We start from the raw sequence: 209,403 nt of genomic DNA, 5'->3' as shown, positions 1-209,403 counted from the left end.
CACCCTCTCCAGCAGCAGAACCCTACCAATGGCTCTGCACAACGTTGCGGGGGCCATGACTCAAGCGATCGCACCCATCGCAGCCCACTATGACGACGATGGGTGCGATCGCAGCAAGGCACAACAGAGCGATCGCACCAACTCCCCCTGAAGGCTGCCAGGTACGCGCAGTAGACCCTTTGGTAGCCAGTCTGGCATGAGGGATACGGCATCACTCCTATCATGATGAGCGACAAAATTCTTTAGGCCATCAATGACCAGAACCACGGCTGAGCCTAGCGATGTAATTGATCAAATGGTGGCGCTCCGGATTCAGTTAGCTCAACTCGAAACCCAAATTGAAGCTCTAAAACCAGCTTTCTTTGACGCCTGCGCGACTCAAGCAGCATCCCAACTCCAGCGCGAGTCAGCGGTCATCTTTCGTCGGCTCACGCCGGGCCAATGGAACTACCCGAGCGACATTACCGAACAGGAACAACGCTTGAAGCAGCTGAAGCAGCGGTTCCAACAAACCCACGAGCCAGTAGCTGGACGCGAAGTTAGCTGGTCAATTAAGTTGACACCTCAACCCTAGAGCGGGTACGTGGCAGTTCGCTAAAACCGCATCTGCGCGAACGGGAGTTGGCAATGAGCACACTGGCCGCTGACCCAATGGCTCGGCAGTGGAAACGCATGATGACAGCGGGGACATTGAGCTAATAGGGATGCCCTTCCAGGACGGCTGCGCCGCCGCTGATGGATTTCGCAATCGGGTTGGGCACTCAATTGCCAGGTGAGTCTGTGCCAGGGGGCTTCGGCGTAACAGTCAGGACACAACCGCGTGGGCCAATGCAATCGGGTGTCGGAGGGTGACCACATCCCATGGAGGCGGGCGATCGCAACACCGCTCATCTGGGAGAGCTGCTGAAGAGAACCGGGGGTCGGTCGCCGCTGGCGAGAGGGGCTTTCCCAATAGGAGACGACATAGGATCGCTGTCCCAGCATGGCCGATAACTGGGCACTACTGAGGCGATTGGCTCGACGAAATCGCCCCAAAAAGTGACCAAAGCTCTCGTCAGCATGAGGCTCGACCTGGAACAGCCAAGGGGTAACGGAGGCTGGTGCTGCTGCTGGTGCTGGTGAAGACGGGTCTCCGGCCATTACTTGATCGCCAGTGAACATTCTTTGACCACTTGTCGCAGTAAGGGCAACTCAATGCGTGGCTGACCGCGTTGCAAGGCCCGAATGGCGGCTTCACAGAGGATTTGATTCAGGACGCCAATATAGCCTCGGCTGGCCTGGAGCAGCAGGCTCTGGGCTTTCGGGTTGGCCAGGTTGGAGGGTTTGGGTAATTGCAGCACATGCTCTTCCCAGAGGGCGGTCATCTCCTGAAGTTCTTCACTGCTGAGTCGAGAAAAGCGATAGGCCGATAGAAATCGATAGAGGACTTGTTCATCACGTTGAATGACGGCGTTGAGCCGATCGGTGCCCACTAGCACGACGGCAATCTCTAAGAGGTCGGATATGTCTCTAATTTCAGACATCGCTTGAGCGGTTACCCGTTGGGCTTCGTCGAAGATGATCATCTCAACCTGGCAACTCCGGAGCACGTGGTAGACCCGCTCCCGGAGTTCAGGGATGCGCCCTCGCGTGGCTTGATACTGAAGGCTTTCTAGCAGGCCGACCAACAGGTTGCTCACGGAGAGGTTCTCACGACAGTGCCAGTACATCACTGGTATCAGGGGGGCTTCACCGGGTCGCTGGGTCACTTTGGATTTGAGGTGGTAGGTATCACAGCTCACGGTCTTGCCGGTACGCGATTCCCCGATGACTCGGCAGGATTGTCTGGCTAAGCGTTTACCGTCTAGCCAGGTATGAAATTCCAACATCTGGGGCAGTTCCAGGACGCGACGACGGCCCAGGTCTCGAATTCGCTCATTCACGTCGGCGATCGCAGGATTGGGGTCGGCAGCAGGGGAGGGAGACATGGGATAGGAGGCTCCGGAAGGGGGGGTTGATGTTGAGGGCGCTTAAAGGCCGTGCGATTGACGCAGTTGCTCGTAGTCGTAGACGCGTATGGCGGGTAGGGGCTTAGGGGCCGGGGACGATTCAGGCTCGCTTGCTTCGTCGGACGGTAGGTCTTCGTGGTTGGCGGGCAGCGGGGGCGCTGACAGCAGCTCGTCAATGAATTGCACGCGAGATTGAATCTCGCTGAGGATGGACTGATTGGTAATCTCGGTGCGAGCTTCGCGCAAACGACGACTGATGGCTTTGGCTTCGGCTAGCGAGAGGCGTTCTGTTTCGAGGTTTTGGGCGTGGGCACGGGCTAAAAAGACGTCGGTCGTACCCTGGGGTTGGTACACCAGGACGGTGGTGATGTCTCGGGGGTCATAGCGGAGGACGACGTCGGCTCCGGCATGGCCTGATAGGTATTCGCCGCGATAAATCAGGTTGGCAAAGCGCAGGTACCCGCCCTGGTAAATGCGGCGGCGCTGTTGGCGCATCAGCAGTAAGTCCAGTTCTCGTTCGTCTGGGGGTTTCCCTTGGGCCATCTGTCCGGCGCGCCACCGCTCTATCCGACTGTGTTGGCGATCGCGGGCGTCCGGTTGCTGGTTGTAGTTATCCACGATGTAGCGGATGAGCAGGCCCTCTAGTTGCTCTAGGCTCAGGCAGGCGTCTGCGTTGATCGACGCTAGATGGGGCTTGGCGTTGGCGGTGGTATAGCCCGGTAGGGTGGAGAAGAATTCACGGTTGAGGGTGCCGAAGGGCCGTTCGACGATGCCGCCTTCGGCGGGACGGCGACGCAGGCACAGCACGATGCCTAATCGGCTGGCGACTTGATCGATGTGGGCTGAGGTGAAGTCGGAACCGGCGTCGGTGTACAGGTACTTCGGGACGCCGTAGCTCTCCCACAGGGCTTCGGGTTCGTAGCCCCGTTGATACTGTTTCGGCAGGATCGCGTGGCGCAGGGCTAAGCCGGTGACGGCGGCACTGGGGGGTTCCAGGCCCAGGTGTATCCCCATGATGCATCGCGAGTAGGTGTCGATGACGGTGGTCAAGGTCGGTCGACCCAAAACGTCGCCTTGGCTATCGACGACCACAATATCGGCTGGTGTGTGGTCGCATTGCCATACCTGGTTGCTGTATTCAACGGCGATCTCAATCCCTGATTTTGCGGTCAGCGTCAGGGTATCTCCCTGCCAGCCGATGGAGCGTTGCTTCTGCTTTTGCTCGGCTTGCCTAATCTCACCCGACAGGATGCGGTATACCGTGCGACGGCTCGGATAATTGGGGCTACCGATGGCGGCGGCGTGGCTGGCGACTTGTTTGGCGATTTGGGCACGGCTCGTTTTACGGGTGCCTCGGTTCCCGTTGCGGTAGCGCTCAAGGATGAATTCCCGCCAGCTATCGTCCACTCTCACATTGCCTTCGTCGAAGCGTACTTGGCGCTTCAAGCCCTCAATGCCCCGTTCGCGATAGTGACGCACTAACCGCTTCAGATTGCGCACGCTCAAGCTCAGAGTGGCGGCTGCCGCAGCCTCCACCTCTCGGTACGTGGATTGACCGCGATAGCGTTCTAGGCCTTGAATGACCTCCAGGCGGCGGCGTTCGTCTAAGGACAGTGTCTCTAGGTGCGGCAATGTCACCGGTTCACTTTTTTCACCTTTCTCACGTGCCACGATATTTGTCATTCTCTGCACTTTTAATTCTGCTACTCTAAACCCTCTCAAAGCATTGCAGCACAACCGTTTTACCGTTCTTTACCAGCACCTTTTTTGTGCCACGATATTTGTCATCAAATTCGTGCCACAATATTTGTCATCAAATCCCCAAACCCTTATAGGACAAGCACTCCAGGCGCAATCGCAACCTCGAACAGCGGCCCCGATCACGGCGCTGAATCAGCCCCAAAATCGCTGGAAGCCCCAGCAGGCAACTGTTCTAGCCGCCATGACAATTATCGTGGCACAACGATGACAAATATCGTGGCACGCGACAAATTCCAAAAAACTCTAGACTGCACCCTCTATACCCCTATAAACCATTCTTATATCTTTATTTCTTATATTTCTGTACCTTTTGCCGTGATCCCCATTATGCGATCGCAACCCTCTTAAACCCCCAAAGTCCCTATGGATAAAGGCTTTTGGCCCTTTCAACCCCTGCGCCGATCCCCAGTGATCCCCGACTCCTATAAAATATTCCTATCCTTTATGCTATTTCTATACCTGTATTCAATATATAAAACCTCATATTCTATGGCGACATAAGGAATCTGTATCAATCAATTTCTACGAGATTCCAATGCTTTCAGCCCCTAAGACGTGCGATCGCACCCCTGCATCATCGCTTACAACTTCTAGACTGCAACGTAACTCGCTAAACTTTATCCTGACTACTATTCTGTATTTATTGCAGTCTTGTCGTCGTGTGTAGTCAGCCAAACAGGAGCAACACTCCATGACCATCGCCACCCCCAAACCCGATGTAAAGCGGCTCCTCACCCTAGGGTTAGACCCCAGGGACGTGCAATACCTCAGCAACCACCAGCAGCCCCTCCAACCCCCTGCTGAAGCCTTCTACAGCTTCTCTATCAAATAGCTCGAACCGCCAGTCCTCAGCGCAGGGAGGTACCCCCACACCATCCTTGAGCGCAGCGATCGCACGCCACGATCGCACCCTCTCCAGCAGCAGAACCCTACCCATGGCCCTGCACAGCGTTACGGGGGCCACCACTCAAGAGATTGGCGATCGCGCTGGCATGGGTCTACTACACCGATGCTCTGGCTGTTCGTCGTCACAGTGGGCGATCGCAGCCCACTATGACAACGATGAATGCAATCGCCCGCTAGCATCCTTGTCTCTGCCACCCGCAACACCTGGCAGGCCTTGGGCATAACGATCGCGCCATCGACTTCTACCGCACTCTCTGAATCATGCTCCAGAGCACGGGCTGACTGGCTTTCCCCCCCTGCTTATAGGGTGTCCAGGCAGGGCGGGCCGCACGACGCTACGACACCGAATGTGACGCTGAGGCAGCAGCCACTGGCTCTAAGAATCGATCGCGTCATCTACCCCGTCAATGTCGTCGCAACCTATGCGCCTAAGGCTACATCCCAAGTCTCTGCCAACAACCATCCCTCTGCCGAAACTATCTATCGTCGTCGCGATCTTCGGTAACGACAAGGAAGCGCGACGGGATGAGGATGGGCGATCGCCGCTTCAATTTCCTTTTTTTCGTCGTTCTCATGTGCCACGATATTTGGCCGTTGACCACCGTTGCCCCTGGTTTCAGGCAAAGCCTTGAAACCCTTATCTCACAAGGGTTTCGGCCACGTCTAATCGCCTCTATCTCGTGCCACAATAAATATGCAAAGACCTATAGACTGCAATGGATTTAGCTATAAATAACCCTAGCTGCTATTGAATACTGGTTTAAGTCAGGATGTTGATGTTATGGAGTAGAATGCCTCCTCGCCCTAGGGCTAGCTCCCAGGGACATGCAATCCCTCAGCAGCCCCTCCAACCCCCTGCTGTAACCTTTCACCATGTCTCGCCCGCCACCTGCCCCCAGCGCAGAGAGGGTATCCACACGCTCTCCTTGAGCGCGGCGATCGCATTAGATCACCTTTTCCAGTGAAGGACAAAGACTCTCGCTCTAGTGGCGGCAGAGCCAGGGGTTCACGTTTTTCGCCAGTCTCACGTGCCACGATATTTGTCATTCTCTGCAATTTTAATTCGAGTTCTCTAAAGGCTCTCAAATCACCGCAGCACAACCGTTTTGCCGATCTTACTAGCCTCTTTCACGTGCCACATTATTTGTCATCAATTTTGTGCCACGTTATTTGTCATCAAATCCCCAAACCCCTGCGGGACAAGCATTACGGACGCGATCGCAACCTTGAACGTCGGCTCATCATCATGTCGCTGGCTCAGACCCAAGATCGATAGATGTCCCAGCAGGCAACCGTTCTAGCACCCATGACAATTATCGTGGCACAACGATGACATTTATCGTGGCACGCGACAGATTTACTAAGACCCACAAACTGCAATAGATTTAGCTATAAACAATTTGACTGCTATTGCATATTTATTGCAGTTAAGATATTATGTAGTAGTCAGCCAAATGGGGAAACACCCCATGACCACTGCCATCGCCACCCCCCAACCCGAGATCAAACGGCACCTCGCCCTAGGGCTAGACCCCAGAGATGTGCAATACCTCAGCCGCTACCAGCAGCCCCTCCAACCCCCTGCTGAATCCGTCCACGGCTTCTCCCCAACGCTTGCCCTCAGCGCTATGAGGGCACCCCACCCCTCACGTTCAGGCAATCCCCCATGAACCCTACTCAAGCTCTCGTTTCCCCCCTGCTGGCCCCCTACGCGATCGCCCCTTCCATCCTGGCCAACGCCTCCCGACACACCTGGCAAGTACTGCGAAGCGATCGCGCCCTCGACGTCTACCACACTCTCTCAATCCTGCTCCAGATCGCTGGTTGGCTGGCTTTCCTCGCCTGCCTCTATACCCTCCAAGCAGGCAAGGCCGCTCGTCGCTTCTACGAGGCCCAATGGGCCACCGAAGCCTACGCACTGGCTCTACGCATTGACAATGCGATCGACCCCCTCGATGGCGGCGCTGCCCTGCCCCAGGCCGATGTCAATTCCGCTGCTACCCTGCTTGACCTCCCCTCCACTAGCAGCACCACCATCCACCCCGACCAGGTGCAGGCCATCCTCAACAGCACCGGCACCGCTACCAACAAACTCCGCGCTCTCGCCAACCTCGTCAACCTCCAATGGCGGCACTCTAGAGGTCACAAGAAACACATGCGTAACGGCGATATCCGCGCAGCCCTGGCCCCCGTCCTCCCCGCTGACCTTCTCGCACAACTCTCCTAGCCCACCTCCCCCGCTCCTGGGGCAACCCTCCCCCTGGGGCCTGCGCGATCGCATCCCCCTCGACCTACTTACCCATCCAAAAGCACCATGAGCAACACCACGTTTGAAGCGAATGACCATCAATACTTCGCTCTGAAGCAGGCCAAGGACTTCTTCGAGCAGCGCTGGAAATCAAATCTGCGAACCTGTTGGGAAACTGGGAGGTATCCCTGCTCTCTGAGCCAGTACAAGGCTGAGCTTCAGCAGGTACGCAACCAAGGGGAGGCCAACTGGCTGACTAGGTTCAGATTCGAGGGATAAATACCTGGGGCGGCGGCAAAGCAAAACCCCGCTAGGGCAAACCTGGCGGGGCTGAGAGCAGGGGGGTTGGAGGAAATTAGGACGGGGACCGCAGCCGTTACACTGAAGCCGCAGACCAAACTCTTAATCGATGGATTTCTACGTCGCATTTAACAAAACCCTGAACCGCTTCGATCTCAAGGCAATTGATTTAGCGCGTAAAACAGACTTATCTATGCAACGGGTGAGTCAATTCAAAGATGGCTTTAACGTCAGGGTAGACACCCTGCAAAAGCTTTTGGAGGTAATGCCTCAAGAGGCCAAGAGGTATATGCTCACGCTGGTAGCCGAAGGAGAGACCGATTCTCCCCCCAGCACTGGAGGGTAGCTATAGCAGCTCGCAAACAAGAAACGTCATGCTCGCCACCTGGCTGGAGTTGGCCTGGCTGGAATTCGAATCGGGTTAGAGCTTCAAGGCTGATCTGTGGCTGGCTCCCTTCGCTGAGATGCTCACCCGGTTTCCCCTGGATCGGCCTACCCCCCTGTGGGCCAGTCGCGGCGGGCGGTGGCCAGGAGATGTTGGCGATCGGCGCGGCCTGGGGACTCGGTCTGTCGAGCGAAGCAGCGGCAAAGCAAAACCCCGCTAGGACGAACCTGGCGGGGCTGTGATCAGGGGGGTCAGAGTCCCTGCATCTTCTGCATTTCAGTCTTGATCCGCCGTCGCTTGCCCAGTTCAATCCTGAGCCGCCGCCGCTCCTTAGCCACCTGAATCGCATCCCCTTTCACCTCAGGGTGCTCCTCCAGCACCGTCAGCACTCCCTCCATCAGGGTGGTGGGGGTTATCCCCTCTGCCGCGCACAGCGCCATCAACTGCTCGTAAAACGTGACGTCCATCTTATCGAGCTTGGGTGCCTTGGTGGCCACCTCAAATTCTTCTACCTCCGGCACGGCGGCCTCGACCACTTCAGGCAGGGACGACACCGCACGAGGGGTCTTCTTGCGGCTGGGTGTCTGCACCCAGCTCTGGCTCGTTAGGCCGTTTGTAGCTGTACTGTCCGCCATTCTGCCGCTCCTTTTCCGGTTAATTTCTCTGCAATGGTCTGGAATGGACGCTCCAGACTGCCTACCCCGGCCTCAACCAACGTCTTCTGGGTGGTCAGCGCCCGCTCAAATCGGTCGGAGCGAATCACCATTGGCATCAGCTCAAAGCCGCACGCATCGGCAATCCCCTGCATCGATGCGATCGCGGTACGGGCATCGATCAACATATTGTTGCCGTACATCGGCACTTTGAACGGGATACCCCCCAGTACGGGGATGTCTAGGTCTAAATCATCGGCCAGTTCGTTCAGGATAGACACGGTGCGCCCCAGCGCCTGCACTCCTTTCAAGTCGGCGGTGGCTGGGATGAGCACTCCGTTGGCGGCACCCAGCGCCGAGATGGCAATCTGGATGGGCTCTGGGGGAGTATCGATCAGGCAAAAGTCAAAGTCTTGATCCACTTCTTTCAGCCGTTTCTTCAGCAGGTAGGCACCCCGGCCTGAGGCGGCTAGGGTCGCCTCTGCTTTGAGCAATGAACTGTCGGACGGCAGCAGGGCTAGCGTCTCTGAGAGCCGATACATCGACTCTGCGATCGTGGCTTCGCCCTCCAATACCTCCCGCACACTGTTCAAGTCGGGGTCGAGGTACTTCCCCAGCAGCCAGGAGGTCAGCGAACTCTGCGGCTCACAGTCCACCAACAGCACTCGGTAGCCTTCTGAGAGCATCTTCCCCAAGGTCAGCACCGTGCTGCTCTTCCCCTGGCCTCCATTGAAGGACGCGATCGTTATGGTCTGCATCGGAACATCACCAAAAGCTTCCTCAGAAATACCATGGTTTCCTAATCAATTAAATGATCACTTAGCAGATTGGTCAAATGGCCTTTTGGTGAATTTCCCTTTTTACTATTTTCCTATTTAGCTGGTGGCCTGTGCTATGGGCTGGTTGAGTCGCATCCCTGCGATCGCTTGAAGGTCTGATCTACTATGGCTGGGGCGGGGGTAGGGGTAGAGTCTACGTGGCTTTCCTTGTAGGGTAAATGGTAATGTTCCTGTTTTCCTAATTTCCTATTTTACCTTTGAGGCAATCAGTAAAGAGGCAGAGCCTACATGACTTCCTTGTAAGGTAAATGGTAATTTTACTGTTTTCCTAATTTCCCATTTAACCTTTGAGTCACTTAGTAAATTGGGTTTCTAGGTCGCCGATTCCTCACTATCGATCGCTTCGTGCAGATTCACCGCTGTGGACACCTCTACCTCCACTGACGGGAATGCTGCCGCCGCTCTAGGCTGTCCCACTACAACCGCTCCCTCACCAAGTATTCGGGCAGTGGAAACAGCCTCAGTTTCCGTCTCACCAACTCGGTGAAGATCCTTCCCAGGCCCTAGTCGCCACTGGGCAGCTATACCAAGTTTCTCGCAACGCCTGGAACAACCCTACCCAGACCCGCTACAGACGACAACACGCTACCGCTTGACTAACATACTGCTAACTACCCTTACTCCCATGTCTCTATCTCACACCTACGACACGCCCCGCAGCGAAATCACCGCCGCCATGGAGCAGCGCATCGAAAAGGGCGATCGCACTAAGCTCACCAAGAAAGAGCTGGAGGAGTTGATCGCTATCCTCGTGGCCAAGCTGGTGGAGATGAATGCCCTTGGCACTGACACGAAGGCGGCAATCGATCATCTCTGTGCAGCGGAGCAGGCGCTTTTGGAGCGGGCTTATCCCCGTAGCAGTATCAATTCGGTCTATTTCCCGCGCTACACAAAAGCGATTAAATCCGCGATTGAGGCGGGGCGCATTACCCTCAATGGCAAAAACTCGTACCCTCGGCGGTGGACGAAGCGCAATCCGCTGCCAGGGGAGCCCAGCAGTGGCTCTGAGGAACGACACTATGCCTTAGACGGGTTCACCTACCCCATTGAGGTGCAGGCCCAGCTCCGAGCCGCTACCACCCAAAATGCCAATGCTCGTCAGGACGATCGCCAGCCGGTCGATCTCGATGCCTATATGGGCAAAATCAACGTCCTGTTGGCCTCGAATGACCCGATCGACTTGATCATTGCGATCGCGGCGGTGACGGGGCGACGCCATACGGAGGTCGTCAGTCTCGGGCAACTCCAACCCCAGGTGGGGGAGATGACCCAATTGATTCCCCAGGGGCATCCTTACTTACTGCGCTTTACCGGGCAGCAGAAGGCGGCGAAGGCGGCCTATGACTTGCTGACGTTGGTGCCCGCCCAGGATGTCTTGTTGGCGGTGGAAAAGCTCAGGGCTGCCGCTGACATTCATGACTTGGACGGGATCGCTTCGGATGATCCCAGGATGGAGGCGCTCAATGCCCGGGTGAATCGTCGGGTGGTCAAGGTGCTGGATGAAGTACTGCCAACGCCGAAGGGGTTTACCAATATCTCTATTCATCGCTGCCGCGCGGTCTATGTGCCGATCTCCCTCCACTTCTTCTGCCCGGCCAATATAGCGGAGCAGCGCCTGGCTCAGCATCTCCTCGGCCATGTTCTGTTAGATGACACCACCACCGGCAATGCCTCGGTGACGGGGCATTATTACCAGTATTATCTCACTCGCCATGGGAGGCCGCTCACGGCGCGGGGGGTGAAGCTGGCCGCGAGTGGCCCCATTCCCCTGCCGCCTGATGAGATTGATGCACCCGTTGAACACCCTTTTATAGATACCGAAGGAGAACTGATTGTGGCTGATCCTCTTCCCGAAACGTCAACGCCGACACCGAGCCCGCAGGGGAATGGGTCAAGCGGGGGTGACCCGGTGTGGGCGACGATCTCATCTCAGGCGGTGACGATCTCGACTCAGGCTCAAACCATCTCGGCTCAGGCGGCAACCATTGATCGCCTCGCTCGCGCAGGGGGCGGGCAGGGTGATGATTCAGCATTCAAGGCGTTGAAGGTTGAACATACACGACTACTGGCGATGCTTGACGAGTTGAAGGCGATCGCTGATGACCCTAACCAACTCCAGGCTGCTCAGCGCTTCTTTGACTTCGAGGCGGTACTCAACAGCCTGACTGCCTGACACATCTTTATACGGCCTCCCAGGGTGGTAGTTGGCAGCACAAGGACTGGATTCTAGAGAACCAGATGCGTTCATAGTACCGGACTTCAGCTTTTTTAGAGGCAAAGCAGGGTTCAGGGTCAACGGTGAATAGGGGGATGGGTTTGAGCAACGAACGCCCTTTGTTGACGGCTCCTTTGAGCCAGCGCAGGCCAATTTTGAGGTAACTGATGCCCCGAGTCCAATGAGGGTCAACCTGAGTGCGGAGGCCATCGAGCTGAACGGCCATGCCCTGGGTGGTGCCATAGAGGATGGCGACAGCCGCTATGAGATAGAGTCGTTCGAGGGCTGGAGCCGAGCGAATGCCGGAGGCTTCTAGCTCAAAGACCCCGGATTTTGAATCGAGGAAAAGCTCCTCGACTCGAAACCGAAGGGCATACTGCCACAGGGTATTGAGGGACGGCGGCTCATCGGTGATGACAGCCCAGGGCTCCTTGACGCCTTTGACGTTAGCCAGCACCAGGTTGCAGCGCCAGCGACCATCCGTCCACAGACCAATGCCCTCATAGAAACGGGCTTCGCCCTTGGGGGGCCACAGATAGCCGACTTCAATGGGATGACGGCGGGGGCCATGGACCACCACATCACTGGGTAAGCGCAAACAATAGTGCCAGCGACTTTGGCTTAACCACGCCAGCAGGTCATGGTTGGCAAACCCTCGGTCGGCTAACAGCATCACATCAGGGTAGGGCTGCAACAGCCGATGGGCCAACCGCAACAGGGGGAGATATCGCTCCGTACTGACGGTGGCACTCGAATGCTCCAAAACCCGCCACAGCAGGGGCACCGCTCGTCCGCAGCAGGTCACCGACAAGTGAATCATGCAGTAGCGATTCCACAGCACCGTGGTATCGAGCGCCAAGTAGAGTCGTCGCCCTTTCCACCGATGGATGGCCGCTAGCACCAACGGCACGTACAGACTTTTGACCCGGACCCGACGATTGCCCATGAAGCGCTGCCATCGTCGTTCGGTGCTTTGCGCCTGGCGGGCGCGACTGGGTACATACGATTCCCACTCCGGTAGGCTCAACTGACCACTGCACACCAGCGCGGTCACCATCCAAGCCAGCGCCTTGAGGTGCCGCAGGTCACGGCGATGGCTATATTGACGCAGCAGTGGCAGCACTTGATCATAGAGGCAGGTGGTGGCTGACATGGTACAGACCCTGAGATGACGCAAATTTCAGCGTCTCATGTCACCTCACCCTTTTCCCCTCGCGTCACGAGGTTTCAAGCCTTTCACCTACTTCTGTCAGGCAGTCAGCTCAACAGCGTCTCGATCAGCTTCTGAGTGAAGAATGGCGACGCTGATCATCAACGCACAGGAGTCATCGGCCCAGCTGAATCTTGGGCTTACAGGGGTACTTATCCTTACAGTTTACGTTTGCCAGGGTAGCGACAACCTCCGAGACCCAGCGGAATAGACTGCTACCCTAGCTCCAGCGGATTTTCACGTCGGCCCCTAGCTATCCCGTTGATGGCTTTTGCTTTCTCAACAGCCATCACAACCAATCGCGGCCCAGACGATGAAATCGGATAGGGGACTATCGTTTGCGTAGAGGCAAGATTCAGCAAGAGGCAATCACCTGACTCAATGGTGTAGCTTTCCAAGCAGAGCAGGTTTGTACTGGGCAACAGAGCTTGAAGGCATTCCATCGGCAGATCACTGAAAGGTGCGATCTACAGTTTCCTCACTAGCTCTCGGCTTCACCAAAAGCTCGGAAGAGCCCAAGGTAGCTGACATTTCATAGCTCGCCTTTTGCCCGTCATCAAACGAGGTTTCAAGGCTTTCCCCCACTTCTGTCAGTTAGTCAAATTTTCAACATAAGAAATAATGTTTCCAGCAATACAGACAGGTCTGTTTCTTTTTACTATCCTCTAGCCATTGAAGCTAAGAGGTGCTTTCCCCATAAGTACATAAGCCTAAAAGCCTCTGTACTTTACAAATCTTTCTTCTCTCTTTTCCTATGGTCAGTAGAAAGCTCAGTCGCAGGATCTTCGACTGCTGGTGAGGTGCATGTCCTTTAATAGTGTAGAAAACTCCTGGAAATCTTGATATACAAGTAATCTCCATGAAAACGGGAATTTCTACAATTTGCCTATTTTGGGATATTGGCTGACGAATCTAGGGCATTTCAGCTCACATTTCTACATACCACATCGTCTCATTTAAGACTCACCTGAGTTTCCTAGACCACTAAGGGCGTATACCTCTAAATCTGGCTTTTAAGATAGTTATGTAGGGCCATAATATAGTTGCAATAGGTATGATAACTCAAAGTATTAATGAGTTCCTGCTTACAGTTCCGAATCTTGGAAATCCTTAGAGTGCATTGTTTTGCCAAGATTTAGCTTGTTCGAGACGGATTAAAATTTTAGTCTTTCATCTGATTTGGTTTTGTTTATGAATCAGTACAGTTCTCGTTACATTGCAAAGCAGGCTATAGAACAATCGATCCCTAAATCAACGTGGGAGAAGAATGAAAGATTTACTCAGCACTTATTAAGTCAGCTCAAAAAGCACCCTATCTCGTCTCACTCCGTTATCGAAGCTCTAAACTCCTCGCGTTTCAAGAAGGAGGAATTAAAGTTAATCCACTTGGATTACCGACATGCTATTGTCCAGATTTTTACTGATGCATTGTTGGCAGCACAGTTTCAATGTCGGCAACTAGAGCCAAAATTAAAGCCGGGCAGTAAAATGTTTCCTCGTTTTTTACTGTCACTTAATGTTTTGGACGAATTTGGATTTGCCGTGGGAAGTATGGATGAACTTTACTTAGGTAGTCCTTATAATGCACACTATCCGCTGTTTGAAGAGTTACTTTGTGAATTAGGCATTGGTTTGAATGAGTGTGAAACATACGTGCCATCCTCGATTTCAAAACAACTTAGAGAATACTTAGAAAATTCTTACAGTGATTTAGTTTCAGTGGTTAGCTTGCTTGCGATAGCAGAAGAAATCGTCATTTTATTTAGTGCTCCTCTTAGGGAAAGCATCAAGCCTTTGGGAATTCAAGTAAATTCTGGATATTACTCATGTCATGGATCGAGCAGTGATTCTCAAGCTAAAGCGGCTGATGACGTACATGCATCTGATTTGTGGTGTATTGCGACTCAATCTCTGGAGTGTGAGAAGTATAAAGACATTGAGTACATGTGCCAAAAATATTGTGATTTATGGATGGACTTTTGGAATTTTCAAATGAATCGAGTAATGTGATTTAGCACGATCCTTGATTATTTAAATAGTGAGCAGATAAATTCTTTGGGACATTTTATAATGCTTACCTGTCAAGACCAAAAGAAGAATAGCTACAGGGCTTACTGCGATTTTCTAGGAACTGAGGAATATTCACGATATAAGGAATGCAATAGGATTTTTACTGCAGCTACCTTAGGCCCACAAGGTAGTAGCAGTGATGAGACACTTCAGTATTTCAACGAGGCGAGAATTCTCACAAAAGAAGCAATGAGAGTGTCTCTTTATCCGACTTTTGAGGAGCTAAAGGATGCCTTGGTCGAAGATAGAATTCAAATTGCAGTAGTACCTCATGCATATCACAATATCAACCTCTTCTATATGTCTCCAGCTATCAGGCTGCTTGGCATCTTCATATTTCCTACTCCTGTGTATGGATTAGCGCGCAGAAGGGGAAGTACTAAAAACTTTTCTGATTATAGGGAGATACTGACACATCCCGCTCCTGTACCCTTAATGGATTACCTGCTTCCCAAAACCTGCTCACAGGAAATCAAAGTTCGGCTTGTCAGTTCTACTAGTCAAGCAGCAATTCTAGTAAGCAAGGAATTCGATGAGCTCGCGATAACTAATGAACAAGCAGTTTCAGAGTATGGGCTAGAGTTTATTAAAACTTACGGGGAAATTTTAATGAGCTGGTCAGTTTTTGGAAGAGGAGAGTAGTATTTATGTCAATTTATTTTCCTACCGCTTTGAAGAATAAAATCGATTCTGAAATCGTATCCAACGAATTCTATTGTGGCGATACAAAAGTCATGATATCCTCAATCCCGGCAAATTGTAAGCTCAGCGCACACAAGCATTCCGAAGCTCAATTTGGACTTTCGCTTCAAGGAGTATTTGAAATGGAAGTTGATGGTCAGAGGAAGCTATTGCAACCACTAAAAGATGCTTATTTTGTCGGCTCTAATATTTTGCACAGTGCGAAAAACAGCTCCTCTGAGTTAGCGATTGGCTTAGACATTAAACGATTAATTAATGAAAACGATGCTGGTTTCATGAAACCTACTGATGAAAAAGAACTTAAAACGGGAATGTCGTTTAGTTTTTTTACTGGCTCCTGGTTTGAGATCATGATTGCGAAAATTCCACCAGGAGGAAAAATGAATGTTCATAACCATAAACATGAACAAATCGGAATTGGTGTGATCGGTAAATATATTATGACAGTGGGAGAGGAGGAGCAGGAGTTTGAATACGGAAAAGTTTATTTCGCTCCCTCCAATACCCCACATAGTGCTTACAATCCTTTCCCCGAGGAAGCTTGTTCCGTTAACATATTTGTTCCACCTCGTTATGGTAGAAAAGCCAGGAAAGCTTTCCTGGCCTAGTTAGGGCAAAATTTAGATTAAACAAGGAAATACGTCAAAAAATTGAGGGGAATTTGTCTGAATGGATTTAGCTATACAAAGACGGGTTGCCTTAGTAATTGGTGCTAGCAGCGGAATAGGTGAAGCCACAGCTAAATTGTTGCTAAAGGAAGGTTGCTTTGTGGTTGCCTGCTCCAGGAGCCTATCCAATTTAGAAAGGGCATATAGTGATTCTTTAGAGGCACTTCGCGAAGGGAAAATTTTTCTTTTCGAATGCGATATAGGTGAGGAAGAACAATGTAGAAGGCTGGTGAAAGAAGTAATCGCTAAGTTTGATAGAATTGACATTCTAATTAATTCCTCCGCTGGCCCTAGTTTTGCTTGGGGTTTAGAGCAGGTTCCAGGCGAAAACTGGGAAACTGTTTTTACCGGTAAACTTTTTGGTTATATAAGAATGATTCAGTTAGTTATTCCAATCATGGAGAGAAATAACTGGGGAAGAATAGTGAGTTTGGCAGGTATTGCTGCTAAGGAACCATCCCTTCCTCTGATTCAAGCTGGTGCCGTTAACGCTGCCCTAATAAATTTATCAAAATCAATATCTCAATACACTTCCTCCAAAAACGTGTTGATAAACACAGTAAGTCCAGGAATCATTAAGACTGCAAGATTTAGGAGCTTTCTAAATGGCTATGCAAGTCAATTAAAGCAGGATAACGATGTAGTTGAGAATTTATTGATACAGAAAGTACCCACAAAAAGATTAGGCACTGTAGATGAAGTTGCCAATTTAATAGCTTTTTTAGCATCTGATTGCTCCAGCTATATAACTGGCACTAATATTTCTATTGATGGCGGTTTATCTACGACCGCGTTCTAATATTCGCTTTTAAGGCCAAAGGTTCAAACTCCCACTAGTTAAGCAGTACTTCGCAAGTTTCACTCAAGGTGTTTTTATCATGAATTGCTTGCCCAACTCTGGCAGGATAAGCTTGATCGAAGACCATAGCTCTAGATTTCACGATGCTATTTTTCCTGACATGTACGGAAACAAATTTAATATTCGTGAAAAGATTTGGAAAATGACTGAACATTTTCCATTGCCAATACATAGGGCAACCCAGACTTACTTTGACTGGCTAACGGGGAAGCCCTATGACAATCAAGCTTCACCTCTGCAAAGCAACCCTTGGTTAGAGCTGGGACTTGGATTCATAGAGTTCTTTGCTGGCATAATTGTCTGGCTTTGGATTGATGCTACAGTTAAAGATATTCCTTTAATTTTAATTTCATGGTTTCTTACTATTTCAGGCATTGTACAGTTTCGAGAAATAGCACACCACTGTGCTCACAATCGGTTTAGTGAAAGTAAACCTTTAAATGACTTTGTCGGAAATTTAATATCAATTATAGTCCAAATAACAGAGTTTGAAGAGTTTCAAAACTATCATAACGCAACACATCATAGTCCAGAAAAACTAGCCACGATTGATCAAGATCCCGAAAATTTAATTTACATAACTGAAGAGCTAGGCTTTGTTCTTGGGAAGAGTAAAAGTTTCTATTGGCACCATCTACGACAAACCGTATTTTCTCCCCGATTTCATGTTAGGACTTTAATTAATAGGTTTAAGCCGAATAAAAAAGCGTCGGTAATACAACCCAGAGTCATTTCCCTACTAAGTTATAGTCTAATTCTTATGGGAATGAGTTACTTAACCTCGTGGGCATTTTTTGCATTTTGGTTTGTGCCTATCCAGGTGTCTTTTCAGGTGATTGCACTCCTGCAGCTTCTTTCGGAACACGTTTGGGGTTACGAAGCTCATCACAACGAATCTCCTAAGTCATTGTTGTTAGGAAAATGCATGAGCCGATTCTTAGGCTCTGTACCCCCTACTGAACATTTTCTAGAGGCTCCATTTTCCTGGTTTAACTGGCTTCTTGAAAATGTTGGATATTTTATGACCAGGAAATTGGTTTTGTGCCTTAACTTGCCTGTTCACTCATATCACCATGCTTTTCCTAAAAACAAAAACTGGGTAAACGAAACTTACGACTTGCAAAAATTCATTGATGGGGGATGTCAAAATTGGCCAAGATGCTTTTCAGAAGTTTGGGGGCTTTGGACTGCAATAGATGTTGTTTTTGAAAGTCTTAGCAGCTCTTCTGAGGATGAAGTTGAATAAATATAACTGCACTTAGAGACATGGCTTTAAATTCTAGAAGAAAGCAAGATTGTTAAACACTTTGGAGATTATTTTTTGATGACTATTCAACTCTTTCTCCTTGACTGGGTATCCATATTTATAGTGGGGCTGGTCGCCGTGATCACTCCAGGGCCAGACTTTGTGTTAACACTCCGAAATAGCGTTGCTTGCTCTCGTCAGGCTGGGATTTACACGGCTATTGGTATTGGAGTGGGGAATATGGTTCACGCTTCTTATACTTTAGTAGGTATTGGAGCAATCGTTTCTCAATCTATTCTGTTATTTAATATCCTCAAATTATTGGGTGCTTCATATCTAGTATATTTAGGAATTAGATCAATAATTCTCAGCGGCAAAAAAAGGATCTCACTTGAATCTAGGAAATCAGGAGATATGAGCCGAATTCAAGCATTTAGAATTGGATTTATAGGAAATATGCTCAATCCAAAAGCAACTTTTTTCTTTCTTGCACTATTTACTCAGTTCGTACAACCGTCAACACCAATACAAGCTCAAATTATCTATGGATCCACGATAGCTGTTTTAGCATTCTTCTGGTTTTCGTTGGTTGCAATGCTTTCCTCCTATAAACGGTTTAATCGAGATTTTCTCTCATCACATTGGACAGAAAAAATAGCAGGAGTAACTCTAATCGGCTTAGGTTTACGTTTATTTCTTTTTGAAAAAAGCGCATCTTAGTTGGGCGCTATCCGATCCAACTAGAAAGGAGACCCGAATTTAGTCCTTCATTTGAAGAGCTAAGTCCCTGCTTGACTGCCAGCAGCCAAGCCTTGGAAACGCCCCGGTGCGAGGATCTGTGGGAGATTTTCAACGCGGTAGTGCCCCATAGGTAAGGATGGCTGAATCTTATATACAGCAAGGGATATCAAGATTTACATCCTTCTCGAAGGCGCTAAGTATATATGCCCGTTGAGGGCTGGAATACTTATTTTCCCGTGGATTGTGGGTTGAAATCCTGTGAATAGCCAGGATACTTCAGCACTCAGAACTTAGCCTCATTGGTCGAAACTCTTTCAGAAAGAGGATTACAGCCATCCTTACCTTTTTATGACTACCCTCAACGCCATCATATATCTACTGGTTGAGGATGTACGATGGCGGGCGCTACCCGGGGACTTTCCCCGTGGCAGACGGGTGTATACCTACTTCCGCGACGGATTGTCGAGGTCGCCTTACGGTCCCAGCAGACCAAAGGATTTACCGTGCTTAAGAAGCGCTGGGTGGTCGAGCGCACCTTTGGGTGGCTCATGGGATGCCGACGCTTGGTGCGAGACTACGAACGGTTACCGGAAACCTCAGAAATCCTCATTTATCTTGCCATGATCCGTAGCATGGTCAAGCGGTTAGCCTGATTTTTGACCCTGTCCGACTTTTCAAACACCCTTGTAGAGAAAACCTGCCATCACTTTGTCAATTACGGCTTTGCTCCAGGCAGAGCGAATTGCATGCGGGCGTAGCTGCTGGTTGTGAAACACCCATTTCCACTAGTTTTAACCTTCAACTTGGGCCTTGGCCTCACCGCTCTTTATTACTGACATGCAGTTGCCAAACTAAGTATCATCCGACAAATGCCATAGGCCCCTGTAGGTCTGCTGGTTAAATTTCTCAGACTCAATTCCAGAAAGCCTTACCGATACACAGTGCTAATGTCACTTTACGACATCTTTTGGTAAACTTAGATCTATAAGGAGTTAGGTTTTTGAGGACTGCATTTCATAATTGATCAATTATCGGTATTTCAAACTTGCTTCCTTGCTCCAAGTTTACTGAGCCGACGCTAATACAATTCATCGAGTCTGAAGTTATCAAGATTTTACAATACTGAATTATGAGAAAAATAAATATATGGGTGATAAACCTCGTGATCGTTTGATTACTAGTGCACTGAAATTGTTTTCTCGCTATGGATTTCATTCGACTGGCATCGATACTATTCTTGCCGAATCAAAGGTAGCTAAAACTACTTTATATAAGCACTTTAAATCAAAAAATGCGCTTGTCGTAGCTGTACTTAGTAAGCATGATAAGGACTTTCGAGAATGGCTTGTAAAAATTGTAGATGATTCACCGGTACAGCCTTCTGAAAAGTTGCTTGTTATTTTCGATGCATACAAGCTTTGGGCCAAAAGAGATGATTTTAATGGCTGTGCATTCGTTAAGGCCGCATCTGAGTTTCCCTCTGCCGATTCACCTATCCATATCGTATGTGCCAAGCATAAGGAACTAATGACTAATTACATACAAGAATTGGCAGACTCTGCGAACATTCCAGAATCCGATAGATTAGCTATAAAGCTCATGATGCTTCTCGAAGGGGCAACAGTTTTAACTCAGATTGCTAAAGAAGCTGATGTATTTAATTTGGCAAAAGAATCAGCACAGGAATTGATTGGGTAGGCGGTTTTGGCTTTTTGTCAGGGGTTGAGGTGAATGTCCCAACCCCGTTGATGGTGAATGAGTTTTTGACCTGGTTGACTGACAAAAGTTGATTGCAGGTAGCTGGATGCTTTGCTGTGCCGTAGTTTCAGAGATTGAAGGGATGAAGGGGGAGCCAGCGTTCTAAGCTTAGATACCACTCAAAACCATGAACGCTGTGAAAAAAACTCCCCCCTCTACAATGCCTTGAACGCTTGGCTGGGTCAATCGGTGCCCTGGGCACATCGGGGCCATCTGACGACCTGTCTTTGGATGGTGGTGGCCTTGCTCCAGCGCGGGGAGGTCAGCCTGACGCGGTGGCTGCCCTATGTCCCGTGTCGAGGGGTGCAGGCGCAAAGTAAACAACGGCGCTTAAGCCGCTGGTTGCACAACAGTCGCCTGAACGTCCATCGCTTATACAAGCCGTTGATTCAGGCCGCGTTAGCGGATTGGGGTGAGGACTGTTTGTACCTGAGTTTGGACACCTCACTGTTCTGGGACAAATATTGCTTAGTGCGCCTCGCCGTCGTGCATCGTGGACGCGCCTTACCGGTGGTGTGGCGAGTGCTCAAGCACCGCAGTGCCTCGGTCGCCTTTAGTGAGTATCGGGAGATGCTCCATCAAGCCGCCAACCGATTGCCTCAAGGGGTGAAGGTGGTGGTGCTCGCCGACCGAGGCTTTATTCACACCGATGCTATGACCGTAATGACGACTCAGTTAGGGTGGCACTATCGGATTCGGGTGAAGCGAAATACTTGGATTTGGCGGGCGGGTCATGGGTGGTGCCAACTAAAGGACATTCACCTTCAGCGGGGGGAGGCGTTCTGTTGGCACAGCGTTAAGCTCCACAAAGGCGAGTGGTATGGCCCAGTGCATGTGGCCTTTGGCTGTAACAGTGTCAACGGTGAGTTTTGGGCCATCGTCAGCGATGAACCCACCGGCCTGCACACCTTCGAGGAATACGGCTTGCGCTTCGATATCGAGGAGGCGTTTCTCGACGACCAATCCAACGGTTGGAATTTCCAGAAATCTGAGATTCGCTCGCTCTGCGCCCTCTCCCGGCTTTGGTGCGTATTTGCATAACTTCGGGCTCTTGGCCGCTTTTGGTGAGGCTCAAAACTGCCCCCCTTGGCGGTCCTCTAATCACAGCCGTTTAGCTAGTCAAAATAAACCGCTTCTCTAACAACTTCAAGTTAGCTCGCCCAAACATCTGCCGTTTCAGCATTTTGAGCCGATTATTCTGCCCCTCTACCGGTCCATTGCTAACCTCTAACATCATCCCGGCTTTGACCGCGTCATAATCCTCCTCTAGCCCCTTGGCGAAGCTTTGAAACGATTTGATTGAGCTGGTTTTAGCCGCCTGCAACCAAGCATCCAGCTGACTGGGAATCCGCTGCCGAACGAGATTTATAAAGCCTTGGGCCAGCGAGATAGCCCCCGATAACTCGGGCTGTTGAGCCAGCTGCTCTAATAAGATATCGTCTTCAGCTGTCCGGGTTTCTGTTCGCTGTAAGATCAGCCATGCTGCTCGGCGAGCACTCAAGGGCTTTTGAGGAGAGGTTGAGAGGGGAGGGGCTGGCCCCCGGCCCGACAAATCGTTAAGAGATTCTGGGCTAGGTTGGCCCGCAGCCGGTAATTGACGCAGCTGATGGGTATAGCGGGCCAGGGTTGAGTAACTTCCCTGATAGCCTTGCTGTTGGATCTGGTGAAAGAGGGCTTTGGTCTGTTGCTGTCCCCGGTTCCATTGATCCTGAATGTAGGGTTTATAGGCCTCCAATCCACTGCCCTGTTGACGAATAGTGGGTTGTCGTTCAGGAAAGGTTGACACGGCCAAATACTTGTAGACTGTCCGTTTGCCAATACCGAGATGGTGGGCGATGTCTTTAATGGCGTATCCTTGCTGCCGTAAGGCATGGGTTTGCTCATACGTCTCCAAACGATGAGCCCGGTTGAGCGCTTTTAGAGACTGTGGATCCTCAGGTAGGTCTGAGGGATGCGGAACCTCGAGACCATCAGCCTGAAGCTGGTCTTTTTCAACCTGTTTGAGGACTGAGTGGTGTCCCTTAAATGCTGTTTCCAACGTCTCTTCGAGATTGTGCAACAGATGAAAGCGGTCCGCCACTTGAATTGCTTCCGGTGCGCCTTGGCTCATCCCTCGTTTGTAGGTCTTGGAACGGTCCCGAGATAAGATTTCGACGCCGGGATGCTCTTTGAGCCAGGTTTCAAGGGTTTCTGCCGTACGATCCGGAAGCAACGCAATGGGCTGGTGCTGCTCAAGATCCACCAAAATCGTTCCATAGTTGTGCCCCTTGCGTAGGGCAAAATCGTCTACCCCTAAAATTTTTGGGGTCGTTAGTTGCGGTAATGGCAGGCTCGCAATGACTCGCAGCATTGAGTTGCGACTATGCCCATAGCCAACCTGTTCGCTCAGGCGAGCCCCAGCGGCACCCGCTAAGGCTAGAGCTATTGCTTTGAGATGATCTGCGTAACGAATGGTGCGCCTGGCCCACGGGGCCACGATTCCGGGTAAGCGTTCGGTAAAAATCCGTCGAGGACAGGTGTCATTGAGGCAGAAAACCTTACAGACTGTCAGCACTATCGTCAGACTAAATTGGACAACCGGTAAGTCTTTCAGGGTTCTGTCGTAGTGGCTATGGATACGGTGACTCGGGCGATGACAGAGAGGACACTGAACTACGGCCTGGGTAGAGGCAAGGTAAACCGTGACCTGCTGGGTGGCCGTATCCCAATCCCAGTGCTGCAAGCTCAACTCAGTTTGGCTGGGGAGTAGATGCGAGATGAGGTCCATAGGGTTAGCAGAAGCGAGAATGGATCCCCCTATTGTCTATAGCTCTCCTTGGATGGATCACCAAAAGCGGCCAAGAGCCCGAAGTTGATGCGATTTTGCACTTTGGTTCCTTTTGGCCGTCGCCACCCTGTATGTCACCGCCCAAGGGGTTGAGGTGGTCGCTGCTGGCAAACGTCGCTGGGTTGACCCGCATTGGTTTCGCGGCAATAGCTACTTTCGCATTGGGTGGGATTGGGTGAAAGCGGCCTTAGAGAACGGGTGGCAACTCATTCATCATGTCAGATTCATCCATAACCGCGATCCTGAACCCGCCATGGCGTCACGGAAACAGCATGACCAACGCACGTACCGTGTAGAGTTCAAAATACACACGTACTGCTATGTCGCCGATTAGTTTTGTCAGTCAACCAGGTTTTTGACACCTTTGTCGCTGATGTTCATGGTTAAGGAGAAGAACCGACATTCCGCAGGTTGCCAGGACTTAATTTAGGAGATAGTAGCGGCAGGCCGGGAAGCCCATGAGACGGATGATGTTGCGTCGTTCCTCAGATAGGTTGCTGACCTGCTGAACTGCGTTTATCGAAACGAGGTGAATCGCCTGGAACGTCTGCAAAATCCAGCGAAAGGTCGGGATGGACGTCGGGCGTTTCTTTTGGTCAAGCACCGTTTCACCCGCTTGAGCCAATTGGGCTCTGAGCTGGCGCTGACCGAGGCTGTAGACCAGCAGAGTCAAGGCCATCACGAGGGCGAGAGCTTCGACCCGTTGGGGCTTTTTGACAAAGACACTACTGGTGAAGAAGAGGGGGTCTTTGAGGAAACGAAAGCCGCGCTCGACCTGCTGCTGCTCCTTGTACTCGCGCAGCAGCAGGTCGGCAGGATAGGCCTGCGCGTCGAGGACATTGGTCGCCAGGATGAAACGACGATGGCGCTGTTGGCACTGGGCCTCGTACTCAGCCGTGCGCTCCAGGGTCGCTTGCCACTGATACCCTATCGTGGCTGGCTCTGACGGGTTAGCGCGCTTGGGCCGGCCGGGGGGGTGCTTGGCGGCAACCGGCACCAGCGCGACTTGAGTGAGCTTGTAGCCGGTGAGGGTGTCCTGAAAGCGCATCAGCGCCTCCATGGCATCGGGCTTACAGGCAAAGGTCTGGCTGCACAGCTGTTGCAACTGCCATTGCAGCCCCTTTTTCTCCTTTTCGAGGGGCTTTAGCCAATCGTCCGACTCACGACGGTGTGGGCTTTCCACCAGAATCCAGCGCTGCTCCACCCCGCCGTAGGTCTGCCGTTGCTCCCATAGCCGATAGCCCTCCAGCTCACAGGGCATCTCCGTCAAGGAGTCAACGCTACTATCGACCAGGGTTTGAGCAGCCTTGAGGGTCACAGGCACCCGGCTCAACCACGGCAAACTCCCTACTGCCTGGAGGTTAGGTTCGCTATAAAACGCTGCATCAGCCACCATCAGCGCAGGCGTCTCCCATTGCTCAGCAAACGCTGCCATCAGCCCCGCAAAGGTCTGACTGTCAGTCTCATTACCGCTGCCGACCTTAAACCACACCGGAATGCCACCGTCGGCCGTACAAATCAAATTGACCAAAAACTGCTTCAAGTCGGGGCGATGGTCTCTCGAATACCCCCGACAAATCTCAATCGCCTGGGGGGCCTCGGAATCGGTCTCTGACGCTACGTTAGACCCGTTCGCAGACGGGTACTCGCCGTCGAGAGCAAAGGAGGTTGAGTCCAGGTGCCCCTGACTAACGCTGACCCCAAAGCGCTGAACCACCTGCATCGCCACCTTCAGAAAAAACAGCGTCGTGCCGTACTCAAACAGGCGATCCAACACTCGCCCCAGGCGGTCATCGTTGAGATGCGCCGCTGTGATGCCAGGCCCCAACAGGTGCTCTACGGGTTTGCCTTCGAAAAACTCGCTGAATAGGTACAACGGCGCGCTGACAAACCCCAACCCATTGAGAATCATCGCTTTCAGCACTTGCCCTGGGCTGATGTGGTTCAAGCTATGCTTGCCGAGCAGCTCGTCGGCGAGGTCTACCATCCCGATCTCATCCACAAGCGCGGCGACTAAGCCTAAGTGATCCAGGTTCTCTATCTTCAACGCGCGATCCCAATGCGTGCCCTGAGCTTACCCTAACTGCCCTAAATATCCATTTCGTCAACCTGCGGAATGTCGGTTGCAGTGAGTATCCTTTCTCAAAATGCATCATTGTCAGCAGCGATCGCCGGAAGCTATGGGTAGATACGCCCCGAATGCCCAGGTAGTCCAACGTTTCCCGCAGAGCCTTGTCACAGGCCCATGATGTGCCCTTTGAACCGGCCAGAGAAAGAAACCTCTGCTTGGGTAACTCCGCCTCAGCTAATAACTTCTCTAGAGGGGGGCGATCGCTAGATTGGCCGATCTGTATCAGGAATCGACCAGAGCCATTTTGAAGTCTTTAGAGGGCAAGATGGTAGTCGCTGAAGTGGCAGCAGGGAAAAAATTGTAGAAGTTTAATTAACAAACATTAGTTAAATACAGGTAGCTCTAATCCTAATCCTGCCAAAGCCACTATCCTTAAACCATAGGACTATTCTCAAGGTCTAACCAATGGCTGATTTAACTGCTGATGAATGGTCAAAGGTTAATGCTATTTTGGCAAGCGATCCCTATAAGTATGGCATTCCTCGGCGTACCTATGGCTCTGCTGTACTAGGGTCTTTCAATATTCGTAAATTAGGCAAGGCCAGCAGTCGAAGTACAAACACCTGGGACTTCCTCGCCCACATTTGTAAACACTTTGATTTGCTATCCGTTCAAGAGATTATGGGTGACCTGGAGGGCTTTGAGAAGTTGGTGAGCCTTATGGGGCCTGAGTATAGGTCTGTTGTTTCCGATAAAACTGGGCAATTCCCTGGTGAGCAAGGACTAGGTGAACGTTTGGGATTTATCTATAACCGAAACCTCATTCACCTAGGCAACATCATTTCTGATATTTCCTATGACCGCACAAAGGTTCTCAAGACTATTGTTGACAACTACAAAGTGCTGGTAGAAACAGCTACGCCTTACGTCAAGTATCTTCAGGCCCGCGATGCATGGCAGGAAAACCCTACTGGCCCTGAGCCGAAAGCCCCAAAGGTTCAGATTCCAGTCTTTTTGAACTTTATTCGTCAGCCCTTCAGTGCCAGCTTTGAGATAGTCGGGCACCCCGAAACAAAGCCCTATCAAATTATGGCGGTCAATGCTCATCTTTATTTTGGCAATTCCGTTGAAGATCGCCGTCAAGAATTTGATGCCCTAATGGAGTGGATTCTAGGTGGGGTACAGGAGAAAGACAATACAAGTTTCCCAAATTTTATCCTCATGGGCGACCTCAATTTATGCTTCAGCAATCCAGCGAGAGATCGACCTCGCATTGAGAGACACATTAAGACCTTTAATCAAAATATGCAGGCCGCTGGCAGCGGTATCAACGTAAACTTTCCCTTTTTGGATATACACAAAGGCTTCACTGAACCATTCCGTACCAATGCACGTTTGAGTGAGACATTCGACCACATTGGCCTGTTCAGCCATGATCCGCGTCTTCCCTCCTATGATAAAAACCCAGAGATGGGGCCTGAACCACCCCAAGGCCCAGATTATGGTGTCGTGAATTTTGTTGAACTCTTTCGTGAAGCCCTTGAGGTTCCGCCTATCGAGAGCTTAACTAACCAAGACAAGAAAGACTTCTTTAGAAAATTTGAGCATGAGGTGAGCGATCATCTTCCTATTTGGTTGCGACTGCCATTACCCGAGGTTTAACTTAACAGGCTTTTTGGTGTGTTTACGGTGTGCCTGCTAAGCTTTGCCTCTGTTCTGGGGATAACTAATTACACCGGCCCATCCCAGCATCTATGGCTCTCACCATTCCCGAATCCATCCCATCCAAGTCCAGCGAGGGCGAAAAGGCGCTATTCAACGTCCTAAAAACCAAGCTGTCAGAGGATTTCACTGTTTGGTATGAGCCCCGCCTACAAGGCAACCTCTACCCCGACTTCACCATCCTTAGCCCCACCTTTGGCCTGCTGATTATTGAGGTCAAGGGGTGGTTCGCTGGCAACGTCATTGAGGCAGGGGAGCAATTCTTTAGGGTCAAGGGTAGGCAGGGCATCGAGAGCCACCAATCACCCCTTCGCCAGGCCCACGGTTACTTCTGCACCGCTGCTGAGCGCTTCAAGGGCTACCCTATCCTCCGCAACCCAGACGGCAACTATGAGGGCAAGCTCGTCTTCCCCGTGGGCACCGCTGCTGTGATGAGCAACATCACCGAACCCCAGGCTCATGAGGAACACATCTACAACTTCCTTCAGCAGCCCCAGGTCGCCTACCGGGATGAACTACTGGAGTGGGAGAACTACAGCCACGAGATGCTGGTACAGCGGCTGCGGGATATGTTCAAGGTCTATTTCGACTTCCCAGCGTTGACGCTAGACCAGGTGAATACGATCAAGGGCTGTCTGCACCCCGAAACCGTTATTAAAACTAAGCCTGCTGGCCCCCAGAGCGTGCCTGCTGGTGTGACCCTGCCCGAAGGCAGTACCGCCGTTGTGCCCCTCGACCTCGACCAAGAGCGGCTGGCCCGCAATATGAAGGATGGCCACCGGCTTATCTCTGGAGTGGCTGGTTCTGGCAAAACCCTGATCCTTCTGGCTCGTGCCAAAGTGCTGGCCAACCGCCTACTCGACCAGCGCATCTTGATCCTGTGTTTCAACATCACGCTGGCCGCCCACCTCAGGTCGCTCCTCCATGGCGACACGATGAACCCCCAGTACCAAGACCGCATTGAGGTCATGCACTTCCACGACTGGGCCAAGTCAATCCTGGGCCGACTGCCTCGCTTCAATAACCAGGACAACTACGATGAAATCCTTGGTCAGCACGTTTTAGCCGCCCTCCAGCAGCTCCCCCCAGAACAACATTGGGACTCCATTTTGGTAGATGAGGCCCACACCTTCACCCGCGAATGGTTTGAGTGCTGCGCTGCTGGTCTCAAAGACCCAGAGAATGGCGATCTAGTGGTGGTTTCCGATGGCAACCAAAGCCTCTACAATCGGGCTAAGTTCACCTGGAAATCTGTCGGCATCAAGGCCCAGGGCCGCACGATGAAGCTGGCTCAGAACTACCGCAACACCCGCGAGATTCTAGAAGCCGCCTGGATGGTGGTACGCAATACTGACCAAGACCTCACAGACGATGCCACATTCCCCACCGTTGAGCCTAAAGCCGCCCTGCGCCAGGGGCAACGACCAACCCTCTACCAAGCTGGCACTAGAGCCAAGGCTGTAGATGTGGCAGTGGAACAGGTGCAGCGCTTGGTGATGCTGGGATACAGCCCCTCAGAGATTGCCATCCTCTACCGGAAGAATCAGGATAAGGCTCTGTTTAACTCCATGCTGAAGCGCCTAGAAGCCCTGGGCCTGCCGGTCTACTGGGTCACCGAGAATCAGGAAACCAAGGTCAACTACAGCGCCCGTAAGCCAGGGGTGAGAGTGATCACTACGCTATCGGCACTAGGCCTGGAATTCAAGGCGGTGCTACTGCTGTGGGTCGAGCAGTTTGAGGATTGTTTTGCTGAGGCTTTGGATGTGCGATCGCTGGCGAGAAGGCAACTGTATGTGGCCATGACCAGGGCACAAGATGAATTGCATTTGGTGGCTGGAGGGAATGCTGCCGTGGTTAATGCGTTAGGAAAAAGTGAAGCACTGGACAGTAAAACCAATCACAGTATCGAACCCCAAGCTAGACAGTCAAAACTCTCGATGCAATCAAAATAGTTAGTGATGAATCAAATAGAAGTAAAACACCGTGACAGTGTTCTTAGAGCTTATTTTAAGGGGCGAGATTGGGATAGAAATAATGAACGCTACCTGAAACAAAAATTTGTAACCAATAGCGCTAGCTTTATACCTGACTATTCCTATCTTATTGATGATGAGTGGGAAGTTGAGCCTAGTCGAGCGGAACAAGGAAAAGGTGATTTACTGTTCACTGATGGGGCAGGTCGTTTTGCAGTAGTTGAGGTTAAGTGGATCGACTTAGAAGGCCCTAACGGCAGTCGTACAGGTTCAACACGACGAGTAAGCAATCGCAAAAAGAGAAGGCAAGTTGAAGAACAAGCTGTCAGATATGCTCAAGCTTTGGGCAGACTGCTTGACAGCTTTAGTGAAATCGAAGGCTACAGCTACACTAATGTAGAAACCACGCCTCAGCTTCAGACTAAATTAACACCGGATGATATTCCTGAAATTCATGAATGATGATTGATACCATCCATAGTCGAAATCGAAGAATTTGATGAAATAAAATTTCAAGTTTGCTAACTATAATCATGGCCCAACCTCTCAAACCAGTTACCATCTACACCGATGGAGCCTGCATCGGCAACCCTGGCCCCGGCGGCTATGGAACAGTGCTGCTCTATGGTGAACACCAAAGAGAGCTATCGGGTGGCTATCAGCTGACAACAAATAACCGCATGGAGATGATGGCGGCGATCGTTGGCCTCCAGGCACTAAAGCATCAGTGCGCTGTGACCGTCTACTCTGATTCCAAGTATGTCGTCGAGGCCATCATGAAGGGCTGGGCAGTGCGCTGGCGGTCTAAAGGATGGATGCGAACTAAGACTCATTCAGCAGTCAATGCTGACCTCTGGCAGCAGCTCCTAAGCCTCTGTGAACAGCACCAGGTCGAGTTCCGTTGGGTCAAGGGCCACAGCGGCAATGTGGAGAATGAGCGGTGCGATCGCCTGGGCCTGCGCGGCTATAGCACCCACAGCAACCGGCGCAACTGGGCAACCCGGCTTGATAAGGCAGGGGTGCGGCTGAAGGCGATCCAAGACTTGGGCGGGTGGTCATCGATGGCGGCGCTACAGCGATACCTCGATGTAGCGGAGGAGGAGAAGGTAGAGGCGATCACACAACTATGACCGTTCAAGTAGCACCATTCTTTCCCTGTTTGTGAGGACTCTGCAAAGGGCTTGGCAATAGCAATATCCCATCGATCTGCCAGGGCAATCTAGTGGCAGGGAACTATCTCGACTAGCACGACTCTTTCGCCCCCTGCGCTTGGGGAAATAACGCAATGAACCTTTGGGATCACGCTAAACAGCTTGCAGACGCGGCATCGGAGAAAAAGCAACACATCGGCAACCACCTTGATAAAGCCGTTGCGGTTACCAAGCAGGCAACCGAAGAGATAGCGACTACCAGTGCACAGGCCTTGCAGCAGGCCCAGCAGGTTGCCCAAAAGACTGTTGAGCAAGGGGCTGAGGGGTTAGACAATGCGATTGGGTACGTCAAAACTGTTGGCGAAGGCGCTCAGCAAACCGCTCAAACGCTGACCGTTACTAGCCTAGCCACCCTTCATGATCTACAGAAGACCGGGCAGCATCAATCTCAGCAAAGCCTGGAGGCGATGGGCAAGGCTCTAGAAGAGTGGCAGGGGACGATCGCAGCCCTAGGCACCTCCGGCATGGTCACCGCCAATGCCCTTAAAGACCTGCCCCGCACGGCTCAAGCGCTGGCCCAGGAAATGCCTGCCTTGGCGCGGCGATTGCAACGGGCGGGCACCCGTTTGGGCGATGCCCCGCGATCGGATGCCGACATGATGGGGCTGTTCGACAAAATTCCGGGTACGTCTAAACTCGGGGCCAGCGAGCGCGATATTCGGGTCTTTTTGTCAGATAAGCATGGCAGCCACATTCACGCTCACTCTAAGGGGGGTGGCAATGGGGCTGAGAATATTGTGTGGGAGCTGGGCACAGACAATATTCGGCGCGGCGCGGCCACGATGACGGGGGGCGAACAGACCTACATTCGCTTCTACAACGCCGTGGATTCGGTGCTGAAGAACTCGGCGACGATCGCACGGCTGGGTCTAACGGCCACGGGCACGGCAGTGCTGACTCAGGCGCTGGTGACGGCGCTGGCCTACACCCTAGACCTCTACCGGGGCGACATTACGGTGGATGAGTTTCGCGACAAAATCGTGGCGGCAGCGGTTAGCGCTGGCATTGCTACGCCGATCTTTTTTCTCATTCTGGTGGCGGTGATGGCGCTGTTCCCTGAGATTGTGGTGGTTTTGTCGGCTCCTGCGGTGATTTTGGGATTCAATGCGCTGTTTGGGGTGGGTATTGCACTGCCGATTGTGCAGTCGGTTGTTCGCCATGTGGAGGCGGGTGGCTGTGGGGATGAGGCCAAGGCCCAGTATGCGGAGGCGATCGCCCAGGGGAATGCGCTGCTAGAGGCCTCATCGCTGGAGGTGCAGCGGTGGTGGCAGCAGTTGTTTGCCGCTGCCCCGATGATAGCCAATGAGGCGATCGCGGAGACTTAGCGCTCTTCAATGACTCTGGCGGTAGATAATTTAGGGTAAAAGGGCTGAGAGCTAGGCAGACGTGATGACAGCGCCCCGTATGGCCAGACCGACTGTGAGGTTTGTAGACGAATATTGCGAAAGTTACCGTGACTTATTTGTCGAAGTAAGAAGCTTTGAAGCATTTAAGCATCTGCATGCGGGGATGATTTCGGAAGCAAAGCGGAAATCGCTACCTACTATTGCGAAGGTTGCAGGCCTACCCAATGCCCAATCATTGCAGCAGTTCTTGGTCAACTCTCCCTGGCAGGCAAGAGACCTGAGACAGCGACGCATTGAGTTGATTCTTGCCCTCGTGGCGGGCCGCAAGCTAGTCCTAGTGATTGACGAAACCGGAGACCGTAAGAAGGGACATGTCACGGACTATGTTAAACGGCAGTACATCGGCAACTTGGGCAAAGTAGAGAACGGCATTGTCTCAGTTGATGCCTATGGTGTCCTTGACAACATCACTTTTCCCTTGACTTTTGAGATCTATAAGCCAAAAGAGCGATTAAAAGCGGGAGAGTGTCATCGCACCAAACCTGCCATCGCCGCAGCGATGGTTCAAGACCTCTGTCAATTGGGCTTTAAGTTTGAGTTAGTTCTTGCCGATAGTGCCTATGGGGAAAGCGGGAGTAGTTTCGTTAGGACACTGCATCAATTAGAACTCCCCTACGTGCTTGCGATTCGCTCCAACCATGCTGTGCTATTGCCCAAGGAGCAACGGGTCAGGACCAATCGCTGGCGCGAGTATGACCGGCAGTTCAGTGATGGTAAACGCGAAACTCGTTTTATTCGAGAGATCGTTTATGGCAAACGCCGCGCTCAGCGCTACTGGCAACTAACGACTGACAGAGACGTTTTACCGTCGGCTTCAACCTGGATGGTTATGACTTGGGTTAAGGGTCTGTCTTACAAACAGGTCGGAGACCTTTATGGCCTGAGAAACTGGGTGGAATATGGCTTTAAGCAAAGCAAAAACGAACTCGGATGGGCTGACTTTCGAGTGACCGACTATACCTCGATTGAAAAGTGGTGGGAGATTGTCATGAGCGCTTATTTGATGGTCACGTTACACACACCACCGATGCGACCTAAGGGAACTATCCCACCGGAACAAGATGATTCAGGTGTAGTCTTGTCGTTTACCCATCATTCAGCCTGGGGCGCAGGGAATGGATGGAAGAACTGGCTCAATAACTTACGCCTGATTCTGTTGCCCTGGGTGAGTTCAAATCTGTTGAAACCTTGGCTAAAGATTTTTCCGATCCCCAAGTTGGAACAAGGATTTCAGACGCTCACAGGGCTCATGAATCTGTTCCCAGGTGCGTCTATTACAAATCCACAAAAACTTTCCTCTGCTTAGAGTCATTGAAGAGCGTTAGAGTGTTCCAACTAAATACTTGTCCAAGATCTCAACGCGACTGCCCCGGTGGGCCTAGTTCGTGCCCTGAAAGTGGATGCTTTTTTAGTTGGGATACTCTTAAAGGGGCGACAAAACCAACCCTCGGTCTCAATTGGCACTGGTCTGCTAGACGGTGATGAGTAAAATGACTGTAGTGCAACTACTTCAGTCTCATGGATTGTCCTTACTGCCAGAGTCAACAGGTCGTAAAGAATGGTCGGGAATCGCTCTCAGATGGCACTGTGCTTCAGCGCTATCGGTGTAAAGGGTGTAGCAAGTGCTTCAACGACCGAACCGGCACCCCGATGGCTCGCCTGCGAACCCCCAGTTCAGTGGTCGCGACTGCCCTCAATGGTCGCAGCGAAGGGCTGGGAGTACGAGCGACAGGTCGCCTGTTTGGGACGTCGCACTCCACCATTTTGCGCTGGGAAGAGCGGTTAGCCCGTCAAGCTAACACCTGGTCCCCCCCAGCCCCAGGCGAACAAGCGGTGACGCTGGAAGGCGATGAAGTCTACACTCGCGTGGGCGAGAACCGTCCCCCCCGCTAGCTCTCAGGGATGGACGATTCACTTTATTGAGCGCCAGAGCCGCTACTGGGTGTCAGCGATAGCAGGACACAAAGATGAACTGCTGTTTCAGCGGGGAACTCAACAGGCCTGGCAGTGGGCGCAAGCGTGCTCTTATATCCGGTGGTTCACTGATGGTGAGTGGCGCTACGCCAAAGCGTTGTGGGACTTAGCCAGTGTCTATCTGGTGCTACGCAATTCTCCGAGTGCCTATCGCACCCGAAAAGTCTGGCGGTATGGCCTGGAAGTAGCCATGAAAGTGAAAGGGTCTCAAGGCCTGCGGCGAATCGTGTGGGTAAGACCAGAGCATCCCTACACCGCCGTTAGCCCGCTAGCCGAGGTGCATGCCAACCATAACGAGGCTCACAATGCGGCCTTAAGGCGGCGATGCAGCGCTTATCGTCGGCGTCAAAACCTCTATGCTAAAACGCAAGACGGGTTGCAGCGAGCCTTAGATGTCCAACGGATCATCCACAATTGGGTTAGACCACATTGGGGATTGGGGAAACAGACGACTCCGACGATGGCAATCGGCCTATACAGTCGCCCGCTATCCACCCATGAACTCCTCGGTATGAGAGGGTTTCCATGCATCTCCTCTTAACAGACCAGTGCCGTCTCAATTGCTCACCATCCTTCTGTATCTTTTTCTTTTCTTCAACTTCTCTGACCTCTTAGGCGCTAACTTTTCGGCGGTCTAGGAACTATTGGCGGCACTTCACCATGGCCTAGCCTGTCCGTTCGTCGTCTACAGCAAAGGAGAAAAATTGAAATCTTTGGCTAACCTCGGGTGGAAATATTTGGCGGAAGGCTGCTTCGGCACTGTGGTTATGGGACGGGAGCAGCGATAAAGATGCGCTGGAGGGAGATTGTCTGGATCAGGTTTTGCAGGTTGATTTTGACGACGCAGCCACCAGAAATAATCGACTTGACAACAATGAGCGGTCAGTAGGGCCAACGACACCGTCAAACCCATCGACCAGGAAGCATCCTGCGCCATCGCCGGAATGCCCATGATGGAAGTGTGGAAAGCGAGCACGGTGTTCGTCGTTAAGCGCAGCCTCTCGGCGGGCTGTGCCGGGATCGGTAACCCCCCCTTCATACCGCGACAATTCCTTGATGGTAATTGCTCAACTAGGTTGACGGGTGCCAGTGAATGAGAGAGGGTGATAAACTTTTGGCATGAAAGACCTGCCGCCACTAGAAGGCCTCAGTTCTAAGGAGAAAGATGCTCTAATTCGAGAGCTGTGGCAGATGGTGCAAGCGTTGCAGGCAGACGTCGAGCGGCTTAAAGGCAAACGCCCCAAGAAAACGTCGCGCAATTCGAGTTTGCCACCGGCGAAAGGATTTAAGCCTAACTCAGAGGGTTCTAAGCCAAGCCAAAGCGAGCGAACGGCGAGTGTGGGTCGAGCGGGAGGTGGCCGAGACCTGAGCGCATCACCTGACCAAGTGGTGGTAACACGAGTGAACCGTTGCCCTCATTGTGGCAGCGAGGTGGAGCGTGCCCATCAACAGCTCAAAGCGGTGTATGAACGGATTGAATTACCCCAGGTTCGGCCCCAGGTGACTCGGGTCGAACGCTACGGCGGGCAATGTGCGTGCTGTCAGCAGAGCTATGAAGCTCCCGTGCCAGTCAGGTTAGAGCCTGGTTCGCCCTTTGGTCAAAGTATCGCCAGTGTACTGACGTATCTGAGGTACGGTCATGCGGTGAGCTATCAACGGCTGAGCCAACTGATGGGAGACCTGTACGGGGTGACAATCTCGGAAGGCGCAATTGCGAATCTGCTCCAGCGGGTTCGAACCCAACTGGCCGCGCCAGTGGCACAAATTGTCGAGCGTCTGCGCCGTGCCCGTCTGGTGTGCAGCGATGAAACGAGTGCTCGCCTCAATGGTCGTAATCAGTGGGAGTGGGTGTTTCAAAATGAGCAGGTGTGCCTGCATGTGATTCGCCCCAGCCGGGGGAAAGCCGTGATTGATGAGACGATGGCCGGGCACCGCCCCCAGGTCTGGGTCTCCGATTTATTCAGTGCGCAAAAGGCCCATCCTGCTGAGCAGTGGCAAGTCTGTCTGGCCCATCAACTCAGGGATTGTCAGTATGCCATTGACGCAGGTGATGACCTGTTTGCCCCTCGGATGAAGCGGTTGTTACTGCGCGCGATTGCCGTGAACCGACGACGACATCAGTTGGCTGAATCAACCCTTCAGCAGTACCGGTCTCGATTGAGAGGCAGCCTACGGGAGATCTTGAATCTGAAGCCCAAGTCCCTCGAGGGTCAGCAATTGCTCAAACGCTACGTGAAGATTCGGGAGCATCTGCTGCTGTTCCTAGACGATGAGACGGTGCCGCCGACCAATAATGCCAGTGAGCAAGCCCTGCGATGGAGTGTGGTCTTTCGCAAGGTCACCCATGGCTTTCGCTCCGACTGGGGCGCAGAGTTGTTTGCCCAGGTGCGCTCGCTGGTGAACACCGCTCGTCGGCAGGGTATGTCTGCCTTCGAGGCCATTTCTCGTGCCCTTACCTCAAACCAGGCTGATTGGCTACTGAGTTGAGCAATTACCCTTGATGTTCTTCGACGACGCTGAGGCTAACATCAACGACGTCCTCATCCAACTCGCCACCAAAACCGAAACTCTTGTACCCTTATTGGTGCAGAAAACTTTTTTGAGTCTCATGATGGACGGCCCAGATGGTTAAAATAGCGGCTGAAACCCACTGCCTTCGTTTAATTCCTTGAGAAATCTCAAATCTTCTGTCTCGGCAAGAATTATTTATTCATAAGGCTTTCAGAAGTTTTCTGCACCACTAAGCTCTTGTACCGAAACCCTAATGTTGGCCTAGGCTGAAGATCCCAGCAATAGACAAGTCTCGTTGCGGTACAGCAGATCAGGCTTGAACGATAGGCTTCTGACCAGGCAGGGCACTTTAGGCAGAGACGCGGTATGTCTAGGCATCTTCACAGTCCTAAGGCTACAACTGAAAGAGTTGTAGCCCTGTCCCAGAAATTTCTGAATTCTTTTTTACAGCATTCACCTCTTCAATTCCTATGACTTCCAGAGCCAACCGTGTTGCCAGTATCATCGAACGCCGTTCTAGTTACCTGCCAGAAAAAATGGCGATGGTTGAGCGAGAACTCCAGGCTAGAGCCTCAGCCTTGTATAGCTTGGAGTCTCGGCGGGATGCCCTGCTGCAAGAGCACATCGAACCCAAGGTGACAGAACACTTACAGGCGATTAAGTTTGGTGATTTACAAGGGCGAATTCGGGCAGAGTTGCTAGTTTTATCGAAGCTGAGAGGCCGTTTCTCCCGCGAGACTCTGAATATTGGCGTGATCGGCCTGATGGGGCAAGGCAAAAGCACCCTGCTCAAAAGCCTAAGCTGCCTGACAGACCGAGAAATTCCGGCCTATGAGGGGGCGGCTTGCACGGCGGTACGCAGCCTCGTTACCAATCGGGAAGGTCCGGTGGAGGTTAAGGTGGTCTTCCATTCGGAGAATACCTTTCTGGAAGAGGTGATCCATCCCTACTACCAGGCGCTTAACTTAGACCCGCTGCCCTACAGCATTGATGAGTTTGAACACGCGGCACTGCCCGATCAGATGCCAACCCGTGCTACCGATGAGGCCATTTACAAACACCTCAAGCACGACTATCACCAAAACCTGCCCCACTATAGGCACCTGCTCTCCTTTGGGGCCGAGCCGCAGGAGCGGTCTATCCCCGTTGATGAGGTCCCCAGCTACGTTCGCCAAGAACGCAATACTCACGGTGATCTGGAGTCCTTCAAGCATTTGGCGGTAAGAGAGGTCAAAATCTTCTGCCCCTTTGGCAATACCGATGTGGGGCAGGTTGCCCTAGTGGACGTTCCTGGATTGGGGGATTCCAAGCTAGGTGACGAGAAAATCATGCTGGAAACCCTCGGCAAGACCGTGGATGTAGTTGTTTTTCTGACTAGGCCCGACCCCCAACGGTATCAGTGGCGCAAGATCGACACAGACCTGTACGATACCGCCGCCCAAGCCTTAAACAATCTCCCTGGCAGAGCCTTCATGGTGATTAACCACAGCCGCAGAACCGACAATCTTAAAGCCTGTGAGTCGCTGAAAGAAACGCTCAACATGAACATGGTCCGCTGCCAGATTGCTGACTGCGCCAATCTTGAGGATGCCAATCAAGTGTTTGATGAGGTGCTCAACTACCTGGCTGACAACATTCTGAACATTGACGAGGAATATGCACGCCAATGCCAGGAGCGATTGAAGGGGATTCAAGCAGATATTGATGTTATTGTGCAGGCGTCACAAAAGGTATTTTGGGGCGTGGATGGCGATCCCAGTCGCGCCATTACCGAGGCTTTTGATGATTTGTTTGGTACGGATCGCGATGGCTGGTGGAAAGAACTGACCATTGCGTTTCAAAAGCTGCGCCTTGATTTTGCCCAGCAGGCTAAGCTACCCGCCGACGGCCTACAAAATAGCATTGATGCGGTCTATCTCAACTGTAAAGAAGAGGCCGGGATTCTTACTGTAGACGATTCAGAGGCGGAAATTCAGGAGCAGATTAAAGCCAGCAACCCTATGAAAGCCTATGGGGACTACCGCGATCAGTTGAGGACGCTGTTGTCGGATCACTTCAGTGCGCTGGATGAGGGACTAAAAGCAACCACGGATGCCCTGAAGAAAGAGGTTACAGAGGTACTGACCGGGGTGGGTCGCCTAGAAACTCTGGCTGAAGCGCCCGACGGCACCGACTTTATTCACGCTCTGAGGACGATGATTGAGAACAATCATCCCGATCTCCAGCGATTAGGACAGGGATTAGCGATCATTGATGATTTTGAACTTTCCTACAACGGTCTGATTGAACCCCAAATCTATCAACATCTGATTCGGCTGAGCAATATTCAGTTGGATGAGGAGGATGCTGCTGAAGTTACCCTCAAGGTTGACCCTGGCACAACGGCGGAGCTGATCCACGCGGCCCTACGGATCGACTATGAACGCACCATAGCCCGCATCAAAGCGGCACTAGAAGAGTTGGTCTATCAGCCGAATATTGCGGCCTATGCCCGCATAGAGAAGTTCATTGATAACATCATCTACCAAAAGGAAGCCCAAAGGGACTGGAAAAGGTTTATGGGCCGTGTGAAAACTCAGGTTTGGCCAGAGGAAATGGGACGACTAGAGGAAGAAAGCACTCGACAACAGCACTGGTTAACGTGTGTTATTCGGCTAGAAGGGGCAAACCGCAAGGAGACTATCTCTTTCTTGCCTGACTGATATCGTTATTCGGCAGGTCGTTCCATTCTCCAATTCTCAACATTGTCTTTAGCTAAAGTGACATCATGAGTGACTTACAAGAACTAAATATCATCATGGTTGGCCGGAGAGGTGTGGGTAAAACCAGCTTTCTGGCTGCTATGCACGAAGAGTTCGACACAACATTTTGGAATGTTGGTCTTAATACCTGGACTACAGATACACAAACTCTAGATACTATTGAAGACTGTAAAAAAACACTAAAAAATATAGACTATCGACTCCAGAAAAAAGTAGATCCGACTCCGAATAAATTAAATCCCTGGGAAGACAAAGGCCTGATATTTGAGATTGGTAGCCGCGGCAAAAAATTTATAAGGGTTCGTTTCGCCGATCCTTCTGGTGAATACTTCTATCGTGAAGCAAATGATAAATACAAAGACTATGTTAGAAGTCAGCTTAACAGATGTGATGCTGTGATTATTCCCATTGACTCTACCGCGCTTATGGAGAAGAAGACCGGAAAAGTCAAACCTTCTGAAGTGGGGGATTGGCATGACGAAAAAAATGATCCTGAGCATATTAAAAAACTGTTCAAAGATTCCTATGCAACACTATCTCGGCCAAGATTAGTGATCTTTGCACCGATCAAGTGTGAAGCCTACGTTAAGAATGATAAGGATGCTCAGGATTTATTAGATCATGTGAGACTGGGCTATCGTGACTTACTCGATTTCTTTAAGGAAGACGAGCGATACGAAAAGATAGCTGTAGTGATCACACCTATCCAAACCATTGGTCATATTTCATTTTCCCATGCGGAGAAAACTGAGGAGGGTTTCACTAAATTTATCTACTATAAGGCCCCTCTAGATGCTCCCTACGAGCCAAAAGATGCAGATCAGCCTCTACGCTATGTGTTTCGCTTCCTATTAAATGTCTTTAATGAGAGTCGCAAGCTTGAATTAGAGAGAGCCCAACAAGAACTAGAACGCCTTGAACATGAGTCTGGAGTGAAAGCGAAGGAGCTTGAGCAAGCGAAGGAGAGGCTACAATCAGCCGAACAACGATTGAAAGACAGAAAACGGATGTTTGCACCCTTTAGGTTTGTGGCAGATTTATTTGATGATGTCTATTTGCCCCATGATGCGGCGAAAAGTGAAGTCAAGGTCAAAAAAGATGTCCTGAATGTTATTGAAGCTGAGAAGTTTGCTATTGGAGGACAAGTAAATGCCACAGAAGAACAAATCAAAGCATTTAATGATGCCATTGTGAAGTTTGCCATTGGCTGCAAGCAAGATCGTGGTTTTTCTATTCTGCAAGGCCGATCCAGATGGCTACCCGTTCCTAGTAACGACTAAATCTCTAGCATCTCTACTAAGGACACTACAATGACCACAGGCCAGGTTGAGATTTATGTTAGAAGTTCTCCTCTAGGACCAGTAGGTATTCACTGGTGCAATGTTAGCAAGCCGGAACAGACTAAAGAAGATCCTGAAATTCTCGCAGAACAGGTTGTGCCAGATGGTAGTTCTAAAATCAGCATCGACTCAGCTATAAATACCGTCAAACCCTGTCTAGTTTTGGCAAAGTATAATAGCAAAGTGCTTTTAGAAGTAACAGGCATAGACGCTACACCGGATCGCTCCGAGAAGCTTGGGAGGCGCATCTCCGAAGTTGTGCTTTGGGTCAGCGATGATAATGAAGAAACCGAAAAACAACTAAGAAAACTCGCCTACTGCGCCCTAACAGGACTTTGGATTCAAGACAGCAAGTTTAGAAAAGCTATTAGCGTATCTATTGAATTTGATGGTCTAAATAATTACAAAGTTGATGCAGATAGACTTCAGGACATTTACAAGTATCCTGAAAATTATACAGAAGAGAAACCCTTAAACTTAGAAACAGAAAACTCTTCAACTTTCAGCCTCAGCTATTTAGAGCCGCACAAGCTCGAAACAGACGAAGAAATTGCCCAACTTGCAGAGCAACTGCGCCAAGCCTCATTTAGCGATCTGGAAACCGCTATCGTCATTGCAGAGGTCAAGCAAACTGAGATTACAAGATGGCTCAATCATAGAGGGAATGTAGCTGAATTACCACCAAAATCTGAGCCAAGTATGATTATTCAGGAAGCACGAGAAGATGTCTCCCCTGAAAATATTGATAGTTTGGTATGGCAACCTAAAAGCGAGCAAAAAAAAAAGATTCCACGCTACCCCAAGAGCAGCCTGAGAATCGTATTGGCGATTGTGCTACTCATCTTCCTGATAACGCTTTGGTTAGCCAGAAAACAAATCCCCAATATTCTTCCCAGCCAGCCACCACCCCAACCAGTTCAAGTCCTTATGAAAATCAAGTAAATTCTACATCTTCTCAAGAGACTTGGATATCTAAATGCACATCTGAGGAGGTTCTTAGAGAACTTAAAAAGCAAATTGAAGAACTATCATCAGAAGACTACGAGCAGATTACAATCTTATGCAAAAGCATACGACAGAGAGAAATTCGTCAAGCTAGTGAAATTTATTTGAATGATGAAGAAGTGCTCAACTTGGTAAAAGACAGCCAAGACTATATGCATGAGCTGTCAAGAAGACTGACCGACGGAATAACCTATTTTTCAAGTTCAAGAAAACCGCAAACTAGAGATCAGTCAAATCTACTTAGAGGGTTATTTCAAGTTTTTTTAAATGCCAACAGAGATCCAGACTATATTCTCAGAAATATTCCAGTTATCATGTTTGGGGAGGGTAATGCCAATCCTTTGCCAATATCTAGGAAGAATATTAGTATCTTAAGCGATATAGCTTTAGAAAGCCAGAAGCAGCTCCTGGCAATAGTTTATTTCCTAAATCAAGTCAATTATAAAACTCAATATTCACGACAGAGATTTATAGATATTGATTCCCTAAAAGAAGTGATAAAAATCATCAGCAAGAACTTATCTGATTTTCGTTCAGAACTGAAAAAAATGACAAATCCATCACCGCGTTTATCTAGTTGAAATTAGAAGCATCTTGTCTAACGCTATAGGCATGGATCGGTAGATGTAGACAAGCCCTTGTAAACTTAAACTGTATGGCTATCAGGGCCATTTCATTCTCAAGGAAGGCGGAAGATACTAGAGGTTCAGACTGATTCCCCTTTTCCTTAAAGCTTATGCATCTCCCCTCGCAATCCCATTCCGTTGCCCCGCAACCTAGCCTTGAGGCACGGCCTGACAGAATTGAGATCCTTGAGAGCTGATTTCTAAACTCCAGCTTCATCAGATATCAAAAAAATAGTTCATGGGAGGGAGCAAAATATTTTTAGGGTGCCAGTTTATTTTTCCCTTTTTGACACTTGAAGAAGACTATGCTAAAAATCCCAACTATGGTCTGGGTCATCTAGTGCTGCTTCTACCTTTGCCAAGTCAGCCAAATCCTTAAAGGGACTTGCTTTTGCCAGATTTACAATGCTGATCAACACAGCAGCAAGCTGGTCATTATTTCCCGTTGAGATTGCCTGGTCAGCCAAAACAAAAAAACTCTTAAAGTTTTCAGCCCGCTCGTTGAATGCCTTATCGAGAAACTTCATCATGACATCGCGCTGCTGCTCAATTTCAGCCAACGCCGTTTTCTCCCAAGCGGCGATGTCTCTACGCTTTGTGCGCTCTTCTTGTACTACCCGCTAATACTCTGAATAAGCATCAACAAGCTGCTTAAAGCAAACAGCAGGGCTCATAGGGGGTACAAACTTGTTTGCGACATGGATAGGGTGATAGGTCATTTCTGATCCTCACTATTGGTATTGTCGCCGTTCTTTTTCTCACTCAAAAGCTGGTATTTAGCCTGAATATCGAATGAGCCTGGATTGAGTTGCCCCTCAGTATCGAGCACTGGTGTCTGAGTAATATCGGCGATCGCTTTAATGAACAACGCCACCTGCTGAAATAGCTGAGCATCCCGCTCTCGCTCAAATGGTCTGGACTCCAACATTTGTAAGCCTGATAGGGCCTGTCTATTCAAAGTTTCTAGGATTTCCCATAGCTCAGAAATTCTGCGCTCTACTTGGCCAGCAAACACTTGAGCCGCTTCCATTTTTGCGATCGCCTTCTTAACTTTGGCCTTATATTCACGCGCTCTAGTCAGCGCCTTTTCACCCTCAGACCCGAGGACAAAACCGCCAATTGCGATCGCTGGCCCCAGAGCAACGCCTCCTAGCACCATTGAGCCCAATGCCATACCGCCACCACCAGCCGCCAAAGAACCACCTCCAAACCAAGCCAACATAGCATTGGTGGCCGCCGCGCCACTGAGCGTGGAAATGGCTGTTCCTGTGCTGGCCACGCCCACAGTGGTAGCAATAGTCATAGCCCCGCCATAGCCTGCTGCCGATGCTGCCACCGCCGACACACCGCCTTTGAAATACTGCTCTGCGTGGATAGCGGCATTCTTGTACTTCTGAACCTGTTGGACTGAGACTTCCAATCCTTTGAGGAACTCTTTATCCGACATAGCCGCCTGCCGTCCAGTGGATTCGATGAAGCGGACAAAGGCCCCCACTGTTTCTTGCAGGACGCTGAGCTGGAATTCACCGTATTCCTTAGCTTGCTGGTTAACTTCGTCCCAACGCTTCTCTAGGGCTTCAGTAGCAGCCTCGTGGCGTTTCTGGGCACGGTGGGCCTTGCCCTCTGCCTTTTGCATATTGGCTACACCACTGACCCCCGTAGCTGCTCCATAAGTAGCAGACCCTATGGCGAGCAGTCCGAGAATTACCGGAATCATGTCAACTCCCGTGTCATGTAGAGGTTATGGGACAGGCAGCACTACCAACATAAGGGTGCCCATCTTCCTTTGATAATGCTCTTTCACTCGATCTTGAGAACTTCCAAGTCAAAAAATGGTGAAAGCTTTATTTAGAATTTCACCTTCTTCACAAAAGGATTGGCATCTTTAAAGAAAACTCTGCATTTATTTCCTTCTTAGTCAGTCAATACCTAATAGTGTTATTTAAGTATGGCTATCAGTAACAACGAACTAGAAAACAAGATAATTTTTATTTCGCAGAGTCTGGATCCCGAGAGTCACTTTTACGGCAGGCTGCTCAACTGGCAAGGTGTAGACGGCTTTTGGCATTACGGGATTGGCCTGTCAGATACCCAAATCTTCGATACAGGTAGAGGATGGGAGCCATTTGAACGGTACTATGTAAACACAAAATTTGTTCTGGGCATTGATGAAATTGCTTACACTCCTGACAAAACTATCAAGCGATTAATTTATGCCCTTCGGTGCTTTAAAGATTGGGACTACGGCTTACTGGGGTGGAACTGCGAACATCTTGGCCGCCTCATTGCAACCAACCAGCCAATCTCCTACGAGGTCAGACAACAAATTTGGCCCATTCCCCAATTAAACAACGATGGGTGGCATCCAAGTGCGGAGGATGACTTGAGGAATTACCTTTTAGCACATGCGCCCGAATGGGTATAAAAAGACTGGCCTTGGCTGGAGCGCTCTCACTGTCTCCTCCAGTTCTTAAATTGCCTTGAGCAACACAGCTTGAGCTCACCGCATGTCAAGCCCGTCAGCACACCCTACCAAAGCCATAAGCATGAGCCATATCGACTTCTCAAAGCTGAAGGGGGTCAAAGTCATCCATGACCCTAGTGGTTGTGCCTATAACCGCGATCGCAGCAAGGAAATGCCCAATGCCGTTGACTTTAACCATGTGACCATCTTCCCTCTGGGCTTTCGCACTAATAAAGCCAACCAGCTTGAAGCTGCCGAACAGATCGCCCTGATCCAAAATGGCAAGCTCACTCATATCGTCGAGCTACTAGACTGCGAGGCCTACGAGGATGGGGGTTGGTACCACCGGATATGTCGTGTTCTCTGGTGGTGGCCTAATGTAGATATGAATACCCTCGGCGTGGAATCTGCGCGCCTACATGGTTAGCTAGAGCAGTAATGCTGGTTCATCTGCGCAACATCCTTAGCGAACCTGTCCCGCACTTCCCCTGGCCCCACCACAATGCAGTTGGCTCCGTAACGGCGCACTTCGCGGAAGAACCAGAAGGTGTGATTGACCTGCCGCACGATGCGGCGAGCCTGCTGGTCAGGCAGCCATTCGTTGACTAGGTCGGCTTCGGTTTTGGAGCGATAGCTAAAGGCCAAGCTATTTAGCAGCCAGAACTCGACCTGGATGGTGCTGAGCTGGGGTTGCCAGTGCCCCTCTGCCGGGGAGATCACCGCCTCTTCGGGGATGCGGTCGAGGCGTAGTGACCAGTTGTGGAGCAAGGCCTCGATGTCGCGGCTGCCTTCGGTTTCCTCGCACCAGCATTCCAGGTACTGGCGGTCTTCGTGGGTGACAATTTTGGCGTGGCGGATGGTGAAGTTCCACAGGCGACCGGCGGCGTCTTGGTAGGTGAGGCGAAAGGGTCGCTGGAGGCGGATGCAGCGCTCGATCTCCATACGCCAGGGAGTGCTGGGCCGATCCACAAAGGCTTGAATTTCTTGCCGCAGGGGTAGGTTGATCTCGCTGCGCTCTAGCAGCAGCTCGGCGATCGCCACAGCTTCGGCCAAATAGCCCAGGTCAACGCACAGGTTGCGGGCGCGATTGAGGGCATTGATGCGATCGCGCCCCCAGTCGTGATTGGTCGCCAAGCGCAGATCACCGTTAGCAATGGCCTTGACCAGCTTCGAGACGTTGGGGTTATCGCCCCAGGTTTGGTCAAACGCCAGGGCCAGTTGTTCTAGCTGGGTTTTCTCTTGGTCTGACACCGAGAGTGTTAGGGCGCGGCCTTTGCGAGTCATTGCGGTAGTCACCCAAGTGTACGGACACTTTATATGAACTGAGTCTTGAATATCTCTATTGTGGTTGCCACGATGGAGAAAAGCAACAGCGCACGGACATTTTCTGGTTGACCCTACGATGCCTGCCTCAACTATGACGATGGATGAAAGAACGCTCCTAGAGCGGATTACGGTAGACCCGAAACTGTTTGGGGGCAGGCCCATTATTCAGGGGCGGGCGATCACGGTAGAGGGAGTCCTGGCCACTATGGTTGCTGGGGCTTCTCCAGAAGAGGTTTTGATCGTCTATCCGGAGCTAAGCCGAGAGGATGTGCTGGCCTGTCTGGAGTATGCCCGTCGGTTGGTTGCCGTCATGCGGCTAAAAGGTACGGATTTAACGCCTAGGTGAGCGTAGTTTGAAGCAGGGTATCCATGGGTTTATCAAAACGTTGTGTTTCATCATGCTTTGTGGGCGATCGCAGGGGTGAGAGGCCAGAGTTGGGAGTAAGTGGGCACCTTAGTACGGTGGCTATCGCAGGGCTACAGCAGATTGGCGCAGTTTTTAGCAGTGAGTGGAGGATTAACCATTGGCAGGCATTGAGAACAACAACACACTCAGCCCCGGCCAGATCGTCCATGTCAGGTCGCGCCAGTTTTTGGTCGAAGACGTTACCCCCGCCCCAGTAGCCACGGGCGATACCCTGGTGCGACTGGCTTGCCTGGAGGACGATGCCCAGGGGGAAGCCCTGGAGGTGTTTTGGGAACGGGAAATCGACGCCCAGGTGATCGAAACCTCCTCCTGGGAAGCGGTGGCCCACAAGGGGTTTGATGACCCGCGCTATTTCTCTGCCTACCTCCATGCCCTACGGTGGAACTGCGTCACTTCCACGGAGCCGAAGCTGTTTCAGGCCCCCTACCGGGCCGGGATTGAGGTCAAGGCTTACCAGCTAGAGCCGTTGCGTAAGGCCCTGCGGATGCCCAGGGTGAACCTGTTCATCGCCGACGATGTGGGCCTGGGCAAAACCATTGAGGCCGGGCTGATTCTGCGCGAGATGCTGATGCGGCAGAAGATTAAGCGGGTGGTGATTTCTTGCCCGCCGTCAGTGGTGCGCCAGTGGCAAGAGGAAATGGAGAGCCGTTTTGGCCTGACGTTTATTGTGTTTGATCGCGAGTTTGTGGCCGCCAAACGGCGGGAGCGGGGCTACGGCATCAACCCTTGGAAGACTCACACCCGCTTTATCATTTCCCATGCCCTGCTGCGGGAGGAAACCTATGCCGCCCCCCTGAGAGACTGGCTGGGCGAGTTTTCGGCGGGGTCGATGCTGATTTTGGATGAGGCCCACAATGCGGCTCCGGCCAGTGCCTCGCGCTATGCCGTGGATTCGCAATTAACGAAGGTCGTTCGTGAGCTGGCTCCCCGGTTTGAGCATCGGCTGTTTTTGTCGGCCACGCCCCACAATGGTCACTCCAATAGCTTTGCTGCCCTGCTGGAAATTCTTGACCCTCAGCGGTTTTGCCGGGGGGTGCCGGTGCGCAGCAAAAAACTGCTGGATGCGGTGATGGTGAGACGGCTAAAGCAAGACCTGCGGGAAATCAACGAGCCCGACTTCCCCAAGCGGGAAATTGTGCCGGTGCTCATCGATGGTCTGCCCGAGGATGCGCCAGAGCTGAAGCTGGCCCAGTTATTGCAGGCCTACCGCAAGCTGCGGGAGCAGCGCCTGAAGGATGCCCCCCGCTCGACCCAGACCGCCGCCCTGCTGGTGCTCACCAACCTGCAAAAGCGCCTGCTGTCGTCCATCGAAGCCTTTGCCCGTACCCTTAGCGTCCACCGTCGGGCCATTGAGCGGCAGGCTCAGCAACAGCAGAACGCGACCCAGGGCAGTCTGTCCCTACTGATGGAGAGTCCTGGATCTGACGATGACCGGGCTGACCTGCAAGAAGACGAGGTGCTGGCAGAAGAAGACCAGCAGATGGAGAAAGCTACCTACGCCGCTGGGGAAGCGATTTCCCAGGAGGAGCTGGCTCTGCTGGAGGAGATGACCCAACTGGCGGAACAGGCCCGACGACAGCCTGACTGCCGCATTGGGGAGTTGGAGAAATGGCTGCGCCAAAACCTCTGCCCCGCCCTGGGCCAGCCCAGGGCTAAATGGCTGAATCGGCGGGTGCTGATCTTTACGGAATACACCGACACCAAGCGCTATCTAGAACAGCAGCTCAAGGCAATCATTGCGGGCAGCGATCGCGAAGACGATCGCATCGGCACCTTCCATGGCGGCATGGGCGATGATCGCCGCGAAGAAATCAAAGCCGCCTTTAACGCCGACCCGGCCCACAACCCCCTGCGGATTTTGATCGCCACCGATGCAGCGCGGGAGGGGGTGAACCTGCAAAACTTCTGCGCCGACCTATTTCACTTCGATGTGCCCTGGAACCCCAGCCGCATGGAGCAGCGCAATGGGCGGATTGACCGGAAATTGCAGCGATCGCCCATTGTCCGCTGCCACTACTTTGTCTTGCTGCAACGGCCTGAAGACAAGGTGATCGATGTGCTGGTGAAAAAGACCCAGCGCATTCAGGAGGAACTGGGCAGTCTGTCGCCAGTAGTGGAAAAGAATGTGACCAAGCTGCTGGAGCAGGGCATTCGGGCTGAGCAGACTCAGGCATTGAGCGGTGCCATTGACAACGCTGATCAGGCCGATGCCGAATCTACCGGGCGGGGCACCGCGATTAAAGAAGAGCTGGAGGCGATTCGCCTGCGCCAAGACAAACTGCGGCAGCAGCAGGTGGAGCTAGAGGGGATGTTGCGCGACTCGAAGGAGTGGCTGGGGCTGAGCGATCGCCACTTTCGCGATGCCCTGTCGGTGTCGTTGGAGCTGATGGGGTCGGCGGCGCTAGCGCCCCTCTCGGCAGCGGAGGCGGTAGACAACGAGGAGCGCAGCCGCTGGACGGTGCCTGCCCTCGATCAGCAGGCCGGGGCCGACCCCTCCTGGGCTACCACCCTCGATACTCTCAGAGCACCTCGCCAGCGGGGGCAAAAGCTGTGGGACTGGCGCAAGGAAGCCCCAATTCGCCCAGTGGTGTTTCGCGATCCGGGGTCGCTAGATGGGGAGGTGGTGCACCTGCACCTGGAGCACCGCATGGTGCAGCGGCTGCTGGGGCGGTTTCTCTCCCAGGGGTTTCTCTACGATGAGCTGACTCGGGCCTGTGTGTGCCGTACCGATGACCCGATTCCTAGGGTAATTATTTTGGGGCGGTTGTCGCTCTATGGGGAGCGGGCGGCCCGGCTGCACGATGAGGTGGTGACGGTGGCGGCGGAGTGGCTCGACCCAGAAACCCGAGGCCGGGGCAAACTGCGGCCCCTGACGGAGGGGGAGAAGAAAGATGTGATGCAGATTTTGGAGGCATCGCTGGCGAATCGGCGGCTACAGGAGGTGCCGGAGACGCTGATGGAGCGGCTGAAGGGGTTTGTGGGCCGGGATGTGGAGGATTTGCTGCCGAACCTGGAGCGGCGGGCGACGGAGCTGACGGAGCGGGCGAAGCGGAAGCTGGCCCAGCGGGGAGAACGGGAAGCGGCGGAGATGAAGTCGCTGCTGGAGGAGCAGCGGAACCGGATTCTGAAGCAGGAGCAGCAGTATGAAACGTTGCAGCTGGGGCTGTTTAACCGGGATGAGATGCGGCAGATCGAGGCGGATCGACGGCACTGGCGCACCAGGGTAGAGCAACTGGCAGAGGAGATGGTGACGGAGCCGGAGCGGATTCAGCAGACCTATCAGGTAAAGGCTGAGCGGATTGAGCCGGTAGGGATTGTGTATTTGTGGCCAGTGTCGAGTTAGGAGTGCAGACGAAAATGGAAAGTATGAAACTGCGAGATTACAAACAAGCGTTGCGTGACCATTTTGGAGTGGCTACATCCAATCAACTACGAAAAGATAAAGCTTGGCTAGAATTTGCTGAAGAGAACGGCTTACCAGTCCTTCATGGGTTCGATGCCTGGAAGCAGGCTTATGAAGCAGTGTCTTCGGTTTCTCAAAGCCCAAAGAGTGAGCGTGAGACTAATGCTGAAGAAACGGCCAGTGAAGACGAAGGATCTGGCCCAACTGAAAATGGATCGAGAGAGGAAGAGATCACCTTAACGGTAATCAGTTGTCAGGGTTGGGATATTGAGTCTTACCAACCTTTGTCAGAAGAAACTGCTTCCTTTACGGAACTGCAAGATTCATCTGGAAATACGGTTGGGGCGCTACTGCAATATTCTCCTGAGCAAAGCCAGCAGCTCATAGGCCATTTTCGGGGCCTAAGCTTACACAGCCCAAATGCTTGGCATCAAGGCAGGTTGAACTCAGCAGTTGTAGATCAGTTAGGGGCAGCCTCAGCAGTGGTGGCTTCTGGTTTACAGACAGGGCAGCTGCTTAGGGTAGTCGGCCCGCCAGAACTGGTTTCTGGTATATCCAAGGGAATTTACAAGCTGGTTCAAAGCGACGGCGCATTTCTTGGAACCGTGAAAAATGCCATTGGAAGCAAGTTCGCTGGGCAACTCCAGTTCGCGCAGGCTTCTGCCGTGCCCATTCTGGCTCCCGTAGTTGCTTACCAGGTGCTCCATGCGATTGTGGGTACCCAGCAACTAAACCAAATCAACCAGCGACTGGCCCACATGGAGAAAACCCTGGAAGAACTCCATGTCAGGCAGGAGGCCGAGATACTGGGCGAAATTTACTATGCCATCAATGTTTTGGACGACATCGAGGCAGAGCGGGTGAACACCGGGGTGTTTACAGCAGATGCCAGTAACCGTTTAGCCCTGGTCGAGAAAAATATTCTGGCTATCCTTGAGCGAAATCGGTTGCTAGTCGAACGGTTTAGAGATAAGGCGAAACACACTAGATCTCAACGGGGTCGTCAAGGTGCCCGCAGTGCGGCAGAGCTAATTAAGTCAGATGGGGCACAGGCGATCCACGACATGCAGTGCTTAATTGGACTCATTGCGGCGGATCTTAAGCTTGAGCAGATGTTGCTCCTGCAAGCTATGCAAAACAATCCTGCCGATGTGGGGCGGCGGCAAGAGCGCATTCGCGACAAAATGCAGAAGCACGAACAGGCACTAGAAAATCTCCCGTCGGTGAAGGAGCTTGAGCGCCATGCTGATGCCTGCTTGAAGGCCATGCGCTGGTGGGAAAAGCTCACTGATTTTGGCCAAACCAAGAAAGAGGTCAGAGAGTCCCAAGCTTATGGACTTGAGGATGCTAAACCAGCGCTTGCGGCACTTAAGCCAGGTCTAAATAGCTATGTTTTCTGGCAAGACAAGGAGGGTATTCAAGTCTTTTCTATGTCTGGTGACGACCTTCGGCTTCGACCAACTCAGTTAGCTGCTGAGCAAGATCTGGACGTCTTGCAAGTGATGGTCAAAGAGCACGTCGTTGCTGGCAGTACCTATAAGTTGCAAATCCCAGAGATAGCAGAACCTGTGAGAGTTGCTGTAGACGAGGAGGTAGAACCAGGTCTTTGGTTGGGTAAACAGCTCGACCAGGAACTGAAGCAATCCGTATTGATTCGAGCCCAAGACTACTTCAAACCCTGTCCCAGTTTTGGGCTAGGGTAGCCAGCGCCCTTAAAGCGAGCATTTTTCTGCAACACAGCTCATTGTCACCATGCCATCCAGAGACCTCGATATCCTCAGACACCAAGAATGGTTGGGCCTCCTCCAGCCCGTGGGCCTAGTCGTGTCGCCGCCTGCGCTGATCAAAGCCCAGGCGGTGATTGATCGCGCCAAGCTGGTAGACCTGCAAGAGCGGCTGCAAGGTGTGGTGTCTACCGAGGCTATCCCTCGCCATGGGGATGAGGGTATTGCCTGGATTGAGAACTTCCCGATCTTTACCCAGAAGGTGCTGGACTGGATGCCTGAAGACCTGGTGGTGGCGGCTGACTTGCCCGATCGCCTCTCGGCGGTGCTGCCTAGCTATAGCGAGACCCTGCAACCTACCTATGGGGTCAAAGACCCCGACAGCGACGAGTGGGTTTTGCTGGTGCAGGAGCTGGCACCGGGGCTGCCGTTGGATGAGGATGACCCGGCGACGGCGACGGGGCAGGGGTGGAAAGCGAGTTTTCAGGCCAAGTTTGAGCGGTTGCTGCGGGAGACGGGGATTGCTACCGGGCTGCTGGTAAATGGTACGGAGATGCGGCTGGTGTATGCCCCCAGTGGCGAGTCGTCGGGGTATCTGACGTTTCCCGTGCAGGCGATGGTGGAGGTGCCGGGGCGACTAATTTTGGGGGCGCTGGATCTGCTGATTGGGGCCGATCGCCTCTTTAACGTGCCCGAAAACCAGCGGTTGAACCGTTTGCTAGTGGAGAGCCGCAACTACCAGGCGGAGGTTTCAAACAAACTGGCCAGCCAGGTGCTCGATGCCCTGTGGGAACTGCTGCGCGGCTTCCAGGCGGCAGATGCTGCCGCCAACGGCAAAATCTTTGCCCCCCTCTTATCTCCCTTCGCCCGTTCTGGGAGATGGGCCGGGGGTGAGGGCCAACACATCTACGGCGGCCTGATCGCCACGCTGATGCGGCTGGTGTTTTTGCTCTATGCCGAAGACGAGGGGCTGATGCCCGATGATGAGGTCTACCAGCGCCACTATGCCGTGTCGGGCCTCTACGAAAAGCTGCGGGAAGACGCGGGCAGCTACCCCGACACGATGGATCAGCGCTATGGAGCCTGGGCCACGCTGCTGAGCCTGTTTCGGCTGGTGTATGACGGCGGCGGCGCCTACGACGAATATCTGCCTGCCCGCCACGGGCAACTGTTTGACCCCGACGAGTATCCGTTTTTGGAAGGGCGACCCAAGGGCACCCAGTATGAGACCCATGGCCGGGTAGAAGCGCCCCGCATTGCCGATGGGGTGATTTACCGAATGCTCGACAAGCTGCTGATGCTGGGGGGGGAACGCCTCTCGTACCGGGCGCTGGATGTGGAGCAGATCGGCTCGGTGTATGAAGCGATTATGGGCTACGAGGTGGAGGTGGCCGAGGGGCTATCCATTGCGGTGAAGCCGAAGGATGTGGTGATCAATGTCGAGGCGCTGCTGGCGGAGAAGCCGGGGAACCGGGCCAAGGTGCTGCAAGACTGGGCCGAGTGCAAGCTGACGGGTAAGGGGGCAACGGCGCTGAAGGATGCCACAACCCCAGCCGATCTGGTGGCAGCCCTGGGCAGTCGGGTGTCGTCGCGGACGCTGAACCTGTTGCCCCCCGGTGATCTGTACCTGCAACCGGGAGAAGAACGCCGCCGCACCGGCTCGCACTACACGCCGCGAAAGCTGACCCAGCCGATTGTAGAGACCACCCTGCGCCCAATTTTTGAGCAGTTGGGCGATCGCCCCACCCCAGAGCAGATTTTGAACCTGAAGGTGTGCGACCTGGCGATGGGGTCGGCGGCGTTTTTAGTGGAGGCCTGTCGGCAACTGGCGGAGAAGCTGGTGGAAGCGTGGGATACCCACGGCCAGCCTGCCGACCTGCCTGCGGCGGTGGAGCCGTTGCTCTACGCCCGCCGGCTGGTGGCGCAGCGGTGCCTCTACGGCGTAGACAAAAACCCCTTTGCGGTGAACCTGGCGAAGCTGTCGCTGTGGCTGGTGACGCTGGCCAAAGACCAGCCGTTTACCTTTGTGGATCATGCGCTGAAGTGTGGGGATTCGCTGGTGGGGCTGACGCGGGCGGAGATTGGCAGCTTTGGCAAAGACACGACGGAAGACCTGCCGCTGTTTAAGTACCTAAAGGAGAAGGTAGATCGGGCGAAGGCGTACCGCACGCAGATACAAGCGCTGGATACGCGGACGGATGCGGATGCGGAAGAGAAGCTGGCCCAGTGGCAGCGGGCAGAACGGGAACTGGAGGAGGCGAAGCTGATTGGCGATGTGAAGATTGCGGCGTTTTTTGAAGGCAAGAGCAAGAAAGACCGCGAAGCCAAACTCTCGGAATACGCCGACCTCGTTCGCACCTGGCGACAATCTGTTTACACCCAGGGCGATCCATCCACTCATCCACCCACCGACGCATCCACTCCCTCACCCCTTACCGAAATTCAGAACTCTATCCGCAATGCCGAAAAGCCCATCACGCCGTTTAACTGGGAAATTGAGTTTCCAGAGGTGTTTGATCGAGAGAATCCGGGGTTTGATGCGATCGTGGGGAATCCGCCTTTCGCGGGAAAAAATACAATTCATGCCTCTCATCCTGATGGCTATTTGGAATGGCTAAAAGTAATAAATCCTGAATCTCACGGAAATTCCGATTTAGTAGCCTATTTCTTCCGCAGGACATTCACCATGCTTAAAAAAGGAGGTGCTGCGGGTCTAATAGCCACTAATACAATTGCTCAAGGGGATACACGAGCAACAGGATTAAGATTTATTTGCAACAATCGAGGAACGGTGTATGACGCTCAAAAAAGAGTGAAATGGCCTGGATTAGCGTCTGTCATTGTAAGTGTAATCCACTTTTATAAGGGTATATATAAAGGACGAAAAAATATAAATGGTCGTGATACTTCTTGCATATCTGCTTATCTTTTTCACTCCGGTGGTAACGATGATCCAAAAGCTCTTTTAGAAAATGGAAACAAAGCCTTTGTGGGTAGTTATGTACTCGGACTAGGTTTCGTGTTTGATGATTCAAATCCAAAGGCTTTACCTATATCAGAAAAAATTAGGCTCATAGAAAAAAATTCAAAAAACTCTCAAAAAATATTTCCTTACATAGGTGGCTCCGAAGTCAATAGTAATCCTACTCACGCTTACAGTCGCTATGTCATTAATTTTGGGGAAATGAGTGAGCAGGAGGCATGGGAATATCCAGATTTGATGCGCCAACTTGAGGAGCATGTTAAAGGCACCCGTGCAAGCCATTCAAGTGCTTCGTGGTGGCAATTTGAAAGGCTTAGAGGAGAATTATATAAGGCCGTAAGTGATTTGGATAAAGTGCTTGTATGTGGTCAAACAAGTAAATATAGGACTTTCACATTCTTGCCGTCGAACTATGTTTTCGACCAAAAACTAATTGTCTTTGCTTTATCATCATTCACGGCGTTTGCGAGCTTGCATTCTCGCTTGCATGAAATTTGGGCCATTTTCCTCGGTTCAACAATGAAGGATGATCCGGTTTATACCCCTTCAGATAGCTTTGAAACCTTCCCCTTCCCCGAAAACTGGGAAACCGACCCCACCCTAGAAGCGATCGGCAAAACCTACTACGACTACCGCGCCGACCTCATGGTGCGCAACAACCAGGGTCTCACCGACACCTACAACCGCTTCCACGACCCCACCGAAACCCACCCCGACATCCTCCACCTCCGCCACCTGCACGATCAGATGGATCGCGCCGTCCTCACCGCCTACAGCTGGCCCGACATCGACACCACCTGCGGCTTCGCCCTCGACTACCTCGACACCGACCCCGACGACCTACCCCCCGAAGCCGCCGAGCGAGTCGCCAGCGGCGACCTCTTCTTCCCTACCCCCGACGAAGCCGCCGCCTTTGGTGCCCTGATCAGCACCGGCAAACGCAAACTCCCCTGGCGCTACAAATGGCCCGAAGCCACCCACGACGAAGTGCTCGCCCGCCTGCTCGACCTCAACCAGCAGCGCCACCTGGAGGAGGTGCGGGGGCATAAAGCCGCGAAGCCATCGGATAAAGGGCAACGGGTGAAGGGTAAAGGGTCGAAGAAGGCAAAATCAGACGCCGAAACACCCACCATTCCCGGTATGGAGGTATAGACCCATGACTCATCTGTCGACAGCTAAACACATTAGCACCAGTCTGGGTGAGCCAACCCCAGTCCCAGCGATTGACTCAAGCTAAACCGTTCTCGTCATGGGGCTTTCCTATAATTAAGGCTCTAGGCAGTCTCTTTCAACCCGTAGCATGTCAAACAAGTTGTACACGATTGGCCATTCCAATCACGACATTGACACCTTCATCGCCCTACTCAAGCAGCACGGGGTAACTGCCCTGGCGGATGTGCGGTCAACTCCCTATAGCCGCTACATGCCCCACTTTTGCCAAAAGCCCTTGAAAGCCGCTCTCGAAAACGCGGGCATTCGCTATGTCTTTTTGGGCCGTGAACTCGGGGCTCGCCCCGAGGATGAAAGCTGCTACGTCGAGGGGAAAGCCCTATACGAGCGCATTGCCGCCACCGATGCCTTCGCCAGAGGGCTAGACCGCGTGGTAACCGGCAGCCAAAAGTTTGATGTTGCGCTCATGTGTGCTGAAAAGGATCCATTAACTTGCCACCGTGCTGTTTTAGTGTGCCAGCACCTAAAGCAATTTCCTCTAGAAATCAACCACATCCTCAGCCACGGCAATCTCGAACCCCACTCCCATTTAGAAGAGCGCATGCTCAAACTGAATGGTCTAGCCGATGCCCTCGACCAGCCCACCGAGCCCCTAGAACAAGCCCAACTCACCTTATTTAGCGATTCCTCAGCCACCTCCCCAACCGATGCCCCGATCGCCCTACTAGATCATCATTCCCTAGAAGGCGCTATCCAAGAGGCTTACAAACGCCAGGGCGATCGCATTGCCTACGTAGAAAAAAACCATGACTCAACCAATTGATGTTTTTACCATCGGCTTCACTCAAAAAAAGGCCCAGCAGTTTTTTGAACTATTACTCAAATCTGGCGTTCGCCGAGTAATTGATACCCGTCTGAACAATGCCTCTCAGCTAGCAGGCTTTTCAAAACGAGATGATTTAGCCTATTTCCTCAAGACAATTGGGGATATTGAATATATTCATATGCCAGAACTGGCACCAACTAAAGATATTCTCGACGCCTATAAAAAACAAAAGGGTGACTGGCAAACCTATGAAACCAAGTTTATCGACTTGATAAATAAGCGGCAAATTGAAAAGGTGCTATCGCCAGAGCTAGTCAATGGCGGGTGTTTATTGTGTAGCGAAGCAAAACCCCACCACTGCCATAGACGACTCGTAGCTGAGTATTTGAATAAAAAATGGGGAAACGTAGATATTCATCACCTTTAAATATGATATTAAGCAATGAATCGAACACAGATCATTTGCCTTGCTAATTCTCTAAAGCTAAGAGAGCGTTGCTTTGCAGGAATCAATCTTGATTCAGCTCGTTGGATTCGACCAGTTTCTTTGAAGTATCCCAATGATGGCAGAGTCCCTTGGAGTACAGAAATAAGTAGTGGAACAAAAATTCTAACGCTTGAAGAGATCAAAGTACTAGATGTCTTAGAGATTCCGTTATATGAAACAGGGCCAGACTTTGGATTTGAGTGTGAAAATCGTGCTATTGCTGCGGGACAATGGACCTATATTCGAAAAGCTAAAATTGAAGAAATTCTACCCTTCGTGAATTTCCATTCGCCAATCCTACATAATTCCTACAAATATGTCACCGTTCCTTTTCTTCAGTCACTACCGTTTGAGCAAAGAAAAAGCTTGGATATTGTGTATACAGATTCACTAAAAATAACTCAGCAGGAAAAGACAGATGGAAATAAGAAGTGGAAAGGAACGTTCGTGACCAGGGGAGGATATTCCTTAAAGGAGGCCACCATTACTGATCCTGAAGCCGTGGATTTATTTCGTCATGGCATTTATCTAAACGAGCCATGTTTAATTACTGTAAGTTTAGGCATGCCTTTTAGCCCGCCAGGGTGGGATGGCCCAGCAAACCCATGCTGGAAGCTAATTGCTGGAATCAGAAGGCTTTCACTAATAGAACAGATTTTAGTTGAGATGCACATTATAGGGTGGAGCATTGAGCAAGGAAGAAATTATGCCATGAGCACATTTGGCAAAAAGAGTCGTCTCCACCTCACCTATGACGAAAAGCATATTTTCATCGATCATCTCCGAAAACTATCCCAACCCAACCTATAGAAAACTTCTATGAAAAATGAAAAATTTACCTTAACTCTTATCCTTGCCATTGCAAGCTCTTTAATTACATGTACTGCGGTGCAGGCTCGACCTTACCCCGACCAAGTCGGCGTCTGCTACGCTTTCCAGGGCGACACCCAAGCCCGCCTAGAGCCCTGTGTCATCAGCGCAGGCTACGGAGCCGGTGCCCACTACGCCACACTGAACTGGATGGATGGCACCAAAACCAGCATTTTGATGATTAATGACTGCCCCGATGGGAACTATGACTTAAGCGGCTTTTGCAGCTACACCATCAATGATCGCGATGCAGAGGTCTACCAGCGCGATGTCTTCCTAGGCGAAACCACCTTCGATGACCCCGACAACCTACTTTGCTACCGCGTCGTTCCTGCTGAGGCACAACCTGATACACGACTTGGGAGATCAACTATTTTCAGACCAAAAGAATGGGGACTTGGGCTACTGAACTGGGCGCTGAGTCCCCTATCCCGTCGATCAACCTCCCAAGCCGCAACTGATAGCAATTTCTGCTATCGGTTCAACGAAAGTTAGCTACCTTCATATACTTCCTGATTTATTCGTCAAGTCTCAACCAAACCCCTATTTGTAATCTTCTAAACCATGCCTACCAGAATCCACGGTGCCGAATATCCCATTGAGAAAATTTTCTGTGATGACTTTGTATTCTCAATTCCCCTCTATCAACGTCCCTACGCCTGGGAAATTGAACAAGCAGAAGCTCTACTCGATGATTTGCTAGATTTTCTGGGAGATAGCAACACTCCAATAGACGAAATCAGCCCTTACTTCTTAGGTAGCATCGTCCTGATTAAAACTGATGGTGCTTCACAGTCTGAAGTCGTGGATGGTCAACAACGCTTGACAACCCTGACTATCCTCCTGTCTGTTCTACGAGAAGTCGTTCCAGAGAAAATTGCTAAAGAGCTAACAAAATATATATATGAAGAAGGCAGTTGGGTTAGAAACACGCCCAACCGCTATCGCTTAACCCTGCGGGAGCGAGATGAGAAGTTCTTCCGCGACTATATTCAAGACGAAGGAGGCATCAGCAAACTAATCGAGAAAAAAGATGCCATTCTCCCCGACAGCCAAGCTCACATTCGCGACAACGCTCTGCATCTGCTAAAACGCTTACAGAAACTTTCCGAGCATCAGTGCATTCGGCTAACTCAATTTGTCATCACAGGCTGTTTGCTGGTAGTTGTCTCCACTCCCGATATGGATTCGGCCTATCGCATTTTCTCAGTCCTCAATGACCGTGGACTAGACCTATCCCATACCGACATTCTCAAGTCAGAAATTATCGGCAAAATTTCACCAGGTCAGCAAGAGCAATACAACAGGCTTTGGGAAGACACTGAAGTCAGGCTAGGGCGCGGCACCTTTCAAGACTTGTTCTCCCACATTCGGATGATTTACCGCAAAGCCAAGCAAAAAGACTCCGTCCTGAAGGAGGTTCGGCTATATGTGGAGCCAAGTAAAAATCCAGCCTACTTTATTGATGAAGTGCTATGCCCAACAGCTCAGGCCTATGCCGATATCCAAGACTGCTACTACGAGAGCAATCAGCACGCCGAAGCCATCAATACCTACTTCAAATACCTCAACCGCATTGATAATGCCGACTGGCTGCCGCCTGCGATCGCTTACCTCTCCAAGCACCGCCATCAGCCCGACAAGCTGCTCACCTTCTTCAAAGACCTTGATCGCCTCGCCTCTGGCCTAATGATTCAACGCGCCGACATCAACCAACGGATGCGCCGCTACAGCACCCTCCTTACCTGGATCGAAGAGGGCCAAGACCTGAGCCAGCCCGACTCTCCCTTGCACCTCACCGCTGACGAGTGCCAGGCCATTATTCAGCGTCTCAATGGCCCCCTCTACCTAGAGACCAAAATTCGCCTCTACGTGCTGCTGCGCCTCGACACCTACCTCTCTGGCGGCGAGGCCGTCTACACCCTACCCCGCATCACCGTCGAGCACATCTTGCCCCAAACCCCTCGCCAAGACAGCCAGTGGCTAGCCTGGTTCCCCGACGAAGAAACCCGGCAAGGCTATGTGCACCGCCTGGGCAATCTGGCTCTACTGTCGGGCTACAAAAACAGCAGCGCCCAAAACTACGACTTCGAGACCAAAAAGAAAAAATATTTCACCGGCAAAAGCGGCGTTTCCCCCTTCGCCATGACCACTCAGGTACTCAACACACCCGAATGGACACCTAAAGTAATTGAAAAGCGACAGGACGAGCTAATCAACTCCTTCAAGGAACTCTGGCGATTGGATGAAGCTGTTCTCGTACCCCAACCCGCACTTGTGGGATAAGGTGGCTTGGCTTAAGTAGCTCAATCTATGCCAAAAGTCTCCAAATAGGCATTTGCCCCACTCTAAGTGAATTCCCCCTTCACTAAAACCTGTAAATCTTTGCAAAGCTCCAGTTCTATTAACAAGGACTATGACAATGACGAATATTTCTCCTCCAACTCCAGCGACACCACAACCTGAACCAGAAAACAACTTGGATAAGTTTTTTAGACTCTCCAAGCGAATTTCGCCCTACATATGGGCTGTAGTTGTGGCAGTGGTACTCATTCCTGCGATCGGTAGCTGGTTTATAGTACAGGCCTTTTCTGAAGATCTACCTCAACCACCTGCTACAGAGGTACTGGCAACCGATCTTCCACAATCAGGCAGTAAAGCTGCCCTACAGACCTTCGAACCCGACTGGACCAAGTTTGAAAGCCTTGCAAAAGATAAACTCCGTAATGCCAGAGTTAAAACAGACGCTTTCGCCAGAAATGAACTAGACCAGTGGACTGATGATTTAACTCAACGCTTAGACAACAGTTTTTTAGACTGGTACTTTGGATATTTTCACCAAAAACAACTAGAGTACAAAAGCTTTTTTGCGGGTGTCTCTGGAAAGTTTTGGCAATGGCTTGACCCTTACAACCCTTCCCCTAATGAGAAAATAGCTGAAGAAATTACAGCGGAATTCCAAGAAGAATTTGCTAAGCGGGTCTTGGTTCCGAGAATCTCAGAATATCAGCTTCAAAATATCGCGGTCAGAACTGCTAAGGAATACATTAAGCAGCTCGGCCAGGAGTTCAACCAGGTTCCTATTGAAAGTGGTGTATCGGCGGCTGAATGGAACCGTTACTTGGAAGATGTATCCGTCAGTATCCCTGGGGTTCTAGGTAATCCCCTAGATTTACCTCTTAAACAAATAACCTTAGCAGGAGCCTATGTTGCTTTTAAGCCACTAATTTCTCCTTTTATTCCTAAAGTAGGTAGCGCTGTCGTCGCCAAATTAGCCACCAAAGCAGGTGCTAAAATTGCTACGAAAACCGGGGGAATGCTGGCTGCAAAACTTGGCAGCACTCTTCTCGATGCAGGCGTAGGTGCCAGCATCATCATTTGGGATGTTTGGGACGCTTACAATACAGCCAATATTGAAAAGCCAATTCTTCGAAAAAATCTAGTCGACTACCTAGGCAAAGTTGAAGAATCTATCCTGGAAAATCCAGATAACGGAGTCATGACTGTAGTAGATAAAATCGACCAAAGGATCCTACAGTCGATCCACATTACCCGTGACTTGAATGCGTCCTTTTCTGCTCCTAACGCATAAGAGGACACCCCATGAAAAACTGCAAGGCTACAAGACAGCTTCTGGGACTTCTCGTATTAATTGTCTGTTGTTGGGCAACTTTATTGCCTACTCCGTTCGCATTAGCAAGTCCTGAAGATTTAGACATTCCTTCAGAACCTGTAGACACTGTAGTTCAAGAAGAAAACTGGGATACTATAGACCGCCAGCTTGTTGCTTCTCTCCGGGAAGCTTATGACAGTACTGAGGACTTTACCACGAGAGAGCTTGATCGATGGGCTGATTCCTTAGCTCAAAAAGTTGATCACCCATTTCTAGACTGGTATTTCAACTTTTGGAATCAGAAAGTAACCGAATATACTGCTCCGGTCGCTTGGGCTACTCACAAGCTTGACTCAAAACTTAAGATTCTACGAGCGGAGGATGAGAGAGAGCTAAATGCTAACCAGATTCTACAGAAGCGGATGGCGGAAAAATTCAGCCAAAAATTTGCTGAGATGGTTATGACCGAGCAGGCTCAGGCTGACCTACAAAATATTTCCCAGCGAGCATTGGGAAATTATGCATCAGCGATTGGTGTAAAACTTGCCATGGTCCAAAGTCGCTTTCAAGTCCCTGAAGAAGATTGGGATAAGCATCTGGAAGATATCTCGCTCATGTTGCTTCAGACAGGCTCTAGCTCCTATGAAATCAATAAGTTAGCCAGTGATTTATCCACTAAAGCATTGGCTGTTGCCGGTATCGCCACAACCTCCAAACTAGCATCAGCTTTAGTTGTTAAGTCAGCGTCAAAAATGGCAGCTAAAGGAGGAGCTGTGCTAGCTGCTAAATGGGGAGCTTCTGTCGTAGATCCCACCTTAGCTATTGGTTTAGTTGCATGGGATGTTTGGAGTTATCGAGATCAAGTAGCTAAAAATCGACCCCATGTACAGGAAATTCTGATTAAGTATATAACTGAGAGCAAAAACGCCATGCTGGAAAATGCCCAAGGCAGCGGCATTATGGATGCCATTGCCTCGGTGCAAAATGAGTTTCTCCACAGCTTTCAGCCAAGGCTTGGATGACGTCGTCTCTGCTAAACCTTAAGGAAGTTGAGCAGCGCTTTGCCTAAAATCACTAGCCCCACCCTCAACCCTGTGTCCCCATGAACGCCAAACTTGTAGAATCCCTCGTTCAGGCGATCGAGTCCTTACCCCAAGAGGACTATGCCCTGTTTCAAGAACAGCTCACTACCCGCAGCGTGCAGAAAACACCAGGGGTTTGCGGTGGCCATGCCCGCATTCGCAGTACCCGCATTGCCGTGTGGACACTCATCTCCCTACAAAACCAGGGAGCCGACGATGACGAGTTGCTGCACAACTTCCCTGGGCTTACCCCCTTTGATTTGATCGCAGCACGGTCTTACTATGCCAGCCAGCCAGAAGAGATCGATAGCGCGATCGCCGACATTCACGATTACGAAGTTCCCTGTGAGGGAGAAAGTACATCACAGGTTCTCACGATTACGCAAAACTAGACATTAAGCCGTTTCTAGCCCCAAAACCTAAGTATCGAGCAAAGGCCCCATGTCTCTACAACTCACCATCGAATACCCCGAAACCTTCCCTGATGCCGTAGGCCGCACCCGCGAGCAATTTGAACAAGAAGCCCGCTGGGCCATGGCCGTCAAGCTGTTTGAGCTACAGCGGCTTTCCTCAGGCATGGCAGCAGCCCTGCTAGGGGTCGATCGCGTCACCTTTCTGCTCAGGCTGAGCGACTACGGCGTTCCCATGATTGACCTCTCCGAAGAAGAGCTACTATCGGACATCGCCAATGCCTGAGACAACTCAGATTGTGATCAACACTTCTCCCCTCATCGCGCTAGTAGCAGCCTGGGGAGACTTAATCCGCTTAGAGCCTCTCTATGAAAAGGTTTGGGTGCCCTTCGAGGTCTGCCAAGAAATTTCAAGAGGGGGCACCAGTCAACTTGCCGTACCCGAGTTTGATCAGGCTACCTGGCTCCATAAGCAAGCCACTGCCCTAGCTATATCTCCCTTTCTGCTCAATGCCCTCGACCTAGGAGAAGCCTCTGTTATTCAACTGGCCCTAGACCAAAACATCACCACGGTTTGCATTGATGAAGCGGTTGGACGGCGGGTTGCCCGACTCAACGGCCTAACCTTAACTGGCTCCGTCGGCATTTTGCTAAAAGCCAAACAAAGAGATCCGTCACTGTCGGTTAAAGCTGCCATCGACAACATGCTCAGCCGCAAGATTCGCCTCAGCGAGACGGTTATCAACATCGCCCTGCGCCAAGCCGGTGAACTGGATTAAGGGGGCTAATCCTGTAGACCGCCCCGATGCAATTTAGGATCTGACACCATGACTACCTCCGCCGACATTCGCGCCACTCTGGTGGATGCCCTCAACATTGACCTCGTCGGCCCCACCCCCCACGACACCGACCACGCCGAGGAAATCCTCAGGCAGGCTCCCTCCAAGTGGTACCTGACCGGCTTTTTGGCCCCCTTTGGCGCACCCCCCGACCTGCGCTCCGACGACGATGCCGACGACGACCTGCCTGAAGAAGTCACCACCAGCGACTCCAGCGAAGACAGCAAAACTCCCGACAAACCGGCCGCCCGCAAAGCCTTATTTCCCTCCTCCATGGGGCTGAGCTGCTTGCTATCGGGCAAAACCACCACCCTAGAAGCCCAAGTCACCTGGGGAGACTACATTCCCCTCACCCCCGCAGAGGACGACCATGAAGAAGACCAAGGCAAGTCGAAGCGCAAGAAAAAGCCCGAACATTGGCAGCGGGTACCCCAACAGGCCACCCTCACCCTCCCCATTGAAGAACGTCCAGAGCCCTTTGCCATCGACATCCCCGGCGGCAGCGGACTCAACCTGGTGGTCACCTGTCGCCCCGTGCTGGATGATCGCTTCCCCTACGGCACCAAAGCGGTGTCGGTGTTTTTGGTTAACTATCGCCAGGTCACCTCTGGGGAGCGCGACACCACCTTTGCCTTTCAAACCCACCTCAATATCCGCTGCACCGAGGGGTTTGTCCCCCGCCCCGACCCTCGCAGCGTCAGCACCAATGACCCCGATGAGGCCATTGCCGCCCTTCAGTACCGTGACGACTACGAATTTGCCGTAGGCCACAACGTCTCAGCCCTGGCCCTAGAGGCCGAGGGTAGCCACTGTAGCGAGGTCTGTACCACCTGGATACCGATTGCGGAAGTGCCCCGCGTGGCCCCCACCGCGCCAAAGGGGGTACAGCTCGGCATGGAATCTCTGGCCCTAGCCCCCGATGCCGCCACCATTCGAGGCATGGTGGGGCCGCTAGTCACCGAGTATCGCGCCTGGATTGCCATCCAACGGGCCGTAGCCATTAGCCCCCAGGAGGCCGCTGACGTGGCTAGAGACCTGCTAGATCGGGCGGGGCGGGTCTGCGATCGCATCGAAGCCGGTCTCAATGCGCTACAAGACCCCCAGGTGCTAGAAGCGTTTCAGATGGCCAATCGGGCGATCGCCACTGCCCGCCGCCGCCAGCTTAGCCAAGAAGAGGGCCACCCCCCCGAGAGCTTTTCAGAACCGACCTGGCGACCCTTCCAGCTCGCCTTCATTTTGCTCAACCTGGTAGGGCTGGCCGACCCCATCCACGATGATCGCAAGACGGTAGACCTGCTATTCTTCCCCACCGGGGGCGGCAAAACCGAAGCCTATCTGGGCCTAGCTGCCTTCACCCTGATTTTACGGCGGCTCAAGTACCCCGGCATCCAGGCCGCTGGCCTGAGTGTACTGATGCGCTACACCCTGCGCCTGCTCACCCTCGACCAGCTAGAGCGGGCCTCGCGCCTGATCTGCGCCCTAGAGCTAGAGCGGCAAAAGGTGCCCGACAAACTGGGCACCTGGCCCTTTGAAATTGGCCTCTGGGTGGGCCAAGGGGCCACCCCCAACCGCATGGGCAAACGGGGCGATAAGGATGAGCATTCGGCCCGCGATCGCACCCTCGACTACAAGCGAGACAGCAAGAGCAAACCCTCTCCCATTCCCCTAGAGCGCTGCCCCTGGTGCGGAGAAGGATTTACCACAAACTCCTTTCAGCTCTTGCCCACCGAAGACGCCCCCAAGACCCTCAAGATTGTCTGCGTCAACCGCATCTGCGACTTCCGCAGCCGCAATCCCCTACCAATCCTGGCCGTAGACGAGCCGATCTACCGCCGTCTACCCTGCTTTATCATCGCTACGGTCGATAAGTTTGCGGCCCTACCCTGGGTCGGCCAAACGGGTGCCCTGTTTGGTCGAGTCACTCACTACCAGGAGAACGAAGGCTTCTACAGCTCCGGCGACCCCACCCCAGCGGGACGCCTCTTGGAGGGCTATCTCCCTCCGCCCGATTTGATCATTCAAGATGAGCTGCACCTGATTTCTGGCCCACTAGGGACGATGGTGGGTCTCTACGAAACAGCAATTGATACGCTGTGCTGCCGTGAAGAGAATGGCCACACCATTCGCCCCAAGGTAATTGCCTCCACCGCCACTGTGCGTCGGGCTAGCCGCCAGATCCAGGCTCTCTTTGGCCGCAGCCAAGTCGATATCTTTCCGCCCCCTGGCCCCGATCGCCACGATTCATTTTTTGCTAAAACCGACTTTAAAGCGCCCGGTCGGCTCTACGTGGGAGTCGCTGCCCAGGGCCGCAGCTTAAAAGTGATTTTGCTGCGGGTCTATCTGGCCCTGCTAGCAGCGGCCCAGAAACAGTGGAAAGACGCCGGGGGCAAGGGCAATAAAAACAACCCCGCTGACCCCTACATGACCCTGATGGGCTACTTCAACTCCCTGCGAGAGCTGGGGGGCAGCCGCCGTATTGTGGAAGATGAGGTCAACTCTCGTCTAACCAAGTACAGCGATCGCCTGCGAGAGGGTGAGTTAGTCGGCCCCTTCCTCGATCGCAAAATTGACGAGATGCCGGAGGAACTGACCTCGCGGGTGAGCACCAACAAAATCGCCAATACCAAACGCCGCCTCTCTACCCCCTTCCACGAAGATGACCGGGTCGATGTGGCCCTGGCCACCAACATGATTTCAGTCGGCCTCGATATTATTCGCCTGGGGCTGATGGTGGTGCTGGGGCAACCCAAGACCGCTGCTGAATACATCCAGGCCACCAGTCGGGTCGGGCGCGACAAGAACAAACCGGGGCTGGTGGTGACGCTGATGAACATTCACCGCCCCCGCGATCGCTCCCACTACGAGCGCTTTGAGAGCTGGCACAACAGCTTCTACCGGGCGGTCGAGGCCACCAGCGTTACCCCCTTCTCGCCTCGGGCGCTGGATCGCGGGCTAGCGGGAGTCATGGTAGCTCTGGCTCGACTAGGCGTACCCGCGATGACCAGCCCGATGGGGGCCTCTAACCTAACCGACCAACGGGCAGCGGTCACGGCCATGGTGGAAGCCATTGCCCGCCGGGCCGAGGGCCACAGTCCTGATTTAGATGGTGAAGCGGCGAATGATCTGCGGGTGAGGGTGCGATCGCAGGTCACTGACCTGCTCGATACCTGGGAGCGGATTTTGACCCGCGAAACCCGCTTGCAATACCAAAAAGAAACCGACCTGGCCCCCGCCCTGCTGGTCGATGCCCTCGATTTGTCTGCCGAGAAACGTCCCGTCGATGAGCAAAAATTCAAGACCCAGCGCAGTCTGCGCGACGTAGAAGCCAGCGTCAACCTCTGGATTCGAGACCCGTACACCATGGAAGGCGTAGCCGGAGACGACGAATGAGCCAGTCCAACAAAGCCCACAACAAAACCAAGAAAGCCAGCGGCGAACTGCGCCAGAGCCAGATGCTCACCACCTTCGGCCCCGGCTCGATGGTAGACCTGCCCGCCCGGTCGGTGATTATTTCAGGCCTCAGCTACTGGAAAGGCGACAAACCCTACATTCGAGAAGACCGCCTCAAGTACAAGGTGGCCAAAAGCCTCAACCTGCCCGACGGGCACGAGGTTAAACTCTTTGGCCCACCCATCAAAACGAGCGACCCCAAAGCGCCCCTGAGCGGCGTGGATGCCCTGGTGTTCCCCACCTGGTTTCTTGCTCAGATTGACCGCACCATTGATCGGGGGGGCAAGGCTTACCGTACCCGCCCTCTGATTTCCTGGAGCGCCGTCAAGGGGGGAGCCCGGTTTGAAGGCAAGACAGTGCAGGCGGTGCCGGTGCGCTTTGTCCAGGCCTGCACCAATGGCCACCTCAGCGACATTAACTGGAATGCTTTTGTCCACAACGACTTCCAGGCCAAGTGCCGAGGCCAGCTCTGGCTGGATGAAGCTGGTTCCGGCAACGACTTTGAAGAAATCTTTGTGCGGTGCGAGCAGTGCAGCAGCCTGCGCCCTCTATCCCAGGCCAAGATTACCGACTCTAAGGTGCTAGGAGCCTGTGAAGGCCATCGCCCCTGGCTGGGTGCCCGAGGCAAAGAACCCTGCCGCCGCCACCGGGTCACCGACACTGGCGAGCTTATCGCCACCGATAAGCCCGAGTACAACCGGCTGTTGGTGCGATCGGCCAGCAACGCCTACTTCAGCCAGATCCTCAGCGTCATCTCCATGCCCGACAAGGATGCTGCACTGAAGCAGGCCGTGGATCGCTTCTACGAAGAAGACCTGCAATACACCGAAGACATTGCCGATGTCACCAAAGAGCTGCGCAAAGCCAAGTTTGCCGACCTGGTCGAGTTTGGCGCAGAGGCGGTCTGGGCTGAGATTAAACGCCGCAAAGCCGGTCTTTCTACCCCCGACAAAAGCATCAAACAGGTGGAACTGGAGGCATTGCTGGCCTGCCCCGAAGAGAAAGGCAAAGAGACCCCCTCCAGCGACAAGATCTTTGAAGGCTATACCCGCAAGCCCAGTTCTCTAGAGCCTAAGTGGCAACCCTTCATCGATAAAGTTGTTCTGGTGCATCGCCTAAGGGAGGTGTTGGCCCTGATTGGCTTCACCCGGTTTGAGGCGGCTCAAACCAACATCGAAGGGGAAATCGATGACCTTGCCATCGGCGTCCGTCGGGCCAGCCTAGACTTTGAGCCCAACTGGGTACCCGCGATTGAGAACCTAGGCGAGGGGGTTTTCATCAGCTTCAACAAAGAACAGGTGGAGCGCTGGCAACAACGGCAAAACGTGATTGACCGAACCAAGGCTCTCAATCAAGGCTTTAGCAAATGGGCCGAGAACCGGGGCATCCCCCAAGACAAGGCCAAGTTTCCCGGTGAAGCCTACATCATGCTCCATTCCCTCTCCCACCTGCTGATCACCGCCGTATCCCTGGAGTGTGGCTACGCCTCTAGCGCCATCCGCGAACGCATCTATGCCTTCCCAGACATCGGCTATGGCATTCTGCTCCACACCGGCACCTCGGGTTCTGAAGGCACCCTGGGAGGTCTAGTCGAGGTCGGTAGACGGATTGAATACCACCTCGGCAAGGCCCTAGAGCAGGGGCGGCTCTGCTCCAACGACCCGGTCTGCGCCCAGCACAAGCCCGATAACATCCAGGAAGACCGATTTCTGCACGGGGCTGCCTGCCACGGTTGTCTGCTCATCGCTGAGACCTCCTGCGAACGACGCAATGAGATGCTTGATCGCGCCTTGGTCACCAGCACTGTCGAGGGGTTAGGGGCCGAGTTCTTTCCCGATGGGGTCTACTGATGTCGCCCTTTGTGCGGCTGAGTCGCCCGGCTCTGGTAGGTATCGCAGAGGCTCTAACGGCTGGCAGATTGAGTCTGCCAGTCTCTAACGTCTCTCTATGTGCCTACGTGCTTGAGCAGGAGTTAGCCGCCGTCGTTCAGGAAATTAATCACCTGCACCAGCAAGGCATGGCACCCAGGCAACTGGCCTACATGCTCACAGTGCTGGCCGAGGAGCGGGCCGTGTCCCAGGCCAAACAAGATCAGGTAGATCTGGTGTGGACCGGGCCAGAAGTCCCCGGTACCGAAAGCCGAGACACCGGCATTGTGGTGCGGGAGCTATTTAGCAGCGCCCAGCACAGCGTGCTGATCTCCAGCTTCGCCATCGACCAGGGCACCAAAGGCTATGACCTCTTCCGCCCCCTGGCCCAGCGCATGGATGCCAATCCCGCCATCCAGGTCAGAATGTTCCTTAACGTCAAACGCAAGTACCAAGACCGTACCCCAGCCGCCGTCCTGCTGCGGCAGTTTGCCGAAACCTTTCGCCGCCATGTCTGGCCCGGTCAACGCCTGCCGGAGGTCTTCCACGACCCCCGCACCATGCTGATGACCGCCGAGTCTAATGCCTGCCTCCACGCCAAGTGCGTGGTCGTCGATGAAGAGCGCCTGCTGATCACCTCCGCCAACTTCACTGAGGCCGCCCATGAGCGCAACATTGAGGCCGGGGTGTTGATGCGCGATCGCGTTGTGGCCCGCGCTATCCGCTCCCAGTTTGAAATGCTGGTTGTTCAAGGCCTTTTAGAACGAGTTCCAGGACTGTAGGTAGGGTTATTACCGACAGTCCACAGGTTGACGCCACTCAAGCAGGAGATCCAACACCCACCTCAGGCAGTCATCACTGAACCCTGCCACCTTAGGCATAACAGACAGTGTGGGCGATCGACTTGTCGTGCTGGCTGATGACCGTAACAATCCGTTGGGCAATCTTCTGTCCCCCTTGGTGGGAAGGCTCAATGGGCGAAACGGCAGAATAGTCACCTGGGTCAGAGCAGACCAACCGCAGATCGATCAGGGGCAGACCATACTGAATCGCTTGCCGGGTAATGCAGTCGTTAAAGAGCGACAGAGCCGTAAAGGCCAATAGACGCAGCCCAGGGTCTTGGGTAGAGGCTTGGTCGTAGATGGTGCAGACGGTCAGCGGTTTTTTAAATGCCGACAGCTGTTTCAGAAGTTCACCATATCGGTAGTTAAACTCTGTCTTCATCTCCGCCAATGCCGCTAGGGCTGCGGCCACGGAATCGGCTCGGCTCTGCAACTGGGCAGCATATCTGAGGGCATCGTTACCACCAACGCTCAAAAACAGGTGGGTAGACTCCACGGGCAATGCCCTGATTTGGTCGTGAACATCTGTGATGTAGTCACCATCCACCGCCAATAAAAGCACTTGGTGCTGATCAGGATCTAAAGCATCCAGCGCTACGCGCAGGTGCTCTTGAACAGATAACCCGTCTGGCACATAAGTGGCGTTGTCAAAGATAGAGTCGCCCAGTAAAACGGCGTGTACCACGGGTCTAATCTCCTACAAAAAATGACGGGGCCATTGCTAATGCTTGCACAGCTCATGAGATCTAAACTGCCCCAGATCGCAGCTTTGCTCCTTTAGAACTTACAGGGCAGATTGCGCTATTGGGTTAAGGCTCCAGGTAATCAAATAGTCACAAAGGTGTGGATCGCTGGGTAGCGATGCGATCGCCATAAGCAACATAAGCTCCATTGACCGCGTGACCTAACAGCGTTACTTGATTATTGGCTGGTAGAACATAGACCCGCTCAAATTTAGCGTCATTGAGATAACCAACAATGCCACGCACATAGACCACCAACACCACTGCGTCCGAGAGCACCCCCCTCAACCGATCAATCTGTTCTTTAACTAAGGCTTCGCTCTCAGGTACTAGCCAGCCTCGGTCAGTGAGTTGCACTACTCGCTTGGCAGAATGGTCTTTCCAGTTTTGTGCATCAAAAACCACCACATCTGCGGCTGAACGTCTGACTTCTTCTAATCGGCTACAAAATATCGCTCTTCAATGACTCTGGCGGTAGATAATTTAGGGTAAAAGGGCTGAGAGCTAGGCAGACGTGATGACAGCGCCCCGTATGGCCAGACCGACTGTGAGGTTTGTAGACGAATATTGCGAAAGTTACCGTGACTTATTTGTCGAAGTAAGAAGCTTTGAAGCATTTAAGCATCTGCATGCGGGGATGATTTCGGAAGCAAAGCGGAAATCGCTACCTACTATTGCGAAGGTTGCAGGCCTACCCAATGCCCAATCATTGCAGCAGTTCTTGGTCAACTCTCCCTGGCAGGCAAGAGACCTGAGACAGCGACGCATTGAGTTGATTCTTGCCCTCGTGGCGGGCCGCAAGCTAGTCCTAGTGATTGACGAAACCGGAGACCGTAAGAAGGGACATGTCACGGACTATGTTAAACGGCAGTACATCGGCAACTTGGGCAAAGTAGAGAACGGCATTGTCTCAGTTGATGCCTATGGTGTCCTTGACAACATCACTTTTCCCTTGACTTTTGAGATCTATAAGCCAAAAGAGCGATTAAAAGCGGGAGAGTGTCATCGCACCAAACCTGCCATCGCCGCAGCGATGGTTCAAGACCTCTGTCAATTGGGCTTTAAGTTTGAGTTAGTTCTTGCCGATAGTGCCTATGGGGAAAGCGGGAGTAGTTTCGTTAGGACACTGCATCAATTAGAACTCCCCTACGTGCTTGCGATTCGCTCCAACCATGCTGTGCTATTGCCCAAGGAGCAACGGGTCAGGACCAATCGCTGGCGCGAGTATGACCGGCAGTTCAGTGATGGTAAACGCGAAACTCGTTTTATTCGAGAGATCGTTTATGGCAAACGCCGCGCTCAGCGCTACTGGCAACTAACGACTGACAGAGACGTTTTACCGTCGGCTTCAACCTGGATGGTTATGACTTGGGTTAAGGGTCTGTCTTACAAACAGGTCGGAGACCTTTATGGCCTGAGAAACTGGGTGGAATATGGCTTTAAGCAAAGCAAAAACGAACTCGGATGGGCTGACTTTCGAGTGACCGACTATACCTCGATTGAAAAGTGGTGGGAGATTGTCATGAGCGCTTATTTGATGGTCACGTTACACACACCACCGATGCGACCTAAGGGAACTATCCCACCGGAACAAGATGATTCAGGTGTAGTCTTGTCGTTTACCCATCATTCAGCCTGGGGCGCAGGGAATGGATGGAAGAACTGGCTCAATAACTTACGCCTGATTCTGTTGCCCTGGGTGAGTTCAAATCTGTTGAAACCTTGGCTAAAGATTTTTCCGATCCCCAAGTTGGAACAAGGATTTCAGACGCTCACAGGGCTCATGAATCTGTTCCCAGGTGCGTCTATTACAAATCCACAAAAACTTTCCTCTGCTTAGAGTCATTGAAGAGCGATATAGCGGCTCCTAGACGGGCGAGGTACGATCAAAGTAGAGGAAATGCAGAACGGCGCTACACTATCGCATTTCTGGCAGGAGGGCGTGATGAAAGCCTACTCACTTGATTTTCGAGAAAAGATAATTGATGCTCACTTTATGGAGGGGGTCTCGGTTCGTAAGGTGGCTAAGCGGTTTGGGGTGGCGACGAGTTTTGTCGAAACGCTTTTGAAGCGTCTTCGGGAAACGGGCGATATCCTACCTAAGCCCCATGGGGGTGGCCCTCAACCTAAACTCAACGGGGAACAACTCCAGCTGGTGAGAGCCTTAGTTGAGGCGGATAATGATGCGACCTTGGAAGAACTCTGCGACCAACTCGCTGCCGAAACGTCGATAACGATTAGTCGCTCGACCATGGGTCGGATGGTGCAAAAGCTTGAGCTCACCCGTAAAAAAAAGCGCTGCACGCCACCGAGGCGGAGAGTCCACGGGTGCGACAAGCCCGGGTTGACTATTGGCAGTCCATTCGAGAGGTAGCCCCGGAAGACTTGGTGTTTATGGATGAGGCGGGGGTTAACTTAGCCATGGTTCGATTGTACGCCCGTGCTCCAAAAGGCCAACGTGCAATCGGGGACCGTCCGGCCACACGAGGGCAGAACGTGTCGCTGGTCAATGCGCTGAGTTTGCGCGGTCCGATTGCTCCGTTGACAATTCTCGGTGCGATGGATGGTTTGACCTTTGAAGCCTACATCATCCGTCGAGTTGCGCCCAATCTGTGGCCTGGGGCAGTGCTTGTCGTTGATAATAGTCGTGCGCATAAAGCCACGGAAGAGGTCAATGCTGCGCTTGAAGCGGTGGGTGCACGACTGATGTTTTTGCCACCCTATTCACCAGACTTTTCACCTATTGAACCGTTCTGGTCGAAGGTCAAGAATAGCTTGAGTTCAATTGCTGCACGGACTTATCAAGCCTTAAACGAAGCGATTGAGTTTGCCTACGCTCAAGTTACCTTGGAAGACATTCGTAACTGGTTCACAAATGACTGCTACTGTACCTCATCCGAATGAGAACCGCTATAGGACTTGCCGGAATCCACGATTTTTGACTAAAAAAAACTCGCGTGTCTCTTCTGAGCCATCGGGCAAATAGTAATTGACTAATGACTGACTCACTACTCGTTCAGTGCGTGCGCCCATCTCCCAGTATCGAAATTCTTCCTGAACACGCTCTTGAATATGTTGATCAAGTCCTTCTCGAACCATTTGGCTAGCAACTTTTTTGGCATCTTCAAGATTATTTTTGAAAAACCAGGTTAGCAATGCTCCAATAATCCCTAGAAAGCCAAGAAATGCACTGTTCATTTTGAGGATGAACTCTAGCTGTTGTGCCAGCACTTCAGACTCAACTTGCCCCACCTGCCCTGCACTGGGAGAGATATTGACAGCCATAGTAATGATGGCGACTGAAGCTGCAATTGCTAAAATTAGCGCTGCCCATTTGAGCCATTCGAAAGCTCTTGATTGGTTTCTAAATGACATATTTTCCTGGCTTAAAAATCAATCTATGAATTATCACCAGGGCAAGGTGATTTCTACTTTATCTTTAAGTTGAATAGATTTTCCTATTGCCTTTAAAAATTTATCTCGGTCTGGGTAATCGACACCAAATAGGGTGATGACCTGATACGCATTAGCAGGATTGCATAAGTTGTTTGCCTGAATCCATACAAATGAAGGAATATTGAGCTTGCCGCCGACAGAAGGATTGCCTGTTCCCCCTTTGAAGCCACTCTTGTACCAAAAATCTAGTGCTAGTCCAAGTACCTCTTGATGTTTGCCTTGTTGTTTCCACTGATTGCTTGGCACATCTTTCGGGTGTTTTGTACTATTGGCTTTAACTAGATATATCCGAGCATTCTGATTTAAGACATCTTGATATCTATTGTGAGTATCGCCAGGAGAACAAACACCAGGCGGGCTAGAAATCAACAATCCCCGGCAAATATCCCGAAGGCTGCTGAGCATTGTCAGCCATTCATCTAGATCATATCCTAGGGAGTCCTGAGGATCAGTAGACTGCCAGTAGCAGCCTCTTAGTCGTCCTGAGTTGCAATGTAGTGGGCGTCTGGCTCCACGGCCTATACCGCCTAGGTGTATTGCTAACCTCAAAATGTATTTGATTAGGGTTAAATGCCCTCGATTGGTAGATTCTAAATGAATCGTACCCTTTGCATAGTAAGGCGTATCAATCCCCTGGTTACTCAGCTTTGAACCTCCCTCGATATCGACAGAAATTCTGACACTACCGTGCGTAGGTTTCTTATGCTTATTCAGAGTTGTATCAATACTGCCAAATAACTTAGCCTCAAATATCTGGCAATCCTGCGGAGAGCAAAAACTTAGTGCTACAGCCCTAAACCAGTACCGTAAGACCCCTCGAATGGCCGTCGACCTTAACTCGACCTGCTCTGAAACACTATAAATGCCTTGCGACCACAGCTCAAAACTATGACTGCTGTTGTGCCAGCGGGATTTCACCAGTTGAGAAGCTTCAGATACTTGACCACCTATCTCTAGAGTTGACTCTTGAGGTTGGCTAACTCGTCCATACCCGGCACTAATGCGAGAGCCTAGCCCCTCTTGAATCAGTGCCTCTTCCAGCCATGTTCTGGCTAGTTTGACATCTGCTTCAGACCCCAAGCTAGTTTTCACCAAACCAACCTTCAGAGTCACATTCTGTAGAGACATTAAGTAGTGAGGCGATGGGCCATATTCCACCTGGGTCGCTTTCCAGTTCCACTGAGGCGTGGCTACATCTATGCTTAAGCAGGGCGTTGTCGGAAAGGCGTCTAGAATTTGTACTGTGCCAAGGGACGCTTTCTGTTTATCTTCTGACGCGGCTTCGTTAAGAAAGCCAAATAGACGCTGAACTGTCTCTAGACTTTCAGACTGGTGATGCTCTGCCCAAGCTTTAACAACACCTTTAATGCTGCTGGCAGGTACATAGGGGACACCATACACGGGGTGCAGTGCAGGTAGTAACCGCTCTCGAAATCCCTGAATTCCACCGACTCTTAATCTTGCAGGGAAATAAACTTCTAAAATCTGTCCAGCTAGCATTGCTGTCCGCTGATTGAGGACATCATAAAGAGGCTGGCAGGTTTGAATGTCAGCTTTAGCAGTTTCTTCTAGGAGGAGTTTCAGTCTCTGCTCTTCTGGTTGAGAATCGTTAAATTTTCCCGCAAATTCCTTTGAGAAATCTGCACAGTTAAGTGTTTGAAGGGGATTTTTGATCTGTGAAAGACTAGGGGCTTCATTCCTCTGCGAGATAGATGGCAAGGGAGTCGAAGCCTCTATGCCAATTTCCTGAGCTGCTTGAGCTAGTCTTTCCTGCCAAGATTTTTTTTGCCCTCTTGCCATGCTAATTATTCTCCGCTTCGCCAAGTAAAGAAGCAGCCCAAAACGACCATTCCTTCGCAAACCTTAGGGCTAAGTGGTTGAGGGCTAAATAGTCTCTGAGAGGCATTTCCGTATTGAAAATTAGGCTTTTTTCATCTCTGGGCTGAAAGTCGGCCCCGCTAAACTTTTGTAGACTTTCGAGAAAATGATAGTAGACAGTGCCCTTATATTTTGTATCTTCAGAGTTTTTTCCACTAAAGCTCTTTGCATCGCCACTTAACCTATGCAGTCCCCATGTAGAGATATAGGCTGGCAATCCTTGTACTAGAGCACTCGCTTTCTTATGATATTTCTTATTCAACTGCTGGCTGAGGCTCTCTAATGCTCCGTAAGCTTCTTGGCTAAACTGACGTGGATCAAGTTTCATTAACGATTTCACTCCTCGACAATAATCTGCATGGTTCTCATTTCAGTCCATCCCCGCCCTAGTCCTTCTAGCCCTCCAAGCTGGAGGCGGGTGCTCATCCGATTTGGAATCGTGGTTCGGAGTGTCTCTTTTACTGCTTGCGTTCGCTTAGCCTCTGCACGGGCTTTTTCAATATCTTTTTCATCTTTGTCTGTGGCGACAGCTTGAGGAAGCTTTAGACCCCAGGGGAAAAACAGTACTGTTTCCGGCGGGACTGCCTCTTCAGAGCGAAAAGATCCTTTGTCTACAGTTTTTGAGTCAGCTTCTAGACGTACCCGAACCTCACGTTGCAGTCCTGTTTCTACTAGAGATAGGCACTCTGCTTCAGGCAAAACAATTAACCGTTCTGGCAAAAGACTTACTAGGCTAGATGCCTCCAGCAATTCAGTTAACTCAGAACTAATAATTTCAAAGCTTTCAGAGGCTAGTTCAGCTGGTTGGAGCAAAGCTGTCTGTAAATAAAGTTTCTCTCTTTCGAAGCTGACTACTGCGGACTTGCGAACATCTTTGTTTGATAGGTGCTGTCGGCATGTCTGGATTAAGCTGCGTACATTAGCTCGGGAATTTGGTGCTAGCCAACGGCTCCACCGCTCTAACCATAGCGGACAAGTAATCCACACCAGATGATGGCTCAGAGACGCAATGGGAAAGAACAGGAGTGTGGCATCTGCGAACCAAATTTCTCCTTCTGTAGGCTGATTACCATCCTCGATCCGGCGGCCAAATATTAGGCTGGTAGCGATACTTTGCTGTGGGTCGTCTTTGCTGTCTTTTTCAAAGACAGAACGAACTTTGCCGCGCACTGATGAGGCTGGCATGTAGGGAAATTCGGTATGCACTTCGCGGGCAATGCCCATGAGGTTACCTTCATTGGCACTGCCCCCTGTGTGCAGCGGCGTTAGCAAATACAAATAGGTCAAATAGTTATCCATTAGCTCAGCGCACTCCCCATAACAATTTTCCGTAGTTCAGCATTTCAAAGGTTTTTAGCCCCTTTCGAGAATTCTCCTCAGGCAGCAGCTTTATTTGCTCCGGTAGCGACTTAAACGCATACACCGTTCCTGGTGGCACGAAGGCTCGTTGGGGGATGTAGGCGACCTCATCTGGTTCCTTATCCTCTGTCTGCGCTTGTTGCCCGCGCGCGATCGCACTTATCCCCCCCCACATCAGTTGCCGATCCGTGGCGCAGCCCGCTAGGTGGTCACGCCAAGGGTTGGGGTAGCTGGCATAGATCGGTTTATCGTCAGCCGCCAGGGCCAACCCCGGCGTCAGCACGTATGCTCGTATGCGATCGCCCCCATTAGTTTCAAACCCACTCAAGGTTTTCCAACCTGGCGGCTCTGGTATCTGCTCCACCATAGCCCGGTGCCCCTCGCCCCCCAGACGAATCACACCCTGCTCTGGCGGTGCTTCATCTGGCGAATCAAACTGGGCGACGAAATGCCACCCCGGCTGCATCCGCACTGCCACTTCGGTAAAGTAGCCATCGGCATCTTGCACTTGGCGCGTGCCCGACTGCATTTGAATGTGGGGCATTATCTGCAAATCCCACGGGTTAGGGTGAAACAGTGGTTTCGCTTCAATTTCTTTTGGATTCCAGGTTGCTTCTTGGCCATCGAGATACTCTGCTAGATATTTGGCTTGTATCCAGGGCTGAGGTGCTCCAATGCGCTGCTTGGCTTGCAGGGTTTCTTGATAAACCTCGTAGGGTGTCACCATTGGCGCTGGATGGGTATTGTCAAAGGCGAGATGCTGCCATTGTTCGTCTTCTGGAGCAGGTTTTAGCCGTCGAACTGCCTCCCAGCGATTACTAGACTGCTTAGCACCGACCCCATCTGGATACAGACAAACTAAATCCTTCGGCGTAGGTAACCAGAGATTGCCATTAGAATCGCAGAGGAAAGGGCCGAGAAACCTGAGGTTGCGATTCGTGCGTTCTGCTTTGCTGGTGCGGGGGTTAAGCAGCGATCGCAACCCATGGAACACAGTAATTGGCAGCGGTGGAAACAGCCCCTTAGCCCAGGAGCCGTCGGTGGGGCTAAAGGGCCGGGAGTCGCGAAATAGCAACACATCTAACGGTGTAATCCGGTACCAGGTCATGATGTCACCTCCACCGTCTGCTTCTGGGGCTGCACCCAGGCTTGGCGCTGGGCGTTTTTACTGACCCAGAAGGCGCTGAAGCGGAGTAGATAACCAATATCTTCTGGGCGAGTACCGATAGTACTTTGGGCCATCTGGTCGGCGACTTCTGGCGATTTTTTCTCATTTAAGGCAGCCTGTCTAGCTTGCTCCTGAATCTCGCGTGCCCAGTCTTCCCAATGCCGTAACCATTGATCAAGCTGCTGGCAAAACTGCTCAAATGTTGCCTGATTGCCCTGACTGCTCTCGTCTCGATTTTTGGCAATGACTTTAGCAGCCTCGGCAAACAGATAGTAGCTAGGCGTAATGCTGGCTCTTTTGGGAAGTTCTTCCGCCAAACGATACAAAATAGGACTCACTTTGTCTTCGTTTTTCTTTAGCTTCATCCCTGTCTCTATCATGGCCCACCAGTCATTCAGAAAATCCCCTTTCATCAGCGCTTCTAGGGTGTTGCCGCCACCGTAGATGACGCGGAAGCAGAGGCCGTCTTTGCCGGGCATGGCTTTGGCGGTTTTTTCGGCATCCCATAGGCTTTCGAGCACGGTGGGCAAGGGCACGGCTTTGTTGGCAATCACAATGCCCAGGCTCATGGTGGCGTCTTTGCCCATGGTGAAAAGGGGGCGTTGGGGAATCCCGTCGAGAGGTTGATTTGGGTGCCAGTAGCCGCCTTGCCCCGTAAATTCATCCTCAGGGTCTGGCATCCCACTCCAGGCGGCGCGGAGCGATCGCAAATAACCCGGCAAGTCTTCTAACGGCAGCACCGCCATCACATCGTCGCCGCCGCTGTAGATCACCCGCCCGCAGTAGCGTTTTTCGGTCAGGTAGGGCACCAGGCGATTGGAGAAATCTAGCAGGGCGCGATTGAGACCAATGTGGGTAGCTGGCCCCATACGTTTTTGAGTTTTCTTTAGGAGACTTGCCAGATGATCACGTTCGGTTGGATGAGTATCTTTATCAAGACTGCTTTTATCAATTGCCCCAGCATTAACATAGCGCCGATAGGCTTTTAGCTCTTCCCCTGAGATGTAGTTGCCCATGCCGTCGCCGTCGCCTAGCACGATCACCCACCAGTCGCCGGGGCTGCCGTCGCCGAAGTTGACCTCGTCGTGGCGATGCGCTTCATCAACCAATCGGCGTAGCGTTGTGACTTCGTTGTCGTTTGTAGCGTGTTTTTCCAGGTTGAGGTCATCGGCTAGCCATTTGCTGGAGAACATGACGCCGTTGTAATTGTGCCCCCGCTTGGCTTGTGATGGGTTAATGCGGTGATCTGTTTTCCAAACATGGGTGGGTCGTCCTCGGGTACGGGCAGCAAACTGAGCTTGGTGTTGAGCATTCTCAAATCCACTGCCGATCTTTTGACGTAAAACTCGCCAATAGGCTTTGAGCTTTGAATTAGGCTGCTGGTAAGACTCGTAAATAAAACGAGCCGCAGCAATGGAGCTGAGGTTAGGAAAGCGGATCAGTTGCTCGTAGTCGATTTCACCACTGCTTTCTTGCAGATTCAAGGCAGTTTGGTCGTCATTGTCGTAGTCCTCGGGTCTCAGCACTGGTAACGTGGTCGGAATTCCCATGGAGTCGGCTACGCCGCCAAATTGCCAGGCCATGCGTTTAGTCAGTTCTAGGGCGTTAAGCATTTCGGAGCCGTTGAACAGGCCTTTGTAGGCGTAGGACATCAGCAGCCAAAACAGCCGCATGGAACTGTCTGGCAGGCCGCCGCCTTCGCGGAAGTCGCGAATAGTGCCATCTTGCAACCGTCGCTCTTGATAGTTCAGCCGAGGGTGCAGGGCGCTAAACTGGCCCGACAGACTAGATCGCGGCCCTGGTGCGGCGGGAATTTGCCAGTGACGAGTGTTTTTTACCGCCATGTGGGCGGTGCGGAGGCGCTGTTGCAGACTACCCCACCAGGTGCCAACGTTGAGTTCTTGTTGGTAGACCGCTTTTTCGGCCTCGCTGGGGAGTGAGGTGGGAGGCCAGGCGATCGCACTTTGTTGATCAGCCCAGTTTTGTTGGGTCTTAGGCCAGGTGGGATCATTCTCAGCTTTGGGCTTGATCAGCAAATCCGCAGCTGGATGCCCCAGGGGAACTGCCGCCCAGTACGGTTCCCATGTGTTGTCAATCTGGGCATCCCATAGGTGTCGCCACTCCCAGCAGTTTTGCTGCTTGAGCAATTCTGCTTCCTGACGGTAGAGGCTATGATTGACCTGCGAGGGCAATGTTTGATCAAACTCACGCCAAAGCTCATCGCGCCTAGCCTGATGCTGCTCTTCGGTTAAAAAAGCGATGACCTGGGTGCGGATGTTGTCGCGAATCTTGTTGCTAATGGTTCGCCATTCTTCAGCTAGCTGCTTGGCCAGTTTCTGCCCTAGCTTCTCTGCTTCTGCCTTCCCCGGCACCAACACCGTGATCATGTTCGGAAACCCTGCTGTGCTGAGGCTGTTAGACTCTCGGTGGTTAAAGCGCTCAACCGGAGTTTTATGGGAACCCGCTGGGGCGATCGCCTTAAAACACTCCTCAAAGCTGGAGAAGGAATCATCTCGCAGCATTAGGGCATCGAAGATTTCCTGATTCCACAGCGACGGCACAATTACGGCATCGGGGCCATACTCTTGGGCGATGTACCAGCAAAGGCGGGCGCTGAGGTAGTGGAGCAGGTAAGACCCGGCCCAAAAATCTAGGAATTTGCGGGAGGCTTTGATGAAGTCTTGGACAGGGGAAAAGCTGAACAGTAGTAGGTATGGGGTTTCTGGCTGGTCGGAGCTAGTACCGAGGGGAAACATGGCCCCGGCCAAAGCTGATACCGTGCTCTGGTGGCTGTGCAGAGGGCAGTCGGGTAAAACGCTATGGGCCGGATGCAGCAGAGCGTTGGGGTAGTCTTTGGCCCATAGCTCTGGGTAAAACCGCCAAAACCACCAAAATACTTTTTTGGGGTCGGCCTCGTGTTGAATCGGGCTGATATCAATAGCCAACTCTGCGGGCCGTTGTCCGGGCCAGGTCTGTTGCTGCCCGCTGATGGGGTGGCAGGCTGTAGTTTCGCTGGTGGAATGCTGGGCGTGGAGGTTGATGCGATCGCTAGAAGCGCCAATATCCTGACAGACCTTACCAGCGCTGTTCCACCAGTTGCTCAGCTCTTCCAAATGAGGCTTTAGGCAATCAAGTTGGGAGCAAAGGTTGTTTTGGTTAGGGAGATCTGAATCTGGTTGAAAGGCTTGTAAAAAGGCATAGAGTTTTCGCTGGTAATCAGTCACAGAAACCGGTTTCCCTGCTAAATATCAATTTGAATAGGGTGGCCTCTAGGGATAGAGACAAGGGTGAGGTTAGAGCTATGGCGTAGAGGGTCTGCCTATGAGTTCACAGTTGCCTTACCTGGATGAGGTTGTTCTACCGTCACAAGCAGACTTCAGATTGGATATTGACGATTCCGGAAAGGTTTGAAGTTTGATCGGGCTGTCGGAGCAATAAGACATCCGTAAGGGGGCCAGTTTTGGGCTAAAGCTACCCCAACCTAGGTGCGATCGCCCCCAGAGCCCCAAAAGCTTCAGGTTTTCTTCGGTAAGTGCCAAAATAACGTTACGTACTGGCGGGGCAAGCACCTGGGGCTGTTTGGGCTGTGGGGGTGTAATGCCTGCGGCATATGGGTCTGAGTTCTATTGCGCAAGCACCTTTGAGCGATGGCTATAACCTTTGACGTTGCAAGATCCACCTTGAATGTATTGCGGGGCAAGGGTTTGAGTGGTTTCGGCGGGGGTCTTATTGAGATTGAAACCCTGGTTGTTGACCCTGCTTGCATCCACCTTGAATTGGGGGTGCTAGGATCTAAGCTGGGTAAGGGTTCTAGCAGCCCGCTCCCAACAACTTCTTCGGAAGTCGAATTAATGGAAACCAAAGCATTAATAGCTTCGTTGTCTTCAAGACGTAGCAAAGCCCAACAACTTCTTCGGAAGTCGAATTAATGGAAACTTATCTAATTGAGTATCTTCTTTTAGTTCTTCTGTACCCAACAACTTCTTCGGAAGTCGAATTAATGGAAACGACGACGCTAAAGCCAATGCAGAGTCAGCGCCACCGTCAGCCCAACAACTTCTTCGGAAGTCGAATTAATGGAAACAGGGCCGCAAAGCAACAAAGCATTTTTAAGTGCGTCCCAACAACTTCTTCGGAAGTCGAATTAATGGAAACCTCCACCAGTGCGAACCTAAACCGATGCGGCTTCCGGTACCCCAACAACTTCTTCGGAAGTCGAATTAATGGAAACCTGACTGATACTCCAAGCGCTTCAGCCATCTCCACATGCCCAACAACTTCTTCGGAAGTCGAATTAATGGAAACCCTCGAAGACGAAAAATCTCAGAAAGGCTACCCCCTGGACCCAACAACTTCTTCGGAAGTCGAATTAATGGAAACCTCTTTGTCGGTTAGCGTTTTTTGGGCGTCTTTCGCTTGCCCAACAACTTCTTCGGAAGTCGAATTAATGGAAACCCGTAGGGCGAGTAAGGCACAATTCCGGCATACTTACCCAACAACTTCTTCGGAAGTCGAATTAATGGAAACCCTACCTGGTGATCGAGATTTTGGTGGATGAGCGCGATCGTCCCAACAACTTCTTCGGAAGTCGAATTAATGGAAACGCAAACCGATAACAGATAAAAATCGGTGTGATGTCGGTTTCCCCAACAACTTCTTCGGAAGTCGAATTAATGGAAACTATCATTGAGGCCGAAGCGAATGCCGTCTTTCGTGCCCAACAACTTCTTCGGAAGTCGAATTAATGGAAACTAGGTTCGAAAGAAAATAACAAATAAGGAATTGAACCCAACAACTTCTTCGGAAGTCGAATTAATGGAAACTAGGCATGGGTGGTTCCTCTAGTCAGTGGGTGAGTGACCCAACAACTTCTTCGGAAGTCGAATTAATGGAAACCCCATCATGGCATTAGAGTTCACGAAGATCTTTACCACCCAACAACTTCTTCGGAAGTCGAATTAATGGAAACTTTCTTTAAACTTTTGCGTTGAATAAGCTAGCCTAGCCCCAACAACTTCTTCGGAAGTCGAATTAATGGAAACAAGTCTGCGATCGCTTGTTTATCCTCTTCACTTTCGTCCCAACAACTTCTTCGGAAGTCGAATTAATGGAAACTCTCATCCCCAAGGACTCTTAACGAACACTGGTTCACCCAACAACTTCTTCGGAAGTCGAATTAATGGAAACATCCGGGGGTGTATGTTCTCAGAGACCTCCCAGTGCCCAACAACTTCTTCGGAAGTCGAATTAATGGAAACAGTTAAAGACAAAGCGCTGTTAGTTCACCATACATTTACCCAACAACTTCTTCGGAAGTCGAATTAATGGAAACGTTTTATCATTTTCACTAGTTACCTTACGCGCAAAGGTCCCAACAACTTCTTCGGAAGTCGAATTAATGGAAACTTACGGGGGTGAAAGGTTGCCAGGTAAACCCATATCCCCAACAACTTCTTCGGAAGTCGAATTAATGGAAACATCGTCGCCAAAGCGGCGACGTGCTTCCTGCCGCCACTCCCCCAACAACTTCTTCGGAAGTCGAATTAATGGAAACTCTGCTATTGTATTAAGCTGTTTGGGTTCAAGACTTTTGAGATCCCCAACAACTTCTTCGGAAGTCGAATTAATGGAAACCTAAATGTGTATTTAACATCTCCTGCCCTAAAGGTTCCAATCCCAACAACTTCTTCGGAAGTCGAATTAATGGAAACTTTGTCTGGTCTTTGGCCATTGTTAACCCTCTAAGTGCCCAACAACTTCTTCGGAAGTCGAATTAATGGAAACTTGACGATGGATTCTTCCTGGGCGGGTGGGACGTACCCAACAACTTCTTCGGAAGTCGAATTAATGGAAACCTGGCCAGAAAAACACCCCGATTGCTGTTGAGGTGCCCACGCCCAACAACTTCTTCGGAAGTCGAATTAATGGAAACGGATCTCGGTGATCCTCGAAGTCATAATTATTGCCATTCCCAACAACTTCTTCGGAAGTCGAATTAATGGAAACCGCATCGGTAAACGGCCAGCCAGGTGCCAGTGGGTAGGGGTCCCAACAACTTCTTCGGAAGTCGAATTAATGGAAACATCAGATAATCTAGACAATCCTCTAAATTGCCTGTTTGCCCAACAACTTCTTCGGAAGTCGAATTAATGGAAACGGACTGTATCCGTAGTGCTGGGCAATCAGGTCTTCGGGGCCCAACAACTTCTTCGGAAGTCGAATTAATGGAAACAAAGAAGACCCACGAGGCTTATCTAGTCCAAGGTCCCAACAACTTCTTCGGAAGTCGAATTAATGGAAACAAACTCACCTGCATTACCTCCAATATCTACACTGCTAACCCAACAACTTCTTCGGAAGTCGAATTAATGGAAACACAGGATGAATAACCAGAGGGCTAGTTGCGCTATTAACCCAACAACTTCTTCGGAAGTCGAATTAATGGAAACTCCTGCCGCTGGCGATAGCGCAGCCGTAGGTCTTCGAGCAACCCAACAACTTCTTCGGAAGTCGAATTAATGGAAACTCCTGCCGCTGGCGATAGCGCAGCCGTAGGTCTTCGAGCAACCCAACAACTTCTTCGGAAGTCGAATTAATGGAAACACCCATCGGAATACGACTCAGCTAAAGAGTGGCCCTACCCCAACAACTTCTTCGGAAGTCGAATTAATGGAAACTCCTGAAGAAAACCAGGGCGAACTACAATCAGGTGGGTAGGACCCAACAACTTCTTCGGAAGTCGAATTAATGGAAACTAATACCAGTCATCGCCATATTTCCACCACCGGGACTTACCCAACAACTTCTTCGGAAGTCGAATTAATGGAAACCCGATGACCTGCTCAACTTCGCGATCGCTGAGGTTATCCCAACAACTTCTTCGGAAGTCGAATTAATGGAAACATCTGACTCACGAAAAACACCTGTTACTCTTTTGCAGTCTGCCCAACAACTTCTTCGGAAGTCGAATTAATGGAAACATTATCTCCATCATTGCTTGTTCTGGGCCTTGCACTGCGGCCCCAACAACTTCTTCGGAAGTCGAATTAATGGAAACTTTGGGCAATGGCCACGTCAGCCAGTGCGCCACCGTTGGCATAGTGCATGGCAATCTTAACCCAACAACTTCTTCGGAAGTCGAATTAATGGAAACTTTGCAGAAAAACAAGAGCATCCCTCTAGACGAGATCCCAACAACTTCTTCGGAAGTCGAATTAATGGAAACATATCGTCAATATGCAAAGCGTAGCCTAAACGAGTAGCTCCCAACAACTTCTTCGGAAGTCGAATTAATGGAAACACAGACCACTCAAGTAGCCAATATTGAGCACTTTTTGCCCAACAACTTCTTCGGAAGTCGAATTAATGGAAACAGGTCATACCCAGGAGCAAGGGGACCCAACGTTGACCCAACCCAACAACTTCTTCGGAAGTCGAATTAATGGAAACTTTGGGCCTAGACCCATTGTCGAGGTATGCCGTTCCAGCCCAACAACTTCTTCAGAAGTCGAATTAATGGAAACAAAATAGGCGTTCGCAAAATTGCCGTGGTCGTCCCATCCCAACAACTTCTTCGAAAGTCGAATTAATGGAAACGCCGGGTGAACTTGCTGCCGGTGAGTGTTTCGTGGCCCAACAACTTCTTCGGAAGTCGAATTAATGGAAACGTGGCCTGCACGAAACGGTCAACGTCAGGGCCAACCCAACAACTTCTTCGGAAGTCGAATTAATGGAAACGCAGCAGATTTTGGATTTGGCGGACATTGCCTGGGAGTCGCTGTCCCCAACAACTTCTTCGGAAGTCGAATTAATGGAAACGGCTCATAAAAGCGGTGGGCTAAATTCTGTCGTAGCCCAACAACTTCTTCGGAAGTCGAACTAATGGAAACCTAATGGTTTACCTAGTGTAGTATCTCCAACATCTTATTTTGCCCAACAACTTCTTCGGAAGTCGAATTAATAGAAACATTGCAACTGGGTTGGGGCGATCGGCGGTCTCAGTTTCCCAACAACTTCTTCGGAAGTCGAACTAATGGAAACGCCCAGTAATAATCAACAGCGTTTTCAGCCTCTTCAGCCCAACAACTTCTTCGGAAGTCGAACTAATGGAAATCTGAGGGCCTGCGAGATTTCTTGCCTGTAGTCAGACCCAACAACTTCTTCGGAAGTCGAACTAATGGAAACCCGCTCAGCCCCTAGTGTTTGAGTCCATTCTGATTCGTGGCCCAACAACTTCTTCGGAAGTCGAACTAATGGAAACGCTTGACGGGTGTACCTACGTCAACCCGACTCAAAAGCCCAACAACTTCTTCGGAAGTCGAACTAATGGAAACTCTCTAAAAGCTTTGGAACCGAAATCAGCTTGAACAACCCAACAACTTCTTCGGAAGTCGAACTAATGGAAACCTGATTAGTGCTTAAAGCACTACATAGAACAGATGAGGCCCCAACAACTTCCTCGGAAGTCGAACTAATGGAAACTAAAATTTTGCCGTCGGCAAAATTTTAGTTTCCTCCAAGCATTAACAGGAAGATGGATCTATTGATGGGTTAAATCTCTACGCCATAGTTCATTCGTATCTCAATAACTTCAACGACATACGCATGTATTGTCATTAAAAAGACCCGTAAAATTCCTCACAAACTATCGCGCCATTGTGGGATTGCTGAACTCATAGACAGGTGCATCGAGACTGATTCGGTTGATTTTTTATCTCCCATAGTCCGATAGGCAAACCCCGCATCATGACACTCCCCCATACCGCCGCACAGGTAGCGATCAACGTCAGCGCCCTGCAAGCGTTGTTTTACTGCCCTCGCCAGTACTATCTGCAAGAAGTTGAGGGTATCCATACCCCTAACGCCGAGGTCTACTCGGGCTTACGACTGCACACCGAGCTAGAGCGCGACGGCGGCGACGAATGGCAACAATACACTCTGGAGAGTGAGGCTTTAGGTCTGCGGGGCCGGGTCGATGCGCTCAAAACCAGAGCGGGGCAGACCATCCCCTACGAGCACAAAAAAGGGCGGTGCTATCGAGACGACGAGCAACAGCCCCAGGCCTGGCCCGGCGATCGCATGCAAGTGCTCGCTTATGCCCTTCTGCTCGAAGCCGAATTGGGCATTGCCATCCCCGAGGGCCGAGTACGCTACCACAGCGACAATGTGCTGGTGCATGTACCCTTTGACGCAGCAGCAAGGCAAGAAGTGCTCGCCGCCATTGCGCAGGCCCAACAGTTGCAGGTGGCCCGCGATCGCCCTCCGATAGCCGACAACGCCAACCTCTGCACCCGCTGCTCCGTTGCTGAAGCCTGTATGCCCGACGCCACTCGCCTGGCTCAGGGCACCACCGACCAACCCCTGCGGCTGTTTCCCCAGGATGATGAACGGCAGATCATCCACGTCACCGAGGCGGGCACCTCGATTGGCAAGAGCGGCGACCAGTTCAAAATCACCAAGCGCGACGGCAAGACCACGCTGCTGCCCTCGCGCCAGGTAGGGCAACTGGTACTGCATAGCTATGTGCAAATTTCGACCCAGGCCATGTATTTCTGCACCGAGCAGGGGGTAGGGCTGCACTTTATTTCAGGGCGGGGGCAATACCAGGGCAGCTTTGATACTCGCCAGGGCAACATTCAGCGGCGGGTGCGGCAGTACCAGGCGCTCACCGACCCAGCCCAGTGTTTGCGGCTGGCCCAGCAACTCGTCACCTGTCGGGGGCAGAGCCAGCGCAAATTTCTCATGCGCAGCCAGCGCCAGGCCGCCAACCCCACGCTCAAGCAGGCGATCGACCAGATGCAGCGCACTCTCAACCAGGTGCCCCAGGCCGAGTCGCTGCCCTCACTGCTGGGGCTAGAGGGCAACCTGGCGGCGCAATACTTTAGTGCCCTGCCCCAATTGGTGGCCGATACCGCCAACCCGGCCTTTCGCTTCTCGGGTCGCACCCGCCGCCCGCCCAAAGACCGCTTTAACGCCATGCTGGGCTTTGGCTATGCCCTGCTGCTCAAGGATGTGATGAACGCCATTCTCACCGTGGGGCTAGAGCCAGCCCTGGGCTTTTACCACCAGCCCCAGCGCCAGGCTCCGCCCCTGGCCCTCGACCTAATGGAAATCTTTCGGGTGCCTTTGGTCGATATGCCGGTAATGGCCGCCATCAACCGCAGCCAGTGGGATGCCGACGCCGATTTTGAGATTACCGGTGAGCAAGTGTGGCTCAATGACAGCGGTCGTCGTAAGCTGATCGGCCTCTACGAACGGCGCAAAGAAGAAACCTGGAAGCACCCTGTAGTGCAATATTCCATGACCTATCGCCGCCTGATCGAGCTAGAGGTACGCCTGCTGGAAAAAGAATGGCTGGGCGAAGGCGGGCTATTTGCCCAACTGGTGCTGCGTTGAGGTGAACCATGGCTGAAGCCAAACACTACTACTTGATTTGCTACGACATTCGTGACCCCAAGCGCTGGCGCAAGGCCTACAAGCTGCTGAAGGGCTATGGTGAGACCCTGCAATACTCGATCATTCGGGTGCGGCTGAATGCCAGAGAGCGGGAGAAACTGCGCTGGCAGCTAGAGCAAATTCTCACTCCCGAAGACAGTCTGTTGATTGTGGGCCTCTGCAACCACTGTCTGGAGCGCATCGAAACCTGCAACCGCCCCGAGGCTTGGCAAACGCCCCAAGACTTACACGCTATTTTCTGAGCTGAAAGATGGACTGCATATATCAGTCTGTTTACCTACCGGGGCGATCGCACCCTGAGCGATGACCATTTTCCTGATTTGAGCATTGCCCCCCAAGCGTCGTTTGAGCAAGCCGGGCTGCTGGGCTAGCTAACCAGTCGTCGCCAACCGTGGGCCACATAGCCCGCATCGGCCACTACTCCAATTAGGTTCACAGGGGTATTGGCCGCCGCATAATAGGTAATCTGCGAAGACAGGTCGTCGATCGCAGCAACCCGGCGCTTGGCAGGCCGAATGTAGATGACCAAAACGGCGCGATCGCCCATGCGCCCCAGCAGCCGGGTGGCATTGTCGATGACGCTTTTTTCTCGGCGATCGTGGGCTTCGTCTTCCGACAGATCAGCTAGCATCTGGACGCTTAGTATCGGAGCATTCACCAGGTCAAGCACTACTACCTGCCCCGACAAATCGACTAAATCGGTTTCATTCCAATAGCTGACCCGCTTAAAGCCTCGGGTTTTGAGAAAGGTGGCTTCTGCTGGAGGCAAGGCATCGCTACCGGGGACGAAATAGTCCACCGTAATATCGCTGATGATGCGCTCCCGACCAATTAGCCGTCTCACGCTATCGATTTCATCTTCAACAGCATCTTTGACCTGGGTGGCAATTTTGCGTTCGACCTCTTGCTGCACAATATCGGCAGCGACTTTTCGGGCATCACCTAGGCTTTTACCAAAAATATAGGTAGCCACTCCTGCCAACGCGCCCAGAGCCACTAGCAAAAATTTCATCAGGTCTAGGAACTGGTTAAAGCTATTGCTCAGATCTTCATTAGACTGACGCAGTAGATCGATGACTTCGGCAGATGTAAGCGGTGGGGGGGCTGGGGTTTGGGCGAGATCAGTAAGGTAGTGAATCCCAGAGAAAAAAGCGACATGCCAAACCATAGGATTGCGTTGCAACGGTGCTCAGCCATTATCCCCTACTGATACCCTGCCTTCCCTCTCACCTTTTCTAACCAAGCCTGTGCGTCAGGCGATAGCGCCCGGGGGGGCGCTCTGATAATTAAGCACCACCCATAGGCCCTGCTCGATCTATCACCGTCTGCAACAGCCGAGCAATCTCTACCAACAGTTCTGCGCTCCCCAGACCACAATGCGATAGTCGTGGTAAGCTCGCTTTTTGATCGCCACTCGATAGGTCGGTAATAGCTGAAGATTCAGGGTTTCGGCCAGCAGGCTGATCAGCAGGTGGTGCACCTCTGGCCACAGGGCAGGGTTTTCTAGATAGGAGTTCATCCCTGGAAACGGCAGCGGCATTCCGGCGGACTCCGCAGCGGCTGCTTTGATTGTACGGTGGGAAAGTGAGGTGATAGGGAAGTGGGGAGTGATAACAGCGGGGCGATCGCGCAAACCCAAGTCAACAAGAAACACAAAAACCTATTTTGAGGCATCTGCTGTGCTTTTAGGGCTTCTCTCGCCGGTAGATGGCAATTTCTCTCTCAAGCTCCGTTTCTTCTCGGGGTCTACCGATCGCCAAAACCCTCATTCTTTCGTCGAACCCAGCGGGAGCATTGATACGCAAGGGTTTCAGGGCTTTTTCATAAGACACTATTGCGAGCAAATCTCATTAATGAGCGGGCGGGGTAGACCCCGACGAAAATGGTGGGTTAAAATGCAGGCGTGGCAAGGGTTCTAGAACCCGACCCTCAAAACTTCCTCGGAAGTTGAACTAATGGAAACCTGGTCCTCTTAACGGTGGGTCAACTTCCTTGGCCAGACCTCAAAACTTCCTCGGAAGTTGAACTAATGGAAACGAAAGACTTAGTGCAAAAGTTTGCACAAGCTCCTCTCAAAACTTCCTCGGAAGTTGAACTAATGGAAACCACCAGCCTCTGCAGAAACACATTCTTCCTGAGCTCCTCAAAACTTCCTCGGAAGTTGAACTAATGGAAACTGCCGGAGCAGGTTTCGGTGCTGGCTCGTCGCTCCTCAAAACTTCCTCGGAAGTTGAACTAATGGAAACATCTCTTCCCACGACCAACCATCAAGGTTGTAGGACCTCAAAACTTCCTCGGAAGTTGAACTAATGGAAACATTCTCTCCCCTCTTGGATTTCCCGGTAATTCTCAAAACTTCCTCGGAAGTTGAACTAATGGAAACTACATGGTATGTCGAAATAATAACCAAAAGAGACAAAACCTCAAAACTTCCTCGGAAGTTGAACTAATGGAAACTCATTATTTGGGCTGCATTCATTCCCAAGATAGAGGCTCAAAACTTCCTCGGAAGTTGAACTAATGGAAACGTCTCAGCCCATTCCATTATTGTTACCATCCAGGCGCTCAAAACTTCCTCGGAAGTTGAACTAATGGAAACCTGATCAAGCACTCCACGGCCTTCACAAGTCAAATTTGCTCAAAACTTCCTCGGAAGTTGAACTAATGGAAACTTCGCTGACCACTTTGGGGCCTTGTGGAGGTACGATTTCTCAAAACTTCCTCGGAAGTTGAACTAATGGAAACACTCTAAGCCACTTGAACTTTCATTCGGTTCTACTTCTCAAAACTTCCTCGGAAGTTGAACTAATGGAAACGGTCATCTTTGACCCAAGCCATACCCAGAGTCCCACTCAAAACTTCCTCGGAAGTTGAACTAATGGAAACCTAAAGGATCTTCTAAACAAACTGTCATGAACGCCTCAAAACTTCCTCGGAAGTTGAACTAATGGAAACTGATTTCCTTGAGTAAAGCGGTGCATTGCGGCCCATCGAGCAAGATCTGGGACTTTAGCAAAATGGAAGTTTGGGCCGCGAATGCACCCTACGGGCTGCTATTTCTTCGGTTTTTTCTGCCTTTTGCCTTTCCTCAAATTCCTCGGGCTTCCAGCACCAGACTCTCCACCGCTGCATCACTGCCATAGCGCTGCATCACGATATCCAGCTGGGGCGACTGTGGCCCCTCTAGTTTGCGGGCCACTTTGATGATGCTGGCCACATTGCGGAGCCATCCCAGGCGCAGCAGCTCTGGCAGCATCTGGTCGATCAGCGTAGACAGCACAGCGGGGTCGAGGCGATGCAGAGCACAGAGCATGTCAATGGCTTCGATCTCGCCATTTTTAAGCTGGGTCATGGGGATGGCCATGAGCAACTGCTGCACCAACTGGTTAAGTGATTCGATATCAAGTCGAGGGTCTTCACTGCGGGCGATCGCCTTTAAAAGCAGGGCCATAGATCGGCCAAGGCCACCCTCTAAGTCGCCCTGGCTAGTCATGCGAGTTAACCAGATCCCCAGAACGGGCAATAGAGTAGCCGGGAGCTGGTTGTGTTGTTGAATCCAGCCTGTGGCTAAGTCGCAGAAGTGACGCACCACCGTAGGATTTGTCTCTGAAGAAAGGATTTGACCTATCTGGATGAGGCTGTCTCCAGATAGGGGGGTGGCTGTATCAGTATTGCCGTTATTTAGAGCTGACACGGCAAGTAGACCATTCGCCCTCACGCCTACAAAGCGCGATCGCAACAGCGGTAATAGGTCAGTAGGGGTGAGGTGGTCACCGCACACTTGGGCTAGCTCGTGGGTAGCGGCTACAGCCGCCTCTTTATGGTGCCCGATGGCTGCTGACAGCAGTTTGGCCCGGGCAGCAGGGTTCTCGCTAGCCTGCTGTTGGTATAGAGAAATTAGAAAGCGCTGATCCTTAAAGGCCAGCTGGCTGAGCGGAGGATGGGCCTGAATGGGCTGGAACCGTAGCAGTTGATTGCCAATCTCTTTCTGAATTGGCTGTGGTAGTGTCTCGGCTTGGCTTAATAGAGCCTGTCGAGCCGTTAATGACTGATCGGCCAATCGATTCAGCAGTGAGTAGATAACGTCAGGGTGAGTGCCCATAGCGGGCAACAGCCATATGGCTAGTTGTTCTTGGGTAGGGGCTGGCAAGTTTGCCACTGTACCAGCGGTGAAGACTTTTTTCAGACGATCCCAGGGCAAGCTCTTGAGGGCCTCTTCAGGTAGCGCTTGTAGCCAGTTAATCAGCATAGAGCCAGCACCATGGCCCATCGCTTCGATCAAGGCTTTAAGATTACGCCCAGAGCGATCGCGCCTGCCAAATAGGTAATCCTGCAAAATAGCCTGACCAATAGGTTCATCCCGAGCGGCCCAACGACCTACAGCTTTGATCTGCACCAGTTCCCATAGGTCGGGGTGATGGCTATGGAGTACTTCATCCCAGCTTTGCCCCAAGGGAAAGCATCCGATCGTGAGGTGGCTCGGTAGACAGTCAGCGACAAAAATAAATAGGGCCAGCTTAACGTCTTCATACCGGGGCACAGGCTTTTCTAGGAGCCGTCTGAGTAGGTCTTGCTGCGCCTCAGGCTGCGTCTGTTGGTGGCTATAAATCACCCCTGTCGCGGTGCCATGGCCCAGGATATGAATATGTTGGCGCAATACCGTCAATAACTCTGGTGCCGGGTGAGCTTGTATGCGCTCCATACAGGGCTGTAAAAATCGCCCCAACAGTTGACCTCGATCATCATATCCAGCGGGAAATTTAGGATGGTCAATGGGGGCACGAGAGGCGATCGCCGTTACGGTGCCGACCAGGTGCACCTGTAGCGATGACCACCAACGATCAACTAATACCCCTGTCATCTGGGCAAGTTGTCCAGCGGTCAGGTGCTCTGCCTCTTGTAACAGGGCTAAGACCAGATCCCATACCGCCTCAATCAGGTGACGAGGAGCGGCCATCAGCGCTTGCTGCAGCCGTCGCTGATGGTGTTCGCCCAGGTGCAGGGCCGTAGGCAATAGCCGCCGCAGGGCATCGGGGCGATCGCGCGATACAGCAGCGTAGGCCACCGCACCAAAGATGCCCATGGCATTGAGGTCGAGCTGGGTCACCCAGGTTTCAAACTCGGCTTCGTCGGCGATCGCCAAAAATTGCCGCAGCACCGGCAGCCAGTGAGTGCGCTGGGCCTGAGCGTCGGGCTGCTGAAGGTGCTCAAAAAAGCGGTGGCGCTGGGCGGTGGCTGACTGTCGGGTGAGCCAGTAGGCGATCGCATATTCCAGCAAGGTCTGGTGAAAAAAATGCACCTTTCCATTTCCCAAAGGGGTCAGCACCCCTTCGCTGAGCAGATCGTTGTAGGCGGCTAGCACGGCCGGGGTAAAGCTCAGCCCCAAGTCGTCGCGGTAAAACGACTCGCACAGACGGCTTTCCGATAGCTCAAACAGTCGTTGGGCGATCCCCAAGCAAAAGGCTTCTTTCTCCATTGCCAAGGGGGAATAGTGGCTTTGGTCTATGCGGCTATAGGCCACTTTCTCTTGCCAGTAGCGCTGGTACAGCTTGCTTACCGTTAGGTCGGGGGGCACATCCCCCGCTTCGCCAAACAGGTCGCACAACAGGGCCAGCAGCAGCGGGCTTTCCAGAATGTCGCGCAGGGAGCGGTTGTCGGTAGACAGAGCCAACACCTTATCGGCAAATGCCTGACCTAGCTCCGGCTGATCTGGGGCCAGGGTGCGAAAAAAGGCTACCGCCGCCGCCCGAATTTCAGCAGTAGAAAAGTTGGGCACCGAGTAGCGATCCGCCGCCTGACTTAGCCCCGGCAATCGCTCATTTACCGGCTCCAGGTAGTCGTTGTACTCGTGGTCGCGGCAGGTAAATACCACCGTAGTGCCCCCGGCCAACACCTGGCGCATCAACGCCCCAAAGGCCACCACAAAATCGCGATTGATCACCAGATCAAGGGTGTCGATCAGCAGCACGCCTCGGCCTAACGTGTGGTTGAGTTCCTGACACACCTCCACTACCGAGCACGACTCGCCGCACAGGCTCTGTCCCAGGGCATTGGCGATCATCTCCTGCTGGTTTTGAGATAGGCCAGTAGGCACCGGCCCCGCCATGGTGGAAGCCACCAGTCCGTAGGACATAAACCCTAGGTAGCTGGTAGACAGCGACAAACTGCTGCACAGCACCAGCCCTACCCAGGGCGTCTCTGCCGCTAGCAGTTCATCGTAGATGTCGCCCAAAATCGTGCTTTTGCCGTAGCCCGCTGGGCCAATGATGGCGATCAACCGTTCTTTTTGCTCGTGGACGCCCCGTGCGATCGCCCCCAGATACTTTTCCCGCACTACCACCCTGGGAATGCGCTCTAGAATCCTTGGGTTCAGAGCCTCGCGGGCAGCAGTGGCTTGGGTTTGGGTAGCTCTGAGGAGGTGGGGTGGTGAAGATGGGGGGGTGGGGGGTATTGGATTAAGACTCTCCCCATTTTCAACAACTTCCCCCCACTCCAGCCCCAGCGCTGTACAGATTTCTTGAAAGATAAAGCGGTCAACGGGTTTGCCGTTGAAGAACTTGTTCACCGTTGACCACGAGGCAAGGGCTAACTCGTTGGCGATCGCTTTTTGGGTCAGGTTTCTCACCAGCAGCGCCTGCCGGGCCTGCTGCTGCCCTGCTTCAGATAGCTGTAGCGATCGCCCCGGCATAACGGTGAAAAAGCTTGTTTCTCCCCAATATTAGCCGCCTCTATCGTTTCGCCCTACGACCTCCGCACTCTTCCTTTCAAAAACTCATATCCAAGTCATATTCCCAACTCAGATAACCCATATCTGTACTCAGATCTCCGCTTGCGAAGGTAGATTCATGGGCCGCAAAGCCCAGCTACCGCAAGGGAGACAAGCCCATGAATATCCAGACTGAACAGCTTGCCGCCGCCTGGTATCTCGTCCAGCGGGGCAGCAAAGCCGCCGGGGTAGACGGCATCACCCCCGATCTCTTTGCCGGGGTCGCCCAAGAGCAGTTGCGCCACTTGCAACTCCAGCTCAAGCGCGAATGCTACCTAGCCAGCCCCGCCCGTGGGTTTTGGCTACCCAAAAAGAGCGGCGGTCGCCGCCTGATTGGCATTCCCACCGTCCAAGACCGCATTGTGCAGCGGTTTTTACTGCAAACCATCTACCCCTACCTCGAAGAAACCTTTAGCGACAGTTGCTTTGCTTACCGACCCGGCCTCTCGATCTACCAGGCTGTGGATCGGGTGATGGCTTTTTACCAGCACCAGCCCACTTGGGTAGTCAAGGCTGACATTCAGCAGTTCTTCGACCATCTCTCCTGGCCCATCTTGCTAGAGCAGCTAGAGCAGTTGGGCCTGAGTGCCACCACCATGGGCCTGCTAGAGCAGCAGCTCAAATCGGGCATCGTCGTCCACGGGCAGCGGCAGTTTCTCAATAAAGGAGTACTCCAGGGCAGCAGCCTATCCGGGGCGCTGGCCAACCTCTACCTCAGCGGCTTTGACCGCACCTGTGTGGAGTACGGCATTCCTCTGGTGCGCTACGGCGACGACTGCGTGGTGGTCAGCCAAAGCTGGGTGCAGGCCCACCGCGCCCTCAATCTGATGGGCGACCTGCTCACCGACCTGGCCCTGTCGCTGCACCCTGACAAGACCCGCATTATTCCACCCACCGAGGAATTTACCTTTTTGGGCCACCTATTTGCCAATGGCGAAGCCCAAGCTCCGCCCCGTGCCCTGTCGCCTGCGGCGGCCAAGCCCCGCCAGCCGCCCCGTGGCCCCGTCGGCCCGCCCAAGGCGTGCAGCATCGTCAAAACTCGGCGGCAGCGCCGTCCATCAGACCTCGATACCTATTGGAGCGAACCCATGACCACTCTCTACGTCACCGACCAGGGCGCTTACGTGCGCGTCAAGTACAAGCAGTTTCAGGTGTTTCACGAGCAAGCGCTGAAGATCAGCGTGCCGGTGAACCAGGTAAGCCATGTGGTGCTGTTTGGCTGCTGCAACCTCTCCCATGGGGCGGTCAGCCTGGCGCTTCAGCGCCGCATTCCGGTGCTGTACCTGGCCAGCAATGGCCGCTATTTTGGCAGGCTCGACACCGAGGGCCACGCCCAGATCGACTACCTCACCCAGCAGGTGCTCCACGCCCAAGACTCGGTCTTTACCCACCGCCAGGCCCAGGCCATCATTCTGGCCAAACTGCACAACAGCCGGGTGGTGCTGCAACGGATGCAGCGCAAACGCCCTACCGATCTGGCGGCGGAGGCCATTCGGGCACTACCAGAGCTGATGCAGCAGGTGGCCCAGGCCGACAGCATTGAGACCATGCTGGGCTACGAGGGCCAGGGGGCCAACCTCTACTTTCGAGCCTATGCCTCGCTGCTCAAGGGCAAGTTCGAGTTTGAGAAGCGCACCCGTCGCCCACCTACCGACCCAGTGAATAGCCTGCTGAGCCTAGGCTATACGCTACTGTCGCAGAATCTGCACTCAATGGTAGAGACGGTAGGGCTGCACACTCACTTTGGCAATCTCCACAAACCGCAGAAAAACCGTCCGTCGCTGGTGTGCGACCTGGTGGAAGAGTTTCGGGCTCCGGTGATTGATTCACTGGTGGCGTACCTGATTAACACCAACCTCTTTACCGAGGAAGACTTTACGCCCCCCGATGTTCGGGGCGGGGTATACCTCCAGCCCGATGCTCTGAAGAAGTTTTTGCAGCGGTGGGAGGAGTATCTCAATAAGAAAATCGTGCATCCCCACACGGGTATTAAGGTCAGCTATCGCCGTTGCTTTGAGCTGCAAGTTTGGGAATACGTCGCCTGCCTCCTGGGCGAGCAGGAGGTCTATCGCCCGATGAAGTGGGAGAAGTAGCCATGTTCTACCTAATCGCCTACGACATCGTCAAAGACAATCGCCGCAACAAAGCCGCCCACCTGCTAGAGGGCTACGGCATGCGGGTGCAGAAGTCGGTTTTTGAATGTGTACTCACCGACAAGCAGCTCGAAATGCTGCAAAAGAAGCTAGCCCACTACATCAACGCTGACGAAGACCAGGTGCGCTTTTACCCCATGTCGGCCCACACCCGCCGAAAAGTTCTCATTCTTGGCAATCAACCCGCCCGCCAAGTAGACGACACCGCCTTCATTGTTTGACAGGAGAAATAATCATGCAACGTCCTACGCATCATTTGCAAACGCTACAGGTCTACCAAATGGCTTTTCAAGGTTCGGTGGCAGTCGCCCGTTGGGCGCAGCCTCTCTTAGAAGCGTCAGAGGTTTACTTGATCCAACAATTCTTAGCCACATCGCAGGCCGTTCGAGCCCATCTTGCTGCTGCCTTGGGCCAACGACGACATCACGAGGGGTTTATCGCGGCCCTCAGCACCGCTCAATTGCAATCCGCCGAAATGCAGACCTGGATCGAAGCGGCGATCGCAGCAGGCTATCTCGCCCCAGATGCTGGACAAGACCTATATGACCACTATCGCAGTCTCTACACTGCCCTTGATCATCTGATGGCAACAGCTTCTACGGCGACGATTTCCCTGGAGAAAAACGCTGAAACGGCCCTGCCAGCGATCGCGTAACCTCATCCCCTCCCCATCTCCCCACCTCTTCACCAAAGGAGTCCTCACGATGACCCCCGACTTCATCGCCTCCCACAGGGAACTGCTGGTCTACCAAAAAGCCTTTGAATCGGCCATGAAAATCTTTGAGCTGTCCCAGACCTTTCCTGAGGCTGAGCGGCATCTGCTAACAGAGCAAATGTTGCGATCGTCTCGCTCGGTGTGCGCCAACCTGGCCGAGGCATGGCAAAAGCGGCGCTACAAAAAGGCGTTTGTCGCCAAGCTCAACGAGGTTGAGGCCGAAGCCGCCGAGACCCAAACCTGGCTGGAGTTTGCCATCTTGTGTGACTATCTGGATGCCGAAACCGGGCAAGAGTTATTCCATGCCTACAGCCTGGTACTGGCGGCTACGGGCAAGCTGATCGAGCAGGCCGATGGCTGGGCGGTGTCGTCATGAGCCATCGCAGTCGCAGACACAAAAAGCGCTTTGCCTGTAGCCACCGAGGCTATGGCCGGTATTGCCACCGTTGTACTGAACAAGTTGCCCGAAAGCAAAAACGGTTTAGCCAGCGGCGGCAGCAGCGAGAACAATGGCAAGCCCTATTTGCAGGGGATGCCATCGAGTTGAGTCATTTGCCTGTGGCCATTGTGAAAAAAGCCAGGACTATAATGTCTGCTCTCCAGCAAGGAACTAACTACTGGCAGTTATCGGGCAAACGGCTAGAGATGATGCGCGATGTTATCAGGATTCCGGTTACCCGACGCTACCGATTACTGTGCCAAGACGATGGCGATCAAATTGTGCCGATCAAGGTGATCTCCCATGAGGACTATAATCCGTTAACCAGAGGCCCTAAACGGCTTCTGAGCAGACTGTTTTCAAGGAAGCCTTAGCTAAAGGAAAACACAAAACCCCATTTTGGAGCGTCAACCGTGATTTTAGGGATTTTCTCGCTGTCAGAACAGAAAAACTCTTCCATGCTCCATTTCTTCTCAGAGTCTGTGGATCGCCAAAACCCTCATTCTCTCGTCAAACCCAGCGGAGCCCTTGATGCACAAGGGTTTCAGAGGTTTTTCATGGGGTGTTATTGCGAGAGAATCTCATTAACAGGTAGGTGGGGTAGACCCCGACGAAAAGGGTGGGGTAGAATGCAGGCGTGGCAAGGGTTCTAGAACCCAACCCTCAAAACTTCCTCGGAAGTTGAACTAATGGAAACATTCCCCAGAATCGGGACACGGGTAGAGGTCACGGTAGCCTCAAAACTTCCTCGGAAGTTGAACTAATGGAAACCCGTCAACGATAGCTTTAAATTCGGCTTCGGAAACAGCTCAAAACTTCCTCGGAAGTTGAACTAATGGAAACTTTGTAAAAAAACCTCTCAACCCCAATTTTATCCTCAAAACTTCCTCGGAAGTTGAACTAATGGAAACGCTGGCGCGTCGGGTAAGCTCCCGACGAGGGTACCTGCTCAAAACTTCCTCGGAAGTTGAACTAATGGAAACAACATGGCTGATGAACAACAAAAGTCCGGTCATCTCAAAACTTCCTCGGAAGTTGAACTAATGGAAACAAGGGTGGTGGTCAACAAGGCAACCCCACACCCAACTCAAAACTTCCTCGGAAGTTGAACTAATGGAAACGCACGAAAGCAACATGTAGTCACTTTCTACCCAAAGCCTCAAAACTTCCTCGGAAGTTGAACTAATGGAAACACCGTCAGGAAGAGGATCAACTTCGTCTTTGCCAACCCCTCAAAACTTCCTCGGAAGTTGAACTAATGGAAACTTTGACAGGTATCCGTTCCTTCGGAGGATTCGATATCCTCAAAACTTCCCCGGAAGTTGAACTAATGGAAACATGCTCAGAGTATAGTTCTCTAAGAGCAGCATAAATCTCAAAACTTCCTCGGAAGTTGAACTAATGGAAACCGTAAACCACGCTGTCATGCGTGTGAAATTGGCCGGTCCTCAAAACTTCCTCGGAAGTTGAACTAATGGAAACATTCCGCCAAAAGTAGCGTCGAAGACTGTTACTGCTCAAAACTTCCTCGGAAGTTGAACTAATGGAAACAATTCCTCAATCGCCTCGTCATGCTCTTCCTCGGCTCAAAACTTCCTCGGAAGTTGAACTAATGGAAACTTCTGAGCAGTAGATGTACACCCACTGCGTTTTCACTCAAAACTTCCTCGGAAGTTGAACTAATGGAAACATCGATTCATAGGCGTTGTCCTATTTAGCATTTAGCCTCAAAACTTCCTCGGAAGTTGAACTAATGGAAACGCCCGGTTGTCCTGGCCCTCGCGTCGGAGGGTCGGCTCAAAACTTCCTCGGAAGTTGAACTAATGGAAACTCGTCAACGCCTGCAAGCGGACAGATTGGAACAAGTCTCAAAACTTCCTCGGAAGTTGAACTAATGGAAACTAGCAAGCTCAGCGGAAACGGAAAATAGTCCGCAGCTCAAAACTTCCTCGGAAGTTGAACTAATGGAAACGGGAATCAGTGTAGCAGGCCGCACCGTTGCTGGTGTGCTCAAAACTTCCTCGGAAGTTGAACTAATGGAAACTCTACTTGATTTTCATCAAGCTTTGGCAAGAGTGTCTCAAAACTTCCTCGGAAGTTGAACTAATGGAAACTTGATACCTTGTTTTTTGGCCCTCTCCAAAGCATGACTCCTCAAAACTTCCTCGGAAGTTGAACTAATGGAAACCCTTGCACACGGGGGAGTTTCCTCCGTCCCCAACTCCTCAAAACTTCCTCGGAAGTTGAACTAATGGAAACTTCAAGCTCTTGTGCTTGAGACCGCGGAATAAATGCTCAAAGCTTCCTCGGAAGTTGAACTAATGGAAACCGTTTGGACAATCGACTTGCCTGTCGTGAACTGTGCTCAAAACTTCCTCGGAAGTTGAACTAATGGAAACGTCATCATCCCGATGAGTAAGACCTCAGGAGGAGTGATTCTCAAAACTTCCTCGGAAGTTGAACTAATGGAAACGGCGATTTTGCCCATGGGCAAAATCGCCGTTTCGCTCTTGACTCGTAACAAGTTGGGTAGAAATTTTTGCTCGACACATCGTTAATACAGCCAAGTTAGGGCGGTTCAATCAACCTCTTCAGTTACTGACGGCAAAGGTTATTAAGCAGACTAAATCTGAGCCTGCCAAGGCTTACTCTGCCTCAGATTCTGCTGATTTAAGACAGAAACCGCATTCCTAAAGTCTTCTAAAACAGGCTCAGATGCTCGACTAAATTCTATTGCTGATCCTTTTGCCCTCAAGACAGTTCTCCCTTCTTGAGTAGCTAGCAAAACCCCCTCCTCGGTCAAGATGACTGAGTTTCTTCGGCCCTCAACTTTAAACCCGCCAAGCTCACTAGGCTGACCAGCACGAGAAAGGATAAAAGAAGCAAGATTTAGTAATTCAACTGATTTAGAAGAATGCTGCCTGTCAGCAGCCTGTTTCTCTGCATTAGATTGCAAACTAGGTTCAATCTTTGCATCAACCAGAAGTAATTTTGGGTCGCTGGCTTGCGATCGATTAAAGACAGTTTTATTTTCCTCATATGCGAAAATAGTTCGTCCATCCTTCAAAATACCAAGTTTTCCTTCTTTATTAAGATTGACGGCATATTGATCACCAACAAAGACAAGCATCAAATCATCAGTTCCAACTTGCCCTCTCTCATGCAAAACCCGACTGGCCGCACATAACAAGTCATGATTTAGATCGACGGGCTCATTAACAATTTGATTAGGCTTCACGGTTAGTCGACTTCGATCTACCGGCAGCTCCATGGCTAGCGGAGCCTTTTGCTCAAACATCGTCGGAGAAACTTTTCGTAATCGTACCCAGGGGAACTCAGTCCCTTGATACTCACAGGAGGGGCGGGCCAGTTCCAATGACGCTCCATCCATAATTCTATGAATGTGATCTTCATCAGCCCCGTGGGCCAATCCCCCTTGGATCGTCAACGCTTCAGCACTCTGCCCGCTCAAGGGGATACTATTCTCTCTGGCCCAGTTCTCCCAACCGAATGCCTCTCGGGCTAGCGACACGATCGCATAGGAGCGATCGCTATGCCCACCCCCACCGCCTGCTAGAACGTCTCTGGCGCGGTCTGAGATCAGATCTGACAGGTCTACAGTTGAACTCCCTGGCAGCGTCTTTATGCGTCGAGGCCGAGCCTTGACAGGAATAGCCTTGCCAATAGGGACACTATGCTCAGAGCTTTTTGTTGCCTGAGTCCCTGATTTGAATATTCCAATCGCTGAGAGGTCTGGGATGGTCAATGGGGCCGCCACAAGATGCCTAGCCCGGTAAGGATTACCGGTGGGGCCAATGGTGGGAGCCAGTACACAAACCCTGCCGACGCCAAGCACCTCACCCACATGCAGGCCACCGGGCTCTAGGGCAAAGTTAGTAAAGTCTTTGGGGTGCTCCAGTTGCACGATAAAATGCCACCCGCCTCGATGGGTCTGCTCAGCGTAGGTCTGCTTGAGTTGAGGATGGCTCTCAGCCCACGTTAGAACAGCGGCATCACAGGCCTCCCGGGAGCCGAAGTTTTTCACATCGAAGTCGATGAACACGGTGCGCTCATTGCCCAGCGTGGCAATTCCATTCTGGGGATTGGAAAACCAGGCATCCAGCTCACTCGGGTCAGGCATTCTGGACTGAAAGTCCCGATGATTGACACTGTGCGGATGGCCATCAGCATCCAGGTAGCTAGGATTCTTGCCGGTAAATCTAGAGACCGGGCAGAGCTTCCCATCAACTTCAACCAAGGGGATATGGCAGTAAATCCCCCTGTCTGGGCGGTCAGGATTTACCTTGGGGTACTGGTAAGCATCCTGCTCTGGCGCAATGGGGAGCGGCGGTAGGTTATTTTTCAACAACCACTTCGCGACATCCTGCACGGATGGCTGCTTTGGCCGTGGCGATAGTGCGTTCATTAGTGAAATGTGAGCAATGGGGGAGGGCTTGACTCAGGGGCAGTCCATCAACATCAAGGGCTTGGCCATCTGACTAAATTTGTAGGGGTACTACCGATCATAGACAGCTGGGATAGCGGCTGGGTGAGAGGTAGTTTGTACCGCTAGGGCCTGCCGCACCCGAGACACTTGGGCACTAAACTTGTGGGCATCTTCGGCACTCAGCCCCTGACTGTGCAAAACTCGGCTGCCCTTAGCGTTAAAAATCTCGCCTCGTTCTCTCGCCAAAACAGCGATCTCATCGCCCTGGCTGAGAAGGGTATAGGTCTTACCAGCAAAGACTTTGGAGCCATCGGGCTGATCTTGCCCTAACTGAGCTAACAGGTATTTAGACTGGGCCAAAACGTTAGTGGCCTGCTGGAGATGAGCCTTTTGGTCATGCTGACGCGTGATTCTGTCTACGTCGCCGTACTCCCCTTCATGCCCCGATTTGATCGCCTGGCCGATCTGCTCAATGCGACCCAGGTGCGACGGCGATCGCCCCAAGGCCCGCGCCTGGGAGTACCATTCACGCAAATCTTTAAGCACAGCTTGGCTCTGTACCGGCTCTGCTAGGACAGCCGGTGACGCCTCAGACGGAGTATCGACGGAGGATTGCTCAACGATAGGAATTGTAGAGGGGGGATCTATTCCACCGGGAACGGCGCTCGCCTGGCCATCCTCCTGCCGCTCGAATGGCGTAGCACTTTGAATCATGGGGTTGACCGCTGCATCTAGCGAGGTATAGAACTCGGCCATTAGCTGACCAACAGCACCCTCGATGGTTACAGGGTCACCATGCTCATCACCTAAGGCTTTCGTGGCGATGGTAGTGGCCGCCCGCTCCATCCATTGAGCCCCAACCTGTATACCACTCTCACGCACCACGGCCTTGGCATTTTGCATAGATGCGTTGACCATAGCCAGTTCATCCTGAGAAAGCTGTAGTGCCCAAATCCGCTCCCCAGCCTCAAAGGTGAGTACAGCGCCACCATGCTCTAGCGCCTCAAGTCCAGGAGACCCCGTTGGCACCTCTACCTCTGGGAGTGGGGTAAAAGCAGCATCGTGAAACCGCTCTAGATCGGCCTCGTAGACGCGCACGGCCCCATGCGCCTCAAAGCCCAGCTGCGGGTGCAACTCAGCCACAACCACAGTAATGCCCTCCTGGGTGAGGGTTGGAATAATCTGCTCTTGCAGCTCAGCGGTATTGACGCTTAAACCCTCGCAGTCGGGGTCAAGTCCCCACTGCATAGGTTGAGTGGGTCGCCCTACGCCATAGGCCGCGATCTGCGCATCCTCGGCATAAGTCTCGTAGGCCTGATCGACTCGGACAAAAGCAACAGCCTCTGGGTAGTCGGCCTTGAGTTCAGCAAAGCGCTTCAGGTGGGGATGGTGTGGCCCAGGGCCAAGCTCGGGAAGCAATACCTCATCTGCATCAGTGGTCGGGTCAGGCTGTGGCGACGGGCTGCTGACAGGCGCATCCTGAGAGGATTGAGGGTATAAGGGTTGCACCACCAGCCCCAGATCGTCATAAATATCTTGGGCGGGCCGCATGTCTGTGGCTCCTACGGCCCCTGCCAGGGGCGTCTCCGGGGTAACCTGCGGGTCGTGGGCAGATGCAAGGTGAGGCTCTGAAGGGGCATCCTCAGCCAGGAAATCAGGTGGAGAAATCGAGACCCCGGCCATTGCCTCTCTCACCGCATCTTGCTGATAGGCATAGGGGTTGTCGTGACCCTCCAACCATAGGAATCCCCGTTCACCATCTTGATAGAGAATTTCAGGCGAGTCGGAAGCCAGTGCCTCAAATTCAGCGCGATCAAACGCATGGAACAGATCGGGGCGCTGTTGGAATAGCGCCTCTATAGGGCTCATAGGCTCCAGAGATGGCCCATCAGCATTTGCGATCGCCTCTTGGCCCAGCTGCGTCAGATAAGCCTCGGAGATCGCCTCACCAAAGCCCTGCTCCAGCAAGTTCTGAGCAAATATCATGCCAAAGGCGCGATCGGGGGCACGCAGTTCGCCGCCATTAAACCCTTGCACCGCCGTCTCAACAAACTGAAGATGTCCATCTGGCTGAATGCCCATCTTCATCTCAGTATCGACCCACATATCGCCGTTGCCGGTGGCGTAGTGGGTCAGGTACAAATCACTGCCGCCCACCCCATTGGGGTGCGACTCAACCACCAAATCCATGTAGGGTTCATTGGGCACCCTGAGATGAAAATCGTCGTCCCCATCGACCATGACCGCATGCTGAAGCCCGCCCTGCTGGAGCAGGCGGGCAACGTTTTGGGCGATCGGGGACGTCTGCTGCGACGGTGCTAGCACCTGGGGGCCACCCTCGCGGGACATCTCGCGCAGCCGCTGTCGGCCCACCTGCCGCACAGCCTCATCTTGCTGTTCCTGGGCCTGGACGGCGATCGCCTCATCAAAGGCCTCTGCAACAACCTGGCGCACAGCCCCGGCAATACGTTCCTCCAGCTCAGGGCTGTCGGCGGCGAACTGCCCTAAGAAGGCAGAGTCCTCGTTGTCCATGGCGGACTTAGCCATCTCTAGGCCCAGGCCAGACTCCAGGTGATCGCTCAGACAACGGTAGGTGCGTCCTATCGCCTCAATTGCCGCATCTTGGGATATCTCGCCACCCAGAGCCTCGACGGCCCGCTGCATCAAGACATCGGGGGTCGCACCGCTAGACGAGTCACTGAGATACTCATGGAAAGCGATCGCCTCTGGGTGCAGGGGCTGCCCGTCAGTCTGTAGCACCCCGCCTTTAACCAGGGTGTCAAAGGTCAACGCGGGTGGGGGTGGCTCGTAGAGGTTGAATTCGGCCTTGAGGTCGGCCAGATTGCTGCCGGAGTACAGGCGATCGGAGACAGCGTTCATCACCTCCCAGCGGCTGGGGGACGAGTCCTCGGCAGGGTCAGGGATCAGCCCAGGGTTGCGCTCCAGTTCGGCGCGCAAAACGGGGTGAATAGCCCGGCTGCGGTCGCTGCTGGTGACCTCGTTACCCGCTGGGAGCCAGGTGGTTGCCGGTTCCCAGCCTGCCGTTTCTCCCCCCACGGCGGCGGTCGCCTCTTCCAGGTGCGATGTAGCCTTGATGCCGCGCCGGGTGACGAGGTAGGCCAGTACATCGTCCTGGGCCTTGGCATCGCCAATTTTGATCTGCATCATCTTCTCGTCGGTGGTGCGGCCTGGCTTGTCGACTTCCACCCGTCGAGTCCCAGAGACAAACTCCCCCTGCGCCAGGTCGAGCAGCTCTCGGTCTTGGTAAAACTTCTTGCCCGCGCTGCTGGTGGGCACCGTCAACACCAGCTCGTTGCGCAGGTTAAACTCAGCGTCTAGAACGCCATCGCGATCGGTGAAGCTGGCCGCCCTCGATGTTGCCGAGAGGAATGCCATCAACTGATCGGGCTGCTGAATCGAGATTGGGCGATTATCAATTTCTCCGGCGTCGATCCCCTTGGCCAACAGGTAGGCCGGGTGGTACTCCCCCTCGTTATCCTGCATCAAGGCAAATCGACCGACGAGGTCAGACTTGAGCACCTGACCCACCACCATCATGCGATGCTCGCGGGAGGCCATCTGCTTTTCGTCAAAGACGCTGTAGGTCGGCACCTCGGTGTACTGCTGCAACACTTGTCCCGGCTGATTCTTGAATACAAAGGAATTTTCCTGGGGTTTGAGCGAGACATCGCGGCCGAGTTCGCTAAATTTGACCGACAATTCTCCCGCCTCGTCCGCCAGGGCAATCCTGAATCGCCATGACCCAGGGTTGATTGGGTTGGAGGCATTTTGCTGGCGGGTAACTCCGACGATGACCCCTGGCAGCGCTCGGCTGGTATCGAGGGAGGCCAACTGCACCGGAGCACCAATGGGAAACTCCCGCAGCTTCCCCAGCACACCGTTCTGCTGGGCCGTCAAAATCATGGCGCTCTGAGCTTTATCCTTCTCGGCATCAGCGACCTTCTTATCAGCCTTCTTGACCCGCTGCTCCTGCTTAGTTAGCTTCCCTTCAACTTTTTTGAGGGCGTTACGCGTATCAACCCGACGCTGCTCATACTGGCCTTCCAGCTCAGCTTCCCGCTCCGGGGTCGCCTCTCCCACCTGGCTCAGCGCCTCCCTGGCGGTGGTGTACTCCGGGGCAACTTGTTCTAGGGCTGTGGTCAACTGATCGCGCTCACCCCTCAGCCCCTCGCGTCGGGTATTGGCCTCCTCAAGCTGCTGTTGAGCCCGATTCAGTGCTTCTGTGAAATGCTCAGCTCTACCCTCCCGGAAGGCGTCGCCCTCTGCGGTCACCCGCACCACCATCTCCTGGGCGTGAGCCTGTCCGGCCTGGCGAATCGCGCCATCAACCGTTAGATCAATCCCCTCCATGTCGTCGGGTTTAGCTAGATCCAGGGCATCACAAACTGACTGCACCACCTGCAACGTAGTTTGGGGTTTGCCCCCGGTCTTGGCCTCCACCTCCAGGGCGTAGACGGGCTGCCGGAACGGGTTGCCCCCATCGCCGTTGTGGAGCATCTTCCGGCGCAGAGGCCTGGCATCTAGATCCATCTTTTGGGCATCGAGATCCCATGCCCCCATGGCCGTCAGCCGATCCTTAAGCCCGTTGTACTCGGAGATCAACAGGTCGTAAACCTCACCCTGAAGGGCCAGGGATGGATGGGGAGCCGCTGGAGTCGGCGGCTGATCGCTCGACAGAATAGCCACCCGCCCGGTTAGCTTGCGCACATCGCCATAGCTGACATCTCCATCTTTGTCGGGGGGGCTACAGGGGTAGTCCAGGGTTTGGTTGACCTCGGGCATCGCCGCCATGGCGTTGGCCGCCGCCTGATCGCCGTACTTGTTTAAAAAGTCAGGCACATCGGCCCCAGAGAACTGGCTTTCGCCCGTGCCTGCGGTGTTGGACTTGAGCCCCCGCATTTTGTTCATCAAAACGGCCATCGCCCTGGCCTCGGTGGGTAAGCCTTCCCCGTAGACGAGCTTGAACATGGGCAGGCCAAACTCACCAGCCTTCTGCCCCCACTGGGGGTTCCCCTCAGGGTCGGTGCCGGGGGCGGGGTGTACCTCCGGGTCGAGCTGCCCGCTGCGGTGAGTGCGCCCGATTGACTGCTCACACTGGTTGACATCGGGGTGAGCCTGAAGAATCAGCATCGAGCGGCGTCTGAGGTCTGTGGCCCCATTAATCGCAGCATGGAGTGAGTAGCCGGTAGTCAGGTTGGTGATCACCGCATCGACGGTGCCGTTCTGGAACCCGGCGATCGTCGCCACCTTCGCAGCGGTACCCGACTTGCGGGTTTGGTAGGTCGCTACCCATTCCCCGTCTTCGGTTGGTTGGTACTCCAGTCGCTGGCTCCGTCCGGTCATCTCCACCGCGTTGTAGCCCGCCTGTCGAATGCGGGCCTCCATGTAGGCAATCGGGTCGGCGGGTAGCCCCGTCCAGTCGCTGGACTCAATCGCCGTCAGCACCTGGTTATACATCTCTACTCCCCGTTCGCCCAATTCGTCGTCGCTCAGGTAGTGGGGCAGAATGACTTTCCCGCCTCCCTCATCCTCGTGGGCACCGACAATCCGAATCGTTCGAGCCGCGTCTAGGTATCGCTTGAAGTATTCCCCCGCCGTAATGTCGAAGGCATCACCGGGCTTGAGGATAGACCGCTGGTCATCAGGAAAGAGGGCATTATGGGTCTCGATGCTCCCATTGGTCAGATTCACCAGGTCTTTGAGCACCGACTCCCCGGTGCGCTGAAGCATAATCACCGGCTTGCGCCCGGACTCTAGCTCTGCGATCGCCAGATCTGCGGTAGATTCGGCCTTGAGCCCGATCGCGCAGATCGCTCCCAGGTTATGCACCACCGAGGTAAAGGTCGTTGACTCAACTCCGGCATAGCCCACATGGGTGTCATGGCGGAACAGCGCTTCGCCGGTCTCGGCCATGCGGGTGTCGAGTTCTTCGAGTAGCCCTTGTTTGTACTCATCAAAGCGATTGATGGCGGCCATCAGCTGAATGTTGGCTTCGGCGCGATCGAGGTTGACAGCCACCGGGGCTGGGCTGAAGTCAACGCCGGAGTAGTCTTTCTGGAAGCGAATGCACCCACCGGACTCTGACCAGAGCCCAAAGGCCATTTGCTGCATGGCGGCACCGCCCGCCTGGAGGTGTCCGGCAAAGGTCTTTTGGTCTTCGGCAGCATCTTTGAAGTCAGTGGTGTGGTAGAACAGCCGGGCAGCCACCACCGGCTCTTTGATCGCCGTTGCAGAGCTAGCGACAAACCCACCTACCTTCTGGGTGAGATCTTGAAAAAACTCGGTCACCGGGGCGATAAACTTACCGGCGGCTATCTTCTTGGCTCTGGCCGCTTCCTCGTAGCCACTAATTTCAAACTCTCCAGCGGGGCCACCGGCTTTGTGGGACTCGTCGGCAATCAGAAACAGGTTGGGGGCCAGCGCTTCAAACAGTGCCCGCCGATCTTTGCTGGCCAAACCCTGGAGTTGGGCATAGGTACTCATCAGTAAGTTGTGGTCGCCAATGGTGCCCAGTTCGGCAAACTGGCGGACATTAACCCCATTGTTTTTAGGGGTTTCAATCCGTCCAATCACTTCGCCCTGGCTATTTTCGACATCCACACCCAGGCCATTGTTGGTAATGAAAGGGCGGAACTGGTTACCGGTGTCTGGCCCATCGCGGTAGACCAGGTCTTTGTAGAGGGCGGGGTCAGCGGTCACTACCGCAGGCGTTAATCCCTGGTTCTGAGCGTAGCGACAGAGGCCCGCCACAATCCGGGTTTTACCAATGCCCGTATCGTGCCCGACGACCGTCGCCTGCTGCTTGTACTCATGGTTGTAGATGGCCATGGCCAGGGTGTCGATCTGCTCTGCCGCGTAGTGGCTATAGAGGGAGTCAAGGTCGGGTTCTTGCAGTCGATCTTGAACGTAGGCATCGACCCCCAGCCCCGTGGTGGCTTCGATGCGGTCCAACACGTTGCCGTAGGCGGTGATGGCCGAAGCGGGGGCCAAGACTCCCAGGGAGTAGCCCTGCGATCGCGGCCTGTAGGGCAGGGTGACGGCATCATCCTGGGGTTGCTGGAGGATATCTTCCTCGGTATTCGCTTGAGCTACCATCAGGAGTCCTCCGTTAGTCGATATTGCAGGTTGTTCAGCCAGTCGATCAGGTTCCAGCGGTCGGTGAGCATCTCCAGGGTGTCGGTCACCATCGTCTCGGGCGACACTGGAAATTCGTTTACTCCCAGGGGAAACATCAATTCCCGCAGGGGTGAATGATCCAAATTCAGCAGGCGCTCCAGCGGACTCCCTGTTCCCGATATCCATTGGAGATCCGGCAGCACCGAGCTGATCTGGCGATTGGCTAAATCGATCGCCGGATGCAGTGACATCCCTTCCGCCTGCCTGTCTAGCAAGAATTGAGACAGCTTGATCTCCATCATCCAGAGCAAGCGGGCGCGGTAATCCTCCAGGCTCGTCAAGGGCAAACCTAGAGGTACCGGCACTGTCGTCCACCAGGTTCCGGCCTCGGCCTGGGTCATGCCTTGCCGACGGGGCGGCGTCCAAACCTGAATCAGTTCGTCGGGGTGCTCCAGGGCGTAGTTCAACGGGGTGGGAGAGTTCCAGATACTTTGCGTCATAGGTTCTAGCGGCATGGATGACTACCTCTCGGAGATCGTTATAGCGGTCATAGATACGGGGGGCTTGAGCACCGGGGAGTCTGAGGTCGGTGGAGCCTTGGCCCGCGATGGAGATGAAGTCGATGGGAAACCCGGCTCCCTGCCGTCGATACATCGAGCCGTGCAGGGTGAAGTGATCGTCCACCTTCCAGCCGCTCTGCTGGTAGAGGAAGGAATAAAAACTGCGGTCGGCCTGTCCCCGGTAGGCCGATTGGCGGGCGCTGGCATTGCCCATGTGGCCCCCGATGATGAGTAATGCCCTGCCCTCGGGGGAAAGCCCCTGTAATGCCTGGAGCACGATCGCATGGTCGATTTTCTGAGTGTTGACGGGGCCATGCTGCCAGCGCCGGGGTGGGCCAGTACCGTTCTCGCGTACCAGCCCAAAGGGGGGGTTGCTCACCAGCACGTCATAGGGGCGATCCGGGCGATGCTGGGTGGCATCGTGTTCGGTGACGGCAAACCCTTGGGTGCGCAGCTGGGCGGCGCGGGGGGGATGGAGCTCGTTGGCGATCGCCTGGGCCGGGTCGGCCAGCAGCAGCAGGGAGCCATTGCCCGCCGTGGGTTCGTAGACGGTGACCGAGGAATGCACCTGGGCGATCAGCCCTGCTACAAAGGCCATGGGCAACGGGGTGGAGTAGGCCTGGCGAGCCATGCTGTCAGAGGTTCTGACCAGCAGATTGGGCTGAGCCTCATAGAGCGACAGCAGATCGTCGAAGGCCAGGAGGTGATCGCCATCAGCATCGCTCACGATTTGTCGGGCAGCCTGCACCAGCCCCGACTCAATCGCCTCATCTACCTCCTTGGCTAGCATCGTAGAAGGCTCGACGGGCACCCCCAGAACCGTCGCCGCAAACGTCCTGGCCTCCACAATATTGCGGAAGGCATGGCCCGCCCTAAAGTGATCGCCGTAGGCACGGGTCAGCTCAATTTGATCGTTGACATCCATCGCTAGGGATTAACAGAAAGTGGGCCAAACACAGAATCTAGAAACGAAGTCATCAACACGTCGCTGACTGGGGGATAAAAGACCGGCTCTACATCGGGTCGGTCATACCCCAAGGCCGCTGCCTGATCCCAGAACGGGTCATCAGCCGGAATCAGTAACCCCGTTTCCGGTTTGCCCTCTGGCCCAGAGTCGTCCTCCGGTAAGTTGGGGCAGACAGAGCGAAGAAGATCTAGCCACTCAGGGGTGAGCTGCTGATCGGGTTGGCCAGGGCTACCGAACGGGTCTGTTTGGCTCATTTCGTGTCCTCACTAACGGCAGAAGGTATGCCTGACGCAGGCTGATTCTCAATCATGGCGTTGGCGATCGCTACCACATCGCGCATTTGGCCAGAGCGAATGCCGACGAAGTACCGAATCCCTTGTTCCTCCCAAAAGACTTTGGCTGCGTTGCAGTTAGCCCCGCACACCCAGGGAATAAAGGTGCCGGTGATCCCCCCGCTCAGGGTGACCGTGGTAATGGGTTCTTCGCTGCGCATCATCGGCTGGTATTCGGGGTCAAGGTAAAAGGAGTATTCCTCATCCACTGTGGGGGTATCTGCCGTGAGTCGGATTGCACCTAGTACGCCAAAGTTGCAGTACCCAGCTCCATGGCACTGGTCGATGGCGTCGAGGTTGATTTCATAGCCCCCTCGGTCAGCCACCTGAGAAGATGTGTAGAACGCCTCTGTCTGGCCAGGTGCAGGTTCCCTCAGAACGGCCTCAGGGATCTGGGTGGGGAGCAGTACCGGGATGCTCGATGCGGCCTGCACCTCTGCCGCCACCGTCCGAAAGACCGGGGGTACTACTTCGGCCCCCAGGATGCGATCGCTCTCTGCCCGCGCCGAACATCCGGCCAGGGCTGGCAGTGTGAGCAGGGCGCACAGGAGTAAACCCAGTAGCCGTGTCTTCATTGCCCACCCCCATCGGCAACGTACTGCTGCCAGAGCGTCTGGGCATCGGCGATCGTCAGGCCGCAGAGGTCAACCAGGTCGTTGGCTCGGTAGGCACCACCCGTGCCGCAAAAGGTTTCCCAGCCACCCGTAACCCGGCGCAGCAGGGTCATGCCGCCGCCTTCGCCATACCAATAGTCGGCAATGCCATAGTCGCCAGTCTGGGAGAGGGTGCCAATCTCGGCCTCCACCTCCGGGGGGCGCTGGTCGTCGAGCAGCGCCTGCACGGCGGCGCGGGGAGTGCGACCCGAGAAGGTGATCTCACGGCTGTCTTGAGCGGTGACCGGCAGAACAAAAATGAGAGTGTGCAGCACCAGGGCCAAACATAGACCAAAGACCGCCCAAGCAGAGGGCTTGCTCTCAAAGACGCTGAGCGCTTTTCGTAGACATCGATCAAACATATTGCCAGCCTCACTAATTGGTTACTCGATAGATCGCCCGTCGACCGCCCCCATAGGAGGGCGAGAAATAGCCATCGGACACCCAGGTGAACGAGGCCTCGCCCCTGGCCGCCTTGGATGAACTGTTGGACACCACCTGGGTACAGCCCACATTCATACAGACGCCGATGTGCTGTCGTCCGCCCCCCATATCAATCACATTCAGGTCGCCGGGCTGGGCTTCATTGACGTTGACGCTAATGCCGCGTCCGCCTTTGATGGCGCTTTCGACGCCGCGCACCGCCAGGTTGCCGTAGGGGGGGCCGCCGCCCAGGGTCTGAATGCCTGCTTTGTGCAGCACGTAGTTGACCATACCCGCGCAGCCCAATCGGCCCTGGTTGGTGCCCGGTATGCGAGAGGCACTAAAGTTTTCAGCCTGCACGGCCCTGACTCCGGCCATGATCTTGGCGTTGAGGTCGCCGCCACCGCGTGCCTGGGTTTCGAGGGTCGAGCACGATTGCAGCGCCTCGTAGAAGCGCTGGGACTGCTGGGCGGTGTAGTCCATCTTGTCGGCGTCGTTGACGATGCGGCGAGCATTGCGGAAGTCGGCCTTGCCGTTGCCGATGTAGGTGCCGAGGCCCACTCCGGTAAATAGGCCATCGCGCATACCAATGACGGTAATTTTGGCGGCAGTGTCGGGGTCGTTGGCCAGGTCAGGATTGTTGAGCAGGTCGATGCCTAACACCTGGCCCATCTTGCGGTAGTTGGCTTCCCAGGTGAGCTGCACATAGCCCCTGCCGTAGTAGCAGCCGCTGCCATAGGTGCCACAGCCTACCCCTTGCTCACTAATCGGGCTCCAACGCCCCTCTAACTCGGTGGAAACGGTGCCGAGGATGTAGGCCAGCTGAGCTTTATCGGCAACGCCCGCCTCGTTAGCGGCGGCGATGATGCGAGGTATATGCTCTCTGGCTCCGGCAGCTTCACTGGAATGGCGCAGGGCACCGATCAAGCTATCCAGGCATGGCTCATCCATCTGCACGGGAGAGCCGCCGGAGCCATAGTAGGAACCACCCAGGTCTTGACTGACATAGCGCTGTAGCTCTGGGGGCACCTGTAATCCTCCAGAAGCACCGCCGCTGCCGTCCAGGGAGCCGGTCAGAACAAAGCCCTTTTCTGTCGTGCTCCAGATGGGGATAGGCCCAATAAAGTAGGGGGTACAACCCAGGGGCGCAAAGAATGAATTGCTGCAAAAGCGGGTATATAAGGAAAATCGCCCTGTTCCTTCTGACTCGGTGGTGTCAGACAGCACGACTTTGAACACGGCCCCAAAGGGCACTCGCCCGGTGGGTTCCATACCGCCATTGACGGCGGCCAGAATGCCGCTGCCGCCGCGCACCATCTGCTGGCCCGGCCCGGTGCCCCCAGCGATCCATTGGGCACCGTGCATCTTACCTGGCCCCGCTAGCTCCAGGTGGGCGCAGCCCCGTGGTTGGGCACATTGCACCGCCCACCCTTCCACGTCAGAGCCGGTGATTGAAAGTTGGGTGGGTGTTTGGGTGTGCTCTTTGTCGCCGTAGGTGACATCGTGGGTGCCGCCAAACCCGTTGACTAACCCCGACAGCAGGCCGGGGAAGGCTCCAAAGGGGACTTGGTCCAGCCCTGGGATGTCGCTAATCGCTAGGTCTTGCCAGCCGTCGAGGTCTGCGATCTCAATTTGATCCAGCCCTGGAATGTCGCCGACGGTAAATGCTTCTAGCTGGTCGAGAGCTGATCCGGTAAATTGAATCTCCCCCAGGTTGGCCCCGCCCAAGAGGTGATCTGGGGAGGAGATCAGGTCGGTGATGGGGGTGACGCCGAACTGGTTGAGGGCCTGTTGGACAAATTGCTCGGGGTTGATGGCCCCAGCAGGCAAGTCTCCGGTTTGCTGGGCTAGCGTCAGTAGTTCGGGGCGCACGGCGGCGTTGAAGGCACTCTGCAAGGCGGGTACATCTTGCAGAGCGAGGTGTTGCACACCGGCCAGGTTGGCCAGACTGCCGAGGGTCTGGCGCTGCAATAGGGAATGAAACTGGGATAGGGAAACGGCCCCGGTGTCTACGCCAGAGGCTTGGGCAATCTCGGCCAGGGTGAGGGCCTGGGGCAAGAAGCTGCTGCCCAGATCGCCGAGGCGAAGGATATCGGTGAAGGCTGCGCCGGGCTGCCAGCTGCGGGCGGTATCGAACCCGGTTTGGCTCGACAGCTCGGGGGGCAGGCCAGCGATTTGCCCTGGGGTGGTGGCGCTGCCCAGGTCGCGAAAGGTGGTGGTGAGAAAGTTTTGGTAGGTAACAGGGGCTGCGAATTGGGCGATCGCGGGGGTGAGCTGAGCGACGGCTAGCAGGCCAGCGAGGGCGAGGGGGGCCAGCAGGGCCAGCAGCAGCGATCTGATGGTCGCGGCTTTTTGGGTAGCAGCCAGGCTAATTTTTGCAAGCATTCAGGATACGCGGAGCACTGATACCTGAACGGTAATGGGGCAATATGGCTGCTGTATTGCGTGCGATATGGGGGGGATGAAGAACTAATAATTTTGAACTAAAAAAACGCAGACTAATTTTCCCTATGCGAAGGCATGATGGCAAAGCAAGCATAGAGGATTTTTGTCATCTCTTTCGAGACTGCACTAACGTTCCCAATCACCCTCCGCAGATAACCTCAAACTCCAGCCAAAAATCTCTCAGCAGTAGATGTGTGTTGGGATTTTTAGGTGTAACACCTTAAAGGTTTCTCATAGCTCTACCCCCATTTCTGCTAAAAACCGAGAAGGCTTTTTTGACCATCCAAACACCTTGGCAGAAAAGGTCAGCGTCAAACTTTCCTGAGTCCGTGTAATGGCCACAAAACAATTTCGACGTTCTTCTTGCATTTCTAAAGAATTGTCGCCTTTCTTAATAGCAGCCCAACTAGGAAATTGATCCTCTACTAATCCCATGAGGTAGACATGTTCAAATTCTAATCCCTTTGAGGCATGGATAGTAAAACAAGGAATTGCCTCTGGCGGTTTTGGCGGTGTCTTCGATGTAAGATCAAGCTCTTGTAGTAATTGATGAAGGCTCACCTCTTCACCTTCAAATTTTTTCGTTATTTCATTAAAAATTTGTTGCCAGACATGCCGTTCTTCTTCAAACTCATTGAAGGCGTCTTCATCTTGGGTGGATTCAGGCGAAGATTCTACCGCCCAATCTAAAAGTTTTTTTGAAAAATTACGATAGTTTAGAGATGTAAGCAGTGACTTAATATCTGTTTCCAGAAGTGTTCGCGTCTTTGGCTCCAGAGCATCTCTGCGCTTTACCTCATCCAGCCAAGAGCGAAGCAAATCCTTGCCATCAGCAGATGCACGCGCAAGGACTGGAGATAATTCGATCCTGATGCCTTCAAGTTCATAAAAAGCCTTTGAAAGCCTTGCAAGTGACTGCTTATCTTCTTTGGAATTAACTAACCGAAGAATGGCATGCAACATTCTCAGTGGAGCACTCTTAAATTCATCCTTACGAGCTGCAAAGTAAACAGGAATACCTACTTCCTCAAGTTTGGCTCCTGCCTGCTCCAAAAGTTTTTTCGTTCGTGCGAGAACAGCACAGTTTTTTCGGTCTTTAGGTTCCCTTCGAGCTATATCCTGTGCGATCCATTCAATTTCTTTTTCAAAAGTGCCAAAACCAAAAATACGTACAACTTCTATGCTTTCTCCCTGCTTAACTGCTTTCAACGGTTTTTTACCTGCCGATCGACCGAGATTCGTCTCGATCAGAGAATTGGCTAACTCAATGACAAGAGGTGGACAACGGTAGTTTTCTGGAAGCTGTAACTCAGTAACACCAAAGTCGTCACGCAATGCCTGAATCCTTTTCGGATTTGCTCCATTCCATTGATAAATAATTTGATCGTCATCAGCTACAACAAACAGCGTTGAAGGATCCGGGCATACGATCAATGATAAAATTTGATATTGAGTATTATTAGTATCTTGAAACTCATCAACAAGAATGTGCTTGTAAACTTTGCGTATGTGCTTAACCAAGAACGGATATTTTGTTAATAAATCGAACGCTTCAGCGATCAAACTTGGAAAATCGAGAGAATTAGTGCTGCGAAGTGCGTTTCTGTAATCTGCATACACCTTAGATAGAAGGACAGCATTTTCTACGTTGGATTTTTGAAGAATCTCTTCCGCCTGATCTATCGGAACACATTTTTCAAGAAGTCTTGTCACAGCCGGGAGAAGTTGGGCAGCTTTGAAATGCACTGGAAGAGAATAGGCAAGGTTTTTTCGGAGTTGCCTTAATACATCATCTAGAAGAGATTCTCTATCAGCGTTGTTTGAAAGTATTTGGAAGTCTGGACGAAAATTGATATGGTTACCATGCTGCTGGAGAAGTTCAGCAGCGAAGGAATGGAAAGTCGTAAGCCGTACTCGGCTAAGTTCTTTTGGAACCAGTTCTTCTACTCTGCTCCGCATTTCTGCGGCAGCCTTATTAGTAAAAGTAAGAGCCAAAATACGAAAATACTGACCCTCTGATTGCTCTAAGATGTGTGCAATGCGACAGGTAAGAACCCTTGTTTTGCCAGAACCAGGCCCTGCTAGGACAAGTAGCGCTCCTTTATCCCACAATACAGCCTCTCTTTGATTTTCATTGAGTGACGCTAAATCAACCATATCGACCTCCGGCTAATTGGACAGCGTGGGTAATAATATCTTGAATTGTCTGAGGAATAGTTGTTGCACCTCGATCTCGAATTTCTATAGCTAAAGCTTGTGCAAAAGCAGGTTTTCCCCCCTTCTGATTGATAGCGGCTTTAATCATCTCCTTTGTTTCTTTTACTGGGTCGCCTCCTGCTCTCGCCTGAATTTGAGTTTGAACATTAGGCGGAACAATGCTTGTAATAAAATTATCATAGCCGTTATGCCAAAACTCATGCTCGATATCAGCATTTGCTAATTTCTGGGCGCGATCTGTGAGATTTTCATGGCTCTCAAGATGATTCGTCGCTCGGTTGATATACTCAATACCAGCAGCATCGCCATCTGCCATCATAAACCATTGAACACCGAGTGCTTTTGCCAGCTTTATAAACGGCTCACCTTTGTTGATGACTTCGCTAATTTCAAGGACTGATAGACTAACTTCATCTTGAGAGAAACCCATGATATCTAGAAGAAGAGGCATAAGATGAAAATCTGATTTACCTTCCACAAGTAGCCAGCAACGTGAAAATAGGTATTGGCCCTTTGTCAGACAAATACTATAATCAATTGCCTGCATCTCTTTGTCATCCAACAAATTTGCCTGAACTTGTCCTACCTTTGTTTCTCCATTGACTTTGTATAACCTGCGTAATGACGTAATTGGAACCCGTGAAAGCAAATCGCCAGAATGGCTAGAAACTAGGGTTTGCCCTGACAGATTCTTTAAAAATGAACCAAGTGAACAAATAGCCGATGGATGAAGATGCGCCTCTGGTTCTTCCAAAGCAAGAATTGGGCTAGACTCAGGGGCATAGGCTTCAGCTAGATTGCTAGCTACAAAGGCTTGAAAAAGCATCAATACTGCAAGGCTCTGAGTTCCCTCCCCATGCCGATGGAGGGGAATCTTTGCTCCGTAAGTTGATTTTAGATACACCTGAATTTTACCGACCATATCAAAGATACGGGTTGGAAATGCTTCCAGTACGACAGGATCATTAGAAGCTAAAGGGACAAGTCCCTTTAGCTTTGCAATTTCTTGAATAACTTGCGTTAGCCCAATGTTTGCACCGATAACTGATGTATTAACCTCCTCAAGCGTTTCCTCAATTTGTGCTCGCTCGGCATCAGGAATCTGGATAGACTTCAGGAAACTTTTCCAGAACTGACCACGTTGTCCAAACTCTTGAGAGGCATCACGTAATGCCGACAGGAAAAAAAGCGGGACAAATCGTGAAATAAGGTTGATTGGTGTGAGGTTCTTTAAAATCAACTCTTCCTCGTTTGAATTGAGAAAAATCCACTTGGTTTCAAATGAAACAATATCAGGATTAAAATTGCCTTTTGCTTGTAACCAGATATGATTAAGTCCTGCTGAATCTAACTGAATTACTTCATTCATCTGCTGAATAATAGCATCAGGCCATTCATCCAGATTTTCTTCGGCAAAGTGTAAGGTGATAAGAATTGGCTGAGCAGTTTGTGGCGTAACGTTAACATCATTGAGATGAAAATCATATTCGGCGAACTGGCTACCACGTTGATTGCCAAGACTACGGTTAAGAACAAACTTTATAGATTCTAAAACAGTTGACTTTCCAGCGTTATTTTCACCAATTAGTACTGTCAGTTTGTCGAGGGGAAGGTGTAACCAACTGACACCACGAAAGTTCTCAATCTTGACATCTTTCAGATTCACTAATTCATCTCACTACTTAACTATTTCAACAACGATGTGTATACACATAACGTTTTGGGTTAGCAGTTGCCAATACCTTTGCGTCCCAGCCAAGCGGCTTCAGTCAATCCGCTTCACCTAAATTGTTATGCTGCCTGCTTTACTAACTGATTTGAATAAATCTTTCATATGCATCGAAATCCGTTGTATGTATCACTAGGAAACTTTTTGGTTTACTGAGAACACGAACATTAAATGCCCAAGATACTTTCCAACTTTGTTCCTGTGCGGCTTTTGCATGAGCTATCTGATTAATTTTATACAAGCTAAAAGGCTGCCCAAAAGGCAAAATAATAGGAGGATTTATTCCTTCAATCCAAGAATGTTCTTCCGGGATCATTCTATTCCTAACATGGTTGCATAATTTGCATACTCTTGGACTTCCTATCACTCGCTTGTCAAAAGGATCAAAAGTCGGATATCTTCCATACAGTAAATGTTGCTCTTCTAGCCAAGATGCTAACTTACACAAAGAATCTTCCCCTTCACAGAGGAAGTATCGATACGCACAAAAATATCGACCTGCTCGGTCGGGGCAGCGGATTACTAGAGCTATCACTGACCAGATCCCCGTAGAGTCTGCGACCACATGAGCAACGATTGCCGGATATTTCTCGTTACTTAAGTAATCAACTCCAAACATTCCCTTTGCAATAGCTTGCTCCACAGAGGACGGGATAGAGGCAAGCGTAGAATTCATCCATCCTCCTGTAAATCCTTGAGAATACCAAGCTCCATTCTCAAATTTTATAGGTACTATACCTGTACTGAATTCATGTATAACAATCTCCCCAAATTCATCTGAGACTTCTTGAAAGGAATCTGCACCTCGTTGTCTTAGATTTGAGCTATATCCTGAAAGATTATTAATCTGTAGAGATGAAGTTGACGAGCTCCGGTTTTGTTTCTGGAAAAGAATAGGAGTTAAGTGTTCTGAAACTCCTTGAAGCTGAATTTCCACACAGGCAAATTTATAGGCATCTTTAAATAACCGACCTGCTCCAAGCGCTTTATAAAAACCAACAGCAAATGCAATCGCAGCTTTGTCTCCAATTGCTTGATTCATGCCAATAACAAAGGGAATGTGCTGGGCAATACTTTTTGCTTGCCTCTCTGAATAACAAGAATTCAATACAACACAGCTAACCTGCTCTGATACTAGTTCAAATAAACTTGCTAAGACTTCAGATTGAACGGGGTGGGTTTTGCCTAAGACATCCTCGAAACACAGGTCACCTGTACCCATTCCATGCCCAGAAAAATGGACAATTTGAGGTTCAACATCAAAAATTGCCTGTGTTATGTCTCCTGGGCGCACTGATTCGCGAGAATGTAGCGAAAAGTATTCTCTTTGCTTCGAGAGTTGTAACTTCTCACGAATATCTCGTAGCTCTTGTCCTAGACGAAGTCGAGCAGCATCACTAGGATCGGCTGCTAGAAACAGAATCGTAACTTTATCCATTTAGAAAGTTTATGGGAAGCTTTCTCTCTACGATACAGACTTTTAAAGATATCCTCCAACTGCACTATAGCTAAGGACTACGCGGCATAACTTGTGTTTAGCCTGTTTTCTTCCTATGTAATCTGCATAACACCCCTAGTCGGGGTGATTAACCAGATTCTGAGTTGAATATCGCCTCCGAAAGGAGGGATTAGGCAGAAAAAAGTCGATATAACTCCCAAAAGTGGGGAGTTATGCAGATCTTGCCCCGCATAGTAGATCTTCTACGGGGTTTTATGCAGATAACTTCAGCAATTCTTTATCGTGGTACCACAATAGCTGGCTAATCCAGCTCAATCCCCCCCGTGGGCGGCGCAACCGCAGGCGCGATCGCACTCACCCCTTGCCGCACCGCAATCTGCTCGATCACTCGCAGCCGATCATAATCCGCCCCCGTCAAATCATTTTGCGTCGTCACACCCGCCGCATCCGCCGCAAAAATCTGCCCCCGGCCATCCTTCGCCCTTAGCGAGATCGAGCGATCTGCGCCGCGCTCAACCTCATAGTCAGCCCCAATTAACTTAGCCGGGCCACCCCCAGGGTCAAAACAGGTATCCATCACCCGAGACAACAAACTCCCCACCCCAATCTGCTGCCCACCCACCGCATCAGCAGGGCCACCATCTGCCTCCCCTCCCGCCGATCCCAAACCAGCTTTAGCTAAAGCTGGTTTCGACTCAACCACATCCCCATCCATCACCGAGGCATCGTGCTCTCGCCGAAAGGTGGGAGACGCAAACATCTGCTCCCCATCTCGGTAAAACTCCAGCTTGCCGTCCTGAAATACCGAAACCGCTGGCGCATCGGCAGGCAGTTCGCGATCTTTCACCGCCATTTTCAGCCCGTCAATAAACCCAGGATTTGCCTGCTCGTGCTGCATCATGTCTACAACCATAGTGCCCTCGGTGGTCAACAGCACCGAGTCACCCACCTGAATCTGCACTACCCCTTGCACTCTGGGAGAACGGCCAGGGGTAGTGACTAGATCGGTCGGGGGGTGTGGCCCCAGGCCATCAGGCACCTTTCCCGGCTCAGCATGAATCGGCCCTGCTGGTAGCCCCAGACGATCTGGGGTACCTTCTAGCGCGAGCCCAGGCACTAGCGGCGATGGCTCAGCCCCCTTCTTCACTGGCGAGGATGGGGAATCATGAACCACCACCTGTCGCCCTTGAATCAAGGCAATAGCCGCCAAGATTCCACTCATCACGTCACGGATAGAGTGCTCGGCCTTATCGCCGTCGTGCCCACGCACCCCCGTCGTTTCTTCCAGTCCAGCCATATCAAACGTCCTCCCATGGGTCTGGGATAGTGGTCTCGGAGGCAGGCTCAGGCTCTTTGGCCTGTGGCACTGGGGTATCTGAGGAGGCCTGAGCAGCAGCTGTATCCGTCATCACGGGCATCGGGGCTCGGCCCGTGATGATGTCGGCAAGCCAGTTCACCGTCTTCACCATTTCGGGGTCAATGCCATTGGGGGGATAGCTGGGGTCTGCCATTAGAATGCCTCCGTAAATTCCATCAATGCCGCTGCGTTGATCACCCGTGCTCCAGCCTTCGGTGTCGGCAAAATGGAGGGCACCCCACCGTTAAACCGACCCCCTGACGCTTCAGCGCCCTCACCATCGACCGGCAGCGGCAACAGCTCCGCTGCGATCGCCATCCGAATCGCAATCTCCTGCCGAGCGCGAGCGCTATCCCCCAGCGACTGCGGGGTACGGGCCTCCAGTTTCGCCTTCACCTTGGGCCAGGTCTTGACGCTCCAGTCGTCATCGAGCACGTCAGCCTTGGGCACCTTGATCGAAGAAATCAAAGGAATCGAGGTCTCGTCCTTGCGGCAAAAGCCAGGGCTAATCAGCACACACCGCCCCACCGGCAGCCGGTTGAACTGGGCAGGCTCAACGATGGGGCGTTTCTGCAAATGGTCGCTGGTGGAATGTGAGGCCCCGCCTTTGCCGCCGCTGCTGCGCGACTTTTGCTTGATCGTCACTTCCTCTTCGCCCAGGTAATCCGAGAACATCCGGGCGCTATCGGGATCTTGCGGATTGAACAATACCTTAGTGGCACAACCGCCCAAAATCGCCCTAGCCTGCTCTCGCTTATAGGCATCCTCTAGCTGGGTGATGTTCTGAAAGCCAATCACCGTACACAGGCCGTCAGAGCGGTTTTCGTTGAGCCACTGGGTCAAATAGGGCAGGTAAAGGGTCGGCAATTCATCAATGGCTAGCAGCAGCGGATCGCTGCGTTTTTTAGTGACATTCATCGTCACCATCATGTGCAGCACCGTGGCCACCAGAGGCGCGACGGCCTCACGCCTGCGCCGGTCTAACCCTAGAATCACCAGCTGCTTACCGGACAGTTCAATCGGCAGGGTGGTCTGACCGCAAAAGGTTGAGATCAGCTCGGGGGCCATAAACCGAGAAAACACCTTGCTGGCGGTACCGATGACCCCGGCCACCGTTTTTTCAGAATCCTTCAGCTGCAAGAGCTGAGAAAAGGCGTAATACACCCAGTGGGAAATGTGCCAGCCCTGGGGCAGACTCCCCAATTCGCCCAGGCGCTTGCCTTCCATAATGCGGGCGGGCAGCGCGTCGAGGCCAGCACGGCACTGGCTGTCATCAAGTCAGGGTTGGGCATGCCCTTGGCCAGCATGAGAATGGCCTGGGTCAGCTGGTCACCGGCATCGGCAAAAAACTTATCCTCGGAGCTATTGCTAGAGCGGGCAAAGTTGCGGTTCATCACCGACGCGATCTGCCGAGCCATCAGGGCATCGTCGGCATCGGCCATAAAGTCGAGAATGTTGCAGACCTCAGACTCGGGGTAGCCCGGCGCGAAGATGCGCACGTCATAGCCACGGCGGGCGGCGTAGGCCACCAGGCACTCAGCCTGCCCTGGATATTTGAAATCGTAGACCAGGGCGGGCATCCCCTCATCCAGCGCCGCGCGAATCAGCGGGTTAATCGCTGAATAGGTTTTACCCGAGCCAGGGCCACCCGCGATCGCCACCCCCCGCTGCACATCGGGCAGGTAGAGGGCCTTGGCATTGCGGGGCTTACCCTGTTTGTTGCGTCGCAGGGAGCCAATGTAGAGGGCCACGGAGTTATGCTTCTTGGCCTTGAGCTGGGCGATCGCCCGCTTTCTCGCCCGCGCTTTTTCCGCGCCACCGCTGACGCTGCCCCTGGCGATCTGGCCGCTGGCCCCTCGGCCCTTCATGATCTGCATGACCATGAACACCAGCGCGATCGCCCCCAGAATGACACCATTGCTGCCCATCAGCGGCTTCAGTGCCGGGGTGATCGAATTCCCCACCGACTCTAGGGCCGTTGACCGAGCTGGGGGAGACTGTGCCAATAGCGCTTGTTCGGTGTCAACCATACTGGGCTACCTAGGCCTTCTTCTGGCTCTTGGGGTTAGGTCGAGATCGAGTCGATGAATGTTTCTGGGACTGGTTCTGGACGGGCGGCAGATCGCGGGTTACCTGAGCCAGCAGGGTGAACAATTGGGCCGGGTTGCCCTTCCACAGCCCCCAGACCAGCGCGAGGGCGAGGGTTGATGAAAACGCCACCAACCAGGCTGGCCCTGGATTGTCAGCCAGGGCTTCGATCGCCTGGCTCACCCGGCTCGACTCATCTGGGGCCAAAGCTAGGGGCTCTGGGGTAGGGCTGTAGGGGATAGCGCCAAAGGCCTGCTGCCCCAAAAAGACGGCATCCCCCGGCTTGACCACCATGAAAGGAATCGGGCCAATACCGTAGGGCGAACAGTCCGCCGCCGTGCCCTCCCCCGACTGCCGACAGGTTCTAAAGTAGGCCACCAGCTGGATCTCGTCGCGAGACACCCGGTGCGGCACCACCTTGAACGACGGGTTATAGATGGCGGCACCCAGGCGCTCTAACCCCTGATTGACGGTAGTAAGGTCGCCCGTTCCCATGCCGCCCACCTGGCGCTGCCCGACCCGCCAGCGCAGCGATCGCGCCTGCCCTGGGGCAGACTCTGGGGCCGAGAACACCACATCCACGGCACCGTCATCGGCCTCCTGCACAGTGGCGATCGCGATCTCACCCTGCACACCAATTTTGCCCGGCAGCGTCCACAGGCTGAGGTGTTCGAGCAGCGGCACCTCGGTCAGTTTGGCCGACTCCCACTGGCTAAAGTTCTGGATCGGGGCGATCTCAATCCCCGGCAGTTCACCGATGGTGTAGTTGGCCAGGTCAAGATAGGACAAGCTGATTTCGCCATACTTTGGCTGCTGCTTGATCAGCTCGCCCAGGGTGGTGCCACCGGTCGCGACGAACGTGGGGTCAACAATGGCAATCAGGTCTTTGACCACCCGAGAGTCACTTACCGTCAGAGACAAGAGCGCTGGAGCAGCTCTAATCAAGGACGAGAGCGTTTGATAGTTCAGTAGCCCAAATTTATCCAAGGGGATAACTCTAATCCCTCCATCTCTGCCCTTGCTGGCATACACCCCTAGCTGATCGGCGATCGCCGCGACGGTCAGCAGGTGCACGTCAAACCCACCCTGCAAATCACCCACCGTCAGCACATCTGCGATCGCATCGCCCCGCTGCCACGACACCGCCCCCCAGGTTCCAGACTCCGCCAGCACGGGCAGGTCAGAGAAGGCAATCAGCCGCCAGTCAGGTATAGCCGCCTGGCGATCGCCAATCCGCAGCACCCCCAGCGGCAGATTAAAATCAGCGGCAGTCAGGCCCGCTTCCGATGCAGCCTCTCTCTGGGCCTCGGGCTGGGCCAGCGCCTCCTGAGCAGGGACTGGGTTGAGTGGGGATGCGTTGGCGAAGCCTCCCCAAAGGGGAATAGCACCGGCCCCAGAGACTACCCCCAGCGCCGCCAGGAGAACCAACGCCGGGATCTGACGAACCACCCGCCCCATCATTCGCCACCCCCCGCCGCGCCCTCCGGCTGGGCCTCAACGTCAGGCGGGTCGAGCGGTGCTGCCTCATCATCCTCAGGAGCAACACCAGGCCTCGGGATAGATTGGCGCTGCTGTTCCAGCCCCCGTGTCACCACCGCCTGCACCACCTCCAGGCTCACACCGGTCTGAGCCGACGCTTCCGCCACCGGCACGTCGTTGGTGACCAACGCCAAGAATGCCCTCAGACTTTGGTGCATCGGCCCATTGGGGGCGATCGTCCCAGCTTCAATCAGAGCCGCAATCCCGTGGGAAAACGTTAAGGGCGTAGCACCCTGACCGGGAGTGGCTGAGGCCTGCATTCTAGCCCTGGGGCCAGCTGGTGCCGGAGCAGGAGTGATCGCAATCGTCGAGTAATCGGCTGGCCCAGACCCATAGGCGATCGGAAACTGGAAAAGGTGAGCTGTACCGGAGGCATCCCGCGCCACCACAGAGAGTAGGGTAGCTGGGGTAGAGGGCAATCCTTGGAACGCAACACCATTGATCCGGCGGAGGTGCACTACCTGAGCGCCACCGGAATCGAGGGGCGCGTCAAAGTCGATGGTCAGCTTAGAGGGGTCATCTAACCAGGCTCGATAGATGCGCAGCCCGAGGCGAGAAAAGTCGAGGTTGGCCCCAGACCCCGGCCAGACCGTGATCGGTACCGTACCCGCCTGAGCCGCTTCTATCCGCACCTCCTGTCGCAGCGGGCGACCCTGGGCCAAACTAGGTATCCCCAACACCACCCACCAGAGGGGGACGGCACAAGCCGTCAGCGCTATGCATAGCAGTCTGTTCCGGTCTTTCATCGTGGCATCCTACGGCTCAAAGACAAATTCGTTCAGGGCAAAGACAGACACCTCCGCAGTGTCGTGAAACCAGATCCGGTTGCGGGAGTCGTAGTCGTCAATGCGCTGAGTCACCCGCTGCTGCTCAATGGGTAAAACAGCCTGAGCCGCGCCTGATAGAAGACCCGCAATGATGTTGACCGGGGCGTATTCGGTGGCGACAGCACTGGCCCCCTCGCCGATAATCGTCTGTTGGCTAAGGGGGCGATTCAGCAGCTCGCCCACATGGCCGAGCGCCCCCAGGGCGGCTAGCTGCATCTGTGCTGCCCTGACCTCGCCGCCATTGCGCATCTCCTGAGCGATTAGAGGGTTACCGGCGTTGCCCGTGATCAGCAGATGGTTGAGGGGCACTGGCGTCACCTTGCTCACCCCGTTCTCAACTGTGACCACATCGGTGACCGACAGCTCCACCATCCCCGAGCCTGCCAGCACAGATACCTCGGCCACCAGCACGGTGCCAACGTCCAGCGCCACGGCACCGTCATCAGCTAGAAGTGGCTGACTAAGCGCGATCGCCGTTCGCTGACTCTGCTGTTCTCGGCTCAAATCTTCGGCCCAATAAATCGGGGCAACCAGCTTGGCTGCCGCCGTGGTGCCTGGAGCCACCCGCTTCAGAGATCGCCCTAGGATTGCAGCCTCCTCTATCTGCAACGACGCAGGAGGTGGATTGCTGACAAGTTGCGCAGTAGGCCCAGTCGTTGCGGGCTGCTGGGGCAAGTCTGCTAAAGGGGCCGATGCTACTGGCGCAAGTTCCTGTGGGCCTGGAGTAAAGGCGGGTTCCATCCCCATGCCGGTGCCATAGCTACCCATTGCAGCCAACGAGGCCCAAAGAACCTCGGGGGGAGGCGGGGGAGGCATAGTCACTACGTTTTGTCGCGGCGGCGATGAGGCGCTGGGTCTAGGGGCTGGTGCCGGGCGCGGCGCAGCAGGGGCAGCGGTCGGCGCAGGGCGAGTCACTGGCCCAGTGGGTTGCACGGCCTGGGGAGAGACAGCAGCGGTAGGCTGGGCATTCAGGGCAGGCTGTACGCCCTCTTCCTGTATGGCCTGGGCGCGGGCCATCTGATTGCGCAACGCTAGTAACTCGGCGGCTGATGGATCATTCCCTTCGCCATTGGTTCGAGCCTCGTGGAGCTGCAATGCCTGGGTTTGATTCCCCAGGGCATTGCGCGTCTTGAGTTGCCCAATCTCCTGCCGCTGCCGCTCTAGGGCCAACTGAGTTGGGTCTGGAGGCGGCTCTGGGGCTTGCTCTGGCCTCGCCGTGGGGGTTAAATCTCTCTTTCCGGCACTTTGAAAACCCGATAAGACACCACCTACCACTACCATGCATAGTCCCCCAATCAGTGCAACAGAACCCGCCTTCACCAGAGGGTTAGCCCAGATCGGGGTACGGGTCTTTCCGTCTGCATGGACACGACCGGCCAGCACATCGCGGTCAACCAACTCCTCTGCATCATCCCCTTCCCCATCGGGGTCGGTCGCCACACCATCCAGCGACTCATCGCCCAAGGCAGCAGAATAAGAAGGTGCGTTCTCTGGGTCAATGCCCACCAAAACAGATAGCTCATAGAGCTCATCGCGATCGAGATCGCCTTCATCGAGCAGCAAATCTACAGTGTTCGGGGCGATCGCTGCCCCATTTCCGTTTTCAGTTCCAGTCGTCATCTCGCCGCCTCCGTCATCTCAGTAATGTCAGTGATTTGCAGTCCTGCCGAGCGCACCTGATAGACGGCCCGCTGCACTGCCGTCGCCTCAGCCTCCATCGGATCAGCGGGGGGCTCAACGGCCTGAATACGAATCACCTTGTTGACCGGAATCGCAATCCCACCAGGATTTTTCACGTCAAAAATAATCAGATTCGCGACCATGGTCACGTCCCAAAACCCAGGCGCGATTTGCAGGGGTTCAGATAGGGACTCAATATTGAAAACGCTTTGTGCTTGTCCCTGAAACACCGATCTCGGGGTCAATGCACCGACCTGCTCCAAAAATGAAGCCCGAAAGTCTTCGGAAAGACTAAAACTCGCTTGCCACGCCTTGGTCGTGACCGTGTTACTTCCTGCCTTGACGCCTGAATCGGTCGTTGTTTGGATTGTCCCGGTCGCATCCTGAGCTTGACTGACGCCATTCCAGGTGAACAACATCGTCATCGCCTGCCGAGTGAACAGGCGAATCGACTCCGGTGTTCTATCCAGGTTGTCGATCGGCTTCACCGTAAACGAATTGCCGTCAATGGTTTGCACCAGCGTCGGGACAGGCTTTCTAGCAATTTGACTGGTCGTCATCCCCAGCACTGCCGTCAGCAACAGATTGAGGCCGCCCAGCACTAGCGCCAGCAACACAAAGAGGGGTAGGAGGTTTTCGGTTGCGAGTAAACCTTGTCTTTTCGGGTTGATTAATGTCATCTCATTCACCTACAGGGTCTACGGCCAAAGAAATCTCAACCAGGCAGAAATCAGCGCCCCCCTTGGGGCAGTCTTGGATAGGCCGATTGAGAGGAATGGTTGGTACTGACGTGGGTAGTCGATAGCGCCATCCGGCTGAGCAGGATCGTCGCGGCCCCAGTTGACCCGGCCAGCATGATATTGAAAATCGCCAATCCACCCCCACTGGCCAACCCCAACGCCAGTGCCGGGGCCAGCAGGGCGATTAATACCAGGAAACCATTGGTATCAAAGGTGTTGGCGTTCATAATCACGACCGCACACATGCCGACAATGATGTTGTAGGCCATCTGAGCAAACCCCAGACTCAAGAATCCGGTGATCCAGGCAAAGATGGGTTTGCCACCAAAAGGCAACAGACTAGCCGCCACAGCGAACGGCCCCATCAGGGCTGTGAGCAATAGCGAAATTTGAATCAAATTCACAAACGCCCACTGGAAAGCCATCAGAAAGGCATGGATAACTACGCGGGACTGGGAGCCAATCAGGCCCCCAAATGCACCCGGTAAAATATCGCCTACATTGCCGTCAGTGTTATAGGCGTCGATCGCCCCTCGAACCATCTGCAAGGTCATGTCAATTTGAGGAAAGACACTACCAGCAACACCCGTAGCCGTTACCAGCCAATGCTGCTTGAAGTCGCCCACCGTCGCCTCGATCTGCTCATAGGCCATCTCAAGGCATTGGATCTGGGCCTCACCCAACAGAGACTGGCATTGCTGAACCTGGGCATCTACCTCGGCGACCACAACCCCCTTGGCGATCGCCCCCCGGATCGCTTCTTCCAGGGTGACGTTCAACATCGAGACTTGCAGCACCTGCTCATTTGTCCGGTTGATGACGTCACGAACAGAGCGTGTCGAGATGCCCAAAAGGCTACCTTGATTGCTCAATAAGGCAACCACAATCAGCGGCCACACCAGCATTCTCAGGGGCTCCCGGTAATCATCCTCATGCACGGCCATATAGGCAAATCGCATCATGAACAAGACCAGCGCCCCAACGGCAAAGATCAGCGCCAGTCCGGTGATTTGGGTGTAGAGTTCCGAGGTGAACAGCTGCGTCCAATACAGGCTGTAGATATCGCCAATATCACGGCTCATCTCAAAGCCCTGGCGGAGCAGCTCGCCAGCACCTTGCACTCCTAAAATCTGCGTGAGAATTACGCTCATCTTCTGTCCCCAAATAGAACCGTTGCCTGGGTTGAGTTACTGAAAAAGCACTAAGCCCGCCGAGCTGTTGATCACCTCAGCAGCCTGGGCCATGCCTTGACGAGATTGCGCCCGGTTGAGAGCCGATAGCTCTCGGGCGGCTTCAACCTGCACCAGCGAGTCAGCCGCCAGTTGCTGCCGCATTTGGATGGATTGCCCATACTGAGCGACATCAATGGCGGAAGACTGCGCCATCGCTGCAATGTGGGCTTTCATCACGTCCTGGGTTACGTCCAGTCCCTGAGCCTCTTCCGCTAGGGTGACGATTTCCTGCAAGGTATCGTCTGTGGCCTTTACCTCAGCCACAATCGCTTCCTGCCCTTCCGAGCTGAGGAGAGAGTTGGCGAAGCCTGCGGCAGCCGCGCGGGAGACCTCTTTACTCGCCGTAGCAGCCAGGGCGATCGGGTTCATGTTGAACCGATCTACCCGCTGAGAAGCAGCACCAGGCGAGCCATTCTCAGACCCCGAGATGATCGCATTGGCTAGCGCGTCCTGAGAGGCCAGCACGTCGGGAACGCCTAAGAGGCCAGTAACAAATTCTGGCGGCGACCTAAAGCCGCCTCGGATATTGTCAAGGAATCGTCCAGACGCCGTAGAAACTCCCGGAGAACGAGCCGCAACCCCCTGGACTAAAGTTGGAGTCCGAATATTGATGGCCTGTCCACCGCCATCACCACCACCAAAAAGACCACCAGGGCCAAGCACAGCCCCGCCACCAAACCCGCCACCGGCATTGAGAATGTCCCCGAGAGGGTTGTTAGACCCACCACCACCCGTCAAGATGCCGCCCAGACCACCGCCAGTGGGGGTGCCGCCCCAGCCGCCGTTGAGGATGCCACCCAGGCCACCACCGTTGAGAATGCTACCCAGGTCGCCATTAAGAATGCCACCCAGGCCACCACCGTTGAGAATGCTACCCAGGTCGCCATTAAGAATGCCACCCAGGCCACCACCGTTGAGAATGCTACCCAGGTCGCCGTTGAGGATGCCACCCAGGCCACCGCCATTGAGGATGCTACCCAGGTCGCCATTAAGAATGCCGCCTAGGCCTCCCCCGTTGAGGATGCTGCTTAGGTCGCCATTGAGAATGCTACCCGTACCACTGCCCCAGCCCCCATTAACAAGCGCCCCCAAGTCAAGTCCAGGGATAGAGCCTGTAGCAGAGGTCGGGGCGAATGTTGCAGTCGAGTCAGCAGGAATGGCAGGCGGATTGATAGCCTGAGCCCGTACTGGCTGCCCCTGGGCCACCGCCATGGTGACTGCGCCAACCAACGTTAATGAGCGCAATCCAGGTTTTAAGAGTTGCCGATTCATAGCTACGCCTCATAACTAATTAACTGAACTTAAGGGTCGAGATGAACATTCCACTGATGGGTAGACGTGGGTTACTTCGCGTTGCACCAAAGCTTTTTCTTGCTCGATTAAATCGACTATTCCGCCGCCATTACGGATAGCATCAACGTAGCGTTCGGCAAATTGGGCCATCGCCTTAAATTTGCCCTGAGGTCGAAGACGCACGAGCATCAAATCTCTGAGTTCTTGTTCGTCCGGGTTATTAGCAACCGCTGCGATCTGAACAGCCCCAGGGTAAAAGCGGCAATACAGATAGTGCCCGTCGATGTCTAGAAGCCAGTTTGAGTACATCTCAGTTCTTTTCGGGAAAAAGGCCTCAGTTGCGTTCTTTGAAATCACATCCCTGGGATAGCCCAGCAACGTTTCAAAGGAATCCACCGCAACGGTCTGGATACGGCCAATCAGCTTGGTGCCCATGTTTTGCATGACCTTGGCTCCCGACACCGATTTCATAATGGTGTCGGGGTCTTGGGCCGATAGCATGACGCGAATTCCCGCCTTAGCACCGTTCGCGCATAATCGGCCAATCAACTGGGATATCGTCTTGTATTCAAAGAGAATCGGTGACTCATCAATGAAGAAAATTGACTTGGGGCTGCCCAGGGCGCGACGAAGTGCAGCAGAATAGGCAGAGAGCGAAAGAATCGCTGCCTCATTTTCATTACTCAAGTTTCTTAGAGCAAAGACTAGGAGCTGAGCGTCAGTGCGGAAAGAACTAGCCCGACCGATCGCTTTGCCAATCCGCGATTTTAGCCAGTAGTTTAGTTGAAGCCTAATGTGGCTAGCGGCATTGCCGATTTCATCACTCCCGCTTTCTTCTAGCTCTAGTTTTTCAAAAGAGCAAAAATCAATGAAGTCTTTAAGGGTAGGCATATTTTTCCATGCCTCACTGCCAAATCCAGCCAATTCAGCCGCTTTATATCGACCCAATATTGCGGCATCGACAAAGAATTTACTTAATGCCCTACCAATCAAGCTCCGGACTGTTTGCTCAAGCAATTGCTGATTCTCGGTGGATGGCAATACCATCGTGACCAGGGCCGACTCTAAGAACGCAATATAGTCTTGCATGCGCTCCTCTCGATCCTCGGGGCTTAGACCGTTGAGCGTTGGCAGCTCCAGCAGGTTGTTGGACTCTCTCCCAATATCGAAATAGGCAGCGTGGTTGCCAAGGAATTTGGCATAGTCGGTAAAGGTCGAGGTACCATCCGGTTTGGGATAGTCCAGGCAAACAATGGGGTAACCCTTCGCCAAAAACATCGACAGCATCCCTGATACGCACACCGACTTACCTGAGCGGGTGGTGCCAAAAACGGCTATATTTCGGTGTTCATTAATGAAGTCGATCTTGACCGGACTCCCGCCCTCATCTGCAATCAGCTCAAAACCTTGCTTGCTAACCGGGCGAGTCATGGTGAGCGGAATCAGGCCGGGAGCCTCGCTGCTGAGATAGGTCTGCGTCCGGTTGTACGGGGCCATCAGCAGCTTCTCCCACGCCAGCATGGGATGGCACTGGAGCCAATGCTGCCATGCAACCTCGGGTTCTCTGACCACTTTCGCAGGCAGTAGAAAACCCTCAGCCATGTGCCGACAGGCTTCCGACAGCTTGGCCCGACTGGAGCGGTGGATCATTACCACCGTTGCGACTTTGACTGGGATTGCACCCTCGATAATTTTTGCGGTCGCTTCTACCGACTTCTGCATCTTGATGCTGGCCCCAACATCAATTGAGTCGGAGCCGAGGACTGCATTATTCGACTGTTTTATCAGCCGCTGCATTTGGGTTTTGACAATCGCCTGATTCGCCGGGGCAATCTGGCAAATGATTTCAGTATCCACCACCTGATGGCGGCAGAGCACATCCCAGAGATATCTCAGCTGGGCACGCATGTTGCTAAAACCAACAGGCTTGGCCACAAACGGCATAACGGCAACATATTTGCCCCTCACCCTAACCCAGGCGCGATCCGCATCGGGGACGGTCATTTCACCGCCCTCGCCCTGAATCAACAGCGACTTTGGATCGTATTCGCTGGTAGATTCTTCAGTGATTGTCCGCCCATCAAACGTTAGGGGGTTGGGGACATTGGGAGGCTGGCTCGTATTGAAAATGTCCCAGGTCTTACCCCAAAGATCCTCCGCAGACATAGGGGAAACTTCAAGTCCCATTTTGATCGCTAACAGGGACTCCCAACGCATGTACCCCTCTTCAAAGGCAGAGTTAAACATCTCCTCAAATTGGCGCATGACAACGCTCTTACCCTTGCCTTTGAACCCTTCCCAGAAGGACACCAGGGAGGCCAGTGCTCTCTCAATCGGGTCAGCCTCAGCCCCAGCGCGATCGTCTCCAGCAATGGTGTAGGTGCAGTAAATGGTCATGGTTTTGACCTTGCGCACCCCTTGGCTGGCCAGGTCTTGGGCACGTTTCTTTTCACTCAGAAGAATCAGCTTGATCTCTGGCGATGGGGCCGACGCAATCAGCTCATCTAGCTCAGTCTGGCGATCTCGATCGGTAGCGAAGCTACTGAGTTGAACCGTCATCGTGCCATTACGAGGCAGTTCCTTAAGCCCAGACTCTAGCCGCTCAACCGTGGGGAAAATCTGCTCAGACCGCAACGTGTCATGTAGCCCCCGGCAGGTAAATCCAAACACCAGACGATAGCTATTTTTGTGGGATAAAAGAGCTGCCCCTACACTCCGGCCTTTCATCTTGAACCTGACAAAGGTTCTGAGGCTACAAAAATCTTCAAACGCCTTTAGCGTCGTCTTTGTGGGTCCCCCCTTTGATGACTTAAGAGACTTTACATTGCGTTTTCCGAGCTTTCCACTTGTCATGCGCTTGACTCTCTGATTGTGCCAAAACGTTTCTCAGAAATAATCTACCCTTGGCCGATTTCTAGATTTTTTGGGTGTTTTTCTTCGCTTTTCTCGTTTTTTAATCTTCTTGCGCGGATTGAGGTCAGGGTACGGCGCGAGTGGCGTGAAATAAGTGAGGTGGCCGTAGCACCAGCTGGGAGGTGAATGAAACTTGGAGAGGAAACGGGATGCATCAGACCCCGTCAGCACCCACCAGGTCGCCGCCCCCCAGCCGATGCATAAAATCGTCGGTATCCACCCAGCCCCAAAGATTCGATTGACAATAACGATATTGAACAGGGCAATCACACACCAGGGAACCAGCTGATCTGCTGGAATCGGCCCAAACCCTGGCTTCATATTGATCGCCCCGTTTACCGGGACAAAATCGTCGGGGTGTCCCAACATAGAGGATTAGTCTCTGCTGAAGAATAGAGTTGTATAACCGTTTGCCCTTACATCCCAATGACCATCGCTCTAGCCACAGCCATTGGGATGGGAGTCGCGTCATACCAGGCATCGCTTGTATCGAGCTAACCACCACGGGCTAGGCTCCACCAATTACCAGGGTCGCCAGCACATCCCCAATGACCACCGCCATAACGATAATCATGGGAGCGCGGGCCAGCTGCTGCCAATCGTCGTCATTTCTGGCCGATTGAATAACGCGCACCAGAGAAACCGCGATATAGAGTAAAAACAGTGCTCGAATTACCCCAAACACCAGGGGAACAACATCCCCAGCATCAGGGAAAGTGGTATTAAAGAAATCTTCAGCTACCTGAAAGAACTGCGCAAACAACGGGTTCGTTTGGCTCATCCAGAGGCTAGAACCAAAGAGGAGGCCCAGCACCAGCCGAAAGACACGGGGGGAGCCAATCTTCTTCAAGATGCGACTGGCGACAACATCCTTTTTCGCGGCCCGACGCAGAATCATCGCGACAGCCATACACAGGCCCGAGCCGATCGCCATCGTGGGGGATAACTGAAGCAGTCGGAGTCCGGCAAAACCGCCGATCGCAAGCCAAGGCAGCACTTTAACGACAGAGCGGAGGAATCGATTTTCAGATAGGGCCTTAAACACATTGGCTTGACTGGCCGATAGCGATTGGGCAACGCCTCGATCTCTCATGCATTGAACAACCTTGGCTGAAAACCGAGAGGCCGCTGCCCGTTCTTCAATACTCAAAGGTTTGAACGTAGTTGTGTTCATAGCGGAACCACAGGGGGAAAAGGATAGATGGATCAAACCGGGGTTTAACCCTGGGAAAACCCTATCAACCGAATTTCGCCCCCATGTCGCAAGCCCTCTTGTTTTGGCTAAGTTTGGTTGCGAACTAATTCCAACCATATATGTGAGATGAAGAAATACTAAAAAACATGTTGAAGTACACCTATTGGCAGCGACTTCTAAAGAAAACCTAAAAGCTACGGACTATCCCCGACAAACCACGGAAAGATTGCCGAAAGTAGTAATTCAAAGGTATGGTGTCGTGAGAGCACTTATAGTCTGCAACGAGCCTGAACATCTAGCTACCTTGGCGCAATGCCTGGATGAAGCAGGTCACGAGGTCAACATCTGCAACTGCGAGACATCGCTAACTGTCATCGGCCAGGACAAGCCAGACCTAATCTTTGTCGCAACCTGGAATATCCTGTCGCTGCCCAGTTTTTTCCTTCAGTTTCAACGGCTGTATGCGCCGCTGAATAATGGCTACAGCCCCGTTATCATCGCCATCACCAATCACGAGTCACTAGATGTAGGGCACCTCTATAACATGGGGTTTGACCTAGTTGCCGAGATGCCCGTCAGAGAGCTGGTGCTGATGGCCCAAGTGGCCGCTATCGATCGCAGAATAGGCTTATCTCGCAGAACAGTGAGCTCGGATCATCTGCTTGTGAACCTACACACCCACGATGTCTTTGTTAAAACTCAGCAGGGAAGACTGCTGACCCACCTGAGCATCGGGCAAGTTCAGTTCATCTTGCTCAAGTATTTTATGCAGCACCCAAAACGAATTTGGACGCGACCAGAGTTGCTAGAACGCTTGGGCGACGAAGTGGAATCCACCAGGATCATGGACACCTTTGACCTTCGCTTGATTGATGGCAATGTTTACCGCCTCCGAAGAGCCATCAAAATTGCCCTGGACGGCCTCGCCGAGCCCTGGCAGGTAGGGCAGGGGTTTCGAGAAGGCTTTTTGCACACTGAGAGGGCCGGAGGTTACTTTTTTTGTGATGCGATCGTGCTGCACCAAGACATATCCTCAGCCATCAAGAGCACTGCCCCGACGCAATTTTTGCCCTGTGCCACCTGTGGACGCACCACCCCGGAAGGCTGCACCCAGTGCCTTGCGGGTCAAATCAGTCAAGCCAACCTCACCAGTCCGGCGCTGCTCATTAAAGACCAAGCCTAAAGGCCGATGGCCGAGCTATAAAAGCGACTTTGCCCTGAATGCGCTCTGCAGGCACCGGGCCAAGATAACGAGAGTCGTAGGAATGCTCCCGGTTATCGCCCATCAGAAAATAGTGCTCGAAAGGAACTTTAACTAAAGCTAGATTTTCGTCATGCCTTACAGTATAGGGTTGTGAGAAGATCTGACCGTTGACATAGACATCGCCATTGACGATTTGTACCTCATCTCCCGGCAGCCCTACGACTCGTTTGACGAAGCGAACTTTTTCTTTATTCCAGAGACCACCTCTAAAACCAGAGTCAAAAGCTACAATGTCGCCCCGTTCTGGGTCTTTGGTGAAGTACTGCATGTTGTTCACCAGGACACGATCGCCCTCTTGCAAGACAGGCTCCATCGACCCACTGGGAATGTGGCTAATGGGGGCAAGCAACCGGAGAACCAACAGCAGAGGTACGCCAATACCACCGATCGCAGCCACATCAGCAAGCGACGCCCGAATTATTTTCGCCTCACCGGGGCTAATAAACTGCACCATCATTTACTCCTCAAATAGCGCTACGAAATCAGCGGCTTTCGCCGAGAGCGATCCTGAAAGCAATTCAATATTGGCCAACAGCTTCATCTGAGACGCATTTAGAGGACGACCAGAAAACCGATCACAAATATCCTCTAAATCTCGCGTCACCTCAACCAGATCGGTTAGCAAGTTCCTCCCCGCCAAAGGCGCAAAGGAGTCTTCGCCATCGTTCAGTAGTTCATTGAGCAGGGGGCCAAACAGATCAATGGCGGCAGCATCCCGCCCCAGCACTCTGTCCTGCCTTGAACTGCGATCGCCTGATCCGACCTCCATACTCGCCCTCCAAAGCACTGAATTGAACTATAAATTCCAAATATCCCCTGCATATAGCGACAGGATGCGAGACACGATTCTTAACCCAAGCCTCAAACCAGGGGTGCCGTTGGTCGCGTAGGGCTGAATTTCAGGGGTATCGTCTATCTCAGTTGGCCTGTCCCAGGGTTCAATAAGCTTGACCGTTGGGTATAGCTGACGAATCCAGTTAGCCCTGATAGAAAGCGGTACAGAGGTTGTTTCGGGGCAATCATAGACCAGGACGATTACCTCATCCATCACTTCCATGGCCGTCAATCAGCAACATGGCCAGGTCGTGTACCTGCGACCAGGTTAGCCATATCGACAGGTTATGATTGGATGAAATAGATGTTGAGGTGGTGCCATGTCGCTGCTAACCCTGGTAATTGGCGCTTCGACGGCGATCGGGCTGAGCTACTTTAGTGCAGACCTCTACCGCAATCGGCGCAGAACAACCGAAAAACCCGCGACGACGACAGATCTAACCTGCTACGAGGTGGGCGTTCTCGATGGGAACGATCTTCAGTCTGCGGGGGATGCTGTTGGCCATGCCGGACACGAAATTGCGGCAGCTTCTAGCAAATGTGTAGAGGGCAACATCGGCCACTGCGTCGAGGTAATCGCTCACGTGATCGCCCACCATTAGTCATCACTAGAGTGAAATATAGCCCTATCCAGTAGACTACTAAAACGTTGTGCCCAGCCCGGTGTAGATTGCCAGCCGCGACCAGCCCAGACAACCCAGCCCCAACCACAATGCAGTTATAGATAGTTGGCATTCTGTCACCTCTGCTGTGGGAAGGGATGACCCAGACAGCCCTCGAACACAGCACTTTAGCCTGTCCAGGCCAAAATCAGGTCGATCGATTATGCCGTTTCTCTAGACGGCGATCGCCCTTGGTCCCTAGCATTATTCCAGCTTTAGTTAAAGCTAGATTTTCCCATCACAGCTAGGGCGGATGGGCTGAGGATTTAAGTTTTGCGTCGCTCTCGGTCAGGGTTAGTGGGAGTGCCGCTAGAAAATATGCAAGAAGTGCAAATAGTTGGGATGGTGGGCTATGGGGTGGCGGCTCTGATAGCATTTTTGGTGCTGGGGAAGGGGGTTGGGCAGTGGAGATGCGATCGCCGCCTGTGACCCCCAAGGTGCAGTAGCATGGCAATCGAGAGCCTGATCAGATTGGCCCACTGTGCTTGACCTATTGGGAGAACTGCTATGCCTCATCTCTGGCCGTCGCTGAGTCTAGACGATTGGCAAGACACCTGCACGACTCTGCACCTGTGGACGCAGATTGTGGGCAAAATCCGCTTGGTGCAAACGCCGTGGATGAACCACTCGTGGCATGTGCCGCTGTACCTGACGGCGCGGGGGCTGACGACGGGCACCATCCCCCACGATGACCAAATTTTTCAAATCGACTGCGACTTTTTTGACCACCAGCTGCGCATTGTCACCAGTGCGGGGCAGGAGCGATCGGTGGCGCTGCAACCGCGCACCGTGGCAGACTTTTACCAGGCGGTGATGACGGCCTTGGTGGAGTTGGGGGTTGCCGTGCGCATCCACACCACACCAAACGAAATTCCCGACGCGATACCTTTCGAGCAGGATGACATCCATGGAGCCTACGATGCCGAGGCCGCCCAGCGGTTTTGGCGGGTGCTGTTGCAATCTGATCGCGTCTTCCATGAGTTTCGCTCCCACTTTTGTGGCAAGGTCAGCCCGGTACATTTTTTCTGGGGCAGCTTTGATCTGGCAGTGACGCGGTTTTCGGGACGGTCTGCGCCGCCGCATCCGGGGGGTGTGCCCAACCTGCCGGATGATGTGGCTCAGGAGGCTTACTGCCAGGAGGTCAGCAGTGCTGGGTTTTGGCCGGGTACTGGCCTGGGCTATCCGGCGTTTTATTCCTACGCCTATCCGGTGCCGGAGGGGTTTAAAGACGCCACTGTGCAGCCGGAGGCGGCGTTTTTCCATGAGGGATTGGGTGAGTTTGTTTTGCCCTACGAGGCGGTGCGCGAGGCGGATGATCCTGACCAGGCGTTGCTGGGGTTTCTGCACAGCACCTACGAGGCGGCAGCTGAATTAGCGGGGTGGGATGTTGCTGGGCTGAAGCAGACTTGGTTTAAGTGAGGGCGGTTTGTGAGGCTAAGGGTGAAGATTAAGGTGTGCGATCGCGGCTAGAGCTGAGAGGCTAGTTATACTGATTTTTTCTACCTAATCATCCATATAGGGCAATTAAGCTGATGTATTTCTGCCTAATCATTCCTACAGAGGCATTAGGCTGCCAAATTTCTACCTAATCTGCCATATAGGCGTATTAGGCAATTTTTTCTCTAATAATGAGTTAGGCGGAATAAGATAAGCTATTCAGAATATGTTCAGTAGATGAATACATGAATATAAACGCATCTATTATCGACCAACGCTTAGTATCAATCGTCAACGATATCCGTCAAAAGGCTTCTGAAGAATTACGAATCAGAGATGAAAGCAGACTTAAGTCTCTGGCCTTTGTATACCTGTGTGTTAAAACCATCTTAGATTTAGATGGCGATGACGCTTTTGATTGCCTAACCGAAGGAGGTGGCGATTTTGGAGTAGATGCTATGCATATCTCCGAAGAATATGATGGTGAGTTTACAGTTAATTTATTTCAGGCAAAGTATAAGAATAACCTGGAGGGGAGTTCTAACTTTCCTGAAGAAGGTATAGAAAATCTAATTAACGCAATTCAATACTTATTTAATCCAGCAGCTAGATTAGAACATATTAATGAACGACTACTCGTAAAAGTGGAAGAAGCCCGTAGCCTGATTCGAGATGGCTATATTCCGCAAGTTCGGGCACTAGCTTGCAACAACGGGCTGAAATGGAATGCATCTGCTCAAGAAGCTATTGAACGTACCGGATTTGGCGATCAGGTGACGTGGGAACATGTTAATCACGAGCGTTTAGTCAAAATTCTCCAAGCTTCTAGACCTGTAAAGGATACTTTGCAGCTAAGTGGCAAAGCCATCGTTGAAGATATGGAGTTTAGCCGAGTACTTGTAGGTAGGATTTCCGTAACCGAAATTACCGCCCTTATAGAGCGACACGGAGAACGGTTATTAGAGCGCAATATTCGTCGCTACTTAGGTTTGCAAGGAAATCGTGTAAATGAAGGTATCCGCCATACTTTGACTAGCGATGAAAAAAATAATTTTTACTTTTACAACAATGGAGTAACTCTGACTTGTGATAGTTTCTCATACAACGCACTGCAAGATGGTGATTATCAGGTGCGTGTTGAGAATTTGCAAATCATTAACGGTGGTCAAACATGTATGACTATATTTAAAACCTTGCGAGAACCTGTTTTGCTTCACCAAAATTCCCAGGCTTTTGTTCTTCTTCGGCTCTATCAATTACCTCGTGATAATGAAGGTTTAGTTCAAAGAATTACCTACGCCACCAATAGTCAAAATCCAGTTGATCTCAAAGATTTACGCGCTAATGATGAGCGTCAGCAAAGGTTGGGAATGGATATTCAGCAATTGGGATTTAATTATCGGCGTAAGCGTTCTGATACTAGTACTCGTCCTACCGATATTATTACAGGAGTGGCTGCTGAAGCAGTCTTATCTGTTTGGAGAAGAAAACCTCATCAGGCAAAGTTCTTCTCTCGTGAACATTTTGGAAAACTGTATGATTTAATCTTTACTGGTCAATTAAATGGAGCACAAGTTGTAATAGCTGTTCAGCTTTACAGAATTGCAGAAAATCGCCGCAAAAGACCAGAGCCTACTGACCCAGGCTTTGTTCGCTATGCTTCATGCTTTATTGCGATGCAGATGGGACAAAGACTTCTGACAGATATGAACGTTCAAATGAAAGATATTAGCCATCAAAACTTCCAATTAGCCCAACAGCTTATTAACCAAAACGATGAAGCGTATTTCAATGCCTCAGTACAAGATATTCAACAGGCGCTTCAGGATCTTTATGGGGAGCAAGAGATTTCCTTGCAGCAACTATCTGCGACATTTAGACGTGGGGATTTAATAAGTAGACTTCCATGAATTAAACCAGCCCAATCATTTGACTCCGTAATGGCTTTGTTGCATGAATAGGTCAAGCATCACGAGTTCCCTCGTAAGGCCAGTGAATTAAGCTTCAACCGGATAGCTCTGAGGCTTGGCCAGTTGAATCATGCGATTGAGCGCCGCACATTGCAAGAAGAGCTCGACGGCCTGATTGTCAAAGGTGCGAGACCGGACTTGGCCCCCAAAGGTGACCTTGAGGCGAAACATTGTGGTTTCAGCCAGCGACCGACGATGATAGCCACTCTCTTGCTTCCAGGCGGCACGACCCACCTGGTCAATGCGCTGCAAGATTTGGTCTCTGGGGTGGGTGGGAACCGTCTCCTGGGGGCGGCAAGGTCGGGCATCATGGCGAGGGGGAATCGTCGCCACAGCGGTGCGCTGGGCAATCGCCTCATGGCAAGCAAAGGTATCGTAAGCTCCATCGCCGGAGACTTGAGTGATCTCACCGGCAATGCCGTCCAGCAAACTGGGCAATAGTTCGCTGTCGTGAAAGTCGTTGGTGGTGACCTCAGCCACGACGATTTCACCGGTGGCCTCATCGACACCGAGATGGAGCTTTCGCCAGGTACGCCGCTTGCTCACGCCGTGCTGTCGGGCTTTCCATTCCCCTTCCCCGTAGACTTTGATACCGGTGGAATCCACCACGATATGGCGTGCCCCACCGGCCGGCTGTACCGGCATGGCGACTGATACTAAATCCGAGTCACATACCCCCGAAACGATTAGGCTTGTCATGCGGGCCACCAATGATAGTTAGTTAGGGCCTTAATCTCGGATTGCATCGACAGCAGAGTGCGGCAGCGGGCCTCAAGGACATCTTCGAGATCACTGAGGGCGTCAAAGCAGCGATTGACTAAGGGCTCATCGGCGAGTCGCCAGAGCCGTTCTGCCGGCTGTAACTCGGGTGAGTAAGGCGGCAAGACCTCTAGATGGATGCCGTCGGGTATCACCAGGTCTTTGCAGGTGTGCCATCCAGCCCCATCGATGACCAACAAAATCCGCTTGTGAGGGCCAGCCCCGACTTGATCTGCAAAGGTGGCTAGGGCTTGGTTAAACCAATCGCTATTCACCCGAGGCAGAATCAGCCACTCGGTATCGCCGGTTGTGGGATGAACAAACCCGTAGAGGTACGTCCACTCATAGCGTGGGTCAACCAGGGCCAACGGTCGTTGCCCGACTTTGGCCCACACCTTGCGAATAATCGGTTTCAATCCCAAGCGATGCTCATCAAACGACCACGCTTCGACCAGCGCGTCAGGATATTGCTGTTCTAGTTCAGCCTTACGCTCCGGGAGTTTTTTTAAACGCCTCTTGGGCCTCAGGGTCACCTTTGCGATGCCGGGGACGAGGCACTTGCAGCGATTGCTCCAAGCGCTTGAGATAGTCCCACCCTCGCTGGGGCCAGACCTTCGTTACCCCAGTGACCTCAGCGATGACGCGCGCCACCTTGGGCCCACTCCAGACCCCGTCATCGTCCGGGGGCGATTGCAATCGAGCTTCCAAGGCTTCGAGCTGCTTGGGGTTGAGCAGACTCCGTGACTGTTGCGGTCGCTGGTCTTTGCGGCGATTGCGCAGCCCATCAGCGCCATCACGGTTGTAATCTTTCACGACAACTCGGGCGTAGTCGTAGTGAAAGCCCACAGCTTTAGCGGCATCAGTCAGCGTCGTTTGTGTGTGAACCAGCCACAGCAGATGCCAACGTCGAGACTCGACCGGGTCAACGCTAGCTCGATAACGCGCTTTAAGCTCGTCGGCTGAAAAATGAGGTTCGAGATGGAGGGGTCTAGGCATCCCTCAACCCTACACTATTCCGGAGGTATACAAGTCGGATTTGGTATGACAACCCTCCCAACCGTCGCGATACCGTACTGTGGTCAGGCACTGGCAGCGCAATGTGCATCAGCTGAAACACCGATTCGACAAAGCCCTGCCCTTGACGCCCAGCCAGATTGAAGAGGCTCTTGAGGGTCGCCACCGTCGCAATCGCCACATCACTGTATGTGCAAGAGGCCCCTCGCCGTCCGGTCGCTGTGCTCACTAACCATTGCTCAAGAACGTCCTCACTCAACCACACGGTGAGGCTGCCGCGCTGCTTCAGACCAGCGGTATACTCAGACCAGTTACGGACTCGGTACTGCATCGGCGTCAGGTTTTGGGTGGTACTTAAACCTTAAGCCATCACCCCGTCCGTAACGCCCCTTTTATGCAACAACGCCCTCCGTAATTAGTCACCGCGATAAGGAAGGCTCAATGAGAAAGCCTTCAGAGACCGAGGATTATCCTGGTGAAAGAGCGGGGGCAAGCAACCTGATAAGGCAATGAGTTCAAAGAGATGGTCTACGGCATTTTTACCTTGACGGCGCATGGATTCGATAAAGCTGAACATCATCGCAACTAACTGAGCGCTCCAGTCACTTCTAGCATCACCCGTGACTTTTCGATGAATTACCACTGGTCGTAAGCCTCGCTCGGCATCATCGTTGTCGGGGCTAACCTCAGGGCGAGTGAGAAACGTAAACCAATCTGACCAATGCCTGCGAAACCAGTTGCTCAAGGCTTGGGAATCAGCGGCCAACGCCGTTTGAATGGGGCGGTAAACGAACCGCACGACGGCAACGAGCACGAGCAAAACAACACGCACATCGTTTAGGCGGATCTGGAGCCCTAAAACTTAATGGCTATATTCAAGTCAAATGACCCACTAGTAGCGGTGAGCCTGGCTCAAAAATCAGCAATTAAACCATGCTAGTGAAGAGTAAACCAATCAGGACAGTGAAATTCCTTTTTCTTCGGCAATAGCTTCAATTTTTTCTAGCACCGAGTCAACTTGAGCGAGATGTTCCTGCACCCTTTGGTCATTCAAAAGCGACTTTCGCCTGCGAATACTCTTCAAGCGAGTATAGATGCGCTCTTGAACCGGAACAGCAGTCATGATAATTCCAGAATTATCGTCATCGCTTTGAGGCTGGGTTGCTGGCATGATAATTCCGGAATTATCAACCACATCGCGAGGGTTTATCCTTTGCGACTGTTCAACGTGTTTTAGGTGATCAATCTTTTCCTGAAGCTGAGTCTTGGTGGCTGTTTTGCTGAACTCGATCAAAGCAGCTTGATGCTGTTCCGGTGTTCTGTTGATTAAAGTAGCGCTGGTAGGACTAATCTCCCCAGAGCGTACAGCCTCAATGATTTGAGGATTGAGGTTCAGCAGTGGCAGGCGATTGGAAACAAAACTGCTGACCTTCAAGCCAAACTCTTCTAGAACAGCTTCGATGATAGCTACCTTGTCACCATTGGCTTCGACCAGCTCAGCACCATCTCCCCTCGATTGATAGTTTTTGATCGCTATCAAAAATTGCTTGACCTCTTCAAAGGTTTGCCCCAGTCTAAGCTTGAGCAGACTGAGGATAGAATCTGTCTCCTCAATAGCGCTAATCTCTTCGCTCAAAAGATGGGCAATCAAGGCAACTTCGAGCGCAGTTTCATCGATCATCTCAACAACCATAGCCGGGATGAAGTCAATCTTGAGCTCTATACAACAGCGCCAGCGCCGTTCTCCGCTAATGGTCTCGTAAAGACCGTCGGCGGCGCGGCGCACCAAAATTGGCTCTAAGACCTGACCGTGTTTTTGGATAGAGTCTCGCAGCTTAGCCAACTTTTCGGGGTCGAAATAGCGCCGGGGTTGCTTCAAGTTGTCCGGCAGTCGCAAAGCCATGATCTGGGAAACCGGAATTTGAATAAAGCTAGGTTCTCCAGATCCATTGGATTGGGTCAGTTTGAGCTGCTCAATCTCGGCCCTGAGGCGATCCAACTCTTCTTCTTTCTGAGCCCCAACGGCTTGCTCAAACATACTGGTCATAGGGCGTCTGCTATTTCTTGCCATTAGTTCTCTCCTTCGGTTGCTTGGGTGATGGCGATCGCAATGTCTTTGTAAATCTCGTTGATGGGTTCTTTGGGCCGGTAGATACCCAATGGCAAACCAACCGCAGCGGCATTTGCGATATAGGCACTGTCCCTAATCGTGGGGAATAGAGGGATTTTCATCTGGTCAAGAATGGCAGGTAAGCTCTCAACCCCCTCAAACTGAGATAGACCCAGGTTGTCTCGGTGCATAGCCCGATCTTTGAACCCGTTGGGGACGACCCCTAAAATTTCTGGCGTTGGCTTGAGGCGTAGATCGCGACGAGTTTCATAAATCCAATTCAGCAATTTCGCTAGAGCGTCGATGTCCTTGTCTTCTGGCTTCAGGGTTAGCAAAATATGGGTTGATGCAGCCAAGGCAACTGTGTGCACCTGCTCAATGGTACCTGGACAGTCAAAAATGACTACATCGTGGGGGAGAGGATGATCTTCTAATTTGTCAGCAAGAAGGTATTCACCCCGCTTTGTCAGCACCAGGCGTTGAGATGTTTCGGTGAGAACCAGCCCCCCCAAGCAGGCGTCAATGCCTGAAATGACATCTTGCCACACTGGATTGAAGGGATAATCGCCTGAAAATTCTGGTCTTAAAACATAATCGACTGTTTCATCGGCGTTGAGCGGATCTTCTAAACCACAAAACAGGGTTAAGGAGCCATTCGGATCGCAGCCAAATAGGGCAACTTTTTTGCCCATACTAGCTAGCTGGTAGGCAAGATTCACTGCCAACGTGGTCTTACCGACACCACCGCTGTTTGACATGATGGCAATTCGTTTTTGCAGCATGATTGTTGATTGGCCTGGGTAGCGTAGCCTGCCCCTATAGTATTAGGCGCAAGCTGATAATTCCAGTCTTTAGTGAGAATTCCTAATCTTTGTCGTTAATGTCAACTCGGGATAAACTCACCAATCTTTTCCCCTCCAGGGAGGGGCAGGGGTGGATCTGCTCTAGTCGTCAGCGTCTTCGCTAAAGAAAGTATCACCATCGCCGTAGGCAATTGACCTACCCGCCCTCCGGGAACCCTTCTTAGGAGGGGATGTAGCGGACTTGTGTTCTACATGGGGATTCAGTTGAACTGACGTCCTCTTAACAATCTATATGGAGGACAGCATGATAATTCTGGAATTATCACGGTCTTTGGAAAAGGGGCCTTAGAACTGGTTGAGTCTCCAGGCAGGAAAGCGTTCTTGGAAAAGCACAGTCATCATGCATGCTATGCCTTGGTGGGGGCAGTAGATACTAATATATGCAGGCTGTAAAAGGACTGGTCCGCGACTTCTAGCTTAAACCCACCCAAAAGCAGACATAACCACAGCTGCACTAACGGCCATCCCAATTGCTCTCGGAGCTGTAAAAGATAGATCGGTTGTGGATGAGATTGAAACCAGGCGGTAATTTCAGCTACCCAATCCTGCACTCGTTCCTCATGGGCCACAGCCAGGGATGCCGCTTTTTGCTCAGCCAGTTCTACCTGGTCTAGCATTTTCAAGATATTTTCTTTCGGCACCGCCCCTACAACTGTCTCATCATCTGACTTTGGGTCAGTGGGCTTAGCTTTATGTCTTCGTTTGACTGGGGCCGTTAACTCAGACAGGTCTACGTGCTGTGTCTGTCTAACAAGGCCCTGCAACCAATCACTGGGCAGGGCAGGATCTTGGGGGTCATGGGTATTCTCCCAGTCATCTAATAGCGATCGCGCCTTAGACCAGTGCAGCTCAGCCAATTGCTCGATCGCCCTCCCCCCGAGCTGAAGCTGGTCTTGAATCGCTAATTGAGCCCAAAATGGTTCAATCTGCTGCCACAGAGATTGAACGTCTGCCAGCAGCGGATTTTCGGCGGCATCTTCTAGAACCAATTCCAACTCCAGTTCCAGTTGCTTAAAGTTCATTGGCTCTGCTCAGCAACTAAATGAGGTTTAAGCGGGCAGGTTTTGATCGGGCACTCCGTGGGTTCTAGGCGGATTTCGGGCTCAAATTTTGTAATTCCATACCGTTCCCGCAGGGTCTTTAGCACATCCATTAAGTACTCTTGGATCTTTTGGTTTCTCATTCCAGCGCAATGGATGGGGGTTACATCGAGCAAATGCTGCTCCCCCTCCCACACAGAAACCGATAGGGCGTGTAAGGGGGCATCTTGGCGTTTCTGGCGATAGAGGTATAGGTAAGCAACTGGCTTTAGTGCGATCGCGATGGAAATAGTTTCGGGGGCTTGGCCCGACTGATTTTCCTGGGCAGATTGGCGATAGGTGCTGCGGCGAGAGGCATTGTTGTCGCGACGGTTGCGATAGTGCGATCGCCGACGATGACAACGGCTTTCTTCCCAACAAGCATCGCCCTGCTCTCCATGCAGCTGCCGGGCCTCATCGACAGAAAGCTGGGCACAGTGGAGGCATTTCAGATTAATTCGTCTAGGCATAGCCCTGGTGCATCTTGAGACTTAGCAAACTGACGGGAAAAAGCCATTCAACGTTCATCCAAGAGGCTGTAATCACCTCAGATAGGCCCATCACGGGCCTCGACCTCAATTTATGCCTACCCCTTGCTATTTAGTGTAAGTTTTAGTGTAAGCAGTCTTTCTCTTACATTGTAATTAATTGCTCCCTGCATAGATCGAAGGAAACGGCGATCAACAAAAGACGAAGCAAGGCTCACCAAAAAATTACTTACACTAAAACTTACACAACCAGTGATGTACGGCCTCAGCGCAAGCCAAGACTCTGGCCAATGACCTCATCACTCCCTACTTTCGATCCTGGCTGAAGGGAAGTGAACCAGATTGGCAGAGCCTTCAAATTTCTTCGCCTAACCTGAGTTCAGGTCTACTGTCCCCTCTCAAGGAGGGGACAGTAGACCTGATTCTATAGGGAGTTGTCTCATCCCGAACTCAGGTCCGCGTAGGTATCGAAGCAGCTCATCACTTCCCTTATATGGGGTTCGTAGCTCTGCTCTAGCTGGCCAGGCGCTGCCAAAGGCGAGAGATCTCGACCAGCAGGGTCTGAATGTTTTGGGTGAAGACGCGGTGCGCGGTGCTGTTGGATTCGCGATCGCGGCGCATTTCTGCCAGTTGTTCGTCAAGACTCTGCCTCCAGGCCACGCGATCGGCCCTGGCCTCTTCGAGCAGAGTGGCAAACCGCTGGTTGTGTTCTTCGTGCAGGGCGTCGAAGCGCACTCGGTCGAGGCCCTGGTTGTGGGCGTTGTCTTCAATGCGCACGGCGAGGTCAGCTCGGGTGGAGCTGGTGGCCTCTTCGGTATCGATGGCGACCTCTTCGATGCGTTAGCTCAGGCTTCTACTGCCCTGGCGATCGTCCACAGCAACGCCAGGGCAGTAGAAGCCTGGGTTCGTTCTAGCTGCGTCTGGGTACTATCAACCCGAACCTCGGTGCGTTCTAGCTGAACTTGAGTCCGTTCAACCTGCGCCTCGGTGCGTTCGAGTTGAATTTGGGTGCGTTCAGCCTGGGCTTCGGTGCGCTCAATCTGAGCCTGGGGGCGTTCAATCTGCGCTTCGGTACGTTCGAGCTGAGCCTGCATCTGCTGTTGCCCGGCATTAAACGCAGCTTGCCCCTCAGCCAATGCCTCAAGGATGGCTTCTATGCGATCAAGTCGTTCAACACTGGCAGTCATAGGGGTAATGTCGTCGGTTGATGCCCCCACATTTATACATAGGTATCAAGAAAACTAGACAGCGAGTCACCGACGATACCCATGAGGTGCAGTCCTCAGCTAAACGAGCATCGCCCATTAGACGGTGGCTTTTGGTGGGCGGCGGCCACAGATATTCGAATTTTCGCCAAAGTTTTGAGCTTTAGCTAAAGTTAGATTGTTGCATTGCCCAGGTAAGCAACACCCAAGCCCCCTAACGGCACTTACCATGCCCAAAAAAGCTATCAACCCCGCAGGTGGCACCCCTAAAGCCCTGAGCCCCAAGGGGGCAAAGGTGCAAACCCAGCGCATCGGCATTGACCAGACGGTTTATCTGATCAGGTTTTCGATCAAATCGGGGCCGGGGAGTTGTCAGCTGCCGAAGAGTAATCTGCTCACCAAAACCTCGCTGAACCTGGCAGCGGAGGGAGTGTCCTCTAGTGCCAGGATGAATGACCTGTTTAAAGCGGAGTGGACGGGAGAGCCAATTACTACCCGCAACCCTGACGGTGAGGAGGTCTATTTGATTGTGCCGGGGGATGTGGTGACGATGGCCTGGTGCCACCACAAGCTGACCTACATCGCGCAGTCGGCGCAGTCTCTGGGCGAGTGCCTGGGCAAAGAGGAGGGGTGGATGTTTGCCCCTGAGCAGTTCCCCACGCTGCTGGAGCGCATTGAGCTGGGCCGGGCGCGGGCCAAGCAGCTGGTGACGATTTGCCTGGCGGTGTACGACGAGGCCCACGATCGCCACCTTCAACGGGTTGAGAGAATTGTGGGCAAGATCAAAACGGCTTTGATGAATGAGATCGACCGGGTCTCGGCCAGCATCGATCAGGCGGTGGATGGCGACCCTGCCCCCGCTGACCTGTCCGCCCTGCGATCGGCCCAGCAGCAGCTAGAGATTTTGCCCAAGTTTGAGTTCAAGCTGCTGAAGAAATTTCCAAAGCGAGGCAAGCTGGCGAAAGCGATTCGCTTTGGCAACTCTGAGCCAGAGCCGATGGCGTCGATGGTCGATCTGGTGAAGGAAAATGCTGAGGTCCAAGGGGCAATCGCCCAGGCCGAGGAAGCCACTGCCGCAGCGGCCATCCGGCACATGGCTCTGTACGGCATGTCAGCCCTGCGAGAAACTGTGCAGGAAAAGATCGAACAGATGATCGATGACTTTAACGGGCATGTTGCCGACGCACTCTACACCTTGGACGGGGTAAAAGAGAGAGGTCAGTTCAGTACCCGCATTGCCAATCGGGTGCAGGGGCATTTGGTTCGCCTAGAGGTATTGGCGCAGATCTTGTCACGGCTGCAAGCTTTAGGGGATGGCCGCAACGGCAGCCTTGATCAGGGGGCTATGCTGGCCCAGCTAAGAGAGTTTCAGACGGCGTTTGAGCTGGATGAGCGCAATAGTGGAGAAGGACGCGCTCACCTCTTAGAGCGCCTAGAGAGCTTCCGAGTCGATATGCAAGGGGCTATTTTGGGAGCACAGATGGAGGGCGACGGCGCAGACCGCTTGGCCAGTTGGGCTGAGGTGGGGACGGTGCTACTGGATGAAACGGGCAACAGCAGCGATCTATGCAGCGGGGGCTGAGGTAACTTGGTCTAGCTGCATCGACTCCACAGGCAGTTTCAGTTCCCCGTTGCCCACGGGTACTAATGACTTGAGCCGCTGCCACATCACGGGGCTTGATTGACCCGCAGTTGTAGCAGTGATGGATTCTGGTCGAGAGGTCTTTTTCGTCAATGACCCCAATCGAGACTGGATTATCACTCGACTGGGGCTGTTGCTTCAGCTCAAAACCGGAGCTGCTCGCAGCGCCAGAACGGCAGCCCATAACCTGAATGTGCCCGTTGTCACCGCAATGAAATGGTTGGGTGCCTACCGGGAGAAAGGTATCAATGTCTTGCACACTTACGATGTAGGCGGCAACCCTGGCACCCCGCGCCAGCCGAAGCAGACCCCGAAGCGCTGAGGTCAAAATTTTGTTTTGAGCTTTAGCTAAAGTTCATTTGGATCAATGCCGAGTTCTTTTAGTTTGGCAAAAGCCCGGTCGCGCTCTTCGATCACCTGCTCAGGGTCTTGAAAGCGATCGCCGTTGGGGTAAAACACCTCTAACCCATGGTCAAATAGCTCAAAGCGAATCCCTAGGGTGGGGGAAACCCAGGGAAAGTTCATTGCCATGATGGGGGTAAAATCGCGATCGGAGCTGGAGCGAATGAGGCCCCAAAAATCAAAGGACTCTGGATCGTAGAAGTACATCTCTAGAACGCTGTACTTGCCATAGAAGGCTTGCTTGGCCAGCATTTCCCTGGCCGTATTGCTGGGGGAGAGAATCTCAAAGACGACCTGAGGGGCAATGTTGCCTTCTTCCCATTGCTTATAACTGCCCCGATCGCCATCGGGTCGTCCGAGCACCACTATGACATCTGGGGCTTGGGCCGGAGCGGGGGGTGTCTCGACTTGAACCGGATACCAGAGTAAATCTCCGGCTACAAACGCCCCTTGGTCTTTCAATAGCCGCTTGAGATTACTGACCAGGCGAACAATCCAGCGATACTGGATGGTGTTATCTGCCATGGGCTTGCCATCGGAGTCAGGGTAAAGAACCTGGGGAACGCTGGGGCTTTGAACCATGGGGAAGCTCTTCAGCAAAGGTCAGGATAAACCTATTGTAGTGGCTTTACCTAAGGGTCTCTGACTTGCGGCAGGCGAGATGCCTGCGCGACGGTATTGACTAGTCCTGAGCTGTTTTGCTGTCTTCTGCCACGACTCCGAGCTTCTCGGGGTTGATCTGAAATTGAATATTGGCTGATTTCTTTTTCCCAGGAATCTCCTGTGCTCCTAAGAGATAGCCGTCTTCTCTCAGTTCTTCAACGGTGCGCCAAAAGATTTGGTTGTTTCGGGACGAATTGCGGCCTAGCAGGTCTAAGTTTTTGAACAGATACCGCTTTGAGATACTCAGGTATTGCCCATCGTGCAGCCGATCCCACTTCATACGGCTGGCGAGATAGACCAGCAACTTGGTTTTGTAGTCGTGCTTGGTATTGCCGCCAAGCTTTTGGCTGATGTCTAGGCTGTTGGCAAACAGCACATAATCGCCCGTGCGGGCCGGGCCATCGAAGAACTCTAGGGAAATGGTGTAAGCATCGGCTAACTCGTAGGTGTAATCGGCAGCCTTGAGAAGATCGAAGTTGCGGGGGACATTTTCAATCTCGTAGTCTTTGATGCGCAGTACGCTTTTGATGGTGACCTTTGCGCCCAGATTATCGCCCTTGCGCAGAGACTGGGCGAAGACTAGCTCAGTGCGGTGGAGCGCGACCAGGTCGCGGTGGAGCTGCGATCGCAGCTTTGAAGCAAACCCACCATCCTTCGTTCGCGTATAGCCCAGCGCTTCTAGCAGATCATTGGAGCGAAACGACACCAGGGGGCCATTGCCCTGCTCGGAGGCTAAACGGTAGAGGTAAAGAACGATGGACACCTGGCGAGGGTTGAGAAAGGTCAGTAGGGCCATTAACAATCGCTCTATGCGGCGATCCTGGATCTTCTCAATTCCCTTACTCACACCCAGGTCTACAAAAGACTGTAGATCCAGGCTAGAGCATTGGGCCTGGAGTTCTTCCCATTCTTCTTCGGAGACATTCTCTAGCGGCACTCGCCGGGTGACTGCCACCTCGCTAGCATCTCGCCCATCGGCCTCTACCCGCATCTCCAGGTAGTAGCCATCGCCATCGGAGCGGAGGATAGGTAGCTGCACATCGGGGTTATTCAACGATGCCCCAGCTCGCGGCAGCACCATTAAAAGTTGCCCATCGACGGGGAACGTTGACTCTTCGTTGGAAGATGTGGAGAGATTACTCAACCGGAGTTTCTACCCTCGTAGGCGATCGCAAAATCGAGTTCATTCTAATGAATAACCTGCCAGAGTGATCACCTAGGTAGAAAGCCTGTAACTCCGGCGTATGTTTTTGTTCTCTAGGCCTGTAACTTTGGCGTATAGTTTTGCCTATAACTCTGGCGTATTAGTGATTAGATGCCTGTAACTTTGGCGTACAGTTTTGCCTGTAACTCTGGCGTATGACTTTTCTATCGCAGTCTTACAGACCTCTCTCTCTGTCTTGATCCCCATAATGAAGCCTGTAACTTTGGCGTATGGTTTTGCCTATAACTCTGGCGTCCGGGTGATCAAGGGCCTGTAACTTTGGCGTATGGTTTTGCCTATAACTCCGGCGTATGTAAGCCCTGTAACTCTGGCGTATAGGGCATTTTGAGGTATTGAGAAGATTTTTGAGCAGTGCTAACCTTTGACGAATGTTCTATTCAAGAACATCTGAACTATTTATCTGAGCTCACCAAAGGAGGTGACTAGACCCATCACAGATATCTCTAAAGCAAAAGACCCCAGCTGCGGGAACAGCTAAGGTCTTTTGAACAAAACTCCACTGCGGGAAGCAATGGCAGCGCTCAAGACAATGCTTTGGCGAGCAACTTGAGGGCTGTCAATAGAGTTATGCGTTCATTTTAGGTGGCTAGATCGGATTCATCAAGGGTTGCTGTGCTCTTGACCGGGTTCGTGCTGGTTTACGGCTGTAAACGAGTGGTTTTTGTGCGCCCATGTATAGGCATTGCTCGAGAATAGCAGGGCAATAGCTTAACTATTTGGGCAATTACTATAGGTCGGGTGATGTCTAGAAGACACCTGACTCAGTGATTGGCATTGCCCACTCTCCAGCTAAAACTGGGGAAATTCTTTCAAGAAATTACCTAGCAAAGATCTGTGCTACCTAGGCTTTGAATAACGCAGGTTTGCTCCCGCGCACTGATGTTGCGCTCTGGGATGATCAATCAGCGTGAAAACCTTACAAACCCGGTTTACTTGTATCGAAGAGCAGGGCAATTTCTTTCTGAGCCTGTGGCCCCACCGATTTGATTATATTTGGGCAGAACAAACTGCCCCCAGTGAGAAGCCAGTATGGCAGACTGAGTCGCGCCACCCGCTCAGCGATCGCCTGATTGTGCAAGGGGGCTTTCTCTATGGAGTGCGCTTTGGTCGGACAACGAAGTATGTGCTTATTGATATTGACCAAGGGAGCCGATACCACCCTGCTGCTGACCCCCAGGCGCTGCGCCGTATTCAGAATGCACTGGAGCCTTTGGGGTTGCCGTCGTGCATCATGGTCACATCGAGCTATAGCGGCGGTCTGCACCTCTACTTTCCCTTTAATCAGCCACAGGTAAGTTGGGAGATTGCTCTGGGGGTAACTACGCTGCTGCATAATGCCGGGCTCACATGTGCGTCAGGCCAGCTCGAGGTGTTTCCAAACCCGAGGAAGTTTTCTGCTCCGGGTACTAATAAGATTTCTCTCTATGCGGCTCACAGGCTACCGCTCCAGGCGGGGTCATATATTCTTAACAGCGATCTTGAACCAATTTATAGCTCGCAAGAGCGGTTTGCGGAGCTATGGCATCACACAAGTGGCCACAACACGATTGATAGTCAGTTACTCAAGCAAACTCTCAAGAGTGCACGGCGGCAGGAATATCAGGTCACTATCAAGGCCGAGAAGTTTCTCAATGACCTAAATGCTGAGATTGAGCCTGGGTGGACTGGGCCAGGCCTGACGAACCGTCTGCTTGGCAGAATTGCGATGCGGAGCTATGTGTTTGGACATGTGCTCTATGCTCAGGCACCGCTGGTAGGGGAGGTGCTGGTGACAGATATCGTTCGGGTGGCGCGAGAGCTGCCAGGGTTTTATGAGTGGAGCAACCATGTCCATGAGATTGAGGAGAAGGCCAAAGATTGGGCCAGGGCGGTGGAGCAGAGCCACTATTACCCCTACGGCGTGAACAGAGTTCCCAAAGCACCTGTTATCTCTGGGCTCTCGACTTATAACGAGGAGAAAGCAAAACAGGCTAGGGAAAAGATTCGAGTAGCGATCGCTACTCTGCTTGACGAAGGCCAGCTCCCCATTACCGTCAAAGAGCGATTCATAATGCTGACCAAGCGGTTTGCGATTGGTGGACCAACTCTCTATAAGAACAAAGACCTGTGGCACCCAAATTATCTGCGTGAAGCTAATTCTAGGGAAATTCCCCCAGCCCCCCCGGTTAATTTAGAGATGACTTCGGGGCACGAGCGCTTTGAGGCGCTCAGCCCCGAAAGTCACCCAAGCTTATTGGTAGCAGAGGGGTGTAACCCTTTGCTACGTAAGGGCGGTGGCGATCGCGATGAGGCGGATAGGCAGCTCGAGGTGTGTAACGCGGAATCAGTACAGCTTTCGCTGGTTCAAATCAGGGAGGCGATCGCCACCGCCCAATCGCAGCGGCGGCAGCACCAGGCCCAGACAGCGGCGGCTCACTGCCAGATGAAGCAGCAGGTGGCCCAGCAGGCAATGGTTGACCGTATGAAGGGATATTTGGCCTCTGAGGACCCTATTTTGATGGGTGAGGCGTTGAGGTGGCTGCGATCGCACCCAGAGCACCGAGAGCTATTGCTGTAGGGGGCACTAACGCGCAACAGGTTGCACAGCATAAGTTTGATGAGCTGGTGAGCAGCTTAACTCGTTATGTAAGTGATTAGAGAGAATCACCATACCAACCTCTCAGACCCAGCCGCGATCGCACCATTTCTAACCCGTCTGATTGGTCAGATGAGGGGTATTTGACTTAGGAAAAGGACAGAGGTTATTTAAAGGATTGGAACCCCTGTTTTAGAGTCAGTGTCAGCGGGGCAAACCCAATTATCTTTACCATGCCAGATCTGCTCAAACTTCCAGCGGGTAGCAGAGCTGATATTGCGGTCTAGCAGCTTAATAGCCTCGATGTGGTGAGGAAGCGCTGGGTTAAAGTACTTGGCAACATTCACGAAACTCAGAGGTTGATCTCCTCCCTGGCCATTGAGCCAAACGTTATCAAAAGCAAGTAAGGCACCCTGAGAGGTCATGTTATATTCCCTCTGCAAAAAGACTAATGCCCTATTTGGATCCTTAGCTTCACCAGCACTGTAAATACGTTTGTAGTCTGAGAAAAAATCTAGGAGAGACATACTAGCAGGCTCCATAGCTTAATAACTCAATAGTAATGAATAAAGTCTGATACTTCCTGAACTGCTACAAAAAGTAACTGGGGTACGAGCTGGATTTTGGCTTTTCTCGTCTCAAGAAATAGCATGAGTGGACTGTGCCCACGCTTCCCTATGGCCTTCCCCGTCCCCGGCGATGCCCTTGAGCAAAGCCTAGACCTCAACCAACACCTGATCCACAACCCCGCCGCGACCTTCTTCATGCGGGCGGGTCGAGGGAGATATGGCAGCTGACCAGGAGGTGCAACCAGGAGATTTGCTAGTGGTGGATCGCTCTGTGGCCGCTCAGGATGGCTCTCTGGTGATGGCTGCGTTGGCCTTTTAGGCCGGTCTTTGACCATCGCAGGTGCGCTCCAAGTCCTCAAAGTCCAAAAGCACCACTAGAACGGCCTGGCGCAGCTTGGGAACCCCTTGCGCCGGGTTAGAGGCGTAAAATAGCGTTTCCTGCGTTGGTCGCCCATAGAGGATTTGTCAAAGCAAAAAGTTTTTCTGAAAGGGTTTAGCGATCGCAGCCAAAAGCTAATGCTCGATCTGCATTAAGCAAACCGAGCACCAAACTTGTTTAGTTACATCAAAGGCCAAAGACAGATTTAACTCTCTTCTGCTTTGATGCGTTTGCTCAACTAAGCTTTAACTAGTTGAACCCTAGAGGTTATCTGCCCAGTATGGGCGATTTGTATCAAATAAGCTCTTGGGCACCATCGCATGGATAATCAAGGTGCGATCAACCGCTTCAGCTACTTCATAATCAACCCCAATACTAGATAGGGAATAAGCATCTTCGACGTTCAAACCCTTCTCTCTACCTAGAAAGTCGATGGTTTCATGGACCGCCAGCTTGAGGGCTTCATCCAGATCGGTATGCAGTCCCATCGGAATGTAGTGAGTGGGAGTCTCCACGAAGGGGCCAGTCATATCGGTTCCTGCCCCCTTGTGGAGGATGAACTGAAATGTGGGAGTTGATGATACCTCCACAGCAGTCAAATTGACCTCTCCATCACCTTGAGCAGCATGTCCATCGCCCGTAGAAAAAAGTGCACCCTTAGCTAAAACTGGAAGATAAAGTGTTGAACCCTTCCTCAATTCTTTCAAGTCGATATTGCCACCCCACTTCGCTGGAGGTACGGAACTCACCATGCCTTCTTCCTTTGGTGGGGCAACTGCCATGATGCCCATGAAAGGATCCAGAGGTACATTGATGCCCTCAGCAAACAGGGCAGTGGTTTTATCGTCATCGAAGGGAATCACCCGCATTGTTGGCTCTGGCAAGAGATCAGGCAAAACGCCAAAACCAGGTCTAGTCAGGTTCGTGCCGTAGGGAGTGCGTAGTTCAATGTCGAGCACTCGAACTTCTAACATGTCACCAGGTTCAGCCCCCTCAATGTAAATTGGTCCCGTGATTACATGAGGTCCCATATTGGGAATTTTCTCTTCCTCAAACTGAACACTGGTCATCTCAGGCAAAACATCCTTCTCAGCAAAGCCATGCTGTTCAAAGAATGCAACGGGTTCAGCTCCTGGTGGAACCCCTGCTAACGATACCGTGTCAATACGAACGACATCTCCTGACGCTACGGTAAGTACCGGAGTCACATCTGCCGAGAAATAACCCCAAACTACGGTATCTGGAGATGACTTCAGCACTTTGGTGGTTTGGGTATAGCCAGGCTGAATGTCTAGTTGCCCAATGAATATGACTAGACAAGTGAAACAAGTAAACAGGAAAACGAACGGTGTCAAATACTTACGATTCTGGAACATGGGTGACAAAAATAGCGACAAAACTTGGACAGAATGATAACTAATCCTATGAAAAAGCCAGTGTCTGTTTAGAGGCTGAATCGAATTAGAGATTTTAAGCAGGACATGCCGACTAATCATTCAATTCTGTTACAACGATTCAAGCGAGTCGAAGACACACAAAATCTTGGTTCTTGCTAGGACGAAAGGACAGCTCAATCTTTATTCTGAAAAACTTGGTGTCCAAAGATTCATAACCTATTGCCTTCATTCGGCGATGTAACGGATGTCACAGAATTCAAAATCTCATGATTATTCGAAAATCAGCCATAATAACGGCTTCATCTAAACCTATGCTTTGTCGTCAGTGCATCTACGTTATGTAATGAGTAATACTGCTTGTTTTGAAGGGTGACATGAAAACTGGGAACTACTCCTTCACCCAGTTATGAGCATTTCTATATGGCTCTAGTGAAATTGAGCCAATGGTCAAAAAATGGGCATCTGATCAAAATTTCAAGGGCTCAGTGGGCTGAAGGTAACGTGAAATAAGGGTTGCGGCAAAGATGCACGTATCTGAATATCTACTTCTCAAGATGAGCCTTGTAAGGCTGAGATGTATCCGATTAGCTCAGTACAGATTCAAGTTGTTGCTCAGATTCGCTCAATACATAATTTGATGGGTGGCTTGAGTTAGATCAGTACGTGGATTGTGGAGGCAGATTTCTACTTTTGGTAGATTGTCTCTCTGGTTGTTCTATTTGAAATCTGAATCTCTCTTATCTACACTGAATCATCCGCCCAACCACAATACCCACAGTCCCAGTGGATCCGTCCATCAGGCGATCGCGGTACTGGCCTCTCATAGTTAGGGCACCGCTCAGTAAACAGCGGATGGGTATCTGGCATCTCCAAACGCTGCTCCAGACTCAGCCGCTGCACCGGCTCCAAAATCAACTCACCATCGTAGAGAACCCCTTGCGCCGGGTTCAAGGCGTAAAATAGCGTTTCCTGCGTTGGTTGATTAGAGAGAATGTGCCATACATGGATAATGGTGGCAAAGAGCTTCTAGAGTTTATATCGGCCAGCTTGGGATATCTAAACTCTATTTGTGTAGATTACTAAAACAATTACCATTAAATAAATGGACGACATTCAACCGCGCAGTGAAGCTGAAGACTACAGTAAGTTTGTTCCTTTTTCAGCCCGCATGATGGCTGCTATGAGAGCCCGCGAGTCTAGCCGAGAGGACCGGCTGTTTCATGACCCGTTTGCAGAGTTGTTGGCTGGGGAAGAGGCTTTTCAGAGAGTTGACCAACAACTTACTCCGCAGGATCAAGCCTATGTTGCTGTTCGTACTCGATTCTTTGATAATTTACTTTCTCATTCTAAGGCGAATCAAGTCGTCCTTTTAGCATCAGGGTTAGATACTCGTGCCTACCGGTATCCCTGGCATCCAGGCACTGATGTGTATGAACTCGACTATCCAGAAGTCTTGTCTTATAAAATAAGACTTCTGGAAAATACACCCCCAACCTGTAAGCATCATCCGATTCCTGCTGATTTGACTCAGTCATGGAAAGAAAAATTGTTGGAATCAGGATATCAACCCGATGCGCCATCAGCTTGGTTGATTGAGGGACTGCTTATGTACTTAATGGAAGAACAAGTTCATGCTCTTTTAGGAGTAGTGTCTGAATTGTCATCAGCAAGCAGTTGGCTTGGAGTTGATATGATCAATGTCAAAGGCGTAGATTATGGCCCTTATGAAGGATATTTCCGTTTTGGGTGTGATATTCCAGAAGAGCTTCTACTTGAATATGGATGGCAAGCCGAAGTGTTTCAGCCTAGTGATGAAGGCGCAAACTTTGGGCGCTACACAGAGCAGTACTCTGCTCGGGAGGTACCTGATGTAATGAGAGCTTTTTTAGTCAAGGCACAAAAAACAAACAGTCCACTTCAACACTAAGATGACTTGTCCAGGGCAGAGAGTAACCTCGGCTACTCCTTTCGCGGATGTGTTCTGAGCAAGATGGAATTGCCTCTAAATCGAATTATCCGCCCAACCGTATTCAGCACACTAAAACATCGACCAGGTCAAGCCCGCATTGCTTGAGCAGGCTTACCAGGGCATCAACTGCGCGATCGCAGACCTAAAGCATGTTTGACATGCCTGCACCCTCGGCGGGGCTTGGGGTGGGGGTTTTGTGGAACAGGTTGGTAGAGAGTAAGGGTGGTGCGAGAGCACGGCCCTTGTTCCCCCAACGAGGGTGCTGTTCTGGGGGATATGGGATGATGAAATTGAGCTAGCCAAGAATGTTTCAGATTTTCTGTGGCCCTCTTGCTTAGTGGTGCAGAAAACTTCTGAAACCAGCAAACTCGTTGTTCTGGGACTGGTCTACTAGGCGGTGATGGGTAAAATGGGTGCAGTGCAACTACTCCAAAGCCATGGATTGTCCTCACTGCCAAAGCCGCCAGGTTGTAAAGAATGGGCGGGAATCGCTCTCAGTCGGTGTGCTCCTCCAGCGCTATGGCTGCAACGACTGCGGCAAGTGATTTAATGAGCGCACCGGCACCCCGATGGCCCGGCTCCGGACTCCCAGCTCCGTGGTGGCTACGGCATTGAATAGCCGCACCGAAGGAATGGGCGCACGAGCGGCAGGCCGCACTTTCGGTAAATCTCATTCTACAATTCTGTGCTGGGAAGAGCGTCTGGCGAATCAGGTTGAGGCCTGGTCACCCACGGCACCAGCAGATCGAGAGGTGACGCTAGAAGGGGATGAGGTGTACACTCGCGTCGGCGAAAACCGTCCCCCCCGCTAGCTCAGAAGGCTGGACGATCCACTGTATTGAACGCAGCAGTCGCTACTGGGTCTCGGCGATGGCGGGTCATAAGGATGAACTGCTGTTTCAGCGGGGAACGCAGCAGGCCTGGCAGTGGGCACAAGCCTGTCCTTATATTCGGTGGTTCACTGACGGTGAGCGGCGCTACGCCCAAGCGTTGTGGGACTTGGCCAGTATCTATCTAGCGCTTCGCGATTGTCTGGGAACCTACCGCACTCGAAAAGTCTGGCGAGAAGGATTGGAAGTAGCGATGAAAATTAAGGGGTCTCAAGGCCAACGGCGTGTGGTTTGGGCTAAGACGGAGCATCCCTTTACTGTCATTAGCCCTATAGCGGAGGTGCATGCGAATCATAACGAGGCCCAGAATGCGGCCCTGAGACGACGCTGTAGTGCCTATCGGCGGCGTCAGAATCTCTATGCTAAGACTCGGGCAGGGTTGCAGCGCGTCTTAGATGTCCAACGAATCATCCACAATTGGGTGAGACCGCACTGGGGATTAGGGAAACGGACGACTCCGGCAATGGCGATAGGCCTCTGCTCTCGACCCTTATCAACCCAGGAAATCCTCTGCATGAGAGGGTTTCGACATATCTCCTCTTAACAAACCAGTGCCCTCAATGGCAATTCGTCGCTCACCCGCTACACCCGCCGCTTGGCGGCATCGTTTCGGGGTGAAGATCCTCATTGCTCTGACTTTCATCCCGACGCTCCCCTTCGGGAAAGTGCGGGGCTTCCCACCGACTAGCTAAATCACGACAGAAACTACCCCATCAATCAACCTTTAGATCAAGACAATCGCGAACCTGGCTCTCTACGATAGAACCTGTACGCTTCTTTTGATTTAAATTGCTATGGGTTTGCGCGGTCGCTTCAATCAGCTTAGTGGACAGACCCGCTTTGTCGTATGTCGCATCTTTGTGCATCTCTCGGGCCGAGAAATAGCACCACTCCTGGGTGTGCTCAATCAAGCAGCACGGGAGGTGATCGATTCAGAAGGTGACATGCAAGTGTTGGGCAAGCAACTCGTGCGGGTTTGTGAAAGCTTGCTGGAGTATGAAACGTTTTGGCAATCGGCAGCCAATGAAGGAGATGTTGTTTGGGATGAGGGCGAAGCTGGAGATTACGTCAGCGAACTGTTTACCGATTCGGCTGGACGTTATGGTAGCGCCATAGATCTTGACTCAAATGGAAGTGAGGATTTCGCAATTCCCATGACACAAAATGTGGTTGTCATGCTTGCAGTTGCCTTTGAAGGCGAAGTGCCTGAATTAGAATCCAGTCTAGCCGATATTACTGCTTTAAAGGCAGGCTTAAAATCTCTCATCGACTTAAACTATAGAGGAACTTTAAGAGCAATTCAAATACATTTTTCTCCGGCTCAATTGGGAGATGAACTCACATCAGATCAACTGATTGAGAGCTTCCCTGAACTCATTCCGCTCTAGTTTTTCTGATTCACGACGCTTCTCCCTTAACTACAATGATACGCAAACTTTCTGTTTCCTTAATAGCATTAACTCTAGTGTGGTCGTCGGTTGCCTGCTCTAGCCTAGACTACTCCGCTTTGCAACCCACACCGCAACTCCCGCAAGAAACAACTGTTCCTGCTGCTGCTAGCTCAATTACAGACGGAGTTTATCCTGTGCAGCAGGCTACCTACGATGATAGTTTGGGTGAATACAGTCTAATATTACTCAACACTGGGCCTGGACAGTCGATGTTTCGCAGCGCCAATTTGCCCTTAGCCCGTCTAACAGACGAAGAGATCTCTGCTGGCAAATCGAGTGAACTGCGCGTTGAAAATGGACAACCCGCACTGTATCTAACACCCGACTTTCGAATTGAATACGTTCACAACGTTACTGCAACTCAAACCGATCCGCAGTCTGGACAGGAAGAAGTCGTCATTATTCGTCAAGAGCCAAGCTTTTGGACACCATTTGCAGGAGGGCTAGCAGGTCAGGCGGTCGGTAGCTTACTCTTCCGTCCGCACTACTACATGCCGCCAATTTATCGACCGGGTGTAGCACTGGTTGGCCATGGCGGTTATGGACGAAGCTATAACGAAGCCGTTTCGCACTATCAGTCACGCCACCAAGCACCTCCTGCTGAATATCGGAATCGCCAGTTTCGAGCAAGTGGCAGGCTACGTTCGACCGGCAGCACTGCCCCACGGGTTAACACCAACAGACCTTCAGGCAGTGGCGTCGGCAACAGCAATCTGCGACGTAATAATCGACAGCCTGAGCGTGCTCGGCCTTCAAGCGGTGGTTTTGGTAGTTCACGACGTTCGGCCCCACGTCGTAGCTCTGGTCGTAGACGGCGATAATACCTTTCAAACCCCTTGGGAGCCAGCGGTCTTCGAGCCCCTGCGCTAACTCATCCCCCGAGGCTCCACCATCCAGTTTCGCCAAGCCGACACTGACCGCTATGGGCGTATGGTGGCAGAACTCTATGCGGGTGGCCAGAACATGAACCTAAAGATGGTGCGCGAGGGCTATGCGGTAGTGTATACCCAGTTCCTGCGGAGTTGCCCCTAGACCCAAGGCCAGTTACTCGCCGCCGAGGCCCAGGCCCGGCAGCAGCGGTTGAACTTTTGAAACCAGCAAAATCCTGTGATGCCGTGGGACTATCGGTGGAGCAATCGGTCATAGCGCTGCACCAGAGCCAGCGGCAGAACTGCCCAAAGAAAGCGCGATCGCCCTAGCTGATACCAAAGACCTCACCCCTAGCCGCGCCGCCGCCAAAGGTAGCTGTGAATGCTCTTACGATGCTGACTGCCTGACACATCTTTATACGGCCTCCCAGGGTGGTAGTTGGCAGCACAAGGACTGGATTCTAGAGAACCAGATGCGGTCATAGTACCGGACTTCAGCTTTTTTAGAGGCAAAGCAGGGTTCAGGGTCAACGGTGAATAGGGGGATGGGTTTGAGCAACGAACGCCCTTTGTTGACGGCTCCTTTGAGCCAGCGCAGGCCAATTTTGAGGTAACTGATGCCCCGAGTCCAATGAGGGTCAACCTGAGTGCGGAGGCCATCGAGCTGAACGGCCATGCCCTGGGTGGTGCCATAGAGGATGGCGACAGCCGCTACGAGATAGAGTCGTTCGAGGGCTGGAGCCGAGCGAATGCCGGAGGCTTCTAGCTCAAAGACCCCGGATTTTGAATCGAGGAAAAGCTCCTCGACTCGAAACCGAAGGGCATACTGCCACAGGGTATTGAGGGACGGCGGCTCATCGGTGATGACAGCCCAGGGCTCCTTGACGCCTTTGACGTTAGCCAGCACCAGGTTGCAGCGCCAGCGACCATCCGTCCACAGACCAATGCCCTCATAGAAACGGGCTTCGCCCTTGGGGGGCCACAGATAGCCGACTTCAATGGGATGACGGCGGGGGCCATGGACCACCACATCACTGGGTAAGCGCAAACAATAGTGCCAACGACTTTGGCTTAACCACTCCAGCAGGTCATGGTTGGCAAACCCTCGGTCGGCTAACAGCATCACATCAGGGTAGGGCTGCAACAGCCGATGGGCCAACCGCAACAGGGGGAGATATCGCTCCGTACTGACGGTGGCACTCGAATGCTCCAAAACCCGCCACAGCAGGGGCACCGCTCGTCCGCAGCAGGTCACCGACAAGTGAATCATGCAGTAGCGATTCCACAGCACCGTGGTATCGAGCGCCAAGTAGAGTCGTCGCCCTTTCCACCGATGGATGGCCGCTAGCACCAACGGCACGTACAGACTTTTGACCCGGACCCGACGATTGCCCATGAAGCGCTGCCATCGTCGTTCGGTGCTTTGCGCCTGGCGGGCGCGACTGGGTACATACGATTCCCACTCCGGTAGGCTCAACTGACCACTGCACACCAGCGCGGTCACCATCCAAGCCAGCGCCTTGAGGTGCCGCAGGTCACGGCGATGGCTATATTGACGCAGCAGTGGCAGCACTTGATCATAGAGGCAGGTGGTGGCTGACATGGTACAGACCCTGAGATGACGCAAATTTCAGCGTCTCATGTCACCTCACCCTTTTCCCCTCGCGTCACGAGGTTTCAAGCCTTTCACCTACTTCTGTCAGGCAGTCAGCTTACGATGTGGATTCAGCCGGTCGTTCTTATGGGGCACGATCTACCTACAGCCGTTCTGGGGGTAGCGGGGGGCTTGCTACGTGAACTAAAATTTTATTCCTCACCTTGAAGTCGTGTCCAGGCAGCATTGATAATTTCTTCTGAAGCAGAGTCAGGCTCAAAGCACCCTAGAGCTTCAACCAAATCGAAATTCTCATTCCAGAGCTTAAACCGATTGCGGATCCATTGTCCAAAGGAGAGATGTAGATCAATTAGGTTATCTTCAGGAGTGGCCTTCAAAGTCGCTTTATCCTCATCACTGAGTTCTCGAAGCAAAAAATCAACTGCCTCATCCAGGGTCTTGGAAAGCTGCTCTGCCATCAAAAGTTTCCTCCAAAAACTTTATAATCTCCCCCCAGACGGCATCGGTAGCCACGGGGTCATAGCGGTAGCCATCGTCTCTCATGAAGGTGTGGTTGGCTTCGTAGAGCAGGCTCCTATGCACTATTCCAGCTTCATCCAATGCCGTCAGGATTTTCTCTCTTCCCTCTAGCGGTACGTGGGGATCTAGAGTGCCAAAGACCGTCAGCACCTGGCCCTTGATTTCGCTGACCCGCTCAATCGTATCGGCCACGCCTCGACCCAGCTTACCGTTATGGATTCCAGTGGGATAGCAGCACACCGCCACCTTCACCTCTTGCAGCAGGGTCGCTCGAAAAGCCAGGTGCCCCCCAATACAAAAGCCCATCGTGCCCAGATGCCCAGGAGCCACCCCCTTCTCTGCCTTCAACCAGTCCAGCACGGCACGGGCATCGGCATCATACTGAGCAAGTTCAGTTCGTCTGGCCGCATCGTTGCCGCGCAGCCTTCCTAGGTCGTCAGGAGCGATCGCAGTACCGATAGGCTCAAGCCGATGAAAGATCTCAGGGGCAGCGACCACATAGCCATACCCCGCCAACCGATCCGCCAGTAGCGTAATGGGCCGCCCCAACTGGTAGATGTCGGAGTAGAAGAGGATGCCGGGGTACTGCCCTTCGGGTTCTGGGGACACGACATACACCCGCATAAGGCTGTCATCAACCGTCAATCCAATGTTCTGGTGCTTGACCTGCATGGGCTAACTCCTTGAGGGGTAGGACACGCGGGCATTATAAGGGGCAAGCCAAAGATGCTGGTGCGCGAATGTCCCGAGGATAAGGCTCTGCGGTCCGTTCCTGCGGTAAACGCTCAGTCTATAGCCGCCCTGAGAGTGCTCAAGCTGTTTGCTATGTCTACGCTCAAGAGTGAGACAGAACGATTATGATGCCTTGGATTTTGCAAGAATATTATGACCCCCCAGACCTGCATCCAGGCGATCGCATCCCACACCCCATTCAACCCAGCAGAGGCAGAGTCCATCGCCGCTACGTTGGCCTTCTTGGAGCAGCAAAGCCGTTATTGGCAACGAGACAACTACTTGGGCCACCTCACCGCTTCAGCATGGGTAGTCAATCCTGCAAAATCCCATGTGCTGCTGACCCACCACCGAAAATTCAACTGCTGGCTTCAGCTTGGGGGCCATGTAGATGAGGGGGATAAATCTCTGTTAGCCGCAGCCCTGCGCGAGGCCAGGGAAGAATCTGGCATCCCGGTGATTGAGCCTCTACAGACCACCATCTTCGACATCGGCCACCACCCCATCACCACAGTCAAAGAACCACCCCATGTGCATTACGACATCCGCTATCTACTGGTGGCTAGGACGATGGAATTTGTGGTGTCTGAGGAATCTAACGACCTGGCCTGGGTGCCCCTGGCAGAGGTGGCTACTATCAGCAGTTCCACCGCCCTACAGCGTATGGCCGATAAGCTTTGCTAACTGGCATTCGGAATGTTGACGGTGCATGCTCCTACGACAAAGTATAAATTATGGTTACCCCAAACTCTCCAGCTCAATGTAGGTTCTAAACTAGGAACAGATGCTCCTAGTGGGTAACCCTATGGAACTGTCAACCAAATCTATTGCTGCGATTTCAGGGCTCGGTGCTTTGGCTGTAGGTGCGATTGCCATTCCATTAATCTTCTCATCACCTATTGCCAATCCACTTCAGCAACCTGGCCGTCCCGGTTGGCAAATGCCTATGAACCAGGGAGCAGGCCGAGGCCATCACCAGCACATGATGCAGATGATGCAGGCCAACAATGAGTTTGAGTTTTTGAGCCTGATGATTCCCCACCATGAGGAAGCCATTGCTACCGCTCAACGGGTGCTTGAGTACAGCGACCGTCCGGAAATGAGAGCGTTTGCTCAGGACATCATTGAGGTGCAAACCGCCGAAATTGAGCAGATGGAAGCCTGGTTGGATGCGTGGTACCCCGGTCAGGAAACCAGCCAGACCTACTCTCCCATGATGCGTGACCTCAGCCAGCTCGAAGGAAATGACCTGGATCAGGCATTTTTGGAAGACATGATTATGCACCACATGGGTGCTGTGATGATGTCTCAACGTCTGGTGAATCACGGCCTAGTTGAGCATTCTGAAGTTCAACCCTTTGCTCAGAACATCGCCAATACCCAGCGTCAGGAAATCTGGCAGATGCAGGCGTGGTTGCAAGATTGGTACGGTATTAGCGGGATGCCTGGGCCAATGCATCAAGGTCGGCGTTAGCTAAGCTTATTGTCGCTACAAGCCATTATCAAATAATGTGAACTGAACCCCTCGTTTCCATAGCCACCCTTATCTCTGTCTACAGTAATTGCGCAAGTCGTAGCCCCTGTTATAGGTAGCCGTAGCTGTGAGTGCTCATACGATGTGGATTCAGCGGGTCGCTCCTATGGGGGACGGTTCACCTAGAGCCGCTCTGGGGGAGCGCAGGGGATTTGCTAATTTTGGTCTGTGCTCCTGAATTCCCCTAGCAGGGGGTGTCCACCGTCAGCAGTTCCACCGCCCTACAGCCTATGGCCGATAAGCTTTGCTAGCTAGCGATTACCTACCTTCCCTGGGCAACGTAATCCAAGTAGATACCTTGCTACAAAACCCCTGCCGAGAGCTATTGAGTGGCCACAGCAGGGGTTTTCTTATTAACCATGAGGTAGAAAAGATAGAACCTTATCCTTCAGGTCACTAACCATGACGACTCGTGCTGTCTCCTTTTGGCTCAATCCTCAAGAACTTAGCTTTCAGTCTGAACAAGAACTCCCCCATCTAGCTGATGTAGTTGTCATCGGGGGTGGCATCACCGGAATTAGTACCGCTTACTGGTTAAGTCACCTGGGGCTACGTCCTGTTGTATTAGAGCGAGGAGATCTGGCTTGCGGAGCCACAGGCCGCAACGGCGGTCATTTTGTCTTTGGCACAAACCAAAGCTTCAAGGATTCGGTTGAGGCTCATGGTCTGGCTGACACCCTTGCTCTCTGGGACTTTACGCAGCAGAGTGCTCAACTCTTGCGGGACTTGGCTCACCAGCACAACATCGATTGTGATCTGCGCTTCAATCGGCTGGTTTACTTGGCTATGGCTCCCGCACAGGCCCAATCACTTCAGGAAAGCTGTGAACTCATGATGTCTCATGACTTGGCTGTAAAGTATTGGGATAAGAAAGAGGTTGACCAAAATACTCAATGTTCAAGCTTTTTGGCAGCAACTGTAGAGCCTCATCATGCTCAACTGTGGCCTGCCAAATTGGTTGTAGGTCTTGCCAAAGCCGCTCAACAGCAACAGGCTCACATTCAGACTCAAGTAGAGGTTCAGGCTGTCACCCGGCAGGCAGAAGGGTTTAGCATCATGACCAATCAGGGAGAGATCCAAACAAAGGCCGTCGTTTATGCCACCAATGCTCTGAGCTATCATCTGCTACCGACGCTCAAGGGTGTCATCGTACCTGTCCGGGGGCAGGCGATTGCTACAGCTCCAACATCCCAATTATTCGATTTTGACTGGTGCCTAAGCAATGACACTGGATACGCTATTCAGCGACAGGATGGACGGATCATCTTTGGCGGAATGCGGTGGAAGTCGCCAACCAAAGAAATTGGCATTGAGGATGACTCCACGTTGGAACCCTTAGTAGGCGAGGGCCTTAAAGCCTTTTTGCGCGATACGTTTCCACCCCTCAACGATGTAGCCATTGAATACGAGTGGACAGGCATCATGGGCTTTACTGCTGATGAGAATCCTTTGATTGGAGAACTGCCGGGCCGACCAGGAGAGTACATCTCAGCAGGATACACAGGGCATGGAATGCCGGTTGCCATCGCCGCAGGGAAGGCGATCGCTGAACAGATTTCGGGTTCAGCCCAGACACCTATCCCCAAACCATTTCGGCCAGAGCGATTTTTGCTGACCTAGAGGCAGACCACAGGGCGAGGAGAAATGGATCAGTGTCGCAAGACTTCAGCCTAATGTGCGATCGCATATCCCCCCAAGCCCCCAGAGCTGAGCTGCCTTTACTCGTCCTCATCCAGGTAATCGGCTTCGTCTTCGTCTTCCACCTCAATCTCGACATCTGCGACTTCCACCGCAGCGCCGCCAATCTCCAGCTTCTCTCTCACCTGGGCCTCGACCTTCTGGGCAAACTCAGCATCCTCAAGCAGCCGCTGAATCGTGTTGTCGCGCCCCTGGCCCACATTCTCGCCTTCGTAGCTGTACCAGGCCCCTTTACGGACGATCACCCCGTGCTGCTCGGCCAAGTCAACCAAACAGCCCATGGTCGAGATGCCTTGACCAAAGAGAATGTCGAACTCTCCAATGCGGAAGGGTGGGGCAACTTTGTTCTTGGCCACTTTCACCTTGGCGCGAATGCCGTACTCTTCAGTGCCCTTCTTCAGCGTTTGGATGCGGCGAATGTCGAGGCGTACAGAGGCGTAGAACTTGAGCGCATTGCCCCCGGTGGTGACCTCGGGGTTGCCGTAGGAAATGCCGATCTTTTGGCGCAGCTGGTTTAAGAAGATCACCGTACACTGCGACTTGCCAATGCTGCCCGTGATCTTTCGTAGCGCTTGGCTCATTAGTCGAGCTTGCAGGCCCACGTGAGCATCGCCCATCTCCCCTTCAATCTCAGCCCGTGGCACCAGCGCCGCTACTGAGTCCACCACGACCACATCAATAGCTGACGAGCGCACCAGCTGATCCACCACCTCTAGGCCCATCTCTCCGGTATCTGGCTGGGAAACCAGCAGTTCTTCAACGTTCACCCCCAGGGCGGCGGCATAGATCGGGTCGAGGGCGTGTTCAGCGTCTACAAAAGCGGCTACCCCGCCTGCCTTCTGCACTTCGGCTAGAACGTGCAGGGCGACGGTGGTTTTACCCGAACTCTCAGGGCCGTAGATTTCAATCACTCGCCCCTTAGGTAGGCCACCACCCAGGGCCAGGTCGAGGGTTAGCGCTCCGGTCGAGATGGTTTCAACCTTCATGCGGGCAGCATCGCCCAGGCGCATGATCGCGCCTTTGCCAAAGTTGCGCTCAATCTGGCCGAGCACCATTGTCAGCGCCTTTTCCTTCTCCACCTGCTCTGGTGTTTTCTTCGTTCCTTCGTCGGTCTTACTGCTGCCTTTTCTTGCCGCCATGATTTCCTCGGTGGTACAGAACAAGACCCCTGAACCCCAGAACAGTTGTCTTTAGAGATTTAGTTTAGTACACTTGTTCCAGATCGCAATAGGTAGTTATCTAGACCGCAGGGATAACTGAGATTAAACCCTGACTGCCTGACAGAAGTAGGTGAAAGGCTTGAAACCTCGTGACGCGAGGGGAAAAGGGTGAGGTGACATGAGACGCTGAAATTTGCGTCATCTCAGGGTCTGTACCATGTCAGCCACCACCTGCCTCTATGATCAAGTGCTGCCACTGCTGCGTCAATATAGCCATCGCCGTGACCTGCGGCACCTCAAGGCGCTGGCTTGGATGGTGACCGCGCTGGTGTGCAGTGGTCAGTTGAGCCTACCGGAGTGGGAATCGTATGTACCCAGTCGCGCCCGCCAGGCGCAAAGCACCGAACGACGATGGCAGCGCTTCATGGGCAATCGTCGGGTCCGGGTCAAAAGTCTGTACGTGCCGTTGGTGCTAGCGGCCATCCATCGGTGGAAAGGGCGACGACTCTACTTGGCGCTCGATACCACGGTGCTGTGGAATCGCTACTGCATGATTCACTTGTCGGTGACCTGCTGCGGACGAGCGGTGCCCCTGCTGTGGCGGGTTTTGGAGCATTCGAGTGCCACCGTCAGTACGGAGCGATATCTCCCCCCGTTGCGGTTGGCCCATCGGCTGTTGCAGCCCTACCCTGATGTGATGCTGTTAGCCGACCGAGGGTTTGCCAACCATGACCTGCTGGAGTGGTTAAGCCAAAGTCGTTGGCACTATTGTTTGCGCTTACCCAGTGACGTGGTGGTCCATGGCCCCCGCCGTCATCCCATTGAAGTCGGCTATCTGTGGCCCCCCAAGGGCGAAGCCCGTTTCTATGAGGGCATTGGTCTGTGGACGGATGGTCGCTGGCGCTGCAACCTGGTGCTGGCTAACGTCAAAGGCGTCAAGGAGCCCTGGGCTGTCATCACCGATGAGCCGCCGTCCCTCAATACCCTGTGGCAGTATGCCCTTCGGTTTCGAGTCGAGGAGCTTTTCCTCGATTCAAAATCCGGGGTCTTTGAGCTAGAAGCCTCCGGCATTCGCTCGGCTCCAGCCCTCGAACGACTCTATCTCATAGCGGCTGTCGCCATCCTCTATGGCACCACCCAGGGCATGGCCGTTCAGCTCGATGGCCTCCGCACTCAGGTTGACCCTCATTGGACTCGGGGCATCAGTTACCTCAAAATTGGCCTGCGCTGGCTCAAAGGAGCCGTCAACAAAGGGCGTTCGTTGCTCAAACCCATCCCCCTATTCACCGTTGACCCTGAACCCTGCTTTGCCTCTAAAAAAGCTGAAGTCCGGTACTATGACCGCATCTGGTTCTCTAGAATCCAGTCCTTGTGCTGCCAACTACCACCCTGGGAGGCCGTATAAAGATGTGTCAGGCAGTCAGGATTAAACCTCCCACTGCAAGGGGGTAACCATGGCCCAGCAGACCGTCATTGAACTTATCGCCTTTCCCGACTGGATTGTGGCTGTGACCCACCGCCGTACCACGGGCTTTTGCTGCTGGGTGATTACTCCTGAACTTGTCGCCCTGACCGATGGCGAAACCTACAGCACCAGCCAGGATGCCCTAGAAGCGGGGCGCAGTCTGGTGTACTGCTCTACAGAGCCACCGATCGACTTTAGCCGCTGCCGCCTTTATGACTAAAGTTGAAAAAGTCTAATCTTGTCAGCCTAGGTGGTGGTTAACCCATGAATATCGAAAAGACCTCGGTTGGTTATGAAGCGCTAGCAGAGAGAGAACATTTTGTCTTTCCTGGCGGCACCGTTGCCTATCGAAAGATTAGCGATACCTGGGCTGAGCCATTGGTTGAAGGCGCAGGTAAGCCCATGACGCCATCTGACCCCGTGTATAGAGTCGCTGTATAAGCTGTTGTAGCCTGGTGTGGTGGTTGAAACCTTAACTGCTGCCGCCTTTACCAGGACTAGCGAATCCCTCAAAATGGTCATGTTGCGCCATCTCATTGAACTATGGCCAAAGACCTGCTGACACTCTACGAGCCCATCAACACCCTCAAGCCCGTTGACGACAATATCTGGATTGTGGATGGCCCCATTGTCCAGATGGCACTGTACGGCACCGCTGTCCCTTTCACCACCCGAATGACAATTGTGCGCCTGAATAATGGCGGACTGTGGTGCCATTCCCCCACTGAACTAACGCCATCTCTCAAGGCTGAGATCGACAGTCTTGGCCGGGTTGAGCATTTGGTGTCGCCCAACAAGATCCACTACGCCCACATCCAAAGCTGGGCCGATGCCTACCCCCAAGCGATCGCATGGGCCTCTCCAGGGGTGCGAGAACGGGCAGACAGCCAGCAGATCCCTACCACCTTCCACGCTGACTTGGCCGACACCCCACCGCCCCAGTGGGCCACAGAGATTGACCAGGCGATTATTCGTGGCAGTCGGTTTCTAGATGAAGTGGTGTTCTTCCACCGGCAGAGTAAGACGCTGATCCTGACTGACCTGATTGAAAACTTTGAGCCCTCGAAGGTCGATAAAACCTTTCGCTGTTTGATCCACCTGGTGGGTATAGCCTCCCCCAACGGCGGGACACCCCTAGATTTGAGGATGACCTTTCTAGGCCGCAAAGCCCAAGCGAGGCAGGGTTACGAACAGATGCTGGCCTGGGCACCTGAGAAGATCATCCTGGCCCATGGTCGCTGGTTTCCAGAAAATGGTGTGGTCGAGCTAGAGTGGGCCTTTCAGTGGCTTAAGTAGTCCACGATAGAGCCGAGAGAGGCGATCGCCTCGGTGGGATGAGTTGGTGGTAGCTCAATAGCCCTACTCCCTGCGATCGCCCCCATCAACTTGGGCACACTAGGCCCACGGCGGACGAGAGCGGATCGCTAGCCGTAGCCAATCTGCACCTTTAACTTGCAACCTCTGAGACTGTCGCTGGTCTTGGAGGTTTTGTTGCTGAAGTAATTTCATCTCAAGACATATTGAATATTTGATCACAGCCATCTAAAAGTGTTCCAGCAATCTCAAGTTGCTCAACATCGTAATGCTTGAGGAGAGCAGTACTTAGCTCTCCACTCTCAGATTTAGTTATAAACCGCTCACTTTCTCCCTCAAAAACAGTTGTTTCAACCTCATTATCTGACTTTAATACTTTTCTAGAACAACCTCCATCACTATTAAGATGACCCTCAGATACGATTACGATATTTCCTCGCTTACGTAATACAAGAATGTACTCACCTCCATCAAAAGGGGGTTCTTCAGAACTCAGGAGATAGTCTCCATCTTTCGTAAGATCTTGCACTCTTCTTGGCATGAAGGAATACTCTTCACCAGGGGTTAAGGCGATATCTTGAAAACCATTAGAAGAAGTACCTTGAGGAGGGTTGCTATTGCTAAATTTCTGCAAAATACCCACAAGCTTGTTAATGCGATCGCGGTTGAAGTCAGTTATACAATCTGCATGAATCAGATTTGGCGTAGCACCCTGTAACCCGTCATGCTGAGCTAACGCCCTATCCAAGTTGCAAGAATTATCGCGGGACGTCATCCATGCCTCATGATCCTCCTCGACCAGGCCTGTCAAAGCCTCAGTTCCGTCTGGAGGGGCTACTGAAGCTACTACAGCCATTAATTGTTCATAAGCCTGTTTTGCTTCAACTTCTGTAGTCTCAGCATTCTCATACGAGCAGCTTGGATCAACATTACAGGAGTCTGATTCGTCGTTTTCCGATCTAGCCATTGTTGTAGAAATTATTTCAGAGCTGGATTCGGGAGTTTGAGTTGGACTTGGTTGAGGATCTGGTGCACTGCTTTGTTCCTCGCTTTTGCAACTCGGCATGAGAACAAGTAAACTAATTATCAGGGGAGACATCCATCTAAAGGAAGCTTGCCTCATGCTTTTAACCGCCTTGATCTGAAAGAATGACAAGTCCAAGCTACCAACAAGAACTATTAAAAGGAAGTCCGTTTTAAGAAGCTATACACTCCCATGTAGATATCGGCATATTTACAACTGTCTTACTCGTCAATTGTGTTGAATAAACCCTGATTCTCATTGGGCAGTGGTTCTCTCCGCCCTGGTGTTTAGCAGCTATGCCCTGATTCAGCTTCACCAGTTGTTCTTTCAAAGCAATGGTGCGGGTGGCCCTGGCTGGGCGATCGGTCAACCTCAGACTCAGTGGAACTTCCGCCTGGGCAATCAGCCGCTGCCCGAACTCAGAGCCCTAGCGCTGGAGTTGGTGAACCGCGATCGCCAGGTGAATGGTCTACCGCCCCTGGTCGAAGATCCGTTGCTCGCCCAGGTGGCCCAGCGTCATGCCGAGGACATGCTGAAACATCAGTTCTACGACCACGTTAACCCCGATGGCCAAGACCCCTCAGACCGCTTTAGGGCGCTGGGGGGTCAAGCTGGGGCCGGGGAAAACATCATGCAGCAGAAGGGGACTATTCCGGTAGCCCTGTCCTTTGGCCTGGTGGAGGAATACCAGAAGGGGTGGATGTACAGCCCTGGCCATCGGGAGAATCTGCTAACACCTCACTACACCACCTTTGGCTATGGGATCGTAGCTAACTCACTAGGCACAGAGATCTATGCGGTGCAGTTGTTTAGCTTTCCGCCCTAGCTGCTGAAGGACATCGAAAAGTCTTGCACCTTTGACTTTCAAACAGTAGGGCCAATCGGGGATTACGGTTTATTGCCACTGCTCCAGAGGAAATTACAGCTGGTCTAACGTCATAGATATATTCACTATGAACCCATTCAAGGAGAACAGACCATGGCGGCTAAGATCCTGATGCTGGTTGGCGACTTCGTAGAAGATTATGAGGTGATGGTGCCCTTTCAAGCGCTACAGATGGTGGGCCATACCGTTCATGCCGTGTGCCCCGATAAGAAGAGTGGTGAGCTCGTGCGCACCGCTATCCATGACTTTGAGGGCGACCAAACCTATTCTGAAAAGCCTGGTCACAACTTTACTCTCAACGCTACCTTTGCCGACATCAACCCCATTGACTACGATGCTCTGGTCATTCCTGGTGGTCGCGCCCCTGAGTATATTCGCCTGAATCAAGATGTCATTGCCGCTGTTCAGCACTTTGCCCAGGCCAACAAACCAATTGCGGCGGTCTGCCATGGGGCTCAATTGCTAGCCGCTGCCGGGGTGATCAATGGCAAACGCTGCTCAGCCTATACAGCCTGCGGCCCAGATGTGAATGCGGCGGGTGGGCAGTATGTTGAGGTGCCTGTGACTGAGGTGGTTGTTGATGGCAACCTGGTGACGGCCCCAGCCTGGCCCGCTCACCCTCGGTGGTTAGCTGAATTTTTGACGGTTCTGGGGACTCGCGTTGAACATGCTGAGTTGGTAGCAGCTTAGGTCATAGAGGCTATTGCCTTGGGGTCGTTCTCAATCCCCAGACTTGCAGCGCACCCGCGCACCATCACCGATCGCATTGGTGGGGTAGGTTTTGAAAATCCTCTCTACCCCCTGGACATAGCCCTCTCTCGTATAGGCTGGGGCGGTGGTCAGCAGCGCCTCAATCAGCTTCTGGGTAAAGAATGGCGACACAGTGAAGAACCGCAGGGCTTTGACCGTCATCCCTGGCCAGTCGGTCAAAATCACGATGATGCCCAGGTGGGCCTCTGGGATAGCCCTGAAGTCGTCAAAGTAGGGCAGAGCCTCGGGGTGGAATCGGGCCAGGTGGAAGGGGCATTCATGCCAGGGCAGTACCACTTTTCCCTGCTGTGGTTGACCAAAGCCCTTAGCGCCTACTACTTCAAACACTCGAAAGCAGACAAAGGGCATGGACTCAACGACGTTCAGCCCAAATTCAAATACCCCGTGCTCGATCCCTCTGATTTCCCTTAGCCGTGGATTGCTCAGGCTGATCACCAGCTCGCAGGAGTCATCGGCCCATCTAAATCTTGATCCCTCAGCCTCGTGGGGGCGCTCTAAGCGCTCTCCTATAGCCATCTTCTCTATCTGTTCAGCCATGGGGTTCTGAGGCCTACAAGGGCAGAAACAGCATAGCAAAGGCTACAGGTCACTTTCGCCAGGGCCAGCGGGTGCCCATCTCTGTCGCGGCTGACCAGCACAGGTACTGCACAAAGATAGTGACGCCAGCGAGGAAGGGCAAAATATCGTCAGGCATAGCGTAGATTTCACCTGGGGCCATGGAACCATCGAGCATCCCTATCCTGCCAAAGCTGCTACTCATTCGCCACGGGCAGACCGCTCTCAACGTTCAGGGCCGGGTCCATAGCCAGCAGGACACCACTGGACTTGATGAGATAGGCCGTTGGCAAGCCTCGCGCCTGGTGGAGGTGTGTCGGGGGTACGGGGTGCGATCACTGTTGGCCTCTCCCGAACAACGGGCGCTAGAAACAGCCCAGATTGTTGCTGATGCCCTGGGGGTGCCCCTGCAATGTTCTGAGGCGTTGAAGGAGCGGAACTGGGGCCAATGGTCGGGGGAGCCGTGGTTACAGATTCACGAGCGGTTGAAGCCCATGTCGTTGGAGGAACGGTTTACCTTTGTGCCGCCTGGGGGCGAGTCGTGGCAGCAGATGGAACAGCGACTGATGGGCTGTGTTGAGGCTTGGCGGGGGTTGTCTGAGTCGGTGGCTGTGGTGGCCCACGGAGGGCTGCTGCGGGCGTTGATACCACTGCTGCTGGATGAGCCTAGGGAATCGAGCTTTCGCTATGACTTGGAGAATACTTCGGTGTCAGTGTTTGGGGTCAAGGGTGAGGGGTTTGAGGTGGTGGGGTTGAATGGGGTGGGGCATTTGGAGGCTGGGGGTTGAGGTTGCTTCAGCTATCACCAGCGGGCCTCTATCAAGGTTGATAGTGCTCAACCCACCGTCTTAGTTCCTGCATAAATTTTTCACGGATGGGAAGTGGACTAGAAATCAGACAATCGGCCCCATATCGACGCACCTCGCGGAGAAACCAAAACGTATTGCTAACTCGGCGCACCACCCGCCGCTGCTGTACATCGGGCTGCCATTCATTGACTAGGTCAGCCTTAGTTTTAGACCGATAGCCAAAGGCTAAACCTCCCAAGAGGAAGAATTCAACTTCAATATGACTGAGTTCAGGTTGCCAGTGCCCCTCAGCGGGAGAAATCACAGCTTCGGACGGAATGCGATCTAGGCGTAGCGACCAATTATGACGTAGGGCATCCACATCCTGATTGCCTTCTGTTTCATCGCACCAGCAGTCGAGGTATTGGCGGTCTTCATGGCGCTCGATCTTGGCATGGCGCACGGTGAAGTTCCACAGACGGTTGGCAGCGTCTTGGTACATGAGGCGAAAGGGTCGCTGTTGGCGAATACAGCGGTCAATGTCAACGCGCCAGGGGGCGCTGGGCTGCTCTACCCAGGCTTGAATTTCTTGGCGCAGGGGGTGGTTTAGCTCGCTGCGCTCTAGCAGTAGGTGGGCCAGGCAGAGGGCTTCATGGAGATAGCCTTCGTCTTTGAGCAGGTTGAGGGCGCGGTTGAGGGTGTCAATGCGATCGCGGCTCCAGTCGTGGTTGGCGGCTAGGCGCAGTTGACCACGGGCGATCGCTTTCATCAATTTTGACACGTTGGGGTTGTCGCCCCAGGTTTGGCCAAAGTCTAGCGCAAGTTGCTCTAGCTGGGCTTTTTCGGCCTCGTCGATAGAAAGAGTAATGGAGCGTTTTTGACGGGTCATAGAGGGGCGTACTTAATTTGTACGGACACTTTGTAATTATTTCTCTTGATACTCTCTAGTATCTCTGTCAGCATAGGGACATGCAACAAGACACGGATACTTTATAGATGCAGATAAAGGACGCGACAATCTCTTGCTGAATCGACTTAGCCTTGGAGACGCAGGAGGCAACGGCAAGCTGACGATTCGTGGGCAGGCGGTGATGGTTGAGCAGGTGCTGAGATGGTTAGCTGATGGCCTGTCCTATCAAGATGTGCTGAGTGAATGACCCCAACTACATCTAGACGATATTTTGGCCTGTCTCGAATATGCGGCTCGCCTAGTAGTCTGCCGGCAGCTTAGAGAGTCCGATTTGCCGCCTGAATAAGGTTTGGTTGCTGTGGCGGGTAACCTTGTGTGATCGAGGGTTTTATTTTGTATTGCTTTATTTAAGGTTCCGGGATCTGCCTCATACATCGAGAGTAATGCAGGAGGATTAGCGAAATGACCATGATAGAGAAACTGGCACAGGTGTTGGGAGATGGTCAATGGCACTCGACATCAGAGATGGTGGAGCAGGTGGGACATCGGTTTTCGGCTGTGCTGCATCGAGCTAAGCAAAAAGGATGGCAGGTAGAGAAGCGACGGGCAGTTGAGCAGATGTTTGAATATCGATTGGTTGCGAAATAAACAGGTTCTAGGAGCACAATCTAAGGACAGATTTTATGTTTAAGCAACGCCGCCTACTCAAGCAGGAATCCCATACTGTAGACGAAGAATATTTCACCAAAGTACGCCCTAATCTGTACAAGCTACATAGCGAACATGCTCAGTATGGAAGCCGTCGAGGACGAAGCTTAGCAGAACATCTTGACTCAGCTTGTCAGTTTGTTCTAACTGTTAGCAAACTTGCCAACGTCCCTGATGACAAGCGATCGCTGATCCTAGCCGCAACAGCAGTTCACGATCTCAACAAGTTAGATCCAAGAGAGCGAAATGTAAAAACCCTAGCCCGCGATCGCGCCTTTCTCAAAGAACAACTGGAAAGGGCTGGTGTAGTTGACTGGGTAAAAACTGACGATGACCTAGAGCTAGTGCGCTGCCTGATTGAGCGACATTCCGGGCACAATGCCAGTGATGGCATGCGCTTTCTGCCCGAAGATCCCAACATCAAGCGTTGGGCCGCAATGCTTATTGGTGGTGACCTATACGATCTGGGTATCCCTGAAGAACAGCGTATTCGTAAGGTTGAAAACGAGTTAACGGTTGCACTGCAAAAGGACACTCATTTTTTTAAGGTGGGGTTAGCAGAAGACCGAGGTTACCTAACCGCTCTACTCTTGGCGGCTTGTGAAGAAGTTCTCCATGAGCGGGGTCTGGCGACTTTATCTATTGATCCAGATGGGCAGCTTTTTATTGGAGAACGCTTCCCCGAAGAAGATTTGACCTTAGTGATCGCCCAAAAGTGGCACCGTAAAATCAATCAAGTTTTCAGTGGCAATGTTGAGCAACTGGTTAAAGCTAGCAAAGACGGTATTAAAGTTGACCCGCAAGCCGTACAGCAGAACCCTGATGCTGCCATTGATCAGGTAGATGCTTTGCTGGTCAAAAAATTTAGTGGCTATAAGCCAGATAAGGTTGTCCAAGATGTTCAAAAATATGGCAACGATGCTGGAGATACAGCGATAGCAGCAGCGGCTGAGTTGGGCTTGCTGCCCATCTCTAGTGCTGGAGAATTTGCTGTTTCAGAAGGGCTCAAAGCCGCTTATCTTAGCTACCGCGAGGCAACCCTTAGCCCCAAAGATGCCTGGGATCGCATTGCTGAACAAGCTGAATTAACCTCTGAACAACGGGCTGCTTTAGAGCCTTTCAATGCACAGTATGGGCGATGTCTTTTTGCTGCCAAAGCAGTGTCCCAAGGTCAAGCGGCGATTGCCCTCCTTCTCCGAGACTCGTTCCAGCTACGCCAAACCGAAGACACCTCCGTCCCTCAATCGCTGGTAGATGCTGTCGCCCAGTTGCTTAATTTTGCTCACCCTTCCACCTGGCAAGGCTTTTCTGAACTCACCAGCTACATTGAAGCCAGTCCTCGCCTGCGGTGCTCTCTGGGGCCAACGTCAACGGCTCAGGTTGAGGAGTTGATTTCCGCCAAAATGCCCCCAGAGACAAAGGTACAGTCGTTCTCCAATCGGCTACCCGGTGGCATGAGTGCCGAACCGAAACGTCGTGCAGATGCACTGTCAGCCCTGGGATATCAACTGCTCACCGTTGGGGCCAATTTTCCAAAAGCTAGTAAACAGGCTCCCTTGTACCTGCATTTTGCTCTACCTAAGGGGTCTAGCGTTGAACTACAACGCATCTGGAAGCAGTTTCTCCAGCGCACCGCTGAAACTAACGAAGACGGCACCGTTACCGTTGATGAGCTACAGCTCTATCGAGACAATCAACTCGTCTTCAAAGCGAACAAAGTCGTTGGGTTAGCTCTGCCCAAACGGCCTGAGTTTATGCATTCTACCGTCACGATCCCCGTACTCTGGGGTGATGTAAATAACTCGCTAGCGTTACTCAAGTCTCTACGGCTAGCCCTGGAAATGGCTTTAGCCTTGGATATTGGCTTTCCTTTTGTGCTCAGTGCCAACCTGGAAATTAAGCCTAGCTGGGATATTTTTGGGAGGGTAGAAGGCATTCCGTCTACCCTCCAGCCCCTTTTAGGCTCAGGGCAATACCTCCGGGAAGGCAATCTCTCTAAACAAGAGCGCCACCAGCAGGTAACCGCCGAAGCAGTATTAGAGCGCTTGCGATGTTTAGGCCAATTGTCAGTAGCCGTAGCCAGTCTTCCAAAAAAGGATGACTGTCTGTACGACCTGGCTAGGTCTGCCGCTCGCCCCTTGGATCTGTATCACGTCCTCCTGCGCTGGCTGTTACGAGAACAGGATGACCCTAACTTGGAGGCTACCTGGACTCGAATTAAAGAACCTTTGACCACCCTTTTGGAGAGTTTGATGTCAGAAGAACATGATCGTGTTTCACGCTATCTCAAGCAGGCAGCTCACATTGCAGAGGTCGGGAAACTGCGTGGTAGTTCCTTCCGTCGCACTGCCCAGGCGGAGCCTTTTTCAGAGTTCATCAAGGCCATTCGCGCTCGAAAACCCCACATGGATTGGGATACGGTCTTTGCTGCCCTGGTGCAGCAGTATCATAACCGCCTCGATCGCATTCGAGAGCATGGGGTTGGGGCAACTAAGTATGAGCAAATCTCTCAATACTACGGTGTGCTAAAAGAGCTGTTTGTTGAAGTTTACAACTCTCGCCCCGACCGACTCTTAGGCGACAGCAAAACGCTGGAAGCCGCCTATCTCTTTTTCCTTCAGGAAGCCCGCAAAGAGCTTAAAGCCCAAACTGAAAAACAATCCACGCAAGCTTAGGAGCAATCAAAATGTTTATTGAAAAACTGCAACCCTTTCTCGCTACCAGCTACGAAAACTTTCCTAAAGGCCGCACCATTGGTGCTGTGGTACTGCGAACCACCCAATCAGAAACCATCTTTCGCACCGAGGGTACCGGGGAACCCATGTGCAGCGAGTACGTGCAAGCGGGCGTAGCCGATACCGCTACCATTCCCCGACTGGTGATGACCAAACGCAAGCAGATTGCCCCAGAGCGTCGCAAAGGGCGCGAGTTTCTGCGGGTTCACGAACTTCTGTATCCCGACCCCAAAGGCAATTCTATCTGTTCTCTCAACACCAACGCCCCCTGTGAGATGTGTGTTGACTGCTTTCTCTATGGTTTTGCCGCTGGTGGTGAAGGGGCACAGAAAAGCCGGGTATGGACAGAAGATGCTTTTAGCGTGCTGCCCTCTACGGAATTGATTGGCGATCGCACTATCAACGCCATTTTTGAAACCGGCACTATGCGGGACGAAGAAGGTAAAGCCTCCACCGCCCTCAACACCAGCGAATACATCAAGCCAGGGGTTCACTTTCTCGATATTGTTACCTTCAAAGATGTAACCGCCGACGAGCTTCGCTACGCCCTGGGTAATGTTCTGCTGACCACCCGCTATGGCGCTGTCTCCAGCCGCGTTGGCCGCATGGAGAACCAAATACTGGGCATTTTTGGCGGCATTGCCGAACTTCCCAGTTCTCTCGAACTGGTGCAAGGCATCTATGACAAGCTAGCGACCGACCAACGAGAACATCCCCTCAACACTGGTGTATTGATTGCAGCTACCCAAAACGTGATCTCCACATGGACAAGTAAGCGAGGTATTTCAGTGCAGCTTTCGGCTACAGAACTAGACGAGTTGATCGCTGATGTAGACCGTCATCTTTCAATCGATGATCAAGCCTCTTTTCTAAAACGGCTGAGTGAATCCTACGAACCGATGCGTAAGGTCAAAGCTGCATCAAAGAAAAAAGGCAAAGGCAAAGAGCAGGAGGCTTAAGCTATGAAGCAAGTTGAGCTAGAGCTTCAAACTACCCCGCCGCCCTATAAAACAGCTCAACTGATAGAGCTGTGGTGCGCTGAACCTGTCTTCTTTGCCTCCAGAGAGCTATCAGACACCTACTACACCGAGGGCACCATTGGGAACTACGCCCTGGCCTATGCCCTCGGCTGGGCACGATCGCCCTACCGCTTGCTGGGAAAAGCCACCGGGCGACCGACCTATCTCGAAGACCTCACCCCCCTGGCGGGTCAGCGCTATATTCTCCCGGCTTGGCCTGTAGCCACCTCAGCCTCCTTTCGCTTTGAAAGATTTAATGCTCTGTCAGACTCCTACTGGTACGCCATGACCAACAACCGGGTGGCCATTGCCAGAGACGATCTGCCCCTAAAGCGCACAGGCAAAAAACCGAATACCTTTCGACCCAGCAATTTTCCGCAAACAGGTCGCCTACGGATGATTGAGCGGGGCAACCGCTTTCAAACCATTGCCTTTGGCGATGGTGAACTACCTGAATACATTCGGGTCGGTAAGTTTATGAGCAAAGTCAAGGTTGAAATCGTGAAAACGGTTGATGTCATTGCCCAACCCCCAGGGGAGTACAACTGCCATGCCTACCTTAACTCAGCGGATCTCACCTCTGGCCTTGGCCTGTTAAGTTTTGACCTGATCTCTATCCCCCCTGCCTCATTGCTCAAAAATCTGCGCTTTAGCGGATCTGCTTGGCAAGTAGGTGACTATACTCTCCCTGCCAACCTAGAATTTTGTGGAGGACGCAACCATGGATAGCCTCAAAATTCAACTCGAACCCCGCAGTATTGCCACCTGCCCTAATCCTGTTCTCCCGGCTGAACTGCTGAATGCCTTTGACCATAGCGTTCTCCAACACCAGGCCGATGTCTACGAAGCCGCCAAAACCCATGATATTATCCTTGACTTGGCTCCTACCGGTACTGGCAAAACCAAAGCAGGCTTAAGCGTTATTCATCGCAACCGTAATCGTAATGCGATTTACATCGCCCCCACCAATGCTCTGATCGAGCAACAGACCGAAGCCGCTCAAAAGTTTGTTGATGTCTCTGGACTACCTCACATCGTAGTAGCTGCTTCTGCCAAGCAGGTCAGAGAATGGCCTAACAATAGAGTAGGTTCCCGTCCAGGAGAGAAGATCTACAATCTACTCAGAGAGCCTGCAACTATTTTTCCTGAGTATGGTGGTCGGCCCTTACTTTTAGTCACCAATCCAGATATCTTCTACTACGCAGCCTTCTTTCAGTACGGCTCTAAAGATAGAAGCAATATTGCCAGCGAATTTTACAGCAGTTTCTCAACTATTATTTTTGACGAGTTTCACCTCTATGATGCCAAACAGCTAGTTAGCTTACTTTTCTACTTGGCCCTATCCCAGGTTTTTAAGTATTTTGAACATGGCCGCAAAATAGTTCTTTTAACGGCAACTCCTGAACCTGCCTGTGAAGCAGCTTTGGCCCTTCTCAAAAACGAAGGGGTCAAGATCCAGCAAGTAGATGGACAAAGTGACGAAAGTCAACAAACGCCCTCACAGACTTCAGTTAATCTAGAAATCCGCAAATATATAGATAAAGAAAGCTTGATTGTCGAGATAACTGACGAGGTCATAAATCGTCTTCAGGGTCATCCTGGCCAGTACGGAGCGGTCATCTTAGACTCTAAAGATACGCTCAATCGTGTTGCAGATCAGCTACGAAATAAAGTTGGTGAACATCACTTTGGAAGAATTATTGGCAATACTCCCAAAGAACAACGCCATTCAGCAGCCCAAAAACAAGTGATTTTGGCCACTAGTACTGTTGATGTTGGCTTCAACTTTGAGCGGGATATTGATACAGATCGTCAAAATTTAGACTGGCTTGTTTTCTCATCCCGCGATCGCTTCTCTTTTTGGCAGCGACTTGGTCGTGTTGGGCGCGTATTGGGTAAGATTGTCACTCATATTCCTTCGGATGCGATCGCCTATCTCCCAGAAAAAGCCTGGGAGCAGGGCCTTGTGGATCTACCTATTGATGCTGGTCGCACTGGCTTACAACAAAAACTTGAAGCCCTAGATTGTCTAAAACGCCCCTTCTTAGATATTTACTGGCGTTCAGAAGCTTTCCTAGAAATTGCCAAACCGCTCCTTGAGCTAGAGACGCAATTAGAGGGGCTTCCTCAAGCAAGCCTTGTTACTGATTTGTATAGAGTTCTTCAGGAAATTTTACAAGGGAAGCGAGACTGGGATTTCTATAAGAGACGAATTCGAATGTTGCAAGGTGCAGAAAATCTTGCGAAATCATCACTCGAAAAAATTCAAAAAGACTGGAAGTATATCAAGGGTGGCCAAAGTTGTTTGATGAGCTTTCTTAGAACCTGTTGCCCAGAAGACTACGAGGATATCCAGGCAGGTCGTGATTCTATTGCTTCAGTAGAATCCCTTCTGAAAAAAGATTCTGAATTAGCAGAAGAGCTCCACAGCTACGCCAAAACCATTCATGCAAGCTACAGTCCGCTGTTTCGATTCAGAGACAGCCTCTTTGAAAATCTCAAAATCCAAGATCCTCATAAGCTACTGCTAGACGAAGCTGGAGAAGCAATCATTGATCCAATACACCTTCTAAGATTTTATGAATTTGAATCAGATGAAAACCATATCATTGCTGTCAGTAGAGCAGAGCAACCTTACTCTCTAGCCTTTTCTCTCTACGTTAACAGTCTAGAAGAATTCGACAACAATTACCTTTGCAAACTGTTCGCCTTTGAAAACTGCTCTATTAAACGTATGGTCGGTAATGTGACTCGTTCTACAGCCTTGATCAAAGAAATTGAGAAAAATCTGATGCCAGGTATCGTTGTTAAAGAACATATGAACAACCGTTGGGTTATCAGAAGGCTAAGAAGCCAAGGGCTTGAGTACTACCCAATTCATGTTTCTGGCGGCGACAGCCCAACCCCTAACGAGTATTTATTTTTCCCTAGTCTTTCCGGTATTCTCGCGATCGCCGCTGCCGGAGTTGCCTTGCAAAGTCCCGACAATGAAGAATTCTGGGTTGCTTAGCCATGCCACACAGCCTTGTCCTCAACCTCCTCCCCTCCTCCCCCATTCCCCCCGGCTTTACTACCGGCAAACACCTCCACGCCCTCTTCCTCAACCTCGTCAGCTCCGTTGATGCGGCCATGGGTAACCAGCTCCACGCTAACGAAGGCAACAAATCCTTTACCCTCAGTCCGTTGCAGCTCGTTCGCAGTCACAGGCCACAGCTACGGAGCAAGCCCGATCGCTCCCCTGAACCAGCGTCAGGCTCTATGCAATGGCAATACCGTCAGCCCGTCTCTTCCGGTACCCCCTGCTGGTGGCGCATCTCTCTGCTCGACGATCGCCTCTTTGGCCACCTCAGCCAGCTCTGGCTCAACCTCAACCCCAACCAACCCTGGCATCTGGGGCCAGCCGACCTGCACATCACTAGCATTCTAGGCACGCCCCAGAGCACCCAGCCCTGGGCCAACTTCTGCAATTACCAGCAGCTCTACGACCAGGCATCTGAGACAGAACGCAAGCTCACCCTCCAGTTCTATACCCCTACCGCCTTCCGCCAGGGCAAGTATGATGCCGCCATGCCTATCCCTGCCAGTGTCTTCGGCAGCCTGCTCCGCCGCTGGAACCACCACAGTGGTTTGGAGTTCTCCCCCGACATCATCGACGCTCTTCAGCCCAGCTACTTCAACATTCGTACCGAGGTAGCCCAAGATCCCCGTACTCAGTTCCAGCACACCGGGGCTAGGGTCAACCCCGCCAACCAATTCATGGGCTGCGTTGGCAAAGTCACCTACCAAATTTTGGGAAGCTGCAATCGCGACACCATTCAACAACTCAATACCCTGGCCGATTTTGCTCTCTACGCCGGGGTTGGGAGAAAGACGCCTATGGGCATGGGCATGACCCGCCGGGTAGCTTAACCGCCGCTAGCTTTACGTCTTACAGCCCTTTGTTGCAAGGGCACAGAACCGTTTTGCCAATTTTCAGGAGTTCTACCGTGGAAATTTTCATCATGCTGGGAGTGGTGCTTTACCTCTTCACTCGCGACGTTTTTAGTAAACCACCCCCTAAATCGGTAGAAGAACAGCTTGGGGAATCCATCACCAAATACCTCAGTAAAGGCGTCAAAGTGAGGATCGAAACTGATGATCGAGGCTGACTACATACCCATCGCGGCTCTGAACCAGTACGCCTACTGCCCTCACCGCTGCTGGCGTATGTTCTGTGCTGGGGAGTTCATCGACAACCAGTACACCCTTGAAGGCACTGGCCTGCATGATCGGGTTCACACTCTGGGCAGCAACCATCGAGAAGAAACCTGGCAGGTACGGGCTATTTGGCTCAAGAGCGATCGCTATGGTTTGATCGGCAAATCTGATCTGATCGAAGAAACCGATGGCCAGCTGTGTCCTGTGGAGTACAAACGCGGTCACCGGGGCGAATTTGATAACGATGAACTACAGGTCTGTGCCCAGGCTCTCTGCCTGGAGGATATGACCCAAACGACTATTACCCAAGGCTTTGTCTACTACGCCCAGTCGCACCAGCGGCAGCCGGTAGAGATTTCGCCAGCGCTGAGGGAGGATGCGATCGCCACGATCACCGCCGTTCGCACACTACTCCACACGGGCACCATGCCGCCCCCGGTTTATACCAAACGCTGCCGGGGCTGTAGCCTCTATGCCCAATGCCTACCCCAGGCGGCTACCAAAGTGGGCCGCTATAAAGAAACCCTTTAAGGAGCCTCTGAAATCGCTATGGGAACCGTTTACATTTCTACCGACGATACCTTTATTGGCAAAACCGACGAACGACTACGGGTTCGTGCCCAAAAAGAAACTCTGCTGGATGTGCCTCTGATTAAAGTCGATGGAGTAGTCATCCTGGGTCGAGCCACTGTCTCCCCAGCGGCTTTGATTGAGCTACTAGAGCGTAAGATTCCCCTCAGCTTTATGACCGGCACCGGACGCTTTCTAGGACGGCTAGAGCCAGAGCTAAACAAGAATATCTTCGTCCGTTCAGCTCAGTGGCAAGCCGCAGGCGAAACGGATCGCTCTATTCATGCTGTGCAGGGCTTCATTCGAGGCAAGCTGAAGAACTATCGTAGTACGCTGTTACGGGCACAGCGAGAGGGTATTGATGGCCTAGAAGCGGGCATTACTCGTTTAGAACAGGCCACTAACCCTATTAACCAAACCTCTATCATTGATGCCCTACGGGGGTTAGAATGGGCTGGTAGTGCTGCCTATTTTGGCCACTTTGGTCGCCTCATTCGCAATGGTGACTTTAGCTTCAAAACCCGCTGTCGCCGCCCGCCCACTGACCCAGTCAATGCTTTGCTGAGTTTTGGCTATGCCCTGCTAGGCCACGATGTTCAGGGGGCAATCAATATTGTTGGTTTTGACCCCTATTTGGGCTATCTCCACACCCAGCGCTACGGTCGCCCCTCGCTGGCCCTTGATCTGATGGAAGAGTTTCGGCCCCTGGTGGTCGATGCTATGGTGCTCTCGGCCATCAACCGCAAGGCGCTAACCCCTAGCGATTTTGCCGACGAACCCGTTAGCCATGCAGTTTCCCTGACCGACGAGGGTCGCCGCAAGTTTTTACGACTGTATGAACAAAAGAAACAGTCAAAGTTTAAGCACCCCGTCATGGGACGACAGTGTACCTATCAAGAAGCTTTTGAGATCCAGGCCCGCTTGCTGGCCAAGTACCTGATGTCTGAGACAGAGCAGTACCCACCGCTAGTTCTAAGGTGAGCCATGCACGTTGTTATCACCTACGATATTTCTGAAGACAAACGTCGCACTAAGATTCACAAGATACTGTCGTCCTATGGGCAGTGGATGCAGTTCAGTGTGTTTGAATGTAGCCTGACCGCTACGCAATACACTAAATTGCGAAATCGCCTCAACAAGCTGATTAAGGCCGAAGAAGACAGCATTCGGCTTTACTTTCTCTGCGAATGCTGCCAGCCAAAAGTGGAGCGTATCGGCGGTGAGGCGGTGCGTGATGAAACTGTATTTTTTGCCTAGCGGGCTTCCGCGAGTGAGTGGGTGTTGGGGTGCGATCGCACCCCAGATCGTCTGAAATCCTACCTATAGGCTGAGCTCGAATCCCTGATCCTTAATTTAGATCCGCGCAATGTCTATATCTCTTGCTCAGAGGCTATTTGAGGGCTTTAGTCATAGCGCTGAAAACCTATTTTCAAGGATAGGAATGCTAAAATTGGGGAGTTCGCGCCTTTGGACCTTGAAAATCAAATGCTACAAGGCTTTCAGAGGCCCGCCGCTCCAACCGGCCCCAAACCCTCTCAGGGATTGAAACTTTCGAGGGCCAGCGTGTAGAGGCTACTGCGAACGCTCCAACCGGCCCCAAACCCTCTCAGGGATTGAAACTGTGGCAAATATCTTAGAAGCAAGGATACAGCGACGGGCAGCTCCAACCGGCCCCAAACCCTCTCAGGGATTGAAACTATTAGTGATCTCGGGAGCGAGAACGGCACTTTTGCTCCAACCGGCCCCAAACCCTCTCAGGGATTGAAACTGTGGCAAATATCTTAGAAGCAAGGATACAGCGACGGGCAGCTCCAACCGGCCCCAAACCCTCTCAGGGATTGAAACTATTAGTGATCTCGGGAGCGAGAACGGCACTTTTGCTCCAACCGGCCCCAAACCCTCTCAGGGATTGAAACAGTTTACGCCCCAAGAAAAGTGGGCATGGGTAGCTTGCTCCAACCGGCCCCAAACCCTCTCAGGGATTGAAACACGATTGAGGGGAGTGAGGTTGTGGGGGTGGAGTTGCTCCAACCGGCCCCAAACCCTCTCAGGGATTGAAACATTGATTGGTGAAGTGTGGGAGTGGACAAAGGGCGCTCCAACCGGCCCCAAACCCTCTCAGGGATTGAAACAGCGAGGCAACAGCATGACCACGACCAACATCACGCTCCAACCGGCCCCAAACCCTCTCAGGGATTGAAACATCGTGACAGTACCCGCCCCGGTGACAGCTATCCGCTCCAACCGGCCCCAAACCCTCTCAGGGATTGAAACCATGAATGGTGGGGGCAAGAGAACGCGATTCTGAGCTCCAACCGGCCCCAAACCCTCTCAGGGATTGAAACGTCTGGCTTTACCGATTCCGCCGAGGCAGCCGAGGCTCCAACCGGCCCCAAACCCTCTCAGGGATTGAAACATAGACTAGGATGGCAGGCCTGATGGTATGAAAGTGCTCCAACCGGCCCCAAACCCTCTCAGGGATTGAAACAAAGCTTTCTTCAGAAAGGCACAGCGAGACCTTCTCGCTCCAACCGGCCCCAAACCCTCTCAGGGATTGAAACATGTACCGAAAACCCCCTGAATCCAGGGGGTTTTTGCTCCAACCGGCCCCAAACCCTCTCAGGGATTGAAACAGCAGCAATGGCCAAGTGGTTGAGATGGACTCTCAGGCTCCAACCGGCCCCAAACCCTCTCAGGGATTGAAACTACTCAAATTCCACCACTGACCAGGGACAGCATCCGCTCCAACCGGCCCCAAACCCTCTCAGGGATTGAAACTGATTCTCGGGAGAACCACCAGGAACAAACCACTGCTCCAACCGGCCCCAAACCCTCTCAGGGATTGAAACAAGCAACGATAATTCTAGAATTCTCACGCAAAAGCGCTCCAACCGGCCCCAAACCCTCTCAGGGATTGAAACTCGTACCCCTTGAGATACCGTTCATAAGCTTTACGCTCCAACCGGCCCCAAACCCTCTCAGGGATTGAAACAGCATTAGACGGGCGGATGGCTTGCCTGATACGGGGGCTGCAACCGGCCCCAAACCCTCTCAGGGATTGAAACCTATCTGGATTTTTCAAAAATGCCGGTGCTGCTGGGCTCCAACCGGCCCCAAACCCTCTCAGGGATTGAAACTGCGGCGGGCATGGCGGCTAGGGGCTCTAGGGTGGGCCGCGCTCCAACCGGCCCCAAACCCTCTCAGGGATTGAAACCATTAGCGGCCCTCAAGACCTCAGCCGCCCACTCTGCTCCAACCGGCCCCAAACCCTCTCAGGGATTGAAACCACTGTGTCCACACGGGGGCAGGCGACGTTGGTAAGCTCCAACCGGCCCCAAACCCTCTCAGGGATTGAAACTTGTGCGGAGAGCCCAGCGGTGGCCTGCTGTTCCTGCTCCAACCGGCCCCAAACCCTCTCAGGGATTGAAACCGATGACATTGGCTCGATTGAGTATGGCTGGATCGGCTCCAACCGGCCCCAAACCCTCTCAGGGATTGAAACGAAACGACAGGCCTCAACCCCGCCACCGACGAGGGCTCCAACCGGCCCCAAACCCTCTCAGGGATTGAAACAAGACCTGCAACGCCTGAGGATAGGTCGGGAGCTAGCTCCAACCGGCCCCAAACCCTCTCAGGGATTGAAACACCTACGCTCAGGCACGGGTGCTCAAAGCTCCAGACGCTCCAACCGGCCCCAAACCCTCTCAGGGATTGAAACAGACCGTCTATCGGTGGGGCGAAGAGATTGGAGTCCCGGCTCCAACCGGCCCCAAACCCTCTCAGGGATTGAAACATCGATACGTTCTCCCATTTCATCGACTAGGCGGCAGCTCCAACCGGCCCCAAACCCTCTCAGGGATTGAAACACTAGAAACTGTTCTAGGCTATACCACCAATCAGCGCTCCAACCGGCCCCAAACCCTCTCAGGGATTGAAACGAAGATCAGACACTCGATCGGCTTAACATCAAACGCTCCAACCGGCCCCAAACCCTCTCAGGGATTGAAACTTTTTCTCAGCAATCTGCTCTAGCAGGGCCAGAGTCAGCGGGCTCCAACCGGCCCCAAACCCTCTCAGGGATTGAAACGAGCAGGCTCTATGGGCCTGATGGAAGCCGTAACGCTCCAACCGGCCCCAAACCCTCTCAGGGATTGAAACCAGTACATTCAGCCCCAGCGAGGCCAGTGGTAAATGGCTCCAACCGGCCCCAAACCCTCTCAGGGATTGAAACCCACTGACAGCCTTTGTTGAGTTGTTTGTGGTGTGCTCCAACCGGCCCCAAACCCTCTCAGGGATTGAAACAGCACCGCCGCTTGACATCCCCTCGCCTGGGGATTGCTCCAACCGGCCCCAAACCCTCTCAGGGATTGAAACATGACATTCAATTTGTAGATAAATCTGGCCTAGCTGCTCCAACCGGCCCCAAACCCTCTCAGGGATTGAAACAAAGCGTAGCTTCTCCTTTAGTTGGCCAATCCATTCGCTCCAACCGGCCCCAAACCCTCTCAGGGATTGAAACCACTGATGGGGATTGGCGCAGTCCACGCAATCTCGCTCCAACCGGCCCCAAACCCTCCCAGGGATTGAAACACCAGCAATGCGCGTCGGGCGGGCTCCTTTGTTGGCTCCAACCGGCCCCAAACCCTCTCAGGGATTGAAACTTGCAAGTTACTTCTTAATTTATGGTCATTTTACGCTACCGCACCACGCCAACCTCAACTGCTGCCCAACCAAGCGCTGGCTTCCAACCAGCCAAACCACTTTCCATAACCCCCAACCCGTAAGACCACTGAGAGAAAGGCCCAAAACTGCCCATAGTGTCTCAATTTCGTAGATGCAATCCCATAGTGTGCCTGACGTGGATCCTGGCTTTGAAAAAGTACCGTTATACCAGTGTTTCCTTTTGTCCTTTCGACGTAGATCTCGGCTTACTGACATGAAAAAGCGTAAATTTCTTGCTGTCGCTTGTATGGGGTTAGTGACTGCTGCGGTGATTTCTCCCCTGGCATCGGCCCAAATGTACAACGGCAATGCCGTATATAAAGTGATGCGCTCCAATGGTTCGCCGCAGTTGATTGTGGCCAACAGAGCCCCTGGTGAAAACCTGACGATTACTTATCCTGGGGCCACTTCCTCCAGGCGTGTAACGGCTAATGCTTGCGGTCTGATTGTCTTGCGAGATGGTGCTTCTAGTTCTCTCGCTGACCTGGTTTCAGTCGATAGCAGCCCCATTAACCAGGCTTCTCTCCCGACCCAACTGCTGCCCCGGTGCGTGGATGGCAACCTGGAAGAAGCCCGCCCCGCCAACTTCAAGACTGGAGCGGGTGAGGTGGTGGTAGTGAAGACTCCAAACACCGTCTATGAGGCTGTCTACGCTGGCGGGCGGGAACGGCGGGTAACCGCTAACGCCTGCGGGTTTGCTGCCGTCAATAGCACCAGCGCGTTGGACTGGGCCGATGCTGCTAACCAATCTTTTTCCATTGGGGGCATCTCCTACAACATGAACACATTGCCAATCGCCAACCCAGAGCCTCTTTGCCGTAGTGGACAGCTCTATAACCCCGCTGGCTGGCCATAAGTTTATTTGCCTATCTGCACTCCATCCAGCCTCTCTACGGAGAGGCTTTTTTATTATGAAAATCTCTTCCCTACCCTTACTTTTACTGCTGGCACTCCCGCTAATGGCCGCCAAGGGCCATGTGTACCGCGACAGCGATGGGGCGATCTCGGTCTACAAACTCGAACCCAATGCCCAGGTTAGTATCGGCATTGATACGCCCCCCAGCCGCAGCATCACATCTACTCGCTGTGGCTTTGTGGTGGTGACCAACTCAGCCAGCTACCCCACCGCTACGATTCAAATCGATGGGGTGGTGATCAACCCCGCTAACCTGCAAAGGCGCATTCGTCCCAACTGTCGGGCTCAGGGCGATGGATCCTACGCCTTAGATGAGGCTCGACCCCAGCACTTCACCACCGAGGGCGGCGACCTGGTGATCGTCAATAAGCAGCCTGATACTCGCTACACCGTGAGCTATCCTGGCCAGCTCCGTATTCTGAACCGCCGGATCAATAGCTGTGGTTTCTTGAGGATCCGCGAGACAGACTCAATCAACTTCAACCAGAGCATTTTGCTCCCCACCACCTCGGCCTTAACCTATGCCGAATTTCAGATTAACCAGATCCCGCGCACTACACCGTTAGAGTGCTTTCGGAGTAATTTGTACCTGCCTCAGCCCTGGCAAGACATCTTTGCGAGTGCGATCGCAGGCAGTGAAGTCCCCGCCGCAGTAGTAGCCTCGGCCCGCAGTCTCCCGAGTGCTCTGGCCCCAGGTGGTACAAGTGGCGGTGGTGGTAGTGCCGGGGGCGGTGGCAGTTCTGGTGGTGGCGACTCTGGCGGCTCTAGTGGCGGCGATTCAGGCGGCAGTGATTCAGGCGGCTCTGGTGGATCTGGCGGCTCTAGTGGCTCTGGCGGTGATTCAGGCGGCTCTGGCGGGGCTGGGGATGACACAGGCGGTGGCAGTAGTGGGCCTGGTGATTCAGGGGGTTCTGGTGGTGGTAGCAGCCCCAGCATGTACGACTTTACCCTGGCTACCTACAACCCTTCAGTCCACGACTTTAACGGCGATGGCTTGGTAGATGATTCTACCGGCAATGGTATTCCCAATGACCGAGACGGCGATGGTTTCCCTGATGGGCCTTGGAAATCTAATGACTTTCCCCGGTCGGCTGGGCCAGGATTTACGATTCCTCCAAGCGCCAGCTTCTGCTACGGCTACAACGGCAACATCGTCATTTCCTCTTGGAGCTTTCAGCGGAATAGGGACTACTGGATCAGAGCAGCCGATGGAAACTACCCCATTTCCAATGACAACGTGCGGGGCAATGCGTCCTATGGCGCTACATCAGATGCACCAACGATTCGATTCCCTGGGGACTGGAGCGATGAGAATTTTGGGCACTACTTTGAGGGCCAAGACAGCGGATTCTCAATCGCTTCAGATGATGGCATGGAGAATACATTGTTCTCGCAATATTTCAAAGATGGAACGTCCTGCCTAATGCCCCCCTGGCTCACCAATCCCCCAGCCTGGATCACCTTCTAGGTGTCACTGCCCAACACCATCATCTGAATCCGCGCCAGTCGGGTTCTCAGCCTCGCCCACGCTCTGTAGGTCGAGGCTTTTGTTTGGTCGAGTTGAGAGAGTCGGCCCAGGTAGGTCACACTGTCGATCTGATCGCTAAACCGGTAATCAATCTCCAGCAGCCGGTGTTGCACAGTGGCGCGGCGGGCAATCTCCTGAGAGATTTGGAACTCGCGGCGGGTAGCATCGAACTCCAGCAGTTCTAGGGCCACCTGTTCACGCAGCGTCTCAGCGATTTTGCGATTCTCCTGCTCAATCTGAGCCACCTTTACCTGGAGGTTACTGATGGCGATCGCCGTCTATGACCTGTGCTGCAAAGATGCGGTCACCTTCTCCGATGGCCGCAAGGTAGTTAAGCCCGCCTTCATCAAAGCGGGAGACAGTGCCGTGAAAGCGGCCTCTAAGAAGCTTCGTTACAAACACAGACCCGACCGTAGGGCAGGCATCAAAGCCTCATGTCGGTGGCGCAAAGCGAGTCGGGACGTGGCCCGGCTCAAGCGAAGGGTAGCCAATCAGCGAGCAGATTGATTGCACAAACTCACCAGCGATACCGTTCGCCGTAACAGCCTGATTGCTGGTAAAACGCTCAACGTCAAGGGAATGACGGCTAGAGCCAAGAAGGGGGAACGGAAACAGCAAAAAGCTGGCTTGAACCGCTCTATCCTCTCAGTTGGTTTTGGCATGGTGGAGCCGATGCTGGATTACAAGTCAGCGGAGGCGGGTGGGTTCCATCTGGAGTCCCCCACCCAACAACTCAAGCCGTCTCAGCGCTGGGAGTTGACCCCTAAGACACTGAAAGACCATGTTCACAGTTGCTCTAACCCGGCATGTCGCCATGCCGAGGATAGGGACGTCAATGCTGCCCAGGTAAACTTGCTTTGGGCACGAGGGCAGGAAGTTTCCCTCGCAAGTGTGGAGTCGGCCATCCCTACTGATTGCGGAAGCATGAAGCAAATGACGGCTAAGAAGCACAAGAAACCGCCTGACGCGATAGCGACTGGCGCGTAGTTCATGAAAAACCCAAAATCCAGTAGTAAATGAGTGGCACGACTATTTCAGTAGTTGATCTGTTGATGATTCTCAGAATAGCCATCCTCTGAGTACTCATTTTCAGTTAGGGATGAGAATCGTCTATCATTGTCATGAGTATTTTTTATCATCGTCAAATGATTCTTGGTCAATCACTATCGACAGCAGGGCCATTGTCTGATTTTGGGTAATGACCTTAAATTTAGTGGTGCTAGAGCCGCCAATGACTAGGGTTAATGTGCTCTCCTGCATTAGCTCTGCCAAAACCCGATCTCGCTCTGCGGGGGTAAGTCTTTTTAATTGATCGATCAGGTCTTCTACATGGGAATTAGGCGACATCTTGTTCATGAGGCAAAATTCTCTGTCACCCAAATACATTAGGTTAAAGATGCTTTTTATACAGGTTTTGTTTCCGCTATATCGTTTTTCTGGCTATACCTGAAGGCAGATGACATCGTAAGGGGATGCGAAGTAATTATTGGGGCCTTAGGTTTTTGCTCTGTTCTAAACCATTGCAAGATTTAGATGAAAGTTCAATGTTTACTGTCTATGCACACCTTCTGTGGAATGTTGCGATCGCACCAAAAAGCCTGCATTCGAATAATGTCGCATGAGACATCAAAGCGCATACGACATCAAGTTCTTCATCTTTAGAACAAGAAGTCATCTTCTGTAACCTATCAACACCAATAATCTTGGGCAACGCTCATAGTATTGGAAAAAACTTCCATCCTTACTCCGCCAACACATAGCGGGTGAGCACTCGCATAATTTCATTAACGCGTCCTGTGGGTTGCGGCTTGCTCCACTCACGCACTTCGGCAAAGCCAAGACGAAAAAGTTCGTGAACAATGCGCTCAACACCGTGGGCGGGGCCAATGACCAAGATGCGGATAATCTCTCGCCCCGACTCGGCGTCAGGTTCCAGAGTGACTTGCAGGCTCGGGCTAGACAAAGCAGAGGGGAGAAAGGCTTGAGGCATGGGGGTTACTCGCAGTTGAGAACTTCAGAAAATGACTAGGGTGAACGCTAAGGCGCTGTAACCCTGTCTGATATATAGCACAAATAATTCTACATAGTGTAATTTTGATTCTATTAACGCTATTTTGTGTTCAAGGTCAGTTAAATTTGTGCTTAGTAATGTGACCGTTGATTATCTGACCCTAATGCCTGATTTGAGAATCAATTACATCTACATGGATGCGGAGACCCGGTCACGGTACGACCAAGCCTGTGTTGGGCTGCACTGGTCGTCTAAAGACCTGGTCAAACAGTGCATCCAAGCGTTCTTTAAGGTTAATCGAGACTATTACGTTGAATGTGCTTATCAAGACTGTGACGCTAGAGGGATGCCTGTTAATGACTGGTACAAAACGCTTCGGGATGGGGCAGACGACGACCTGCGCCCTTACTTAGCTGGGCGACCTGCCTTTGGCGCAACTCCATTGGACACTGTTCCACCCGTGCCAACCGGGGCAGAGAACAAGCGACTTTACAACACGCTCTCGATGGGTGGCTTTAATCTGGTGCTGCTTAAAACCTGTAAGTTGGTTGACCTTGGCCCCATGTCTCAGGTCGTTAGTCGCATTGTGGCTCAGCATTTTGACCGCTATTGGGCAACAAACTATGCTCCCCAGCTTGAGTTTGATGCCACATGTTCACTACCAGAAAGAAAGGTTTAACGATGTCCCAACCCCTCCCCGAGCAAGTTCTCAAGGCCGTCGATACCGTCCTCGCTGTCTTGGGTGAACCCACCACAGACACCCGATCAAAAGCTCTCGATGCTTTTCAGCGGGGCGATGCAGGTCTGCTGCGGCTGTTGGCGGCTACTAACCTGGATGACCACTACGTGCGATCGCTGGGCTACCTCATCTCGGCCAAGTCTAAACCCGATTTGCCGACGGTAGCTGTTGTGCTAGCTGAAGCAGCCCGTGCAGCCGCAGACTACGCCAGAGAACTTACGATTCTTCAGCTCAACCAAAAAATTCACCTCGATCTGCTAGCGTCTTCTTAGTAAAAGAAGAGCGAAACTATACCCCTGAAGCTGTCGCCAGGCCTGATCGTTGCTTGAGCAGTCATTCTGGTTTGGTCGAGGGACTGACGGTATTCAAAATAATGAAAACTTAGCAATAGGAAGGGTTCATGGCTTCAGGTATTGGGGTGGTCTCGTTTAGGGATGCTCTTAGAGAAGTTATGGCTGTGCACGGGGCGCAAGCCAGCGTCGTGGCCCGCTCGGCTGGCATATCAGAAAGCAGCCTCTCAAAGTACCTGAGCGGCACCTTCGACTTGAGAACTAGCGACACCGACAGAATTCGACAAGCCTTGACCCCAGCAGCCCATGAGCACCTGCTACGCCTGCTAGGGTTGCCCCAACTTGAACTGTTGGCAGCTGATGGCCAAGACCGTGCTCTCTTGATGGAATCTGCAATTCAGGACTTTGTTCGCCAATGCAGCGATCGGGATTATCTACGAATTTTGGGGGCCGTTACACGAGGGCGAACTGAAGCCCTTGGCCACAGCACTTAACTTGCGATCGCACTACATGCTGTCAAGGTTTGGGTTAGCTTGAGATGCCCTATACACGACCCGGAGCAGGGCAAGTTGTTCCTCGGTGCTGCACTGCCGACAGTACGTGTCAATCAGCGCAAACAACGCATCGGTTTCTAGGGAATTGCTGCCAGAGGCTTGGTCGCTACGACTGGCGATCATCGCCTGCTCAGATTGCAGCATGAGCGAAAGCATATAGACAAATGCTTCGGGTTCAAGTTCATCCAGCACCCGCTGAAGCGAGGAGGTGTTAATCTCCCGCCTGCCGTTACGAAACCCCGAGAGCGTACCCTGGGTGACTTGAGATCGCTGAGCCAGATCCCTGGCATTGACGTCAAACTTATCTAGCGTCATTCGCAGGGCTTCGCGGATGCTCACGCGATGGGGGCCATGGCTCGGTTCCGCCTCCGGGGCAGGGGGGGATGAGGAATCATTCTGATCGGCCATCTACGTGTGCTAAAGGGGAGTATTCCGAAAATACACGGAAATCTTTTAAGATTCCACAATATTGCCGAAACTTGCAGTTTGTAGAGTACAACGGCCACCGGCTGCCGCTGCAACCTCAGTCGGGCAGCTGGCTGCTGACCGACAACCTCGAACCTATGGGTGATTCGCTCGCGACATTCTTTCAGCAATGGGACTGGGCGGCCCAAGGGCAAGACCTGGAGATGCTATTGCTCTCAGCCCCTCATGCCAGGGAGTCGCGCAAGCAGGAATCCAATCGGCGATCGCTATCTCCTCAAGCCCAAGAGTGGAAAGACGACCTCGACATCGAAATCCGGGAGGGTTGGACAGGCTCCGGGCAGACGAATCGGCTACTGAAGTCGATCGCTACCCGGAGCCATGTGTTTGAAGGGCTCTCCGGCACAGCATTAGTCGATCGCATCGTTGAACTGGCGATCGCATCACCAGGATTTCAAGAGCATTGCCGACATCAAAACGAGATTCGCTCAAAGGCACAGCACTGGGCCAAGTCGGTCGAGGGCTACTACTGGCCGATCGGTACCCGTCGTGGTCAGCGGATTCCAGGGGGTGAGAATACCCTGCGCCAGCTCGACGCCCGTGATCGCATCGCCCAGGCCGTGGCCGCCCTGAAAGGCATCGAATTTCCTAGCATCAGAAGCCTGGCTGCTGCGATCGCCAATGCCGCTCGTAGCAGCTTACAAACCCTCTATCGAAATGCCGACTTATGGCATCCCAAGAAATCACCTGTAACGGTTGCAGGCCAAGGCGTAGAGTCAGCAGACGTTGATCGAGAGAGCATCAGTAACGCGATCGCCGAAGCTGAAAACCCTTGCAATCAGCCAGTGTTACAGACCTCAGGGGGGGATATGAAGTGTGGGATCCCTGAGGCTGGCTTGAAAAATTCTTTTTCTCCGGATGGGGGGGTGCGGGGGGGAGATTCTAGTTTTCCCCAACCCCTGGCCCTTAAAAACAACCCTATCCCAATCCCTTTTGATGAATGCTATGCCGCCATACAGTCGAATGTGAGACAGCTGGGATGGTCTATGAAGCGGCTCAAAGGATTCTTGTCTGAAAAATTTGGACGCTCATGCATGGCCGAACTATTCGATGAAGAATTATTTGTGCTGCTTTATTGGCTCAGGCTAGAGAACGTCGATGCCCAGGGCTAAGAATACGATCTACACCGAATCATCTACCCAACCGCAATTCTCACAGTCGTAATGGATTTGGCCAGTGATCGCTTGAATGCCCCTCTCGCACTGTGGGCACCGACCCGTAAACAGTGGGTGGCTGTCCAGCCGCTCCAGCCGCTGCTCCAGTGATCGCCGCTGTAACGGCTCTAGAATTAGTCCTGAAAGCCAAGCTAGCAGCCTGATTGCGCTTATAGTTTTCTAGGATCTAGGCCTTGCGCTGTCAACTGCCACCATGGGAGGTCGCTTAAAGATGTGTCAGGCAGTCAGCGTTTAGGGTTGAGAGCAGTGAAGGCGGAAGAGCTACTCAGACCTATTTTAGGGGGTACTTTGGATTAGTTCGAGGTGGGTAACGGTAGTTAAATTAGCCTGTTGCAGGTAGATTTGACCTTCATCAGTAAGCAAGAGAGCCGCAAACTTAGCCCCGATGGGCGGCAGGCGATTATCCCGTCGGTAGACTACAGCCAGGGGATAGGCTAGAGGATAAGTTGAGGTGTGCAATACTTCTGGATTGATCTGGTAAACACCTTTGGTGTTGCACAGATCGATACTGGGCTTTAGCGTCTGCCCATCGGCGCGGCGGAAGGGTTGACTGGCCTCTGGAGCAGCCCCTGCAATAGCCAGAGGATAGACCGAGCACTGCCCAACGATAGAACTCAGCGGTGTAATACCAATGCTGCCTATCCCCGCTGTTTCAAAATCGCGGATGATGCGCCGCATCATCCGCAAAGTATCTAGGCTCATAGGGGCGACGCGGCTGGGTTCGTCTGATGGCTCAATCAGATGCTGAATGGCGGCCTGGGTCGTCGGACTAGGGTTGACATAAAGCTTTATAGGCTGGCTAAGGGCAGGTTTTACCTGGTGCCACGTGGTAATTTCCCCCTGGTATAGGTCTCGGACATTAGCCAGGCTCAGTTGCCCCTGCAGCTGATCGGGCAACCCTTGAGACCGCCCCTGGTAGCTAAAGGCCACGACTACCGCTAGCCCATCGTAGGCGACAGTTTCGGCAGCCATATCAATGGGCAGGGGTTGTAAGAGGGGCAATAGGGCAAAATCGGCTTGACGCGATCGCACATTCTCTAAGGCGGCTTCGACAGAACCAGAGGCCAGATAGGTGAGCTGAAGGTTGGGCTGATCCACGGCCATCTGCTCCATCAAGGGCAGCGTCGCTTCTGGGCCAGGAGCATTGAGCACCTGGCCCCACACGTCTCCGGTCAGGGCAGTGTAGGTAAAAGCCCCCTCGGGTACCGCCCCGACGGCCTCAAAACAGCAGAGCGGAGGCGTCTCTCCCACTGGCTGGGGACGCAGGAGCACCCAGAGCAGACGGCTAACCAACACCACTGCCCCCAGGCCCAGCAGCAGCAGCAGTATTCTCAGCCACCACCGTCGCCGGGGAGGCACAGCGACTACATTCGGTGGGGCCAGCGCGCTGATCACCGGCTTGGGCGGCAGCTGCAACAGCGCCTGGTAGGCCTCTTGAGCAGTGGCAAAGGGGAGAGTAAGCCCCAGCAACCGCTGAATAAACGCTTTGAACAGCGGGTCAACCCCAGGCCAATGGCGGGCCACCCTAGGGTTCAGCGTCTGACCACTAGCATCCACCAGGTTACTGGTTAACAGCTCAAAGGCTACGGCTCCTAGAGCGGCCAAATCTTCCTGGGGGGCATGCTCAGGTACCGTCATCACAAGGGGGTTAAACGACTCTTCCCACCGGGCAAAATCGGTTAGATAGATGAACCATTCCGCCCCCTGCTCTACCCACAGCAGGCTAGAGAGCTGGATATTGCCGTGGACAATGCCGGTTTGAATATGTCCTGGCGATAGGGCATAACGCTGCTGATGCAGCCCGACCAGGGTTTGCAGCACCTGGCGCAGCATCTGGTAGACTTCAGCGGCGGTAAACGGCCCCCGCAAGCGGAGCAAATCGTTGAGGGTAGGGCATTGGTCTTCGATGGGCAGCAGCAGGTAGGCGCGATCTTCCCCCACCGGGGCAATAGCCTCTATGGGAACTACAATGCGCAGATCCTGGGAGCGCCCATCGGCCAGGGCCAGCCCCACCTGATTCAGGAATATATCCTGCCGCTGCCGTCGATCGCTAGGGGTGAAGTATCGCTCTGGCAGCACATATTCTCGTAGGGTAATGGGGATATCTAACACACTCAGGGTGGCTCTGTATCCCCGGCTGATGCCTCTCTGCCCCAGGCTTTGCTCGATCCGATAAGTGCCCTGCTCCCCGATCACCAGGGAGCCTACCGGAAGCGGGCTTAAAAAGCCGCAGAGTGAGCAAGCCGTAGCTTGCGGATCGGCCTCAACGCTACGCTGAGCCTGGGCGCAGTTGAGCGGGTTACCCGCTATACACCGATATTGCTGATAGTAGGAGGGAAAGGCTACCAAGCCAGGGGGCGCAATGGTCAACGCGATCGGATCTGTCGGCGGGGTGCTGCGATCGCGACCATCAGCAGGCAAAATTACAGGTTTTATCTGCTCTAGGCTAGGTTGTAGCCACGACCACCGGGCTAGGGCATCGTAGCGCTGCAGCCTTAGGGGCACGGGGTATCGCACCAGATAGCGCTGGAGCAGATGTTGAGTAAACTTGGTATTGAGCACAGGGAGCGACGGTGAGGTTAAGGCCCTAGCCGATGCACACAGCCGATCAGCTCTGGCGGTGGCCATGCCCTACGGGTTTAGGCCCTGGGGCTTTAAAGCTTAAATGCCGGGAATTTCAGACAGCTCACATACCAGCTCTTCCACCGAAAACCGAGTCGATGCCTGCCATTCTTCTAGGGTGAAGTCGTAGCCTTGCTGCTGGGCTAGGGCCACAAAGTGCTCGGGCGATGGCGATGCGTTAAACTGCTCTTTGAGGGACGGGTTGGTCTGGGTCTCACGGAATAAGCGAACAACCTGATCTTTTGACATGACAAAATCCTCGCTATGGGGCATGACTTACATGACTTAACTGGGCAGGAACGTATCCCACTCCAGTCGGCTACAGTCTGTCATGGTTGATAACCCGAAAGTATTAGCCAAAAGTCGAACCCCCAAGGGACGGAAAGACCTCCGGCTACGGCGGCGGGGGCTGTAGGTTTTGCTGGGCTGTTTGCAGGCTTTGCTGGGCCAGCGGTTGGTTAGGGTTGAGGGCGATCGCGGCTTGCAGGATGGCGATCGCAGCCTGGTAGCGGCCCAAATTGATCAGCGCCACCCCTTGCCCGGTCAGGGCATTGGCGCGCTGGGGCGAATTTGGGGGCATGAGTACCAGCCCCTGGGCATAGGCATCTAAGGCGTTCTGCCATTGTTTTTGGGCGGTCAGGGCAATGGCGCGGTTGTACCATCCCTGGGCCGAGTCGGGGTTAAATGCAATGGCCTGATCTGCCGAGGCTAGAGCCTCGTCGTAGCGCTGAAGGTGCCACAGCACCACGCTGCGGTTGGCCCATAGGGCATCGTCATAGGGTGCAATTTGCAGACCCTGATCGTAGGCCTCCAGGGCGTCATCGTGACGCTGCATTGATCGTAGAATGATGCCTCGATTGAGCCAGGTGCGAGCATGGTTAGGGGCCAGTTCGAGCGATCGCTGGTTGGCGGCCAGGGCATCGTCGTAGCGTTCCAGATACCAGAGAATCACCGCCCGGTGGTGGTGGGCTTCGGCGTAGTCGGGAGTTATGCCCACCGCTCGGTTAATCGAGGCCAGTGCCTCGTCATAGCGGCTTAGGCCAGTGAGGGCAATACTGCGCTGATTAAACACTTCGACTATGCCCCGGTCGCCCCAGCGGCCATCCCCCTGCAGGGCCAAGTTACAAGCTTCGAGGGCGGCTTCGTGCTGGTTGAGCCGATTTAGCGTCCCGCAGCGGCCCAGCTGAGCCTGGGAGTAGGGGGCCTCTAGTTCAGTGGCGCGGGTAAAGGAGGTAAGGGCTTCGATGGGCCGCTGAAGCTGCTGCAATACCTGCCCCTGGGCGGTCCAGGTGGTGGCATTATTGGGATCGAGGTTAATGGCCTGGTCGTAGGCGGCGATCGCGGCCCCATAGTCGCGCAGCTGGCTGTAGGCCCGGCCCTGTTCGGCCCAGGCCATCGCCGCCGATTCGTTGCCCCACTGACCATCGCCCGCCAGCGCTGCCTCACAGCTGGGAATGGCGGTTTGGGCCAGCCCCAAATCGTTCCGAATGCGGCACTGGTAGGCCAGAGCCAGCGAATAATTGGGCTCTAGCAGCAGGGTACGCTCTAGGGCAACGGTGGCCTGCTCCAGCTGCCCCGCCTGGCTGAGAATAATGCCCCGGTGCAGCCAGGCTAAGGCAGGAGAGGTACTGCCCCAGTTGCCATCGACCCGCAGGGCATTGTTACAGGCATCCAAAGCGGCTTCGTTGTCGTTGAGGGCAGCATAGCCGATGCAGCGATAGGTGATGGCCAAAGAAGACTGTTGGTCAAAAAACAAGGCTCGATCGGCGGATGCGATCGCATCGGGATAGTTCTGCAATTGCAGCAATACGTTACTGCGCAGCGTCCAGAGGTTGGCATCTGCTGGCGCTAGGGCAATGGCTTGCTCGCAGGCCACCAGCGCCTTATCGTAGGCTCCAGCATTGATCTGCAACCGGCATAGACCCGCCCAGTAGTCGACATCTTCTAGGGCATTAAAGCCTTCGGCTTTAGTTTGGGGGTTAGGGGTTGCGATCGCCCCCGGTGCCCATCCCCCCCCTCCCAGCGTGAGCAGGGCCATCGCTCCCCAACCTAAAGCCCGCACACCGATAGGAATGAGCCAGACCTGAGGGATAATCCGCATAACAAAGATTGGGGTGGAATTCCCCATCCCAAGAGGGGGGACAGCCCTAATTTAAGCATTCCTAAGGCCCGCCTTGACAGTCACCAAAGGTCTAGGGGGAGATTGGATATCAGGGGTGTACGCTGGGTAGCAACCGACCCGGAATCTCCTTTAAAACATGGCCGCCAGCAGTTCCACACCTTCAATGTATTCACAAGAAATAGCACCATGGTAAACGGAACAATCAAAGGCTGGGGTGCCCTGGTGGTGCTGGTTCCCATCCTCACCGCCACCGCGGCCCAGGCGGCCAACCCACTCCATTGGGTTCGGCTGCTCGAAACGCGTCGCTGTGAGCGCTGCAACCTGGCAGAGGCTGACCTACGCCAGGCGTTTCTGCGCCAGGCCCACCTGAGCGGGGCCAACCTGCGGGGAGCCGACCTGAATGGGGCCGACTTGCAGAATGCCTTTCTGTTGGGGGCCGATCTGCGGGGTGCTGATCTGCGCAACGCCAATCTGGATGGGGCCAACCTGATGGGTGCCCGCCTTGACAATGCCCGGTTGCACGCTGCCGTGATGGGCGATCGCACTCTCATTGCCCCCCGCTGGCGGCTGGTGCGTGACCTGGTCACCGACGGGGTGGGCGATCGCGACCTGCGCCAGGCCGATTTACAGGGGGCCAACTTGGATGGCGTTGATCTGCGCGGTGTAGACCTCACCGAAGCCAATTTGGCCGGGGCCACCCTGGAGGCGGCATTGCTCTCCGATAGCACTTTGGCCCAGGCCAATTTAGCCGAGGCCAGCCTGTTTCTAAGCGATCTGCGTCGGGCCCAAGTCTCCCAGGCCAATTTGAGCCAGGCCAGCCTGCGCGCTGCCGACGGGCGCCGCAGCGACTTCAGCGATACCGACCTGTCTCAGGCCGATTTGGCCCTGGCCTACCTCGACCAGGCTAGCCTCAACCACAGCGATCTGTCTCGGGCCAATCTCTCCAGAGCCGAGCTGACCGGGGCCGATCTGCGCCAGAGCAATCTGACCGATGCCAATCTATTTGTCGCCAATTTGCACAATGCCCAACTGGAGGGGGCCAATCTACAAGGCACCCGCCTAGAAGGCGCAGAATTGAGCGGCGCCAACCTGAGCCTTGCCGATTTGCAGAGCAGCCACTTAGCGGGGGTACGGCTACAAGATGCCGACCTCAGCGGGGTCAACCTGCGCCGTCGAGATCTGCACGGGGCCGACCTCAGCGGCACAAACTTGAGCCAGAGTGATCTCTCTGGGGCCAACCTGGCCGGGGCCAATCTGGCCGGGGCTAACCTGGAAGGAACCAACCTGAGCCGGGCCAACTTGCAGGGGGCCAACCTGGAAGGCGCGAGCTTGCAGGGGGCTGATTTGCAGGGGGCCAACCTACAGCAGACCAACTTGCTGGGTGCCAACCTGGCCATGACCCAGCTGCAGCGGGCCAACTTCACCCGAGCTAACCTTTACGGCACCAATCTACAGCGCATCACGGTGTTGAATACCAACTTCTGCGAAGCGATCATGCCCGACGGACGGATTCACGCTTGCCCCTAAGCATAGAGAAGAGTCTGTTGAGCCAAAGGTGGCCGGTTAGCGGGGGGTCACGGTACAGGGTTCAAGGTACAAGGTTTGAGGCTTACCGTGAACCTGACACCCTGTACCTGACACCCCTACCTTAGTCAAACTGCGGCGGCAATTCGGCGGGGGCTAGGCGGTCGGGCTCCGAGGATCGCGGGGTGGTTAGATCTTGGCCATCCCCCTCCCCAGCGGCCCCAGCCGCACTAGCGGCTCCCCCAGACCCGGCCTCGCCGCCAGACACCGCATCGGGCGGTGCCAGGGTGGTCAGGGTAAAGGATCGCTGCACTTGGATACCGGCGCTGTTGGTGACCTGTAGGGTAACGACCGTAGGGCTGGTTTCAGGGCTGATGGGCAGCGGCAGGCTGCCTATCAGCGGCACATTACCGGGTACAGGCAACAGGACTACGGTCGTGCCGGGGTTGGCTTCCACCTGCCACGACATCACAAACTTAGGCGGCAGCTGCCCCCCCTGGAGCGCCACGGTATAGTTAGGCTGCATCGGTTTGCCATTCACCAAAAAACTGAGGATTTGCGGTGGGCGAGCGGCGATGCGAATGGGTGGCGTGGCTTGGGTAATGGGGGGCGTAGTGGGGCCGTCGAGGGGAATGACGGTGAGTTCAAAAAGGTATTGCCCTGCCTGGCGAATGCCGGTCTGGAGGTCTTCGCAGACCAGTTCTATATCCAGGGTGCAGGAGGACGCTAGGGCGGCGGGCAGACTCTTTTGCAGATCGATCCGCACGCTAGGAAAGACAATGGTGCCATCAGGATCGCGACCTACGAGTTCTAGGGCGGCGACGCGTTCGGGGTGAGCGATCGTCCAGTTGAGCCGAATGCCGTAGGGGTCGCTGTCAACTTGAGTCGCTGTCGCCGGGGTGCGAGCGGGGGCCGGTGGTGGTTCTGGGTAGACCGGCTGGGTGGAGGTAAACGCAAGAATTTCGGGCTGGGGAAAGGGGGCAATGGCGATCGCCGCCGAGGTCGCGCTGTGGGGGGCAAGGTTGCCCCGCCCCGCCCTTGGGAACACCGTTAGGGTGAACTGGTACCGCCCCGGCTGGCGGGCATCGGTGAGCAGGTTGCGGCAGGTGAGCTGACGGCGGGCAAGGGTACAAAACGGCTCTAGTTCGGCGGGTAACCCCTGGCTGAGATCGTAGGTCACTGGGGCACTGATGATCTCGCCCTCAGGGGACTGGCCCATCAGCTCCAGGGTTTGCAGCCGATGGGGCTGACTGACCTGAAAATCGAGCCGCACGGCATCGTCGTTGGCGGCGGTGTACTCAGCATCGGCAGGGGCCAGGCGAATCACCTGAGGCGCGACCGGACGACGAATCAGCGTCCACCACAGCAGCCAGACAAGCACCGCCAGGGTACCGACCCCTAGCAGCAATAGGGGCAGAAGCTGCCACCAGGGCCGTGACTCCCACAGGAGAAACCCCGGCATGGGGAAATCGGGCAGAGGATGCTGGTCTAAATCTTGGGCCTCGACGGCAAAATTGAGCACCCGACCACCCCCGACCCAGGGGCGCTTGCGCGGGGGGTGGGGCTGCACCAGCAGGCGAGCGGTCTGGGTTTGGTAGGCGGCCAGGTGCAGCTGCGGCGGCTCTAGGGTAAAGCGGCAGAGGTCGCCGCCATCGAGTGGGAGGGCCTGTAACTGTAGCGATCGCGCCGTATTGCCCTGGTTGCTGGCCTGCACCATAAACACCCCCGGCTGATTTTGCACCCGACCGACCAGGGTGCGAAAACTCAAGGTGACTTGATAAACCGGCAACACGTTGAGATAGAGCAGATCGAGCAGGGTTAGCTCAGGCTGATTTTCTGATAGCAGTTGCAGGGTGCCCACGTAGCTCCCAGCCAGGGTATTGGGCGGTATCGCCACCAGTAGCAAAATCGTGCCCTGCTCGCCGGGGTTGAGGTCTAAATACTGCTCGACAATGGAGAGACCGGGTTGTTCAAAGCCTTGGGGGTAAGCAATAGTCACCCAGGCGGGCGGCAAGTCGATGCAGCGTAGCCGAAAGCGATCGACCCGATTCCCCCGGTTATGGACCAGCACCTGCACATCCAGGGTAGAGCCTGGAGCTAGGGCTGCGGGGCTGGAGGTGCGGGTAGCCGGTATCAGGAAAAAGGTCGGATCGTTGACTTGCTCAATATCTTGGGCGGCGGGGAGCACCTGTAATCGTTGCTCAAAGCGCAGGGGCGGATTGTGGGGATAGTGCTGGGGGGCATCGACTGCCAGGGTGTAGGTATAGTGGCCTGGCATCGCCGCCGCTGGTATTTGAAAGGTAAACACCGCCTCGCCGCTCTGGGCTGGCCCCAGGGCTAACCGCTTTTGGGTCGATGACACCCACCGGTAAAGGGGGGCGGGTAGATCGTCTAAAAAGATATCGATGATGGCGCTGACGTCGCCTTTATTAGTGATGGTCACGCTGAAGTCCAGCGCGCCATCGGGGGCAACGGTGCCATCCCCCGAGCCACTGAGCATAACCGCCAGGGGGGCCGACATCAGCGCGTCGGCTAGGACAAGGTTGTCAGTGCGCTGGCGCTGGCTGAACTGAGCCCGATACTGCACGGGTCCTGAACCGAGCGCTGGTGCAATCATCTGCACATGGCCCTGCTCTAGTAGCGACTCTAATACCACCTGAGCGTCGGCCTCAGAG

Annotated in this window: 172 protein-coding genes, 8 pseudogenes and 4 CRISPR repeat arrays (1 of these 184 cut by a window edge); of the genes and pseudogenes, 99 read left to right on the top strand and 81 right to left on the bottom strand. The window is 53.0% G+C overall.

Annotated elements, in window-relative coordinates; genetic code table 11:
* Positions 1-253 precede the first annotated feature (253 nt).
* On the top strand, positions 254-574 hold the full coding sequence (locus tag RRF56_RS02030; protein ID WP_317033366.1) for a hypothetical protein: 321 nt from the start codon (positions 254-256) through the stop codon (positions 572-574).
* 20 nt (positions 575-594) lie between these two features.
* Here the strand turns inward: RRF56_RS02030 and RRF56_RS02025 are convergent, their stop codons facing one another.
* The 3 genes from RRF56_RS02025 to RRF56_RS02015 are packed head-to-tail and all read right to left on the bottom strand — an operon-like array spanning position 595 to position 3,626.
* Positions 595-1,140 carry a TniQ family protein gene (locus RRF56_RS02025; protein WP_317033367.1) on the bottom strand — a complete coding sequence of 182 codons (546 nt, stop codon included), beginning with the start codon at positions 1,138-1,140 and terminating at the stop codon, positions 595-597.
* A complete protein-coding gene (locus RRF56_RS02020; protein ID WP_317033368.1) occupies positions 1,140-1,967 on the bottom strand; it encodes a TniB family NTP-binding protein in 828 nt (275 codons plus the stop codon). The genes RRF56_RS02025 and RRF56_RS02020 overlap by 1 nt, the downstream gene beginning before the upstream one ends.
* Positions 1,968-2,009: 42 nt before the next feature.
* Positions 2,010-3,626, bottom strand: a complete 1,617-nt coding sequence (locus RRF56_RS02015) for a Mu transposase C-terminal domain-containing protein (RefSeq protein ID WP_317033369.1) — start codon at positions 3,624-3,626, stop codon at positions 2,010-2,012.
* A gap of 814 nt (positions 3,627-4,440) precedes the next feature.
* Between RRF56_RS02015 and RRF56_RS02010 the strand changes: the two genes are divergently transcribed.
* Positions 4,441-4,581 (top strand): hypothetical protein, encoded by a 141-nt coding sequence (locus tag RRF56_RS02010; RefSeq protein ID WP_317033370.1) that lies wholly within the window; start codon positions 4,441-4,443, stop codon positions 4,579-4,581.
* Between the two features lie 119 nt (positions 4,582-4,700).
* On the opposite strand, the gene RRF56_RS02005 is transcribed toward RRF56_RS02010, so the two are convergent.
* Complete coding sequence (locus RRF56_RS02005) at positions 4,701-4,877, bottom strand: hypothetical protein (protein ID WP_317033371.1); 177 nt, start codon at positions 4,875-4,877, stop codon at positions 4,701-4,703.
* 1,247 nt (positions 4,878-6,124) lie between these two features.
* Between RRF56_RS02005 and RRF56_RS02000 the strand changes: the two genes are divergently transcribed.
* The 3 genes from RRF56_RS02000 to RRF56_RS01990 all read left to right on the top strand — a co-directional run bounded on the left by RRF56_RS02000 (position 6,125) and on the right by RRF56_RS01990 (position 7,549).
* Positions 6,125-6,325: a hypothetical protein gene (locus RRF56_RS02000; protein ID WP_317033372.1), complete on the top strand. Its 201-nt coding sequence runs from the start codon at positions 6,125-6,127 to the stop codon at positions 6,323-6,325.
* Positions 6,322-6,882 (top strand): hypothetical protein, encoded by a 561-nt coding sequence (locus RRF56_RS01995; protein ID WP_317033727.1) that lies wholly within the window; start codon positions 6,322-6,324, stop codon positions 6,880-6,882. Before RRF56_RS02000 ends, RRF56_RS01995 begins: the two co-directional genes overlap by 4 nt.
* A 430-nt stretch (positions 6,883-7,312) precedes the next feature.
* Positions 7,313-7,549 (top strand): hypothetical protein, encoded by a 237-nt coding sequence (locus tag RRF56_RS01990; protein ID WP_317033726.1) that lies wholly within the window; start codon positions 7,313-7,315, stop codon positions 7,547-7,549.
* A gap of 290 nt (positions 7,550-7,839) precedes the next feature.
* On the opposite strand, the gene RRF56_RS01985 is transcribed toward RRF56_RS01990, so the two are convergent.
* Positions 7,840-8,223: a hypothetical protein gene (locus RRF56_RS01985; RefSeq protein ID WP_317033725.1), complete on the bottom strand. Its 384-nt coding sequence runs from the start codon at positions 8,221-8,223 to the stop codon at positions 7,840-7,842.
* Positions 8,193-8,999, bottom strand: coding sequence for a ParA family protein (locus tag RRF56_RS01980; RefSeq protein WP_317033724.1), 807 nt, complete (start codon positions 8,997-8,999; stop codon positions 8,193-8,195). Before RRF56_RS01980 ends, RRF56_RS01985 begins: the two co-directional genes overlap by 31 nt.
* Before the next feature lie 706 nt (positions 9,000-9,705).
* On the opposite strand from RRF56_RS01980, the gene RRF56_RS01975 reads away from it, so the two are divergent.
* The gene (locus RRF56_RS01975) at positions 9,706-11,253 is read left to right on the top strand and encodes a protelomerase family protein (RefSeq protein WP_317033723.1); all 1,548 of its coding nucleotides are present in this window, start codon (positions 9,706-9,708) and stop codon (positions 11,251-11,253) included.
* A gap of 7 nt (positions 11,254-11,260) precedes the next feature.
* Here RRF56_RS01975 and RRF56_RS01970 read toward each other — a convergent pair whose 3' ends face one another.
* Entirely contained in the window at positions 11,261-12,448 is a 1,188-nt protein-coding gene (locus RRF56_RS01970; RefSeq protein ID WP_317033722.1) for a transposase, read from the bottom strand.
* 1,248 nt (positions 12,449-13,696) lie between these two features.
* Here RRF56_RS01970 and RRF56_RS01965 point away from each other — a divergent pair.
* The 9 genes and pseudogenes from RRF56_RS01965 to RRF56_RS01925 all read left to right on the top strand — a co-directional run bounded on the left by RRF56_RS01965 (position 13,697) and on the right by RRF56_RS01925 (position 21,590).
* Positions 13,697-14,515: a hypothetical protein gene (locus tag RRF56_RS01965; RefSeq protein ID WP_317033721.1), complete on the top strand. Its 819-nt coding sequence runs from the start codon at positions 13,697-13,699 to the stop codon at positions 14,513-14,515.
* A gap of 60 nt (positions 14,516-14,575) precedes the next feature.
* A complete protein-coding gene (locus RRF56_RS01960) occupies positions 14,576-15,217 on the top strand; it encodes a hypothetical protein (RefSeq protein WP_317033720.1) in 642 nt (213 codons plus the stop codon).
* A 5-nt stretch (positions 15,218-15,222) separates the two neighbouring features.
* Positions 15,223-15,885: a cupin domain-containing protein gene (locus RRF56_RS01955; protein ID WP_317033719.1), complete on the top strand. Its 663-nt coding sequence runs from the start codon at positions 15,223-15,225 to the stop codon at positions 15,883-15,885.
* A gap of 61 nt (positions 15,886-15,946) precedes the next feature.
* Positions 15,947-16,744 (top strand): SDR family oxidoreductase, encoded by a 798-nt coding sequence (locus RRF56_RS01950; protein ID WP_317033718.1) that lies wholly within the window; start codon positions 15,947-15,949, stop codon positions 16,742-16,744.
* A 112-nt stretch (positions 16,745-16,856) separates the two neighbouring features.
* On the top strand, positions 16,857-18,050 hold the full coding sequence (locus tag RRF56_RS01945) for a fatty acid desaturase (protein WP_317033717.1): 1,194 nt from the start codon (positions 16,857-16,859) through the stop codon (positions 18,048-18,050).
* 78 nt (positions 18,051-18,128) lie between these two features.
* Positions 18,129-18,770, top strand: a complete 642-nt coding sequence (locus RRF56_RS01940) for a LysE family translocator (protein WP_317033716.1) — start codon at positions 18,129-18,131, stop codon at positions 18,768-18,770.
* A 488-nt stretch (positions 18,771-19,258) separates the two neighbouring features.
* Positions 19,259-19,444 (top strand): annotated as a pseudogene (locus RRF56_RS01935) (transposase); the annotation flags it as partial.
* A gap of 493 nt (positions 19,445-19,937) precedes the next feature.
* A complete protein-coding gene (locus RRF56_RS01930) occupies positions 19,938-20,489 on the top strand; it encodes a TetR/AcrR family transcriptional regulator (RefSeq protein WP_317033715.1) in 552 nt (183 codons plus the stop codon).
* Positions 20,490-20,714: 225 nt separating this feature from the next.
* Entirely contained in the window at positions 20,715-21,590 is an 876-nt protein-coding gene (locus RRF56_RS01925) for a transposase (protein WP_317033714.1), read from the top strand.
* A 70-nt stretch (positions 21,591-21,660) separates the two neighbouring features.
* Here the strand turns inward: RRF56_RS01925 and RRF56_RS01920 are convergent, their stop codons facing one another.
* Positions 21,661-23,316, bottom strand: coding sequence for an ISL3 family transposase (locus tag RRF56_RS01920; RefSeq protein WP_317033713.1), 1,656 nt, complete (start codon positions 23,314-23,316; stop codon positions 21,661-21,663).
* 112 nt (positions 23,317-23,428) lie between these two features.
* On the opposite strand from RRF56_RS01920, the gene RRF56_RS01915 reads away from it, so the two are divergent.
* Complete coding sequence (locus RRF56_RS01915) at positions 23,429-23,710, top strand: hypothetical protein (RefSeq protein ID WP_317033712.1); 282 nt, start codon at positions 23,429-23,431, stop codon at positions 23,708-23,710.
* An 87-nt stretch (positions 23,711-23,797) separates the two neighbouring features.
* Here RRF56_RS01915 and RRF56_RS01910 read toward each other — a convergent pair whose 3' ends face one another.
* A complete protein-coding gene (locus RRF56_RS01910) occupies positions 23,798-25,423 on the bottom strand; it encodes an IS1634 family transposase (protein ID WP_317033711.1) in 1,626 nt (541 codons plus the stop codon).
* A 489-nt stretch (positions 25,424-25,912) separates the two neighbouring features.
* On the opposite strand from RRF56_RS01910, the gene RRF56_RS01905 reads away from it, so the two are divergent.
* The 8 genes and pseudogenes from RRF56_RS01905 to RRF56_RS01870 all read left to right on the top strand — a co-directional run bounded on the left by RRF56_RS01905 (position 25,913) and on the right by RRF56_RS01870 (position 34,274).
* Positions 25,913-27,109, top strand: a complete 1,197-nt coding sequence (locus RRF56_RS01905; RefSeq protein ID WP_317033710.1) for an endonuclease/exonuclease/phosphatase family protein — start codon at positions 25,913-25,915, stop codon at positions 27,107-27,109.
* A gap of 92 nt (positions 27,110-27,201) precedes the next feature.
* Complete coding sequence (locus RRF56_RS01900) at positions 27,202-29,121, top strand: DEAD/DEAH box helicase (protein WP_317033709.1); 1,920 nt, start codon at positions 27,202-27,204, stop codon at positions 29,119-29,121.
* A gap of 6 nt (positions 29,122-29,127) precedes the next feature.
* Entirely contained in the window at positions 29,128-29,604 is a 477-nt protein-coding gene (locus RRF56_RS01895; protein WP_317033708.1) for a hypothetical protein, read from the top strand.
* Between the two features lie 71 nt (positions 29,605-29,675).
* A pseudogene (rnhA, locus tag RRF56_RS01890) lies at positions 29,676-30,113 on the top strand (ribonuclease HI); the annotation flags it as partial.
* On the top strand, positions 30,093-30,272 hold the full coding sequence (locus RRF56_RS01885; protein WP_317033736.1) for a tyrosine-type recombinase/integrase: 180 nt from the start codon (positions 30,093-30,095) through the stop codon (positions 30,270-30,272). The pseudogene rnhA and the gene RRF56_RS01885, both read left to right, overlap by 21 nt.
* Positions 30,273-30,427: 155 nt before the next feature.
* Positions 30,428-31,678, top strand: a complete 1,251-nt coding sequence (locus tag RRF56_RS01880) for a hypothetical protein (RefSeq protein WP_317033707.1) — start codon at positions 30,428-30,430, stop codon at positions 31,676-31,678.
* A 64-nt stretch (positions 31,679-31,742) separates the two neighbouring features.
* Entirely contained in the window at positions 31,743-33,065 is a 1,323-nt protein-coding gene (locus RRF56_RS01875; protein ID WP_317033674.1) for an IS701 family transposase, read from the top strand.
* A 212-nt stretch (positions 33,066-33,277) separates the two neighbouring features.
* Positions 33,278-34,274, top strand: a protein-coding gene (locus RRF56_RS01870) for an IS1 family transposase (protein ID WP_317033706.1) whose coding sequence is annotated in 2 segments (ribosomal slippage) — positions 33,278-33,637 and positions 33,639-34,274 — 996 coding nt in all. Because the reading frame shifts where the segments join, the coding sequence is not laid out codon by codon here.
* A 144-nt stretch (positions 34,275-34,418) separates the two neighbouring features.
* Here RRF56_RS01870 and RRF56_RS01865 read toward each other — a convergent pair.
* Entirely contained in the window at positions 34,419-34,685 is a 267-nt protein-coding gene (locus RRF56_RS01865; protein WP_317033705.1) for a hypothetical protein, read from the bottom strand.
* Between RRF56_RS01865 and RRF56_RS01860 the strand changes: the two genes are divergently transcribed.
* From RRF56_RS01860 to RRF56_RS01835, 6 genes are all read left to right on the top strand, one after another.
* Positions 34,678-34,830: a hypothetical protein gene (locus RRF56_RS01860; protein ID WP_317033704.1), complete on the top strand. Its 153-nt coding sequence runs from the start codon at positions 34,678-34,680 to the stop codon at positions 34,828-34,830. The two genes, RRF56_RS01865 and RRF56_RS01860, sit on opposite strands and share 8 nt — an antisense overlap.
* 22 nt (positions 34,831-34,852) lie before the next feature.
* Positions 34,853-36,220, top strand: coding sequence for an IS66 family transposase (gene tnpC / locus RRF56_RS01855; protein WP_317033703.1), 1,368 nt, complete (start codon positions 34,853-34,855; stop codon positions 36,218-36,220).
* 494 nt (positions 36,221-36,714) lie between these two features.
* The gene (locus RRF56_RS01850) at positions 36,715-38,946 is read left to right on the top strand and encodes a hypothetical protein (protein WP_317033702.1); all 2,232 of its coding nucleotides are present in this window, start codon (positions 36,715-36,717) and stop codon (positions 38,944-38,946) included.
* Positions 38,947-39,011: 65 nt separating this feature from the next.
* Entirely contained in the window at positions 39,012-40,286 is a 1,275-nt protein-coding gene (locus RRF56_RS01845) for a TRAFAC clade GTPase domain-containing protein (protein WP_317033701.1), read from the top strand.
* Positions 40,287-40,316: 30 nt separating this feature from the next.
* Positions 40,317-41,288, top strand: a complete 972-nt coding sequence (locus RRF56_RS01840; RefSeq protein WP_317033700.1) for a hypothetical protein — start codon at positions 40,317-40,319, stop codon at positions 41,286-41,288.
* The gene (locus RRF56_RS01835) at positions 41,204-41,932 is read left to right on the top strand and encodes a hypothetical protein (protein WP_317033699.1); all 729 of its coding nucleotides are present in this window, start codon (positions 41,204-41,206) and stop codon (positions 41,930-41,932) included. Before RRF56_RS01840 ends, RRF56_RS01835 begins: the two co-directional genes overlap by 85 nt.
* A gap of 353 nt (positions 41,933-42,285) precedes the next feature.
* Here the strand turns inward: RRF56_RS01835 and RRF56_RS01830 are convergent, their stop codons facing one another.
* Both RRF56_RS01830 and RRF56_RS01825 read right to left on the bottom strand, forming a co-directional pair.
* Positions 42,286-42,537, bottom strand: coding sequence for a hypothetical protein (locus RRF56_RS01830; protein ID WP_317033698.1), 252 nt, complete (start codon positions 42,535-42,537; stop codon positions 42,286-42,288).
* Between the two features lie 155 nt (positions 42,538-42,692).
* On the bottom strand, positions 42,693-43,694 hold the full coding sequence (locus RRF56_RS01825; RefSeq protein WP_317033697.1) for a hypothetical protein: 1,002 nt from the start codon (positions 43,692-43,694) through the stop codon (positions 42,693-42,695).
* Positions 43,695-43,925: 231 nt separating this feature from the next.
* Here RRF56_RS01825 and RRF56_RS01820 point away from each other — a divergent pair, with 231 nt between their 5' ends.
* Both RRF56_RS01820 and RRF56_RS01815 read left to right on the top strand, forming a co-directional pair.
* Positions 43,926-44,402: a hypothetical protein gene (locus tag RRF56_RS01820; protein ID WP_317033696.1), complete on the top strand. Its 477-nt coding sequence runs from the start codon at positions 43,926-43,928 to the stop codon at positions 44,400-44,402.
* Between the two features lie 121 nt (positions 44,403-44,523).
* Positions 44,524-44,868, top strand: a complete 345-nt coding sequence (locus RRF56_RS01815; protein WP_317033695.1) for a hypothetical protein — start codon at positions 44,524-44,526, stop codon at positions 44,866-44,868.
* Here RRF56_RS01815 and RRF56_RS01810 read toward each other — a convergent pair.
* The gene (locus tag RRF56_RS01810) at positions 44,865-45,725 is read right to left on the bottom strand and encodes a WYL domain-containing protein (protein ID WP_317033694.1); all 861 of its coding nucleotides are present in this window, start codon (positions 45,723-45,725) and stop codon (positions 44,865-44,867) included. The genes RRF56_RS01815 and RRF56_RS01810 overlap by 4 nt on opposite strands.
* Before the next feature lie 118 nt (positions 45,726-45,843).
* Between RRF56_RS01810 and RRF56_RS01805 the strand changes: the two genes are divergently transcribed.
* The 17 genes from RRF56_RS01805 to drmC all read left to right on the top strand — a co-directional run bounded on the left by RRF56_RS01805 (position 45,844) and on the right by drmC (position 69,701).
* Entirely contained in the window at positions 45,844-46,113 is a 270-nt protein-coding gene (locus tag RRF56_RS01805; RefSeq protein ID WP_317033693.1) for a DUF433 domain-containing protein, read from the top strand.
* Positions 46,114-46,291: 178 nt separating this feature from the next.
* Positions 46,292-49,537, top strand: a complete 3,246-nt coding sequence (gene drmD / locus RRF56_RS01800; protein WP_317033692.1) for a DISARM system SNF2-like helicase DrmD — start codon at positions 46,292-46,294, stop codon at positions 49,535-49,537.
* Between the two features lie 23 nt (positions 49,538-49,560).
* Positions 49,561-51,300: a hypothetical protein gene (locus tag RRF56_RS01795; RefSeq protein ID WP_317033691.1), complete on the top strand. Its 1,740-nt coding sequence runs from the start codon at positions 49,561-49,563 to the stop codon at positions 51,298-51,300.
* Between the two features lie 49 nt (positions 51,301-51,349).
* Positions 51,350-55,456 carry an Eco57I restriction-modification methylase domain-containing protein gene (locus RRF56_RS01790; protein ID WP_317033690.1) on the top strand — a complete coding sequence of 1,369 codons (4,107 nt, stop codon included), beginning with the start codon at positions 51,350-51,352 and terminating at the stop codon, positions 55,454-55,456.
* Positions 55,457-55,604: 148 nt separating this feature from the next.
* Positions 55,605-56,297, top strand: a complete 693-nt coding sequence (locus RRF56_RS01785) for a DUF488 domain-containing protein (protein WP_317033689.1) — start codon at positions 55,605-55,607, stop codon at positions 56,295-56,297.
* A complete protein-coding gene (locus RRF56_RS01780) occupies positions 56,281-56,727 on the top strand; it encodes a DUF488 domain-containing protein (RefSeq protein ID WP_317033688.1) in 447 nt (148 codons plus the stop codon). Before RRF56_RS01785 ends, RRF56_RS01780 begins: the two co-directional genes overlap by 17 nt.
* A 15-nt stretch (positions 56,728-56,742) precedes the next feature.
* Entirely contained in the window at positions 56,743-57,597 is an 855-nt protein-coding gene (locus tag RRF56_RS01775) for a dual OB domain-containing protein (RefSeq protein ID WP_317033687.1), read from the top strand.
* Between the two features lie 9 nt (positions 57,598-57,606).
* Positions 57,607-58,152, top strand: a complete 546-nt coding sequence (locus tag RRF56_RS01770; protein WP_317033686.1) for a hypothetical protein — start codon at positions 57,607-57,609, stop codon at positions 58,150-58,152.
* A 69-nt stretch (positions 58,153-58,221) separates the two neighbouring features.
* Positions 58,222-59,943, top strand: a complete 1,722-nt coding sequence (locus tag RRF56_RS01765; RefSeq protein ID WP_317033685.1) for a DUF262 domain-containing HNH endonuclease family protein — start codon at positions 58,222-58,224, stop codon at positions 59,941-59,943.
* A 136-nt stretch (positions 59,944-60,079) separates the two neighbouring features.
* Positions 60,080-61,249 (top strand): hypothetical protein, encoded by a 1,170-nt coding sequence (locus RRF56_RS01760; protein WP_317033684.1) that lies wholly within the window; start codon positions 60,080-60,082, stop codon positions 61,247-61,249.
* 11 nt (positions 61,250-61,260) lie between these two features.
* Positions 61,261-62,292: a hypothetical protein gene (locus tag RRF56_RS01755; protein ID WP_317033683.1), complete on the top strand. Its 1,032-nt coding sequence runs from the start codon at positions 61,261-61,263 to the stop codon at positions 62,290-62,292.
* A gap of 80 nt (positions 62,293-62,372) precedes the next feature.
* Positions 62,373-62,744: a DUF433 domain-containing protein gene (locus RRF56_RS01750; protein ID WP_317033682.1), complete on the top strand. Its 372-nt coding sequence runs from the start codon at positions 62,373-62,375 to the stop codon at positions 62,742-62,744.
* Positions 62,745-62,793: 49 nt separating this feature from the next.
* A complete protein-coding gene (locus RRF56_RS01745) occupies positions 62,794-63,048 on the top strand; it encodes a UPF0175 family protein (protein ID WP_317033681.1) in 255 nt (84 codons plus the stop codon).
* Positions 63,041-63,541, top strand: a complete 501-nt coding sequence (locus RRF56_RS01740) for a DUF3368 domain-containing protein (protein WP_317033680.1) — start codon at positions 63,041-63,043, stop codon at positions 63,539-63,541. The genes RRF56_RS01745 and RRF56_RS01740 overlap by 8 nt, the downstream gene beginning before the upstream one ends.
* Positions 63,542-63,589: 48 nt before the next feature.
* Positions 63,590-66,991: a DISARM system helicase DrmA gene (gene drmA / locus RRF56_RS01735; RefSeq protein WP_317033679.1), complete on the top strand. Its 3,402-nt coding sequence runs from the start codon at positions 63,590-63,592 to the stop codon at positions 66,989-66,991.
* Positions 66,988-68,901 (top strand): DrmB family protein, encoded by a 1,914-nt coding sequence (gene drmB, locus RRF56_RS01730; RefSeq protein WP_317033678.1) that lies wholly within the window; start codon positions 66,988-66,990, stop codon positions 68,899-68,901. The genes drmA and drmB overlap by 4 nt, the downstream gene beginning before the upstream one ends.
* The gene (gene drmC, locus RRF56_RS01725) at positions 68,901-69,701 is read left to right on the top strand and encodes a DISARM system phospholipase D-like protein DrmC (RefSeq protein ID WP_317033677.1); all 801 of its coding nucleotides are present in this window, start codon (positions 68,901-68,903) and stop codon (positions 69,699-69,701) included. Before drmB ends, drmC begins: the two co-directional genes overlap by 1 nt.
* A 91-nt stretch (positions 69,702-69,792) precedes the next feature.
* On the opposite strand, the gene RRF56_RS01720 is transcribed toward drmC, so the two are convergent.
* Together RRF56_RS01720 and RRF56_RS01715 are read right to left on the bottom strand one after the other, a co-directional pair.
* A complete protein-coding gene (locus RRF56_RS01720; RefSeq protein WP_317033676.1) occupies positions 69,793-70,446 on the bottom strand; it encodes an SGNH/GDSL hydrolase family protein in 654 nt (217 codons plus the stop codon).
* 148 nt (positions 70,447-70,594) lie between these two features.
* Entirely contained in the window at positions 70,595-70,912 is a 318-nt protein-coding gene (locus tag RRF56_RS01715) for a hypothetical protein (protein ID WP_317033675.1), read from the bottom strand.
* A 109-nt stretch (positions 70,913-71,021) separates the two neighbouring features.
* Between RRF56_RS01715 and RRF56_RS01710 the strand changes: the two genes are divergently transcribed.
* Together RRF56_RS01710 and RRF56_RS01705 are read left to right on the top strand one after the other, a co-directional pair.
* Complete coding sequence (locus RRF56_RS01710) at positions 71,022-72,344, top strand: IS701 family transposase (protein ID WP_317033674.1); 1,323 nt, start codon at positions 71,022-71,024, stop codon at positions 72,342-72,344.
* A gap of 105 nt (positions 72,345-72,449) precedes the next feature.
* A protein-coding gene (locus tag RRF56_RS01705; RefSeq protein WP_317033418.1) for an IS630 family transposase occupies positions 72,450-73,408 on the top strand; the annotation gives its coding sequence in 2 pieces (ribosomal slippage) (positions 72,450-72,801 and positions 72,801-73,408; 960 coding nt in all).
* Between the two features lie 6 nt (positions 73,409-73,414).
* On the opposite strand, the gene RRF56_RS01700 is transcribed toward RRF56_RS01705, so the two are convergent.
* The 6 genes from RRF56_RS01700 to cas10 are packed head-to-tail and all read right to left on the bottom strand — an operon-like array spanning position 73,415 to position 81,589.
* Positions 73,415-73,879 (bottom strand): hypothetical protein, encoded by a 465-nt coding sequence (locus RRF56_RS01700; RefSeq protein WP_317033673.1) that lies wholly within the window; start codon positions 73,877-73,879, stop codon positions 73,415-73,417.
* Between the two features lie 33 nt (positions 73,880-73,912).
* Complete coding sequence (locus RRF56_RS01695) at positions 73,913-75,760, bottom strand: RAMP superfamily CRISPR-associated protein (RefSeq protein WP_317033672.1); 1,848 nt, start codon at positions 75,758-75,760, stop codon at positions 73,913-73,915.
* A 1-nt stretch (position 75,761) separates the two neighbouring features.
* Positions 75,762-76,166, bottom strand: coding sequence for a type III-B CRISPR module-associated protein Cmr5 (locus RRF56_RS01690; protein WP_317033671.1), 405 nt, complete (start codon positions 76,164-76,166; stop codon positions 75,762-75,764).
* Positions 76,167-76,174: 8 nt separating this feature from the next.
* Positions 76,175-77,137 (bottom strand): type III-B CRISPR module RAMP protein Cmr4, encoded by a 963-nt coding sequence (gene cmr4 / locus RRF56_RS01685; protein WP_317033670.1) that lies wholly within the window; start codon positions 77,135-77,137, stop codon positions 76,175-76,177.
* Between the two features lie 4 nt (positions 77,138-77,141).
* Positions 77,142-78,305, bottom strand: a complete 1,164-nt coding sequence (locus tag RRF56_RS01680) for a type III-B CRISPR module-associated Cmr3 family protein (protein ID WP_317033669.1) — start codon at positions 78,303-78,305, stop codon at positions 77,142-77,144.
* Positions 78,302-81,589 carry a type III-B CRISPR-associated protein Cas10/Cmr2 gene (gene cas10, locus RRF56_RS01675; protein WP_317033668.1) on the bottom strand — a complete coding sequence of 1,096 codons (3,288 nt, stop codon included), beginning with the start codon at positions 81,587-81,589 and terminating at the stop codon, positions 78,302-78,304. The genes RRF56_RS01680 and cas10 overlap by 4 nt, the downstream gene beginning before the upstream one ends.
* 599 nt (positions 81,590-82,188) lie before the next feature.
* Positions 82,189-86,846: a CRISPR direct-repeat array (repeat unit 36 nt; unit sequence CCCAACAACTTCTTCGGAAGTCGAATTAATGGAAAC).
* A gap of 264 nt (positions 86,847-87,110) precedes the next feature.
* Here cas10 and RRF56_RS01670 point away from each other — a divergent pair.
* Positions 87,111-88,760, top strand: a complete 1,650-nt coding sequence (locus RRF56_RS01670; RefSeq protein ID WP_317033667.1) for a type I-MYXAN CRISPR-associated endonuclease Cas4/Cas1 — start codon at positions 87,111-87,113, stop codon at positions 88,758-88,760.
* 8 nt (positions 88,761-88,768) lie between these two features.
* Positions 88,769-89,062 (top strand): CRISPR-associated endonuclease Cas2, encoded by a 294-nt coding sequence (cas2, locus tag RRF56_RS01665; protein WP_317033666.1) that lies wholly within the window; start codon positions 88,769-88,771, stop codon positions 89,060-89,062.
* Positions 89,063-89,187: 125 nt separating this feature from the next.
* On the opposite strand, the gene RRF56_RS01660 is transcribed toward cas2 (RRF56_RS01665), so the two are convergent.
* From RRF56_RS01660 to RRF56_RS01650, 3 genes and pseudogenes are all read right to left on the bottom strand, one after another.
* A complete protein-coding gene (locus tag RRF56_RS01660) occupies positions 89,188-89,988 on the bottom strand; it encodes a hypothetical protein (protein WP_317033665.1) in 801 nt (266 codons plus the stop codon).
* A gap of 222 nt (positions 89,989-90,210) precedes the next feature.
* Positions 90,211-90,360 (bottom strand): annotated as a pseudogene (locus RRF56_RS01655) (DUF4058 family protein); the annotation flags it as partial.
* Positions 90,361-90,748: 388 nt separating this feature from the next.
* Positions 90,749-91,775: a CRISPR direct-repeat array (repeat unit 35 nt; unit sequence CTCAAAACTTCCTCGGAAGTTGAACTAATGGAAAC).
* A 133-nt stretch (positions 91,776-91,908) separates the two neighbouring features.
* Entirely contained in the window at positions 91,909-95,508 is a 3,600-nt protein-coding gene (locus RRF56_RS01650) for a hypothetical protein (RefSeq protein ID WP_317033664.1), read from the bottom strand.
* Positions 95,509-95,705: 197 nt separating this feature from the next.
* Here RRF56_RS01650 and cas1 point away from each other — a divergent pair, with 197 nt between their 5' ends.
* From cas1 to RRF56_RS01625, 5 genes are read left to right on the top strand one after another with little or no spacing between them, the layout of a single operon-like run.
* Positions 95,706-97,679: a CRISPR-associated endonuclease Cas1 gene (gene cas1 / locus RRF56_RS01645; protein WP_317033663.1), complete on the top strand. Its 1,974-nt coding sequence runs from the start codon at positions 95,706-95,708 to the stop codon at positions 97,677-97,679.
* Between the two features lie 2 nt (positions 97,680-97,681).
* Positions 97,682-97,960: a CRISPR-associated endonuclease Cas2 gene (gene cas2, locus RRF56_RS01640; protein WP_317033662.1), complete on the top strand. Its 279-nt coding sequence runs from the start codon at positions 97,682-97,684 to the stop codon at positions 97,958-97,960.
* Between the two features lie 14 nt (positions 97,961-97,974).
* Positions 97,975-98,394: a four helix bundle protein gene (locus RRF56_RS01635; RefSeq protein ID WP_317033661.1), complete on the top strand. Its 420-nt coding sequence runs from the start codon at positions 97,975-97,977 to the stop codon at positions 98,392-98,394.
* 49 nt (positions 98,395-98,443) lie between these two features.
* A complete protein-coding gene (locus RRF56_RS01630) occupies positions 98,444-98,830 on the top strand; it encodes a four helix bundle protein (RefSeq protein ID WP_317033660.1) in 387 nt (128 codons plus the stop codon).
* A 30-nt stretch (positions 98,831-98,860) separates the two neighbouring features.
* Positions 98,861-99,001, top strand: coding sequence for a hypothetical protein (locus RRF56_RS01625; protein WP_317033659.1), 141 nt, complete (start codon positions 98,861-98,863; stop codon positions 98,999-99,001).
* 554 nt (positions 99,002-99,555) lie between these two features.
* Positions 99,556-101,366: direct repeats of the CRISPR family, unit length 35 nt; unit sequence CTCAAAACTTCCTCGGAAGTTGAACTAATGGAAAC.
* Between the two features lie 150 nt (positions 101,367-101,516).
* Here the strand turns inward: RRF56_RS01625 and RRF56_RS01620 are convergent.
* The 22 genes from RRF56_RS01620 to RRF56_RS01515 all read right to left on the bottom strand — a co-directional run bounded on the left by RRF56_RS01620 (position 101,517) and on the right by RRF56_RS01515 (position 136,105).
* Positions 101,517-103,319, bottom strand: a complete 1,803-nt coding sequence (locus RRF56_RS01620; RefSeq protein WP_317033658.1) for a bifunctional DNA primase/polymerase — start codon at positions 103,317-103,319, stop codon at positions 101,517-101,519.
* 90 nt (positions 103,320-103,409) lie between these two features.
* Entirely contained in the window at positions 103,410-111,962 is an 8,553-nt protein-coding gene (locus RRF56_RS01615) for a DUF6908 domain-containing protein (protein ID WP_317033657.1), read from the bottom strand.
* Positions 111,963-111,964: 2 nt separating this feature from the next.
* Positions 111,965-112,258: a hypothetical protein gene (locus RRF56_RS01610; RefSeq protein ID WP_317033656.1), complete on the bottom strand. Its 294-nt coding sequence runs from the start codon at positions 112,256-112,258 to the stop codon at positions 111,965-111,967.
* Positions 112,255-112,911, bottom strand: a complete 657-nt coding sequence (locus tag RRF56_RS01605; protein ID WP_317033655.1) for a hypothetical protein — start codon at positions 112,909-112,911, stop codon at positions 112,255-112,257. Before RRF56_RS01605 ends, RRF56_RS01610 begins: the two co-directional genes overlap by 4 nt.
* The gene (locus RRF56_RS01600) at positions 112,908-113,351 is read right to left on the bottom strand and encodes a hypothetical protein (protein ID WP_317033654.1); all 444 of its coding nucleotides are present in this window, start codon (positions 113,349-113,351) and stop codon (positions 112,908-112,910) included. Before RRF56_RS01600 ends, RRF56_RS01605 begins: the two co-directional genes overlap by 4 nt.
* Before the next feature lie 13 nt (positions 113,352-113,364).
* Positions 113,365-115,797, bottom strand: a complete 2,433-nt coding sequence (locus RRF56_RS01595) for a glycoside hydrolase family 19 protein (protein WP_317033653.1) — start codon at positions 115,795-115,797, stop codon at positions 113,365-113,367.
* A gap of 291 nt (positions 115,798-116,088) precedes the next feature.
* Positions 116,089-118,014, bottom strand: a complete 1,926-nt coding sequence (locus RRF56_RS01590) for an ATP-dependent helicase (protein ID WP_317033652.1) — start codon at positions 118,012-118,014, stop codon at positions 116,089-116,091.
* The gene (locus RRF56_RS01585) at positions 118,007-119,740 is read right to left on the bottom strand and encodes an ATP-dependent nuclease (protein ID WP_317033651.1); all 1,734 of its coding nucleotides are present in this window, start codon (positions 119,738-119,740) and stop codon (positions 118,007-118,009) included. Before RRF56_RS01585 ends, RRF56_RS01590 begins: the two co-directional genes overlap by 8 nt.
* 142 nt (positions 119,741-119,882) lie before the next feature.
* Entirely contained in the window at positions 119,883-121,241 is a 1,359-nt protein-coding gene (locus RRF56_RS01580) for a hypothetical protein (protein WP_317033650.1), read from the bottom strand.
* A 322-nt stretch (positions 121,242-121,563) separates the two neighbouring features.
* The gene (locus RRF56_RS01575) at positions 121,564-122,559 is read right to left on the bottom strand and encodes a hypothetical protein (RefSeq protein ID WP_317033649.1); all 996 of its coding nucleotides are present in this window, start codon (positions 122,557-122,559) and stop codon (positions 121,564-121,566) included.
* Position 122,560: 1 nt separating this feature from the next.
* Positions 122,561-122,773: a hypothetical protein gene (locus tag RRF56_RS01570; protein WP_317033648.1), complete on the bottom strand. Its 213-nt coding sequence runs from the start codon at positions 122,771-122,773 to the stop codon at positions 122,561-122,563.
* Positions 122,773-123,846 carry a type IV secretory system conjugative DNA transfer family protein gene (locus RRF56_RS01565; protein ID WP_317033647.1) on the bottom strand — a complete coding sequence of 358 codons (1,074 nt, stop codon included), beginning with the start codon at positions 123,844-123,846 and terminating at the stop codon, positions 122,773-122,775. Before RRF56_RS01565 ends, RRF56_RS01570 begins: the two co-directional genes overlap by 1 nt.
* On the bottom strand, positions 123,750-124,649 hold the full coding sequence (locus RRF56_RS01560) for a type IV secretory system conjugative DNA transfer family protein (RefSeq protein ID WP_317033646.1): 900 nt from the start codon (positions 124,647-124,649) through the stop codon (positions 123,750-123,752). Before RRF56_RS01560 ends, RRF56_RS01565 begins: the two co-directional genes overlap by 97 nt.
* Before the next feature lie 10 nt (positions 124,650-124,659).
* Positions 124,660-126,156, bottom strand: coding sequence for a hypothetical protein (locus RRF56_RS01555; RefSeq protein WP_317033645.1), 1,497 nt, complete (start codon positions 126,154-126,156; stop codon positions 124,660-124,662).
* 8 nt (positions 126,157-126,164) lie between these two features.
* A complete protein-coding gene (locus RRF56_RS01550; RefSeq protein ID WP_317033644.1) occupies positions 126,165-126,992 on the bottom strand; it encodes a hypothetical protein in 828 nt (275 codons plus the stop codon).
* Between the two features lie 9 nt (positions 126,993-127,001).
* Positions 127,002-128,693, bottom strand: coding sequence for a hypothetical protein (locus tag RRF56_RS01545; protein WP_317033643.1), 1,692 nt, complete (start codon positions 128,691-128,693; stop codon positions 127,002-127,004).
* A complete protein-coding gene (locus tag RRF56_RS01540) occupies positions 128,690-129,433 on the bottom strand; it encodes a hypothetical protein (protein WP_317033642.1) in 744 nt (247 codons plus the stop codon). The genes RRF56_RS01545 and RRF56_RS01540 overlap by 4 nt, the downstream gene beginning before the upstream one ends.
* A gap of 50 nt (positions 129,434-129,483) precedes the next feature.
* Positions 129,484-130,644, bottom strand: coding sequence for a hypothetical protein (locus tag RRF56_RS01535; RefSeq protein WP_317033641.1), 1,161 nt, complete (start codon positions 130,642-130,644; stop codon positions 129,484-129,486).
* Positions 130,645-130,680: 36 nt separating this feature from the next.
* The gene (locus tag RRF56_RS01530) at positions 130,681-131,997 is read right to left on the bottom strand and encodes a hypothetical protein (protein ID WP_317033640.1); all 1,317 of its coding nucleotides are present in this window, start codon (positions 131,995-131,997) and stop codon (positions 130,681-130,683) included.
* Between the two features lie 15 nt (positions 131,998-132,012).
* Entirely contained in the window at positions 132,013-134,871 is a 2,859-nt protein-coding gene (locus RRF56_RS01525) for a hypothetical protein (protein ID WP_317033639.1), read from the bottom strand.
* A gap of 33 nt (positions 134,872-134,904) precedes the next feature.
* The gene (locus RRF56_RS01520; protein ID WP_317033638.1) at positions 134,905-135,300 is read right to left on the bottom strand and encodes a hypothetical protein; all 396 of its coding nucleotides are present in this window, start codon (positions 135,298-135,300) and stop codon (positions 134,905-134,907) included.
* A gap of 139 nt (positions 135,301-135,439) precedes the next feature.
* A complete protein-coding gene (locus RRF56_RS01515) occupies positions 135,440-136,105 on the bottom strand; it encodes a hypothetical protein (protein WP_317033637.1) in 666 nt (221 codons plus the stop codon).
* Positions 136,106-136,289: 184 nt separating this feature from the next.
* On the opposite strand from RRF56_RS01515, the gene RRF56_RS01510 reads away from it, so the two are divergent.
* Positions 136,290-137,309 carry a winged helix-turn-helix domain-containing protein gene (locus tag RRF56_RS01510; protein ID WP_317033636.1) on the top strand — a complete coding sequence of 340 codons (1,020 nt, stop codon included), beginning with the start codon at positions 136,290-136,292 and terminating at the stop codon, positions 137,307-137,309.
* On the opposite strand, the gene lepB is transcribed toward RRF56_RS01510, so the two are convergent.
* Genes lepB through RRF56_RS01495 form a run of 3 tightly spaced genes read right to left on the bottom strand, consistent with a single transcriptional unit; the run spans position 137,293 to position 138,447 of the window.
* On the bottom strand, positions 137,293-137,847 hold the full coding sequence (lepB, locus tag RRF56_RS01505) for a signal peptidase I (protein ID WP_317033635.1): 555 nt from the start codon (positions 137,845-137,847) through the stop codon (positions 137,293-137,295). The genes RRF56_RS01510 and lepB overlap by 17 nt on opposite strands.
* The gene (locus RRF56_RS01500) at positions 137,848-138,159 is read right to left on the bottom strand and encodes a hypothetical protein (protein WP_317033634.1); all 312 of its coding nucleotides are present in this window, start codon (positions 138,157-138,159) and stop codon (positions 137,848-137,850) included.
* 27 nt (positions 138,160-138,186) lie between these two features.
* Positions 138,187-138,447: a hypothetical protein gene (locus RRF56_RS01495; protein ID WP_317033633.1), complete on the bottom strand. Its 261-nt coding sequence runs from the start codon at positions 138,445-138,447 to the stop codon at positions 138,187-138,189.
* 97 nt (positions 138,448-138,544) lie between these two features.
* Here RRF56_RS01495 and RRF56_RS01490 point away from each other — a divergent pair, with 97 nt between their 5' ends.
* Positions 138,545-138,826 (top strand): hypothetical protein, encoded by a 282-nt coding sequence (locus RRF56_RS01490; protein WP_317033737.1) that lies wholly within the window; start codon positions 138,545-138,547, stop codon positions 138,824-138,826.
* Between the two features lie 34 nt (positions 138,827-138,860).
* Here the strand turns inward: RRF56_RS01490 and RRF56_RS01485 are convergent.
* Positions 138,861-138,959, bottom strand: a pseudogene (locus tag RRF56_RS01485) (NAD(P)-binding protein); the annotation flags it as partial.
* A 434-nt stretch (positions 138,960-139,393) separates the two neighbouring features.
* Here RRF56_RS01485 and RRF56_RS01480 point away from each other — a divergent pair.
* A complete protein-coding gene (locus tag RRF56_RS01480; RefSeq protein ID WP_317033632.1) occupies positions 139,394-140,305 on the top strand; it encodes a DUF5996 family protein in 912 nt (303 codons plus the stop codon).
* A gap of 263 nt (positions 140,306-140,568) precedes the next feature.
* Positions 140,569-142,233 carry an AIPR family protein gene (locus tag RRF56_RS01475; protein ID WP_317033631.1) on the top strand — a complete coding sequence of 555 codons (1,665 nt, stop codon included), beginning with the start codon at positions 140,569-140,571 and terminating at the stop codon, positions 142,231-142,233.
* An 87-nt stretch (positions 142,234-142,320) separates the two neighbouring features.
* On the opposite strand, the pseudogene RRF56_RS01470 reads toward RRF56_RS01475, so the two are convergent.
* From RRF56_RS01470 to RRF56_RS01420, 11 genes and pseudogenes are all read right to left on the bottom strand, one after another.
* Positions 142,321-142,968 (bottom strand): annotated as a pseudogene (locus RRF56_RS01470) (IS5 family transposase); the annotation flags it as partial.
* Positions 142,969-142,988: 20 nt separating this feature from the next.
* Complete coding sequence (locus RRF56_RS01465; protein ID WP_317033630.1) at positions 142,989-143,585, bottom strand: IS630 family transposase; 597 nt, start codon at positions 143,583-143,585, stop codon at positions 142,989-142,991.
* Positions 143,539-144,048, bottom strand: coding sequence for a winged helix-turn-helix domain-containing protein (locus RRF56_RS01460; RefSeq protein ID WP_317033461.1), 510 nt, complete (start codon positions 144,046-144,048; stop codon positions 143,539-143,541). Before RRF56_RS01460 ends, RRF56_RS01465 begins: the two co-directional genes overlap by 47 nt.
* Positions 144,041-144,397: a transposase gene (locus RRF56_RS01455; protein ID WP_317033629.1), complete on the bottom strand. Its 357-nt coding sequence runs from the start codon at positions 144,395-144,397 to the stop codon at positions 144,041-144,043. Before RRF56_RS01455 ends, RRF56_RS01460 begins: the two co-directional genes overlap by 8 nt.
* A gap of 84 nt (positions 144,398-144,481) precedes the next feature.
* A pseudogene (locus RRF56_RS01450) lies at positions 144,482-144,847 on the bottom strand (IS66 family transposase); the annotation flags it as partial.
* Positions 144,848-145,021: 174 nt separating this feature from the next.
* On the bottom strand, positions 145,022-146,113 hold the full coding sequence (locus RRF56_RS01445) for a ParB/RepB/Spo0J family partition protein (protein ID WP_317033628.1): 1,092 nt from the start codon (positions 146,111-146,113) through the stop codon (positions 145,022-145,024).
* Positions 146,114-146,136: 23 nt separating this feature from the next.
* Positions 146,137-146,958 carry a ParA family protein gene (locus RRF56_RS01440; RefSeq protein WP_317033627.1) on the bottom strand — a complete coding sequence of 274 codons (822 nt, stop codon included), beginning with the start codon at positions 146,956-146,958 and terminating at the stop codon, positions 146,137-146,139.
* Between the two features lie 428 nt (positions 146,959-147,386).
* Complete coding sequence (locus RRF56_RS01435) at positions 147,387-148,061, bottom strand: hypothetical protein (RefSeq protein WP_317033626.1); 675 nt, start codon at positions 148,059-148,061, stop codon at positions 147,387-147,389.
* Positions 148,058-148,588, bottom strand: coding sequence for a hypothetical protein (locus RRF56_RS01430; RefSeq protein WP_317033625.1), 531 nt, complete (start codon positions 148,586-148,588; stop codon positions 148,058-148,060). The genes RRF56_RS01435 and RRF56_RS01430 overlap by 4 nt, the downstream gene beginning before the upstream one ends.
* A 531-nt stretch (positions 148,589-149,119) precedes the next feature.
* Positions 149,120-149,383, bottom strand: coding sequence for a hypothetical protein (locus RRF56_RS01425; protein WP_317033624.1), 264 nt, complete (start codon positions 149,381-149,383; stop codon positions 149,120-149,122).
* Between the two features lie 68 nt (positions 149,384-149,451).
* Entirely contained in the window at positions 149,452-149,793 is a 342-nt protein-coding gene (locus tag RRF56_RS01420; protein ID WP_317033623.1) for a hypothetical protein, read from the bottom strand.
* Positions 149,794-150,040: 247 nt separating this feature from the next.
* Between RRF56_RS01420 and RRF56_RS01415 the strand changes: the two genes are divergently transcribed.
* Positions 150,041-151,393, top strand: a complete 1,353-nt coding sequence (locus RRF56_RS01415) for a hypothetical protein (protein WP_317033622.1) — start codon at positions 150,041-150,043, stop codon at positions 151,391-151,393.
* Between the two features lie 13 nt (positions 151,394-151,406).
* Here the strand turns inward: RRF56_RS01415 and RRF56_RS26275 are convergent.
* A pseudogene (locus RRF56_RS26275) lies at positions 151,407-151,553 on the bottom strand (RNA-guided endonuclease TnpB family protein); the annotation flags it as partial.
* Here RRF56_RS26275 and RRF56_RS01410 point away from each other — a divergent pair.
* Positions 151,515-151,775 (top strand): hypothetical protein, encoded by a 261-nt coding sequence (locus tag RRF56_RS01410; protein WP_317033621.1) that lies wholly within the window; start codon positions 151,515-151,517, stop codon positions 151,773-151,775. The pseudogene RRF56_RS26275 and the gene RRF56_RS01410 sit on opposite strands and share 39 nt — an antisense overlap.
* Before the next feature lie 26 nt (positions 151,776-151,801).
* On the opposite strand, the gene RRF56_RS01405 is transcribed toward RRF56_RS01410, so the two are convergent.
* Positions 151,802-152,437: a Uma2 family endonuclease gene (locus tag RRF56_RS01405; RefSeq protein ID WP_317033620.1), complete on the bottom strand. Its 636-nt coding sequence runs from the start codon at positions 152,435-152,437 to the stop codon at positions 151,802-151,804.
* Between the two features lie 100 nt (positions 152,438-152,537).
* Positions 152,538-153,599 carry a hypothetical protein gene (locus tag RRF56_RS01400; RefSeq protein WP_317033735.1) on the bottom strand — a complete coding sequence of 354 codons (1,062 nt, stop codon included), beginning with the start codon at positions 153,597-153,599 and terminating at the stop codon, positions 152,538-152,540.
* A 1,051-nt stretch (positions 153,600-154,650) separates the two neighbouring features.
* On the opposite strand from RRF56_RS01400, the gene RRF56_RS01395 reads away from it, so the two are divergent.
* Positions 154,651-156,300, top strand: a complete 1,650-nt coding sequence (locus RRF56_RS01395; RefSeq protein WP_317033619.1) for a hypothetical protein — start codon at positions 154,651-154,653, stop codon at positions 156,298-156,300.
* Between the two features lie 188 nt (positions 156,301-156,488).
* On the opposite strand, the gene RRF56_RS01390 is transcribed toward RRF56_RS01395, so the two are convergent.
* Together RRF56_RS01390 and RRF56_RS01385 are read right to left on the bottom strand one after the other, a co-directional pair.
* Positions 156,489-156,845 carry a hypothetical protein gene (locus tag RRF56_RS01390; RefSeq protein WP_317033618.1) on the bottom strand — a complete coding sequence of 119 codons (357 nt, stop codon included), beginning with the start codon at positions 156,843-156,845 and terminating at the stop codon, positions 156,489-156,491.
* A 681-nt stretch (positions 156,846-157,526) separates the two neighbouring features.
* Positions 157,527-158,642: an acetamidase/formamidase family protein gene (locus tag RRF56_RS01385; RefSeq protein WP_317033617.1), complete on the bottom strand. Its 1,116-nt coding sequence runs from the start codon at positions 158,640-158,642 to the stop codon at positions 157,527-157,529.
* Between the two features lie 1,123 nt (positions 158,643-159,765).
* Between RRF56_RS01385 and RRF56_RS01380 the strand changes: the two genes are divergently transcribed.
* The 5 genes and pseudogenes from RRF56_RS01380 to RRF56_RS26270 all read left to right on the top strand — a co-directional run bounded on the left by RRF56_RS01380 (position 159,766) and on the right by RRF56_RS26270 (position 164,005).
* Positions 159,766-160,590, top strand: coding sequence for an SAM-dependent methyltransferase (locus RRF56_RS01380; RefSeq protein WP_317033616.1), 825 nt, complete (start codon positions 159,766-159,768; stop codon positions 160,588-160,590).
* 479 nt (positions 160,591-161,069) lie between these two features.
* Positions 161,070-162,066 (top strand): annotated as a pseudogene (locus tag RRF56_RS01375) (transposase).
* 256 nt (positions 162,067-162,322) lie between these two features.
* The gene (locus RRF56_RS01370) at positions 162,323-162,910 is read left to right on the top strand and encodes a DUF1517 domain-containing protein (RefSeq protein ID WP_317033734.1); all 588 of its coding nucleotides are present in this window, start codon (positions 162,323-162,325) and stop codon (positions 162,908-162,910) included.
* A gap of 603 nt (positions 162,911-163,513) precedes the next feature.
* On the top strand, positions 163,514-163,843 hold the full coding sequence (locus RRF56_RS01365) for a hypothetical protein (RefSeq protein ID WP_317033615.1): 330 nt from the start codon (positions 163,514-163,516) through the stop codon (positions 163,841-163,843).
* Between the two features lie 3 nt (positions 163,844-163,846).
* Positions 163,847-164,005: a thermonuclease family protein gene (locus tag RRF56_RS26270; protein WP_410510483.1), complete on the top strand. Its 159-nt coding sequence runs from the start codon at positions 163,847-163,849 to the stop codon at positions 164,003-164,005.
* 252 nt (positions 164,006-164,257) lie between these two features.
* Here the strand turns inward: RRF56_RS26270 and RRF56_RS01360 are convergent, their stop codons facing one another.
* The 3 genes from RRF56_RS01360 to RRF56_RS01350 all read right to left on the bottom strand — a co-directional run bounded on the left by RRF56_RS01360 (position 164,258) and on the right by RRF56_RS01350 (position 166,648).
* Positions 164,258-165,445 (bottom strand): transposase, encoded by a 1,188-nt coding sequence (locus RRF56_RS01360; RefSeq protein WP_317033614.1) that lies wholly within the window; start codon positions 165,443-165,445, stop codon positions 164,258-164,260.
* Positions 165,446-165,648: 203 nt separating this feature from the next.
* A complete protein-coding gene (locus tag RRF56_RS01355; RefSeq protein ID WP_317033613.1) occupies positions 165,649-165,915 on the bottom strand; it encodes a DUF6794 domain-containing protein in 267 nt (88 codons plus the stop codon).
* Positions 165,884-166,648 (bottom strand): dienelactone hydrolase family protein, encoded by a 765-nt coding sequence (locus RRF56_RS01350; RefSeq protein WP_317033612.1) that lies wholly within the window; start codon positions 166,646-166,648, stop codon positions 165,884-165,886. Before RRF56_RS01350 ends, RRF56_RS01355 begins: the two co-directional genes overlap by 32 nt.
* Positions 166,649-166,861: 213 nt before the next feature.
* Between RRF56_RS01350 and RRF56_RS01345 the strand changes: the two genes are divergently transcribed.
* From RRF56_RS01345 to RRF56_RS01335, 3 genes are all read left to right on the top strand, one after another.
* Entirely contained in the window at positions 166,862-167,392 is a 531-nt protein-coding gene (locus tag RRF56_RS01345; RefSeq protein WP_317033611.1) for an NUDIX hydrolase, read from the top strand.
* A gap of 121 nt (positions 167,393-167,513) precedes the next feature.
* Positions 167,514-168,182, top strand: coding sequence for a DUF305 domain-containing protein (locus RRF56_RS01340; RefSeq protein ID WP_317033610.1), 669 nt, complete (start codon positions 167,514-167,516; stop codon positions 168,180-168,182).
* Between the two features lie 462 nt (positions 168,183-168,644).
* Positions 168,645-169,862: an FAD-binding oxidoreductase gene (locus RRF56_RS01335; RefSeq protein WP_317033609.1), complete on the top strand. Its 1,218-nt coding sequence runs from the start codon at positions 168,645-168,647 to the stop codon at positions 169,860-169,862.
* A gap of 98 nt (positions 169,863-169,960) precedes the next feature.
* Here RRF56_RS01335 and recA read toward each other — a convergent pair whose 3' ends face one another.
* A complete protein-coding gene (gene recA / locus RRF56_RS01330) occupies positions 169,961-171,079 on the bottom strand; it encodes a recombinase RecA (RefSeq protein ID WP_317033608.1) in 1,119 nt (372 codons plus the stop codon).
* 238 nt (positions 171,080-171,317) lie between these two features.
* Here recA and RRF56_RS01325 point away from each other — a divergent pair, with 238 nt between their 5' ends.
* From RRF56_RS01325 to RRF56_RS01310, 4 genes are all read left to right on the top strand, one after another.
* Positions 171,318-172,505: a transposase gene (locus RRF56_RS01325; protein ID WP_317033607.1), complete on the top strand. Its 1,188-nt coding sequence runs from the start codon at positions 171,318-171,320 to the stop codon at positions 172,503-172,505.
* A gap of 49 nt (positions 172,506-172,554) precedes the next feature.
* Positions 172,555-172,785, top strand: coding sequence for a hypothetical protein (locus tag RRF56_RS01320; RefSeq protein ID WP_317033606.1), 231 nt, complete (start codon positions 172,555-172,557; stop codon positions 172,783-172,785).
* A 44-nt stretch (positions 172,786-172,829) separates the two neighbouring features.
* Positions 172,830-173,006, top strand: coding sequence for a hypothetical protein (locus tag RRF56_RS01315; protein WP_317033605.1), 177 nt, complete (start codon positions 172,830-172,832; stop codon positions 173,004-173,006).
* Positions 173,007-173,108: 102 nt separating this feature from the next.
* Positions 173,109-173,861, top strand: a complete 753-nt coding sequence (locus tag RRF56_RS01310; protein ID WP_317033604.1) for a DUF4336 domain-containing protein — start codon at positions 173,109-173,111, stop codon at positions 173,859-173,861.
* 214 nt (positions 173,862-174,075) lie between these two features.
* Here RRF56_RS01310 and RRF56_RS01305 read toward each other — a convergent pair whose 3' ends face one another.
* Complete coding sequence (locus RRF56_RS01305; protein WP_317033603.1) at positions 174,076-174,945, bottom strand: lysozyme inhibitor LprI family protein; 870 nt, start codon at positions 174,943-174,945, stop codon at positions 174,076-174,078.
* A 223-nt stretch (positions 174,946-175,168) separates the two neighbouring features.
* Here RRF56_RS01305 and RRF56_RS01300 point away from each other — a divergent pair, with 223 nt between their 5' ends.
* Complete coding sequence (locus RRF56_RS01300) at positions 175,169-175,729, top strand: CAP domain-containing protein (RefSeq protein ID WP_317033602.1); 561 nt, start codon at positions 175,169-175,171, stop codon at positions 175,727-175,729.
* A 153-nt stretch (positions 175,730-175,882) separates the two neighbouring features.
* On the top strand, positions 175,883-176,479 hold the full coding sequence (locus tag RRF56_RS01295) for a DJ-1/PfpI family protein (protein WP_317033601.1): 597 nt from the start codon (positions 175,883-175,885) through the stop codon (positions 176,477-176,479).
* Between the two features lie 30 nt (positions 176,480-176,509).
* Here RRF56_RS01295 and RRF56_RS01290 read toward each other — a convergent pair whose 3' ends face one another.
* Positions 176,510-177,097, bottom strand: a complete 588-nt coding sequence (locus RRF56_RS01290) for a hypothetical protein (RefSeq protein ID WP_317033600.1) — start codon at positions 177,095-177,097, stop codon at positions 176,510-176,512.
* A 179-nt stretch (positions 177,098-177,276) separates the two neighbouring features.
* On the opposite strand from RRF56_RS01290, the gene RRF56_RS01285 reads away from it, so the two are divergent.
* Complete coding sequence (locus tag RRF56_RS01285; protein ID WP_317033599.1) at positions 177,277-177,903, top strand: histidine phosphatase family protein; 627 nt, start codon at positions 177,277-177,279, stop codon at positions 177,901-177,903.
* A gap of 31 nt (positions 177,904-177,934) precedes the next feature.
* Here RRF56_RS01285 and RRF56_RS01280 read toward each other — a convergent pair whose 3' ends face one another.
* A complete protein-coding gene (locus RRF56_RS01280; protein ID WP_317033598.1) occupies positions 177,935-178,792 on the bottom strand; it encodes a WYL domain-containing protein in 858 nt (285 codons plus the stop codon).
* Between the two features lie 133 nt (positions 178,793-178,925).
* Between RRF56_RS01280 and RRF56_RS01275 the strand changes: the two genes are divergently transcribed.
* The 13 genes from RRF56_RS01275 (at position 178,926) to RRF56_RS01215 (ending at position 195,148) form a co-directional block, all read left to right on the top strand.
* Positions 178,926-179,060, top strand: coding sequence for a DUF433 domain-containing protein (locus RRF56_RS01275; protein WP_317033597.1), 135 nt, complete (start codon positions 178,926-178,928; stop codon positions 179,058-179,060).
* A 215-nt stretch (positions 179,061-179,275) separates the two neighbouring features.
* Entirely contained in the window at positions 179,276-179,461 is a 186-nt protein-coding gene (locus RRF56_RS01270) for a hypothetical protein (protein WP_317033596.1), read from the top strand.
* A gap of 35 nt (positions 179,462-179,496) precedes the next feature.
* The gene (locus RRF56_RS01265; protein WP_317033595.1) at positions 179,497-182,196 is read left to right on the top strand and encodes a hypothetical protein; all 2,700 of its coding nucleotides are present in this window, start codon (positions 179,497-179,499) and stop codon (positions 182,194-182,196) included.
* Positions 182,197-182,207: 11 nt separating this feature from the next.
* Positions 182,208-183,215: a type I-D CRISPR-associated protein Cas7/Csc2 gene (gene cas7d / locus RRF56_RS01260; protein ID WP_317033594.1), complete on the top strand. Its 1,008-nt coding sequence runs from the start codon at positions 182,208-182,210 to the stop codon at positions 183,213-183,215.
* 3 nt (positions 183,216-183,218) lie between these two features.
* Positions 183,219-184,004: a type I-D CRISPR-associated protein Cas5/Csc1 gene (cas5d, locus tag RRF56_RS01255; RefSeq protein ID WP_317033593.1), complete on the top strand. Its 786-nt coding sequence runs from the start codon at positions 183,219-183,221 to the stop codon at positions 184,002-184,004.
* The gene (cas3, locus tag RRF56_RS01250) at positions 183,997-186,285 is read left to right on the top strand and encodes a type I-D CRISPR-associated helicase Cas3' (RefSeq protein ID WP_317033592.1); all 2,289 of its coding nucleotides are present in this window, start codon (positions 183,997-183,999) and stop codon (positions 186,283-186,285) included. The genes cas5d and cas3 overlap by 8 nt, the downstream gene beginning before the upstream one ends.
* Positions 186,286-186,287: 2 nt before the next feature.
* Positions 186,288-187,184, top strand: a complete 897-nt coding sequence (gene cas6 / locus RRF56_RS01245; protein ID WP_317033591.1) for a CRISPR-associated endoribonuclease Cas6 — start codon at positions 186,288-186,290, stop codon at positions 187,182-187,184.
* Positions 187,185-187,261: 77 nt separating this feature from the next.
* Complete coding sequence (locus tag RRF56_RS01240; protein ID WP_317033590.1) at positions 187,262-187,423, top strand: hypothetical protein; 162 nt, start codon at positions 187,262-187,264, stop codon at positions 187,421-187,423.
* Entirely contained in the window at positions 187,410-188,003 is a 594-nt protein-coding gene (cas4, locus tag RRF56_RS01235) for a CRISPR-associated protein Cas4 (RefSeq protein ID WP_317033589.1), read from the top strand. The genes RRF56_RS01240 and cas4 overlap by 14 nt, the downstream gene beginning before the upstream one ends.
* A gap of 18 nt (positions 188,004-188,021) precedes the next feature.
* On the top strand, positions 188,022-189,023 hold the full coding sequence (gene cas1d, locus RRF56_RS01230; RefSeq protein WP_317033588.1) for a type I-D CRISPR-associated endonuclease Cas1d: 1,002 nt from the start codon (positions 188,022-188,024) through the stop codon (positions 189,021-189,023).
* 3 nt (positions 189,024-189,026) lie between these two features.
* Positions 189,027-189,299: a CRISPR-associated endonuclease Cas2 gene (gene cas2, locus RRF56_RS01225; protein ID WP_317033587.1), complete on the top strand. Its 273-nt coding sequence runs from the start codon at positions 189,027-189,029 to the stop codon at positions 189,297-189,299.
* 255 nt (positions 189,300-189,554) lie between these two features.
* A CRISPR array of direct repeats spans positions 189,555-192,703; the repeat unit is 37 nt; unit sequence GCTCCAACCGGCCCCAAACCCTCTCAGGGATTGAAAC.
* A 275-nt stretch (positions 192,704-192,978) separates the two neighbouring features.
* Positions 192,979-193,620, top strand: a complete 642-nt coding sequence (locus tag RRF56_RS01220) for a hypothetical protein (protein ID WP_317033586.1) — start codon at positions 192,979-192,981, stop codon at positions 193,618-193,620.
* Positions 193,621-193,675: 55 nt separating this feature from the next.
* Positions 193,676-195,148, top strand: coding sequence for a hypothetical protein (locus tag RRF56_RS01215; protein WP_317033585.1), 1,473 nt, complete (start codon positions 193,676-193,678; stop codon positions 195,146-195,148).
* On the opposite strand, the gene RRF56_RS01210 is transcribed toward RRF56_RS01215, so the two are convergent.
* Positions 195,145-195,453 carry a hypothetical protein gene (locus RRF56_RS01210; RefSeq protein ID WP_317033584.1) on the bottom strand — a complete coding sequence of 103 codons (309 nt, stop codon included), beginning with the start codon at positions 195,451-195,453 and terminating at the stop codon, positions 195,145-195,147. The genes RRF56_RS01215 and RRF56_RS01210 overlap by 4 nt on opposite strands.
* Positions 195,454-195,715: 262 nt before the next feature.
* Here RRF56_RS01210 and RRF56_RS01205 point away from each other — a divergent pair, with 262 nt between their 5' ends.
* Positions 195,716-196,195 carry a hypothetical protein gene (locus RRF56_RS01205; protein WP_317033583.1) on the top strand — a complete coding sequence of 160 codons (480 nt, stop codon included), beginning with the start codon at positions 195,716-195,718 and terminating at the stop codon, positions 196,193-196,195.
* A 132-nt stretch (positions 196,196-196,327) separates the two neighbouring features.
* On the opposite strand, the gene RRF56_RS01200 is transcribed toward RRF56_RS01205, so the two are convergent.
* Together RRF56_RS01200 and RRF56_RS01195 are read right to left on the bottom strand one after the other, a co-directional pair.
* Positions 196,328-196,564: a hypothetical protein gene (locus RRF56_RS01200; protein WP_317033582.1), complete on the bottom strand. Its 237-nt coding sequence runs from the start codon at positions 196,562-196,564 to the stop codon at positions 196,328-196,330.
* A 385-nt stretch (positions 196,565-196,949) separates the two neighbouring features.
* Positions 196,950-197,198 carry a hypothetical protein gene (locus tag RRF56_RS01195; protein WP_317033581.1) on the bottom strand — a complete coding sequence of 83 codons (249 nt, stop codon included), beginning with the start codon at positions 197,196-197,198 and terminating at the stop codon, positions 196,950-196,952.
* 184 nt (positions 197,199-197,382) lie between these two features.
* Here RRF56_RS01195 and RRF56_RS01190 point away from each other — a divergent pair, with 184 nt between their 5' ends.
* The 3 genes from RRF56_RS01190 to RRF56_RS01180 all read left to right on the top strand — a co-directional run bounded on the left by RRF56_RS01190 (position 197,383) and on the right by RRF56_RS01180 (position 198,742).
* Complete coding sequence (locus tag RRF56_RS01190; protein WP_317033580.1) at positions 197,383-197,898, top strand: hypothetical protein; 516 nt, start codon at positions 197,383-197,385, stop codon at positions 197,896-197,898.
* Between the two features lie 2 nt (positions 197,899-197,900).
* The gene (locus RRF56_RS01185) at positions 197,901-198,230 is read left to right on the top strand and encodes a hypothetical protein (RefSeq protein WP_317033579.1); all 330 of its coding nucleotides are present in this window, start codon (positions 197,901-197,903) and stop codon (positions 198,228-198,230) included.
* Between the two features lie 128 nt (positions 198,231-198,358).
* A complete protein-coding gene (locus RRF56_RS01180) occupies positions 198,359-198,742 on the top strand; it encodes a helix-turn-helix transcriptional regulator (RefSeq protein ID WP_317033578.1) in 384 nt (127 codons plus the stop codon).
* 12 nt (positions 198,743-198,754) lie between these two features.
* On the opposite strand, the gene RRF56_RS01175 is transcribed toward RRF56_RS01180, so the two are convergent.
* On the bottom strand, positions 198,755-199,210 hold the full coding sequence (locus RRF56_RS01175) for a helix-turn-helix transcriptional regulator (RefSeq protein WP_317033577.1): 456 nt from the start codon (positions 199,208-199,210) through the stop codon (positions 198,755-198,757).
* A gap of 71 nt (positions 199,211-199,281) precedes the next feature.
* On the opposite strand from RRF56_RS01175, the gene RRF56_RS01170 reads away from it, so the two are divergent.
* Entirely contained in the window at positions 199,282-200,397 is a 1,116-nt protein-coding gene (locus tag RRF56_RS01170; RefSeq protein WP_317033576.1) for a hypothetical protein, read from the top strand.
* A gap of 339 nt (positions 200,398-200,736) precedes the next feature.
* Here RRF56_RS01170 and RRF56_RS01165 read toward each other — a convergent pair whose 3' ends face one another.
* The 3 genes from RRF56_RS01165 to RRF56_RS01155 form a co-directional block, all read right to left on the bottom strand.
* On the bottom strand, positions 200,737-203,022 hold the full coding sequence (locus tag RRF56_RS01165) for a substrate-binding domain-containing protein (RefSeq protein WP_317033575.1): 2,286 nt from the start codon (positions 203,020-203,022) through the stop codon (positions 200,737-200,739).
* 99 nt (positions 203,023-203,121) lie between these two features.
* Entirely contained in the window at positions 203,122-203,331 is a 210-nt protein-coding gene (locus tag RRF56_RS01160; protein WP_317033574.1) for a Nif11-like leader peptide family natural product precursor, read from the bottom strand.
* A gap of 145 nt (positions 203,332-203,476) precedes the next feature.
* Positions 203,477-205,183, bottom strand: coding sequence for a tetratricopeptide repeat protein (locus tag RRF56_RS01155; protein WP_317033573.1), 1,707 nt, complete (start codon positions 205,181-205,183; stop codon positions 203,477-203,479).
* 207 nt (positions 205,184-205,390) lie between these two features.
* On the opposite strand from RRF56_RS01155, the gene RRF56_RS01150 reads away from it, so the two are divergent.
* A complete protein-coding gene (locus RRF56_RS01150; protein ID WP_317033572.1) occupies positions 205,391-206,731 on the top strand; it encodes a pentapeptide repeat-containing protein in 1,341 nt (446 codons plus the stop codon).
* A 121-nt stretch (positions 206,732-206,852) separates the two neighbouring features.
* Here the strand turns inward: RRF56_RS01150 and RRF56_RS01145 are convergent, their stop codons facing one another.
* Positions 206,853-209,403 carry the 3' portion of a hypothetical protein gene (locus RRF56_RS01145; protein WP_317033571.1) on the bottom strand. It continues 152 nt past the right edge of the window, so the window shows 2,551 of its 2,703 coding nt (coding positions 153-2,703); its start codon lies off the right edge, out of view; the stop codon is at positions 206,853-206,855.

Source organism: Nodosilinea sp. E11 (genome assembly GCF_032813545.1).
Lineage (GTDB): Bacteria > Cyanobacteriota > Cyanobacteriia > Phormidesmidales > Phormidesmidaceae > Nodosilinea.
Note: the sequence above shows the minus strand (reverse complement) of the source record. Positions and strands in the feature narration are given on the sequence as shown.

Excerpts from the sequence above, each read along its gene's own strand:
- RRF56_RS01160 (WP_317033574.1), bottom strand. The coding sequence starts at position 203,331 with ATGTCAAAAGATCAGGTTGTTCGCTTATTCCGTGAGACCCAGACCAAC.
- RRF56_RS01280 (WP_317033598.1), bottom strand. The coding sequence starts at position 178,792 with ATGACCCGTCAAAAACGCTCCATTACTCTTTCTATCGACGAGGCCGAA.
- RRF56_RS01860 (WP_317033704.1), top strand. The coding sequence starts at position 34,678 with ATGCCCATGATGGAAGTGTGGAAAGCGAGCACGGTGTTCGTCGTTAAG.
- RRF56_RS01580 (WP_317033650.1), bottom strand. The coding sequence starts at position 121,241 with ATGGATAAAGTTACGATTCTGTTTCTAGCAGCCGATCCTAGTGATGCT.
- RRF56_RS01875 (WP_317033674.1), top strand. The coding sequence starts at position 31,743 with ATGACAGCGCCCCGTATGGCCAGACCGACTGTGAGGTTTGTAGACGAA.
- RRF56_RS01340 (WP_317033610.1), top strand. The coding sequence starts at position 167,514 with ATGGAACTGTCAACCAAATCTATTGCTGCGATTTCAGGGCTCGGTGCT.
- RRF56_RS01795 (WP_317033691.1), top strand. The coding sequence starts at position 49,561 with ATGAAACTGCGAGATTACAAACAAGCGTTGCGTGACCATTTTGGAGTG.
- RRF56_RS01430 (WP_317033625.1), bottom strand. The coding sequence starts at position 148,588 with ATGCCTAGACGAATTAATCTGAAATGCCTCCACTGTGCCCAGCTTTCT.
- RRF56_RS01415 (WP_317033622.1), top strand. The coding sequence starts at position 150,041 with ATGCCCAAAAAAGCTATCAACCCCGCAGGTGGCACCCCTAAAGCCCTG.
- RRF56_RS01605 (WP_317033655.1), bottom strand. The coding sequence starts at position 112,911 with ATGAAGACACGGCTACTGGGTTTACTCCTGTGCGCCCTGCTCACACTG.
- tnpC (WP_317033703.1), top strand. The coding sequence starts at position 34,853 with ATGAAAGACCTGCCGCCACTAGAAGGCCTCAGTTCTAAGGAGAAAGAT.
- RRF56_RS01790 (WP_317033690.1), top strand. The coding sequence starts at position 51,350 with ATGCCATCCAGAGACCTCGATATCCTCAGACACCAAGAATGGTTGGGC.
- RRF56_RS01765 (WP_317033685.1), top strand. The coding sequence starts at position 58,222 with ATGCCTACCAGAATCCACGGTGCCGAATATCCCATTGAGAAAATTTTC.
- RRF56_RS01770 (WP_317033686.1), top strand. The coding sequence starts at position 57,607 with ATGAAAAATGAAAAATTTACCTTAACTCTTATCCTTGCCATTGCAAGC.
- RRF56_RS01805 (WP_317033693.1), top strand. The coding sequence starts at position 45,844 with ATGCCTGCCTCAACTATGACGATGGATGAAAGAACGCTCCTAGAGCGG.
- drmB (WP_317033678.1), top strand. The coding sequence starts at position 66,988 with ATGAGCCAGTCCAACAAAGCCCACAACAAAACCAAGAAAGCCAGCGGC.
- cas3 (WP_317033592.1), top strand. The coding sequence starts at position 183,997 with ATGGATAGCCTCAAAATTCAACTCGAACCCCGCAGTATTGCCACCTGC.
- RRF56_RS01880 (WP_317033707.1), top strand. The coding sequence starts at position 30,428 with ATGAACCTTTGGGATCACGCTAAACAGCTTGCAGACGCGGCATCGGAG.
- RRF56_RS01740 (WP_317033680.1), top strand. The coding sequence starts at position 63,041 with ATGCCTGAGACAACTCAGATTGTGATCAACACTTCTCCCCTCATCGCG.
- RRF56_RS01265 (WP_317033595.1), top strand. The coding sequence starts at position 179,497 with ATGTTTAAGCAACGCCGCCTACTCAAGCAGGAATCCCATACTGTAGAC.
- RRF56_RS01950 (WP_317033718.1), top strand. The coding sequence starts at position 15,947 with ATGGATTTAGCTATACAAAGACGGGTTGCCTTAGTAATTGGTGCTAGC.
- RRF56_RS01660 (WP_317033665.1), bottom strand. The coding sequence starts at position 89,988 with ATGGTTTGGCATGTCGCTTTTTTCTCTGGGATTCACTACCTTACTGAT.
- lepB (WP_317033635.1), bottom strand. The coding sequence starts at position 137,847 with ATGATGGTGCAGTTTATTAGCCCCGGTGAGGCGAAAATAATTCGGGCG.
- RRF56_RS01305 (WP_317033603.1), bottom strand. The coding sequence starts at position 174,945 with ATGCCGAGTTGCAAAAGCGAGGAACAAAGCAGTGCACCAGATCCTCAA.
- RRF56_RS01840 (WP_317033700.1), top strand. The coding sequence starts at position 40,317 with ATGACCACAGGCCAGGTTGAGATTTATGTTAGAAGTTCTCCTCTAGGA.
- cas7d (WP_317033594.1), top strand. The coding sequence starts at position 182,208 with ATGTTTATTGAAAAACTGCAACCCTTTCTCGCTACCAGCTACGAAAAC.
- RRF56_RS01975 (WP_317033723.1), top strand. The coding sequence starts at position 9,706 with ATGTCTCTATCTCACACCTACGACACGCCCCGCAGCGAAATCACCGCC.
- RRF56_RS01285 (WP_317033599.1), top strand. The coding sequence starts at position 177,277 with ATGGAACCATCGAGCATCCCTATCCTGCCAAAGCTGCTACTCATTCGC.
- RRF56_RS01310 (WP_317033604.1), top strand. The coding sequence starts at position 173,109 with ATGGCCAAAGACCTGCTGACACTCTACGAGCCCATCAACACCCTCAAG.
- RRF56_RS01325 (WP_317033607.1), top strand. The coding sequence starts at position 171,318 with ATGTCAGCCACCACCTGCCTCTATGATCAAGTGCTGCCACTGCTGCGT.
- RRF56_RS01905 (WP_317033710.1), top strand. The coding sequence starts at position 25,913 with ATGGCTGATTTAACTGCTGATGAATGGTCAAAGGTTAATGCTATTTTG.
- RRF56_RS01610 (WP_317033656.1), bottom strand. The coding sequence starts at position 112,258 with ATGAGCCAAACAGACCCGTTCGGTAGCCCTGGCCAACCCGATCAGCAG.
- RRF56_RS01295 (WP_317033601.1), top strand. The coding sequence starts at position 175,883 with ATGGCGGCTAAGATCCTGATGCTGGTTGGCGACTTCGTAGAAGATTAT.
- RRF56_RS01825 (WP_317033697.1), bottom strand. The coding sequence starts at position 43,694 with ATGATTCCGGTAATTCTCGGACTGCTCGCCATAGGGTCTGCTACTTAT.
- RRF56_RS01965 (WP_317033721.1), top strand. The coding sequence starts at position 13,697 with ATGAATCAGTACAGTTCTCGTTACATTGCAAAGCAGGCTATAGAACAA.
- cas1 (WP_317033663.1), top strand. The coding sequence starts at position 95,706 with ATGAATATCCAGACTGAACAGCTTGCCGCCGCCTGGTATCTCGTCCAG.
- RRF56_RS01405 (WP_317033620.1), bottom strand. The coding sequence starts at position 152,437 with ATGGTTCAAAGCCCCAGCGTTCCCCAGGTTCTTTACCCTGACTCCGAT.
- RRF56_RS01435 (WP_317033626.1), bottom strand. The coding sequence starts at position 148,061 with ATGAACTTTAAGCAACTGGAACTGGAGTTGGAATTGGTTCTAGAAGAT.
- RRF56_RS01865 (WP_317033705.1), bottom strand. The coding sequence starts at position 34,685 with ATGGGCATTCCGGCGATGGCGCAGGATGCTTCCTGGTCGATGGGTTTG.
- RRF56_RS01990 (WP_317033726.1), top strand. The coding sequence starts at position 7,313 with ATGGATTTCTACGTCGCATTTAACAAAACCCTGAACCGCTTCGATCTC.
- RRF56_RS01460 (WP_317033461.1), bottom strand. The coding sequence starts at position 144,048 with ATGCCTAGACCCCTCCATCTCGAACCTCATTTTTCAGCCGACGAGCTT.
- RRF56_RS01515 (WP_317033637.1), bottom strand. The coding sequence starts at position 136,105 with ATGAACACAACTACGTTCAAACCTTTGAGTATTGAAGAACGGGCAGCG.
- RRF56_RS01570 (WP_317033648.1), bottom strand. The coding sequence starts at position 122,773 with ATGGCAGACCCCAGCTATCCCCCCAATGGCATTGACCCCGAAATGGTG.
- RRF56_RS01815 (WP_317033695.1), top strand. The coding sequence starts at position 44,524 with ATGAGCCATATCGACTTCTCAAAGCTGAAGGGGGTCAAAGTCATCCAT.
- RRF56_RS01615 (WP_317033657.1), bottom strand. The coding sequence starts at position 111,962 with ATGGATGTCAACGATCAAATTGAGCTGACCCGTGCCTACGGCGATCAC.
- RRF56_RS01345 (WP_317033611.1), top strand. The coding sequence starts at position 166,862 with ATGACCCCCCAGACCTGCATCCAGGCGATCGCATCCCACACCCCATTC.
- RRF56_RS01175 (WP_317033577.1), bottom strand. The coding sequence starts at position 199,210 with ATGGCCGATCAGAATGATTCCTCATCCCCCCCTGCCCCGGAGGCGGAA.
- RRF56_RS01200 (WP_317033582.1), bottom strand. The coding sequence starts at position 196,564 with ATGAACAAGATGTCGCCTAATTCCCATGTAGAAGACCTGATCGATCAA.
- RRF56_RS02020 (WP_317033368.1), bottom strand. The coding sequence starts at position 1,967 with ATGTCTCCCTCCCCTGCTGCCGACCCCAATCCTGCGATCGCCGACGTG.
- drmA (WP_317033679.1), top strand. The coding sequence starts at position 63,590 with ATGACTACCTCCGCCGACATTCGCGCCACTCTGGTGGATGCCCTCAAC.
- RRF56_RS01385 (WP_317033617.1), bottom strand. The coding sequence starts at position 158,642 with ATGTTCCAGAATCGTAAGTATTTGACACCGTTCGTTTTCCTGTTTACT.
- RRF56_RS01920 (WP_317033713.1), bottom strand. The coding sequence starts at position 23,316 with ATGGACCTCATCTCGCATCTACTCCCCAGCCAAACTGAGTTGAGCTTG.
- cas5d (WP_317033593.1), top strand. The coding sequence starts at position 183,219 with ATGAAGCAAGTTGAGCTAGAGCTTCAAACTACCCCGCCGCCCTATAAA.
- RRF56_RS01335 (WP_317033609.1), top strand. The coding sequence starts at position 168,645 with ATGACGACTCGTGCTGTCTCCTTTTGGCTCAATCCTCAAGAACTTAGC.
- RRF56_RS01755 (WP_317033683.1), top strand. The coding sequence starts at position 61,261 with ATGAAAAACTGCAAGGCTACAAGACAGCTTCTGGGACTTCTCGTATTA.
- RRF56_RS01380 (WP_317033616.1), top strand. The coding sequence starts at position 159,766 with ATGGACGACATTCAACCGCGCAGTGAAGCTGAAGACTACAGTAAGTTT.
- RRF56_RS01535 (WP_317033641.1), bottom strand. The coding sequence starts at position 130,644 with ATGAGCGTAATTCTCACGCAGATTTTAGGAGTGCAAGGTGCTGGCGAG.
- RRF56_RS01220 (WP_317033586.1), top strand. The coding sequence starts at position 192,979 with ATGAAAAAGCGTAAATTTCTTGCTGTCGCTTGTATGGGGTTAGTGACT.
- RRF56_RS01495 (WP_317033633.1), bottom strand. The coding sequence starts at position 138,447 with ATGGAAGTGATGGATGAGGTAATCGTCCTGGTCTATGATTGCCCCGAA.
- RRF56_RS01575 (WP_317033649.1), bottom strand. The coding sequence starts at position 122,559 with ATGGCTGGACTGGAAGAAACGACGGGGGTGCGTGGGCACGACGGCGAT.
- RRF56_RS01545 (WP_317033643.1), bottom strand. The coding sequence starts at position 128,693 with ATGACGACTGGAACTGAAAACGGAAATGGGGCAGCGATCGCCCCGAAC.
- RRF56_RS01745 (WP_317033681.1), top strand. The coding sequence starts at position 62,794 with ATGTCTCTACAACTCACCATCGAATACCCCGAAACCTTCCCTGATGCC.
- RRF56_RS01355 (WP_317033613.1), bottom strand. The coding sequence starts at position 165,915 with ATGGCAGAGCAGCTTTCCAAGACCCTGGATGAGGCAGTTGATTTTTTG.
- recA (WP_317033608.1), bottom strand. The coding sequence starts at position 171,079 with ATGGCGGCAAGAAAAGGCAGCAGTAAGACCGACGAAGGAACGAAGAAA.
- RRF56_RS01320 (WP_317033606.1), top strand. The coding sequence starts at position 172,555 with ATGGCCCAGCAGACCGTCATTGAACTTATCGCCTTTCCCGACTGGATT.
- RRF56_RS02010 (WP_317033370.1), top strand. The coding sequence starts at position 4,441 with ATGACCATCGCCACCCCCAAACCCGATGTAAAGCGGCTCCTCACCCTA.
- RRF56_RS01440 (WP_317033627.1), bottom strand. The coding sequence starts at position 146,958 with ATGCTGCAAAAACGAATTGCCATCATGTCAAACAGCGGTGGTGTCGGT.
- RRF56_RS01445 (WP_317033628.1), bottom strand. The coding sequence starts at position 146,113 with ATGACCAGTATGTTTGAGCAAGCCGTTGGGGCTCAGAAAGAAGAAGAG.
- RRF56_RS01995 (WP_317033727.1), top strand. The coding sequence starts at position 6,322 with ATGAACCCTACTCAAGCTCTCGTTTCCCCCCTGCTGGCCCCCTACGCG.
- RRF56_RS01600 (WP_317033654.1), bottom strand. The coding sequence starts at position 113,351 with ATGTTTGATCGATGTCTACGAAAAGCGCTCAGCGTCTTTGAGAGCAAG.
- RRF56_RS01420 (WP_317033623.1), bottom strand. The coding sequence starts at position 149,793 with ATGACTGCCAGTGTTGAACGACTTGATCGCATAGAAGCCATCCTTGAG.
- RRF56_RS01630 (WP_317033660.1), top strand. The coding sequence starts at position 98,444 with ATGACCCCCGACTTCATCGCCTCCCACAGGGAACTGCTGGTCTACCAA.
- RRF56_RS01695 (WP_317033672.1), bottom strand. The coding sequence starts at position 75,760 with ATGGCAAGAGGGCAAAAAAAATCTTGGCAGGAAAGACTAGCTCAAGCA.
- RRF56_RS01700 (WP_317033673.1), bottom strand. The coding sequence starts at position 73,879 with ATGTCATTTAGAAACCAATCAAGAGCTTTCGAATGGCTCAAATGGGCA.
- RRF56_RS01365 (WP_317033615.1), top strand. The coding sequence starts at position 163,514 with ATGGACGAAGCTATAACGAAGCCGTTTCGCACTATCAGTCACGCCACC.
- RRF56_RS01590 (WP_317033652.1), bottom strand. The coding sequence starts at position 118,014 with ATGGTTGATTTAGCGTCACTCAATGAAAATCAAAGAGAGGCTGTATTG.
- RRF56_RS01980 (WP_317033724.1), bottom strand. The coding sequence starts at position 8,999 with ATGCAGACCATAACGATCGCGTCCTTCAATGGAGGCCAGGGGAAGAGC.
- cas6 (WP_317033591.1), top strand. The coding sequence starts at position 186,288 with ATGCCACACAGCCTTGTCCTCAACCTCCTCCCCTCCTCCCCCATTCCC.
- RRF56_RS01710 (WP_317033674.1), top strand. The coding sequence starts at position 71,022 with ATGACAGCGCCCCGTATGGCCAGACCGACTGTGAGGTTTGTAGACGAA.
- cas2 (WP_317033662.1), top strand. The coding sequence starts at position 97,682 with ATGTTCTACCTAATCGCCTACGACATCGTCAAAGACAATCGCCGCAAC.
- RRF56_RS01185 (WP_317033579.1), top strand. The coding sequence starts at position 197,901 with ATGTCCCAACCCCTCCCCGAGCAAGTTCTCAAGGCCGTCGATACCGTC.
- RRF56_RS01455 (WP_317033629.1), bottom strand. The coding sequence starts at position 144,397 with ATGCAGTACCGAGTCCGTAACTGGTCTGAGTATACCGCTGGTCTGAAG.
- RRF56_RS01810 (WP_317033694.1), bottom strand. The coding sequence starts at position 45,725 with ATGACTCGCAAAGGCCGCGCCCTAACACTCTCGGTGTCAGACCAAGAG.
- RRF56_RS01930 (WP_317033715.1), top strand. The coding sequence starts at position 19,938 with ATGGGTGATAAACCTCGTGATCGTTTGATTACTAGTGCACTGAAATTG.
- RRF56_RS01900 (WP_317033709.1), top strand. The coding sequence starts at position 27,202 with ATGGCTCTCACCATTCCCGAATCCATCCCATCCAAGTCCAGCGAGGGC.
- RRF56_RS02025 (WP_317033367.1), bottom strand. The coding sequence starts at position 1,140 with ATGGCCGGAGACCCGTCTTCACCAGCACCAGCAGCAGCACCAGCCTCC.
- cas2 (WP_317033587.1), top strand. The coding sequence starts at position 189,027 with ATGCACGTTGTTATCACCTACGATATTTCTGAAGACAAACGTCGCACT.
- RRF56_RS01180 (WP_317033578.1), top strand. The coding sequence starts at position 198,359 with ATGGCTTCAGGTATTGGGGTGGTCTCGTTTAGGGATGCTCTTAGAGAA.
- RRF56_RS01155 (WP_317033573.1), bottom strand. The coding sequence starts at position 205,183 with ATGCGGATTATCCCTCAGGTCTGGCTCATTCCTATCGGTGTGCGGGCT.
- RRF56_RS01560 (WP_317033646.1), bottom strand. The coding sequence starts at position 124,649 with ATGGTTGACACCGAACAAGCGCTATTGGCACAGTCTCCCCCAGCTCGG.
- RRF56_RS01490 (WP_317033737.1), top strand. The coding sequence starts at position 138,545 with ATGTCGCTGCTAACCCTGGTAATTGGCGCTTCGACGGCGATCGGGCTG.
- cas4 (WP_317033589.1), top strand. The coding sequence starts at position 187,410 with ATGATCGAGGCTGACTACATACCCATCGCGGCTCTGAACCAGTACGCC.
- drmC (WP_317033677.1), top strand. The coding sequence starts at position 68,901 with ATGTCGCCCTTTGTGCGGCTGAGTCGCCCGGCTCTGGTAGGTATCGCA.
- RRF56_RS01215 (WP_317033585.1), top strand. The coding sequence starts at position 193,676 with ATGAAAATCTCTTCCCTACCCTTACTTTTACTGCTGGCACTCCCGCTA.
- RRF56_RS01190 (WP_317033580.1), top strand. The coding sequence starts at position 197,383 with ATGCCTGATTTGAGAATCAATTACATCTACATGGATGCGGAGACCCGG.
- RRF56_RS02000 (WP_317033372.1), top strand. The coding sequence starts at position 6,125 with ATGACCACTGCCATCGCCACCCCCCAACCCGAGATCAAACGGCACCTC.
- RRF56_RS01400 (WP_317033735.1), bottom strand. The coding sequence starts at position 153,599 with ATGGTGCTGCCGCGAGCTGGGGCATCGTTGAATAACCCCGATGTGCAG.
- RRF56_RS01500 (WP_317033634.1), bottom strand. The coding sequence starts at position 138,159 with ATGGAGGTCGGATCAGGCGATCGCAGTTCAAGGCAGGACAGAGTGCTG.
- RRF56_RS01680 (WP_317033669.1), bottom strand. The coding sequence starts at position 78,305 with ATGACCTGGTACCGGATTACACCGTTAGATGTGTTGCTATTTCGCGAC.
- RRF56_RS01350 (WP_317033612.1), bottom strand. The coding sequence starts at position 166,648 with ATGCAGGTCAAGCACCAGAACATTGGATTGACGGTTGATGACAGCCTT.
- RRF56_RS01845 (WP_317033701.1), top strand. The coding sequence starts at position 39,012 with ATGAGTGACTTACAAGAACTAAATATCATCATGGTTGGCCGGAGAGGT.
- RRF56_RS01565 (WP_317033647.1), bottom strand. The coding sequence starts at position 123,846 with ATGGAAGGCAAGCGCCTGGGCGAATTGGGGAGTCTGCCCCAGGGCTGG.
- RRF56_RS01540 (WP_317033642.1), bottom strand. The coding sequence starts at position 129,433 with ATGACATTAATCAACCCGAAAAGACAAGGTTTACTCGCAACCGAAAAC.
- RRF56_RS01690 (WP_317033671.1), bottom strand. The coding sequence starts at position 76,166 with ATGAAACTTGATCCACGTCAGTTTAGCCAAGAAGCTTACGGAGCATTA.
- RRF56_RS01850 (WP_317033702.1), top strand. The coding sequence starts at position 36,715 with ATGACTTCCAGAGCCAACCGTGTTGCCAGTATCATCGAACGCCGTTCT.
- RRF56_RS01940 (WP_317033716.1), top strand. The coding sequence starts at position 18,129 with ATGACTATTCAACTCTTTCTCCTTGACTGGGTATCCATATTTATAGTG.
- RRF56_RS01750 (WP_317033682.1), top strand. The coding sequence starts at position 62,373 with ATGAACGCCAAACTTGTAGAATCCCTCGTTCAGGCGATCGAGTCCTTA.
- RRF56_RS01820 (WP_317033696.1), top strand. The coding sequence starts at position 43,926 with ATGGCTATCAGTAACAACGAACTAGAAAACAAGATAATTTTTATTTCG.
- cmr4 (WP_317033670.1), bottom strand. The coding sequence starts at position 77,137 with ATGGATAACTATTTGACCTATTTGTATTTGCTAACGCCGCTGCACACA.
- RRF56_RS01620 (WP_317033658.1), bottom strand. The coding sequence starts at position 103,319 with ATGAACGCACTATCGCCACGGCCAAAGCAGCCATCCGTGCAGGATGTC.
- RRF56_RS01525 (WP_317033639.1), bottom strand. The coding sequence starts at position 134,871 with ATGACAAGTGGAAAGCTCGGAAAACGCAATGTAAAGTCTCTTAAGTCA.
- RRF56_RS01390 (WP_317033618.1), bottom strand. The coding sequence starts at position 156,845 with ATGTCTCTCCTAGATTTTTTCTCAGACTACAAACGTATTTACAGTGCT.
- RRF56_RS01760 (WP_317033684.1), top strand. The coding sequence starts at position 60,080 with ATGACGAATATTTCTCCTCCAACTCCAGCGACACCACAACCTGAACCA.
- RRF56_RS02005 (WP_317033371.1), bottom strand. The coding sequence starts at position 4,877 with ATGCCCAAGGCCTGCCAGGTGTTGCGGGTGGCAGAGACAAGGATGCTA.
- RRF56_RS01775 (WP_317033687.1), top strand. The coding sequence starts at position 56,743 with ATGAATCGAACACAGATCATTTGCCTTGCTAATTCTCTAAAGCTAAGA.
- RRF56_RS01895 (WP_317033708.1), top strand. The coding sequence starts at position 29,128 with ATGAATCAAATAGAAGTAAAACACCGTGACAGTGTTCTTAGAGCTTAT.
- RRF56_RS01780 (WP_317033688.1), top strand. The coding sequence starts at position 56,281 with ATGACTCAACCAATTGATGTTTTTACCATCGGCTTCACTCAAAAAAAG.
- RRF56_RS01520 (WP_317033638.1), bottom strand. The coding sequence starts at position 135,300 with ATGTTGGGACACCCCGACGATTTTGTCCCGGTAAACGGGGCGATCAAT.
- RRF56_RS01480 (WP_317033632.1), top strand. The coding sequence starts at position 139,394 with ATGCCTCATCTCTGGCCGTCGCTGAGTCTAGACGATTGGCAAGACACC.
- RRF56_RS01195 (WP_317033581.1), bottom strand. The coding sequence starts at position 197,198 with ATGCCTCAAGCCTTTCTCCCCTCTGCTTTGTCTAGCCCGAGCCTGCAA.
- RRF56_RS01550 (WP_317033644.1), bottom strand. The coding sequence starts at position 126,992 with ATGAAAGACCGGAACAGACTGCTATGCATAGCGCTGACGGCTTGTGCC.
- RRF56_RS01150 (WP_317033572.1), top strand. The coding sequence starts at position 205,391 with ATGGTAAACGGAACAATCAAAGGCTGGGGTGCCCTGGTGGTGCTGGTT.
- RRF56_RS01955 (WP_317033719.1), top strand. The coding sequence starts at position 15,223 with ATGTCAATTTATTTTCCTACCGCTTTGAAGAATAAAATCGATTCTGAA.
- RRF56_RS01360 (WP_317033614.1), bottom strand. The coding sequence starts at position 165,445 with ATGTCAGCCACCACCTGCCTCTATGATCAAGTGCTGCCACTGCTGCGT.
- RRF56_RS01290 (WP_317033600.1), bottom strand. The coding sequence starts at position 177,097 with ATGGCTGAACAGATAGAGAAGATGGCTATAGGAGAGCGCTTAGAGCGC.
- RRF56_RS02030 (WP_317033366.1), top strand. The coding sequence starts at position 254 with ATGACCAGAACCACGGCTGAGCCTAGCGATGTAATTGATCAAATGGTG.
- RRF56_RS01475 (WP_317033631.1), top strand. The coding sequence starts at position 140,569 with ATGAATATAAACGCATCTATTATCGACCAACGCTTAGTATCAATCGTC.
- RRF56_RS01595 (WP_317033653.1), bottom strand. The coding sequence starts at position 115,797 with ATGCTTGCAAAAATTAGCCTGGCTGCTACCCAAAAAGCCGCGACCATC.
- RRF56_RS01985 (WP_317033725.1), bottom strand. The coding sequence starts at position 8,223 with ATGGCGGACAGTACAGCTACAAACGGCCTAACGAGCCAGAGCTGGGTG.
- cas1d (WP_317033588.1), top strand. The coding sequence starts at position 188,022 with ATGGGAACCGTTTACATTTCTACCGACGATACCTTTATTGGCAAAACC.
- RRF56_RS01960 (WP_317033720.1), top strand. The coding sequence starts at position 14,576 with ATGCTTACCTGTCAAGACCAAAAGAAGAATAGCTACAGGGCTTACTGC.
- RRF56_RS01970 (WP_317033722.1), bottom strand. The coding sequence starts at position 12,448 with ATGTCAGCCACCACCTGCCTCTATGATCAAGTGCTGCCACTGCTGCGT.
- RRF56_RS01650 (WP_317033664.1), bottom strand. The coding sequence starts at position 95,508 with ATGCCGGGGCGATCGCTACAGCTATCTGAAGCAGGGCAGCAGCAGGCC.
- RRF56_RS01315 (WP_317033605.1), top strand. The coding sequence starts at position 172,830 with ATGAATATCGAAAAGACCTCGGTTGGTTATGAAGCGCTAGCAGAGAGA.
- RRF56_RS01785 (WP_317033689.1), top strand. The coding sequence starts at position 55,605 with ATGTCAAACAAGTTGTACACGATTGGCCATTCCAATCACGACATTGAC.
- RRF56_RS01670 (WP_317033667.1), top strand. The coding sequence starts at position 87,111 with ATGACACTCCCCCATACCGCCGCACAGGTAGCGATCAACGTCAGCGCC.
- cas2 (WP_317033666.1), top strand. The coding sequence starts at position 88,769 with ATGGCTGAAGCCAAACACTACTACTTGATTTGCTACGACATTCGTGAC.
- RRF56_RS01530 (WP_317033640.1), bottom strand. The coding sequence starts at position 131,997 with ATGAATCGGCAACTCTTAAAACCTGGATTGCGCTCATTAACGTTGGTT.
- RRF56_RS01270 (WP_317033596.1), top strand. The coding sequence starts at position 179,276 with ATGACCATGATAGAGAAACTGGCACAGGTGTTGGGAGATGGTCAATGG.
- RRF56_RS01635 (WP_317033661.1), top strand. The coding sequence starts at position 97,975 with ATGCAACGTCCTACGCATCATTTGCAAACGCTACAGGTCTACCAAATG.
- RRF56_RS01410 (WP_317033621.1), top strand. The coding sequence starts at position 151,515 with ATGGATTCTGGTCGAGAGGTCTTTTTCGTCAATGACCCCAATCGAGAC.